This window comes from Flintibacter muris, from assembly GCF_943192995.1.
Taxonomy (GTDB): Bacteria; Bacillota; Clostridia; order Oscillospirales; family Oscillospiraceae; genus Lawsonibacter; species Lawsonibacter muris.
In genome coordinates this window covers 113,501-334,790 of record NZ_CALPCP010000001.1, presented here as the reverse complement: position 1 = coordinate 334,790, position 221,290 = coordinate 113,501, and the positions used below count along the sequence as shown (strand labels likewise).

The 221,290-nt window shown below is 58.2% G+C and carries 238 protein-coding genes, 1 tRNA gene and 7 pseudogenes (2 of these 246 cut by a window edge); 109 read left to right on the top strand and 137 right to left on the bottom strand.

Annotated features, from left to right (window positions below):
* Positions 1-320, bottom strand: partial view of a hypothetical protein gene (locus NFS22_RS01810; protein WP_251316065.1) — the 5' portion only. 307 nt of this gene lie to the left of the window's left edge; 320 of the gene's 627 nt are visible here — the first part of the coding sequence; it begins with the start codon at positions 318-320; the stop codon falls past the left edge of the window.
* Between the two features lie 80 nt (positions 321-400).
* Positions 401-565: a hypothetical protein gene (locus NFS22_RS01805; protein ID WP_251316064.1), complete on the bottom strand. Its 165-nt coding sequence runs from the start codon at positions 563-565 to the stop codon at positions 401-403.
* Positions 566-649: 84 nt separating this feature from the next.
* Here NFS22_RS01805 and NFS22_RS01800 point away from each other — a divergent pair, with 84 nt between their 5' ends.
* Both NFS22_RS01800 and NFS22_RS01795 read left to right on the top strand, forming a co-directional pair.
* Entirely contained in the window at positions 650-2,017 is a 1,368-nt protein-coding gene (locus NFS22_RS01800; RefSeq protein WP_251316063.1) for a recombinase family protein, read from the top strand.
* A gap of 485 nt (positions 2,018-2,502) precedes the next feature.
* Positions 2,503-2,763 carry a hypothetical protein gene (locus NFS22_RS01795; protein ID WP_251316062.1) on the top strand — a complete coding sequence of 87 codons (261 nt, stop codon included), beginning with the start codon at positions 2,503-2,505 and terminating at the stop codon, positions 2,761-2,763.
* Positions 2,764-2,804: 41 nt separating this feature from the next.
* On the opposite strand, the gene NFS22_RS01790 is transcribed toward NFS22_RS01795, so the two are convergent.
* From NFS22_RS01790 to NFS22_RS01770, 5 genes are all read right to left on the bottom strand, one after another.
* Positions 2,805-3,986: a cation:proton antiporter gene (locus NFS22_RS01790; protein WP_251316061.1), complete on the bottom strand. Its 1,182-nt coding sequence runs from the start codon at positions 3,984-3,986 to the stop codon at positions 2,805-2,807.
* Positions 3,987-4,142: 156 nt separating this feature from the next.
* Positions 4,143-5,195, bottom strand: a complete 1,053-nt coding sequence (locus tag NFS22_RS01785) for a hypothetical protein (protein ID WP_251316060.1) — start codon at positions 5,193-5,195, stop codon at positions 4,143-4,145.
* Between the two features lie 8 nt (positions 5,196-5,203).
* Positions 5,204-6,670 carry an MBOAT family O-acyltransferase gene (locus tag NFS22_RS01780; protein WP_251316059.1) on the bottom strand — a complete coding sequence of 489 codons (1,467 nt, stop codon included), beginning with the start codon at positions 6,668-6,670 and terminating at the stop codon, positions 5,204-5,206.
* Between the two features lie 340 nt (positions 6,671-7,010).
* Positions 7,011-8,231 (bottom strand): LL-diaminopimelate aminotransferase, encoded by a 1,221-nt coding sequence (locus tag NFS22_RS01775; RefSeq protein WP_251316058.1) that lies wholly within the window; start codon positions 8,229-8,231, stop codon positions 7,011-7,013.
* A gap of 356 nt (positions 8,232-8,587) precedes the next feature.
* Positions 8,588-9,115 carry a QueT transporter family protein gene (locus NFS22_RS01770; protein ID WP_251316057.1) on the bottom strand — a complete coding sequence of 176 codons (528 nt, stop codon included), beginning with the start codon at positions 9,113-9,115 and terminating at the stop codon, positions 8,588-8,590.
* 376 nt (positions 9,116-9,491) lie between these two features.
* Between NFS22_RS01770 and NFS22_RS01765 the strand changes: the two genes are divergently transcribed.
* The 7 genes and pseudogenes from NFS22_RS01765 (at position 9,492) to NFS22_RS01735 (ending at position 14,480) form a co-directional block, all read left to right on the top strand.
* Positions 9,492-10,643 carry a sensor histidine kinase gene (locus NFS22_RS01765; protein WP_251316055.1) on the top strand — a complete coding sequence of 384 codons (1,152 nt, stop codon included), beginning with the start codon at positions 9,492-9,494 and terminating at the stop codon, positions 10,641-10,643.
* A gap of 39 nt (positions 10,644-10,682) precedes the next feature.
* Entirely contained in the window at positions 10,683-11,390 is a 708-nt protein-coding gene (locus tag NFS22_RS01760) for a response regulator transcription factor (RefSeq protein ID WP_251316054.1), read from the top strand.
* Between the two features lie 112 nt (positions 11,391-11,502).
* The gene (locus NFS22_RS01755; RefSeq protein WP_251316052.1) at positions 11,503-12,228 is read left to right on the top strand and encodes an NAD-dependent protein deacylase; all 726 of its coding nucleotides are present in this window, start codon (positions 11,503-11,505) and stop codon (positions 12,226-12,228) included.
* Positions 12,225-13,130: a helix-turn-helix transcriptional regulator gene (locus NFS22_RS01750; RefSeq protein WP_251316050.1), complete on the top strand. Its 906-nt coding sequence runs from the start codon at positions 12,225-12,227 to the stop codon at positions 13,128-13,130. Before NFS22_RS01755 ends, NFS22_RS01750 begins: the two co-directional genes overlap by 4 nt.
* An 81-nt stretch (positions 13,131-13,211) precedes the next feature.
* The gene (locus NFS22_RS01745) at positions 13,212-13,484 is read left to right on the top strand and encodes a zinc ribbon domain-containing protein (RefSeq protein WP_251316049.1); all 273 of its coding nucleotides are present in this window, start codon (positions 13,212-13,214) and stop codon (positions 13,482-13,484) included.
* 3 nt (positions 13,485-13,487) lie between these two features.
* Entirely contained in the window at positions 13,488-13,901 is a 414-nt protein-coding gene (locus NFS22_RS01740; protein WP_251316048.1) for a DUF3788 domain-containing protein, read from the top strand.
* A gap of 75 nt (positions 13,902-13,976) precedes the next feature.
* Positions 13,977-14,480, top strand: a pseudogene (locus tag NFS22_RS01735) (GyrI-like domain-containing protein).
* A gap of 462 nt (positions 14,481-14,942) precedes the next feature.
* Here the strand turns inward: NFS22_RS01735 and NFS22_RS01730 are convergent.
* Positions 14,943-16,460, bottom strand: coding sequence for a YifB family Mg chelatase-like AAA ATPase (locus NFS22_RS01730; protein ID WP_251316047.1), 1,518 nt, complete (start codon positions 16,458-16,460; stop codon positions 14,943-14,945).
* A 183-nt stretch (positions 16,461-16,643) separates the two neighbouring features.
* Here NFS22_RS01730 and NFS22_RS01725 point away from each other — a divergent pair, with 183 nt between their 5' ends.
* Together NFS22_RS01725 and nifJ are read left to right on the top strand one after the other, a co-directional pair.
* Entirely contained in the window at positions 16,644-17,336 is a 693-nt protein-coding gene (locus NFS22_RS01725; protein ID WP_251316046.1) for a hypothetical protein, read from the top strand.
* Positions 17,337-17,681: 345 nt separating this feature from the next.
* On the top strand, positions 17,682-21,356 hold the full coding sequence (gene nifJ, locus NFS22_RS01720) for a pyruvate:ferredoxin (flavodoxin) oxidoreductase (RefSeq protein ID WP_251316045.1): 3,675 nt from the start codon (positions 17,682-17,684) through the stop codon (positions 21,354-21,356).
* 101 nt (positions 21,357-21,457) lie between these two features.
* Here the strand turns inward: nifJ and NFS22_RS01715 are convergent, their stop codons facing one another.
* Positions 21,458-22,273, bottom strand: a complete 816-nt coding sequence (locus NFS22_RS01715; RefSeq protein ID WP_251316043.1) for a glycoside hydrolase family 18 protein — start codon at positions 22,271-22,273, stop codon at positions 21,458-21,460.
* A 236-nt stretch (positions 22,274-22,509) separates the two neighbouring features.
* On the opposite strand from NFS22_RS01715, the gene NFS22_RS01710 reads away from it, so the two are divergent.
* The 5 genes from NFS22_RS01710 (at position 22,510) to NFS22_RS01690 (ending at position 26,284) form a co-directional block, all read left to right on the top strand.
* Positions 22,510-23,016 carry a YqeG family HAD IIIA-type phosphatase gene (locus tag NFS22_RS01710; protein ID WP_251316041.1) on the top strand — a complete coding sequence of 169 codons (507 nt, stop codon included), beginning with the start codon at positions 22,510-22,512 and terminating at the stop codon, positions 23,014-23,016.
* Positions 23,013-23,867 (top strand): TIM barrel protein, encoded by an 855-nt coding sequence (locus NFS22_RS01705; RefSeq protein ID WP_251316040.1) that lies wholly within the window; start codon positions 23,013-23,015, stop codon positions 23,865-23,867. Before NFS22_RS01710 ends, NFS22_RS01705 begins: the two co-directional genes overlap by 4 nt.
* A 153-nt stretch (positions 23,868-24,020) precedes the next feature.
* A complete protein-coding gene (locus NFS22_RS01700; RefSeq protein ID WP_251316039.1) occupies positions 24,021-25,085 on the top strand; it encodes a M24 family metallopeptidase in 1,065 nt (354 codons plus the stop codon).
* A gap of 129 nt (positions 25,086-25,214) precedes the next feature.
* On the top strand, positions 25,215-25,730 hold the full coding sequence (locus NFS22_RS01695) for an SLOG family protein (RefSeq protein ID WP_251316038.1): 516 nt from the start codon (positions 25,215-25,217) through the stop codon (positions 25,728-25,730).
* Positions 25,727-26,284: an epoxyqueuosine reductase QueH gene (locus tag NFS22_RS01690; RefSeq protein ID WP_251316037.1), complete on the top strand. Its 558-nt coding sequence runs from the start codon at positions 25,727-25,729 to the stop codon at positions 26,282-26,284. The genes NFS22_RS01695 and NFS22_RS01690 overlap by 4 nt, the downstream gene beginning before the upstream one ends.
* A gap of 25 nt (positions 26,285-26,309) precedes the next feature.
* Here the strand turns inward: NFS22_RS01690 and gltS are convergent, their stop codons facing one another.
* From gltS to NFS22_RS01675, 3 genes are all read right to left on the bottom strand, one after another.
* Entirely contained in the window at positions 26,310-27,557 is a 1,248-nt protein-coding gene (gene gltS / locus NFS22_RS01685; RefSeq protein WP_251316036.1) for a sodium/glutamate symporter, read from the bottom strand.
* A gap of 171 nt (positions 27,558-27,728) precedes the next feature.
* Positions 27,729-28,565 carry a response regulator gene (locus tag NFS22_RS01680; protein WP_251316035.1) on the bottom strand — a complete coding sequence of 279 codons (837 nt, stop codon included), beginning with the start codon at positions 28,563-28,565 and terminating at the stop codon, positions 27,729-27,731.
* Positions 28,562-29,860, bottom strand: a complete 1,299-nt coding sequence (locus NFS22_RS01675; protein ID WP_251316034.1) for a sensor histidine kinase — start codon at positions 29,858-29,860, stop codon at positions 28,562-28,564. Before NFS22_RS01675 ends, NFS22_RS01680 begins: the two co-directional genes overlap by 4 nt.
* A gap of 196 nt (positions 29,861-30,056) precedes the next feature.
* Between NFS22_RS01675 and NFS22_RS01670 the strand changes: the two genes are divergently transcribed.
* Positions 30,057-30,518 carry a GNAT family N-acetyltransferase gene (locus NFS22_RS01670; RefSeq protein ID WP_251316032.1) on the top strand — a complete coding sequence of 154 codons (462 nt, stop codon included), beginning with the start codon at positions 30,057-30,059 and terminating at the stop codon, positions 30,516-30,518.
* A 38-nt stretch (positions 30,519-30,556) separates the two neighbouring features.
* Here the strand turns inward: NFS22_RS01670 and NFS22_RS01665 are convergent, their stop codons facing one another.
* The 3 genes from NFS22_RS01665 to NFS22_RS01655 all read right to left on the bottom strand — a co-directional run bounded on the left by NFS22_RS01665 (position 30,557) and on the right by NFS22_RS01655 (position 33,058).
* Positions 30,557-31,324, bottom strand: coding sequence for a hypothetical protein (locus NFS22_RS01665; protein ID WP_251316031.1), 768 nt, complete (start codon positions 31,322-31,324; stop codon positions 30,557-30,559).
* A gap of 192 nt (positions 31,325-31,516) precedes the next feature.
* The gene (locus NFS22_RS01660; protein WP_251316030.1) at positions 31,517-32,101 is read right to left on the bottom strand and encodes a hydrolase; all 585 of its coding nucleotides are present in this window, start codon (positions 32,099-32,101) and stop codon (positions 31,517-31,519) included.
* A gap of 54 nt (positions 32,102-32,155) precedes the next feature.
* Complete coding sequence (locus NFS22_RS01655; RefSeq protein WP_251316029.1) at positions 32,156-33,058, bottom strand: DMT family transporter; 903 nt, start codon at positions 33,056-33,058, stop codon at positions 32,156-32,158.
* Positions 33,059-33,322: 264 nt separating this feature from the next.
* On the opposite strand from NFS22_RS01655, the gene sfsA reads away from it, so the two are divergent.
* From sfsA to NFS22_RS01640, 3 genes are all read left to right on the top strand, one after another.
* Complete coding sequence (sfsA, locus tag NFS22_RS01650; protein ID WP_251316028.1) at positions 33,323-34,036, top strand: DNA/RNA nuclease SfsA; 714 nt, start codon at positions 33,323-33,325, stop codon at positions 34,034-34,036.
* Positions 34,037-34,168: 132 nt separating this feature from the next.
* Positions 34,169-34,513: a hypothetical protein gene (locus NFS22_RS01645; RefSeq protein WP_251316027.1), complete on the top strand. Its 345-nt coding sequence runs from the start codon at positions 34,169-34,171 to the stop codon at positions 34,511-34,513.
* A gap of 15 nt (positions 34,514-34,528) precedes the next feature.
* The gene (locus tag NFS22_RS01640; protein WP_251316026.1) at positions 34,529-35,080 is read left to right on the top strand and encodes a hypothetical protein; all 552 of its coding nucleotides are present in this window, start codon (positions 34,529-34,531) and stop codon (positions 35,078-35,080) included.
* 43 nt (positions 35,081-35,123) lie between these two features.
* Here the strand turns inward: NFS22_RS01640 and NFS22_RS01635 are convergent, their stop codons facing one another.
* The 4 genes from NFS22_RS01635 to ilvA all read right to left on the bottom strand — a co-directional run bounded on the left by NFS22_RS01635 (position 35,124) and on the right by ilvA (position 38,676).
* Positions 35,124-35,804, bottom strand: coding sequence for a leucine-rich repeat domain-containing protein (locus NFS22_RS01635; RefSeq protein WP_251316024.1), 681 nt, complete (start codon positions 35,802-35,804; stop codon positions 35,124-35,126).
* 10 nt (positions 35,805-35,814) lie between these two features.
* On the bottom strand, positions 35,815-36,417 hold the full coding sequence (gene recR, locus NFS22_RS01630) for a recombination mediator RecR (RefSeq protein WP_251316023.1): 603 nt from the start codon (positions 36,415-36,417) through the stop codon (positions 35,815-35,817).
* Positions 36,418-36,598: 181 nt separating this feature from the next.
* The gene (gene rpe, locus NFS22_RS01625) at positions 36,599-37,243 is read right to left on the bottom strand and encodes a ribulose-phosphate 3-epimerase (RefSeq protein ID WP_251316022.1); all 645 of its coding nucleotides are present in this window, start codon (positions 37,241-37,243) and stop codon (positions 36,599-36,601) included.
* A gap of 212 nt (positions 37,244-37,455) precedes the next feature.
* Positions 37,456-38,676, bottom strand: coding sequence for a threonine ammonia-lyase (ilvA, locus tag NFS22_RS01620; protein ID WP_251316020.1), 1,221 nt, complete (start codon positions 38,674-38,676; stop codon positions 37,456-37,458).
* Positions 38,677-39,286: 610 nt separating this feature from the next.
* Between ilvA and NFS22_RS01615 the strand changes: the two genes are divergently transcribed.
* Positions 39,287-41,953, top strand: coding sequence for an S-layer homology domain-containing protein (locus NFS22_RS01615; RefSeq protein ID WP_251316019.1), 2,667 nt, complete (start codon positions 39,287-39,289; stop codon positions 41,951-41,953).
* A 682-nt stretch (positions 41,954-42,635) separates the two neighbouring features.
* Here NFS22_RS01615 and NFS22_RS01605 read toward each other — a convergent pair.
* From NFS22_RS01605 to NFS22_RS01595, 3 genes are read right to left on the bottom strand one after another with little or no spacing between them, the layout of a single operon-like run.
* Positions 42,636-43,121: a GtrA family protein gene (locus tag NFS22_RS01605; RefSeq protein WP_251316017.1), complete on the bottom strand. Its 486-nt coding sequence runs from the start codon at positions 43,119-43,121 to the stop codon at positions 42,636-42,638.
* On the bottom strand, positions 43,118-44,743 hold the full coding sequence (locus tag NFS22_RS01600; RefSeq protein WP_251316016.1) for a hypothetical protein: 1,626 nt from the start codon (positions 44,741-44,743) through the stop codon (positions 43,118-43,120). The genes NFS22_RS01605 and NFS22_RS01600 overlap by 4 nt, the downstream gene beginning before the upstream one ends.
* Positions 44,743-45,450, bottom strand: coding sequence for a glycosyltransferase (locus tag NFS22_RS01595; RefSeq protein WP_251316015.1), 708 nt, complete (start codon positions 45,448-45,450; stop codon positions 44,743-44,745). Before NFS22_RS01595 ends, NFS22_RS01600 begins: the two co-directional genes overlap by 1 nt.
* A 539-nt stretch (positions 45,451-45,989) precedes the next feature.
* On the opposite strand from NFS22_RS01595, the gene NFS22_RS01590 reads away from it, so the two are divergent.
* On the top strand, positions 45,990-46,826 hold the full coding sequence (locus NFS22_RS01590; protein WP_251316014.1) for a 3-hydroxyacyl-CoA dehydrogenase NAD-binding domain-containing protein: 837 nt from the start codon (positions 45,990-45,992) through the stop codon (positions 46,824-46,826).
* Between the two features lie 156 nt (positions 46,827-46,982).
* On the opposite strand, the gene NFS22_RS01585 is transcribed toward NFS22_RS01590, so the two are convergent.
* The 7 genes from NFS22_RS01585 to NFS22_RS01555 form a co-directional block, all read right to left on the bottom strand.
* Complete coding sequence (locus tag NFS22_RS01585) at positions 46,983-49,538, bottom strand: flagellin N-terminal helical domain-containing protein (protein ID WP_251316013.1); 2,556 nt, start codon at positions 49,536-49,538, stop codon at positions 46,983-46,985.
* 78 nt (positions 49,539-49,616) lie between these two features.
* A complete protein-coding gene (locus NFS22_RS01580; RefSeq protein ID WP_251316012.1) occupies positions 49,617-51,335 on the bottom strand; it encodes a methyl-accepting chemotaxis protein in 1,719 nt (572 codons plus the stop codon).
* A 180-nt stretch (positions 51,336-51,515) separates the two neighbouring features.
* A complete protein-coding gene (locus tag NFS22_RS01575; RefSeq protein WP_251316011.1) occupies positions 51,516-52,463 on the bottom strand; it encodes a TIGR03943 family putative permease subunit in 948 nt (315 codons plus the stop codon).
* 145 nt (positions 52,464-52,608) lie between these two features.
* Complete coding sequence (locus tag NFS22_RS01570) at positions 52,609-53,730, bottom strand: CobW family GTP-binding protein (RefSeq protein ID WP_251316010.1); 1,122 nt, start codon at positions 53,728-53,730, stop codon at positions 52,609-52,611.
* A 22-nt stretch (positions 53,731-53,752) separates the two neighbouring features.
* Positions 53,753-55,609 carry a S41 family peptidase gene (locus NFS22_RS01565; RefSeq protein WP_251316009.1) on the bottom strand — a complete coding sequence of 619 codons (1,857 nt, stop codon included), beginning with the start codon at positions 55,607-55,609 and terminating at the stop codon, positions 53,753-53,755.
* A 62-nt stretch (positions 55,610-55,671) separates the two neighbouring features.
* Positions 55,672-56,964 (bottom strand): adenylosuccinate synthase, encoded by a 1,293-nt coding sequence (locus NFS22_RS01560; protein ID WP_251316008.1) that lies wholly within the window; start codon positions 56,962-56,964, stop codon positions 55,672-55,674.
* A gap of 309 nt (positions 56,965-57,273) precedes the next feature.
* Entirely contained in the window at positions 57,274-57,987 is a 714-nt protein-coding gene (locus NFS22_RS01555) for a hypothetical protein (protein WP_251316007.1), read from the bottom strand.
* 143 nt (positions 57,988-58,130) lie between these two features.
* On the opposite strand from NFS22_RS01555, the gene NFS22_RS01550 reads away from it, so the two are divergent.
* The 8 genes from NFS22_RS01550 (at position 58,131) to NFS22_RS01515 (ending at position 67,157) form a co-directional block, all read left to right on the top strand.
* Positions 58,131-58,994 carry a class I SAM-dependent methyltransferase gene (locus NFS22_RS01550; RefSeq protein ID WP_251316006.1) on the top strand — a complete coding sequence of 288 codons (864 nt, stop codon included), beginning with the start codon at positions 58,131-58,133 and terminating at the stop codon, positions 58,992-58,994.
* Positions 58,995-59,204: 210 nt separating this feature from the next.
* Positions 59,205-60,047: an energy-coupling factor transporter ATPase gene (locus tag NFS22_RS01545; protein ID WP_251316005.1), complete on the top strand. Its 843-nt coding sequence runs from the start codon at positions 59,205-59,207 to the stop codon at positions 60,045-60,047.
* Positions 60,048-60,092: 45 nt separating this feature from the next.
* Positions 60,093-60,956: an energy-coupling factor transporter ATPase gene (locus NFS22_RS01540; RefSeq protein WP_251316004.1), complete on the top strand. Its 864-nt coding sequence runs from the start codon at positions 60,093-60,095 to the stop codon at positions 60,954-60,956.
* Complete coding sequence (locus tag NFS22_RS01535) at positions 60,957-61,766, top strand: energy-coupling factor transporter transmembrane component T family protein (protein WP_251316003.1); 810 nt, start codon at positions 60,957-60,959, stop codon at positions 61,764-61,766. It begins immediately after the preceding gene.
* A gap of 145 nt (positions 61,767-61,911) precedes the next feature.
* On the top strand, positions 61,912-62,664 hold the full coding sequence (gene truA / locus NFS22_RS01530; RefSeq protein WP_251316002.1) for a tRNA pseudouridine(38-40) synthase TruA: 753 nt from the start codon (positions 61,912-61,914) through the stop codon (positions 62,662-62,664).
* 6 nt (positions 62,665-62,670) lie between these two features.
* The gene (locus tag NFS22_RS01525; RefSeq protein WP_251316001.1) at positions 62,671-63,852 is read left to right on the top strand and encodes a DUF5711 family protein; all 1,182 of its coding nucleotides are present in this window, start codon (positions 62,671-62,673) and stop codon (positions 63,850-63,852) included.
* 203 nt (positions 63,853-64,055) lie between these two features.
* Entirely contained in the window at positions 64,056-64,748 is a 693-nt protein-coding gene (locus NFS22_RS01520; RefSeq protein ID WP_251316000.1) for a CvpA family protein, read from the top strand.
* A gap of 96 nt (positions 64,749-64,844) precedes the next feature.
* Positions 64,845-67,157, top strand: coding sequence for an ATP-dependent Clp protease ATP-binding subunit (locus NFS22_RS01515; protein ID WP_251315999.1), 2,313 nt, complete (start codon positions 64,845-64,847; stop codon positions 67,155-67,157).
* A 102-nt stretch (positions 67,158-67,259) separates the two neighbouring features.
* On the opposite strand, the gene NFS22_RS01510 is transcribed toward NFS22_RS01515, so the two are convergent.
* From NFS22_RS01510 to NFS22_RS01455, 12 genes are all read right to left on the bottom strand, one after another.
* Positions 67,260-67,433, bottom strand: coding sequence for a DUF4250 domain-containing protein (locus NFS22_RS01510; protein ID WP_251315998.1), 174 nt, complete (start codon positions 67,431-67,433; stop codon positions 67,260-67,262).
* A 15-nt stretch (positions 67,434-67,448) separates the two neighbouring features.
* Positions 67,449-67,970 carry a CbrC family protein gene (locus NFS22_RS01505; protein ID WP_251315997.1) on the bottom strand — a complete coding sequence of 174 codons (522 nt, stop codon included), beginning with the start codon at positions 67,968-67,970 and terminating at the stop codon, positions 67,449-67,451.
* Between the two features lie 12 nt (positions 67,971-67,982).
* Positions 67,983-68,522, bottom strand: coding sequence for a hypothetical protein (locus tag NFS22_RS01500; RefSeq protein WP_251315996.1), 540 nt, complete (start codon positions 68,520-68,522; stop codon positions 67,983-67,985).
* A gap of 3 nt (positions 68,523-68,525) precedes the next feature.
* The gene (gene alaS, locus NFS22_RS01495; protein WP_251315995.1) at positions 68,526-71,210 is read right to left on the bottom strand and encodes an alanine--tRNA ligase; all 2,685 of its coding nucleotides are present in this window, start codon (positions 71,208-71,210) and stop codon (positions 68,526-68,528) included.
* Positions 71,211-71,238: 28 nt separating this feature from the next.
* The gene (locus tag NFS22_RS01490) at positions 71,239-71,529 is read right to left on the bottom strand and encodes a hypothetical protein (RefSeq protein ID WP_251315993.1); all 291 of its coding nucleotides are present in this window, start codon (positions 71,527-71,529) and stop codon (positions 71,239-71,241) included.
* 13 nt (positions 71,530-71,542) lie between these two features.
* A complete protein-coding gene (locus NFS22_RS01485; protein WP_251315992.1) occupies positions 71,543-71,962 on the bottom strand; it encodes a DUF3887 domain-containing protein in 420 nt (139 codons plus the stop codon).
* Between the two features lie 625 nt (positions 71,963-72,587).
* Positions 72,588-73,205, bottom strand: coding sequence for a transcriptional repressor LexA (gene lexA / locus NFS22_RS01480; protein WP_251315991.1), 618 nt, complete (start codon positions 73,203-73,205; stop codon positions 72,588-72,590).
* A 147-nt stretch (positions 73,206-73,352) separates the two neighbouring features.
* On the bottom strand, positions 73,353-73,973 hold the full coding sequence (locus NFS22_RS01475) for an NUDIX hydrolase N-terminal domain-containing protein (protein ID WP_251315990.1): 621 nt from the start codon (positions 73,971-73,973) through the stop codon (positions 73,353-73,355).
* 12 nt (positions 73,974-73,985) lie between these two features.
* Positions 73,986-74,891, bottom strand: coding sequence for a DUF975 family protein (locus NFS22_RS01470; protein WP_251315989.1), 906 nt, complete (start codon positions 74,889-74,891; stop codon positions 73,986-73,988).
* A gap of 105 nt (positions 74,892-74,996) precedes the next feature.
* Entirely contained in the window at positions 74,997-76,592 is a 1,596-nt protein-coding gene (locus NFS22_RS01465) for an MBL fold metallo-hydrolase RNA specificity domain-containing protein (protein WP_251315988.1), read from the bottom strand.
* A 494-nt stretch (positions 76,593-77,086) separates the two neighbouring features.
* Positions 77,087-77,509: a GNAT family N-acetyltransferase gene (locus NFS22_RS01460; protein WP_251315987.1), complete on the bottom strand. Its 423-nt coding sequence runs from the start codon at positions 77,507-77,509 to the stop codon at positions 77,087-77,089.
* Positions 77,484-77,774: a TfoX/Sxy family protein gene (locus NFS22_RS01455; RefSeq protein WP_251315986.1), complete on the bottom strand. Its 291-nt coding sequence runs from the start codon at positions 77,772-77,774 to the stop codon at positions 77,484-77,486. Before NFS22_RS01455 ends, NFS22_RS01460 begins: the two co-directional genes overlap by 26 nt.
* Before the next feature lie 279 nt (positions 77,775-78,053).
* On the opposite strand from NFS22_RS01455, the gene NFS22_RS01450 reads away from it, so the two are divergent.
* From NFS22_RS01450 to NFS22_RS01440, 3 genes are all read left to right on the top strand, one after another.
* Positions 78,054-78,824: an alpha/beta hydrolase gene (locus NFS22_RS01450; RefSeq protein ID WP_251315985.1), complete on the top strand. Its 771-nt coding sequence runs from the start codon at positions 78,054-78,056 to the stop codon at positions 78,822-78,824.
* Between the two features lie 43 nt (positions 78,825-78,867).
* Positions 78,868-79,614 carry an esterase family protein gene (locus tag NFS22_RS01445; RefSeq protein WP_251315983.1) on the top strand — a complete coding sequence of 249 codons (747 nt, stop codon included), beginning with the start codon at positions 78,868-78,870 and terminating at the stop codon, positions 79,612-79,614.
* 163 nt (positions 79,615-79,777) lie between these two features.
* Positions 79,778-80,980 carry an ATP-grasp domain-containing protein gene (locus NFS22_RS01440; RefSeq protein ID WP_251315982.1) on the top strand — a complete coding sequence of 401 codons (1,203 nt, stop codon included), beginning with the start codon at positions 79,778-79,780 and terminating at the stop codon, positions 80,978-80,980.
* Positions 80,981-81,108: 128 nt separating this feature from the next.
* Here NFS22_RS01440 and NFS22_RS01435 read toward each other — a convergent pair whose 3' ends face one another.
* Positions 81,109-82,239: a tyrosine-type recombinase/integrase gene (locus NFS22_RS01435; RefSeq protein WP_251315981.1), complete on the bottom strand. Its 1,131-nt coding sequence runs from the start codon at positions 82,237-82,239 to the stop codon at positions 81,109-81,111.
* Between the two features lie 443 nt (positions 82,240-82,682).
* Here NFS22_RS01435 and NFS22_RS01430 point away from each other — a divergent pair, with 443 nt between their 5' ends.
* From NFS22_RS01430 to NFS22_RS23985, 4 genes are all read left to right on the top strand, one after another.
* Positions 82,683-84,263, top strand: a complete 1,581-nt coding sequence (locus NFS22_RS01430) for an NAD(P)/FAD-dependent oxidoreductase (RefSeq protein ID WP_251315980.1) — start codon at positions 82,683-82,685, stop codon at positions 84,261-84,263.
* 59 nt (positions 84,264-84,322) lie between these two features.
* Entirely contained in the window at positions 84,323-84,487 is a 165-nt protein-coding gene (locus tag NFS22_RS01425; protein WP_251315978.1) for a hypothetical protein, read from the top strand.
* 259 nt (positions 84,488-84,746) lie between these two features.
* Complete coding sequence (locus tag NFS22_RS01420) at positions 84,747-86,057, top strand: alpha-amylase family glycosyl hydrolase (RefSeq protein WP_251315977.1); 1,311 nt, start codon at positions 84,747-84,749, stop codon at positions 86,055-86,057.
* A gap of 65 nt (positions 86,058-86,122) precedes the next feature.
* Positions 86,123-86,266 (top strand): DUF4368 domain-containing protein, encoded by a 144-nt coding sequence (locus tag NFS22_RS23985; RefSeq protein ID WP_420908820.1) that lies wholly within the window; start codon positions 86,123-86,125, stop codon positions 86,264-86,266.
* Between the two features lie 171 nt (positions 86,267-86,437).
* On the opposite strand, the gene NFS22_RS01415 is transcribed toward NFS22_RS23985, so the two are convergent.
* Both NFS22_RS01415 and mltG read right to left on the bottom strand, forming a co-directional pair.
* Entirely contained in the window at positions 86,438-87,652 is a 1,215-nt protein-coding gene (locus NFS22_RS01415; protein ID WP_251315975.1) for a peptidase U32 family protein, read from the bottom strand.
* 47 nt (positions 87,653-87,699) lie between these two features.
* Positions 87,700-88,890 (bottom strand): endolytic transglycosylase MltG, encoded by a 1,191-nt coding sequence (gene mltG, locus NFS22_RS01410; protein ID WP_251315974.1) that lies wholly within the window; start codon positions 88,888-88,890, stop codon positions 87,700-87,702.
* A gap of 119 nt (positions 88,891-89,009) precedes the next feature.
* On the opposite strand from mltG, the gene NFS22_RS01405 reads away from it, so the two are divergent.
* Complete coding sequence (locus tag NFS22_RS01405) at positions 89,010-89,183, top strand: hypothetical protein (RefSeq protein ID WP_251315973.1); 174 nt, start codon at positions 89,010-89,012, stop codon at positions 89,181-89,183.
* Between the two features lie 56 nt (positions 89,184-89,239).
* Here the strand turns inward: NFS22_RS01405 and NFS22_RS01400 are convergent, their stop codons facing one another.
* From NFS22_RS01400 to NFS22_RS01390, 3 genes are read right to left on the bottom strand one after another with little or no spacing between them, the layout of a single operon-like run.
* On the bottom strand, positions 89,240-89,815 hold the full coding sequence (locus NFS22_RS01400; RefSeq protein ID WP_251315972.1) for a 5-formyltetrahydrofolate cyclo-ligase: 576 nt from the start codon (positions 89,813-89,815) through the stop codon (positions 89,240-89,242).
* Complete coding sequence (locus NFS22_RS01395) at positions 89,799-90,338, bottom strand: DJ-1 family glyoxalase III (RefSeq protein WP_251315971.1); 540 nt, start codon at positions 90,336-90,338, stop codon at positions 89,799-89,801. Before NFS22_RS01395 ends, NFS22_RS01400 begins: the two co-directional genes overlap by 17 nt.
* A 12-nt stretch (positions 90,339-90,350) precedes the next feature.
* Positions 90,351-91,070 carry a WecB/TagA/CpsF family glycosyltransferase gene (locus NFS22_RS01390; protein WP_251315970.1) on the bottom strand — a complete coding sequence of 240 codons (720 nt, stop codon included), beginning with the start codon at positions 91,068-91,070 and terminating at the stop codon, positions 90,351-90,353.
* 262 nt (positions 91,071-91,332) lie between these two features.
* On the opposite strand from NFS22_RS01390, the gene NFS22_RS01385 reads away from it, so the two are divergent.
* The 13 genes from NFS22_RS01385 (at position 91,333) to NFS22_RS01325 (ending at position 104,823) form a co-directional block, all read left to right on the top strand.
* A complete protein-coding gene (locus NFS22_RS01385) occupies positions 91,333-91,701 on the top strand; it encodes a BlaI/MecI/CopY family transcriptional regulator (protein ID WP_277614731.1) in 369 nt (122 codons plus the stop codon).
* Positions 91,701-92,618, top strand: a complete 918-nt coding sequence (locus NFS22_RS01380) for a M56 family metallopeptidase (RefSeq protein WP_277614730.1) — start codon at positions 91,701-91,703, stop codon at positions 92,616-92,618. The genes NFS22_RS01385 and NFS22_RS01380 overlap by 1 nt, the downstream gene beginning before the upstream one ends.
* Before the next feature lie 176 nt (positions 92,619-92,794).
* Entirely contained in the window at positions 92,795-94,150 is a 1,356-nt protein-coding gene (locus NFS22_RS01375; RefSeq protein ID WP_251315969.1) for a hypothetical protein, read from the top strand.
* A gap of 163 nt (positions 94,151-94,313) precedes the next feature.
* Complete coding sequence (locus NFS22_RS01370; RefSeq protein WP_251315967.1) at positions 94,314-95,621, top strand: hypothetical protein; 1,308 nt, start codon at positions 94,314-94,316, stop codon at positions 95,619-95,621.
* 18 nt (positions 95,622-95,639) lie between these two features.
* Positions 95,640-96,725, top strand: a complete 1,086-nt coding sequence (locus NFS22_RS01365; protein ID WP_251315966.1) for a hypothetical protein — start codon at positions 95,640-95,642, stop codon at positions 96,723-96,725.
* Positions 96,726-96,743: 18 nt separating this feature from the next.
* A complete protein-coding gene (locus NFS22_RS01360; protein ID WP_251315965.1) occupies positions 96,744-98,057 on the top strand; it encodes a hypothetical protein in 1,314 nt (437 codons plus the stop codon).
* A gap of 2 nt (positions 98,058-98,059) precedes the next feature.
* On the top strand, positions 98,060-99,535 hold the full coding sequence (locus NFS22_RS01355) for a hypothetical protein (protein ID WP_251315964.1): 1,476 nt from the start codon (positions 98,060-98,062) through the stop codon (positions 99,533-99,535).
* Between the two features lie 13 nt (positions 99,536-99,548).
* On the top strand, positions 99,549-100,613 hold the full coding sequence (locus NFS22_RS01350; RefSeq protein ID WP_251315962.1) for an LCP family protein: 1,065 nt from the start codon (positions 99,549-99,551) through the stop codon (positions 100,611-100,613).
* Between the two features lie 81 nt (positions 100,614-100,694).
* Positions 100,695-101,762 (top strand): hypothetical protein, encoded by a 1,068-nt coding sequence (locus NFS22_RS01345; protein ID WP_251315961.1) that lies wholly within the window; start codon positions 100,695-100,697, stop codon positions 101,760-101,762.
* 281 nt (positions 101,763-102,043) lie between these two features.
* Positions 102,044-102,433, top strand: coding sequence for a GntR family transcriptional regulator (locus NFS22_RS01340; RefSeq protein WP_251315960.1), 390 nt, complete (start codon positions 102,044-102,046; stop codon positions 102,431-102,433).
* Complete coding sequence (locus NFS22_RS01335; protein ID WP_251315958.1) at positions 102,430-103,317, top strand: ABC transporter ATP-binding protein; 888 nt, start codon at positions 102,430-102,432, stop codon at positions 103,315-103,317. Before NFS22_RS01340 ends, NFS22_RS01335 begins: the two co-directional genes overlap by 4 nt.
* A 13-nt stretch (positions 103,318-103,330) precedes the next feature.
* Positions 103,331-104,026: a hypothetical protein gene (locus tag NFS22_RS01330; protein ID WP_251315956.1), complete on the top strand. Its 696-nt coding sequence runs from the start codon at positions 103,331-103,333 to the stop codon at positions 104,024-104,026.
* Between the two features lie 5 nt (positions 104,027-104,031).
* Positions 104,032-104,823, top strand: coding sequence for a hypothetical protein (locus tag NFS22_RS01325; RefSeq protein WP_251315955.1), 792 nt, complete (start codon positions 104,032-104,034; stop codon positions 104,821-104,823).
* A gap of 153 nt (positions 104,824-104,976) precedes the next feature.
* Here NFS22_RS01325 and NFS22_RS23980 read toward each other — a convergent pair whose 3' ends face one another.
* Complete coding sequence (locus NFS22_RS23980; RefSeq protein WP_420908819.1) at positions 104,977-105,072, bottom strand: hypothetical protein; 96 nt, start codon at positions 105,070-105,072, stop codon at positions 104,977-104,979.
* Between the two features lie 16 nt (positions 105,073-105,088).
* Entirely contained in the window at positions 105,089-106,759 is a 1,671-nt protein-coding gene (locus NFS22_RS01320; RefSeq protein WP_251315954.1) for a nucleoside kinase, read from the bottom strand.
* 303 nt (positions 106,760-107,062) lie between these two features.
* On the opposite strand from NFS22_RS01320, the gene NFS22_RS01315 reads away from it, so the two are divergent.
* Positions 107,063-108,205 carry a 1-deoxy-D-xylulose-5-phosphate reductoisomerase gene (locus tag NFS22_RS01315; protein ID WP_251315953.1) on the top strand — a complete coding sequence of 381 codons (1,143 nt, stop codon included), beginning with the start codon at positions 107,063-107,065 and terminating at the stop codon, positions 108,203-108,205.
* A 137-nt stretch (positions 108,206-108,342) separates the two neighbouring features.
* Here the strand turns inward: NFS22_RS01315 and NFS22_RS01310 are convergent, their stop codons facing one another.
* Complete coding sequence (locus NFS22_RS01310; protein ID WP_251315952.1) at positions 108,343-109,149, bottom strand: N-acetylmuramoyl-L-alanine amidase; 807 nt, start codon at positions 109,147-109,149, stop codon at positions 108,343-108,345.
* A 307-nt stretch (positions 109,150-109,456) separates the two neighbouring features.
* Between NFS22_RS01310 and NFS22_RS01305 the strand changes: the two genes are divergently transcribed.
* The 7 genes and pseudogenes from NFS22_RS01305 to NFS22_RS01275 form a co-directional block, all read left to right on the top strand.
* Positions 109,457-109,897, top strand: coding sequence for a hypothetical protein (locus NFS22_RS01305; protein ID WP_251315950.1), 441 nt, complete (start codon positions 109,457-109,459; stop codon positions 109,895-109,897).
* A 148-nt stretch (positions 109,898-110,045) separates the two neighbouring features.
* A complete protein-coding gene (locus NFS22_RS01300) occupies positions 110,046-111,047 on the top strand; it encodes an ABC transporter permease (RefSeq protein WP_251315948.1) in 1,002 nt (333 codons plus the stop codon).
* Entirely contained in the window at positions 111,044-112,021 is a 978-nt protein-coding gene (locus tag NFS22_RS01295) for an iron chelate uptake ABC transporter family permease subunit (RefSeq protein WP_251315946.1), read from the top strand. The genes NFS22_RS01300 and NFS22_RS01295 overlap by 4 nt, the downstream gene beginning before the upstream one ends.
* A 3-nt stretch (positions 112,022-112,024) precedes the next feature.
* The gene (locus tag NFS22_RS01290) at positions 112,025-112,777 is read left to right on the top strand and encodes an iron ABC transporter ATP-binding protein (RefSeq protein ID WP_251315945.1); all 753 of its coding nucleotides are present in this window, start codon (positions 112,025-112,027) and stop codon (positions 112,775-112,777) included.
* 261 nt (positions 112,778-113,038) lie between these two features.
* Complete coding sequence (locus NFS22_RS01285) at positions 113,039-113,968, top strand: siderophore ABC transporter substrate-binding protein (RefSeq protein ID WP_420908818.1); 930 nt, start codon at positions 113,039-113,041, stop codon at positions 113,966-113,968.
* Positions 113,969-114,303: 335 nt separating this feature from the next.
* Positions 114,304-114,798, top strand: coding sequence for a hypothetical protein (locus NFS22_RS01280; protein ID WP_251315943.1), 495 nt, complete (start codon positions 114,304-114,306; stop codon positions 114,796-114,798).
* A gap of 155 nt (positions 114,799-114,953) precedes the next feature.
* Positions 114,954-115,271, top strand: a pseudogene (locus NFS22_RS01275) (C40 family peptidase); the annotation flags it as partial.
* Between the two features lie 105 nt (positions 115,272-115,376).
* Here the strand turns inward: NFS22_RS01275 and NFS22_RS01270 are convergent.
* Positions 115,377-115,453, bottom strand: a tRNA-Arg gene (locus tag NFS22_RS01270).
* A gap of 344 nt (positions 115,454-115,797) precedes the next feature.
* Here NFS22_RS01270 and NFS22_RS01265 point away from each other — a divergent pair.
* The 3 genes from NFS22_RS01265 to NFS22_RS01255 all read left to right on the top strand — a co-directional run bounded on the left by NFS22_RS01265 (position 115,798) and on the right by NFS22_RS01255 (position 117,650).
* A complete protein-coding gene (locus tag NFS22_RS01265; protein ID WP_251315942.1) occupies positions 115,798-116,265 on the top strand; it encodes a LytTR family DNA-binding domain-containing protein in 468 nt (155 codons plus the stop codon).
* On the top strand, positions 116,252-117,007 hold the full coding sequence (locus NFS22_RS01260) for a DUF3021 domain-containing protein (RefSeq protein ID WP_251315941.1): 756 nt from the start codon (positions 116,252-116,254) through the stop codon (positions 117,005-117,007). Before NFS22_RS01265 ends, NFS22_RS01260 begins: the two co-directional genes overlap by 14 nt.
* Positions 117,008-117,167: 160 nt before the next feature.
* Entirely contained in the window at positions 117,168-117,650 is a 483-nt protein-coding gene (locus NFS22_RS01255; RefSeq protein ID WP_251315940.1) for a hypothetical protein, read from the top strand.
* Positions 117,651-117,799: 149 nt separating this feature from the next.
* Here NFS22_RS01255 and NFS22_RS01250 read toward each other — a convergent pair whose 3' ends face one another.
* From NFS22_RS01250 to NFS22_RS01235, 4 genes are all read right to left on the bottom strand, one after another.
* Positions 117,800-119,866 (bottom strand): ABC transporter ATP-binding protein, encoded by a 2,067-nt coding sequence (locus NFS22_RS01250; protein WP_251315939.1) that lies wholly within the window; start codon positions 119,864-119,866, stop codon positions 117,800-117,802.
* Positions 119,866-121,599, bottom strand: a complete 1,734-nt coding sequence (locus tag NFS22_RS01245; protein ID WP_251315938.1) for an ABC transporter ATP-binding protein — start codon at positions 121,597-121,599, stop codon at positions 119,866-119,868. The genes NFS22_RS01250 and NFS22_RS01245 overlap by 1 nt, the downstream gene beginning before the upstream one ends.
* 7 nt (positions 121,600-121,606) lie before the next feature.
* Entirely contained in the window at positions 121,607-122,068 is a 462-nt protein-coding gene (locus NFS22_RS01240; protein WP_251315937.1) for a MarR family winged helix-turn-helix transcriptional regulator, read from the bottom strand.
* A 160-nt stretch (positions 122,069-122,228) separates the two neighbouring features.
* Entirely contained in the window at positions 122,229-122,744 is a 516-nt protein-coding gene (locus NFS22_RS01235; RefSeq protein WP_251315936.1) for a hypothetical protein, read from the bottom strand.
* Positions 122,745-123,383: 639 nt separating this feature from the next.
* Between NFS22_RS01235 and NFS22_RS01230 the strand changes: the two genes are divergently transcribed.
* From NFS22_RS01230 to NFS22_RS01195, 8 genes and pseudogenes are all read left to right on the top strand, one after another.
* The gene (locus tag NFS22_RS01230) at positions 123,384-123,842 is read left to right on the top strand and encodes a translation initiation factor 2 (RefSeq protein WP_251315935.1); all 459 of its coding nucleotides are present in this window, start codon (positions 123,384-123,386) and stop codon (positions 123,840-123,842) included.
* A gap of 157 nt (positions 123,843-123,999) precedes the next feature.
* Positions 124,000-124,566, top strand: coding sequence for a DUF3991 domain-containing protein (locus NFS22_RS01225; protein WP_251315934.1), 567 nt, complete (start codon positions 124,000-124,002; stop codon positions 124,564-124,566).
* Entirely contained in the window at positions 124,544-124,993 is a 450-nt protein-coding gene (locus tag NFS22_RS01220; protein ID WP_251315933.1) for a hypothetical protein, read from the top strand. Before NFS22_RS01225 ends, NFS22_RS01220 begins: the two co-directional genes overlap by 23 nt.
* 2 nt (positions 124,994-124,995) lie before the next feature.
* A complete protein-coding gene (locus tag NFS22_RS01215) occupies positions 124,996-125,748 on the top strand; it encodes a phosphoadenosine phosphosulfate reductase (RefSeq protein WP_251315932.1) in 753 nt (250 codons plus the stop codon).
* A 7-nt stretch (positions 125,749-125,755) separates the two neighbouring features.
* On the top strand, positions 125,756-126,145 hold the full coding sequence (locus tag NFS22_RS01210; RefSeq protein ID WP_251315931.1) for an SLOG family protein: 390 nt from the start codon (positions 125,756-125,758) through the stop codon (positions 126,143-126,145).
* 400 nt (positions 126,146-126,545) lie between these two features.
* A complete protein-coding gene (locus NFS22_RS01205; protein ID WP_251315930.1) occupies positions 126,546-126,914 on the top strand; it encodes a hypothetical protein in 369 nt (122 codons plus the stop codon).
* 308 nt (positions 126,915-127,222) lie between these two features.
* Complete coding sequence (locus tag NFS22_RS01200; protein WP_251315929.1) at positions 127,223-127,894, top strand: response regulator transcription factor; 672 nt, start codon at positions 127,223-127,225, stop codon at positions 127,892-127,894.
* A 156-nt stretch (positions 127,895-128,050) separates the two neighbouring features.
* Positions 128,051-128,863, top strand: a pseudogene (locus NFS22_RS01195) (relaxase/mobilization nuclease domain-containing protein); the annotation flags it as partial.
* Between the two features lie 191 nt (positions 128,864-129,054).
* Here the strand turns inward: NFS22_RS01195 and NFS22_RS01190 are convergent.
* Positions 129,055-129,420: a helix-turn-helix domain-containing protein gene (locus NFS22_RS01190; protein WP_120475860.1), complete on the bottom strand. Its 366-nt coding sequence runs from the start codon at positions 129,418-129,420 to the stop codon at positions 129,055-129,057.
* 147 nt (positions 129,421-129,567) lie between these two features.
* Between NFS22_RS01190 and NFS22_RS01185 the strand changes: the two genes are divergently transcribed.
* The 8 genes and pseudogenes from NFS22_RS01185 to NFS22_RS01150 form a co-directional block, all read left to right on the top strand.
* A complete protein-coding gene (locus tag NFS22_RS01185) occupies positions 129,568-130,317 on the top strand; it encodes a DUF2087 domain-containing protein (RefSeq protein WP_160209846.1) in 750 nt (249 codons plus the stop codon).
* Positions 130,318-130,329: 12 nt separating this feature from the next.
* Positions 130,330-130,770: a VOC family protein gene (locus NFS22_RS01180; protein ID WP_120475858.1), complete on the top strand. Its 441-nt coding sequence runs from the start codon at positions 130,330-130,332 to the stop codon at positions 130,768-130,770.
* A complete protein-coding gene (locus tag NFS22_RS01175; RefSeq protein WP_120475857.1) occupies positions 130,770-130,958 on the top strand; it encodes a cysteine-rich KTR domain-containing protein in 189 nt (62 codons plus the stop codon). Before NFS22_RS01180 ends, NFS22_RS01175 begins: the two co-directional genes overlap by 1 nt.
* A 511-nt stretch (positions 130,959-131,469) precedes the next feature.
* A complete protein-coding gene (locus NFS22_RS01170) occupies positions 131,470-131,880 on the top strand; it encodes a sigma-70 family RNA polymerase sigma factor (RefSeq protein ID WP_160305914.1) in 411 nt (136 codons plus the stop codon).
* Between the two features lie 347 nt (positions 131,881-132,227).
* A complete protein-coding gene (locus tag NFS22_RS01165) occupies positions 132,228-132,431 on the top strand; it encodes a hypothetical protein (RefSeq protein WP_251315928.1) in 204 nt (67 codons plus the stop codon).
* Between the two features lie 124 nt (positions 132,432-132,555).
* The gene (locus NFS22_RS01160; protein ID WP_251315927.1) at positions 132,556-132,822 is read left to right on the top strand and encodes a DUF6870 family protein; all 267 of its coding nucleotides are present in this window, start codon (positions 132,556-132,558) and stop codon (positions 132,820-132,822) included.
* A gap of 117 nt (positions 132,823-132,939) precedes the next feature.
* Positions 132,940-134,625 (top strand): recombinase family protein, encoded by a 1,686-nt coding sequence (locus tag NFS22_RS01155; protein ID WP_251315926.1) that lies wholly within the window; start codon positions 132,940-132,942, stop codon positions 134,623-134,625.
* Between the two features lie 52 nt (positions 134,626-134,677).
* A pseudogene (locus NFS22_RS01150) lies at positions 134,678-134,974 on the top strand (heavy metal translocating P-type ATPase); the annotation flags it as partial.
* Positions 134,975-135,058: 84 nt separating this feature from the next.
* Here the strand turns inward: NFS22_RS01150 and NFS22_RS01145 are convergent.
* On the bottom strand, positions 135,059-135,250 hold the full coding sequence (locus NFS22_RS01145; protein ID WP_338147922.1) for a helix-turn-helix domain-containing protein: 192 nt from the start codon (positions 135,248-135,250) through the stop codon (positions 135,059-135,061).
* Positions 135,251-135,370: 120 nt separating this feature from the next.
* Here NFS22_RS01145 and NFS22_RS23975 point away from each other — a divergent pair.
* The 7 genes and pseudogenes from NFS22_RS23975 to NFS22_RS01115 form a co-directional block, all read left to right on the top strand.
* Positions 135,371-135,488 (top strand): annotated as a pseudogene (locus tag NFS22_RS23975) (FeoA domain-containing protein); the annotation flags it as partial.
* 1 nt (position 135,489) lies between these two features.
* Complete coding sequence (locus tag NFS22_RS23970) at positions 135,490-135,777, top strand: FeoB small GTPase domain-containing protein (RefSeq protein WP_420908817.1); 288 nt, start codon at positions 135,490-135,492, stop codon at positions 135,775-135,777.
* Positions 135,778-135,817: 40 nt separating this feature from the next.
* On the top strand, positions 135,818-136,846 hold the full coding sequence (locus NFS22_RS01135) for a helix-turn-helix domain-containing protein (protein WP_251315925.1): 1,029 nt from the start codon (positions 135,818-135,820) through the stop codon (positions 136,844-136,846).
* Positions 136,847-136,969: 123 nt separating this feature from the next.
* On the top strand, positions 136,970-137,230 hold the full coding sequence (locus NFS22_RS01130) for a hypothetical protein (protein WP_251315924.1): 261 nt from the start codon (positions 136,970-136,972) through the stop codon (positions 137,228-137,230).
* Entirely contained in the window at positions 137,227-139,002 is a 1,776-nt protein-coding gene (locus NFS22_RS01125) for an ABC transporter ATP-binding protein (RefSeq protein ID WP_251315923.1), read from the top strand. The genes NFS22_RS01130 and NFS22_RS01125 overlap by 4 nt, the downstream gene beginning before the upstream one ends.
* Positions 138,999-140,729, top strand: coding sequence for an ABC transporter ATP-binding protein (locus NFS22_RS01120; RefSeq protein WP_251315922.1), 1,731 nt, complete (start codon positions 138,999-139,001; stop codon positions 140,727-140,729). Before NFS22_RS01125 ends, NFS22_RS01120 begins: the two co-directional genes overlap by 4 nt.
* Before the next feature lie 106 nt (positions 140,730-140,835).
* A complete protein-coding gene (locus tag NFS22_RS01115) occupies positions 140,836-141,186 on the top strand; it encodes a DUF4368 domain-containing protein (RefSeq protein ID WP_251315921.1) in 351 nt (116 codons plus the stop codon).
* Positions 141,187-141,245: 59 nt separating this feature from the next.
* Here NFS22_RS01115 and NFS22_RS01110 read toward each other — a convergent pair whose 3' ends face one another.
* The gene (locus NFS22_RS01110) at positions 141,246-141,866 is read right to left on the bottom strand and encodes a TetR/AcrR family transcriptional regulator (RefSeq protein WP_251315920.1); all 621 of its coding nucleotides are present in this window, start codon (positions 141,864-141,866) and stop codon (positions 141,246-141,248) included.
* Between the two features lie 215 nt (positions 141,867-142,081).
* Here NFS22_RS01110 and NFS22_RS01105 point away from each other — a divergent pair, with 215 nt between their 5' ends.
* From NFS22_RS01105 to NFS22_RS01085, 5 genes and pseudogenes are all read left to right on the top strand, one after another.
* A complete protein-coding gene (locus NFS22_RS01105) occupies positions 142,082-143,869 on the top strand; it encodes an ABC transporter ATP-binding protein (protein ID WP_251315919.1) in 1,788 nt (595 codons plus the stop codon).
* Positions 143,863-145,608 carry an ABC transporter ATP-binding protein gene (locus NFS22_RS01100; protein ID WP_251315918.1) on the top strand — a complete coding sequence of 582 codons (1,746 nt, stop codon included), beginning with the start codon at positions 143,863-143,865 and terminating at the stop codon, positions 145,606-145,608. Before NFS22_RS01105 ends, NFS22_RS01100 begins: the two co-directional genes overlap by 7 nt.
* Positions 145,609-145,747: 139 nt before the next feature.
* A pseudogene (locus NFS22_RS01095) lies at positions 145,748-145,969 on the top strand (transposase); the annotation flags it as partial.
* A 682-nt stretch (positions 145,970-146,651) separates the two neighbouring features.
* A complete protein-coding gene (locus tag NFS22_RS01090) occupies positions 146,652-147,236 on the top strand; it encodes a response regulator transcription factor (RefSeq protein WP_251315917.1) in 585 nt (194 codons plus the stop codon).
* A 16-nt stretch (positions 147,237-147,252) separates the two neighbouring features.
* Entirely contained in the window at positions 147,253-148,140 is an 888-nt protein-coding gene (locus tag NFS22_RS01085; RefSeq protein WP_338147921.1) for a metallophosphoesterase, read from the top strand.
* A 217-nt stretch (positions 148,141-148,357) separates the two neighbouring features.
* Here the strand turns inward: NFS22_RS01085 and NFS22_RS01080 are convergent, their stop codons facing one another.
* The 3 genes from NFS22_RS01080 to NFS22_RS01070 form a co-directional block, all read right to left on the bottom strand.
* Positions 148,358-149,773, bottom strand: a complete 1,416-nt coding sequence (locus NFS22_RS01080) for a relaxase/mobilization nuclease domain-containing protein (RefSeq protein ID WP_251315916.1) — start codon at positions 149,771-149,773, stop codon at positions 148,358-148,360.
* A 61-nt stretch (positions 149,774-149,834) separates the two neighbouring features.
* Positions 149,835-150,140, bottom strand: a complete 306-nt coding sequence (locus NFS22_RS01075; RefSeq protein ID WP_160267480.1) for a hypothetical protein — start codon at positions 150,138-150,140, stop codon at positions 149,835-149,837.
* Between the two features lie 77 nt (positions 150,141-150,217).
* Complete coding sequence (locus NFS22_RS01070; protein ID WP_251315915.1) at positions 150,218-150,652, bottom strand: hypothetical protein; 435 nt, start codon at positions 150,650-150,652, stop codon at positions 150,218-150,220.
* A 116-nt stretch (positions 150,653-150,768) separates the two neighbouring features.
* On the opposite strand from NFS22_RS01070, the gene NFS22_RS01065 reads away from it, so the two are divergent.
* Positions 150,769-151,074 carry a helix-turn-helix domain-containing protein gene (locus NFS22_RS01065; protein WP_016320850.1) on the top strand — a complete coding sequence of 102 codons (306 nt, stop codon included), beginning with the start codon at positions 150,769-150,771 and terminating at the stop codon, positions 151,072-151,074.
* A 43-nt stretch (positions 151,075-151,117) separates the two neighbouring features.
* Here the strand turns inward: NFS22_RS01065 and NFS22_RS01060 are convergent, their stop codons facing one another.
* Genes NFS22_RS01060 through NFS22_RS01050 form a run of 3 tightly spaced genes read right to left on the bottom strand, consistent with a single transcriptional unit; the run spans position 151,118 to position 154,872 of the window.
* Positions 151,118-151,456 (bottom strand): plasmid mobilization protein, encoded by a 339-nt coding sequence (locus NFS22_RS01060; RefSeq protein WP_251315914.1) that lies wholly within the window; start codon positions 151,454-151,456, stop codon positions 151,118-151,120.
* Between the two features lie 2 nt (positions 151,457-151,458).
* On the bottom strand, positions 151,459-152,673 hold the full coding sequence (locus NFS22_RS01055) for a DUF3849 domain-containing protein (RefSeq protein ID WP_251315913.1): 1,215 nt from the start codon (positions 152,671-152,673) through the stop codon (positions 151,459-151,461).
* Positions 152,674-152,733: 60 nt separating this feature from the next.
* On the bottom strand, positions 152,734-154,872 hold the full coding sequence (locus NFS22_RS01050) for a helicase-related protein (protein WP_338147920.1): 2,139 nt from the start codon (positions 154,870-154,872) through the stop codon (positions 152,734-152,736).
* Positions 154,873-155,614: 742 nt separating this feature from the next.
* Here NFS22_RS01050 and NFS22_RS01045 point away from each other — a divergent pair.
* The 3 genes from NFS22_RS01045 (at position 155,615) to NFS22_RS01035 (ending at position 158,215) form a co-directional block, all read left to right on the top strand.
* The gene (locus NFS22_RS01045) at positions 155,615-156,034 is read left to right on the top strand and encodes a hypothetical protein (RefSeq protein ID WP_251315912.1); all 420 of its coding nucleotides are present in this window, start codon (positions 155,615-155,617) and stop codon (positions 156,032-156,034) included.
* Between the two features lie 237 nt (positions 156,035-156,271).
* Positions 156,272-156,433 (top strand): hypothetical protein, encoded by a 162-nt coding sequence (locus NFS22_RS01040; protein ID WP_251315911.1) that lies wholly within the window; start codon positions 156,272-156,274, stop codon positions 156,431-156,433.
* Between the two features lie 111 nt (positions 156,434-156,544).
* On the top strand, positions 156,545-158,215 hold the full coding sequence (locus NFS22_RS01035; protein ID WP_251315910.1) for a recombinase family protein: 1,671 nt from the start codon (positions 156,545-156,547) through the stop codon (positions 158,213-158,215).
* A 151-nt stretch (positions 158,216-158,366) separates the two neighbouring features.
* On the opposite strand, the gene NFS22_RS01030 is transcribed toward NFS22_RS01035, so the two are convergent.
* The 6 genes from NFS22_RS01030 to NFS22_RS01005 form a co-directional block, all read right to left on the bottom strand.
* The gene (locus NFS22_RS01030; RefSeq protein WP_251315909.1) at positions 158,367-159,356 is read right to left on the bottom strand and encodes an NAD(P)-dependent oxidoreductase; all 990 of its coding nucleotides are present in this window, start codon (positions 159,354-159,356) and stop codon (positions 158,367-158,369) included.
* Positions 159,353-160,294, bottom strand: a complete 942-nt coding sequence (gene prmA, locus NFS22_RS01025) for a 50S ribosomal protein L11 methyltransferase (RefSeq protein ID WP_251315908.1) — start codon at positions 160,292-160,294, stop codon at positions 159,353-159,355. The genes NFS22_RS01030 and prmA overlap by 4 nt, the downstream gene beginning before the upstream one ends.
* 15 nt (positions 160,295-160,309) lie before the next feature.
* A complete protein-coding gene (locus tag NFS22_RS01020; RefSeq protein ID WP_251315907.1) occupies positions 160,310-160,831 on the bottom strand; it encodes a hypothetical protein in 522 nt (173 codons plus the stop codon).
* Between the two features lie 4 nt (positions 160,832-160,835).
* Positions 160,836-161,708 carry a DegV family protein gene (locus tag NFS22_RS01015; RefSeq protein WP_251315906.1) on the bottom strand — a complete coding sequence of 291 codons (873 nt, stop codon included), beginning with the start codon at positions 161,706-161,708 and terminating at the stop codon, positions 160,836-160,838.
* Positions 161,709-161,721: 13 nt separating this feature from the next.
* Positions 161,722-162,246 (bottom strand): DUF1836 domain-containing protein, encoded by a 525-nt coding sequence (locus NFS22_RS01010; RefSeq protein ID WP_251315905.1) that lies wholly within the window; start codon positions 162,244-162,246, stop codon positions 161,722-161,724.
* A gap of 76 nt (positions 162,247-162,322) precedes the next feature.
* Positions 162,323-163,258 (bottom strand): putative ABC transporter permease, encoded by a 936-nt coding sequence (locus tag NFS22_RS01005; RefSeq protein ID WP_251315904.1) that lies wholly within the window; start codon positions 163,256-163,258, stop codon positions 162,323-162,325.
* Between the two features lie 81 nt (positions 163,259-163,339).
* On the opposite strand from NFS22_RS01005, the gene NFS22_RS01000 reads away from it, so the two are divergent.
* Together NFS22_RS01000 and NFS22_RS00995 are read left to right on the top strand one after the other, a co-directional pair.
* The gene (locus tag NFS22_RS01000) at positions 163,340-163,543 is read left to right on the top strand and encodes a hypothetical protein (RefSeq protein ID WP_251315903.1); all 204 of its coding nucleotides are present in this window, start codon (positions 163,340-163,342) and stop codon (positions 163,541-163,543) included.
* Positions 163,533-164,864, top strand: a complete 1,332-nt coding sequence (locus NFS22_RS00995; protein WP_251315902.1) for a CCA tRNA nucleotidyltransferase — start codon at positions 163,533-163,535, stop codon at positions 164,862-164,864. Before NFS22_RS01000 ends, NFS22_RS00995 begins: the two co-directional genes overlap by 11 nt.
* Before the next feature lie 227 nt (positions 164,865-165,091).
* Here NFS22_RS00995 and NFS22_RS00990 read toward each other — a convergent pair whose 3' ends face one another.
* Both NFS22_RS00990 and NFS22_RS00985 read right to left on the bottom strand, forming a co-directional pair.
* Positions 165,092-166,171, bottom strand: a complete 1,080-nt coding sequence (locus NFS22_RS00990) for a ComEC/Rec2 family competence protein (protein WP_251315901.1) — start codon at positions 166,169-166,171, stop codon at positions 165,092-165,094.
* 3 nt (positions 166,172-166,174) lie between these two features.
* Complete coding sequence (locus NFS22_RS00985; protein ID WP_251315900.1) at positions 166,175-166,939, bottom strand: tRNA lysidine(34) synthetase; 765 nt, start codon at positions 166,937-166,939, stop codon at positions 166,175-166,177.
* A gap of 306 nt (positions 166,940-167,245) precedes the next feature.
* Here NFS22_RS00985 and rplM point away from each other — a divergent pair, with 306 nt between their 5' ends.
* Both rplM and rpsI read left to right on the top strand, forming a co-directional pair.
* Positions 167,246-167,677: a 50S ribosomal protein L13 gene (gene rplM, locus NFS22_RS00980; RefSeq protein ID WP_251315899.1), complete on the top strand. Its 432-nt coding sequence runs from the start codon at positions 167,246-167,248 to the stop codon at positions 167,675-167,677.
* Positions 167,678-167,691: 14 nt separating this feature from the next.
* Positions 167,692-168,096: a 30S ribosomal protein S9 gene (gene rpsI, locus NFS22_RS00975; protein WP_251315898.1), complete on the top strand. Its 405-nt coding sequence runs from the start codon at positions 167,692-167,694 to the stop codon at positions 168,094-168,096.
* A 396-nt stretch (positions 168,097-168,492) separates the two neighbouring features.
* Here rpsI and NFS22_RS00970 read toward each other — a convergent pair whose 3' ends face one another.
* Positions 168,493-168,702: a winged helix-turn-helix transcriptional regulator gene (locus NFS22_RS00970; protein ID WP_251315897.1), complete on the bottom strand. Its 210-nt coding sequence runs from the start codon at positions 168,700-168,702 to the stop codon at positions 168,493-168,495.
* Between the two features lie 170 nt (positions 168,703-168,872).
* Between NFS22_RS00970 and NFS22_RS23655 the strand changes: the two genes are divergently transcribed.
* The 5 genes from NFS22_RS23655 (at position 168,873) to NFS22_RS00950 (ending at position 170,005) form a co-directional block, all read left to right on the top strand.
* A complete protein-coding gene (locus NFS22_RS23655; protein ID WP_277614729.1) occupies positions 168,873-169,007 on the top strand; it encodes a hypothetical protein in 135 nt (44 codons plus the stop codon).
* Positions 169,008-169,129: 122 nt separating this feature from the next.
* Complete coding sequence (locus NFS22_RS00965) at positions 169,130-169,267, top strand: hypothetical protein (RefSeq protein ID WP_251315896.1); 138 nt, start codon at positions 169,130-169,132, stop codon at positions 169,265-169,267.
* Between the two features lie 46 nt (positions 169,268-169,313).
* Entirely contained in the window at positions 169,314-169,583 is a 270-nt protein-coding gene (locus NFS22_RS00960; RefSeq protein WP_251315895.1) for a hypothetical protein, read from the top strand.
* Positions 169,580-169,819 carry a hypothetical protein gene (locus tag NFS22_RS00955; protein ID WP_251315894.1) on the top strand — a complete coding sequence of 80 codons (240 nt, stop codon included), beginning with the start codon at positions 169,580-169,582 and terminating at the stop codon, positions 169,817-169,819. Before NFS22_RS00960 ends, NFS22_RS00955 begins: the two co-directional genes overlap by 4 nt.
* A gap of 12 nt (positions 169,820-169,831) precedes the next feature.
* Positions 169,832-170,005: a hypothetical protein gene (locus NFS22_RS00950; protein WP_251315893.1), complete on the top strand. Its 174-nt coding sequence runs from the start codon at positions 169,832-169,834 to the stop codon at positions 170,003-170,005.
* Positions 170,006-170,293: 288 nt separating this feature from the next.
* Here NFS22_RS00950 and NFS22_RS00945 read toward each other — a convergent pair whose 3' ends face one another.
* Positions 170,294-170,473 carry a hypothetical protein gene (locus NFS22_RS00945; protein ID WP_251315892.1) on the bottom strand — a complete coding sequence of 60 codons (180 nt, stop codon included), beginning with the start codon at positions 170,471-170,473 and terminating at the stop codon, positions 170,294-170,296.
* A gap of 219 nt (positions 170,474-170,692) precedes the next feature.
* Here NFS22_RS00945 and NFS22_RS00940 point away from each other — a divergent pair, with 219 nt between their 5' ends.
* Both NFS22_RS00940 and NFS22_RS00935 read left to right on the top strand, forming a co-directional pair.
* Positions 170,693-171,154, top strand: coding sequence for a DUF7698 family protein (locus NFS22_RS00940; protein ID WP_251315891.1), 462 nt, complete (start codon positions 170,693-170,695; stop codon positions 171,152-171,154).
* A gap of 68 nt (positions 171,155-171,222) precedes the next feature.
* Positions 171,223-171,594 carry a hypothetical protein gene (locus tag NFS22_RS00935; protein WP_251315890.1) on the top strand — a complete coding sequence of 124 codons (372 nt, stop codon included), beginning with the start codon at positions 171,223-171,225 and terminating at the stop codon, positions 171,592-171,594.
* A 144-nt stretch (positions 171,595-171,738) separates the two neighbouring features.
* Here NFS22_RS00935 and NFS22_RS00930 read toward each other — a convergent pair whose 3' ends face one another.
* The 59 genes and pseudogenes from NFS22_RS00930 to NFS22_RS00640 all read right to left on the bottom strand — a co-directional run bounded on the left by NFS22_RS00930 (position 171,739) and on the right by NFS22_RS00640 (position 216,806).
* Positions 171,739-172,332: a hypothetical protein gene (locus tag NFS22_RS00930; protein WP_251315889.1), complete on the bottom strand. Its 594-nt coding sequence runs from the start codon at positions 172,330-172,332 to the stop codon at positions 171,739-171,741.
* Positions 172,333-172,352: 20 nt separating this feature from the next.
* On the bottom strand, positions 172,353-174,041 hold the full coding sequence (locus NFS22_RS00925) for a C39 family peptidase (protein ID WP_251315888.1): 1,689 nt from the start codon (positions 174,039-174,041) through the stop codon (positions 172,353-172,355).
* 14 nt (positions 174,042-174,055) lie between these two features.
* Positions 174,056-174,334, bottom strand: a complete 279-nt coding sequence (locus NFS22_RS00920; protein ID WP_251315887.1) for a hypothetical protein — start codon at positions 174,332-174,334, stop codon at positions 174,056-174,058.
* A 15-nt stretch (positions 174,335-174,349) separates the two neighbouring features.
* Positions 174,350-174,682: a serine/threonine protein kinase gene (locus NFS22_RS00915; protein ID WP_251315886.1), complete on the bottom strand. Its 333-nt coding sequence runs from the start codon at positions 174,680-174,682 to the stop codon at positions 174,350-174,352.
* Between the two features lie 64 nt (positions 174,683-174,746).
* A complete protein-coding gene (locus NFS22_RS00910; protein WP_251315885.1) occupies positions 174,747-175,190 on the bottom strand; it encodes an isoaspartyl peptidase in 444 nt (147 codons plus the stop codon).
* Positions 175,191-175,193: 3 nt separating this feature from the next.
* Complete coding sequence (locus NFS22_RS00905; protein ID WP_251315884.1) at positions 175,194-175,358, bottom strand: hypothetical protein; 165 nt, start codon at positions 175,356-175,358, stop codon at positions 175,194-175,196.
* A 17-nt stretch (positions 175,359-175,375) separates the two neighbouring features.
* Positions 175,376-175,711 carry a hypothetical protein gene (locus tag NFS22_RS00900; protein ID WP_251315883.1) on the bottom strand — a complete coding sequence of 112 codons (336 nt, stop codon included), beginning with the start codon at positions 175,709-175,711 and terminating at the stop codon, positions 175,376-175,378.
* Positions 175,666-176,844 carry a reverse transcriptase domain-containing protein gene (locus NFS22_RS00895; RefSeq protein ID WP_251315882.1) on the bottom strand — a complete coding sequence of 393 codons (1,179 nt, stop codon included), beginning with the start codon at positions 176,842-176,844 and terminating at the stop codon, positions 175,666-175,668. The genes NFS22_RS00900 and NFS22_RS00895 overlap by 46 nt, the downstream gene beginning before the upstream one ends.
* 458 nt (positions 176,845-177,302) lie before the next feature.
* Positions 177,303-177,767, bottom strand: a complete 465-nt coding sequence (locus NFS22_RS00890) for a hypothetical protein (RefSeq protein WP_251315881.1) — start codon at positions 177,765-177,767, stop codon at positions 177,303-177,305.
* A 195-nt stretch (positions 177,768-177,962) separates the two neighbouring features.
* Positions 177,963-180,734: a DUF6273 domain-containing protein gene (locus NFS22_RS00885; RefSeq protein ID WP_251315880.1), complete on the bottom strand. Its 2,772-nt coding sequence runs from the start codon at positions 180,732-180,734 to the stop codon at positions 177,963-177,965.
* A complete protein-coding gene (locus NFS22_RS00880) occupies positions 180,718-181,770 on the bottom strand; it encodes a phage tail protein I (protein ID WP_251315879.1) in 1,053 nt (350 codons plus the stop codon). The genes NFS22_RS00885 and NFS22_RS00880 overlap by 17 nt, the downstream gene beginning before the upstream one ends.
* Positions 181,763-182,899 (bottom strand): baseplate J/gp47 family protein, encoded by a 1,137-nt coding sequence (locus tag NFS22_RS00875; protein ID WP_251315878.1) that lies wholly within the window; start codon positions 182,897-182,899, stop codon positions 181,763-181,765. Before NFS22_RS00875 ends, NFS22_RS00880 begins: the two co-directional genes overlap by 8 nt.
* Complete coding sequence (locus NFS22_RS00870; protein ID WP_251315877.1) at positions 182,892-183,212, bottom strand: GPW/gp25 family protein; 321 nt, start codon at positions 183,210-183,212, stop codon at positions 182,892-182,894. Before NFS22_RS00870 ends, NFS22_RS00875 begins: the two co-directional genes overlap by 8 nt.
* A 2-nt stretch (positions 183,213-183,214) precedes the next feature.
* A complete protein-coding gene (locus NFS22_RS00865; protein ID WP_251315876.1) occupies positions 183,215-183,613 on the bottom strand; it encodes a phage tail protein in 399 nt (132 codons plus the stop codon).
* A gap of 13 nt (positions 183,614-183,626) precedes the next feature.
* Positions 183,627-183,992, bottom strand: a complete 366-nt coding sequence (locus tag NFS22_RS00860; RefSeq protein WP_251315875.1) for a hypothetical protein — start codon at positions 183,990-183,992, stop codon at positions 183,627-183,629.
* The gene (locus NFS22_RS00855) at positions 183,992-185,053 is read right to left on the bottom strand and encodes a phage late control D family protein (protein WP_251315874.1); all 1,062 of its coding nucleotides are present in this window, start codon (positions 185,051-185,053) and stop codon (positions 183,992-183,994) included. The genes NFS22_RS00860 and NFS22_RS00855 overlap by 1 nt, the downstream gene beginning before the upstream one ends.
* Positions 185,046-185,261, bottom strand: a complete 216-nt coding sequence (locus tag NFS22_RS00850; RefSeq protein ID WP_251315873.1) for a tail protein X — start codon at positions 185,259-185,261, stop codon at positions 185,046-185,048. Before NFS22_RS00850 ends, NFS22_RS00855 begins: the two co-directional genes overlap by 8 nt.
* Positions 185,261-188,731: a phage tail tape measure protein gene (locus NFS22_RS00845; protein WP_251315872.1), complete on the bottom strand. Its 3,471-nt coding sequence runs from the start codon at positions 188,729-188,731 to the stop codon at positions 185,261-185,263. The genes NFS22_RS00850 and NFS22_RS00845 overlap by 1 nt, the downstream gene beginning before the upstream one ends.
* Positions 188,732-188,890: 159 nt before the next feature.
* Positions 188,891-189,295: a hypothetical protein gene (locus tag NFS22_RS00840; protein WP_251315871.1), complete on the bottom strand. Its 405-nt coding sequence runs from the start codon at positions 189,293-189,295 to the stop codon at positions 188,891-188,893.
* A gap of 65 nt (positions 189,296-189,360) precedes the next feature.
* On the bottom strand, positions 189,361-189,882 hold the full coding sequence (locus NFS22_RS00835) for a phage major tail tube protein (protein ID WP_251315870.1): 522 nt from the start codon (positions 189,880-189,882) through the stop codon (positions 189,361-189,363).
* A gap of 84 nt (positions 189,883-189,966) precedes the next feature.
* Complete coding sequence (locus NFS22_RS00830) at positions 189,967-191,421, bottom strand: phage tail sheath family protein (protein ID WP_251315869.1); 1,455 nt, start codon at positions 191,419-191,421, stop codon at positions 189,967-189,969.
* A 12-nt stretch (positions 191,422-191,433) separates the two neighbouring features.
* Positions 191,434-191,736 carry a hypothetical protein gene (locus tag NFS22_RS00825; protein WP_251315868.1) on the bottom strand — a complete coding sequence of 101 codons (303 nt, stop codon included), beginning with the start codon at positions 191,734-191,736 and terminating at the stop codon, positions 191,434-191,436.
* On the bottom strand, positions 191,666-192,244 hold the full coding sequence (locus NFS22_RS00820) for a hypothetical protein (protein WP_251315867.1): 579 nt from the start codon (positions 192,242-192,244) through the stop codon (positions 191,666-191,668). Before NFS22_RS00820 ends, NFS22_RS00825 begins: the two co-directional genes overlap by 71 nt.
* A 4-nt stretch (positions 192,245-192,248) precedes the next feature.
* Complete coding sequence (locus NFS22_RS00815) at positions 192,249-192,983, bottom strand: phage tail protein (protein ID WP_251315866.1); 735 nt, start codon at positions 192,981-192,983, stop codon at positions 192,249-192,251.
* Positions 192,980-193,345: a hypothetical protein gene (locus NFS22_RS00810; protein ID WP_251315865.1), complete on the bottom strand. Its 366-nt coding sequence runs from the start codon at positions 193,343-193,345 to the stop codon at positions 192,980-192,982. The genes NFS22_RS00815 and NFS22_RS00810 overlap by 4 nt, the downstream gene beginning before the upstream one ends.
* Entirely contained in the window at positions 193,342-193,818 is a 477-nt protein-coding gene (locus tag NFS22_RS00805; protein ID WP_251315864.1) for a hypothetical protein, read from the bottom strand. Before NFS22_RS00805 ends, NFS22_RS00810 begins: the two co-directional genes overlap by 4 nt.
* A gap of 1 nt (position 193,819) precedes the next feature.
* Positions 193,820-194,890 carry a major capsid protein gene (locus NFS22_RS00800; RefSeq protein WP_251315863.1) on the bottom strand — a complete coding sequence of 357 codons (1,071 nt, stop codon included), beginning with the start codon at positions 194,888-194,890 and terminating at the stop codon, positions 193,820-193,822.
* A gap of 18 nt (positions 194,891-194,908) precedes the next feature.
* Entirely contained in the window at positions 194,909-195,286 is a 378-nt protein-coding gene (locus tag NFS22_RS00795) for a head decoration protein (RefSeq protein WP_251315862.1), read from the bottom strand.
* Positions 195,287-195,289: 3 nt separating this feature from the next.
* Entirely contained in the window at positions 195,290-196,603 is a 1,314-nt protein-coding gene (locus NFS22_RS00790; RefSeq protein ID WP_251315861.1) for a head maturation protease, ClpP-related, read from the bottom strand.
* Positions 196,600-198,222 (bottom strand): phage portal protein, encoded by a 1,623-nt coding sequence (locus NFS22_RS00785; protein WP_251315860.1) that lies wholly within the window; start codon positions 198,220-198,222, stop codon positions 196,600-196,602. Before NFS22_RS00785 ends, NFS22_RS00790 begins: the two co-directional genes overlap by 4 nt.
* 60 nt (positions 198,223-198,282) lie before the next feature.
* Complete coding sequence (locus NFS22_RS00780; protein WP_251315859.1) at positions 198,283-198,783, bottom strand: AP2 domain-containing protein; 501 nt, start codon at positions 198,781-198,783, stop codon at positions 198,283-198,285.
* The gene (locus tag NFS22_RS00775) at positions 198,767-198,994 is read right to left on the bottom strand and encodes a hypothetical protein (protein WP_251315858.1); all 228 of its coding nucleotides are present in this window, start codon (positions 198,992-198,994) and stop codon (positions 198,767-198,769) included. Before NFS22_RS00775 ends, NFS22_RS00780 begins: the two co-directional genes overlap by 17 nt.
* A 27-nt stretch (positions 198,995-199,021) precedes the next feature.
* Complete coding sequence (locus NFS22_RS00770; RefSeq protein ID WP_251315857.1) at positions 199,022-199,234, bottom strand: helix-turn-helix domain-containing protein; 213 nt, start codon at positions 199,232-199,234, stop codon at positions 199,022-199,024.
* Between the two features lie 352 nt (positions 199,235-199,586).
* The gene (locus NFS22_RS00765; RefSeq protein WP_251315856.1) at positions 199,587-199,847 is read right to left on the bottom strand and encodes a hypothetical protein; all 261 of its coding nucleotides are present in this window, start codon (positions 199,845-199,847) and stop codon (positions 199,587-199,589) included.
* A 74-nt stretch (positions 199,848-199,921) separates the two neighbouring features.
* Positions 199,922-200,425 (bottom strand): hypothetical protein, encoded by a 504-nt coding sequence (locus NFS22_RS00760; protein WP_251315855.1) that lies wholly within the window; start codon positions 200,423-200,425, stop codon positions 199,922-199,924.
* Positions 200,426-200,445: 20 nt separating this feature from the next.
* Positions 200,446-200,835 (bottom strand): hypothetical protein, encoded by a 390-nt coding sequence (locus tag NFS22_RS00755; protein WP_251315854.1) that lies wholly within the window; start codon positions 200,833-200,835, stop codon positions 200,446-200,448.
* A gap of 363 nt (positions 200,836-201,198) precedes the next feature.
* Positions 201,199-203,151, bottom strand: a complete 1,953-nt coding sequence (locus tag NFS22_RS00750) for a phage terminase large subunit family protein (protein ID WP_251315853.1) — start codon at positions 203,149-203,151, stop codon at positions 201,199-201,201.
* 30 nt (positions 203,152-203,181) lie between these two features.
* Positions 203,182-203,778, bottom strand: a complete 597-nt coding sequence (locus NFS22_RS00745) for a protoporphyrinogen oxidase (protein ID WP_251315852.1) — start codon at positions 203,776-203,778, stop codon at positions 203,182-203,184.
* A gap of 194 nt (positions 203,779-203,972) precedes the next feature.
* Positions 203,973-204,167: a hypothetical protein gene (locus NFS22_RS00740; protein ID WP_251315851.1), complete on the bottom strand. Its 195-nt coding sequence runs from the start codon at positions 204,165-204,167 to the stop codon at positions 203,973-203,975.
* A complete protein-coding gene (locus tag NFS22_RS00735; RefSeq protein WP_251315850.1) occupies positions 204,149-204,631 on the bottom strand; it encodes a gamma-glutamylcyclotransferase family protein in 483 nt (160 codons plus the stop codon). Before NFS22_RS00735 ends, NFS22_RS00740 begins: the two co-directional genes overlap by 19 nt.
* A 91-nt stretch (positions 204,632-204,722) precedes the next feature.
* Positions 204,723-205,049 (bottom strand): annotated as a pseudogene (locus NFS22_RS00730) (amidoligase family protein); the annotation flags it as partial.
* 36 nt (positions 205,050-205,085) lie between these two features.
* Complete coding sequence (locus tag NFS22_RS00725; protein WP_251315849.1) at positions 205,086-205,391, bottom strand: PDDEXK family nuclease; 306 nt, start codon at positions 205,389-205,391, stop codon at positions 205,086-205,088.
* Positions 205,388-205,543, bottom strand: a complete 156-nt coding sequence (locus tag NFS22_RS00720; RefSeq protein ID WP_251315848.1) for a hypothetical protein — start codon at positions 205,541-205,543, stop codon at positions 205,388-205,390. The genes NFS22_RS00725 and NFS22_RS00720 overlap by 4 nt, the downstream gene beginning before the upstream one ends.
* Complete coding sequence (locus tag NFS22_RS00715) at positions 205,530-205,850, bottom strand: nucleoside triphosphate pyrophosphohydrolase family protein (RefSeq protein WP_251315847.1); 321 nt, start codon at positions 205,848-205,850, stop codon at positions 205,530-205,532. The genes NFS22_RS00720 and NFS22_RS00715 overlap by 14 nt, the downstream gene beginning before the upstream one ends.
* A 3-nt stretch (positions 205,851-205,853) precedes the next feature.
* Positions 205,854-206,600 (bottom strand): hydrolase, encoded by a 747-nt coding sequence (locus NFS22_RS00710; protein WP_251315846.1) that lies wholly within the window; start codon positions 206,598-206,600, stop codon positions 205,854-205,856.
* Positions 206,597-206,896, bottom strand: a complete 300-nt coding sequence (locus NFS22_RS00705) for a hypothetical protein (RefSeq protein ID WP_251315845.1) — start codon at positions 206,894-206,896, stop codon at positions 206,597-206,599. The genes NFS22_RS00710 and NFS22_RS00705 overlap by 4 nt, the downstream gene beginning before the upstream one ends.
* Positions 206,874-207,230, bottom strand: a complete 357-nt coding sequence (locus NFS22_RS00700; RefSeq protein ID WP_251315844.1) for a hypothetical protein — start codon at positions 207,228-207,230, stop codon at positions 206,874-206,876. Before NFS22_RS00700 ends, NFS22_RS00705 begins: the two co-directional genes overlap by 23 nt.
* 12 nt (positions 207,231-207,242) lie before the next feature.
* Entirely contained in the window at positions 207,243-207,797 is a 555-nt protein-coding gene (locus tag NFS22_RS00695; protein ID WP_251315843.1) for a hypothetical protein, read from the bottom strand.
* Complete coding sequence (locus tag NFS22_RS00690) at positions 207,794-208,348, bottom strand: hypothetical protein (protein WP_251315842.1); 555 nt, start codon at positions 208,346-208,348, stop codon at positions 207,794-207,796. The genes NFS22_RS00695 and NFS22_RS00690 overlap by 4 nt, the downstream gene beginning before the upstream one ends.
* A gap of 424 nt (positions 208,349-208,772) precedes the next feature.
* On the bottom strand, positions 208,773-210,698 hold the full coding sequence (locus NFS22_RS00685; RefSeq protein WP_251315841.1) for a DUF927 domain-containing protein: 1,926 nt from the start codon (positions 210,696-210,698) through the stop codon (positions 208,773-208,775).
* Between the two features lie 94 nt (positions 210,699-210,792).
* Positions 210,793-212,055, bottom strand: coding sequence for a DUF3102 domain-containing protein (locus NFS22_RS00680; protein ID WP_251315840.1), 1,263 nt, complete (start codon positions 212,053-212,055; stop codon positions 210,793-210,795).
* Entirely contained in the window at positions 212,052-213,806 is a 1,755-nt protein-coding gene (locus tag NFS22_RS00675) for a PcfJ domain-containing protein (protein WP_251315839.1), read from the bottom strand. Before NFS22_RS00675 ends, NFS22_RS00680 begins: the two co-directional genes overlap by 4 nt.
* 13 nt (positions 213,807-213,819) lie before the next feature.
* Positions 213,820-214,200, bottom strand: coding sequence for a hypothetical protein (locus NFS22_RS00670; RefSeq protein WP_251315838.1), 381 nt, complete (start codon positions 214,198-214,200; stop codon positions 213,820-213,822).
* 133 nt (positions 214,201-214,333) lie between these two features.
* Positions 214,334-215,098, bottom strand: coding sequence for an NUMOD4 domain-containing protein (locus tag NFS22_RS00665; protein ID WP_251315837.1), 765 nt, complete (start codon positions 215,096-215,098; stop codon positions 214,334-214,336).
* Positions 215,099-215,104: 6 nt separating this feature from the next.
* On the bottom strand, positions 215,105-215,443 hold the full coding sequence (locus NFS22_RS00660) for a hypothetical protein (protein ID WP_251315836.1): 339 nt from the start codon (positions 215,441-215,443) through the stop codon (positions 215,105-215,107).
* Complete coding sequence (locus NFS22_RS00655; RefSeq protein ID WP_478292992.1) at positions 215,436-215,804, bottom strand: hypothetical protein; 369 nt, start codon at positions 215,802-215,804, stop codon at positions 215,436-215,438. Before NFS22_RS00655 ends, NFS22_RS00660 begins: the two co-directional genes overlap by 8 nt.
* A complete protein-coding gene (locus tag NFS22_RS00650) occupies positions 215,801-216,340 on the bottom strand; it encodes an AP2 domain-containing protein (protein WP_251315835.1) in 540 nt (179 codons plus the stop codon). Before NFS22_RS00650 ends, NFS22_RS00655 begins: the two co-directional genes overlap by 4 nt.
* Positions 216,333-216,569 carry a hypothetical protein gene (locus NFS22_RS00645; RefSeq protein WP_251315834.1) on the bottom strand — a complete coding sequence of 79 codons (237 nt, stop codon included), beginning with the start codon at positions 216,567-216,569 and terminating at the stop codon, positions 216,333-216,335. Before NFS22_RS00645 ends, NFS22_RS00650 begins: the two co-directional genes overlap by 8 nt.
* 21 nt (positions 216,570-216,590) lie before the next feature.
* Positions 216,591-216,806, bottom strand: a complete 216-nt coding sequence (locus NFS22_RS00640; protein ID WP_251315833.1) for a helix-turn-helix domain-containing protein — start codon at positions 216,804-216,806, stop codon at positions 216,591-216,593.
* Positions 216,807-217,004: 198 nt separating this feature from the next.
* Between NFS22_RS00640 and NFS22_RS00635 the strand changes: the two genes are divergently transcribed.
* A complete protein-coding gene (locus tag NFS22_RS00635) occupies positions 217,005-217,253 on the top strand; it encodes a hypothetical protein (RefSeq protein ID WP_251315832.1) in 249 nt (82 codons plus the stop codon).
* Here NFS22_RS00635 and NFS22_RS00630 read toward each other — a convergent pair.
* Complete coding sequence (locus NFS22_RS00630) at positions 217,228-217,428, bottom strand: hypothetical protein (protein WP_251315831.1); 201 nt, start codon at positions 217,426-217,428, stop codon at positions 217,228-217,230. The genes NFS22_RS00635 and NFS22_RS00630 overlap by 26 nt on opposite strands.
* 148 nt (positions 217,429-217,576) lie before the next feature.
* Positions 217,577-217,795, bottom strand: a complete 219-nt coding sequence (locus tag NFS22_RS00625) for a helix-turn-helix domain-containing protein (RefSeq protein ID WP_251315830.1) — start codon at positions 217,793-217,795, stop codon at positions 217,577-217,579.
* 107 nt (positions 217,796-217,902) lie between these two features.
* Here NFS22_RS00625 and NFS22_RS00620 point away from each other — a divergent pair, with 107 nt between their 5' ends.
* A complete protein-coding gene (locus NFS22_RS00620) occupies positions 217,903-218,334 on the top strand; it encodes a helix-turn-helix domain-containing protein (protein WP_251315829.1) in 432 nt (143 codons plus the stop codon).
* On the top strand, positions 218,321-218,674 hold the full coding sequence (locus NFS22_RS00615) for a hypothetical protein (protein ID WP_251315828.1): 354 nt from the start codon (positions 218,321-218,323) through the stop codon (positions 218,672-218,674). The genes NFS22_RS00620 and NFS22_RS00615 overlap by 14 nt, the downstream gene beginning before the upstream one ends.
* 14 nt (positions 218,675-218,688) lie before the next feature.
* On the opposite strand, the gene NFS22_RS00610 is transcribed toward NFS22_RS00615, so the two are convergent.
* Entirely contained in the window at positions 218,689-218,832 is a 144-nt protein-coding gene (locus tag NFS22_RS00610) for a hypothetical protein (protein ID WP_251315827.1), read from the bottom strand.
* A 161-nt stretch (positions 218,833-218,993) separates the two neighbouring features.
* Here NFS22_RS00610 and NFS22_RS00605 point away from each other — a divergent pair, with 161 nt between their 5' ends.
* A complete protein-coding gene (locus tag NFS22_RS00605) occupies positions 218,994-220,190 on the top strand; it encodes a tyrosine-type recombinase/integrase (RefSeq protein WP_251315826.1) in 1,197 nt (398 codons plus the stop codon).
* A 268-nt stretch (positions 220,191-220,458) separates the two neighbouring features.
* Here the strand turns inward: NFS22_RS00605 and NFS22_RS00600 are convergent, their stop codons facing one another.
* Positions 220,459-221,290, bottom strand: partial view of a recombinase family protein gene (locus NFS22_RS00600; protein WP_251315825.1) — the 3' portion only. It continues 800 nt past the right edge of the window; only the last 832 of its 1,632 coding nucleotides appear in the window; its start codon lies beyond the right edge, outside the window — the gene reads right to left on this strand; the stop codon is at positions 220,459-220,461.

Genomic DNA, 221,290 nt, shown 5'->3' with positions numbered 1-221,290 from the left:
GTGTCCGCTCCCTCCCAAACGGGCCCCAGGTCCACCCAGAGAGTGGGCAGAACCTCCGTTCCGCCCCGGGTGCCCCGCACACCGGCCAGCAGGCGGCGGCCGGGAACCTCCAGCACCTCCCAGGGAATGGTCGTCTCCCCTCCTCCGTCCAACAGGACGGACCGGCTCTCCCCACCCCCATGGAACACTGCGGTACGGCTCAGACCGTCCCAATCCTCCGAAAACTCAAACCGCACCGGATATACATCCACCGAGCCGCTGGTTACTGTCTCCCGCTGCCGGACAGTCAGCTGGTTTTTGTCCGCATAGAGTATAAACATACTAAAAACCTCCTTTCCTGGTACTACAAATACCGGGAAAGGAGGTTTTGTTGCACTCCCGCGTACAACTTGCGGCCCGATTACATTTGCTCTGTTTCCTCTCCGGTCCTGGCTTTGGGCCGCGGGGTACACACCAGCTTCACTCCATACTGTTCCTCCAGCACCCAGGCCAGCGTATCGCAATACAGCCTAATATCCAGCCCGTTCTCACAGCCGTCCTCCATCCCGACCGCCTCCTTCGCCACAGCCTATGGCCGCCTCCCGCCTTTTATGCTTAGGGATAAACCTCTCCCCGTGCCGCATAGCCTGAGGTATAAGGAGGGATCGCCATGTCTCAGACAAAGGATGCCCGGCCCCGCCGGGCGGCGCTCTACATCCGGGTCTCCACCGAGGAGCAGGCCAAAAAGGGCTACTCCCTCCCCGCCCAGCGAGAGGACCTGGAGGAATTTGCCAAAAAAAACGGCTACACTGTGGCCGGCTGCTACATTGACGAGGGCAAGAGCGCCCGAAAAAAGTACGCCAACCGGAAGGAATTCATGCGCATGCTGGAGGACGTGAAAGCGGGCAGGATTGACGTAATCTTGTTCATCAAGCTGGACCGGTGGTTCCGCAGTGTGGCTGATTACTACAAGATCCAGGAAATTCTGGACGCCCACAACGTGGCCTGGAAGACCACCCAGGAGCACTATGACACCGAGACTACCAACGGCCGGCTGTACATCAACATCCGCCTGTCCGTGGCCCAGGACGAGAGCGACCGGGACAGCGACCGCATCAAATTCGTCTTTGACAGCAAGGTGGCTCGGGGCGAGGTCATCACCGGCTCCCTCCCCCTGGGTCTGACCATCCGAAACAAGCACGTCGTCCCCGACCCGGAGACGGCTGACATCGCCCAGGCCCTCTTTCATCACTACCGCACCCACGGCTCCGCCGGCGCCGCCGCCCGCCACATTCAGGATACCTACGGGCTGTTCCTCCAGGACCACACCGTCCGCCGCATGCTGCGCAATCCGCTGTATAAGGGGGCCTATCGGGATAATCCCAGCTACTGCCAGCCCCTCATCCCTCCCCAGGAGTTCGACGCCATCCAGAAGCAGCTGGAGTCCCGCTCCATCCGCCGCAGCCCCGTGGGGCGGGTCTACCTGTTCTCCGGACTGGTGAGGTGCGCCTGCTGCGGGCGCAGGATGTCCGGGTCCTACAGCGCATCAGGCGGGCGAGAATACTATCTGTACCGCTGCCGCAACGCCTGCGTCCAGCACAGCTGCCCCCACCGGCGGCAAATGAGCGAAAGCAGGCTGGAGCAGTGGCTTCTCCTCCAGCTTGCCAAAGAGCTGGACCGGTGGGAGCTGTTCTGGAGCGTTGAGCCTGTCCAGCCCCGGCGGTCCGGGCCCGGTCAGGGGACCATCCGCCGCCGGCTGGAGCGCCTCAAGGACCTGTATGTCAATGAACTCATCACCCTGGAGCAGTACCGGCAGGACTATTCCAAATATTCCCTTCAGCTCCAGCAGGCCGGCGGAGCCGCCTCCCCTCCTCCCGTCCCCCAGCTTCCGGAAGAGCTTCTGTCAGGCGGCTTTGGTCCAATTTACGCCGCCTTGGACCGGGCGCGCCGCCGGGACTTCTGGTACGGTATCATTCGGGAGATTCGTCTGGATGGGGACAACCTGCCCCGTGTTATTTTTCGGAATCAGCCGTACTAACCCAAGGCCGCCTGTGGGACCTTCAGGACCGGGGTAACCCTGGGGACCAGTGGGACCGGTGGGGCCGGTTCCGGGACAGGGCGGGAAGGGGCTGGGTCCAGGACCCGGACAGGGAGGTACAGGGGGCAGCGTAGGCGTAGAGCAGCCGGTGTTGCAGCCGGTGTTGCAGCCGCAGCCAGTGTTGCAGCCGGTGTTACAGCCGCAGCCGGTGTTGCAGCCGGTGTTGCAGCCGCAGCCGGTGCTGCACCCGGTGTTGCAGCCGCAGCCGGTGCTGCACCCGGTCAGCCGGGCCACAACGCCGTTCTGACTGCTCTGCTCCCAGTCAGAAGCATAGTATCGATTCATAACGCACTCCTTCAATTCAAAGTAGTGGATGTGGCGGTGCCACATACCATACTATGTCGGCGGCCCTGATCGGTGCGGGGCGCTTTACAATTCCCCGTTCATCTGGCATAATAGAGAAAAAACAAGGAGGCGCGTCATCTTTGAATCACATTGAGATTCCCACCCTCCTCTTTTGGGAGAACGGCAACAGCTGGTATGGCAGTCTGGGCAATACCCGGTTTTTTATCAAACCGGAGACCCCCGAGGGAGCAGCGGAAAAGCAGCTCACCGTCCAGCTCTGGCGGGGCCCCCTGGCCATGGACCTGAGTGAGATTTCCGCCACGGCCGCCTTTCCGGTCACCGAGGAGGGTCTGGCCCAGACCGCCGCCTGGCTGGAGGCGCGGGCGGCGGAAATAAACTGAAAACCTCCCATCCGCCAATCGCGGATGGGAGGTTTCAATCGTCAAGCCAGTTCCGGGCCTTTGGAAATGGCCATTTTCAGCAGCACCGGCGTCAGCAATGCCGAGCAGATGACCGCCAGGACAATGGCGGGCAAAATAGACGGGTCGATCATTCCAGCGCTGATGCCCCGCTGGGCCACCATCAGGGCCACCTCGCTGCGGGCCACCATGCCGATGCCCACCACCAGGGACTGATGTTGGCTCAGCCTGCAGGCCAGGCCGCCCAGGCCGCAGCCCACCACCTTGGACAGCACCGCGGCCAGCACCAGCAGCAGCGCGAAGACCAGGATACTGGAGTTCATGTCCCGCAGGTTGGTCTTCATACCCACGCTGGCAAAAAACACCGGGGTAAACACCATATAAGAGGTAACGGTAAACTTTTTGGCCACAAATTTCCGGGCCTTGGTCACGTTACACAGGATCAGTCCGGCAAAATAGGCCCCTGTGATATCGGCCACGCCAAACCACTCCTCGGCACAGTAGGCCATCAGCAGGCAGAAGGCCAAAGCCCATACCGCCACCCGGCGGCTGTGCCAGTGGTCCTCTGCAATGTAGCTGAACACCCGGCGTACCACCAGACCCACCACCAGCACAAAGGCAAAGAACAGCACAATGTGGACCAGCACCTGCACCGGGTCGGAGTCCCCGGAGCTGAAGGCGCTGAGGACAGACAGCACCACAATGCCGATAATATCGTCAATCAGAGCGGCGCTGAGCAGGGTGGTTCCCGTTCTGGTTTTCAGCTTGCCCATCTCGTTCAGGGTCTCCACCGTAATGGATACGGAGGTAGCGGAAAACACCGAGCCCATAAAGGCGGATTTCAGCAGATTATAGGCGGTAGGCTCTCCGCCGCAGAAGAAAAAGAAGTACAGCCCGCCGCACAGCAGCAAAGGGACAAACACGCCCAATACCGCAATGACGCTGGCCTGAACCCCGGTCTCTTTCAGCTCCTTCATATCGGTGTCGATACCGGCGGTAAACATGAGCATGATTACGCCGATTTCCGCCGCCTTCACCAGAAAGTCGGTGCTCTCCAGCACGCCAAAGCCGCTGGGGCCCATGATAATGCCCGCCAGCAGCGCCCCCACCACCTGGGGCAGGTGGACCCGCTCGGTAAGGATGCCAAACACCTTGGTAGACAGCAGAATAATTGCCAACAGCAGCAGATAAGTATAAGATTCCATATTTCTTCCCTCCAGAACAACCGCCCGAGTCTCTTCGGGCGTCCCTGTATTATACGCACCGGGATTTGGGAAGTCAATGGTCAAAACAGCGGGAAACCCCTCGGGCTTCCCGCTGTTTTTGGAGGGATTGTAGGGGCGCGTATTTTGTGCCCGCCTCTATGCGGCCCCGTTCAGCGCCTCCAGCGCCGCCTGATAGCGCTCCAGATCCGCCGTCCACACCGGGTCGCCGGAGTCGGTCTTCAGGCCGGGCCGGGCCGCCGACAGCTCATCCGCAAAATACCGGCTGAACCGGGTCGCCCCCAGAGCGTCCAGATGGTGGGCGTCGTAGAACATGTCCTCAGTCAGGCCGATTGCGTAGTAGTCCTCATTAAAGTCATGGAAGGGCACGCCGTTCTGGGCGGCAATGGCTCTCACGGTGTTGAGGAGGGGCTTCTCCTCCAGTTCCAGGTTGGAGGGGCTTTTTACAATCCAAAGCTCAATTCCTTCCGCCCGGCACAGCTTGATAATCTCCTCCAGCCAGTGCTGATTTTTTTCCAGCAGAGGGGCGGTCTCCTCAATGCCCTCAATGGCGGGCCGGGGCTGGGAGGCCCCCTGAGGCTCCAGCATAACAAAGCCCTTGTAGGGGTCCCGGGCCTGGGAGCGGCGGAAGGTGAAGTCCGTCCGGCTCAGCTCGTCCCAGCGGCTGTGGTACATCATAAAGTTGAACAGCGTCCCAAAGCGGTTCTCCCAGTCAGGGGCGGACTGCATGGCCAGCTCCACCTTGTTCCAGGACAGGGGCAGCTCATCCATATAGGAGTAGGTCACCCCGATGTCCTTGCCCTTGTTGCCCTCGATATAGTACTCCTGATCCCCGAAGGCCATGCGGCACTCCAGCACAATGAGGGATGGGGACTGCTGTTTCAGCGCCTCCTTAATGTAGGTATAGGTGGCCCACAGGGGCTGCTGCTGGGTGGCGAAAACGTAACTCTTAACCCCCGTCTCCTCCCAGATCACCAGGGGACTGAAGGCGGCGTAGGCGTGGCTGGGACCGAAGAACATCACCTCAAACTGGTCAGGCTCCTCGTTGTAAAAGCCCCCCACCTTGTTGGTCATGTCCCAGGCCCCGGACAGGGATTTGCGGGCCATCACCTTTTGGACGGGGTACAAAATCAGCCCCAGCAGCACCAGAAAGGCCAGAGTTTTATAGAAAAATTTCAGTTTATCCTTCATGGCTCACCTCAGAACTGGAAATAGGCAAAGGCCCTTACATCGTAGCCCGGGCCGTAGACGCCGAAGATCAGCACAATCATCACCAGCCCCAGGTAGCACCCCCACCGGACGGCCAGCGGCCAGCGGGACACCATGGCAATGGCGTCTGTCTTCTCGTCGGCCAAATCAAAGAGGAACAGCAGCCCCAGCGCCCCCGCCAGAAAGGCCGCATGGCGCATCCCCAGATTCATGGCCTCCAGGCCCGTCAGATTTGCCAGAAGGGCCTTGCAGTACAGCGCCGGATCACCGATCCCCCACAGCGCGTGCCGGACCACATAGAGGGCGTCCCCAATATTGGTCGCCCGGAAGAAGATCAGGGAGAAGCAGGACAGGGCAAAGGTGGTCAAAACAGCCAGCAGATGGAGGGGCGGGGACTTGGGCGGCTCTTTGGACCGGTGAAAGGCCCGTTCCAGGTTGAGATACACCGCCTGAAGCAGCCCCCAGATCACAAAGGACCACTCCGCCCCGTGCCACAGTCCGCTGAGGAAGAAGGTGATCGTGGTAAACAGGTACTGCTTCGCCCTTCCCTTTCGGCTGCCCCCCAGAGGGATGTAGACATATTCGGTGAACCACTGGCTCAGGGAGATATGATTGCGCTGCCAGTAGTTGCTGATAGAGTGGGAGAAGAAATAGGGGGACTTGAAGTTGACCATCAGGTCAATGCCCATCATTTTGGCACAGCCCCGGGCGATGTCGGAGTAGCCGCCAAAGTCGCAGTAGATCTGGAAGGCGAAGGCGCAGGTGGCAATCACCAGCGTCCCGCCCTGATACTGCTCCAGATTCTGATACACCGGGTCCACAATGAGCACAGCCAGCTGGTCGGCCACCACCATCTTCTTGAAAAAGCCCCAGGCCATCAGCTTGGCCCCCCAGGTGACGTTTTTGTAGGAGAATTTATGCTCCTGCTTCAGCTGGGGCAGCAGGTTGGAGGCCTTCTCGATAGGGCCTGCCACCAGCTGAGGGAAGAAGGAGACAAACAGAGCGAAGGTGACAAAGTCCCGCTCCGGCTTCAGCTTGCCCTTGTAGATATCCAGGGTGTAGCTCAGGGTCTGGAAGGTGTAGAAGGAGATGCCCACCGGCAAAATGATGTTCAGCGCCGGGGCGGAGAAGGGTATCGACACCGCCCGGCATAGAGCGGTGAGGCTCTCTCCAAAAAAGTTCAGATACTTGAAGAAGAACAGCAGCCCCAAATTCATAGTCAGACTGACCGCCAGCAGCCATTTTTTCCACCTGGGCCAACGCACCATTCCCAAACCGCAGCAGTAGTCCACCAGGGTGGAAAACAAAATCAGCACAATAAATTCCGGCTTCCAGCACATGTAGAAGTAGTAGCTGGCAATCAGCAGCATGTACTTCCGGAACCGGAAGGGCAGAGCATAATACAAAATAAAGACGCAGGGAAAGAAAATCAGAAAGGTCAGGGAGTTAAACAGCATAGGCGCCTCCGCAGATTGGAATATGTTATGGACAAGTATATCACAAGAAACACACAAAAAAAAGCCCCCACTTTGTCTCTTGACAATTCACCACTTTGTCTCTTGACAATTCATGGGAAGCGGATATAATAATATAAAGTTGATTACTTGGAAGTAACCGCCGGCTGTGGGAGCAGGGACGGTTACTTCTTTTTATCCTGGAGAAACAAGCCGCAAATGCCAATGATAACAAGGCACAGCTGCAAAACCTCAGATGTACTCACTGGGCAGCCCCCCTTCCTTGCAGCTCAGAAGGCAGAAGCGCAAAAAGAGGGCCGCCTTTTCAGGCGGTCTCTTACCGTTAGCGGAACATGTTCCTTACCCGCTCCACAGCGGTCCTAGTAGCCTCCGCCTCGCCAAAGGCGGTAAGGCGGATGTAGCCCTCTCCGCTGGGGCCAAAGCCGGCGCCGGGGGTGGTAGCCACGTTGGCCTGGGCCAGTACCTGGTCGAAAAAGTCCCAGGAGCCCACACCGTCTGGCGTTTTCAGCCAGATATAGGGGGCGTCCACTCCGCCGAAGCAGGTCAGACCGGCGGCAGTCAGCCCCTCCCGGATTACCCGGGCGTTCTCACGGTAGTAGTCAATATTGGCCAGGATCTGCTTCTGGCCCTCCTCGGTGTAGATGGCGGCGGCACCCCGCTGCACAACATAGGGCACTCCGTTAAACTTGGTGGTCTGGCGCCGGTTCCACAGGGTGTTCAGCTTGACGCCGCCCCGCTCCAGCTCCATGGGTACCACGGTATAGGCGCAGCGGTTGCCGGTGAAGCCGGCGGTCTTGGAGAAGGAACGAAATTCAATAGCGCAAGTGCGGGCCCCCTCCACCTCAAAAATAGTGTGGGGTACGTTGTCGCTGGTGATAAAGCACTCGTAGGCGGAGTCATACAGAATAATAGAGCCGTGGGCGTTGGCGTAATCCACCCAAACCGTCAGCTGATCCTTGGTCATCACCGCGCCGGTGGGGTTGTTGGGGGAGCAGATATAGATGATATCCGGGATCTCCTTGGGCGGCTCAGGAGAAAAGCCGTTGGACTCCACACAGGGCATGTAAATCAGGCGGTTCCACTTGCCCAACTCCTCCTGATACTCCCCGGCCCGGCCGGCCATGGCGTTGGTGTCCACATAGACGGGGTACACCGGGTCGCACACCGCCACCACGTTGTCCACGCCAAAAATATCGCCGATGTTGCCGCAGTCGCTCTTGGCGCCATCGGAGACAAAAATTTCCCCTGCCAACACATCTACGCCTCTGCGCTTGTAGTCACTGCGCGCAATGGCCTCCCGCAGGAACTCATAGCCCTGCTCCGGGCCGTAGCCATGGAAGCCCTCGGCGGTGCCCTGCTCCTCCACAGCGGCGTGCATAGCCTTGATGACCTCCGGCACCAGGGGCCGGGTTACATCGCCGATGGACAGCTTGATGATTTTGGCCTCAGGATGGCCGGCGGTATAGGCGTTAATGCGCCGGTTGACCTCAGAGAACAGGTAGCTTCCAGGCAGTTTTAGAAAGTTTTCATTGATTTTTACCATAAAGGACCACTCCTTGGGGATAATTTAAAAAGAAAGACACACCGCAAGGCGTGTCTTCCCTTTCTGGGAGGCAAAAAAGATACACCACCGCAACCATTGTCCAGCAGCGGTTTCTTACTTTTTTAGCACTCTTTTTCAGAAAGCGGACACGCTTTGCTTCTTATTCGGATTATAACATGAAAGCGATTCACTGTAAAGAAAATTTTAAATCAGGAAAGGCTTTCTAAAAACAGAAAGATGGTCCCAGAAATTAACTTCCTGTCAATTCCTGGGACCATTTCTCCCTTACTCGGCTGTCTTGGCAGTAATTGAGAAGAAAACTTTCTAGTTCTTTCCTTTGGGCAGTCTTATTCGTTTCAGGGCTGGGCCAGGTCCGGTTTTCGGACAAAGGGCCGCAGAACAGGCACCTTGGGCAGAGCGGTCAGCAGCAGAGTGCCAAGTACATAACAGGCGACTGCTTCGCCCACCATAAAGGTAACTGCATTGAATCCGCAGGCCGCCCAAAAGGCGGAATTGATCGCTCCGACTTCCGCCCAGGCCCACATGGGGGGAAGGATCACAGCGTTGACGAGAATCGGGGGCAGCGCCGCCAGATACCAGCGGGGCATTTTCATGGTGAGCCATGCGGCAATGGCGGTGGCCAGGGTGCCAAATACCACATCAAAGGGGCCGTAGAGGGAGAGCAGATTGGTGAGGAAACAGCCCACAACCAGTCCCGGCGCGGCGGCTGGGAACACAACTGGCAGAACGGTGAGGGCCTCGGCAAAGCGGCACTGGATGGGGCCATAGGCCAGACCAAAAATGTTGGCGAAGTACCCCATCACCGTGTACAGCGCCGCCACCATGGCGGCCAGGGCAATGTCTCGGACAGTAAATTTGCGCATAAAAAAACCTCCATTTTTTGTTTAGAGAACGGCGGGGTGTCCGCCGAACGAACACCGGATTAAAAGATTTTCCGGTGCTTGGACGAGATGGCAAAAACTCGTCAAGAGGCATTGTAGCATAAAGGGAGAAGTTTGTAAACCCCCATTCCGCTCGTCACACAGAAATCAATGTTCAGAAAATCCAGCTGTGGCTGTAGGGCGGGACGACTCGGCCCGCCTCCGGCTGGCAGCTGTTGCCAACGGCGCGTCGGGGTCGTCCCGCCCTGCAGCGCCAAAATTGATTTCCGTGCGCTCTTTACCTTTTGGGGGATTTTTGCTATAATTCTATCAAAGGTCCCCGCCCAAGGGGCCTGGAATTCGGGAGGGAGGAAGGGCCATGCTCCAGCGATTGAAAGACCTGTACCACTGGCTGGACGTACAGGCCCACCGCATCCCCGCCGTCCCCCGGAACCTGGGGGTTACGGTGCTGTTTCTGTGTGCCGCCTACTGGATCAGCAGCGTCCTCATCACCCACACCGGCGGGGAAAACAACTCCGCCCTGGTGTTTGTGCTGGCGGTGGTGCTCATCTCCCTGCTCACCTCCGGATATTTCTACGGCATTGCCGCCTCTATCATTGGGGCGTTCAGCATCAATGTGTACTTTATGGAGCCCTACGCCGTCTTTTCCCTCAGCCGCACAGGCTATCCGGTGGCTATGCTGTCCATGATTGCCATCTCCTGCGTGGTGTGCGCTCTCACCGCCCGGGTCAAGAAGCAGGCCACCGAGGCCGTCCGCCGGGAGAAAAAGACAAAGCTTCTCTATGCACAGAACGAGAAGCTCAACGCGGAAAAAAACGCGATCCAGCTCCAGTCTGACCGGGTCTCCATCCGGGAGAACATCCTCCGGGCGGTGTCCCACGACCTGCGCACCCCCCTGACCTCCATCTCCGGGGCGGCTTCGGTACTGCTGTCCAGCCCGGAAATTTCAGAAAAAAATCTGGCCATGCTGTCCGACATCAAGCAGGACGCCGACGGGCTGATTGTCATGGTGGAAAACCTGTTGTCTGTCACCCGGGTTCAGGACGGCACCATACCTTTGAAAAAGCGGGAGGAGATGCTGGAGGAGGTGGCGGGAGACGCCCTGCTCACCACCCGGCGGCGCTTTCCCAGCTACCACATTGAGCTGGACCTGTCGGAGGACATCCTCTACCTGCCCATGGACCCGCTGCTGGTCAAGCAGGTGATTGTCAACCTTTTGGAAAACGCCATCCGCCACTCCGGAGACACCGAGCACATTGTCCTGCGCCTCTACCGGCAGGACGACTGGGCCATGGTGGAGGTTCGGGATCAGGGCCGGGGGTTGTCCCCGGAGGTCCGCCAGGCCGTCAAGGCCGGCCAGCCCATGCCCCTGTCCGGTGACGCCACCCGGGGGATGGGTATAGGCCTGTCCGTCTGCCAGAGCATCGTCAAGGCCCACGGCGGCTTCTTCACCGCCGAAAACCATCCGTCCGGCGGAGCGGTGTTCCGCTTCGGCCTGCCCACCTCCTAGGGGCAAATATGTCCGCCCCCGCACAGAAAGAGAGGAAACATGAGCGAAAGACAGACCATCCTGATTATTGAGGACGAGCGGGCCATCAGCAACTTCATCAGCCGGGCCCTGAACGCCAACGAATACCGCACCATCCCCGCCTACACTGGAAAGGAGGGGCTGTCCCTGTTCTTTTCCCATGGCCCCGACCTGGTGCTGCTGGACCTGGGACTGCCCGATATGGACGGGCTGGAGATTCTGGCCCAGCTCCGGGGACTGCCCCGCGAGGTACCGGTGATTATCATCTCCGCCCGGGACCGGGAGTCGGAGAAGGTCCGGGCCCTGGACATGGGGGCGGACGACTACGTGGTAAAGCCCTTCGGTGTGTCGGAGCTGCTGGCCCGCATCCGCTCCGCCCTGCGCCGGGCCGACCGGCTGAAGCTGAGCCAGGGCATCCAGCGCAGCGTCTACCAGATCAAGGACCTTACCATCGACCTGGCCAGGCATCAGGTGCTGCTGGGGGAAAATGAGATCCACTTTACCCAGAATGAGTTCAAGATTATTGAGCTGCTGGCCATCCACGCAGGCAAGGTGCTTACCTACGACTTTATTCTGGAGCATATCTGGGGCCCCTACGGGGGCAGCGGGAGCAACCAGATCCTGCGGGTCAACATGGCAAACATCCGCCGCAAGCTGAAGGAAAACCCCTCCGATCCCAAATACATCCACACCGAACTGGGCATCGGCTACCGCATGCTGGACGACTGACTTTCAAAAAACGATCTGATAAAAGAAGCGTAGGAAACAAAAAATTTACGGTTTTATTTTCTGTAAAGGACAAGAAAGGCTGACGATTTTTACTTTTAAAGGAGGGTCTTCCATGGATGAAAAGGTCAAAACCCTACAGCAGTGGATCGACGAAAGCCGCGCCATTGTCTTTTTTGGCGGGGCGGGAGTATCTACTGAGAGCGGCATCCCGGATTTCCGCAGTGTAGACGGACTGTACAATCAAAAATACGCCTGGTCCCCGGAGGAGATTTTGAGCCGTACCTTCTTCGACGCCAAGCCGGAGGAGTTTTACCGTTTTTACCGGGACAAGATGCTCTGCCTAGACGCCCAGCCCAACGCCGCCCACAAAAAGCTGGCTGAGCTGGAGGCGGCCGGCAGGCTGAGGAGCGTGGTCACCCAGAACATCGACGGCCTGCACCAGAAAGCGGGGTCCCGGCGGGTGTGGGAGCTCCACGGCTCAGTCCACCGCAACTACTGCATGCGCTGCCATAAGCCTTACGCCGTTGAGGATATCAAGGCGGGGCAGGGGGTGCCCAAATGCGTCTGCGGCGGGACGGTCAAGCCCGACGTAGTGCTCTACGAGGAGGGACTGGACAGCGCCACCATTGAAGGGGCGGTGTCTGACCTGCAATCGGCGGACCTGCTTATCATTGGCGGGACTTCCCTGGCGGTCTACCCCGCCGCCGGGCTCATCAACTACTACCGGGGCAGCCGTCTGGTGCTCATCAACAAGAGCTCCACCCCCTGCGACAGCCGGGCCAGCCTGGCCATTAACCTGCCCATCGGCCAGGTGCTGGAACAGATTGAGCTCCGATGAAGAACGGACGTCTCTTTGAAATCCTTTACCTTTTAATAGAAAAGCGCTCCCTCACCGCCGGAGAACTGGCCCGGAGACTGGAGGTGTCGGAGCGCACCATTTACCGGGACATTGACGCTCTGTCCGCCGCCGGCATTCCGGTGTTCGCCCAGAAGGGCCAGGGGGGCGGAATCTGCCTGATGGACCAGTTTGTGCTGGATAAGGCGCTGCTGTCCCAGGAGCAGCAGAAGGAAATTCTGTTTGCCCTCCAGGCTATACTGGCTACTGGCGGGATGCGGGAGCGGGAGACGCTGTCCCGTGTGTCCGCCCTGTTCCGCCAGAAGGGGGACGGCTGGCTGGAGGTGGACTTCACCGACTGGGGCAGCGGTGCTGTGGAGCGGGAGAACTTTTCCCGGGTGAAGGAGGCCATTTTGGAGTGTCGGCCTCTTTCCTTCACCTACTACAACTCCGCCGGGGAGGAGAACCGCCGGACTGTGGAGCCCGCCCGGCTGGTGTTCAAGTCGGGATGCTGGTATCTGTCCGCCTTTTGCAGGCAAAAGCAGGATTGGCGCATTTTCCGCCTGGTGCGGATGGAAAAGCTGGCCCTGGAGGAGGGAGCCTGTCCGCCCCGGCAGCCTCCCCAGCAGCTGGAAGCCCCTATGCCGGAGGAATACCGGGGGGTGGATCTGCGGCTGCGCTTTGCCCCCTCCGCCGCCTGGCGTGTGCGGGACTACTTTCACCCCAAGGAGATTGCCGCCCAGCCAGACGGACATCTGCTGGTAAGCTGTACCTTCCCTGAGGATCAGTGGCTGCTGTCCTTTCTGCTGTCCTTTGGCAGTCAGCTGGAGGTGCTTTCACCGGACTGCTGGCGGGACATTTTGCGGGAGGAGCTGAAAAAATCCTTGGAAGTTTATGAAACCTGACAGACCCTGTCAGGTTTCAGGGCGTATCCTTATGTCAGAGACGGAGGCACAGACCCCGTCCAATATAAGGAGGTTTTTCCAATGGAAGAAAGAAAATTTTGTCAGTGCTGCGGCATGCCCCTGGATAAGCCCGAGGACAAAGGCACCGAGACCAGCGGCGCCCTCAGCGGCGACTACTGCCATTACTGCTACCAAAACGGGGCCTTTACCGCCCCCGACGCAACTATGGACGATATCATCGCCTTCAACCTGAAGTTCAACGAGGAGAACGGCCACCCCTTCGGCCCCCGGGAGGAGGCCGAGAAGATGATGAAAAGCTGGTTCCCCACCCTGAAACGGTGGAGAAAGGAGTGAGCTATGCTTGATACAACCCCCAGCGAAGAAGTGATGACAGCTCTGGTTGGGAAATCGCTGTATGATGTATGGAGTAAGCTGTGCGCGTTGATTGATGAAAAATATGACATGGACCGGCTGTGGAATCAAGGCGGCAAAGCATGGAAATACGAATATAAATACCGCCGGGGCGGAAAAACGCTGTGTGCGTTATACGCAAGAGAAAACTGTGTAGGCTTTATGGTGATCCTGGGGAAGGAAGAACGGCTGAAGTTTGAAGCAGAGAAAGGAAATTACTCCAAAGAAGTTCAGGAAGCATATGACGAAACGCAGACTTACCATGACGGAAAATGGATGATGTTTACACCGGCGGATACTTCTTTGTTTGATGATTTCATGAAGCTGCTGAGAATCAAAAGAAGGCCGAACAGAAAGTAACGCTGCTGCCGGATAATGCAACTGGGAGATGTAAATATGGCTTTTGACTTTAAGAAAGAGTATTAAGAGTTTTATATGCCAAAGAATAAACCAGAGATTGTAAATGTTCCGAAGGCGAATTATATCGCTGTAAAGGGCAAAGGTGATCCTAACGAAGCAGGCGGAGCATATCAGCAGGCAATCAGCGTTCTATATGCCATAGCATACACCTTAAAAATGAGTTATAAGACAGATCATAAAATCGAGGGTTTCTTTGAGTATGTTGTACCGCCTCTTGCCGGATTTTGTTAGCCATGCAGATTTTAAGTGGGCGGTAGAAACTGCAAGAAAAAGCTGGATTGTTCATCGGCGGAGTTGATAACTATCCATGAGGGTCTATGCATTCAAATCATACACATAGGTCCGTTTGATAATGAACCTGCGACAGTCGCTTTGATGAACGCCTATTTGGAACAGAACGGATATGTAAATGACTTCAGCAAAAACAGGCTGCATCACGAAATTTACATGTCCGATGCAAGAAAAATTCCACCTGAGAAATGGAAAACGGTTATCAGACATCCAATTAAAAGAGTATGATAAATTTACCTTTTTATTGGGTAGTTACCCGTGAACTTGACAAACGGCACGCTTGACGATACAACAAACGCAGAAGGGCGCTGTGACTGACGGTCAGCCCAAGTCAATTAGCTAACAACATGTTAGCCGCTCGGGTAGGGACCGGGCGGCTAACACGCATTTATGGAAAACAGGGACATGAGGATTGCCGTACCTGCCAGAAAACAGCTTGCTTCGAATCTCCGTTCCTTCCACATCTGCACCACCTCCCTCGTCGTCGCAAAGTCCGCTTCCGTCGGAACACCCTCACGGGTATTCCTCCTTTCGCTTCCTTGCTCCGCCTCTCCAAAACGCAGCCGCTTCGCTGGGCTGCGTCTTGGGAACGGGGTGCAAACGGTGGGCCAACCGCCTCAAGGTTGTCTGTGCTATATCATACCTTCCTCGCATTATGTATGGATATTGTAGCACAATTTCGATACGCTATCAACGCCGCAGATATTCCGGCGGCCTGTATTGAAGGGCCTCGGCCAGGTGGGCGGGGGTGATATCCTCGCCGCCGTCCAGGTCGGCAATGGTGCGTGCCACCCGAAGGATACGGTCATAGCTGCGGGCGGTGAGGCCCATGCGGTCGAAGGCCCCCTTCATCAGCCGCTGGCAGCCCTCGTCCAGGGCGCAGAAGCGGTCCAGGCTCTCCCGGGTGAGCTGGGCGTTGCTGGGCACGCCAGTGTCCTTTTGCCTCCTGGTCTGAAGAGCACGGGCCCCGTCCACCCGCTCCTTCACTTGAGCGGAGGTCTCCGCCCGCTCCCGCTGGGCCAGCTCATCAAACTCCAGGGGGGACACCTCTACAAACAGGTCCAGCCGGTCCAGCAGAGGGCCGGACAGCCGGGACAGGTATTTTTTCACCTCAGCCTGGGAGCAGCGGCACCGGCCGGATGGGTGGCCGTACCAGCCGCACCGGCAGGGGTTCATGGCGCACACCAGCATGAACCGGGCGGGGTAGGTGACGGTGCCCGCCGCCCGGGAGATCTGCACCTGTCCGTCCTCCAGGGGCTGGCGCAGGACCTCCAGCACCTCCTTGGGAAACTCAGGCAGCTCGTCCAGAAAGAGCACCCCGTTGTGGGCCAGGGAAATTTCTCCGGGCCGGGGGTTGGAGCCGCCGCCGGACATGCCGGTGGCGGACACGGTGTGGTGGGGAGAGCGGAAGGGCCGCAGGGTAATCAGAGGCTGTCTGGCGCTGGTCTGGCCCATAATGGAGTGGATTTCGGTACACTCCAGGGCTTCCTGTCTGGTCATGTCGGGCAGAATGCCGGGCAGACGGCGGGCCAGCATAGACTTGCCCGTCCCCGGCGGGCCGGACATGAGGATGCTGTGTCCCCCGGCGGCGGCAATCTCCAGTGCCCGCTTCACCTGCTCCTGGCCCTTCACCTCGGCCAGATCGGGACAGCGGAAGGCGGCGGGACTGGGTATCCAGGGCGGGGCAGGGGCGATAGGTTCCTCGCCCATCAGGTGGCGCTCCAGCTGCTCCACGTCCCGGACGGGGTAGACAACCGGTCCCTCAGCCAGGGTGGCCTCGGCGGCGTTTTCCTCCGGGACATACAAAGCTTCAATGCCCTCCCGCTTGGCGGCCAAGGCCATGGACAGCATGCCCGCGCAGGGCCGCAGCTGGCCGGACAGGGACAGCTCTCCGATAAAGGCGCAGTTCTCCTTAGGCAGCCGCAGCTGCTTGCCGGCGGCCAGAATGCCCACCAGCATAGGCAGGTCATACAGCGTGCCTATCTTCTTCAAATGGGCCGGGGCCAGGTTGACGGTGATACGGCTGACGGGAAAGGTGAACCCGCAGTTCTTGATGGCGGAGCGCACCCGTTCCCGGGCCTCATTGACGGCGGCGTCCGGCAGGCCCACCACGGTAAAGGCGGGCAGGCCGCTGGACAGGTCGCACTCAGCGGTTACCAGATAGCCGGTGACTCCGTGAAGCCCCAGGGATTGGATGGATTGTACCATGTTCCCACCTCCTGGTAAGTGAATTTTGTTCAAAACTATTGTAACGGTTTTTGGTGAAAAATGCAACAGAAGGCGAGAGATTAAGATTTCATAAATTTCTATTTTGCTGGTTGATTTTCCTGATTTGCCCTCGTATAATAAACCTTACGGCCAAGTGCCGAATGTTGAAAAGGAGTGACATTAATGAAACTAACCCGTAGAATTCCCGCGCTGCTGCTGGCGATGGTCATGCTGTTCTCTTTGACTCTCACCAGTTGCGGAAAGAAAGAGGAGCCTATTGCCGGCGATCAGGTCGCCGAGGCCCTGTTTAACATGATCCTGAAGGACGACGCGTCCAAGGCTGTAGAGCTGTTCGGCTACGCCAGCGAGGCGGAGGCCCGCTCCGACTGGGGCCTGGAGGAAGGCGGCCTTTACGCTGAGCTGGCGGAGGAACTGGCCTCCCAGTTCTCCGGCCAGGGTATGACCGTTACCACCGAAGAGATGCAGGCCTTTGTGGACGCTTTTGTGTCCATGTTCAGCGGCGTGGAGCTCACCGCCAAGGTGAAGGAGTCTGACGAGAAGGCCGCCACCGCCGTGGTCACCTGCACTGTGAACACCTTTGACCCCGAGGCGCTGACCCAGGCTATGACCGAGGCCATGAACAATCTGGACCCCTCCATCCTGGAGAGCGGCGACATGGAGGCCGCCTTCGGCGCGATTCTCAGCGCTATGGCCGACGTAATCGCCGACATCAAGCCCACCGACAAGACCGCTGACTTTGATGTGGACTTTGAGCTGGTCGATATGGACGTCAACGGCACGGCCAAGAAGGTTTGGGTGCCCAAGGATGCCAACAAGTTTGGCGAGCTGATTTCCACCACCGCCATGGGCGGCTGATCGCAGCCATAACCCTTTACTTAAACGCTGCCCCGCCGGGCTGAACGGCGGGGCGGCTTTTTTGCTTTTTTCATGAAAAATCTCGCTTTACCACTCTAAATTTTGAAGGGAAAAATTCATAAGAAAAGTTTACAAAGTCTTGGAAAAGTGTTACACTATATCTGTATGGAGTCCCAAGCCGCGCCCGGTCTGCCAGGGGCGGCGCGGGTCTGTCCGGATATAACCATTTGATTATGAAAAACATAACTGTTTTCATCATTGGTTCTATGGGGACAGGCTTGTAAAATAGAGCAGAGAAACACCTTTTACCACCTTGCAAAATTAGGAAGAAAGTAGGGAACCTCTATGGCAAGAAAATTCAAAACCATGGACGGCAATAACGCCGCTGCGTATGTCAGCTACGCCTTTACCGAGGTAGCCGGCATTTACCCCATTACGCCGTCCAGCCCCATGGCGGACTACGTGGACCAGTGGGCCGCCCAGGGTCAGAAGAACATCTTTGGCAATACCGTAAAGGTCATTGAGATGCAGTCTGAGGCCGGCGCCGCCGGTACCGTCCACGGCTCTCTCAACGCGGGCGCTCTGACCACCACCTATACCGCCTCTCAGGGCCTGCTGCTGATGATCCCCAACATGTATAAGATCGCCGGTGAGCTGCTGCCCGGCGTGTTCCACGTGTCCGCCCGTACCGTGGCCGCCCAGTCGCTGAACATCTTCGGCGACCACTCCGACGTGATGGCCTGCCGCCAGACCGGCTTTGCCATGCTGGCTGAGGGCAACGTGCAGGAGGTTATGGACCTGGCCCCCGTGGCCCATCTGGCCGCCATCAAGGGCCGGGTTCCCTTCATCAACTTCTTCGACGGCTTCCGCACCTCCCACGAGATCCAGAAGGTTGCCATTTGGGACTACAAGGACCTGGCCGAGATGGTGGACATGGACGCCGTAGCCGACTTCCGGGCCCGGGCTCTGAACCCTGAGCACCCCACCATGCGCGGCTCCCACGAGAACGGCGATATCTTCTTCCAGCACCGCGAGGCCAGCAACAAGTATTACGACGCCCTGCCCGAGATCGTCGAGGAGTATATGGGCAAGATCAACGCCAAGCTGGGCACCGACTATCAGCTGTTCAACTACTACGGCGCCCCCGACGCTGACCGCGTCATCATCTGCATGGGCTCCTTCTGCGACGTGGCTGAGGAAGTAATCGACTATATGAACGCCCACGGCGAGAAGGTGGGCATGGTCAAGGTCCGCCTGTACCGCCCCTTCCGGGCCGACAAGCTGATTGCTGCCATCCCCGCCACCTGCAAGAAGATTGCCGTGCTGGACCGCACCAAGGAGCCCGGCTCCCTGGGTGAGCCCCTGTATCAGGACGTAATCACCGCTCTGGCTGAGAACGGCATTTGCGACAAGACCGTTATCGCCGGCCGCTACGGCCTGGGCTCCAAGGACACCCCGCCCCGCTCCGTGTTTGCCGTATACGAGGAGCTGGCCAAGGCCGAGCCCAAGAAGAAGTTCACCATCGGTATCGTGGACGACGTCACCGGTCTCTCCCTGGAGGAGAAGAAGGCCCCCAACACCGCCGCTGAGGGGACCATTGAGGTCAAGTTCTGGGGTCTGGGCGGCGACGGCACCGTGGGCGCCAACAAGAATTCCATCAAGATTATCGGCGACCACACCGACAAGTATGTGCAGGCCTACTTCCAGTACGACTCCAAGAAGACCGGCGGCGTAACCGTCAGCCATCTGCGCTTTGGCGACCAGCCCATCCGCGCCCCCTACTATATCAATAAGGCCGACTTTGTGGCCTGCCACGTGCCCGCCTATATTGTCAAGGGCTTCCCCATGGTCCGGGACGTGAAGCCCGGCGGCACCTTCCTGATTAACTGCCAGTGGACTGCTGAGGAGCTGGATAAGCACATGCCCGCCGTGGCCAAGCGGTATATCGCTGAGAACGACATCCAGGTCTACCTGATTAACGCGATTGATCTGGCCCAGGAGATCGGCATGGGCAAGCGCACCAACACCATTCTCCAGTCCGCCTTCTTCAAGCTGGCCAAGGTGATGCCCGAGGCCGAGGCCATCCAGTATATGAAGGACGCCGCCACCCACTCCTACCTGAAGAAGGGCCAGGACATTGTGGATATGAACCACAAGGCTATCGACGCCGGCGCCACCGCCTTCAAGAAGTTTGAGGTTCCCGCCTCCTGGAAGGACGCGCAGGATAAGCCTGTGGAGAGCAAGCACACCGGTCCCGCCAAGCTGGTGGACCTGGTGAGCAACGTGCTGGACCCCGTGGACCGCATGGACGGCGACTCCCTGCCCGTCTCCGCCTTCTCCCCCTACGCCGACGGCACCTTTGAGCTGGGCGCCGCCGCCTACGAGAAGCGCGGCGTGGCCGTGGCCGTGCCCGCCTGGGACTCCTCCAAGTGTATCCAGTGTAACCAGTGCTCCTATGTCTGCCCCCACGCCACCATCCGTCCCTTCGCCCTCACCGAGGAGGAGGCCAAGAACGCCCCCGAGGCCGCCAAGATTGTGGACGTCAAGGCCGGCAAGGGCAAGGGCCAGTACAAGTTTACCATTGCCGTCAGCCCCCTGGACTGCATGGGCTGCTCCGTGTGCGTGAAGACCTGCCCGGTGGACGCTCTGGCCATGGTGCCCCAGGAGCAGGAAGCCGCCCAGCAGGACGTGTTCAACTATATGGTGGCCAACGTCTCCGTCAAGGAGGAGATGGCCGACCTGTCCGTCAAGGGCTCCCAGTTCAAGAAGCCCCTGCTGGAGTTCTCCGGCTCCTGTGCCGGCTGCGCCGAGACTGCCTATGCCCGTCTGATTACCCAGCTCTTCGGCGACCGGATGTATATCTCCAACGCCACCGGCTGTTCCTCCATCTGGGGCGGCCCCGCCGCTACCTCTCCCTACGCCACCACTCCCGAGGGTAAGGGTCCCGCCTGGGCCAACTCCCTGTTTGAGGACAACGCCGAGCATGGTCTGGGCATGTACCTGGGCCAGAAGGCCGTCCGTGCCCGCCTGGCTGAGAAGACCAAGGCCCTGATTGAGGTGCCTCACGCCTATCAGCCCCTGAAGGACGCCGCCCAGAAGTGGCTGGACACCATGGAGGACGGCAAGGCCAACCAGGAGGCCACCAAGGAGTATATCAAGCTGCTGGAAGAGAGCATCATGCCTGTAGACGCCTGCATTGCCTTTATCTCCAGCCCCGAGGCCGACAAGGTCTTCGGCGACAAGAAGGACGCCATGCTGGCCCACGCCCAGGAGCTGAAGGCCTCCGGCGCCAAGTTCTGCGACTGCGACGCCTGCAAGCTGGTGGCTGACATCCTGGCCGAGAAGGACTACCTGGCCAAGAAGTCCGTGTGGATCTTCGGCGGCGACGGCTGGGCCTACGACATCGGCTACGGCGGTGTGGACCACGTCCTGGCCTCCGGCGAGGATGTGAACATCTTTGTCTTCGACACCGAGGTCTACTCCAACACCGGCGGACAGGCCTCCAAGTCCTCCAATATCGGCCAGGTGGCCCAGTTTGCTGCCGCCGGTAAGGTGATGCCCAAGAAGTCCCTCACCGAGATCGCCATGACCTATGGCTACGTCTATGTGGCTCAGATCTCCATGGGCGCCAACCCCAACCAGACCCTGAAGGCTATCGCTGAGGCCGAGGCCTATCACGGCCCCTCCCTGATCGTTGCCTACTCTCCCTGCGAGATGCACTCCATCAAGGGCGGCATGGCCAACTGCCAGGTTGAGATGAAGAAGGCCGTGGAGTGCGGCTACTGGAACCTGTTCCGGTTCAACCCCGACCTGAAGAAGGAGGGCAAGAACCCCTTCACCCTGGACAGCAAGGTTCCCGCCGGCGGCTACCAGGAGTTCCTCATGAACGAGGCCCGCTACTCCGCCCTGACCCGGTCCTTCCCCGACCGCGCCAAGGAGCTGTTCGCCCTCAATGAGGAGACCGCCAAGAAGCGTTACGACAAGCTGACCCGTCTGGAGAAGATGTTTGGCGAGGAGTAATTCTTCCAATGATTAACCACCGCTGCTTTTCAGCAGCGGTGGCCATAAAAGGATTTGAATGATCAAAAAGCGGTGCAGTCTCTCGACTGCGCCGCTTTTTTCTATGACCTGTTGACGTTGCTGCGGACCTGTCTTTGTTCCGGTTTTTTGGGGATGCCCAGCTGGGCGGCGCAGGAGGCCACCTCGGCCCAGGGAGCCAGGAAGGTGTGTATGCCCAGCTTGCGTCCCACCTCCACCTTGCGCCGCAGGGTGTCGCCGTCGTCAAAGAGGACAAAGTGGGCTCCGTTCTCCCGGCTCATGTAGGTAAAATACCGGGCGCACAGGTCTGAGGAGAAGAAGATGGAGGGGGACAGCCGGGCCTTTAAGTTTTCCAGCTCCTGCTGGGTGAGGGGCTGTCCGCTGCCGGTGGGGGAGGGGAGAAAAAAGTCCTCCGACGACTTCTCCAGGGCCAGCACCACCCGGCTCTCCCCAAACCGCTCCAGCGCCTCCTCCAGCCGCCGCTGGAGGGAGCCCCCGGACAGAGCGGAGGGGATCATCACCCGGGCATGGGGGGCGTGGCGGCCATAGCGCTCGGTGACATACAGGGTCCAGCCCCGGCGGGCAAACTGCTCATCCAAATGGCCGGCAATCTGCTCCAGGGGGGGCAGACGGTTTTCAAAGTCCAGGATGGCCCCGGAGAAGCCCCGGGCCTGGCACTCCCGCAAAACCTCCTGGCACAGCGGACCGGTGGGACCCAGGCCGTCGAAGTCCCGGTCATCCACCACCATCAGCCCCCCTCTGGGCGCGGTGTTGTCCGCCCGGAACAGGTGGGGGCCCGGCCCCAGGCGGTAGGCCAGGTGGGCGGGAAGGGTCTGCCAGCCCCGGAGGGCGGGCAGCTGCCGGGGCGGAATTGTGATAATAAAGGTGTCCTGTGGCATAGGAATCCCCCTTGTCCGAAGTTTCTTCCTGTGATATACTATGCTGTACAGTTTATGAAACCGGATCAGGGAATAGAACAGCGGAAAAGCCTCCCTTTGCAAAGGGAGGTGGCATTTGCCAGGCAAATGACGGAGGGTTTTCCCAATCGAAACGCATCTGTTTTTCATGGAAAACCCCCACCCGCTTCGCGGGAGCCCCCTTTGCGAAGGGGGCCTTTTGGGAAAGGAGAACGCCCATGCCCTTATCACCCATACCCCGGGGGGTCTACCCCTCGGTGACTCACATCTCCCCCAGGGCGCTGGCGGAAAAGGGGATCAAGCTGGTGCTGGCTGACCTGGACAACACGCTGGTCCCCTACAAAGTGACCCGGCCTCCGGCGGAGGTGGCGGCCTGGAAGGAGGAGCTGGAGGCCAACAACATTGCGCTGTTTCTCCTCTCCAACAGCCGCAAGCCCGGCCGGGCCCGGGAATTTGCCCGGCAGCTTGGCATCCCCTATCAGGGGCACTCGGGCAAGCCCAAAAGGGCGGGCTACCTCCAGGCCATGGAGCGGATGGGGGCAAAGCCCCGGGAAACCGTTATGGTGGGGGACCAGATTTTTACCGACACCCTGGGGGCCAACAACGCCGGGGTCACCCCCCTGCTGGTGGAGCCCATCCGTCTGGCGGGCAATCCGGGGCGGTACATCCGCTACGCGGTGGAGACCCCCTTCCGCCTGCTGGGGAAAAGGAGGCCCTTTGTATGAGCGCGATATTCGGCCCGGCGGGCAACTGCGACAGCTTTTCCAAAGTCCACAAATCCTCCCTGGCCGCCCCCGGGTGGATTGCCGGCTTCGGCCTGGACTGCTACGAGTACCAGTGCGGCAAGGGGGTCCACGTGGGGGAGGATACCGCCCGAAAGGTGGGCGAAAACGCCCGGGCGGCTGGCATTTCTCTGTCCCTCCACGCCCCCTACTTCATCAATCTGGCCAATCCGGACCCGGATTCCCTGAAAAAGACCATTGGCTACATCACCGCCGGCTGTCAGGTGGCCCGGTGGATGGGAGCGGGACGGGTCATCATCCACTCCGGGGCGCTGATGAAGCGCAGCCGGCGGGAGGCGCTGGACATTGCGAAAAAGTCCCTGGCGGAGGTGATCTCCGCCTGTGACGGACAGGGGTATGGTCAGATCACCCTCTGTCCCGAGACCATGGGCAAGATCAACCAGCTGGGCGACCTGGACGAGGTGCTGGAGCTGTGTACTCTGGACGGGCGGCTGGTCCCCTGTATCGACTTCGGCCACCTGTACGCCCGCTCTCTGGGGGCGGACGACGGCCAGGAGGCCTTCTGCCGCATGCTGGACCGGGTGGAGGAGGTGCTGGGGCAAGAGCGGGCCTCCGCCTTCCACAGCCACTTCTCCCACATTGAGTTTACCCCCAAGGGCGGGGAGAAGTGCCACCGCACCTTCGACGACGACGGCGGCTACGGCCCGGACTGGGCTCCCCTGGCCGCCGAAATCGCCCGCCGGGGGTGGTCGCCCACCTTCATCTGCGAGTCCGCCGGCACCCAGGCGGAGGACGCGCTGACCATGAAACGGATATATGAGAACTGCCTGTAGGGCGCGACGACCCCGGCGCGCCGCCTGCAAAACCCGCCAACCTGCGGCGGGCCGAGTCGTCCCGCCCTACAGGATGTTCTGAACATTGATTTCCGTGGGACGGGCCAAAGGCCACCCCTGTACAATCACAATGACCGGGAGGAGTCAATCACTATGAACCACATTGAAAAAATTTCCGCCCAGCTGCCGGAGTACGGCCTGGACGCCATGCTCATCACCAGCGAGTCCGGGGAGCGCTACGCCCTGGGCTTTCACGGGGAGGGCCTGCTGCTGGTCACCCGGAGCGGGGCCCAATACTCCACCGACGGCCGCTACATTGAGGCCGCCCGGGAGCAGATACAGGGGGCGGAAATTGTCCTCACCACCCCGGAGAAGGGGCATATGGCCTTTGCCAAGGAGTATATTGAGGGGGAAAAGCTCCACAATATCGGCTTTGAAAGCGGCGCCATGACGGTGGACAGCCACCGGAAGTACACCCAGGAGCTGCCCGGCATCCTCACCCCGGCCCAGAAGCTGCTGGACGGCCTGCGGGCCGCCAAGGACGAGGGGGAGCTGGCCCTGATGCGCCGGGCCCAGGAGATCACCGACGAGGCATTCCGGGCCATCCTCAACTTCATCCGCCCCGGCATGACGGAGCGGGAGATCGCCGCCCGGCTGGTGTATGAGCTGCTCAGCCGGGGTGGGGACAAGGTGTCATTCGACCCCATTGTGGCGGCGGGGGCCAACGGCTCCCGGCCCCACGCCGTTCCCGGCGACCAGGTGGTGGACATGGGCATGTTCATCACCATGGACTTTGGCTGCAAGGTGGAGGGCTACTGCTCTGACATGACCCGCACTGTGGCCCTGGGCCACCCCACCGCGGAGATGGAGGAGGTGTACGCCGCCGTCCTGGCCGCCCAGAAGGCGGGCATCAACGCCGCCCGGGCGGGGGTCACCGGCCGGGAGATTGACGCCGCCGCCCGCCGGGTCCTCCAGGAGGCGGGCTATGGGGACTACTTTTCCCACAGCTTTGGCCACTCCCTGGGGGTGGACATCCACGAGTCCCCCAACGCCAGCTCCAAGGAGACCCGGCCTATGCCCGTGGGGGCGGTGATCTCCGCCGAGCCGGGGGTCTATATCCCCGGGCGCCTTGGGGTGCGGATCGAGGATGTGCTCATTCTCAAGGAGGGCGGCTGTGAGGACATCACCCGGTCGCCCAAGGATTTGATTGTGCTGTAACACACAGGCCCTCTTCGCAAAGGGGGCTCCGCCCGGAGGGCGGTGGGGGGGTAAACCCTCTGTCACCGCCTTCGGCGGTGCGCCTCCCTTCGCAAAGGGAGGCAGTCAGCAACGAGGAGGGCCGATTATATGGACCGCGACAAAACCTGCTGCTTCACCGGGCACCGGCCCGACAAGCTGCCCTGGGGGGAGGACGAGTCCGACCCCCGGTGCGGCCGGATCAAGGGGAGCATTGCCCGGGCCCTGGAGGACGCCTACACGGCGGGCTGCCGCCGCTTTATCAGCGGGATGGCGCGGGGCGGAGACCTGTACTTTGCCGAGGCGGTGCTGGAGCTGCGGAAGCGGCACAGGGACGTAGAGCTGGAGTGCGCCCGCCCCTGCCAGACCCAGGCGGACAGCTGGCCTGAGCCGGAACGGCGGCGGTATCAGGCCATTTTGGACCAGTGCAACTTTGAAACGCTGGTCCAGCACAGCTATGACCGCTTTTGCATGATGCGGCGGAACCAGTACATGGTGGACCGCTCCCGCCGCCTCATTGCCGTGTACAACGGCGTGCCCAAGGGAGGCACCTATCAGACCCTGCTCTACGCCATGAGAAAGGGGCTGTCCACCCACATTCTGGACCTGGAGGACTTTTGCCAATGAATACCCTGATGCACATCTGCTGCGCCCCCTGCGCCAACCGGCCTGTCGCACAGCTGCGGGAGGAGGGGCTGTCCGTCACCGGCTTCTGGTTCAACCCCAACATCCACCCCTACACCGAGTATCAGGCCCGGAAACGCACCTTGGAGGAGTACTCCAAGGAGATCAGCATGAAGCTGGTCATTGGCGGCACCTACGACCTGCGGCCCTTTATCACCGCCGTGGCCGGGGATATCGACGGCCGGTGCGCCTACTGCTACCGGGTCCGGATGGAGGAGACCGCCAGATACGCCGCCGAAAACGGGTTTGACAGCTTTACCACCTCCCTGCTCATCTCCCCCTACCAGAACCATGAGGCCATTGCCGCCTCCGCCCGGGCGGCGGGGGAGCAATACGGCGTGGACTTTCTCTATCGTGACTTCCGTCCCCTGTTTCAGGAGGGCCAGCAGTTTGCCCGGGAGCACGGCTTCTATATGCAAAAATACTGCGGCTGTATTTTCAGCGAGGAGGACCGCTACATGGCGGCCAAGCGGAAAAAGAAGTCCCGCCCCCAGTGAGAGGCGGGACTTTTTATGTATTTGCTTACCCGAAGATGGCGGGCAGAATGCTGAGGAAGCCGGCGATAATGATGCCGTTGAAGAAGTCAATAAACAGGGAGCCCACCAGCGGCACGATAAAGTAGGCCTGGGGTGCAGGGCCGTGCTGCTTGGTGATGGCCTGCATGTTGGCCATGGCGTTGGGGGTGGCGCCCATGCCGAAGCCGCAGAACGCGGAGGTCATAACGGCGGCCTCGTAATCCCGGCCCATGATGTTGAACACCAGGAAGCGGGCGATAAAGAACATCAGCACAACCTGGGCGACCAGCATGACAATCATAGGACCGGCCAGATCGGCCAGCTCCCACAGGCGCAGGGACATCAAAGCGATAGCCAGAAAGATGGACAGGGACACATTGCCCCACAGGTCCAGGGCCTTGGCGGGCAGGATGATGTGCTTTACATCACAGAAGTTGCGGATGATGGCGGCAATGACCATGGCGCCGATATAGGTGGGGAAGATGAAGTTGATGGTGAAATTGCCAATCTGAACGTGGAGCCTGTTGAACGCGGCGGTGAGCAGGGTGCCCAGGCCGGAGGCCACGATCAGCAGGATGGCCGCGTTGGTAAAGGCGTCCTGGTCCACCCGCTCGGCCTTTTCCTGGTCGGCGGTGGACTCGTCTGCCATTTCCATGATCTCCTCTGTGCTCTCGGTGGAGTGGAGGTTATGCGCCTTGATGATGCTCCGGGCGGTGGGGCCGCCCATCAGGGAGCCGGCCACCAGGCCGAAGGTGGCGGCGGCGACAGCCAGCACGTTGGCGCCAACCAGGCCGTACTCCGTCTCAAGCGTGGGGCCGTAAGAGCCGGCGGTGCCGTGTCCGCCCACCATGGGGATGGAGCCGGTACACAGGCCCATGCGGGCGTCCCAGCCAAAGACCACGGCCAGACCGCTGCCCAGCAGGTTTTGGAGAACTACCATGGCGATAGCGATAATCAGGAAGGTAAACACCTTTTTTCCGCCCTTTTTCAGCAGGCGGAAGCAGGCGGTATAACCCACGCTGGTGAAGAACAGGGTCATAAAGAAGGTCTGTACGTTGCTGTCAAAGGTGAGCTTCAGCACACCGGCCATATACAGCAGCAGATGGACAATGGCGAAAATCAGTCCGCCCACCACAGGGGCTGGGATACAGCAGCGTCTTAAAAAGTCGATACGGTTGGTGAGAAACCGGCCCAGGACGAACAGCATCATGGCAATGCCCGCAGTCTGGAACATGTTCAGGGTATACTCGATCATAGGTACTCTCCTTCTTTCTCCTGGTTTGTTAGGGGCTTGCCCCTATTTCCAGGGAAATTTTATGACCCAACCGTCAAAAAGTTTCAAATTCTAACGAACTGCAGAAAAATTCTACTAAAATGACAAAGAGATTTATGAGAAGTTGTATGTATTGTACAAAGATAGTCTCTGTCAATCCTCCTCTACCAGGATGATGAGACCGTCTAAAAACTTTTTCAGATTGGCCTTGCCCCGGGGGCCCTTGCCCTGCAAAAAGGCCATCTCCGCCCTGACCTCGTGGAAGGGGAACAGGCGGGTGGCGTAGCGGAGGAAAAATTCGTTGTTGTAGTCCTCCAGGCCCAGGCTGGCAATGTGGCTCAGCCCCCGCTCCACCGCCCGGCGGATGCGCTGTTCTGTAGACTTGGGCGGGCCGGGGAGCCGGGCGCACAGAGCGGACACCCCCACCTGGGATACGCTGTCCCCCTCCTCCAGCAGGAGCATACACAGATCAATGATATCGTTGGAGCCCTTTTCCCCCGCCATGCCCAGCTGGCTGAGGATGTGGGTCAGCTTTCTGCGCCGGCGCTGGCCCAGGTCTGGCTGAGGGGCCGGGGCCTCCCGGCCGGCAAAGACGCTCTGGATGGTTTTGAGGGCCCGCTCATTGTCAATTTGGTTTTTCATATTGGTGATGACCTGGCGCACCTCAATGAGATTGATGGGCTTTTGGATGAAAAATTCCACCCCAGCGGTGTAGGCCTTGGCCACCATCTCCTTGGAGGATACCTGGGAGATCATGATGAATTTGGCGCCGCACCCCCGCTCCTTCAGTTCCCGGACCACTTGGATACCGTCCTTGCCGGGCATGAGCAGGTCGATCAGCACCAGGTCGGGGTCCAGCTCCAGAACCCGGTTCAGATCGGGCGGGCCGTCCCCGCTGTCCCCGCAGACGGTGCCCAGCCCGCTGCGCTCCACTATGTCCTCCAAAACTCCGATGACAGAGATGTCGTCCTCAATAATAAAGATTTTCATGGGTAATCCCCTCCTGTGACTGCGTTTAAGGGCAAATCCACATGGAATGTGGTCCCCTGGCCCGGCTCGGACTCCACCCGTAGGCGGCCCCCCAGCTCTTCCACAATATACTGCACGGCGGGCAGGCCCACACCCCGGTTGATATTCCCGGTGGCCTGGTTAAATTTGGTGGAGTAGCCCACCTGAAACAGCATTTTTTTCACCCGCGGCGGGATGCCGGGGCCGTTGTCCGACACGGTGAGGAGAAAACGCTCCCCCTCCGCCGTGATGTCCAGCCGGACAGTCCCCTGGCCCCTGTCCGACTGGATAGCCTCCACCGCGTTGGTCACCAGGTTTTTCAGGATGGACAGCACCCGGTAGTGTTCCGCCACGGGGAGGCTTTGGTCGCAGTGGCACTCCAGGCGGATATCCTTCTGGCGGTCCCCTAAAAGCTGCCGGTTGGACACCTCCAGGATATACAGCAGGTCGGACAGGGTCATGGCCTGGTGGTCATAGGCCTGGGCCACGTCCTCCTCCAGCCCCCGGATGATGCGCAGGTTGTCCTTCTTCACCTCGTGGACGTCCCGGGCAATGGACAGGGCCAGGGCGGTGAGCTCCCCGGAAGAGGGCTGTCCCTCCAGCCGCTCGTAGAGCTGGTAGGCCTTGGACATGACGCCCTCAATATCCTCGGCGTCCTTTTTTAAAAAGTACAGCTCTGTTTTCAGGTTGGCGGTCATAAGAAAGAGGCGGCGGTAGCGCTGCTCATGCTCTGAGCGCAGAAGCAGCTGGCGGTAGCCCTGTCCCGCCCAGAGGAGGGCGCAGGCGGTGAGCCCCCGGACCAGGGCCAGCCCGGCCAGCGGAAGAACGGCGGGGAGGCTGGTCAGGCGGCTGGACAGCCACAGGTTGAGCAGATTGGAGACAAAGTCGCACAGGCATAGGGTGACCCCCAGCCCCAGGGGAGGGGCGGAGCGCCGGTCACGGAGCAGCAGGCACAAAAGGGCGTCGTAGCACAGATAGAACACCCCGCCGGGGTACTCGATCAGCAGGGCGTGGGACAGGGCCATCCCGCCCAGCAGGTCAAAGGCCACCCGGATAAACAGCACGCACAGTCCGGTAATCAGTCCGGTATCCGGTCCGCGGCGGTCTTCCATAAGGGTGATGAGCAAAACGGGGTAGAGAATGGCGGCGGCAGATACCCGAAAGCCCTCCGCCCACAGGGACAGGTAAATCTGACTGGTGAGCGCCACCACCACGCCGGTGAGCAGCTGGCGCTGTCGGACCGTCAGCCGCAGGTCGTGGTACTTGGCCGGTTCCATGGGTATGCCTCCTCCATATGCTTTGGTGATTTCTATCATAAAGTATCCGCCGCAATTTTGCAAGCACAGGTTGCTTTCATGCAGGGAAATCAATTATGGCGATTGGGAAAATCAATTATGGCGATTGGGAAAACCTTCTTGTTTTCTACAGGCGCCTGTGGTATGATACCATATCAAAATAATAGGAGTTGGCAGGATGGAGTACAAGAAGGCCACCCCAGCGGATACGCAGCAAATTGCCGCACTGGTGCAGGAGACGATTGGGGCAATTTACCCCAGGTATTATCCCCAGGAGGTAGTGGAGTTTTTTCAGCAGCTTCACTGTGAGGAGAATATTGCCGGCGATATCGAAGCCGGAACGGTTGGCGCGCTCTGGAAGGATGGCGCTATCGTGGGGACAGGCTGTTATCAGGGGAACCATATTGCAAGGGTATACGTCAAACCGGACTGCCAGGGTCGGGGCCTTGGAAGCTGCATCATGCAGTGCCTGGAGGACCAGATCGGGCGGTTGCATAAGACGGCCTGCCTGGACGCATCTCTGCCCGCCTGTCAGATATATGAAAAGCGGGGATATCGGACGGTGTGCCACAAGCAGTGGAATGTGGCGCATGGCGCTGTGCTGGTGTACGAGGTAATGGAAAAGAACCTGCGTCCATAAAAAAGCGCGCCCTGTCAAGGGCGCGCTGTGTATTTCGGTCAGGCCTGGGTGTCAAAGCGGTGCAGCGGCAGCGACTTAATAGTTTGACCGATCCGGTCCAGCATCTCCTGGGTGATGAGCTGGTCAAGGCGCTCATTTCGGTAATCCACCGCTCCTGCGGGGCGCTCTTGACTGGGGAATATGGACACTGACTTGTAAACAGTTGTCTCAGACAGGGAGAGCTCCGTTTGCCCGTCGCTGTGCTGGGCGGTGGCGAGGACGGAGTGATACCCACTGATGTAAAAAGTGGGGGAGGGTCCGAACTGGGCCAGGGACCAGGTTCCGTCCTCGTTTTGGTGGGAGGGGATGTACCACTCGGAGAGTCCTCCCATCTTCTGAGTGAACCCGCTCTCGTACAGGACGGAGGCCTTCCAGCTGCTGTTATCCCAGCTCTGAGCAAATTGCGTGGTAGTGCTGGCAAAGGCGGAGCCGCCGGAGGTAAATGCCCCAATGCCGGTGGAGGAGGTCCGGACAGTGGTCTCATGGACCAGGTCAAAATATTCCGATTGACAGTCCACTGTAAAGTGGGTTACATTGACATTGGCTGACAGGGGTTCCGTAGTGACATTTTTGGTGGCGGAAACGCTGCCATAGCCCAGGATACCGGCATTGCGCAGACGCTCCGCCTGCTCCGCTGTGGGCGGCTGGGACAGATCGATGACATCAGTTTTGGGCGTTGGCTGGTCCGCTTTCACAGCAGCAGTCCGTCCCGCAGAGGCAGGCTTGGCAGGAGAGACAGACAGGGGACGGATTGAAATATCAAACATTGAAAGGCCCTCCAATCAAAACATTCTGTATTATATATCGGAGGTTAATACAAAAATATAATAGAAATGTCCAAATAATAACAAGTTTAAAATGCTATGCCAGACATTCAGAGGCGGCAAATCTGATGATTGCGATAGAAACCGCATTTTGCGTTCGGGAGAGGAGTGTCCCCGACTGGACGGTCTTGATGTTTATTCCTCGTTCTCTAAGAAGTAGGACGCCTCCATATCCGCTGTAGCCAGCGCGAAGGCCAGGGGGTACATCCGCAGGGCCTGGCCCACGGTGCGGTTGTCCTCCGGGCCGGAGAAGCCCATGTGCCAGCGGATGGCCATGGCCTCCTCACGGGTCAGGCGGATAAAGCCGTTGGTGATGTACACGCTCTTCTCCCCGTGGCCGTAGGGCAGGGGGTCGTCAAAGGTGAAGGAGGGCACCTTGCTCCACTGGCCGGTGGCGTCGTCCTTCACGTTGCGGAAGCTCTTTTTGTAGCAGCCGATTTTGCAAAAGTCGTGGCACAAGGCCACAATGGCGATGGACTCATCACTGTAGTCCAGGCCGTACAGCTCCTGCACCCGCTCCCGCTGAAGATAGTCCACCAGACAGTGATACACGTTCAGGCTGTGCTCACACAGCCCGCCCTCATAGGCCCCGTGGTACCGGGCGGAGGCGGGGGCGGTGAAGAAGTCGCTCTTGTGTTCCAGGTAGTCCAGCAACTTGTCGGCTCCCTCACGGGTGATGTTGGCTTTGAAAATCTCAATAAATTCCTCTTTGCAGGACATAGATGTTCTCCCTTCTGTCAGCTTGGTTTCCAGTTCATTGTATCACACAGACGGTCAAATTTCCAGAGACGGTTTTGAGGGCTGAGTCCGCTTTGACGGCACGTTGAGCAGCAGCACTGCCCCTAAAATGGCGGCCATGCCCAGCAGCTTGTATGGAGTGACCTCCTCACGAAAGAGCAGGATTCCCAGGGCTGCGGCCACAAAGGGCTCCAAGGTGGCCAGAATGGCGGCTTTGCCCGGCTCAGCGTCCCGCAGTCCGGCGGTGTACAGGTGGTAGGGCAGGGCGCAGCACAGCAGCCCCACCCCCAGCGCCCCTGCCCAGGCCCGCCAGTCTCCCAGGGCGGCCAGGTTGTTCTGTATTCCGGACAGAGGCAGAGAGAACAGGGCGCAAAACAAAATGGTGTAGAAGGTAACGGTGGAGGGGGCGTATTTTTTCAGCACGAACTTTCCAAAGATGGAGTACAAGGCGTAACCGAACCCGGAGCCCAGTCCGAAGAGGATGGTTTTAGCGGAGATGGGCGTCTGTCCCAGGGGAAACAGTCCGGTGACCAGCACACAGCCTGAGAAGGTCACTATAAGGGCGATCAGCTTGACAGGGGTGACCGCCTCCCGAAAGAAGAGGGCGGACATGAGGGTGACAAACACCGGGGAGGTATACAGCAGCACCGCCGCCACCGACATGGAGCTGAGGGTGATGGCGTTGAAGTAGCACCAGTTGAAGAAGAGCAGGGAGCATACCCCGGTGCCCAGGAACCAGCCGCAGTCCTTTGGATCAACGCGCAGGGCCTCCCGGTTGGAGAAAAACAGAAAGAGCCCATAAAAAACGGCCCCCACCAGGGAGCGCATTGCCACCCCCTGCATAGAGGTGAGCCCGGCGGCGGTGAGCAACTTCAAAAACAGACCGATACACCCCCACAGCCCGGCGGCGGCGATAATGTTCAAATAAGCTTTGTTCATAGAGCTTGCCTCGCTTTCTGGAATGGTATATGATTATAGCAAGCTTCAAAATTGCTGACACCAGCTCTGTAGGGGCGGCCTGTGGCCGCCCGCAAAATCAAATGGATCTAACTGTGACGGGCGGGCTGCCAAAGGGCGCCTCTACAAGTGGCAGTAATTCTGACGATTGCTGTAGGATAGGCAGGGGTAAAGCACCTGCCCTTGCCTTTTTCTAGAGGGGACACCGTTCATAATATCATACAGAAAAGACGAGGAAAAGACAAGATGGAATACGGAAAAATTTTGCCAGGTGTGTTTCAAGCCCGGCCCAACCGGTTTATCGCCCATGTGGAGGTGGAGGGCCGTGTGGAGGTTTGCCATGTGAAGAACACCGGCAGGTGCCGGGAGCTGCTTCTGCCCGGGGTACGGGTCTGGCTGGAGGAGAGCGCCAACCTTGCCAGAAAGACGAAATACGATCTGATCGCGGTGGAGAAGGAGCGGCCCAGCGGCCCGCTGCTGATCAACATGGACTCCCAGGCTCCAAACCGGGTATTTGGAGAATGGGCGGCAGCGGGGGGACTGGGCTTCATCCCCACCCTGCTGCGCCCGGAGACGGCATACGGAACTTCCCGGTTTGATTATTACTGGGAGTTGTTGGAAGACAAGGGGACCCGCCGGGGATTCTGGGAGGTAAAGGGGGTCACTCTGGAGGAAGATGGAACGGCCCGCTTTCCGGACGCCCCCACCCTTCGGGGGGTCAAGCACCTGGAGGAGCTGGTGCTGGCCCATGAGGCGGGCTATGAGGCCGGGGTGTGCTTTATCGTCCAGATGGCCGGGATGGACCACGTGGAGCCCAACGACGCCACCCACCCGGAATTCGGAGAAACCCTCCGCCGGGCCGCCCGGGCCGGGGTGGAGGTGCTGGCCCTGGAGTGCGGGGTGGAACCGGGACGGCTGACTATAAAAAAGCAGCTTCCCGTCCGATTGGGCAAGGGGTAAAGTTTTCCCCCTTTCGGGCCGATATTTTAGCTGTAGCACTGCAGCAAGCTTTAGAATTGCTGACACCAAAGCTGTAGGGGCGGAGGTCGGCAATGTTGAATCCTGACAGAAACAGCGGAAGGGGGCTTCCATATGGAAACACATGACTCAATCGGGAGAGAGGCTGAATCTCCCATGGCCGATCAGTCCGGCTCCGCCGGAGGCGGAAGGCGGATCTCCATCGACCGGTTTGAAATGAACCGCCACTGGGAGGAGCGGACCGAGGAGGAGAAGGTAGAGGCGGCGGCGGCCCTGTATGAAAAGGCCGCCAGGCAGTGGATGCAGCCAGAGCAGCCGGAGCAGGAAGAAGAAATTGACAGCGAGGAGCTGGAGGCCATGTCCCAACAGCTTAAGCTCCAGCAGAAGTGCCAGGATATCGCCGCGCTGATGATGGCGGTCAGGCTGGAGAGCGATTTTGACGAAGATAAGACAAAATAAAAGGAGGTACGGAGGATGGAGATACGGCGCGTATTGCAGGGAGAGAATATAGATTTTTCCTCCTCGCGCCCCACTCAAAAGGCGGAGCGTAAGACGGCGGGCACAGTCCGGCCCTCCGCCGACCGGCTGGAGCTGTCCCGCCAGTGGGTGGAGCAGATGCAGCAGCAGAACACTCAGATTATGTCCCTCCTGTCCCAGCCCGCCGGGGAGCAGAATGGTGAGGACGAAGGCGGTCTGCTGGGCTATATGGAGACCGAGGAGGAAAAGCTGGAGGGGCTGTCCGAGGCGCTGGATATCCAGATGAAGTGCCTGAAAATTGCAATGAACATGATGAAGGGCAAAAAAGTCCCGCCCGAGGATGAGCGGTATTTGATGGAGCACGACCCAAACGGCTACAAAGTGGCCATTGCCATGAAAGCTTTGGTCAAGGAGGACAAGAAGGAGTGTGAAAGCGTCCTGGACGACGAGGACAAGGACGGCGGCAAGACGGAGGAATCCTCTGACAGCGCAGAGCCCGCCTCCAGCGGCGAGACCGCTTCCTCCAGTGGAGACAGCGGCGTGGAATAAAAAACACAGGAGCGGCGGGACCGGATGGTCCGCCGCTCCTTTTTCAGTTGCTCCAGATACACAGCTTTTCCAGGCCGATCAATTTGTCCAGCCCCTCCAGGTCATTGAGGAACAGTTCGCCCAGTTTCAGAACCCGAAGCTGGGGCAGGGACTCCAGAAATTTGAGGCTGTGAATTTCCCTCTCGCAGCTCATCAGGCGGAGCACCTCCAGATTGGGCAGCAGGGCAAAGTCCTCCGGCGCGAGCATTCCGTAGTCGCAGGTGACCTCGTCCTTCTCCAGGCCGTCAAAATCGGAAGACTTGGCGTAGCAGCGTGTGACGCTTTTGTCAAATTTCTCCATAACCTTGCGGTTCGCGTAATAGCCGGCGGGAGTGAGGCTGTATTCAAAACGAGGAAGCTCCTCTCTCAGCCGCAACGTATATATGGAACAGCCAGCCTCCAGAGATTCACGGCGTAACTCCACAATGTCCTGGGCGGTGCGGTACTTTCCGGTATTTTCAATGCAGGCGCAGTACCATTCGTCGCCGGCGTCCGGAAAGGCGCAGGTCTGGAACAGCTCAGGGGGCAGAATCTTGGCAAAGCCCAGCTCATAGCTGTGGGTGGTGGCGACAAAGAGATATTTGATTTCCCCCACGTCCTCATCAGTAATGGCCCGGGTCTCAATGCCCAGATAATTCCGGACGCACCGCTCAAACCACTTGGACCGAAAGTTCAGTTCACACATAAAAATCCTCTTAAATTTCCCGCCGTCCCTCCAGGGCGCGGACCAGGGTGGCGTCGTCGGCGTACTCCAGGTGACTGCCTACGGGGATGCCGTAGGCCAGGCGGGTGACCTTCACCTGAAAGGGTTTCAGCAGCCGGGACAGGTACATGGCGGTGGCCTCCCCCTCGGTATCCGGGTTGGTGGCCATGATGACCTCCTCAATGCCGCCCGCCGCCACCCGCTCCACCAGGGAGCGGATGTACAGATCGTCCGGCCCCACGTGGTTCATGGGGGACAGCACCCCGTGGAGCACATGATACAGCCCGTTATACTCCCGGCTGCGCTCCATGGCGATTACGTCCTTGGGGTCGGCCACCACGCAGACGGTGGCCGTGTCCCGCTTGGCGCTGGCGCAGATGGCGCAGGGGCCGTCCCCCTCTGTCAGGTTCTGGCAGACGGGACAGCAGTGTATGTGGGCCTTGGCGTCGGTGATGGCCTGGGCAAAGGCGTCGGCCTCCTCCTGGGGGAGAGACAGCACATGGAAGGCCAGCCGCTGGGCGGATTTGATGCCCACACCCGGCAGCTTGGCGAAGTGTTCCACTAAATTTTCCAGTGCGGGGGGAAAGTACTGCATGGAAAGGACCTCCGGGAATAGATGTAAAGGCAGGCATAACCTGCCCAAAGGCCTCCCTTCGCAAAGGGAGGTGGCATTTGCAAAGCAAATGACGGAGGGTTTTCTCCTATCGAAACGCAGCTGTCTCTACAGGAGGCCCCCCGCCCGGCTTCGCCGGGAGCCCCCTTTGAGAAGGAGGCCTTTACCCTCTCAGCGCCGCAATGGCGGCGGGAATATCGTCCGCTCCGTAGACGGCGGAGCCGGCCACCAGCACGTTGGCCCCGGCCTCCACCACCAGGGGGGCGGTTTTGGGGGAGATGCCCCCATCCACCTCCAGCTCGCAGGCGGGGTTGTACTTGTCAATGATGGCCCGGACCTGGCGGATGGTGTCCAGCTGGCTTTCCATAAAGGCCTGGCCGCCAAAGCCGGGTTCCACCGTCATCACCAGCACCATGTCCAGCCCCTCAATATAGGGCAGGATAGCCTCCGCCTTGGTGATGGGCCGCAGGGCCGCCGCCTTTTTTACGCCGTTGGCCTCCATAGTGTGGAGCGCCTCCAGAATACGGGTGGGGTGGTCGGCCTCCAGGTGGACGGACAGCATATCAGCTCCCGCCCGGGCGAAGGCCTCCACATAGCGCGCCGGCTTGTCCACCATCAAGTGGACGTCCAGAAACATGCCGGTACATCTCCGGATGGACTTGAGCACCGGCACGCCAAGGGTGATATTGGGGACAAAAGCGCCGTCCATCACGTCCACATGGAGGCAGTCGGCGGAGGACACCTTTTGGATATCCCGCTCCAGGTTGGCAAAGTCGGCGGACAGGATGGATGGGGCAATTTTAATCATAACAAGTTCTCCTTTTTGTGGACAGGCGCTGGGGACAGGCCCGGCGCATAGGATATTGCAGCGGAGAGGAGGCCCCGGGCGTGGGGAGAGGCTGCTCCGGGCCGCGCCCACGGCCCAAACCCGTCCTCGACCGCCCGGCCGGCCCGCCGCTTTCAGATAGCCGTCCGTCGGGAGTCCGCAGCGGACTGCCCGGCGGGCGGCACAGGGCAAGGTCAGTTGTAAAAATCCGCGGTGTCCGTCTCCACCGCCTGGAAGCCCTCGGCCCGGAGGGCAGTGAGAATCTGCTCCTTGTGGTCATGGCCGAAGGCCTCCAGGGTGACCCGCAGCTCCACGCCGGACTGGCGGTTGATATTGACAAACTGGTTGTGCTCCAGCTTGATGACATTGCCGTTGTTGGCGGCCAGGATCTGGGCCACGGCCAGCAGGGAGCCAGGCCGGTCGGGGAGCTGAACGGCAAAGGTGAAGATGCGCCCCCGGCTGATTAGGCCATGCTGGACCAGGGAGGACATGGTAATCACGTCCATATTGCCCCCGGACAGGACGCAGACCACGTTTTTGCCCTCATAGCCCAGGTGGCGCAGGGCGGCCACAGGGAGCAGGCCGGAGTTCTCCACCACCATCTTGTGCCGCTCCATAAGGTCCAAAAAGGCCTCCACCAGCTCGCCGTCGTCAATGGTGATAATCCGGTCCACATTCTTTTGTACATAGGGGAAGACCAGCTCACCGGGGGTCTTTACCGCCACGCCGTCGGCAATGGTGGTGGCGGCGGGGATGGTGACCACGCGGCCGGCCTCCAGGCTGGCTTTCATAGAGGCCGCCCCGGTGGGTTCCACGCCGATAACCTCCACATTGGGGTTGAGCAGCTTGGCCAGGGTAGACACCCCCGCTGCCAGCCCGCCGCCGCCGATGGGGACCAGGATCACGTCCACATCAGGCAGGTCCTGGAAAATTTCGTAGGCGATAGTGCCCTGGCCTGTGGCCAGGGTCAGGTCGTTAAAGGGGTGTACATAGGTCAGTCCCTCGTTCTGGGCCAGCTCAGCGGCCAGCTCGGCGGCGTCGTCAAAGACCTCGCCGTGGAGAACCACCTTGGCCCCGTAGTCCTTGGTGTTGTTCACCTTTACCAGAGGGGTGGTGGTGGGCATGACAATGGTGGCCTGAACTCCGGCGGCCTGGGCGGCGTAGGCCACCCCCTGGGCGTGGTTGCCGGCGGAGGCGGTCACCAGTCCCCGGTCCTTCTCCTCCTGGGAGAGGGTGCTGATCTTGTAGTAGGCCCCCCGGAGCTTGTAGGCCCCGGTGGCCTGCATGTTCTCCGGCTTTAAGTAGACCGAATTTCCAAAGTTTTTGGACAGATAAGGGGAGTGGATCAAAGGCGTGGGCCGCAAAACGCCCTGCAAAACACTGCGGGCCGCCTTGAAGGATTCCAGAGTGAGCATAAGTTGATGTCTCCTTTATGTAAAAAATCAAGATATTCCTTATCATACTGAAATATGAGGGAGAAGTCAATGCAAAATGGGACAAGTTTTCCGTCGGCAGGCGTTAATATTAGGTTACACAAGGTCAAGCGACCGAGTGTAACCTAATTTTTTATACATACGACCGCCAAAATGTGCGAGGAGGGCATGAAAATGACAGTTACAAGTATTCGGGACGCCTGGGCAGAGGTGCAAAAGATTTTCCCCACCCGTTATGAGCATGACGCCAGCCGCAACGAACGGGCGGGGAAATCAGGTGCATGGTGCTGACCGCCGAAAACAACGCCAGGGTGGCTATGAGCTGCAATCGCAATCATCAGAATTGCTGCCATTTGTAGGGGCGGCCTTTGGCCGCCCGTCACAGGCAGAGCCGGTGTCAGCAATTTTGAAGTTTGCTGTAGACCACCCTGATGCGGCCCAGTTTCTTGGTGTCATACAGCGTGGGTCTTCATCTCCGCCGGCTATGGTGCGTTTTATCTCTTTTGGATAAAATTGCAATTTTAAAAGGGGTGTGTTATAATGATATTCGACAAAATTCGGGCCGGGCGTCCCATAAAAAGGAGAGAGTTGTATGAAAAAACACTTGTTGGCGGCGATTTTGGCGCTATGCGTGGGGTTGACAGTCCTGCCTGTACAGGCCTTGGCGGAAGATGGGGATACCTCCTTTTCCCTGCCTGAGGTGACAGAACTGACAGTCACCTATCAAGCGAAAGGGACAGAGCAAACGGTGTCCCTTCTCCAAAGCCAACCGCAGATTGCGCTGACGCCGGACAGCAGACCCGTTTTTACAGTGAGTTTCGATTCCTCTCAACGGCTGGGGCAGGTTTTCATCACCAGCACCAGGGAAGGGGAGGTGAAATATCTGGAGGCCCTCCCCGCCGGCGTGAATACCTATGTGACCAGCGGCTGTTTTGACAGGGAGGACACCGCATATCTGCCCGGCACCATTGGCGTTATGTACACCAAAAAAGTTATCGATATAACACGGAATCCTGTAATAGCCCCCGATATTGACATGTCCGCCATCAAAAGCGAGTTGGAGGAGCAGGGGATATGGATGGAGGGAGACATTACAACAGAGGAGGACGGAACCATTGTTGGGCAGATTATATTTGGAGCCAGCCTTGGAGTACTGGACGAGACGCCTGTAAACGCGTCGATCAGCAAATTATATGTTACAGACGAGCCGGACGAATATGATATGCGTGAGTGGTTTGGTCAGTACTATGACTGTATTTTTAACTATATGGGGGACTGTTCCACCTATCAGCTGACCGGGGCGGACGGCAGGGGCTATGTGCTCTATTGGACCGAAGGGGAGTGGGAGGGTATACCGGGCGCTATGATACTCCTCTATGATCTGGAGGAAAACAGCTATACAAGGCTGATTTTAACCAATGAAATGGCCTCTATCGGGGGGATTGGAGAGGTACTGACGCTGGTAGATTTTTCCGGTACTGCTCTGCTTGAATACAGCGGTATTTTTTCAGAGGTGGATCAGCTGCTGCAGCAGGTGCGCACCAGCGATGAGCTGGATGCGGAGCAGAAAACAGAAGCCATGGCCAAAATCAGTCTGCTGGGCTATGATAAGAAAATGTTTGTACTTGCCGCCTCGTGTCTGCCCCTGTTCACCGGCTGGGAGGGGCCGGAGGAGGACCCGGCGCTTCTGTTTTCAGCGGTTTTAAATGGCTTTACGTCTGTGTCGGACTATGTGTGGGAGCACCGCCTCAGCATGGTCCAGGGCTGCTCTCCCATTGAAGGGGCGTTTGTGGCGGACGACTCCTCCAACGAGGAGCCCGAAATATGTGAACATACTTACAGGTCCTCAGTGACCGCCCCCACCTGTACAGAGCAGGGCTACACCACCTATACCTGCATCCGGTGCGGCGAGACCTATATCGCAGGCTATACCGGCGCGCTGGACCACAGCTGGGATGAGTGGGTCACCACAAAATACCCGTCGGCGGCTGAAAACGGTCAGCAGGAACGGACCTGTTCCGCGTGCGGGCTTACACAGACCAGCGCAATACCCGCAACCGGCCCTGACATCCCCTCCAGCGGGAGCGGGAGCGGCGGTCACTCCAATTCCTCCGGCAGCTCAGCTCCCTCTGAGACCGTGACTACCACAAAGGACAGCGGAGGCACATCCGCCGTGACAACCTTAACGCCGTCCGCCGTCATATCCGGAAATACCGCGGCGGTGACAGTGTCATTTGCCGGCGCCGGCAAGGCACTGAACCAGGTCCAGTCCGGCAAAAGCGGCCAGGTGGTCATTGCCCCGGAGGTCCCGGATTGGGTGCACAGGGTGAAGGTGTCTATCCCGGGCTCCTTCCTGTCGCAAATAGGCAGCTTGACTCAGGCGGACTTGGTTGTCCGCACACCGGCGGCTCAGGTTACCGTCCCAAATGCCGGCCTGATGGGTTTAAGCGGCGGTACGGTTACCCTCACAACAGACCTGGATCAAGATAGGGTGGAATGTTCCATCTCCACAGGGACCCAGGTTGTGGACCGCATTCCCGGCGGAATCACTCTGGTTGTGCCAATGGACAACCCCGCTCCCGGCGCCGCGGCCGTGCTGCTCCGCAGCGACGGCACACGGCAGGTCATTCGTAAATCTGTGGTCCACAGCGGAAATATGACCATCCCGCTGAGTGGCTCCGCCACGCTGGAGATAGTGGACAACACAAAGCGCTTCTTCGATGTGCCTGGAGACAACTGGGCCTTTAATGCGGTGGCCTATGCCAGCAGTCACGAGCTGTTCAACGGCACCGGGGACGGCACCTTTGCACCGGATGCCTCCATGACTCGAGGGATGCTGGCTGTGGTGCTGCACAACCTGGAAAACACCCCGCCTGCCTCCTATGGCAATATCTTTTTGGATGTCAGCGCCTCCGGCTGGAATGACCAGGCTATCGCCTGGGCCTTTTCGGAGGGGATTGTATCCGGTTATGGAGACGGCCTGTTTGGACCTGACGACAACATTACCCGTGAACAGCTGGCGGTTATGCTGTGGCGGTATGCCGGCAGTCCCATGCCCGTTGAAAAAGAAATGCTGTTTTCAGATATCGACAAGGCTGGCAACTACTCCTTGGACGCACTGCGGTGGGCCGTGGAAAATGGAATCATCAGCGGCTATACAGATAACAGACTGGGCCCCAACGAATTGGCCACCAGAGCCCAAACCGCTCAAATGCTGAAAAATTTTGCCGAGAGCTGGGCCCTGCGTGTTAGCGAATAGGCTATGGCGCACTATGGCAAGCTTCAAAATTGCTGACGCTGGAGCTGAACGGGCGGCCTGTGGCCGTCCGCAGAATCAAATCCGTTGTGCTTTTAACGGTTTTTGTAAGCGGGCGTTGAAGAATGAAGCTATGAACGCCCACAGGGACACAAAGCAGCGGCGGTAAGGAAATTACCGCGAAGCTGCTTGCCGAAGCCCTGCACAGTCTGTCGGACGAAAAACGGGAAACGGTACTGCTGTGTTTTTTTGATATGAGCGAAGGGGAAATTGCGACATACTGCAACATTCCAGGACAACAGTACAAACCCACCCGACAAGCTCTATAAAGCTGTTAAAACGCTATTTGAAGGAACGCGCCTATGATTACAAAAGTTAGCAGCAATGAAAACGCTGGAAGCAGCTTACGGGCAACGACAGCGCAGAATATATAATGATACTCCCTTACCGCCATAGTCCGAGCGTTCAAAGCGTCGCAGGCAATGGGCAGGGCTGCACGAGAACCATCAGGGGTGAAACTCCCGTGAGGTTATGCTGCCGGCCATCCGATTACAGCCCCTTTTCACTATTAACCTTTTACCCATTTTGAAAGGGGGATTTATAGAAATGAAAAATTGATTGACATTCAAAAGGGAGGCTTTTTCAACAATCTACGGCCCGGAGGAACACCCTCCAGGCCGTCTTTTCAGGCTTTGAATACCCAAAACTTATTCATCAGGTAGTTGTAAAAGATGGTAACGCAGGCGGTGGGCAGCTTGGCCAGCAGGTTGGTCCAGCCCTTGGGCACCAAGGGGGCCGCAAAGGGCAGGGACAGGATACGGATGCACACTGCCAGACTCACCGTGGAGATCAGCACATACCCCGCGCTGGTGGCCAGGTAGCGTGCCGCCTCCCTTCTGGTGACCCGCTCCCGCCGCTGAAAGGTCCACAGCTTGTTCCACATAAAGGAGTGGATGTTGGCCACCACATAGGCAATAGCGTTGGAGAGATAGGGCCCTGTCACCACGGCGGTCCCCAGCAGCACCAGGACAGGCCCCTCCCGGATGACCCAGCGGTCCATCACATAGAACACACAGAAGTCCACCACTGTGTTGAGCACCCCAACCAGACCGAACTTGACAAACTTTTTCAGGTCAAACAGTTCCACCAGACGAAGGATTTTTTCTTTCATTTCCCGCTCCTGACAAGTCCCTCCCCTGTCACCCGGCCCGCCAAAGAGCCATTCTCAGTAAGAAGGTCATAGTTTCCGTCCCCATCCAGCCGGGGGGTCACGGCCCGGACGGTGTTCCCCTCCCGGTCGTAAAGCCAGAGGGAGGTCAAATCCATCCCACCCAGGGTCTGGGCGTCCACAGCGGCGGGCAGGGGGGTCACATAGGGGAAATCCCCCCGTCCGCTGATGCACTGCAAGCCCCCGGTGAGAGCCCACCGGCTTTCGGTAACGCCGTGGATATGTTCATGGAAGTAAAAATTCTGCTCTTCCAGATAACAGGGCTCAACCCCCAAAATCAACGCCTCCCCCTTTTGGGGCAGGGCGGCGCCGTTGTCAGTCCCTGCCAGAATCGCGGCCATCACCGCCTGGTCGGCCTCGCAGACCGCCTTATAGTCGTGGAGCTCGCTCACCGCCGCCACACAAAACGCCAGCGCCAGCACAGCGCACAGGGCGGCAGTCACCTCACCTCGTTTTTTCAGCCGCCCCAGCAGCCATCTCACCAGAGCGTCCCCCATCAGAGCCAGTCCGCAGAAGGAGGCCACTGTCCCCCGCAGGGAGAACCAGGGGTTGGCCAAAACGAAGAAGATGGTTGCCGGAGCCAGGGCCATCAGCAGACCCGCTGTCAGGGCCAGGAGGACCTCCCGGCCCCGGGAGCGGTCAGACCGCTCCCCCCGCACCAGCAGAAACAGCCCCCCGCACAGCGCCAGCACCAGAGCCAGCCACAGCCACCGGCCATCAGCCCAAATCAGCCGGGCTCCCCGAAGAAAGCCCTTGACGGCGGTGTAGACGCCCCCTTTTAAAAAGGCGTCCCTCATCTGTCTCAAAACCGGGAGAAACACCCAGTCCCGCCAGCCCTCCTGCCAGGGGAGCACCACCTCCGCCCGCCCGGCATACAGGGCGCTGTTGGCAAAGGCGGAGGTAAAGGCGAGGTAGAGCCCTGCGTTCACAAAGGTGAGCGCGGCCCAAAGGGCGCGGCCCCGGTTATTCCACAGCTCCAGCAGGGCCACCAGAATCACCCCGGCAGCAGACAGCACCAACCCCTGCTCGTAAAAGGACATAGAGGCCAGCTGAACAAGGAAATAGGCAATTAAAAACCCTTTTTGGCCGCCCTCGCACCACTGTTGGAACAGCCTCATAGCCAGCGCCGCAAAAAACACACCGGGCACCACCCGGTTGGCGGCGGACAGCCAGTAGGTCCCCTCCAGCCCCAAAGGCACCAGGGCGTACAGCACCAGAAAGAGCCAGCCCACAGGGAAATATCTGCCCCACACCTGTCGAAAGAGGACCGCCGACCCGGCGTACAGCCCGGCAATCAGGGCACAGCCCGCAATCAGCACCGGCCACAGGCGGCTCCAGAAGAAAATATCCAGCAGTCCGGCGGCGGGCCGGGCGGCCAGCAGCCCCAGATTCTGTATAAACGCCCAGATGTCCGGATGGTAGGCCGCATAGTTGTGCAGCTGGATATAGTCGTCCAGCTGAGGGTAGTATTCCAGACCATAGCAGCAAAAGCGGATAAAAATCAGCCCAAAGAGGAGGAGAAAACCGGCCCAGGCCCTCCCCGCCTGGCTGTGCGGGCGGCGCATTATGCCCCCTCCCGGCGGACAGTCCGGCGAATGCGGAACACATCCCGGAACATCCGGAGGCTGTCTTTGATGACATTCACCTTAGAGGCCCGGAAATTGATGATGGAAACCGGGATCTGCTCCACCCGCAGCCCCAGCTTGTCCGCCCGCATGAGTACCTCAAAGTCGAAGGAAAAGCCGTCGGTGCCGCACGCCGCAAAAATGGTCCGGGCCACCTCCCGCCGGTAGCCTTTAATACCGCACTGGGTGTCGTAGGGCAGGCCGGACACCCCGCGGGCCAGCAGGCCAAAGCACCTGGAGGCCAAAACCCGCACAGGCGGGTAGTTTTTATAACCCTCACCGCCGATACGCCGGGAGCCGATGACCAAATCGGCCTTGCCGGCCTGAAAGCGCCCCAGAATCAGGTCAAAGACATCCACACCGTAGGCCAGGTCCGCATCGGTACACAGAATAATGTCCCCTTTGGCGGCCATCACGCCTGTCCGGACAGCCCGCCCCTTTCCCCGGTTGGGCGTGTAACCCTCCAGCCGGACGTGGGAATCACCGCACTCTCGCACCAGCCGGGCCGTACTGTCGGTACTGCCGTCGTCTACGATCAGCACCTCATACTCCTGTGCCAGCTCCGCCAGCTTTGTGGACACAGCCCGGATGGTTTCCAGCATGATCTCACTTTCGTTATAGGCGGGAATCACCAGCGAAACATTCATTTGTACAGCCCCTCCCGCTCCTGCTTGCATTTTCCCTTTATCATATACTCGCAGGGAAAAAAAGTCAAGATGCTCTCCAACGCGAGCAGGAAAATCAATTTTCAGAAAATCCTGCCGTATTTGTAAGGCGGGACGGCCCAGGTCCGTCGCTGGTTGGCAGCTTTTGTTAACGGCGCGCCGAGGTCGTCGCGCCCTACAGCACCAAAATTGATTTCGTGCAGCGCAAGCAGTACCCCACTGCTCATTTTTGCAGGGGCGGCCTATAGCTGCCCGCAGAACAAATGGGCCTGTTTTAATAGCCGGGCGGCCAAAGGGCCCCTACATGAAAGCTGCTATTGGGAAACGCCCCATAGTACAGACCAGACACCGGGATGATTTTTCTCTTGCCTTTCCGGAAAAAAACAGTTATACTGGTAAACAAGAGAGCGGGGCCGGATTTCCGGCCATCCCCGCCGGAGCGTCCGGCAAAAATCCCTCTTTTGCGCTCCCGCCCTTTGGGGCAGGAAGGGAAAGAAAATTTTTATAGGAGGAACACAAGTATGAAAGTAGCAATTTTCGGCGCCGGCACCATGGGCAGCGGCATTGCCCAGGTCTTCGCGGCCAAGGGCCACACCGCCCTGATGTACGCCAGCAGCGTGGCTTCTGCCCAGCGGCACAAGGACAATCTGGACAAATCCCTCCAAAAGCGGGTGGACAAGGGCAAGATGGACCAGGCCGCCAAGGACGCCCTGATGGCCAATGTGCTGGTGGAAGAGAAGTCCGCCGCTGCCGACGCCGACCTGATTATCGAGTGCGTTAAGGAAGACATGGCCACCAAGAAGGAACTGCTCAACGAACTGGACGCCATGTGCAAGGAGGGCACCATCTTCGCTTCCAACACCTCCTCCCTGTCCATCACTGAGATGGCCCTGGGCCTGAAGCACCCCGTTATCGGCATGCACTTTTTCAACCCCGTGCCCAACATGAAGCTGGTTGAGATCATTCGGGGCGCCAACACCGATCAGGAGACCTTTGACTTTGTGTGGAACCTGTCCAAGGAGATCGGCAAGGAGCCTGTGGAGGTAGCCGAGGCCCCCGGCTTTGTGGTCAACAAGATTCTGATCCCCATGATTAACGAGGCCGCCGACCTGCTGTATACCGGCGTGGCCTCCGCCGAGGGCATTGACACCGCTATGAAGCTGGGCGCCAACCACCCCATGGGCCCCCTGGCTCTGGGCGATCTGGTGGGTCTGGATGTCTGTCTGGCCATTATGGATACCCTGTACAACGAGACCGGTGACTCCAAGTACCGTGCCTCTCTGCTGCTGCGGAAGATGGTCCGGGGCGGCCTGCTGGGCCGCAAGAGCGGCAAGGGCTTCTACGACTACAGCAAGTAAACAGACTTTTAAAATTCCCGCCCCGAATGGGGCGGGAATTTTAACGGAAATCTTGAGATTGTCAAAAAAGTCTCCCTCATTGAGGGAGGCTTTTTCTACAGTCTGAGACGGTCTTCGGTCGCCCTGGCGATTAGTCAACCGTTTGAAATCCCGCTTTTACCGCAGCAGCTGGCCGATATCCTCCGTCCCCCGCCGGTTGTGGGTGCGCATGGCCTGGACGGGCTGATCCAGCAGAGAGCGCCGCATGTCCTCCAGAAGGGTGCTGGCTGAGTCGGTATCCCGCAGCAGCCGCTTTTTTTCGTCCAGATACCGGCACACGTTTGGCAGCGCGCCATAGCTCTGTTCCAGCTGGCCATACAGTGCGCCGTAAGCCTCCTGAACCCGGGATACCCAGCGCCGGTCGGCCTCCACGGCGGCCTGAGCGGCCTGGGCGTATTGCCGGGTGAGCACACTCAGCCGGTCCAGCCGCAGGGTCCGGGCGGACAGGCGGAACTGAGGCAGGGTCATGGAGTCCTCCCCCACCTGGAGGGAGATGCCCATATTTTCGCCGCCGCCCTTGCCGCCGGTGGAGGCCACCATACCGCCGATAATGGTGACTGAGCCCATAAAGCCCCGGGCTCCTCCGCCCACGCCGGCGCCGCCCCGGATGAGGATGTGGCCGGTTTGGCCCCCCTTTCCCGCGTTGTCCCAGCCGATTCCGGCGCTGCCAGCTCCGCCGGTGGCGGTGAGGATGCCATCGGCTTCCCCGCCGTCCTGGGGCCTCACGCAGTCGATACACAGGGTAGTGCCGTCCCCAAGGGAGATGCCGGCGCACCCCGTTCCGCTTTCAAACAAGTTGCTGGTGCCGCTCTGGAGGAGGAGAATCACGTCGTTCCCCCGGCCCAGGTCAAAGGCCCGGCCCTCCTCCACCCGGCACACCACCCCCTCCAGGGCCAGCTCCATGGTGCCAATCCCGTCGGACAGAGCGATTCTTCCGCTGAACGGCTCCTGATTGATATCCGTCCCAGCCCCGCCAGAGACGGCGGTGACCTGATTGGACAGGATGCGCAGGGTGTGGGACTCCTCCTCATACACCCAGTCCTGCCCTGGCTGACCGCCGGTAATTTCAAAGGGATTGGGGTACATGGAGACCTCCTGGAAGGAGCGCGACTGCTGGTTCCAGCGCAGGTAGGCGTACCGGGTCTGGGGACGTCCGGAGGCGTCCTTCCCCTGGATAATCAGGCCGTGAACCGGATATCCGTGCTCCCCCTTTGACAGCCAAAGCCGGACAGGGTCGCCGTTCATCAGGGCTGTTTTCGTCTGGCGGCCGTCCACCTCCATTGAGGCAATGGAGCTCCAGCCGGGGAGGAGCGCCTTCCAGATCAGGTCAAAGGGCTCTAAGGTACGGCCGCTGGCGTCGCTCACGCTGGCCGCCTGTACCGCCAGAGAGGCGGCCCCCTCCAGTACAATCGGGACGGTCAGGGGCTGGGAGGTATCGTCTTTTTCCTGGGCCACCGTCACCGCGCCGCCGGTAAGGCGCAGGGTGTTGGTGCTGCCACCCCGGAGGGCTCCGATAGTCAGAGGGGCGCTTCCATCCACTGTAAGGGAGGCCCCCTCCCGCAGCTCCACCTGCCCCAGGGTGTTGTGGTCCCCTGCGCTGACCAGCCGGGCTGCGTCGGTATCAACGGTGAGGGAAGGGGCGTTTACATGCTGCAGCGTCACCTTTCCGGAGCCGGTAATCAGGATAGATTGCTCCTCCTGCCCCATCCCCTGGATGGTCACATCCGCCGTTCCGCTCACCGTCAGTTGGCCGGTGGAGGGGTTGAAGCTCACCCCGCTCAGGTCCTGACCGGTCACCTGGGTCTGGCCGAATTGCAGGGTGGCGCCGGGCTGGGCGGCGGTCTCCTGGACCGAGCCCTCCGTACCTGCTGCTCCCGACTCTGGCGCCAGCTCCAGAGCAAGGGCCTCCTGCTCCCCCTGAGAGACGGTGAGCAGTCCCATCAGCAGCTCCAGGTTTATCCCCTCCAGCCCCGCCAGGAGGGACATCAGAGGGGAGCCGGCCAGAGCCGTAAAGTCGCCGCCGGTGAGCAGCAGTTCAGTCAGAAACTGTTTCAGCTCCGGGGAGATGTTATCCACAGAATTGAGATAGTCCTCCAGACTGGTAAACTCGCCGTTGGTCATCTCCTTGATGGCCTGGTCGGGGGTAAGTCCCCCTTCCACCTTCTCCAGCAGCTGTTTTACCCAGTCCGGGACGTCCTGGATTTCTTCCGGCAGGGGAGACAGCTCCCCCATCACGGTGTACAGCAGCGCCTTGGCCCCGTCCTCCAGGTCCAGGTCCTCGTCCAGGAACAGGGGCACGCCGTTGACGGCGGTGCCGGTGAGCATGCGCTCGATGTCCTCCCGCAGCTGTTCCAGCTCCGCCTGGAGGGCGGCGCGGTCGGGGGGATCGCCCTCCGCCGACTCCCGGACCAGCTGGGCGATACGTCCCAGGCGTTCTTGTACCTCATCCAGCACGGCCTCCCCTTTTTGGAGGATACCCCGGCTCTCCCGGGTGCGGTTCTCCGCCTGGCTGACTCTGCTCATCAGTTCACGCAGGGTCTCGGAGACAGACAGGCCCGTCCCTCCGGAGGTCTTTGTGCTCCCGGTGCTGGCAGCCGCCTTCTCCCCCTTACCCACGCTTTGATACTGGGGGACGGTAAAGCCCCGGTTTCTGCGGATCATCAGCTCACCCATTCCCGCCGCCTCCTTTCTGTTCCTCAGAGAACAAATTCCGAATCTTCCGCGCCGTCCCGCCAGGGACGGCGCAATGGGTTATTTGGACGCAAATCCTGTGAAGGAGCCGCCCTTGAGCTTAAAGCGGGACACAAGGCTCCTCATCAGCTGTGACTGGCTGGACAGCTCTTCACTGGCCGCCGCGCTCTCCTCAGCGGTAGCGGAGTTTGTCTGGACAACGCTGGAAATCTGGTCGATTCCCGTTCTGATCTGGGAGATGGCGCTGGCCTGATTGCTGCTGGCCTCTGAGATCTGGTTGATAATACCCGTCATTTCATTTACGTCGTTGACGGCCTGTATCAAAGACTGGGCGGTGCTGTCGGCAATCTGGGTTCCGTTTTCAATGGCTTTCAGGGAATTTTCAATGAGAGCGGAGATATTTTCAGAGGCTTCGGTGCTCTTGTTGGCCAAGTTGCGGACCTCGTCGGCCACCACGGCAAAGCCCTTGCCTGCCGCACCCGCCCGGGCGGCCTCCACGGCGGCATTGAGGGCGAGAATGTTGGTCTGGAAGGCGATATCCTCAATGATCTTCATAATCTTGCCGATCTCGCTGGAGCAGCTGCTGATATCGCCCATAGCCTGGATCATATGCTCCATTTTTTCCTTGCTCACGTGCATCTGTTCGCTGACGCTGCCTGCGGAGGAGCTGGCCTGGCGGGCACTGTCCGCGTTTTGATTCACCTGTCTGGAAATTTCGTCAATGGTGGCGGCAAGCTCCTCTACAGAGCTAGCCTGCTGGGTTGCGCCCTGGGCCAGGGCCTGGGCGCCGTTGGACACCTGATCCGCGCCGCTGGCCACCTGGGCAGAGCTCTGGTTGATCTGCTCCATGGTGTCGTTCAGTCTTTCCGCAATGCCCCGGAAGGAGACCAGCAGAGGATAGAAGCCCCCTGTGTACTCCCCGGCGCAGGTGGAATCCACCGTAAAGTCTCCCTCGGCCATTCTGGCCAGGAATTTATTCTCGTCGTCAATAATCACCTGAAGCTTGCGGATCAGCCGGCCCACCTGGACGGCGAGTACGCCCAGCTCATCTTTGGAGGTGTAGGAGATCTCAACGTCCAGATCACCCTCCGCCATTCTGATGGCGGCCTGCTCCATTTCGGAGATGGGAGTTTTGATCAGGCGTATAATGACAAAGGAGAAAAAGACGCCCACAAGGATAATGGCAATAACAATGGCCGCCATCAGGATGACGGCAGTTTGGTAGAGAGAGGCGCTCTCCTCTGCCGCGCTGTCGCTGCCCTGGGTGTTGTAGGTAATGATATCATTGAAGGCGCCGCTTAAGGAGTTGTAGAGATCGACGCATTCGCCCTCCAGAATGGCGCGGGCCTCATTCACGCGGCCCTGCCGGGCCAGCGACATTATCTCCTCGTCCGCCTGGCTGTACTGCGTCCAAAAATTCATGGCGGTGAGATAGAAATTGCTCTCCTCTTCATCAATCATCGCCCCATACGCAGCCAAAAGGCTGTCCATCTCGGCCTTCTCACTCTGGAGGTAGCCCAGGCTGGACTCCTCCACCTCGTCAGAGATGGCGGTGAGATAGCCCAGTTCGTTCAGGCGGATATTGGACAGGGTGGTGCTCAGGTCCCGGGCCACGTCAACGCTGGGCAGCCAGCTTGACGCAATGTCGTTGGTCATGTCGTTCAGCCGTCCCATCAGCAGGAATGACATACCGCTGATAATCAGCATTCCAAGCAGGGCCACGCCAATGAGGATGTAAAGTTTGAGTCTGATTTTCAAGTTGCGTATACAGTGAATCATGATTTCAATCTCCTTCTGTATTTCGCTGTCAGAAGCTGCCGGCTGCGAACACGGAACTGACAGCAGTTCAAAAAAGATATCGGCAGATTTTTTCCATTTGATAAGAGAAAAGCGGAGCGTTCTGCCTGAACGCTCCGCCGGAAATTTTCTGGGCGAAGAAGCTGGCAGCGCAGTCCGCGTTCAGCGGAAGTAGACCAGCGGGTCCTGGGGGGCGGGGGCCTTTTCCACGCTCCGGGCGTAGAGCACCACGCCCTCGTCCTCGTAGACGTCGGCGTGCTCCCACCTGATTTCGGCGGTGACGGTGATCCACTCCCCCTTGCGCAGGGAACGGGCCCTGTCGTATTTGCACAAAAAGCCGAAAAAGCGGATGTCCTCCACGCAGCAGGTCATGGCGTTGCGGCCGGGGACGAAGGAGCCGCGGGGCAGCTTCATACCCGTCATGGCCTGGGCCTTGTAGGTGATGGTCTTGCCCACATAGCGCTCCGGGTGCTCCTGAATGTCCAGATACCAGATGCCGTAGTCGGCGTCCTCCAGAACCAGGTGCTGGTCCTCCAGGGAGTAGGGGAGGATGTCCTCCACCTCAATCTCCTCCCCCCTGCTGTCCTCAAAGACAATCTCGCACATCCGGTTTACCGCCCGGACCGACCGCTTCCACCCCGCCAGGGGCATGTCAGGGGTGCAGCGGTTGAACAGCACCATGTCCGCCTCACTTACCATGTCGATAAACATAGACTGCATGTTGTTCAGATACATCTCAAAGGTGGAGCCGTCCACCACATGGATGGCCTGGTACAGTCCCCAGGTTTTGGGCAGCCGGCATTTGCGCAGTACGTCCACCGGCCACATGCCGTTGAACTCCAACAGCACCCGCTCAGGCTGGTAGCGGCGGTCCACCTCCTGGAGAAACTCGGTGTTCAGCCCCTCCTGCTCCTCAATGGGGACCAGGCGGCAGTTGCGCTGAGACAGAAACTGCTGGTCATACTCCTCTTCACCGTCCTCGCACAGCAGCAGCACGGTGCGCTGGCCGTCGTTGAAGTAGTCCATGTTCAGCGTGTCGCTGAGCAAAGTGGTTTTGCCGGCATCCAGAAAGCCGGTGATTAAATATAAGGGTATCCGTGAATCGGGCATATTGTGTCACCTCATCAGGGTTGTTGATTCATAAACAGCCTCCCCCTTGTGGCGGAGGGGGAACTGCGGAGAAGAAAAAGCAGAGCAAGCTTTGAACTACTCAGTCAGCCTTCGGCTGACAGCTCCCCCACAAGTGGGAGCTGTTTTATGCCAGCAAAAACAGCTTTTCCAGCGCCTCCTCCTTCAGTTCAGAGCCGATCACGCACAGCCGGCCGGTGTAGTCGGCGGAGCCTTCGCGAATCTCGAACTCCTCGGGGGTGAGGTCGAAGTGGAGCCAGGTCTGGCCGTCCTCGCAGGGGACCATCCCTTTAGCCCGGAGGACATAGCCGTAGTCCTCGGTCATGGCCAGGGCGGACAGAGCCTCCTGAAGCTCCTCACGGCTGTATTTCCGGGGCGTCTCCCGGCCCCAGGAAGTGAAGACCTCGTCGGCGTCGTGATCGTGGTGGTGGTCGTGGCCGCAGCAGGCGTCACAGCGGCAGTCCTCGCCGTGGTCGTGGTGATGCTCGTGGTCATGCTCATGATGGTACTCGTGGTCGTGATGGTGCTCATGAGTGTGGTCATGGTCATGGTGGTGGTGTTCGTGGTCGTGATGATGTTCATGAGCGTGGTCGTGGTTATGATGATGGTGCTCATGCTCAATTTCCTCCATCAGCTCGTGGGCCAGATCGTGGCCCCCCTCCATGGCGGCCAGAATCTGAGCGCCGGTGAGCTGATCCCAGGGGGTGGTGAGAATGGCGGCCTTGGGGTTCTTCTCCCGCAGCAGGGCCACGGCGGCATCCAGCTTCTGCTGGTCGATCTTCTGGGTGCGGGACAGCAGGATGGCGCAGGCGTGCTCCACCTGGTCGTTGAAGAACTCCCCGAAATTTTTCATATACACCTTGGCCTTGCCCGCGTCCACCACGGTGACAAAGCTGTTCAGATGCAGGTCGGGGCTGTCCGCCTGAACCCGCTCCACAGCGGCCACCACGTCAGACAGCTTGCCCACCCCGGAGGGCTCAATGACAATGCGGGCGGGGGAGTAGTCGGCCAGCACCTGTTTGAGGGCCGCGCCGAAGTCTCCCACCAGAGAGCAGCAGATGCAGCCGGAGTTCATCTCAGTGATCTCCACCCCGGCGTCCTTCAAAAAGCCGCCGTCAATGCCAATTTCGCCGAACTCGTTCTCAATGAGGACAATCTTTTCACCCTTGAAGCACTCGTCCAGCAGCTTCTTGATGAGGGTGGTTTTGCCCGCCCCCAAAAATCCGGAAATAATGTCAATTTTGGTCAATTTTGTTAGGTCCTTTCCTCAATTAATTCCAAATCAGATGCAGGTTTTCCATCAGCCGGCAGAGCATGGCCGCCCCCTGTTCCCGGGTGAGGTTGGCGGAGGGAGTGAGGCCATCGGGAAGGGCCCCCAGAACATCCAGATTGCGGGCGGGAACACGGGCCCAGTCGGCGTAGGGCCAGAATTGGGGCAGCTCCTCAAGGAGGAGGGGTTCACGGTCCAGGTCCCAGCCGTCCATGCTGGTCCATGCGGCCACCTTGGACAGCACCGTCACCCCCTCCTGAACGGTAATGGTGTCGTCAGGGGCAAAGGTGCCGTCCCCCCGGCCGGACAGGAAGCCCAGGCCTGTCATAGCGGTGATGCCGGCGGCGTAGGGGTGGCCGGCGGAGACGTCGGAGAAAGGCGGGGCCTTGTCGGGCAGGGGCAGGTCCAGGGCGTTGGACACCATAGCGGCAAACTGGCCCCGGGTGATGTCGGTGCCGGGCTGGAAGGAGCCGGTCTCGTAGTTCAGGATCAGGTAGGCGCACAGAGTGTCGATTTCCCGGGCGTAGGGGCTGTCCGCCGTGTCGGAGAAGGCCCGGGGGGTGAAGGACAGCCCCTTCTTCTGCGCCAGATCGGCGGGGGTGATCCGGGTCCAGGTCTGGGTCATGCTGCCCTCGTACAGGGCGGCGGAGGGGGGCAGGGCCTCCAGCAGCTCAGTAAAGGGGGCGCGGTTGTCCTGCTCCACCGCCTCCCCGGCGTCGATATAAAAGGTCTGGTCCGCAATCTCCAGCTTCAGCCAGCCGCTGGCCCGGTTGGGCTGAGGGCTGGTGAGGAGCATGGCGGCGGCGGCAGTGTTGTCCGGGGAGATCATCAGGGTGGGCAGTACCCCCAGAATGTGGTTGGTGGCCCCGTCAGGGGAGAAAAAACGGTAGGCGGTGATCTTCATGGCCTCGCCCGGCTCCATCACGGAGCTGTTGGTCTCGTCAATGACGATCTGGGCGGTGCCCTTGCCCAGAGTACGCTGGCCCAGGGCGATACCGCAGCGGTAGGTACGGATGTCCCCGGCAAAGAGCTCGGAGCCGCTGGCGGAGTGCTCACTGGTGAGCACAATCACCGGCTTTTGGGTGACGCCGGGGATGCCGGGGCGGTAGTAATACTGCCCGGAGCCGTCCCGGAAGTAGAGCATAATCCGCCCACTGGTGAACAGGCTGGCGGCCAGTGCGGTGGCGCCGCTGTCGCCGCCTGGGTTGGACCGCAGGTCCACCACCCACACAGAGATATCCTCCTCCATGTCCCGGATGGCGTCCAGAAAGGACTGGGGCGTGGTGGACCCAAAGCTGGTGCAGTCGATCACCCCGGCGGAGCCCACCTGGTCATAGGTGACGATAGGGATGGACACCGCCCGGCGGACCAGGGAAAATTCCAGAATCTGGCCGTTCCGGCTGAGGGTGAGGGTGAGAGGGGTGCCCTCCTCACCCACAATGGGCACCCGGGGGTCCACCTCGGGGGACATGGGTACGCCGTCGGCGGCGGTGAGGATATCGCCGGGCTGAATGCCCGCCTCCAGGGCGGGGGAGTCGGGCAGGACAGACATGATCCGGTAGCCGCCGTTGTCATAGGCGGTCTCCACCGTGGCTCCAATGCCCACCACCGTCCGTCCATTCACCGACTGGTTGAAGGCCTGGTACTGTTCCGGAGTCATATAAAAGGTATAGGGGTCTCCCAAAGCCTCCAGGATGGCATCCAGGGAGTCCAGCTCCAGCACCTCCGGGGGGACGCCGTCTACATAGTGGACGGCCAGCAACTGCTTGGCGTCCTCCAGCGTCAGCGCTGAGGCGGGAGCCACCGTCAGGGACAGGGCCATACACAGGGCAAGGATCGAGGATATCAGCTTTTTCATGGTGTTCTCCTTTGGTTCAAACAAGTGGTAGTGGAAAGCATCCCTCGCAAGGGGGGGCTTTTTTACAGCTTGGGGGTGCGGTAGGTGATGTCCTCCCGCTTGGGGCCGGTGGACACCATGGTGATAGGGGTGTTGATGCGCTGCTCCAGAAAGTCCACATAGGCGCGGGCGTTTTCAGGGAGGGCGCTGTAGTCAGTGCAGCCCCGGATGTCGCATTTCCAGCCAGGGAGGGTCTCAAAGACGGGCTTTGCCTGGAGCAGGCCGGGGGTGGTGGGGAAGGAGCCGGTAACTGCGCCGTCAATCAGGTAGCCGGTGCAGACGGGAATCTCATCCAGATAGCCCAGTACATCCAGACAGGTGAGGACCGCCTGAGTGGCCCCCTGGACCATACAGCCGTATTTGGTGGCCACCGCGTCGAACCAGCCTACCCGGCGTGGACGGCCTGTTGTGGCGCCGAACTCCCCGTGGTCCCCTCCCCGGCGGCGCAGCTCGTCTCCCTGGTCTCCGGTGACCTCACTGACAAAGGGCTCGGTGCTGGAGCCCACGCAGGAGGAGTAGGCTTTTGTGACGCAGATCACATCCTCAATGGAGGTGGGGGGCACCGAGGCCCCCACGCAGCCGTAGCCGGCCAGGGTGTGGGAGGAGGTAGTCATAGGGAAAATCCCCAGGTCGGGGTCCTTCATAGAGCCCAGCTGGCCCTCCAGCAGGATGGTTTTGCCCTGGGCCAGTGCACTGTGGATAAAAGACACCGTGTCCCCCACCCAGGGGCGGATACGCTCCCGCAGGGTGAGCAGCTGGTCCATCAGTTCCTCAACATCCACGCCGGGCCGGTGGTACAGGTGCTCGAAAAGCACGTTTTTCAGCTCCACCGCCGCTGTCAGCCGCTCCCGCAGCCGCCCCTCGTGGAACAGGTCGCACACCTGGATACCTGTTTTGGCGTACTTGTCGGAGTAGAAGGGGGCGATTCCGCTTTTGGTGGAGCCAAAGGCCCTGCCGCCCAGCCGCTCCTCCTCATAGGTGTCCTGGAGGATGTGGTAGGGCATAAGCAGCTGGGCCCGGTCTGAGACAATGAGCCGGGGCCGGGGCACCCCCTGGGCCTCCAGAGCCTCCAGCTCACCGGCCAGCTTGCCTATGTCCAGAGCCACACCGTTGCCGATAACGTTGGTCACATGGGGGTAAAACACTCCCGATGGCAGGGTGTGCAGGGCGAACCGGCCATAGCCGTTGATAATGGTGTGCCCCGCGTTGGCCCCGCCCTGAAAACGGATGACCACCTCCGACTTTTCAGCCAGCAGGTCTGTGACCTTGCCTTTGCCCTCGTCGCCCCAGTTGGCGCCTACAATCGCTTTTACCATAGTTGTGCCTCCGGGGACCGGGATTCGCGGCCAGAACAGGGTCCGCCTTTTCCGGCCCCCCGCAATGGGGGTATTATACCCCTTTTTTTCAAGGGTTGCAAGGGGGAAGGGAGAAAGTTCCAGGGCAACAGAATTTTAGAAGCTGTACATTGCACTGGCAAATGGTGCAGTATAGGCCGCCTGTCACAGGCCCATTTGTTTCTGCGGGCGGCCAAAGGCCGCCCCTACAGATTTGATGTGAATAATTTTGAAGCTTACTATAAATTTTGTTTACACAGAACAGCCCGCCGTCTGGCGGGCTGTTGGTTGTTATTCCTCGTCGATGGGCATGGGGGCCTCGGGGCGGCCCAGTTCGGTGGCGTCGTAAGCCCGGCGCACCCCGTCCAGGGCGTCGCCCTGGCTTCCCATCAGCTTATTGAGCTGGTCCAAGCTGGCCCCTGCCTTCTCCAGCTCGCTGGCGGCGTGGGATACAGTGGCCTCTACCCGGCTGCACAGAGCGTCATACTCCCGTGACACCCGCTGGAGCCACTGCTCTACCTGGCGGCGGGTCTTCTGGGCGTCCCGCTCCGCCTTCTCCTGGATGGTCTGAGCCCGGCGGTGGGCCTCCAGCTCCACCCCGGCGGTGCGCTCTTTCAGCTCAATGTAGGCCTGGGCGTCAGGGCGGACCGCCTCCATCTCCTGGCGCAGCCCGTCCCGGTCCCGGCGCAGGCGCTCCACCTCCCGGGTCAGCTGTTCGGCCTGCTTGCGGCTGGCGGACAGCTCGCCGTCAGTCTGCTCCAGCTGGGCGGACAGGCTGTCCCGGCTCTGGCGGGCGGTCTCCAGCTCCCGGCGGACCTCCTCCAGCTGGGCAGACAGATCATCCCGCTCCCGGCGCAAGCTCTCCCCCTGGCGCTCAGCCTCCTCCAGGCGGCTTTGCAACTCCTGCTGGGCCTGGGCTGTCTGCTTGGCCTGGTTCTCCAGAAAGGACAGCACGTCCTGCTTGTTAAAGCCGCCCACAGCGGCGGAGCGGAAGGGATGGTCCATAGTCGCGCACCTCTCTCTATACATATCTGTGCTATTTTAGCACAGCTTTCCCCAAATTACAATCACTATTTCATTGACGGAACACCTTGTTCAATGGTATACTGGTCCCAATTTTGGAACCGTACAATAAGGAGGGTACAGCTATGTGGCTGTCCGACAAGTGGAGCGACTACGAACTCATCGACTGCGGCCGGGGGGAGAAGCTGGAGCGCTGGGGTGACCAGCTGCTGGTCCGGCCCGACCCCCAGGCCATCTGGAACACCCCCCGGTCCCACCCCGGCTGGAAGAAAAACGCCGGGCGGTACGCCCGCTCCTCTACCGGAGGCGGCCAGTGGCAGAACCGGTCCATGCCTCAGCGGTGGACGGTGGGCTACGGCCCCCTTACCTTTAATGTAAAGCCCATGAACTTTAAGCACACCGGCCTCTTCCCCGAGCAGGCCGCCAACTGGGACTTTGCCATGGAACAGATTCAAAAGGCAGGCCACCCGGTGAGTGTGCTCAACCTCTTCGCCTACACCGGCGGGGCCACTGTGGCCTGCGCCGCCGCCGGGGCCTGCGTCTGCCACGTGGACGCCGCCAAGGGGATGGTCCAGTGGGCCAGGGAGAACGCCAAAAGCTCCGGGCTGGAGCAGGCCCCCATCCGCTGGATTGTGGACGACTGCGCCAAATTCGTGGAGCGGGAGATCAGGCGCGGAAGAAAGTACGACGCCATCATCATGGACCCCCCCTCTTACGGCCGGGGTCCCACCGGTGAGGTGTGGAAGCTGGAGGAGAACCTCTACCCCTTTGTGGAGCTGGTCAGCGGTGTGCTGTCCGACAACCCCCTGTTTGTGATCTTGAATTCCTACACCACCGGCCTGGCCCCCAGTGTGGTCACCTACATCCTGGAGACGCTGGTGTCCAAAAAATTCGGCGGGCACACCGTCTCTGACGAGCTGGGCCTGCCTGTCACCCAAACTGGCCTGGCCCTCCCCTGCGGAGCCACAGGGCGGTGGACCATAAAATAAGGCTCCCTCCCTGAGGGAGCTGTCGAGCAAAGCGAGACTGAGGGAGTCTTTTCGAACAACGCAACACTTAAAAACTCCCTCCGTCACCACCTTTGGTGGTGCCACCTCCCTCTTAGAGGGAGGCTTTCTTTTCGTCTCTTTACACATTGACGGAACTGCCCATGAAATGGTATAATACGGCGTTACTTTAGAAGTATCGGAGGGACCGCCATGTCCGCCATCATCCAAACCCGCAACCTGCGCTTCTCCTACCCCGCCGCCGAGGGTGTCACCCCGGTGGTGCTGGATGGAGTCAGCCTGGACATTGAGGAGGGCTCCTTTGTGGCCGTGCTGGGTCACAACGGCTGCGGCAAGTCCACCCTGGCCAAGCACATGAACGCTATCCTTCTCCCCTCCGGCGGGACAATCTATGTGGACGGCATTGACACCAGCGACGAGAACCGGCTGCTGGACATCCGCCGCACGGTGGGCATGGTGTTCCAGAACCCGGACAACCAGATCGTGGCCAACGTGGTGGAGGAGGACGTAGCCTTTGCCCCGGAAAATCTGGGGGTTCCCCCTGACGAGATACGCCAGCGGGTGGACGACGCGCTGAAAGCCGTGAATATGTACCACTACCGTGAGCACGCTCCCCACCTTCTGTCCGGCGGACAGAAGCAGCGGGTGGCCATTGCGGGGGTCATTGCCATGCGGCCCCGGTGTATCGTCCTGGATGAGCCTACCGCCATGCTGGACCCCATTGGCAGGAAAGATGTGCTGAACACCATCAAAGCACTGAACCGGGAGCGGGGGGTCACCGTGGTCCTCATCACCCACCACATGGACGAGGCCGCCCAGGCCGGCCGGCTGGTTGTGATGGCAAAGGGCAGGGTCGTGGCCGACGGGCCGCCGAAAGCGGTTTTTTCCCAGGTGGAGGAGCTGCGGAAGGTGGGGCTCACCGTCCCCCAGACCACCGCTCTGCTGTGGGAGTTGCGCCAGGAGGGCTGCGACGTCCCCCTGGACGCCCTCAGCGACGAGGAGTGCGCCCAGGCGCTGTATCAGCTTCTGCAATAGGACGCGACCCTTTGGGCGTGTACCACTACAATAAGGATGATCTTTATGCAGCCCATCATTGAAACCAAGCAGCTTACCCACATCTATTCCGCCGGAACGCCCTTTGAGCACACGGCCTTGGACAGCGTGGACTTCTGCGCCTATTCTGGGGAGTATCTGGGCGTCATTGGCCACACCGGGTCGGGCAAGTCCACTCTGATCCAGCATCTCAACGCCCTGCTCAAGCCTACCTCGGGGGCGGTGCTCTTTCAGAACACGGACATCTGGTCCGACCCTAAAGTCACCAAAAGGACCCGATTCCAGGTGGGGCTGGTGTTCCAGTATCCGGAGTACCAGCTCTTTGAGGAGACGGTTTATAAGGACATCTCCTTCGGCCCCAAAAATATGGGGCTGGACGAGAAGGAGATTGACCGCCGGGTGCGCTCCGCCGCCTACTTTGTGGGCCTGCGGGACGACCAGTTGGAACAGTCCCCCTTTGAGCTGTCCGGCGGCCAGAAGCGCCGGGTGGCCATTGCCGGCGTGATCGCCATGGAGCCCAAGGTGCTCATCCTGGACGAGCCCACCGCCGGGCTGGACCCGGAGGGGGTGGAGTCCATTTTGGGCAACATCCGGGAGTACCACCAGGCCCACAACGCCACCATCATTCTGGTGTCCCACTCCATGGAGGAGGTGGCCCGTTCAGTGGACCGGCTGGTGGCCGTCAACGATGGAAAAATTCCCTTTCAGGGCACCCCCCGGGAGGTCTTCCGGCACGGGGAGGAGCTGGAGAGCATGGGTCTGGGCGTACCTCAGCTGACCCGGGTATTTCACCGGCTGCGGGCCTTGGGCGTTGATATCGACCCGTCGGTCTATACCCTGGACCAGGCCAAGGCGGCCATCCTGGCCAAGCTGAAAAAGGGGGTGGGCTGAATGGCGCTGAAGGACATTACCCTGGGACAATTTTTCCCCGGCAATTCCCCGGTCCACCGCCTGGACCCCCGGACCAAGCTGATCGCCGTGGTGCTCTATATTGTGGCCCTGTTCCTGGCCAGCTGGTTTATCACCTACGCTATTATGTTTGTGGTGCTGGCCGGCTCCATTGCCGTGTCCAGGGTGCCGCCCAAGTCCATCCTGCGGGGGCTCAAGCCGGTCTTGTTCATTGTGGTGTTTACCGCCATACTCAACCTGTTTTATACCCCGGGTGACACCGTATTGGCCCATTTTTGGATTTTTACCATTACCCTGGAGGGGGTATACCAGGCCTTTTTCATGGTCATCCGGATTATGATGCTTATCTCCGGAACCTTTCTGCTCACTTACACCACCTCCCCCATCCTGCTCACCGACGGGCTGGAGTCGCTGCTCAACCCGCTCAAGAAAATCCGGGTGCCCGTCCACGAGCTGGCCATGATGATGTCCATTGCCCTGCGGTTTATTCCCACCCTGATTGAGGAGACGGACAAAATCATGTCCGCCCAGCGGGCCCGGGGGGCCGACTTTGAAAACGGAAACCTGATCCAGCGGGCCCGCGCCCTGCTGCCCCTGCTGGTGCCCCTGTTTATCTCCGCCTTCCGCCGGGCCGACGAGTTGGCCACAGCCATGGAATGCCGCTGCTACCACGGCGGCGAGGGGAGAACCCGCCTGCGCCAGCTGAAATACCGGGGGGGCGACTATTTTACGCTGTTCCTCTTCCTGGCCATCACCGTGGGCGTTGGGGTGCTGGGACACTTTGGGCTGTAAGGCATACAAATTACCTCCTGGGCCTGACCGACAAACGGGAAGTGAACAGATAAGCGCCCAAAAGGCCCCTTTGGAAAGGGGCTCCGCCTGGAGGCTTTGACGCCCGCGGGCGGGACGGGGGATTTTCTGAACGGAAGGTTTTACGATGGAACGCAATGTTGCTTTAAAGCTGATGTACAACGGCTCGGCCTACCACGGGTGGCAGGTGCAGAAGAACGCCGTCTCGGTGGCGGAGACGCTGGAGAAGGCGCTGGCGGCCACTGTGGGCCATCCGGTCAAGTGTACCGGGGCGGGCCGTACCGACGCGGGGGTTCACGCCGAGACCTACGTGGCCAATTTTCGTACTGCCTCCCGCATCCCTCTGGACAAGCTCCCTCTGGCGGTGAACACCCGTCTGCCTGACGATATCGTGGTGGTGAAGGCCACCCAGGTGCCCGACTCCTTCAACGCCATCGGCTCCTGCCAGAAGAAGGAATATACCTACCGCATTTACAACTCCCGGCTGGGCAATCCTTTTTATGTCAACCGCGCCTGGTTCTACCCAAAGCATCTGGATGAGGAGATCATGTCCAGGGCGGCCGCCCAGTTTGTGGGTACCCACGACTTTCGGGCGGTGCGCTCGGTGGGGACGGAAACCAAAACCACCGTCCGCACGGTATACTGGTTTGAGGTGGCGCGCCAGGGCGAGCTGATTGAGTGCCGGGTGTGCGCCAACGGGTTTTTGTACAACATGGTCCGGGCCATGGTGGGCACCATTGTCTACGCCGCCGAGGGCAAGCTGGCCCCGGAGGATATCCCCGCCATTCTGGAGTCGGGCAACCGGACGCTGGCCGGTCCCACCGTCCCTCCCGGCGGGCTTTACATGACAAGATTGTGGTATGAAGAGGACATTTTATAAGTAAGTATGGACGAGAAGAAAAACACGCCCGCGCCCAAGCGGCTGCAAAAACCGAATCGCTTTTTTCGGCTGCTGGCCATGCTGGCAACAGCGGCACTGGTTTTGCTGTCCATGACGCTGGTGGTCTACCGGGACAGCATCAACATCAATACGGTCAAGCGCTGGCTGACCTACCGGAACATGGACACCAGCATCACCGGCGAGGCCGCTCCCTTCTCCCACGCCGGGGGCGACAAGCTGTCCATTGCCTATCTGGACAGCGGCGTGGTCACCGCCTCCGCCGCCGGGGCCCACTACTACGGCCTGGACGGCCAGCAGCTGGCCGAGGAGGTGCGGTCCATGGAGAACCCGGTGCTGTGCGCCTCCCACACCACAGCGGTGGCGTATGACGCGGGAAACCAGTCCCTGTTCGCCTTCCGCGGCGGGGAGGAGTACTTCTCCCTGTCCCTCAGCGGCGGCGCCGACCTGCTGTCCGCCCGGCCCAACGAGGGGGGCTGGCTGGCCGTCACCGCCCAGCAGAGCGGCTACAAGGGGGCGGTCACTGTCTACGACCGCAGGGGGGAGCCGGTCATCCAGATTAGCCTGTCCTCCACCTTCGCCGTGGACGCCGCCGTCTCCCCCGACGGGCAGACCGTGGCTGTGGTCACTATCGGACAGCAGAACGGCTCCTTTTTCAGCCGCCTGCTCCTTTACAGAGTAAATCACGAGGAGCCCTTCGCCCAGATCGATCTGGGCAGCTTTACCGTGCTGGATATGGACTTTGACGAGGGCGTGGTCTGGCTGGTGGGGGAGGACCGGCTGCTCACCGTTACCCTCGGCATTGAGGGGGAGACGGTTCAAACCTACTACATCAGCCCCAACTATCTAAAGGGCTGTTCCCTGGGCGGCAACGGCTTTGCCCTGCTGCTGGTGGGACAGTACCGCTCCGGGGGAGCCACCCAGGCTTTGCGTATCGACAGCTCCGCTCAGGTGACCCAGTCCCTCCCCCTCACCGGCCAGGTGCTGGACTACTCCGCCGCCGGCGACTCCTTCGCCCTGCTCACCGGCAGCCAGCTGTCCGTCTACAACAGCAGCTTTGAGCTGTACGCCGGCCTGGAAAATACCCGCGCTGCCCGAAAGGTGGCCCTGGCTGCCAACGGTTCCGCTGTGCTGGCCAGCGACCAGCAGGCCTGGCTGTATATCCCCTAGCTTTCGCTTCAAAATTGCTGACATGGGAGCTGTAGGGGCGGCCTTTGGCTGCCCGCAGAACCAAATAGCTCTGTCTGCAACAGGCGGGCGGCCAAAGACCGCCCCTACATACGCCAGCAAAGCTGATGATTGTGATAAATTCATTATTTACGGAGCAAAACATAGGAAGCAAACAGGGCTTGCAAGCCATTTGGAGGAATTTTATGAATTTTTTGTTCTACGACCTGGCAATTCTGGCCATCCTGATTTTCTTCGTCTGGTTGGGCTATAAGAAGGGGCTTGTGCTTACCCTGTGCTCCTTGCTGGCCGTCTTTGTGGCGTTGATCGGGGCCTCTTTTCTCTCCGACGCCCTGGCTGAGCCGGTGGCCAAAGCCATTGAGCCTGCGGTAACCAGCCACATACACGATATGGTAACCAGCTATTACCAGCGTTCCCCGGCGGAAACCGGCTCCGCGGAGGAAAACGACTGGCTGGCCCAGCTCCCCCTGGATGAGCTGCTGGAGCCCCTGAGGGAATCCCGCTTTCAGGGCTATGCGGAGGCTTTCCGGAACGCGGTAGATGACAAAGCCGCCGGGATTGTCACCCACGCCGCCCAGGCCCTGGCCCATTTTGTGGCGGTGCAGATTGCCCGGATTGTCATTTTTGCGGTTGCCTTCTTTGTTATTTTAATCGCCTGGTTCTTTATCAGCCATGCCCTGGACCTGGTGGCCCATCTGCCCGTCCTCAGCACCGTAAACCGCTGGGGCGGGGCCGCCGCCGGCCTTGTAAAGGGGGTGCTGGTGCTGTTTATCGCCGCCTGGCTGCTTAAAGACAGCTTCATCCCCCAAGAGGCAGTTGCCCACACATTTTTGCTGAAATTCTTCTGTACAACCAGTCTTTTGTCTTTTTTCCTCTAAAGTCTATATTTCTCAGGGGAAAATTCATACCCAGTTCATAATTAGGGGGTATCATCTCCCCAAACGTGGACTTTTCCTGAAAGGAGCGTATTCACTATGCAGCCTACCATGTGCAGCCGCTGCGGCAAAAATGTGGCGGTGATCTTTATTACAAAATTAGAGGGCGGCGCCTCAAAAAACGAGGGTCTGTGTCTCAAGTGCGCCCGGGAAATGGGGATCAAACCCATTGACGACATGATGAAAAAGATGGGCATCAGCGATGAGGACCTGGACAACCTCACCACTGAAATGATGTCCGCCTTCGGCGGCGCCGAGGGGATGGAGAGCATGCTGTCCCCCGCCAAGGACGAGGACAGCGAGGAGGATGACGGCCGCACCGCTACCTTCCCCTTCCTCAACCAGCTCTTTGGCGGCTCCTCCTCCCCCGCCCCCTCCTCCGGCGAGGGCTCCTCCCCCCCGTCCTCCCGGGGTGAGAAGGGCCAGGCCAAGCCCACCAAGCGGAAGTTTTTAGACAGCTACTGCATCTCCCTTACCAAGCGGGCCCAGGAGGGCAAGCTGGATAAGCTGATCGGCCGGGAGCGGGAGCTGGAGCGGGTGGTGCAGATTCTGAACCGCCGGCAGAAGAACAACCCATGCCTCATTGGTGAGCCTGGCGTGGGCAAAACCGCCATTGCTGAGGGACTGGCCCAGCGGATTGCCAACAAGGATGTGCCCTACAAGCTGATTGACAAGGAGGTCTATCTGCTGGACCTCACCGCCCTGGTGGCGGGCACCCAGTTCCGGGGCCAGTTTGAAAGCCGCATGAAGGGCCTCATTGAGGAGATCAAAAAGCTGGGCAATATCATTCTGGTGATCGACGAGGTCCACACCATTGTGGGCGCCGGAGACGCCGAGGGGTCTATGAACGCCGCCAACATCCTCAAGCCCGCCCTCAGCCGGGGAGAGCTCCAGGTTATTGGGGCCACCACCCTCAACGAGTACCGCAAGCATATTGAGAAGGACACCGCCCTGGAGCGCCGCTTCCAGCCCGTTATTGTGGAGGAGCCCTCCATTGAGGACAGCGTGAAGGTTATTGAGGGCATTGTCCCCTACTATGAGTCCTTCCATCAGGTGACTGTCTCCCCCGCCATGTGCCGTCTGGCCGTCACCATGAGCGAGCGGTATATCACCGACCGCTATCTCCCTGACAAGGCCATTGACCTGATTGATGAGGCCTGCTCCAACGTAAATCTCCACAACAAGGCCCTGGCCCGCCTCAACGAGGTGGACAAAGAGCTGGCCGACCTGGCCAAGGAAAAGGAGGTCATGATGGCCGCCGGCACCGACGATGCCTACAAGCGGCTGGCCGACATCAAGAGCCTGGAGCTGCGCCTGGGGGAGGAGAAAAAGAGTCTGGAGGAGGAGGCCCACCCCGCCCTGAACGAGGAACACCTGGCCAACGTCATCGAGCTCTGGACCAACATCCCGGCCAGCCGCATTCAGGAGCAGGAGTTCCAGCGGCTGGCTAAGCTGGAGGAACGGCTGGAGGGACACGTGATCGGTCAGGACGAGGCGGTGAAGGCCGTCTCCGCCGCCATCCGCCGGGGCCGGGTGGGCATCTCCCCCAAGCGCAAGCCGGTTTCCTTCATCTTTGTGGGCTCCACCGGCGTGGGCAAGACCGAGCTGGTCAAACAGCTGGCCGCCGACCTGTTCGACACCCCCGAGTCCCTCATTCGCTTGGACATGTCCGAATTTATGGAGAAACACGCCGTCTCCCGGATTATCGGCTCTCCTCCGGGCTATGTAGGCTATGACGAGGCCGGCCAGCTGACGGAAAAAATCCGCCGCAAGCCCTACTCGGTGGTCCTCTTTGACGAGATCGAGAAGGCCCACCCAGACGTACTGAACATCCTCCTCCAGGTACTGGACGACGGCCGCATTACCGATGCCCACGGACGAACTGTCAACTTTGAGAACACGGTGATTGTGATGACCACCAACGCCGGGAGCAGCACCAAGGGAGGCGGCTCGGTGGGCTTTGGCCGCACCGCCAATGAGCAGGGCAAGGACCGGGCTATGAAGGCGCTGAACGACTTCCTCCGCCCCGAGTTCATCAACCGGGTGGACGAAATCGTCTACTTCAACCAGCTGTCTGAGGATAACTTTAAGAGTATCGCCGTCCTTATGCTCAAGGAGCTGGTGGAGACTCTGAAGGAAAAGGACATCCACTTTACTTGGGATGAAACTTTGCTGGATTACCTGGTAAAGAAATCTTATTCCGCCACCTACGGCGCCCGAAACCTGCGCCGACTGATCCAGAAAGAGCTGGAAGACGCCATTGCTGTCCGCCTGATTGAGGGCTGGCAGAGCCCTGTGTCTCAGTTCAAGGCCGTCTCTGACGGGGAAAAGCTGGAGCTGCTGGCGATGTAAAATCAAAGGACCGCACAAGTACGGTCCACAGAATAAACCGCACCCCATTTGTTAGACAGGTATGGCATACTATCTAACAAGTGGGGTGCGGTTTATTGATTGTTATACGAATTGATTCCGCTCCGGATGATAGGTATAGTTTACACCCTTCAGTGTTTGGACCAGCGCTTCTTTGTCCGCGTCCAGAGCGGCGCACAGCTCATCCAGGCTGGAGTACTCATCCCGCAGCTTAGTGTTCACATAGCTGAGCAGGATGATAGGGTCCTGGGGAAGCATGGAGCATTCTCCTCTCTAATCGTAGTCGGTTTGGAGCAGGTGCTTTCCGCAGTGGAGGCACCGGAAGAGATACCCGTAGGGGTTGCACCCCAGGGACTGGGGGTTGTCACGGAGCCAGCCGTCCAGCTCCGGATCCTCCAAAACCTCCTCCAGGATGCCCCGGTCCACCAGCCCCTGGTAGTCCACATCCCCCAGGTAGGCGCAGAAGTCGCCGCAGTGGGCCCGCCAGTACTCCTGCTGCCAGCCGCAGTAGCCGGGGGTGCGGCTGACCAGCTCGTCCACCTTGTCGGGATCGTCCACCTCGTCGGTGGATTCGCTGTCCTGGAACGCCCCGTCGTACTTCTCCGCCGCCGCCCCGCTGGCGATGCAGCCGGGGCACAGGTTTTCCACCTCCTCCACACAGTAGAAGGGGCCTGTATAGACCACAGAGGTCTTCTCCCCGCAGCAGGGACAGGTAACCGGCTGCTCCCGTTCCTCAAACACGCCGGTGGCGAAGGGGTCCGGGTGGTATTTAAATACAGGCAGGTTGTTTTTCATGAAAAAGACTCCTTATTCCGGCCGCTCCAGGCCCAGTACGTCGTAGTACTCGTCGGAGAAATTCAGCACTGACGGATCAAACTCGGCCTGGAGGGTCTTTACTTTTTCAAAGGGGTCGGCGGGGGTCAGATCAAACTCCTGGGCGACAACGTCCAGAATTGCATCCAGCCTGGCCCAGAACTCCGGATCTTCCCCGCTGCGCCGGCCATCGGAAATTTCCTTCAAGCTATGGCGGAATTGGTCCTCGGTCATGTGGTAGAACAAGGAAAGCGAACTGGCCCCTTGGCAGTAGAGGACAAAGGAGAGAAACTCCCGGAAATCCTGCCCTACGGGGAGTACATATTCGCCCTCCCTTCCCCAGGGGTCCACACAGAACACCCGCTCGTCTCCGGGCAGGATGACAAAGTGGATGCCGTCCCAGCCCAGGCAGCCTACGCATTCCGCCCCCACGGGGGTACAGAAGTACTCAAAGTCCGGTCCGCCGTCCGAAAGATCAAGGGCACAAAAATCGATGTCCAGCGCCCGGAAGCGCTTTAAATCATCTCGGGTCATGGCTCACATCCCCAGCTTCATAGATACCACGTTGTCCACCATAGCCAGGGCGTTGTCCACCATCAGGGGGTCCTTGCCGCCGCCCATGGCGGAGTCGGGCTTGCCGCCGCCGGAGCCGCCGGCGATAGCGGACACCTGTTTGATGATGTCCCCGGCCTTGATGCCCTTTTTCACGGCCTCCTTGCCGCAGACGCACAGGAAGGTGATTTTCTCCCCGCTGACCGCAGCCAGCACGGCCACCACGTTGGGCTCCCGGTCCTTGAGGATATCGCCCATCTGGCGCAGGCGCTGGGCGTCGGCCTCGGGGATCACGGAGGTGAGGACCTTCAATCCGCCCACCTCGTGGGCGCCGAAGAGGATACGGTCGGTCTCACCGGCGGCCTCCTTGGCCAGCAGCTTTTCAATGCGCTGGCGCAGGGCCTTCATTTCGGCCATAGCGGCCTCCGCCTTCTCCCGCAGCTCGCCGGGCTTGGCCTTCAGGGCCGCCGCCGTCTGGAAGATCATCTCCTGATTGCGGTTCATGGTCTCCAGCGACACCCGGCCGGTGGTGGCCTCAATGCGGCGCACACCGGCGGCCACAGAGAACTCGCTGGTGATGTGGAACACGCCCACCTTGGCGGTGTTGTCCAGATGGGTGCCGCCGCAGAACTCCACGGAGTAGCCGCTGCCCATGTCCACTACCCGAACCATATCGCCGTACTTCTCGCCGAACAGGGCGATGGCGCCCTTTTTCTTGGCCTCCTCAATGGGCAGCTCCTCGGTGACGATGTCATACCCGTCCAGCACCGCCTCATTGACCATGGCGCTGACCTGGGCCAGTTCCTCTGGAGTCATGGCGTTAAAGTGGGTAAAGTCGAAGCGCAGGCGGTCGGGCTCCACCAGGGAGCCGGCCTGGTGGACGTGGTCCCCCAGCACCTCACGCAGAGCCTTGTCCAGCAGGTGGGTGGCGGAGTGGGCCCGCATGACAGCCCGGCGGCGGCTGTTGTCAATGGAGGCGTACACGGTGCCTCCCACTTTGATGGAGCCCTCCATCAGCTTGCCGTAGTGCATATACTTGCCGCCCTTATTTTTCTGCACGTCGGTAACCTCAAACAGCATCCCGCGTCCGCTGTCATGGGTAATTGTGCCGTGGTCGGCCACCTGGCCGCCCATCTCGGCGTAGAAGGGAGTCTTGTCCAGCACCACAATGGCCTCTCCGCCGCCCATGATCTCGTCCACCAGCTCACCTTCTACGACAATGGCCACCACCCTGGCATCCCTGATCGTGCTCTTATCGTAGCCCACAAACTCGGTGGCGGGCACCTCCTTGCCGAACTCCACCCCGGCCCAGCCCAGGTCGCCCAGGGCCTCCCGGGCCTTCCGGGCCCGCTGGCGCTGCTCCTCCATCAGCTGGCGGAACTCCTCCTCATTGAGCTTCATCCCCTGCTCCTCCACCATCTCCAAGGTCAGGTCCACGGGGAAGCCGTAGGTGTCGTAGAGCTTAAAGGCGTCCGCCCCGGAGAAGGTTTTTTCCTGCTTCTCCTGGTGGCCCTTGAGCATGTCGTTGAAGATTTTCAGGCCGCCGTCGATGGTCTTGGAAAAGTTCTCCTCCTCCACCCGGATAACCTTGGTGATATAGTCCTGCCGCTCCCGCAGCTCGGGGTAGTGGCCCTCGTTCTCGTGGATGACGGTGTCGCACACGGTGTACAGGAAGGGCTCGTTTACCCCCAGCAGCTTGCCATGGCGGGCGGCCCGGCGGAGCAGGCGGCGCAGGACGTAGCCCCGGCCCTCGTTGGAGGGGAGCACACCGTCGCAGATCATGAAGGTGGCGGAGCGGATGTGGTCGGTAATCACCCGGAGGGAGACATCCTTCTCATGGCTCTCGCCGTAGTGGGCGCGGGTGATCTCGCTGACCTTGTTGGTGATATTCATCACCGTGTCCACGTCGAACAGGGAGGCCACCCCCTGGCAGACGCAGGCCAGCCGCTCCAGGCCCATGCCGGTGTCGATATTTTTCTGCTTCAGCTCCTCGTAATGGCCCTCGCCGTCGTTGTTAAACTGGGAGAAGACCACGTTCCACACCTCGATATACCGGTCGCAGTCGCAGCCCACGGTGCAGCCCGGCTTGCCGCAGCCCCACTGCTCGCCCCGGTCGTAGTAGATCTCAGAGCAGGGGCCGCAGGGGCCGGAGCCGTGCTCCCAGAAGTTGTCCTCCTTGCCGAACTTGAAGATACGCTCCTTGGGGATGCCGATGACCTCGTTCCAGATACGGAAGGCCTCGTCGTCGGCAGGGGTGGTCTCATTGCCGGCGAAGACGGAGGGGTACAGCCGCTCAGGGTCCAGCCCCACCCACTCCGGGCTGGTCAGAAACTCCCAGGCGTAGGGGATGGCCTCTTTTTTGAAGTAGTCGCCGAAGGAGAAGTTGCCCAGCATCTCAAAGTAGGTGCCGTGGCGGGCGGTCTTGCCGATATTCTCAATGTCGCCGGTACGGATGCACTTCTGGCAGGTGCATACCCGGTGGCGGGGGGGCTCCTCCTCCCCGGTGAACCAGGGCTTCATGGGGGCCATGCCGCTGTTGATGAGCAGCAAAGAGGCGTCGTTCTGGGGGATCAGGGAGAAACTGGGCAGACGGAGATGGCCCTTGCTCTCAAAGAATTTCAAAAACATCTCCCGCAGCTCGTTCAGGCCGTAGGGTTTGGGTTCTTTCATGTTGATTACCTCCAAGATATAACAAATTTTACAGATTTTTCTGGCAGATTTTCGCAATCTTATCCAAATAGTTCCACCAGGGATCCCCCGTGCCTTCTCCTATGAAATCAGGCACATAGAGATCGCCCAGCCAGCGGATGTGAAACATCCCCTCCCGGGAGAGCAGAAGTTTCAGCTTCTTGCGCTCCGCCTCGCTCAACGAGGGCCAGCGCTCCAGCTGCTCTACTGCCGCGTCAAGTCTCTGCCGGTTCCCCTCAGAAAAGGACACCCAGCCGGACAACTCCCTGAGCGCGGCAATTACAAGGCCAATATCCTTCACCGTTCCACCTCTCTTACCGCACTGTAACCTCAATGCCCATCAGTTCCATATCTGTGCTGTAGGCAATCCGGTACATGAGGCTCTTCTTCTCGTGCTTGCAGTAGAACACCGCCGTGCCATATTCCTCGCCGGTATCCTTAATCTTCTGCCCGGTGGCCATAGCCTCGGTCTCCAACTTGTAGGCCCCGGCCTTGTCCAGCCGCTCCTCCATATAGCTTTGGATGGCTTCCGGGCTGGAGGTCTCCTGGGCGTCCGCCCGGAGGAGGCTGTATACCTCCTGCCACTCCCCTCCGTTCAGCATTGCGACAATCTCCCGGCCCTGCTCCAGGACGGTATCCTCCTCCATCCCCTGGGGCAGGGGGTTGCCAGAGACCTTACACCCGGACAGCAGGAGCACAGCTGCTGCCGCTAACAGGATCAAGCATTTTTTCATTGTTCCCTCCTTTCCACAAAAAACCGCCCCTGACCATATGTCAGGGGCGGAAGCTTCCACGGTACCACCCTGATTATCCCCGCAAACGGGGCGTCTCTTTTGTCCGTAACGGGGACAGCCGTCCCGGTCGTCCCGGGCCGCTCAGGAGCGGCGCGCGCGCCTGTGAACCGGCCAAGGGCTTTCACTATCCCCTCTCGCTTTGGGCCGCTGTTTGACGCGCTTAACTCCTTCAACGCATTTTGCGGGATTTATTCTATCATATTTTCTCCGTTTGTCAACCGTTTTCTTCTGCCCCCAAGGACTTTACAGCGGCTGTTGATTTACTAATTGAAGTGCGAAAGGTCGAAAGACCTCGATGCGCTTCTATTTTTTATGCTTTGAGGGAAAGGAGGCCGAAAACTCTGCTATCTCGGGCCGAGTACCCCATCTATCGGGCGAAGTAGCGCTATTATAGCCGCATTTGTGACCTTGGGTGCTGCCTGAAAGTCGTGAAAGCGGACTGGGCCTCGATCAATGTCTCCGAGGAGAAGGAGCCCCCGCACTACGGCAACACACTAGTGATGTCTCTTTCTTATCCCCAATCTGCCGCTAACCTTTTCGCGCCCCCTTGCAAAGAGAGGCTTTTTTAATACCGCCTTACCACGGCCACCACTTTGCCAAGAATCTCAGCGTAGGTGCCGTCGATAGGGTCGTACTCGGGGTTTTCCGGGAGGAGCCAGACCTGGCCATCCCGGCGCTGATAGGTTTTTACAGTGGCCTCATCCTCAAAGAGAGCCACCACGATCTCGCCGTTGCGGACCATCTGCTGACGGTGGACCACCACCAGGTCATCAGGGAGGATGCCGGCGCCCAGCATGGACTCACCCCTCACTTTCAGGGCAAAGTGTTCTCCGGACAGACCCTGGGTATCGAAGGTGAGGTAATCCTCAATGCACTCCTGAGCCAGAATGGGGGAGCCGGCGGCCACGTTACCCACAACAGGCACCTGGTTGGCGCGGGGATCAACCTCCTCAGCCACCGGATTTATAGAGACTCCCGGCAGGGAGATGGCCCGGGTTTTGCCCTCCGCCTTGACAATGACGCCGGCCTTTTCCAGGCCCTTCATGTGGAAGTGGACGGTGGAGGGGGATTTCAGCCCCACCGCCTCGCCGATTTCCCGCACGGAGGGGGGGTAGCCGTGTTCATTGGTGAAGGAGAGGATGAAGTTATAAATTTCCTGTTGTTTTCGGGTCAGCTCAGCCATAGTGACGGCTCCTTTCAGCGGGGGGGGACGCCCCAGTACCAGACCATTTGAATAATAGTAAGATTATAACATAAAATCTCACCATTGTCAAACGAATGTTCCATCATTTTTTGGAAAATCGGGGCGTTGAGAGAACGCCCCGGTTTGTCAGTCTATCAATGTAGTCCAGTGGCTGGCGTGGCAGGCCTCAAAGCACAGCTTGATCTGCTCTGCGGTGGTCTTCCCGGTAGACAGCGGGGGCAGTTCCTCCAGGGCAAAGTACCGGCTGTCCACCGTTTCCAGGTTGGGCTGGAAGGAGCCGCCCAGCAGATCGCACAGCACCAGCACCTTGCAGACACTGTAGGCGTTCATGGGCCGGTTGCGCTTGTGCTGGTCCTGGAGGGCAATGACCAGGCGGACGGATACGTCCAGCCCCGCCTCCTCCTTGACCTCCTTGACGGCATTTTCTCCCACCGTGATATTGACATCGGCCCAGCCGCCGGGCAGGGCCCAGCGGCCGTCACTCTCCTGGATCAGAAGGATTTTTTCGTCCTGAAAGATGGCGGCCCGGGTGTCCAGCTTGGGGGTCTGGTAGCCGGACTCGCAGCAGAACAGATCTGTCACCTTTTCCAGGGGGAGGCCGGTATGCTGAGCCATAATCTGGGCGGAAATTTCCCGGATGCGCTGGTAGCGCTCAAGGTCGAATTTGTCATGGCCGTATTCCAGCCCGGTCTGGGCCAGGGCCTGGAGCTCTGTGGCCCACTCCAGCCATTTGGGTTTTTGTTCCATAGTGAGTCCTCCTTACAGCGGGGGCATTTGGGGCATGTTGGTCCCGGTGGGGACGGCCAGCATCCGGGCATCGTAAAAGCCGGCCCGGGCTGTGGAACGGTAGGGCAGCAGCCACAGCGATATGGGTACGGTGACCAGCGTGCTTAAAATGACCACCGGCGCGGAATAAATCACGTTCATGGCCTGGACAAACAGTGCCTCATCGAGAAAGATGTCTGGAGTGAGCAGCCCGGCCCGGTGGAGGAAAAAGGCGGTTACCCCGCTGGACAGGGCCAGGTTAATCAGGTCCCAGCCGATAAAGGAGAATTCCAGCTTGAACAAGTCCCACTTCCAGCCCCGCATCAGGGCGGCACTGCGGCGGATGGGGAGGGTAGGGCCGTCGTCAGGGCGGTCGGCCAGCAGGTAGGGGGCCAGAGCAAAGCGGAGCCGGAGGATGATGATGGTGGCGAGCAGGCCGGCGAAAAAGATCAAAAGGCTGAACAGGCCCAGTCCGGCTCCGCTGTCGGTGAGGAGCAGGATCATAACCGGCATGGACAGGAACATGGACACCAGAAAATACCACCCCAAGACCCGCAGGTAGATGCCCAGCTCCATGATAATCACCCGCCCGGCCACCGAGAAGCCCTGGGTCAGGGCGTTGACGTCCGGGTCCAGCTGCCGGTAGGTCCACAGGGCCCAGAGGCACAGGCCAAACCGAACCACAGTGGTGTACAGCATCAGCAGCAGCTGGAAGAACAGGTTCAGGTCAAAGACAGGAATGGGCCCGGGGCCCGCGCTGGGAAGGGGGATCAGGCTGACCAGCCAGGACACCCCGGTGGTCATAGCCAGAAAGGCCAAAGCCACCACCCAAAACCTGGGTTGGGTAAGGTCCATGCGCTCTTTGGCCTGGCGTTTGAGTTCTATACGGTCGATTTCCATAACAGTCTCCGTTCTTGGTGATGTGCGGGCACGTCCCGCCGTCTGCCAGTATTATATGCCAAAAGCCCGGCGGGGGCAAGCCCCCGCCGGGTGGAATTTGTAAACTTATTCCCATTTCTCCATAATCTGCTTGATCTGGTCGGCCAGCTTGGCCAAGTCCTTGTTGGGACGGCCCCGGCTGCGGCCGATAAGGTCGGCCAGGTCGTGGGACACGTTTTGCAGGCGCAGATAGGCGGAGGAGGGGGTTGCCGCAGAGCCCACCGTCTTCTTGACCTCCAGCACCACGCCCTTGGCCAGCATGCAGTTGGTGGAAAGATCGTAGACCTCCTCATAGAGGGGGGCGTGGGCAGGGATGCCCCGCTGGTTCAGGTCATTGGCGAACAGCTCTGTAACCTCGTGGTCCCCGTGGACCACAAAGACCTGCTGAGGCCGGGGAGAAAAATGCTCAATCCATTGCAGCAGATGGTCCCGGTCAGCATGGGAGCTGAGTCCCTTGAAGTTGACAATCTTGGCCCGGACAGAGATGTCCTCGCCGAAGAGCTTGACGGAGCGGGCGCCTTCCAGCAGATAACGGCCCAGGGTGCCCTCCCCCTGGTAGCCCACAAAGACCACAGCGCATTCAGGACGCCACAGGTTATGCTTCAGGTGGTGACGGATGCGGCCGGCATCACACATACCGGAGGCGGAGATGATGATTTTTGGGGTTCTATCCTCGTTCAGGGCCCGGGACTCCTCGGTGGACTGGGTAAGGGTGAGGCCGGGGAAGGTGAAGAGGTTTTCACCTCCCTGGATGACGGAGATAGCCTCCTCATCCAGATAGCCGTGGAGGTTGCCCGAATAGATCTTGGTGGCCTCAGAGGCCAGAGGGGAGTCTACATAGACCTTGAAGGAGGGCAGCGATTTGACCAGGCCGTCCCGTTTGATCTCCCGCAGGTAGTACAGCAGTTCCTGGGTGCGGCCTACGGCAAAGGAGGGAATGACTATGTTGCCCCCCCTGGAAAAGACCTCGTCAATCAGGTTGGCCAGGGCTCCGGTATAGCTCTTGGGGGGCTCGTGGTTCCGGTCGCCGTAGGTGGACTCCATCACCACGTAATCGGCGCTGTCGATCAAGGATGGGTCCCGGATGATGGGTTGATCCTGGTTGCCCAGGTCGCCGGAAAAAACAATCTTCCTGGTAACGCCGTCCTCCGTGGCCCAAACTTCCAAAATGGAGGAGCCCAGCAGATGGCCCGCGTCGCTGAAACGGACCTTCACCCCGTCGCACAAGTCAAAGAGCCAGCCGTACTCCACTGTCTCCAGCATATGAACAGCCTCCTCGGCATCCACCAGGGTGTACAGCGGCTCCACCGGGGGCAGGCCGGCCCGCTTGCCCTTCTGGTTGTGCCATTGGGCGTCCCCCTCCTGGATGTGGGCGGAGTCCCGCAGCATCACGGACAGCAGCTGGGCTGTCAGACTGGTGGTGAGGATGCGGCCGTTGAAGCCCTCCTTTACCAGCAGCGGGATACGTCCCGAGTGGTCAATGTGGGCATGGGTGACCAGAACATAGTCGATATAATTGGGGGCAAAGTCCAGCGCGTTTGCGTCATGCTCATCCTTGCCCTGCTCCAGGCCGCAGTCAATAAGTATCTTCTTGCCGTTGACCTCCAGACAGTGGCAGCTGCCGGTAACCGCATGGGCAGCACCGAAAAATGTCAGTTTCATGGAACAGCCTCCTTTTTATGTGAGTTGCTTGTCTCTATTGTACACGATGCTCCGGAAAAAAGCCAGAACAAATTATGAATTTTATCCAAAAATTTTTATTTTGCAATCAAAATTCAATCAGGAGCTTTTGCGTTCCAGGGGGGAATATCGCGGCAAAATCCACTGACTTTGCAGGTAATCATTTCCCATTCAAGTCAAATATCTGTCCCCGCTCCAGCAGGATCATCGAGGGGCGGATGGGTCGCCCCGCTACTCCTTCAGCGGGTATTTTCGTAAGGCATCGCAGTTTTCATGATTACCCGTTACGAAGGCCGTAGTGAAAGAGCGGGCCTCCAGCCAGCCCAGACCTTCGTCATCTCGTTCATCGCCATGCTGCACACAGCCGAAGTCTCCAGCCACCAGATCGATGTCCTCTTTTGTGAGCGATTCCTGTTCATAGAAAATCCCCGGCCGGAAGCGGCGGAGATCCCACTCCGAATATGGCTGGAGACACTTTATATTTCCCATCCCATCAAATATTCCGTCTCGCCAGTGTTTTCGTCTACGGACTCGCTCCGGAGGGAAAAGCCTTCTCGCAGGTAGAAGCTTACCGCCCGGCTGTTTCTCTGGTACACGTTCAGGGTCAGGCTGCTTCGCAGGCCCTTTGCAAGGTCCAGCAGCGTTTTGCCGATCCCCCGGGACCGGGCTCCATCCCGGACAAAGATACCGGCGATATAGTCCCCGTCCAGGCCCACAAAGCCCTGCACTCCGCCTTCGTCCTCCCAGACGTACAGCTCTGCCTCTCGAAGCATCCCCTTTACCGCCTCAAAATGACTTCTCCAGTACTGGGCCGGGATAAAATTATGGGCTTTCAGATTGGTGTCCAGCCAAATATCCGCAACGGCATCCAGGTCAGCCCTCTTCATGTTCCGTACCATGCTGTGTCCTCCCTCTTAAAACGTCACTGAACTGTTTCAGGTCTTTTTTCCGTTCCTCCGGAAGGCGGTTGTAGTCCCGGTCTGTGACGGCCCCCTCCAGAGCGTACAGGTGTACCAGACAGACATTGGGAAATACCTCTTTTATCCGGAAATAGGCCTGCTTGGAACCCACCTGCCTCAGCTTGCCCGGGGAGTCGATCCCCACGGCGGTGAGTTTCCGGGCCATCTCCCTGCCAATATTTCGCATTGCGGTTAATTCTGACATATGGTTCTCCCCCAGGATTACAGGTAAAAAGCACTGACACCAGCTCTGTACGGACGGCCTTTGGCCGCCCGCAAAAAGACACAGCTCCCCGCTGCGGGGGCCGGACTCTGGCGATTGCTGCCGTGCAGCCCCATTCTAGCATATCCACTTGTGAAATTCAACAAATACCTATTCTCTTTTGAGGCCCAAACCAAAAATACGGCAAAAACGGCCGGGATGAATTGCAATCCGGACTTCACTGTGATAAACTATCAAAGAAGAAACTGGGAGGGAACTATCATGATTCAGAAATGGAACGTGACCATCCCCGAGCTGACTGGAGAGGAAACCCGGGGAGTCTATCTCTATCTGCCCCGCTCCTACGACTGGGAGCCGGAACGGCACTATCCGGTGCTGTACATGTTCGACGGCCACAACGTCTTTTTCGACTCTGACGCCACCTACGGCAAAAGCTGGGGGCTGGGGGAGTACCTGGATGCCTTTGAGGTCCCTCTGATTGTGGCGGCGGTGGAGTGCAACCACCACCCGGACAACGGGCGACTGTCGGAGTACTCGCCCTACACCTTTTACGAGCCCGACTTTGGCCATGTGACGGGCCGGGGCAAGATTACCATGGACTGGTTTGTCAAAACCTTCAAGCCCGCTGTGGATAAAAAGTACCTCACGCTGCCCGACCGCCAGCACACCTTTATCGCGGGCAGCTCCATGGGCGGACTGATGAGCCTGTACGCCCTGCTGGAGTACAACCATGTGTTCTCCCGGGCGGCGGCCCTGTCCCCCTCGCTGTGGGTGGCGCCCGACCGGCTGGCCCGGCTGGTGCGGGGGGCGGCTGTGCGCTCTGACACCGTGCTGTACATGGACTACGGCTCCCGGGAGCTGGGCAACCACGAGCTGATGCAGGGGCAGTTCGCCCGGGTGGTGAGCCAGCTGCTCACCCGGGGAGTAAAGCTCACCTGCCGCATTGTCCCCGGGGGGGATCACTGCGAGGCCAGCTGGGAAAAACAGAACCCCTTCTTTATCAATACGCTGATGTATGAACTGGATATGTAGGAGCGGGCTTTGCCCGCCCCGCAAAATACGGGAGGCTTTTTAAATGGACACGCAATATCTTGTTGACTACAGCCCTGCGCTGGGGCGGGACATGGAGTGTATGGTCTACGGCCGGGCCGGCCGGCCGGTGCTGTACATCCCCTGTCAGGACGGCCGGTTTTACGACTTTGGCGACTTCCACATGGCCGAGACCCTCGCCCCCTGGATCGAATCCGGGCAGATCATTGTCTTCTCTGTGGACACCATTGACAAGGAGACCTGGTCCGACAAGGCCGGCGACCCCGGCTGGCGGGCCCGCCGCCATGAGCAGTGGATGGATTACCTCACCAAGGAGATGGCTCCCTATATCCTGAACCGGACCAAGCAGCCGGGCATTATCTCCTTTGGGTGCAGTCTGGGGGCCACCCACGCCGCCAACCTCTACCTGCGGCGGCCCGACCTGTTTAACGGCATGCTGGCCCTCAGCGGCATCTATACTGCGGACTATGGCTTCGACGGCTACATGGACAGCGTGGTCTATCAAAACTCCCCCGTCCACTACATGGCCAACCTGCCCCAGGACCACCCCTATATTGAGCTCTTCAACAGCCAGCGGGCCGCCATCTGCGTGGGCCTGGGCCCTTGGGAGCTCCCTGACAGCACCCGTCAGCTGGCAGATATCTTCTACCGGAAGAGAATCCACACCTGGGTGGACTTCTGGGGACACGACTGCGCCCACGACTGGCCCTGGTGGTACAAGCAGGCCGCCTATTTCTTCCCCTGGCTGCTGGGCGGCGAACCGGGACAGTAACCAGCCCCGCCCCCCTTTGCGGGAGCCGTCAGCCGCAGGCTGACTGAGGGAGTCCATCCTTGCGATATCTTCCTCTGGACGAACTCCTTCCGACACGGCTTCGCCGTGCCGCCTCCCTCAGAGAGGGAGGCTTTCAGATTAAAAGAGAGAGTGTGAGAGAACCATGAAAAATGTCGTTTTCATTTCCCCGAACTTCCCCACCAACTACTGGCAGTTCTGCCGGGAGCTGAAAAACAACGGGATGAATGTGCTGGGCATTGGTGACCAGCCCTATGATGAGCTGTCCGGCGAGCTGAAGGGCAGCCTGAACGAGTACTACAAGGTGGGGTCGCTGGAGGACTACGAGGCGGTATACCGGGCGGTGGCCTTTTTTATCCACAAATATGGCCGGATCGACTGGCTGGAAAGCAACAACGAGTACTGGCTGGAGCGGGACGCCGCCCTGCGCACCGACTTCCATATCACCAGCGGCTTTCAGACAGCTGACATCTCCCGGATCAAATTCAAGTCTAAAATGAAGGAATACTACCAGGCTGTGGGCATCCCCACCGCCCGGTACCACATGGTGGACGACCTGAAAGGGTGTAAAGCCTTTATCAAGGAGGTGGACTACCCCGTGGTGGTCAAGCCCGACAACGGGGTAGGGGCCTGCGACACCCATAAGCTGGAAAATCTACAGCAGCTGAAGGACTTTTTAGAGTCCAAAAACCCGGACGTCACCTACATCATGGAAGAGTTCATCTACGCCGAGGTCAACTCCTACGACGCCATCATCAACTCCAAGGGCGAGCCCATCTTTGAAACGGGCAACATCACCCCCATGTCTATTATGGACATTGTCAACCAGGAGGATAACTCCATCTATTATATCGTCAAAAATCTGCCCGCCGACACCCGAAAGGCGGGAAGAGCCACAGTGAAAAGCTTTGGCGTGAAGAGCCGTTTTGTCCACTTTGAGTTCTTCCGCCTGACCCGGGACCAGGAGGGCATGGGCAAACAGGGGGACATAGTGGCCCTGGAGGTCAACATGCGCCCCTGCGGCGGGTTCAGCCCGGATATGATGAACTTTGCCAACTCCACCAATGTGTACAAAATCTGGGCTGACATGATCGCCTTTGACCACTCCACCCTGGAGGACGGCCCCCACTCCTTCTGCGCCTTCGCCGGCCGGCGGGACGGCAAGCCATTTGTCTATGACCACGAGGCCATTATGAAGAAGTATGGCCAGCAGATGAAAATGGTGGAGCGTATCCCCGACGTGCTGTCCGACGCCATGGGCAACCAGATGTATATGGCCACCTTCTCCACCCAGAAGCAGCTGGACAAGTTCTATCATGATGTTTTGCTGTGCAAGGAGGAAAAATAATACAGCAAGGGGCGGTCCGGAAGGACCGCCCCTTGCAACTTTGAAAATGCTGTCAGCCGCAGGCTGACTGAGGGGGCCGCTTTTGCAGACGGGCAGTTACAGGCCGCCTCTGCAAAAAAGGTGAAGAATTATTTCAGCGCATCAGACACCTTCATCAGGGTTTCCTCATGGGTGTGGTCCACCAGGTGGGTGTAGATTTTGCCGGTGGTGGCGGGGGTGGCGTGGCCGAGGGCCTTGCCGATATCGAACAGAGGCACCCCCTGGAAGGAGGCCACGGTGGCGAAGGAGTGGCGCAGGCCGTGGAGGGTGACCCGGGGCAGGTCATTCTTCTTGACAAACCTGGTAAAGGCCAGAGACAGCGCATTAGGGGAGTAGGGCAGGCCCTTGTGGTCCAGCACCACAAACTGGCTGGGCTCCCGCAGCCGTCCGGAGCGGTATAGCTCCTTCTGCCGCTCCTGCTCAGTCTGGAGCAGCTGAGCCATGTCGGCGGACAGGAACAGGGTGCGCACGGAGGAGCGGGTTTTGGTCTCCTTCTGGACAATGGTAGCCCCAAAGGCGGTGCGGGCCTCCCGGATGAAGAGCAGCTGCCGCTGGTAGTCGATACACTCCCATTTCAGGCCGCAGATTTCCTCCCGCCGGAGCCCCAGGCTGCCTGCCAGCTTGGCGCACAGCTCCAGAGGGTGGCCCTCCAGCAGGGCGTACAGCCGCTTGAGCTCCTCAGGGCGGTAGTAGGAGGCCTCTTTCTGCTTGGCTCTGGGGGGCTCCACCTTGTCCATGGGGGAGACAAGAAGCTTATCCTGCCGCACAGCCGAACGCAGGGCGGAGGACAGCAGGTCGTGGTGCCGCCGCATAGTGTTGCCCGACAGGTTGGCGCTTTGCTGGACCTGGATGTAATACTGCTGAATATCCATGGGGGTGAGCTTGAGCAGAGGGGTATCTCCCAGGGCGGGAACAATGTGGTTGTCAATGATCTTTTGGTAGCCGTACACGGTGGTCTCCGCCCGGGTGGGGCGGACGATATTTTCCATCCAGCTCTCCAGCCAGTCGCCCAGAGTCATGTCGTGCTTGGGGGTGCGCAGTTCCTCCTCTCTGTGCATGAGAAACTGCCTCAGCCCCATCCGGGCGGCGTACAGCGTGCGGTAGGTCTGATACCGCTTCATCCGTTTGCCGTTGGCGTCCTTGCCCAGGTCCATGCTTACGTAGTAGATCTTCCGCTGGTCGTCGTAGGAAATGTTGCGCTCCACAGTCTTTCTTGCCATAGTGATATACCTCCATATCTTTATCTTTGGGTATTTTTTCCCCGAAATTGGTGGAAAATTCTCCCTGATAAAAAATATGGACTATCCTTTCTCCGGACACAAGATAAAAATGTCAAAAACCGTCGAAAATCGTCGATTTTGCCGGGCAAGACACAGATGTATCCCCCGTAAATCGAAATAAGCCTCCCTCCTTGAGGGAGGTGGCACGGCGAAGCCGTGACGGAGGGAGTTCGTTCAAAGGAGACCTATCACAAGGACGCCCCCTCAGTCAGCCTGCGGCTGACAGCTCCCCCACGAGGGGGGAGCCCGATTGGAACCGCTGTGTAGGGGTAGGTCTGGCAATGGCGGTAAATAAGAGGCAGGACAGGCCCGGAACATATTTTAGGCTTTCCGATTTCCGGTTTCTATGGTAAGATATTGGAAAAACAGCGGGAGGAATGGCTATGCTGCGGATTGGGAATCTGTCCCTGCCCATTGGGGGCGGCGAGGAGCAGCTGCGCGGACGGGCGGCCAAGGCTTTGGGGGTGCGTCCCGGGGCGCTGGGGGAGCTGGAAATTGTACGCCAGTCTATCGACGCCCGGAAGAAGGACGATGTTCACTACGTGTACACCGTGGAGGTGAGCCTGCCCAACGAGGCGGCGGTGCTGCGGTCGGCCCCGGGGCGGGGTGTCACCCTGGTGGATCGGGTCCCCTACGCCTTTCCGGCGGCGGTCCGGAAGCTGGGGAGGCCTCCGGTGGTGGTGGGGATGGGCCCGGCGGGGCTGTTTGCCGCTCTGTTCCTGGCCCGGAACGGCATCCCAACCGTAATTCTGGAGCGGGGGCAGGACGTGGACCGGCGGACCCGGGACGTGGAGGCCTTTTGGGCCTCTGGGGTGCTGGATGAGGAGTCCAACGTCCAATTTGGGGAGGGGGGCGCGGGCACCTTCTCCGACGGTAAGCTGACCACCGGCACTCATGACCGGCGGATTTCCGCCGTGCTGGACGTCCTGGTGGAGGCGGGAGCCCCTGCCGACGTGAAATACTCCCACAAGCCCCATATTGGCACCGACGTGCTCCGGGAGGTGGTGAAGACCATCCGCAAGGAGCTGATTGCCCTGGGCTGTGATGTGCGCTTTGGCCACAGGCTGGCCGGGCTGACCCTGTCCGCCGGGGCTCTGGCGGGGGTGGAGGTGGACTCCCCTCAGGGCCGCTATCTGCTGGGGACGGACGCCCTGATCCTGGCCCCCGGTCACTCCGCCCGTGACACCTTCGCCATGCTCCAAAGGGCAGGGGTGCCTATAGAGAAGAAAAAGTTCGCTGTGGGCGTGCGCATTGAGCACAGACAGCGGGACATCAGCCTCCGGCAGTACGGCCCCGCCTGGGAGCGGCTCCCCCCCTCCGACTACAAGCTGGCCTGCCACCTGCCCAACGGCCGGTCGGCCTTTACCTTCTGTGTCTGCCCTGGGGGACAGGTGGTGGCCGCCGCCTCCCGGCAGGGGGGCGTGGTCACCAACGGCATGAGCCTTCGGGCCCGGGATGGGGAGATCATCAACGGCGGCCTGCTGGTGGGGGTGGGGCCGGAGGACTTCCCCGGAGAGGATGTGCTGGCCGGGGCCCGGTTCCAGGAGCGGTGGGAGCGGGCAGCCTATGACCTGGGCGGGGGCGGCTTTCGGGCCCCCGCTCAGCGGGTGGAGGACTTCCTCTGCCAGCGCCCCTCCCAGGGGCCCGGCTCCATCCTGCCCACCTACCGCCCGGGGGTGGCCTGGACTGATCTTTCCCCCTGCCTGCCCGGCTATGTGACTGACACCCTGCGCCAGGCCCTGCCCCTGCTGGACAGCAAGCTCCGGGGCTTTGCCGCCCCGGACACCCTTCTTACCGGGGTGGAGACCCGGTCCTCCTCCCCGGTGCGTATCCTCCGGGGGGAGGACTGCCAGTCTGCCCTTCGGGGCCTCTACCCCTGCGGCGAGGGGGCGGGCTACGCCGGGGGAATCGTCTCCGCCGCCGTGGACGGCATCCGGGTGGCGGAGGCGGTGGCCTCAAAATAAGGAATTTTTTCCGCCGGATGGGAGATACTAAGGCCATCCAATATAAGGAGGTCTTTCCCATGAGCAAGAAAAACAGGCAAAACACACAGCCCCACCCCGGCCGGAACCTGCAAGGCTCCGCCCCTATCGCTGGCCAGAACCGCACCGATACCGCCACCAACGCCCAGGACCCCCTGGCCGACCCCCTGGAGATGCGAATGAAGCGGGAAGGCCACGATATGTAACAGCTCTGTAGGGCCGCCCTCCCGGCGGCCCGCTCTTTTTCGTAGGGGCGGCCTGTGGGCGGCTACCTGCAAAAATGCCCTCCTCAGTCAGCCCGCAGTTGCTTTCGTTGGGAAACCCCCACCGCCTGACCGGCGGAGCCCCCTTTGTTAAGGGGGCCACCCTGCGGGAGGACGGGAGAGCTTCCCTTGACGAACAGTTCCAATGGTAGTATGATGGTAACGTCAACAAACGCCCGTTTGGGCGAAAGGAGATTTTACTATGTGGTTTGACCAAGCAGTGATCTATCAAATCTACCCTCTGGGCCTGTGCGGTGCGCCGGCGGAAAATGACGGGGTAGTGACTCCACGTGTCCTGCGCCTGCTGGACTGGGTGGAGCATATCAAAAAGACCGGAGCGGACACCGTCCTGCTCAACCCGGTGTTCAACAGCGACCGCCACGGCTACGACACCCGGGACTACTTCCACAGCGACCCCCGTCTGGGTACCGACGAGGACCTGGCCGCCGTCTGCAAGGCCTTTCACGACGCCGGGCTGCGGGTGATGCTGGACGGGGTGTTCAACCACGTGGGCCGGGGCTTCTGGGCCTTTAAGGACGTACAGGAGAAGAAGTGGGACAGCCCCTACAAGGACTGGTTCCACATCAGCTTCGACGGCAATACCAACTACAACGACGGCTTCTGGTACGAGGGCTGGGAGGGCCACAACGAGCTGGTCAAGCTGAACCTGTTCAACCCTGCGGTGGTGGAGCACCAGTTTGACGCCATCCGTTCCTGGGTGGACCGCTTCGGCGTCGACGGCCTGCGCCTGGACGTGGCCTACTGCCTGCCCCCGGAGTACTTAAAGCAGCTGCGATCCTTCGCCAACAGCCTGAAGCCTGACTTTGTTCTCATGGGTGAGACCCTCCACGGGGACTACAACCGCTGGATGGGGGACGAGCTGTGCCACTCGGTGACCAACTATGAGTGCTACAAGGGGCTGTGGTCCGCCTTCAACTCTATGAACATGTTCGAGATCGGACACTCCCTGGCCCGGCAGTTCGGCACGGAGCAGTGGACCCTGTACAAGGGCCGCCACCTGCTGTCCTTCCTGGACAACCACGACGTGGACCGGATCGCTTCCAAGCTTACCAACCCCGACCACCTGCGCCCCGCCTGGGCCATGACCTTCGGCATGCCCGGTGTGCCCGCTGTCTACTACGGCAGTGAGTGGGGGATGCAGGGCAGCAAGGGCCGCGGCAGCGACGCCGAGCTTCGCCCCGCCCTGGAAAAGCCGGAGTGTAACGACCTGACCACCTGGATTTCCCAGCTGGCCCAGGCCAAGAAGGGGAGTAAGGCCCTGTGCTATGGGGCCTACCGAAACGTGGTGCTCACCAACAAGCAGATCATCTTTGAGCGCGCCTGCGAGGGCGAGCGGGTGCTGGTGGCCATCAACGCCGACTCCGCCCCCTACACCGCCCACTTCGACGCCGGCTGCGGCCGTGCCACCGACTTGATCACCGGCACCTCCCACGACTTCGGCGGCGGCAGCGAACTGCCCCCCTACAGCGCCTTCTTCTGGAGGTGTGAATAACCCACCTGCCGCCCCCTTTATAGAGGAGTCGGCCCCGCAGGGCCGGAGGTGCCTGCCGGGGGGGGATGCGCAGGAAGTTCATTTCCATACTGAAGAAATACACAGAAATGATTCAACTTGATGCCGCTATCCTGTATGGATTTGTGGAGCAGATTAGGGTATTTGATACCCATACGACCAACAAACAGCAGCAACGGGTGAAATCCTAAAATTGAGATCGTCTATAACTTCATTGTGCGTTTGATTTTGAGGAAACACAGGAGCAATCCCAAACTGCCCAAGACAATAACAATGCGAGGGTCGGTACAGCTTAACGCTGCGCCAGCCCTCGCTTAAAATATTTTTTTACCTCATCCCCCCTTAGGAGCCGCTCCTTGCGTTCAGGGGGACAGATCTGCCTTTCTTCTCAGCAGAGACAGAGGCGGGACCGGCCGGGGCAGCTTCATGCGGAACACCATCTGAGGGTGGCGGACCTCCTCCAGGGGGAGGCCGTCCCCGTCCCACAGGGCGTCTACAGTGAGGGCCTGGGGCCGGACATCCGGTCCCACCAGCTCCAGGGCGTCACCCACAGCAAACTTGTTGTTCAGGGTCAAAACAGCGTTTCCCTCCCCATCGCAGGACGTCACCTTGGCCACGATCTGCCAGTCCCGGACGTACCGGGCGTTTTCAGTAAACTGCCCCGGCTGGCCGTAAAAGAAGCCGGTGGAGTAGTGCCGGTGGCTGATATGCTCCACCTCGTCCCGCCACACCGGGTCCAGGGGAAGTCCCGCCGCCGCAGCGTCAATGGCGTGGCGGTAGGCCCCGGTGACAATGGCGGCGTAGTAGGCCGACTTGGCCCGACCCTCCAGCTTGATGGAGTCCACCCCGGCGTTCATCAGATCGGCCACATGGTCGATCATACACATATCCCGGGAGTTCATGATGTAGGTCTCCCCATTCTCCTCGTAGACGGGAAAATACTCCCCGGGCCGTTTCTCCTCCATCAGGGCGTACTGGTAGCGGCAGGGCTGGGCGCAGGCGCCCCGGTTGGAGTCCCGGCCCGTCATGTAGTTGGACAGCAGGCACCGCCCGGAGTAGCTGACGCACATGGCCCCGTGGGCAAAGGTCTCGATCTCCAGCTCTTTGGGCGTCTTGGCCCGAATCTCCCTGATCTCCTCCAGAGACAGCTCCCGGGCCAGAATCACCCGGCTGGCCCCCAGGTCGTGCCAGGCCCGGGCGGACTGGTAATTGACAATGCTGGCCTGGGTGGAGATGTGACACTGGACGTGGGGCGCGTACCGTTTGGTCAGGGCCAGCACCCCCACGTCCGCCAGAATGACGGCGTCCACCCTCAGCTCCTCCAGGTACTCCAGCCACTCGGGCAGCCGGGCTGCCTCCTCATTCCGGGGCATAGTGTTGCAGGTGACATGGACCCGTATCCCGTGGGCCCGGCACAGCTCCAGGGCAGCTTTCAGCTCTTCAGGGGAAAAATTGCCGGCAAAGGAGCGCATTCCAAAGGTATTTCCCGCCAGATAGACGGCGTCCGCCCCGTATGCCACCGCCATTTGCAGCCGCTCCATATCCCCCGCCGGGGCAAGCAGTTCAAGGCTCTTCATAAAAATCTCTCCTTAAAAAAGCCCCCTTTTTCAAGGGGGCTTTCAGATTAGCTCTGATACCGGTCCTGGCTGGCAGTGAATTTTTGCAGCTGGTCGTAGGTCCGGAAGAAGTGGTGGGTATTGTCGTCGCCCAGGGCGTAGTAGAAGTCCTTGCTGTCCGATGGGTTCATAGCGGCCACAATAGACTCCATACCGGGGTTGGCAATGGGGGTGGGAGGCAGGCCCTTGTACAAGTAGGTGTTGTAGGGGGAGTCGATAGATTTGTCCTCCTCGGCGGGCTCCTTGCCGCCGTTGATATAGAACAAGGTGGCGTCAATTTGCAGATAGCCCTGGGTCCCTGCATCGGGATTCTCCAGGCGGTTGTGGATGACGGCGGAGATGTCGGTGCGGTCCTCGCCGGTGGTCTCCCGCTCGATCAGGGAGGCAATGGTGAGAATTTCCCGCAGGGTGTAGTCGCTCTCCTCCACCTGCGCCCGGAAATCGTCCCGCACCTGACTGTCGAAGTGGACCAGCAGCTTGTTGATGGCAAAGATGGGGTCGTGGTTGGTGTAGAACTCATAGGTGGCGGGCATGAGATAGCCCTCCAGCCGCTTGTAGTCCCCCAGGGGAATCTCCTGGAGGAAGGAGAAGGCGTAGTTGTGGTTGGCGGCGGCGTCCCGCAGCTTGGCCACGGTGGACACTCCCTTCTCCTCCAGCAGGGCAAAGATCTGGTCGATATTGTAGCCCTCCGGAATGGTCACCTTCACCTCCGACCGGTTGGCCGAGTTGGACCCCATACCGGCCAGCAGGGCCCGGTAGTCCATGTCGGTGTTCAGGGTGTAGCTTCCGGCGATAATATCGTCCTTCTTGTGGGTGATGGTAGCGAAGAGCTTGAAGAGGAACTTATACTCAATCATCCCCTCCTCCTGCAGCCGGTCCACCACGTCGTCAAAGCTGTCGTCTGTTGTAATGGTAAAGGTGATGGACTTCTCCGGCTTGTTCAGGGCCAGCACGTCACCGGCGGCGGTCCAGCCGATACAGGCCAGAAAGATAGACACACCGATAACCGCCACCACATACAGCAGCACCAAAGCTGCGGTACGGCCGGCGGAGCGGCGCTTTTTCTTTGGCGCCCGGCGGGGCGGTGCGTCGTAATCCCGGTCGCGGCTGCGGGACGTCCCGGTGTACTCCCGCTGGGGCTGGGCGTAGGGGTCCCGCTCAACACGCCGGTCTCTGGGGTCGTAATAATCCTGAGGCATAGGGTCAGCTCCTAACAAATTTTTCCCGCTCCCCTGTCACCAGGGACAAGAGGGGGCCATAGAATGGTACAGAACGCGGGGACAGCGTCCCGGCGCGATTTTAAGAGAGGTGACTTAACATGTGTGGTAACAACGGTTGGGGCGGAAACAGCGCGCTGTGGATCATCATTCTGATCATCATCCTGTTCGGCTGGGGCGGCAATGGCAGCGGCTGCAACAACAACTGTGGCTGTAACAACTGCGGCTGCAACAACGGCTGCGGCTGTGACAACGACTGCGACTGCTGCGGCTGAGCGCGCCTACACACCGAAAGAGGCGGGGGAGCATTCTCCCGCTTTTTTCCCGTCCTCTAAAAGGACAGGCTCTCCCTTTCGGTTATCAAAACGTCCACCCGGGCATCGTGGGCCTCGGTGGGGACGCTGTCCTGGAGGACCGCCGCCCTGCACAGACCCGCCTTAAAACCGGAAAAATTCTCCAGCCAGCGGTCGTAGTAGCCGCCGCCGAAGCCCAGGCGGAAGCCCCGCCTGTCGTAGCACACCGCAGGCACCAGAACCAGATCAACGGCCTGTCGGTCTAAAAGCGGGCAGTCCTCCCCCGGCTCAGAGATGCCAAAGGACACCGTTACCAGGGGCCTGTCCGGGCAGAAGCGGCGCACCTCCATCCGGTGACCGGGGAGCATCCGGGGCAGGCCCACCGTCTTGCCCCGGCGGACCAGCTCCCCAATCAGGCGGGAGGTATCCGGCTCCTTTCCGGGGATGCCCCAGAAGGCGAAGATGGTGTCCGCCTCCTCCACCTGGGGCAGGGCCAAAAAGCGGGCAAACAGGGCGCTGTCACTTTGGACAAGCTCCTCCGGGGGCAGGGCGGACAGCCGCTTTCGCACCTGGCGGCGCAGCAGCTTCTTTTCCTGGTCAATAATAGATGGCATCCCGCACCTTGCCGGCCTCGTCCGGCCCCTTCAGGGCCTCAGCCAGAGCCAGCCCGAAATCAATGGCGGAGCCGGCGGCACGGCCGGTGATGATTCTGCCGTCCACCACCACGCCCTGGTCCATCCGGGCCTGAGCACCGGTGAGACCGCTCTCCATGCCGGGGTAACAGACAGCCTGTTTTCCCTCCAGCAGGCCCCACTTTCCCAGCAGGGTGGGGGCGGCGCAGATGGCGGCCACCCAAATATCCCGCTGGACGGCCTCTCGGACCAGCTGCTCTACCCGGAGATCGGCCCCCAGGTTCTTGTACCCCGGACCGCCGCCGGGCAGGACAACCATATCCGCCCGGTCCAGGTCCACCTGGTCCATGGCAAGGTCGGCCGTTACGGTGATCCCATGGCTGCCGGGGACAGGCTCGCCGGTGAGCGACACTGTGGCTGTCTCCACCCCGGCCCGCCGCAGCAGGTCCACAGGCACCAGTGCCTCAGCTTCTTCAAAACCGGGGGCTAACAAAATGTATACCATAATCCATTCCTCCTATTTTTTCAGCCGCCGTCCAGCGGCCTTCACCAGCACCAGGGGCAGCTTGGCCATGCGGCCCGCCCGCTGGGGCTCCTTTTTCAGGCGGTAGGCCCACTCCAGGCCCAGCCTCTGCCAGGACTCCGGAGCCCGCTCCACCTTGCCAGCGAAGACGTCCAGGGCTCCGCCCAGGCCGATAGCCAGCCGGGCGCCGGTGTGCCTGCCCCACCGGGCCATCCACTTCTCCTGCTTTGGGGCGCCCAGGCAGACAAACAGCAAGTCGGGCCGGGCGGCGGCCACCTTGAGGAGGGCCGCCTCCTCGTCCTTAAAGTAGCCGTCCTGAGTGCCGCACAGGGTGATATTTGGGTACTGCTCCACAATGCGCCTGCCGGCCTCCTCGGCCACGCCGGGCTTGGCCCCCAGCAGATAGAGCCGTCCGCCCCGCTCATTGAGGCAGGCGAGCATATCCGCGGCAAACTCAATGCCGGGAACCCGGCCCTTCAGGGGTGTGCCCTGAATTTTGGCGGAATAAACCACCCCAATACCGTCAGCCAGCACCAGATCCGCACCGTTGAGCACCTGGAGAAACTCACGGTCCTTCTCCGCCGCCAGGATAAACTCCGGATTTGGGGTAACCACATAGTGAAATTTGTCCTCCTCCAGCAGCGCAGCCCCCGCCTGGGCGGCCTCCTGCCGGGTGAGGTCGTCAAAACTGACGCCTAAAACCTCTTTTTTCAAACGTACCTCCATGCGCCATACCGCGCGTCCCGCTCCCGTTTTGTCCTCAGGGTGATGATTCCCCGCAGGACAGTCGCTCAAACAGGGGCGGATACACTTTTCCTTATACTCCCTGATATTCTACCATGGTCTGGAGAAAAAGTCTATGAAATTTCCGTGAAGGTTTTTTTAAGTGCCGCTTTTGTAACCACACTGTAACTTGACCGCAATCTACTTCAAGTGTAGTATAATATCCAACTACATTTGAAGTGGATGTGATTCTATGAAACGACTGCCCGATACCGAGCTGGAAGTATTAAAAGCCCTGTGGGCCACCGGTCCCGACACCCCCCGCTCCCTTCTGGAGGACAGGCTCTCCCCCTTCGGCTGGGCCGCCAACACCATCAACACCTACCTCTCCCGCCTGGCAGACAAGGGCTTTGTGGCCGTCCGCCGGGAGGGCAAGAGCAACCTGTACACCCCTCTGGTAAACCGTGAGGAGTATCAGGCCTTTGACAGCCGGGCGGTGCTGGACAGGCTGTACGGCTCCCCCCGGAACTTTGTGGCCGCCCTGGCCCGGGAGGGGATACGCCGGGATGAGCTGGAGGAGCTCCAGGCCCTGCTGGACCAGCTGAACGGAGGGCGGAAGTGATGGAGGAGATACTGCTTACCTTGGGGGCGCTCACCCTGGGCGGCTCCGCCGCTGTGCTGCTGCTGGCCTGGGCGGGCCGGTCCACCCGGGCCCGGTACGGCGCCAAATGGCGGTGCTGGGGCTGGCTGCTGCTCTGCCTGCGGCTGGCTGTCCCCCTGCCCTTCGTGTTTCGGGGGGAGACCCGGGCCCCTATTCAAGTGGACGTCCCCAATCCCCCCGCTGTGGTCCAGCCCGCCGACCCCAATCCCCCCGGCAATACCAGCACCCCCGCCCTTCCCAACATCCCCCAGGGGGGACAAACACAGCCCGCCCCCTCCGGGGGAAGCTCCGCCGTAACATCCCCGACAGCCCCCGACCCTGCCCCTCCGGAAGAGGACCGGGAGTTTGACCTCTCCTTCGTTCTGCTTGCGGTCTGGCTGGCGGGCGCGGCGGTGATGCTGGTCCGGAACGGGGCCGCTCATCTGCGGTTTCTCCGCTGGCTGGGCCGCTGGGCCTCCCCAGTGGAGGACTGGGACGCGGTGGAGGCCTTCAACCACCTGGGGGACCAGCTCCACCTTCACCGGCGGCCCAGACTGCTGGTGTGCCAGGGGCTTAAAGTGCCCATGCTGGCGGGCGCCTTCCGTCCCGCCATCCTCCTGCCCCAGGGAAAAATTACCGGGGAGGAACTGGGCTTCTCCCTGCTTCACGAGCTCACCCACTACCGGCGGGGGGACATCTGGCTCAAAACCCTGGCCATGTGGGTCAACGCCCTGTACTGGTTCAACCCACTGATGTGGCTTATGATTTATCTGGTAGAGCGGGACACCGAGCTGGCCTGCGATGAGGACGCCCTGCGCCGCCTCTCCCCGGAGGACTACCGGGCCTACGGCCAGACCATCTTGGCCGCCGTGGCCAGATTGCAGCGCAGGACTGATTAAAGTGTATCAAGGGCTCTCGAAAAAGGCCCCCTTCGCAAAGGGGGCTCCCGGCAAAGCCGGGCGGGGGTTTTCCCCAACAACAGCTGCGATTCGATTGGAGAAAACCCTCTGTCACCGCCTTCGGCGGCGCTACCTCCCTTTGCGAAGGGAGGCTTTAGACGAAAGGAGCGAAACCGATGAACAGCAACATGCCCCGCACGCCCTTCTCCACCCAACTGTCCGGGTCGGCCAGGGAGGCAGAGATCCGCATCCGCAATATCTTTTCCGGACCCAAGAAGCGGCCCCCCGTTCCCTTTTTGATTTTAATGTTTTCCCTGTGCCTCTTCTGCGGCAATATTGTGTCCTGTCAGATGAAGGAGGCTGAGGTTCCGGACTCCGGAAGCAGCAGCTCTCAGGCGGACGGCTCCGCCCCCGCCGGACCGGCCCAGGCTGTAAAATCGGGACTGGACCGCACTCCCGACCTGAACCGCAACGGCATCCCCGAGAAGCTGAGGCTGGTGGAGGAGGAGGACGGCGACCTGATGTTGGAGGTCTGGGAAAACGGCGAAGTTTTGTTCCGGGAGCCCGGAGAATTTGCCTACCCGGAGGCGGAATTTCTCTGCACTTTGGACGGGAAGGACTACCTTCTGCGCTATAAGAACTGGGACCTTGGAGGCCAGGGCAGCTACCTCTACTCCTACGACCTGGCCGATTTCGGCGGCGAATTTGAGGAGACAAAGCGGTCTGGCCAAGTGGACTTCGACCTCAACTTCGGTTCCCCCTATCACAAGGACTTCGACCCGGAGGCCATCGCCGCCCTGGTGGACCAGGTCAACCAGCTGCTGCCCCACTGCCAGCTGCTGTTCTGCACCAGCCCCGACCTGCTGGCCACCTTTGAGCAGGCGGGCAGACTGGAGGACGACCTGAGCTGGCTGGACGATTTTCCCAACGTCTTCACCCGGGACCCGGACAAGTCCCTGCTGGAAAACCTGCAAGACTTCAAGGCGGCCATGCCCCAGGACTGGACGCCGCCCGCCCCGGAGAATGACCCGGAGCTGCTGTTCGACCAGCCAATAGAAATGACCTTCTCCAGCGGCGCGGGAGCCTGGCAGACTGTTATCACCCTCCACGGTGACGGCTCCTTCCAGGGCGAGTACGAGGACGCCGATCTGGATACCCATTACGTCTGTCAGTTCCACGGCCGGTTCGGGGATATGGCCCCCATCAGTGACAATTCCTGGTATCTGGTCCTGAAGGAGCTGGTACTGGACACCAAATACCCCGTGGGCCAGGAATGGGACGAGAGTGGCATCCACTACATCTCCAGCAACCCTTACGGCTTTGACAGCCCGAAGGGCGGGGCCTTGGAGCCCGGCGCGGAGTTTATCTTCTACTACCCGGGCGCCACCGGCCACGAGCCCGGGACGGAGCTGTACGGCGCTTACGAGTTCTGGACCTGGTGGCCTAACCGCCATATCTTCCACAGCTCCTCAGACACCCTGGGTGTCTACGGACTGCATAGCTTAGAAACCGGATACGGATTCTTCTCTTGAGTGCGGCTAAAGGCCCCCTTCGCAAAGGGGGCTCCCGGCAAAGCCGGGCGGGGGTTTTCCCCAACAACAGCTGCGATTCGATTGGAGAAAACCCTCCGTCACCGCCTTCGGCGGCGCTACCTCCCTTTGCGAAGGGGGGCTTTAGACGAAAGGAGCGAAACCAATGAACAACAACATGCCCCGCACACCCTTCTCCACCCAACTGTCCGGGTCGGCCAGGGAGGCGGAAATCCGCATCCGCAATATCTTTTCCGGACCCAAGAAGCGGCCCCCCATTGCGCTGATTGTGCTCACCGTATTGCTGATTTTACTGTGCGGCAATCTGGTGGCCTTTCGTCCCCTGCCTGCCCAGCCTGTCATTGTGATGGAGACCCAGTACTATGACAGTTATGGCAACTACATTGAGATTCCCGTCCTGGCCCTCCCCGCCGGGGAGGAGAACCAGGCGGTGGAGGCTATCAACGCCGCCCTCGGCAACCTGCGGGAGGAATACGCCCAGCTTACCTCCCGGACAGGGGGAGAGGCCCGGGAAAATCAATGTCTGTTCTACCCCTCCACCACCGGCCGGTACTTAAATCTGCTTTTCTTTGAGGATTACTTTAAAACCGACCTGAACACCGGCCATGTTCTCTCCCTGGTCTACGATCTGAAAAAGGGGACGCAGGTGTCCCCGGCGGACGCCCTGGCCCTGGCCGGACTGAACGAAAAGGGTCTTCTGGATCAGGTCACCCAACAGATACAGAACCAGCTGGAGCGGGACTACCAGGAGTATGGCTTTGAGCTGGCACTTCACAATTTGACGCTGGAGGGCTTCCGCATCAAGGCGGACGGTCAGCCTGTGTTCTACCTCACCGGCCGGGTGGATGATGTGGACGACACAGTTTTAGATGCCATCAGCGGTGCGGACCACCTGTACATCTGGGAGGACCGGACGGTCACCGCCTACAACCAGTACGGCCCGGAGCCCGTCCCCCTGGTCCCGGCGGAGGAGACTGACCAGCTGGACCCGCCCTTGTGGAACCAGTGGTACTTCGCCGGGGAGGAGCCGTTGGGCGGCTTTGTCAGCCGCTACGTCCCTGGCACAGACCCCCATGGCAATAATTTCTTTGAGGTCCTGCTTAACTGCTACGCCGGTTACCGGGACCAGTGGAACATCTTCTACGCTGACTACCAGACGGACACTGAACAGGACGGCGACCTGCGGCTGGGCCCGGCTGTCTGCCTGGGAGAAGTCCCCTGGGACGCGGATACCTTCGCCGTTGTCTATGATGTGTACTACACCTTCTATCACAATACTCTATACGCCGATTCGGTGTGGGGCTTTGACTGGGATGTAAACCGTGAGATCCTGATTCTGTCCCGCAGCGCCCAAAACGGCGAATTTACCGGCCTGCTGGGCCGGGCCGATTACAACTACCGAATGTATGATATGACCGTTGAGGAACTCATCCAACAGATTATAGATGACTGAACAGCCAGGAGGTCTACTATGAATCACAACATGCCCCGCACCCCCTTCTCCACACCTCTGTCCGGGTCGGCCAGGGAGGCGGAGATCCGCATTCGCAATATCATGTCCGGACCCAAGAAGCGGCCGCCCCTGCCCTTTTTGATTTTGATGTTTTCCCTGTGCATCTTCTGCGGCAATATCGTCTCCTGCCAGGTGGCGGAGACGGACACACCCGCCGCCCAGGATTCCTCCGCGTCGGTCTCCGCGCCCCCGGACACCTCCGAGGAACAGCCGTGGGTCCCGGTGGAGCTAAAAACCGGGATGCTCCAATATATCGGGCAGACCAGTGACTGGTTCTATGAGAATTACAGCCCTTCTGAGAAGGAGATGGCGGTTTTGGACAACCTCCCCGGGGCGGAGCTGCCCTGGGAGGCGGTAGAGGTATATTACGCCATGCGGCGGGACTACTGGCGGGACACTCTCCTGCCGGTGGCCTACGACGAGGGGGAGGATGTCACCGTCTACTTTGTAGTGAACCCGGACAGTATGCCCAACGTGGAGCCCCTGGTCAGTCCTATATTGTGGGGAGGAGACCTGGAACAGCAGCGGGGCATCGTCCTGCGTCACGGGGAGCGGACGGCCTATTTCCACCTCTACTGGGGCGGCAATGGGCACTTTGCCAGCAATCCCACGCTGCTGGCGGACGACCTGGACGGCGATGGCCAGCCCGAAGCGGCCCTGGTCCTGACTGACGGCTGGGGCACCGGGGTCCACACGGAAAGCCTGTACATCTTCGACCTGGATACCATGACCTACACCGTCCCGGACTTCTCCGACATCCCCCTGGAGATCACCGCCAGCCCCGGCGAGACCACTGCCCGTATGTCCAGCGGGGAGCGGGAGTGGGAGGTGGACCTGGGTAAACTGTATGAGCCTTTCAAGGGGGTTGCGCAGGTGGGCGATCAGGTGCGCTTTAAACAGGAAGACGACCGGCTTGTCTGCGACCTGACCCTGGACTTATCCTGCATGAGCCTGGAATGTCTGGCCAGTGTCCATTTTCCCGTGGTCTATGAGGGCGGCGGGTATAAATTGGGCCCGGCCACGTGGATGGGCAACATCCTCTGACGATGAAAGGAGCACCCCATGAACAACAAAATGCCCCGCACGCCCTTTTCCCTGCCCTTGTCCGGGTCGGCCAGGGAGGCGGAGATCCGCATTCGCAATATCATGTCCGGACCCAAGAAGCGGCCGCCCCTGCCCTTTTTGATTTTGATGTTTTCCCTGTGCATCTTCTGCGGCAACATCGTCTCCTGCCAGATGGCGGAGCCTGACGCACCCGCGCTCCCCGACATCTCTGCCAGCCTCCCTGAGATACCGGACATCTCCCTCCCCGACCCGCCGGAGCAGAAGCCGGAGATTCAAGAGCACCAGGTGGTGCTGCAAGATGAAGATGCCGACCTGGACGGGGACGGCCTGGCGGACACCGTCACGGCCACCACCCGGTTTGACCCACAGGATGAGAGCTGCAGCACGATCATCACCCTCACCGCCGCCCTGGGCCGGGGCGAAACGGTGGAGCGCCAATGGACGGAGGAGGGCTGGCTGGGTATCGGGGACTTGATGGCCGGATACCTCACCAGCCCGGACCGGGACGCTCTGGTCCTGGAGCTGTATTTCCCCACCAGCAACTACGGCGCCGCCGAGACGCACATTCTGGAGCTCATCGACGGCGAACTGACCGAGCGTTACCGTACCGAGAATGCATCCACCATATCCGGCGCTTACCTCACAGGCCGGGAGGATTCCCCCCTCTGCGACGTCCGCATTCCCCTCCTGGTGGACAAGTGGCACGACCCGGAGTATTACACCCTGAGCTGGAACGGAACCGGCTGGGACTTTGTGGGGGACGGCTACTTTACCGACGCCGAGACGGTCACTGTCACCGGCGGGCGGGTGCTGACCCTGGCGCTGCGGGGGCGTGTCACCGGCGAGCAGTTCAGCCCCCACCTGATCTACGACCAGATTCAGGTGTTCGACGGGGATATGATGTTCAACCCGAATAAGCTGCTCCAGACCATCCTTCCGGAGGACATCCCGGGGGACGACCGCTTCCCAGATCAGATTTTCGTGGCCGACAACCCCTCCCACGTCTGGATTCAGGATATCAACTTCGACGGCGCGGAGGACTTTGCCGTCCTCTGCGACAGCACCAGAAATCAGGGCTGCCGCTGGTTCCGCTGGAATGAGGGGCAGGGACGGTTTGAATATGCCTTCTCCCTGGCCGGGGAGGTGGAGGTTGTCCCCCAGGGTCAGCACCTGATCGAGGCGTGCTGGACCGAGGACTGGGAGAACAAGCTCTATAACATCTACAGCTTCAATAACCGGGGCTGGCTCATTTTGGAGAGCACCTGGGACACTATGGTTGAAGCGCAGAACGCATGTCAGGAGGATTTTTAGCAATGTTTGAAGAAATGCCCCGCACCCCTTTCTCCACCCACCTGTCCGGGTCGGCCAGGGAGGCGGAAATCCGACTGCGCAACATCTTCTCCGGACCCAAGAAGCGGCCGCCCATTCCCTTTTTGATTCTGATATTCTTCATCTGCCTTTTCTGCGGCAATCTGGTATCCTGCCATGTGCGGCCTGCCCAGCCCACTGTTGTAATGGAAACCCAATACTACGACCGTTACGCCAACTATGTGGAGATCCCCGCCCTGGCCCTTCCCGCCGGGGAGGAAAACCAGGCGGTGGAGGCTATCAACGCCGCCCTCAACGGCCTGCGGGAGGAATACGCCTTTGCCCAGGACAGCGTCCGGGGCGGGAATATGTGCCTGTTTTATCCCTCCACCACCGACCGCTATCTCAACCTGGTCTTTTTTCTGAACGAAAACTCCTACGGCCACGACGGCTGGGTCCGCTCCTGGGTCTACGACAAGGAGGAGGGGGGCCAGGTGACGGCGGAAGACGCCCTGTCCCTGGCCGGCACCACCAGAGAAGCCCTGTGCGGCGGGCTGGAGGAGCTCATCGCCAATGACCCGGAGTACCCCCGGGGTATGTATGAGCCCGCAGACATCGTCGGATTCCGCATCAAGGCGGACGGCCAGCCGGTGTTTTATCTGTCTGCCTTTGTGGACTATGTGGAGCTGGAATCCGGCGGGGCCCTTGACGAGTGGTACCGCCTTTACGTCTGGGAGGGCGGGGAGTACATCCGCTACGACTGCATGGTTTTTGGGGACAGCAGTCAGTACCCCCTGGTCCCGGCGGAGGAGACCGACAAGCTGGACCCGCCGCTGTGGAACCAGTGGTACTTCGCCGGGGAGGAGCCGTCGGGCGGCTTCTCTCCCGCGCCGGTCAGTTCCCGGAGCGCCGCTGATCTGCGCTCTGTCCTGCTGGGCAGCATGATGTTTACCGACGCAGAGGAGGGCCTGGTGCTGGACATCAGCCGGGTCACTGAGGCGGTCACCTCCAGCCCGGACTTCACCGCCTACCCCGCCCGCTTCGCCTACATGGACATGGACGGGGACGGGATCAATGAGGCCGTCCTCTGGCTGGAGACAGAGGATGGGGACCCGGTACTGGCCTTTATCGTCCTCCGATGGCAGGGGGATGGCCGGGTGTTCGGCTATACCCGCTTCCCCCGCTCCTTCCAGGGGCTGAAGCAGGATGGCACGTTCTCCTTCTCCTCCAGCGCCGCTGACTATGGCGTGGGCAAACTCATATTCACCGCCGCCGGGGAGGGTGCTCCGGACGAATGCACCACCTGGGACCTGGCTCTCCAGGAGCGGATTGACAGCGACTGGGACAATCTGGCCTGGTATGTGGACGGCGGCCCAGCCGCTCAGGGGGAGTTTGACGATGCCTGGGAGGAGTATTTCGCCAAACAAGACGCCGTCTGGCACGACTTTACCTTGGACACCATTGAACGCATTGTTTTCTGAAAGGAGTATCAGTATGAACAACAACATGCCCCGCACCCCCTTTTCCACCGCCCTGTCCCGCTCCGCCCGGGAGACTGAGCTGCGCATCAAAAACATTATGTCCGGGCCCAAGAAGCGGCCTCCGCTGCCCTTTTTGGTTTTGATATTTTCCATCTGCATTTTCTGCGGCGATTTGGTATCCTGCCAGACGGCAAGGCCGGAGGAGGCGCAGCCGTCCGCCTCCCAGGCAGTGGATACTGTCCCCGCCATGAAAAACAGCGCCGTCCCCCGCATGGAGCGGCGGGACGGGGTGTACACCTTCCTCCTTACCGCCGGTACCGGCGGCGGTGCTCCCTCCGACGCCTTTATGGTGCTGTGCTACGACACCCAAGGCCAGGCTGCCGGTCTGGTCTCCATCCCCCGGGACACGCTGGTCGATCTGGACGGCCAAGCCGTCCGCCTGAGCGGTGTGGAATACGGTCTGGAGCAGTGTCTCTCCCACACCCTGGGCATCCCCATTGATTACTACATTGACATAGAGCTTGACGGCTTCGCCGCCCTGGTGGACGAGCTGGGCGGAATTGACTTCTACATTCCCTGCGACATGGATTATGATGACCCGGCCCAGAACCTGTCCATCCACTTTAACGAGGGCCCGGCCCACCTGAACGGCTGGCAGGCCGTGGAGGCGGCCCGTTTCCGCAAGAACAACAGCGGCACCTCCTACAGCGACCTGGGCAGGGTCCAGACCCAGCAGCAGCTGATGGAGGCGCTGGCTCAAAAGCTGCTGTCCTGGAACAGCCTCACCAAAATCAACTCCTTTGTGGACATCTTCAGCCAGAATGTGGACACCGACCTGTCTATGGCCGACATGCTCTACTTCGCCAGCCGGGCCGTGGGGCTGGACCCCTCCGCCGGCCTGGAGACAGCCACCCTGCCCCTTCAGGACCCCGTCACAGCCGGGTACTACATCCTGGGCGAGGAAGTGGACCCGGAGCCGGCCCTGGAGCTGGTCAACCGGCTGCTCAATCCCTATACCCAGAGCCTGACTTTGGAAGACATGAACCTGCCCGAAATCGACGAGAGCGAAGACAGCTGATTGGTACAGGAGTATTTACATAAGTCAGGACTTGTGATAGAGTGAAGATATAACATGACTGCAAGAATTCAGGAGGCTATTATGAAACAAAATATGCCCTACACTCCCTTCTCCACCCATCTGTCCAGGTCAGCCAGAGAGATGGAGATCCGCCTGCGCAATATTATGTCCGGCCCTAAAAAGCGGCCCCCGCTGCCCTTCCTCATCCTGATATTCTCCGTGTGCATCTTCTGCGGCAATATCGTCTCCTGCCAGTTCAGGGATGAAACGCCCCCGGATACCTCTGAACCAGCCAGCTCCCAGCAGGAGGGACCGGGCTTTGACGCCCAGCTTAACGAGATGGTTCTGGACTACTTCCAGTCGGAGTACAACACCACTGCATACCTTGCAGAGAATACCCCGGAAACGCCTCAGGAGGGGGACACCCGCCTGGATTCCGCCGTTCTGCTTGGAACGGACACTTTGGATGAAAAGCTTTTCGGGCTCTATCAGATCGGCAGAAGCCAATATTCTCAGCGCATGGGCCAGCTGGAATGGCAGCAATATTCCCCAACTTACCTCGTCTTCCCTATGGATACGGCTGAGGTCCCTATTGCGCCGCCGATCTGTTTTAATTACTACCAGGAGGGGATGGCTCCAGGGGACGCTATCCGTCAGGCGGTGTGGGGACTGAAGGACCTGGAGGTCTGCCTCTTCCGGGACGGCTTCTCCACTCCCAACGGCCCGGGCAACTGGGTGGATTCCATGTTCCAGGACTTTGAGCCGGAGATTATCGTTCATGAGGACTGGGACCCCATTTACTGGCCTGGGGATTATTGGGAAGAGTGGTCTGTAGACAACGGCGGTGACACAGGAGAAGTTTCCGCGATCAGATACTATAACGCCGCAGAGAATTCCCGGTACCTTCAGCGCCTGGAGACAAGCCGCACTGACATGTACACCCCCAGAGGCATCCGGGTGGGATCCACCCGGGAGGAGGTGTTGGCCGCCTATCCCGGTATGCTCTTCGACGAGAAAAACTGGCAGTGGGCTTACCCGGACGACTATCTCTGGTACTGTGCCAACGAGGACGGCTTGGGCCCATGCCTGTACTTCTTCTTTGCGGACGACGTTGTTTACATGATTCAGATGGTTGATATGTTTAACTGACAAAAAACGGCCCGGAGGAACACCCTCCGGGCCGTTAGTGTGTCAAGAAATTCTTGGCTGCGCAGGGAGACTATCAACTTAAAGCGTGAGGTTGACACAGATTGAAGCGGATTGATAGCCGGCTTTTCTGGACTGATCTATAAAGCAAAGGTCTAGTGGGTTCTCACAAAATATTTGATATAAATTTCATTTTACTCTTGACACAACGGCGGGTTAGTGGTATGGTTAATTACGCAAGTAATGAACCGGCAAACATACAGAAAATCCACGGAGGTGATGGAATGCGCGGGACCTTGAACGACCAGTCCCTGATCTATTTGCAGATTGCCCGCATGCTGGAGGACGACATCCTGCGGGGGGTCTACCATGAGGAGGAGCAGGTGCCCTCCACCAACGAGCTGGCCCGGGGGTACAACATCAACCCGGCCACGGCGGCCAAGGGCATCAATCTGCTGGTAGCGGACGGAATACTGTACAAACGCCGGGGTATCGGCATGTTCGTTTCGAAAGGAGCGGGAGAGACCGTGAAGCAAAAAAGAAAAGCCGCCTTTTACGACGGCTTTGTAAAGCCCCTGGTAAAGGAGGGGGCCTCCCTGGCCCTCACCGGGGAAGATTTAACGGCCATGATTTTACAGGCTGTTGAGGATATGAGAAAGGAGAGCAAGCAATGAGCGCTGGAATTTTAAAGGCCCAGGGCCTGTGCAAGTCTTACAAGGACAAGGAGGTCCTCCACAATCTGGACCTGACCATTGAGCCTGGCAAAATCTACGGCCTGATTGGCCGCAACGGGGCAGGCAAGACCACCCTTCTGGGCATTCTCACCGCCCAGAATACCAAAAACAGCGGCGACGTCACCTACAACGGCCAGCCGGTTTGGGAGAACCAGAGGGCCCTTGACGACATCTGCTTCTCCCGGGAACTCCAGCCCACCCTGTTTTCCGGCCCCAACAACCTGAAGGTGAAGCACTATCTGAAATCCGCCGCCATCTACTATCCCAACTGGGATCAGGCCTACGCCGACCGGCTGATAGAGGAGTTTAAGCTGGAGAAGAAAAAGAAAATCTCCCAGCTGTCCAAGGGCCAGATGTCTATGGTGACCATTTTGATCGCACTGGCCAGCCGGGCCCCCATCACCATTCTGGATGAGCCCGCCGCCGGGCTGGATGTGGTTATGCGGGAGCGCTTTTACCAGCTGCTGCTGGAGGATTTTGCAGCGACAAACCGCACCTTTATTGTGTCCACCCACATCATTGAGGAGGCGGCGTCCGTATTTGAGCGGGTCATCATTCTGGACGAGGGCCGCATTATCGAGAACACAGACACCGAGGAGCTGGTGAACCAGTTCCGCTATGTCTCGGGCCGGGACGACGTGGTGGACCAGGTGTGCAACGGCCTGCAAGTGCTGTCCACCCACCAGATGGGCCGGCATAAGACGGTGGCCGTCCGGGGGGACACGGTCAAGCTGGAGGGCGCCCGGGAGGCGGACGTGGATATCTCCCCCATGAATCTGCAAAACGTTTTTGTGTCCCTGTGCGGCCACGGGGACGCCCAGTAAGGGGGCGGGTAAGATGGTAAGATCCTTTCGTTTTCTGCTCCAGTTCACCTGGATCAATCTGGGCGCCATTTTCGGTTTTGCCGCCGTTATCATTGCGGGCTGCTACGTCACCGGCGTGCCGGACAACCTCAGAGTGGGCAATCTGTTTGAGACCTACTATGCCATGTTTCCCACTATGATCCTGCTGTGCATGTTCCTGTACTCCTTCTCCCTGTGTACCAACACGCTGAACCTGGGCCTGTCCATGGGGGGCCGGCGGCGGGATTTCTTCTGGGCCGTCCAGAGCGATATGGTGGTTTACACGGCGATCTGCTGGGGACTGCAAATGTTCATGTCCGCCTTTCCCGCCCTGGCCAACTGGGAGTTCCGGGAGCGGTGGGAGCTGCTGAACCTGTTTGGCGGCCGTGTCTGGGCCTTCCCGCTGGCGTGTATCGTGCTGATGATCCTGGGGTGCCTGAGCGGAATGATTATGGTGAAAAATAAAGTCCTGGGCACCATTGTGCTCACCCTGTCCATCATTGTCATGCTAGGAGTTACCGTGTTTATGATTCTCTCCACAGAGACGGAAATTATGGTTTATCTGCTGGACTCGAAGTGGAGCTGGATGTGGAGCACTCTGCCCAAGGTGATGGCCGCTGTTCTGGCCGCCGGCGCGGTGGGGGGAGAAGCACTGATCTGGTGGGTAATCCAGCGCTATGTTGTGAGGTGAGCGAGATGTGGAAGACGTTTCAAAAATTAGTGAAATTAAATCTGGATGACCTGTTCCTCTACCTGGGGGTGGAGGGCGGACTGTTCCTTGTGGTTCAAGTTATTATCGGGTGCGTGATGTACTTTGGCAGGCCGGATACCAGCATTACCGTATCCTGCGCTATTTTCCCTATTGTGGGCGGCCTTACCGCCCTTGTGGCCGGGATTGCCCATGTGGGAGTCAGCTTTGACCAGGCCCTCCGTTTCGGCCAGACCCGGAAGCGGGCGCTGGGGCTGACCCTGGGATTGACAGCCTTCCAGTCCGCCTTTGCCCTGGTGCTGGCCGCCCTGTTGGCCGCCGTGGAACGCCTTTTCTGCCCGTCCTTGTGGGTCAAACTTGCGGGGATGAGCGTCTGGGTCCAGGCCAGATCAGGGGTTATGCAAGCGGCCCCGGCTCCGGACACTGGCAAGATTATTTCAGGCCGTTTCTTTGAGAACATGGCCGGAGAACTGGTCCCGCTTCCGGAAAAAACGCTGCTGATTGTGGGGGATTTCACCCTGGACTGGTACTGGTGGCTGCTCATCTTCGCTGTGTCCATTGCGGGCGGAATAATTGTGGGAGCGCTGATTCAGCGCTTTGGCGCAAAGGGCGGCTGGATTATCTGGGGAATCTGCATGGGCTCCATGTTTTTGGGGCAGATTCTCCCCTGGCGGACCCAGGAGATTACCAACTGGCTCTTCCCCATGCTGGCTGTTATGTGCGTTGCCGGGTTCCTCTGGTCCATTTGGTCCCTGCTCCACGCTGTGGTGCGGTCATAGGGGGGGAGAAGGTGTGAAGCTGCAAATTCTGGTAATCCTCCTGGCCCTGGCAGTAGGGGCCGTTAACTCCAGAAAATACCGCAAGTAAACATGCGGGCGGCTGGCCGCTCATTAAATTGCAGAAGGGAGAGAGCCTAACGGCGCTCTCCCTTCTTATGGAATCGTGGATAGCATTACCTTGCCATCCTGCAGGGCAAGGGTAAACTTTTGCTGGTTCATAGCCGTGGGAGCCAGAAGGGCTGTCTTCACGCCGGTTCGGAATCACTTATACGTGGTAAATTCCGCCGCCGATGAACTCCCGCATGAGGGAGGTCTTGGGAATATCGTCTGCGGGGATGGGCAGGAAGTAGTTTAAAAATTTCAACAGCCGCTTGGCCTCAATATACTCCTCGCTGTCTCTGGGGACGCCGAAGAGCAGGGGCTGCACGTAGGGTTTCAGCAAAGCGGTCTCATAGATCAGGGCTGAGTTGAAAATCACATCCGCGCTGTCCTGGAAGGGGAAGATATTCTGCTCCTCGCCCCGCCGGACGGAGGGCCACATCCGGATAGTGGCCTGGGCGCTGTAGCCTCTGGTCCTAGCATCCCGCTCGATGCGCCGCAGAAGGCGGGCGTCGGTGGTGGGAATGCGGTTGTGGTCATCGATATTCAGCGTGGTGAGACAGCTGATGTAGATCCGGTATTTGCTCTCTTTGGGCAGGGAGTAGGTAAACTGTTCGTTGAGGCAGTGGATGCCCTCAATAACCAGCACATCCCCCTCTCCTAAGGTGAGGAAGTTGCCGTTGTACTCCCGTGCGCCCTTCTTAAAGTTGAAGGAGGGGATTTCCACCGTCTCGCCCTTCAGCAGCCCCATCATGTCCAGGTTGAACTGCTCCACATCCATGGCCCCCAGGCCCTCAAAGTCGTAGTTGCCGTTTTCGTCACGGGGGGTATCCTCCCGATTTTTAAAGTAGTTGTCCGTGGCGATGGCGTGGGGCCGCAGGCCGCAGGCCCGCAGCTGGGTGGACAGCCTGTGGGAGAAGGTGGTCTTGCCTGAGGAGGAGGGTCCCGCGATCATGACAAAGCGGACCTCTTTTTGGGCGGCAATTTCGGCGGCAATGTCGCCAATCTTCTTTTCCATCATGGCCTCGTGGGCCAGAATCAGGGGCGTGGCGCCGCCCTGGGAGATGGTTGTGTTCAGCTCTGCCACATTGGAGGCGTTCAGCGCCTGGGAGCGGAGCGTGGACTGGTAGAGCTCCTGGAACACCTTTTTGGAGGGCCGGAAGTCCCCCAGCTGACCAGGGTTTTTCTGGGTGGGCAGGCGGAGCACAAATCCGTTTTCAAACAGCTCCAGACCAAAACACTTGATATAGCTGGTGTCCGGGACCATATAACCGTAAAAATAGTCCACAAAGCCATCCAGGGAGTAGACGTTGACCCGGGAGTTGATGCGGAAGGCGAACAGCTGGGCCTTGTGGACCAGCTGAGCCTGACGGAACAGGTCGATGGCGTCGTCAGTGCTGATGGATTGCTTTTCTATAGGCAGCGCCTGGGCGGACAGCTCCCGCATCCGCTTCTCCACCCGCTCCAGCAGGGCTTGATCCAGGGTGAAATTGCCTCGGGCCAGAATGAAGAGGGCACTGCTGAGGGAATATTCCACAGAAACACGCTCCACATTCTCCCGGCCCACCACATCGTAAAAAGCCTTCAGCATCAGGAAAACCGCGCTGCGCTCATAGGTCTGGATACCGGGCTTGTCCTGGGCGGTGACCATCTTCAGCGAACAGTCCCGGTCCAGAACCTTGTGGAGTTCACAGAGCTTTCCGTCCCGGTTGACCAGCAGGATGTCCCAGGGGAACCGGTCCTGAACGTCCGCCGCAACAGTGCAGTAGGGCGTTCCATAGGGGTAGGTGCGTTCCTCACCGGCCACGGTGACCTTGATTGTTCTTTTCTCTTCCATGGGATGGCCTCCTTTATGTCATTGTTCCGCCGGGCTTTCCCCGGGGACGCCTTTGCAGGCGGCGTATGCGTTGACTATATCATACGATATTTTACAAAAAAATACAAGCTCTTTTGGGATAAGTAAACAGCGAAGAGTTGATTCCATTGGCCCTGTGTGATATACTTTATAATCAAAGTACTTCAAAAGAATCAGCAGGATTATTTTGAAGCCTGGGGCGATTCTCGCCGCAGAAGGCCCTTCCCGCCCGGCGGGAGGTTCTGTTTTAAAAGATTCATCATTTTGTGAGGAGCAAAAACCATCATGTCGGAACGAAACATTTCAATTTTAGGCTCTACCGGTTCTATTGGACGGCAATCGCTGGAAGTCATATCCGCCTGCAGCATGGGAGTGGCGGCACTGACGGCGGATACCAATGTAAAGCTGATGGAGCGCCAGGCGCGGCAGTTTTTGCCTCAGCTGGCAGTGATGATGGACGAGAGGGCGGCGGCAGACCTGCGTGTGCGTCTGGCCGACACTCCGGTGCGGGTGGGGCAGGGGATGGAGGGCCTGATTGAGGCGGCCTCCCTGAAGCAGGCGGATACCGTTATCACCGCAGTGGTGGGTATCGTGGGCCTGAGACCCACCCTGGCGGCCATCCATGGAGGAAAGCGGATCGCCCTGGCCAACAAGGAGACGCTGGTGTGCGCAGGAGAGCTGGTGATGGCGGAGGCGGAGCGCCACAAGGTGCAGGTGCTCCCTGTGGACTCTGAGCATTCCGCCCTGTTCCAAAGCTTACAGGGGTGCCGGGATCGGAAAGAGGTCAAACGGCTGATCCTCACCGCCTCCGGCGGGCCGTTCTACGGCTGGCAGGCTGAACAACTGGAGCAGGTGACGGTAGAACAGGCCCTGAAGCACCCCAACTGGTCCATGGGGGCCAAAATCACCATCGACTCAGCCACCCTGATGAACAAGGGTATGGAGCTGATCGAGGCCATGCATCTGTACCGTATACCTCCGGAAAAGATTTCCATAGTGGTGCATCGGGAGAGTATCATCCACTCCCTGGTGGAGTACTGCGACAACGCGGTTATCGCCCAGCTGGGGGCGCCGGACATGCGCCTGCCCATCCAATACGCCCTGACCTGGCCGGTGCGGTCAGAGGGACCGGCCAAACCGCTGGACCTGCTGTCCTGCGGCCCGCTTACCTTTGGCCGGCCCGACCTGGAGACCTTCCCCTGTCTGGCCCTGGCGCTGGAAGCGGCCCGGAACGACGGCGCTGCCGGAGCGGTGCTCAATGGGGCCAATGAGGCGGCGGTGAGCCTGTTTTTAGAGCGGAAAATCGGATTTACGGATATCCCCCGCCGGGTGGCCCAGGCATTGGAGCGGGTCAAAGCGCCGGATGTACATAGTTTGGATGATATCCTTCGGGCCGACCGGCAGGCCAGAGAAGAGGTGCTGGGCTGACTGCCCTGCCCTCAAAAAGCATTCGGCTGTCTGTTACAGGCGGGCGGCCGCAGGCCGCCCCTGCATATGGGCCGATTCTTATAACTGCAAAACTGAGGCTTGCCGCCCACTGTCTGCGGGCGGAAAGCCTTTGCCGTTTATTCCTTAGACTGGCTGAGCTGGTAAAGCATCTGCGCCGTCTCCTCCCTGGTGGTGAAGGAGCGGTAACGGAAGCTTCCGTCCCCATCTCCGGAGATGATGCCCTGTTCCTCCGCCCACTTCCGGGCGGGAGCGGACCAGTCCCCGGGCTGGAGACCGGCCCGCTGGGCCAGATAGCCGTCCATCAACTGATTAAAGCGTTCCTGAGTCATGTCGTCCTCCTCATCCTTGCCTGTCTCATCCATTGCACTGGACACATCCTGGCGGAATTGGTCCATGGTCACGCCATGCTTGGGCCACCACTGGAGCACGTCGCCATGGTTGCTGGCCACGCCCATACTGTAGCCCTCGGCGTGGCAAATGACCACTCCGGGCTCCAGAGGGTCCAGCCCGAACTCCTGGCACAGCATGGCGGTAAGCTGAACAGCGTTTTGGTAGAGGTCGTCAAAATAGGGCTGGTTGGCCTCCACGTCGTAGCCCACCATCTCACCGCCCTGGTAGGTGTGGCCCGCAGGCTCACAGCACTCGAAAGAGATGTGGGTGTTGTTGGCGCTGCGGCTGGAGGTCCCTGTTCCGGCGTGCCAGCCCCGCATGGTCCAGGGCAGAGTCTGGACAATCTGCTCCCGGCCGACAAAAGCGTGGACACATTTTGCTACATCCGGCATGTTCCAGCGGTGGACAAACACCATTGGGTCGGGCTGAGCCACTCCGGTGGAGTGGACCATCACTCCCTGGGGCTTGATGGTCCGACCGGCCTGATAGCAGTCATTTTCGGTGAGGAATTGCTGAGTCAAATCAAGTTCCATGACAGCCTCCTTTGCCAGGGGCCCGCAGAGGCCCCACCATCCTATGCCTGGAAGAAGAAAAATGACCGCCTCCGACTTTGACAAGGCTGCGATTGGAAAGCGACTCCGCATGGTTTACCCGGAGATCGGGGAAACCGTGGACACGTTTATTACAGAGATTAAGGGGACTATGAGGACGTGGAGCGGTCCTCCCTGGTAGTGGCGAACAAAGAGGCCTCGATCGCCTCCTCCCTGGCTGATATGGCGGACCGCCAACGGATCGAGCAAACCTATTCCCGGGGAGCCACGCAAATTTACAGCCAAGCATTTGCTTATTGATATTCAAGCTAAGATGCAGCAGGCCAACTCTCCAGGGTTTGAGCGGTGGGCGAAGATTTTCAATCTCAAGCAGATGGCAAAGACGGTCATGTACTTGCAGGAAAATGGTCTGACCGACCTCGGAGAATTGGAAAGAACTTGTGACGCAGCAGTTCAGAAATTCAATCGTATATCTGCCCAGACAAAAACAGCCAATGCAAGGATGAAGGACATTTCTGAGCTGCAACGGCAAATTGGCGCATACAGCAAAACCCGTGAAATTTATGCTCAGTATAAACAACTGCCATCTAAATCCCCATGCTATAACTGGCGCCACAATTGGAAAACAGAAAAACCGGTTTTGCTGATTTTGACCGGAGAAACAGGCGGCAGCGGCTCAAAATATAGGAAATTTGCACCTTGCGCGGCGAGTGTAGTTATGATAGACTAACTCCTGTAACGCGCAGTGCGGTGAGCACGTAAGACCAGTTCTCATCGGGGCGCGTCTTTTTAAGTTTTTTAGTTAGTCTAGACTAACTTCAGGAGGGGGAATCATCATTAAAAAACACCGTTCAACCATCCTTCTTGCCGGTTTGCTGGTGATTTTGTCTGTATGGTCGCTGTTTATTGGGGTTTTGGACATCACACCGTTGGCCCTGCTGGGCGGGGACTTGGAAACGCTGGAACTCTTCCTCATCTCCCGTCTGCCCCGGTTGCTGGCGATTCTGTGTACTGGCGTGGGCATGAGTGTGGCCGGCCTGATTATGCAGCAGCTGTGCATGAACAAATTCGTCTCGCCCACCACGGGCGCGACCATTTCCTCGGCCCAGTTCGGCATTCTGCTGGCGCTGCTGTTCTGGCCTGGTTCCACCCTGTGGGGGCGGGCGCTGTTCGCCTTTGTGTTTGCCATTGCCGGAACCTGGATTTTTGTGTGGTTTATTCAGCGCATCCAGTTTAAGGATGCGGTGATGGTCCCCCTGGTGGGCATCATGTTCGGCAACGTCATCACCGGCATCACCAACTACTTCGCCTACAAGTACGAGATGAGCCAGACCCTGTCCACCTGGCTGGTGGGACACTTCTCCATGGTGCTCCGGGGCCGGTACGAGCTGGTCTATCTGGTGGTGCCCCTGGTCATTCTGGCCTTTGTGTTTGCGAATTACTTCAATATCGTGGGCATGGGCAAGGACTTTTCCAAAAATTTGGGTGTACATTACAACTTTGTGCTGTTTATGGGCCTGTCCATCGCGGCCATGATTACCGCCTCGGTGGTTGTGGTGGTGGGATCGATCTCCTACATTGGCCTGATTGTCCCCAATTTGGTGGCCATGTTCAAGGGGGACAAGATCCGGGGCACGCTGGTGGATACCGCCCTGTTCGGCTCCATTTTTGTTTTGGGCTGCGATATGATTGCCCGGGTGGTCATTGCCCCCTATGAACTTCCCATCGAGCTTATTATCGGCATTGTAGGCAGCATTGTGTTCATCGCCATGCTGCTCTACCGGCTGAACCATGGCCGGAAAGCGGTCCGCCTGGGCCTTTCCGGGCGCGGCGGCTGCACGGACGCGGCGTCCGCCGCCCTGAAAGGAGAGGACACATGAATCGTACAGCGGTCCGCGCCAATCAGCGCAAGCTGGTCATTTTGGCAGTCCTTGTGCTGCTGTGCGCTCTGGGGTACATGTTTTACGCGGTCAGGTTTGACAACGCCAGGCTGTTTCAGTATTCCATGAAGCTGCGCTCTCCCAAGCTGCTGGTCATGCTCATCACCGCCTTTGCCATCGCGGGAGCCTCCCTGGTGTTCCAGACCATCATCAACAATATCATTGTCACCCCCTGTCTGCTGGGCATGAACGCCCTGTACTCCCTCATCCACACGGCGGTGGTATTTGTGGCCGGTTCCACCAGTCTGCTTGCCACCAACAGCAATTTGGCCTTTCTGGTGGACCTGGTGCTGATGGCGATTGTGGCAACCGTGGTTTACGGCTACCTGTTTGAAAAGACCCGGCACAATGTACTGTACATTCTGCTGATTGGCACCGTGCTGACCTCGCTGTTTTCCAGCATTCAGACCACCATGACCCGCATCATGGACCCCAACGAGTACGACAGCCTGCTGGAGACTCTGGTTGCCAGCTTCGAGAACGTCAACTCCCAAGTTATTGCGGCCTCTCTGGTGATTCTGGCGGCGGTGATTTTCGTCCTGCGCAAGGAGCTGGCCATGCTAGACGTCATTGCCCTGGGCAAAGACCAGGCCATCAACCTGGGCGTGGACTACGACCAGTGCATCCGCAAGCTGCTGCTGGGCGTAACGCTGTGCATTGCCGTAGCCACCGCCATGGTCGGCCCCATCTCCTTCATCGGCCTCATCATGGCAAACCTGTCCCGGCAGCTGCTGAAAACCTTCCGCCACTCCCAGCTCATTTTGGGCTCCACGCTGTTCGGCATGGCAATCCTCGTCGGCGGTGAGCTGATTGTGGAGCGGGTCTATCACTACGCCGTTCCTATCAGCGTCTTTATCGGCGTGTTCGGCGGGCTTTATTTCCTGTATCTGCTTCTGAGCAACAAGAGGGTGTGAACCATGAAAGTCAAGGATTTAATCAAAAAATACGACGGCAAAACCGTGGTGGATTCCATCAGCTTTGAGATTCCCAAGGGCAAAGTGACCTCCCTCATCGGTCCCAACGGCGCGGGCAAATCCACCGTGATGGGCATCATTTCCCGGCTCATCGCCCGGGACCGGGGCGACGTGGCCTTTGAAGGGAAGGACATCTCCGCCTGGAAGAGCAAGGAGCTGGCCAAGCGGCTGGCCATCCTGACCCAGACCAACAACATCCAGATGAAGCTGACCGTCCGGGAGCTGGTGACGTTTGGCCGGTTCCCCTACTCGGCGGGACGCAACACGGCGGAGGACGAGAAGCTGATTGACCAGGCCCTGGCCTACATGGAGCTGGACGGCATTCAGGAGCAGTTCATCGACGAGCTGTCCGGCGGCCAGCGCCAGCGGGCTTACATCGCTATGGTCATCGCCCAGGACACGGAGTACGTCCTGCTGGATGAGCCGACCAACAATCTGGACATCTATCATGCCAGCAACATGATGAAAATCGTCCGCCGCCTGTGCGACGAGCTGGGCAAAACGGTGATTCTGGTGCTGCATGAGATCAACTACGCCGCCTTTTACTCCGACTACATCTGTGCCTTCAAGGACGGGAAAATCTTCAAATTCGGTCCCGTAGAGGAGGTCATGACCAAGGAAAACCTGGCCGACATTTACAACGTAGACTTCGAGATCATGGAGATAGAGGGCAGGCCCCTGTCCATCTACTACTGATCTCTGAGCCAAATATTTTCAGTACTTTTATAAAAAGGAGAATTGATTGTCATGAAAAAACTGTTTTCTCTGCTCCTGGCGTCCGCCATGGTCCTGAGCCTGGCCGCCTGTTCCGCCTCCGGCACCAAGGCCGGTCCCGGCTCCAGCTCCGGCTCCGGCTCCAACACCGGCGCCAATTCCAGCTCCGCTTCCGGCAGCACTGACGCCGGCACGGTCACCGTCACCGGGCGGGACGCGGCGGGAGAGAATATCGCGGTCGAGGTGCCCTATAAGCCCCAGCGGGTCGTGGTGCTGGACCTGGCCAACCTGGATATTCTGGACAACCTAGGCCTGGGCGGCTGTGTTGTGGGCGCTCCCTCCATCACCCTGCCCTACCTCCAGTCCTACAATGACGCTGTCCCCATTGTAGGCACCGTCAAAACCCCCGACCTGGAGGCCATCATGGCCTGTGACCCAGACCTGATTCTGATGGGCGGCCGCATGGCGGAGTACATAGACTCCCTGGGTGAGATTGCCCCCGTGCTGCGCCTGACCACCGTTTCCGACGACGGCCTGGTGGAGGCCATCCGGGCCAACGCCAAGACCATCGGCGAGATCTTCGGCGAGGGAGAGCAGGTGGATGCCCTCCTGGCCCAGTACGACACCCGCATTGAGGCGCTGTCCGCCTTTGCCAGCGGCAAAACCTGCGTCCTGGGCATGAGCACCAGCGGCAGCTTCAACCTGCTGGGCAACGATGGCCGCTGTTCCCTGATTGTCAACGAGATTGGCTTTGATAATATCGGCGCGGACGCCGCGACAACCGGCAGCAGAAGCGGACGCAGCGGCGGTCACGGCAGCGGCGACAGCTCCAACGGGGACAGCAGCAGTGAGCGCAGCGGCGGCCACGGCAGCAGCAGCGCGGACAGCTCCAGCTCTGGCAGCACCCCCACCCACGGCAACGAGGTTTCGTTTGAAGCGATTGTCGCGCTGAATCCCGACTACATCTTTGTCATGGACCGGGACTCCGCCATTGGCACCAACGGCGCTCAGATGGCGCAGGAGATCATGGAGAACGAGCTGATTATGAAGACCGACGCTTACAAGAACGGCAATATGGTTATTTTAGAAAACCCGGGCATCTGGTATCTGGCTGAGGGCGGTATCACCTCTCTGGGCATCATGCTGGAGGATTTGGAGAGCGCACTGAGCTGAAACGTACTGCCAATCGGATAAAATCGAAAAAAGGGATCAGCGTATAATTTGCGCTGATCCCTCTTTTGTTTTGGGCTTCCACAGCGACTATGTTCTGCCCTGGCGCTATGGCAGCCTGCTTCGCGGTGCTGGTCGTTGCCGCTACGGTGTTCTATACGCGCAGCCCCGTTGGGCCCACGCCGCCCGGACCAGTTGTTGAGCCCCCTGACATCAGCCAGCCGCCTGAGTTCGTCCCGGAGGAAGTGACTGTAGATATAGGGTAGGTCTACTTCAACGATGCAATAGGCCCGCAGGAGGATATATGGTATGACCCGGATGTTTACACCATTACCCCGTTGAACAGGCAGGCGTATGCAGACTATTACCAGCGGGGGCTTACACCGCCCTGGCTCCCGGATGGGCTGTCTCCAGCAAAATGGAACGATACCGCAGAGCAGATAACAGCGGCAGATGGCACGGTGGTCAGCGATATTGCCAACCTTGGTTTCTATTCTGGCTACTATGAGGACGGCACACTGGAACTGTATGAGAATACCAACGCCGTCAAAGGCCTGTGTCTGTCGGCCTCCCGGATCGGAGCACTCCCTCAATGGGACTACGTTCTTCCTGAGCAGGAGCGCCAGGCCACGGATATTGACGGCATAGCGGTCACTTTGGGCGTGAGTATCTGTCCATGCGAGCCGGTTGGAACGGTGGAAGTGATCAATGCTGAGTGGGAGTCGGGTGGGCTGCACTTCCAGCTGACAGCCCAGCAGATCGAGCGGGCGGACGTGGTCAAGACCATCGCATCTATCATCGCCGGTACAGCGGACATTACGATCATCAACTGAATAACTGACACAGGAGGTAATCTATCATAAAAAAAATCTTTGCTTTTTGTCTTGCGGCTTTGATGCTGCTTTACCATAGCAGCCATGACCTATATGGCTCAACTTTCTAATATTGATAAGCCAGAGGAGCGGTGCTGAATGAAAGCAAAAAACTTACCTATGTGTGGGGAGGCTCCAGCCCGGCCACTTCCTTTGACTGCTCCGGCTTTGTGTCCTGGGTCATCAACCACTCGGGCTGGAATGTGGGCCGTCTGGGGGCACAGGGGCTTTACAACATCTGTACCCCGGTGGGCTCCCCCAGGCCCGGCGACCTTGTGTTTTTCAAAGGCACCTATAACACGCCGGGCGTGAGCCACTGTGGGATTTATGTAGGGGACGGGCGGATGCTCCACTGTGGAGATCCCATTGGCTACGCAAATTTGAATACAAGCTACTGGCAGTCTCATTTCTACGCCTACGGGCGTTTACCATAAAGCGCCCACCTTTTAGGTAAGAGATATAGCGTTTTCCTTCACTTTCCAAAAGGTTATAGAAAAAGCACAAAATCTTCGGGTTTTCCGAAGATTTTGTGCTACTAATGGCACCCGCGGGAGGATTCGAACCTCTGGCCTACCGCTTAGGAGGCGGTCGCTCTATCCATCTGAGCTACGCGGGCCTATGAAATTGCCGGACTGAAATCGAACTCGGAACGGTACGCCTGTGTCCCCGGAGTGGGGCGCTCTGTTCCCTACTTAGGAGGCGGACACTCTATCCTGCTGAGCTACGGACGCATATGGAATTTTTGGTGCCACTGGCGGACGAACTGCGCACACTTTAGGCGGCGGACGCTCTATCCAAGTGAGCTATCAGGGCGAATACTTCTGTTATTTTAGCCCAAATACTTTCGTCTGTCAACGGTAAAACGACCGGCTATCCTGAAAAAATAACCGACTGTCTCAAATCGATAGACAGGAGAGAGAAAAACAGCTATACTGTGACTTCAGAGAGGAGGGAGAAGCCATGGAGGTAGAGATCAGGATTGAGCCAGGGCGAAGGGAGCCCAAGGCAGTCATCCTGACCGGGGAGGAGAACGAGGAGCTTCGCCGGCTGGCGGAAAGCCTGTCCCGGCTGGCTCTGGGGCCCATCCCGGTGATTCGGGGAGAGGAAAAGCTGCTTCTGCCCCAAGGGGATTTCCTCCGATTCTATACCGACGGCAAAGGGGTGTCCGCCCAAACGGCGAAGGAGTCATACTCTGTCCGTCTGCGGCTTTACGAGCTGGAGGAACAGCTGGACGCCACCCGGTTTGTCCGCATCTCCAACGGGGAAATCATCAACCTGAATCGGGTCACTGCGGTGGACCTGTCGCTGGCGGGCACCATCTGTATGACCCTGGATGGGACGGTGAAGGCCTATGTGTCCCGGCGATATGTGAAGAAGATCAAGGAAACGCTGAATTTGGGGAGGAGGAACCGCCATGAAAAAGGATGAGCGAGCTCTGCTGGTCCGGATTTTGATTGGGGGGGCGGCTGGCCTGCTGGCTGCGCTGATTTTGTACCCCTATTTGATGAATACCCGGCTGGTGACTCCAGTGGTGTGCCTGCTGTGCGCAGGCCTGGGGGCGTCCGCAGGGGTGGCCACCCTGCCTTTTGCCGACGACAGCAGGTCTCTGCTGCTGCGCTCCGGAGCCCACTTTCTCGTCACCTCTGTGCTGTTTCTGCTGCTGGTGGCCCAGTACTGCGGCTGGTGGTGGCAGGATCTGCTGCTGTGGGAGGGGATTCTGGCCCTGCTGTATGCTCTGATCTGGCTGGGGCGGTGGATCGGCTGGTATATGGAGGTGGTACAGCTGCGGACTCTGCTGGGGCTGGAGCCTGGACCGTCACCGCTAAAGTGGCGGGAGACGCTGCCCTATCTGCCCTTTGTCCTGCTGCTGTGCGACGGCCTGCCCCTGGTTCTGCGCTGGCTGGACGCGCCGGATGTGCCCGTTTTGTCTGGGCTGATTCTGCCCTATCTGCTGCTGCCCGTGGCGGGGTTTTCCTCCGGACTGTCCCTGGGCAAGCGGCAGGGAGTGTGCCCGCTGTACCCGGTGGCCTGCTTTGTGTGCTATCTGCCCATGGTCTATCTGCTGTTCAACTACACTGCCCTGTTTCACTGTTTCATGGTGGCCGTCCCCGCCCTGGCCGGCAACGTGCTGGGCTGGATGTACCGCCGGGCGGTGCCGAAGGCACAATAAAATCAAAAGGCCCCCGCCGTCGGGACGGCTCCCGTAAAGAAGCCAACACCCTCTGGAAAGAAGTTGCTTTTCAGAGGGTGTTGCTTTATAATGAACGCATCGGCAAATCGGGGCTTGTTTACAATACAGGTCATGTTGTTGCAGAAGGGATATGAATAAGATGTCTAAATACAGCTTAAACATAGCAGTTAAATACGGGGAAACTTTAAGAGAATTTAGTAATAAATCTGAAGCCGAAAATTATTTTATTTCATATAAAGACAATTTGCTAAACAGATTAAAAGCGATCAGTATCCAAACATCTGCGTTTTTTCTTGACTATACGATTGAAAGCCTAAAAAATTTAGAAAAATGGTATTTTGATTTATATGAAAAGCAATCGTTTGGTCAGGTGGGATTGACACAAGAAGAATTTGAAAGCATGATGTCTGTTTATTGGGGCGAAGTCGTTATTAAAAATAATGAGGACGCTAAATGGGTGGTTATGGAATATCCTTTTTCGCAAAAAAAGTATGAATTCTTAGTGAACAAAGGACTTTGCAGCGTGTCGGTAGTTAATAAATTTCATGACTTGTATAACAGGCAGAGTAACAAACGAAGAACTCTGTTATTTAGAGAATATAATCGGTATTTCGCAAAGTAATTCCCAGTTTATTGCTCTCCCCCACAGGCACTTTCCCCGAAAGTGTCATAGTGGGTTATACAGTATAAAAGGGCAAGGCAGGCCGCTGTGGTCTGTCTTGCCCTCAACTTCTTTATAAAGCCTTACCCTCAGGCGGGGGGCCTATGTGTTTAAGACAGCTGGAACTGTCCAGTATAGAGCCGGTAGTACCGGCCTTTTTCCTCCAAAAGCTCCTTGTGGCTGCCCTTTTCCTCGATTTCGCCATGCTCAATGACCACAATGCAGTTTGAATTGCGCACGGTGGACAGGCGGTGGGCGATGACAAACACTGTCCGGCCCTCCATAAGGGCGTCCATGCCCTGCTGGATCAGAGCTTCGGTCCGGGTATCAATGGAGGAGGTGGCCTCGTCCAGAATCATCACCGGCGGGTCGGCCACGGCGGCACGGGCTATGGCCAGCAGCTGCCTTTGGCCCTGGGACAGATTGGCCCCGTCGCCGGTTACCATAGTCTGGTAGCCGTCAGGGAGGCGGCGGATAAAGGAGTGGGCGTTGGCGCTCTGGGCGGCGGCGATGCACTCCTCATCGGTGGCGTCCAGCCGGCCGTAGCGGATGTTGTCCATGATGGTGCCGGTGAACAGGTGGGTGTCCTGGAGGACTGCCCCTAAAGACCGGCGCAGGTCGTCCTTGCGGATGGCGGTAACATTGATGCCGTCGTAGGTAATCATGCCGCCTTCAATCTCGTAGAACCGGTTAATCAGGTTGGTGATGGTGGTCTTGCCCGCGCCGGTGGAGCCCACAAAGGCGATCTTCTGGCCCGGGTCGGCATAGACCGACACATCCTTCAAAATCCGTTTTCCCGGGACATAGGAGAAGTCCACATGGCTGAACCTCACCGCGCCCCTCAGCTCAGTGAGGTAAAAGTCCTCCCCGGGGACGCTGCGGACGGTGCCCCGAATGAGGTGCAGGCCCACCGCTCCGTCGAGACCCGGGTACTTCCAGGCCCAGCCGTGGTCGGCCAGCATGGCCGGGTCGGGGACAGACTCAGGGTCAGTGATCTCGGTAAGGGTTTCGTCCTCGCCCACAAAGACGGGGACCAGCTCCATACCGTTGCCACGGGGGGTCTTCCAGGCCCAGGTGCGGGGCCGGCCGGTGCCGGTGAAGGGGGACAGGGTGCCGTTGGCGTCCTTCTCCACGGCTACCAGGGTGACAGAACCCTGGTTGACCTCGGCGGCGGTGTCCATCACCTCAAAGATGCGCTCCGCTCCCGCCATGGCGGACAGAAGGGTGGTCATCTGCTGAGAGATCTGGTTCAGCGGCTGGCCCACCTGTTTGGAGTAGTTGAGGTAGATGGCCAGTCCTCCCAGGTCGAAGCCCTGGAGGACGGACAGCAATCCGCCAAAGGCGGCGGTGAGGGCGTAGCTGATATTCATCAGATTGCCCGCCATAGGCATAATCATGGTGGAATAGAAGTTGGCCTTCTGGGCGGCGTCCCGGTAGGTGTTGTTCAGGTTCCGGAACTTCTCCCTGGCCTCCTCTTCATGGGTGAAGGCTTTGACCACCTTCAAGCCCTCAATCACCTCCTGGATTTCACCGTTGACGGCGCCCAGGGCCTTCTGCTGTTTCTGGTAGAACCGGCGGCTGCGGCCGCCCAGTTTTTTAAACAGCGTCATGGTAAGGGCCAGCACCACAGCGGTGACCAGAAACAGCTTCCAGTTGATAAACAGCATCAGAGCCACCAGCCCAACAAACATCAGACAGCTGGACAGCAGGGAGACCACACTCTGCTGGAGGGCCAGCTGAACGTTATCGGCGTCGTTGGTAAAGCGGCTCATCAGCTCGCCGTGGGGGTGCTGGTCAAAGTAGGAGAGGGGCAGCTTTTGCATCTGATCGAACAGGTCCTTGCGCAGGCGGTTGACCCCTTTCTCCGCCAGGCGGACCATAGCGGCGGACTGGCCATAGGTGGCAAAGCAGCCCAGCACGTAGACCCCTGCCAGCTTGAGAATGGACAGGGCCAGCCCGGCGAAGTCGGTGCAGCCCGACCAGATAAAGTTGTTGATGATGGGCCGCATCATGTACGACCCGCCCAGGTTGGTGGCGACAGATACCATCAGGCAGAGCAGCACAAACAATAGCGGCAGTTTGCTCCGGGTGAGGTAGCCTATCAGACGGACAATGGTTTTTTTCATGTTTTTGGGCTTGACTGGCCCGGCCTTGAAGGCCTGATTAGGTCCTGGCATTATCCGCCCACCCCCTCTTGCTGAGATTGATAAATTTCCTGATAAATTCTGTTGCCGGCCAGCAGCTGGTCATGGGTGCCCCGTCCGGCGATATGGTCGTCATCCAGAATGAGGATCTCGTCGGCATACTGCACCGAGGAGATGCGCTGGGCGATGATGATTACGGTGGTGTCCTTCAAATTTTTGTGGAAGGACTCCCGAATGGCCGCCTCGGTGGCCGAGTCCACGGCTGAGGTGGAGTCGTCCAGAATGAGGATGGCCGGCTTGCGCAGCATGGCCCGGGCAATGCACAGCCGCTGCTTCTGCCCACCGGAGACGTTGGTGCCTCCCTGGGTCAGCTGGGTGTCAAAGCCCTCAGGCAGGCCCATGATGAAGTCGTAGGCCTGGGCGTCCTTGGCGGCCTGGATGATCTCCTCCTCGGTGGCGTCGGGGCGGCCCCACAGCAGATTCTCCCGAATGGTGCCGGTGAACAGCACGTTGGTCTGGAGCACCATGCCAATCCTCCCCCGCAGCTCCTCCAGTGGGTAGTCCCGCACGTCCACCCCGTCCACCAAGACGGAGCCGCCAGTGACATCGTAAAACCGGGGGATCAGGTTGACCAGGGAGGACTTGCCGGTGCCGGTGCCCCCCACAATAGCTACAAACTGCCCCGGCTCCACCGAGAAGCTGATGTGGGACAGCACGTCGTCTCCGGAGCCGCTGGCGGCGTATTTAAAGGAGACGTCCCGGAACTCCACCCGGCCCTTGGGGGCTGGGAGGGAGGCTGTCTCTGGCTTATCCTGGACCGATGGGACCGCGTCCAGCACCTCATTGATGCGCCGGGCGCAGGCCTGAGCCCGGGACAGCTGGAGCAGAGACATGGCCACCATCATCACGCTCATCAATACCTGCATGATGTAGGAGAGGAAGGCGTTTAAATCGCCCAAGTCGAAAGTGGCCCCCATGACCATTCGCCCGCCGAAGTAGAGCACAGCCAGGGTGGCTCCATTCATACACAGCATCATCAGGGGCATCATAGCAATTACCCGCATACCCACCTTGAGGCCGGCCATCATCAGCTCGTCGCTGGAGCGGTTAAATTTCTTCCGCTCATGGTCCTCCCGGACAAAGGCTTTTACTGCCCGGATAGCCACCAGATTTTCCTGGAGCACATTGTTCAGCCCGTCAATTTTCCTCTGCATCAGCTCAAAGAGCCTGGTGCATATTTTCATCAGAAGGGCGATAGCCAGCACCATTACAGGGATGATGACCAGCAGCACCACAGCCAGCCGGGCGTTGAGGTAGAGACTGACACCCAAAGCGGCAATGAGCATCACCGGAGCCCGGACCAGCATCCGCAGGCCCATGGCCAGCATCATGGTCATGGCGTTGACGTCGTTGGTCATGCGGGTAATGAGGGAGGCGGAGGAGAAACGGTCGATATCGGCAAAGGAAAATTCCTGCACCTTGTCAAACAGGCACTGGCGCAGGTTGCCGCCAAAGCCCTGGCTGGCGTAGGCGGCGTATTTGGCGGCCAGCACGCCGCAGGTCATGGAGATGGCGGCCAGCACCAGCATCGTCGCGCCCAAAGCGAAGATATAGCCCGTGTCCCCGGAGGGGATGGCCACGTCTACAATCTCCGCCATGACCAGGGGGAGGAGCAGTTCACAGATAACCTCCAGGATGATGAGGATGGGGGATTTGACCGCATCCTTTTTATAACCCTCCAAGTGGGTCAGGAACAGGGAAAGCAAGGTAAAATCACTCCTTTGGTTGGAAATGGAGGAGATTGTTCAGCATCCGCCGCTGGAATTGGGCCAGCTGCTGATATTCCTCCTCAGAAAAATCGGACAGCATTCGGACAGCCACCCGCTGGAATGCCTCCCGGCAGCCGGATACCGCCTGAGCTCCCTTTTCGGTGAGGCTGACCCGGTTGCGGCGGGCATCCCGCTGGCCCGGTTCCCGGCGGATGTAGCCGCTTTTCTCCAGTGATTTGAGAGAATTGGCAACCGCGGCAGGGGAGATGTGAAGCAGATCGGCCAGCTCCCGCTGGGCATGGCACGGCTGGTCCCCATCCTCACGTCCGCTCTCCAGAATGGTGAGCAGCATGGGGTGATTGACTTCACTGAGACCGGCGGCGTTCAGCTCCCACTGGACCGCCGCGCGGTGGGCGTGGTTCAACCGGCGGGACAGCAGTTCCATCTCGTGAAATGTATCTTCCACGAGGAAAACCTCCTTTCAAGAAAATAGTTAACCTGTTAACGATTAACGTGTTGACTATTTTAGCAGACCGAAAGTAAATGTCAAGGGCTTTTTGGAAGGTTCAAAAATTGTTTACAGAAAGCAAGCAGCCGCCTGGCCAGGCAGCTGCTTGAAGCTATTGCTATTGTTCGGGGGTGTCCGTTACATCAGACTGATCCGCCAGTACATAGTTGATCTCTGGTACGTACAACTGTGAAAGCCGTTTTTCTCCCGCCGTCCCCTGGGCCGAACCGGTCCCGCCGGTGCCAAAGGCGGGAATCTCATCCTCCCACCGCCAGGTTACAGTTCCGTTTTCCACCTTAAAGGCGGGGCCGTAGGCACTGGCTCCGGTGATGCCCTGCGCCTTCCGCTCCGCCTCAGCCTCGGCCAGCCGCTGCTCATATTGCTGCTGGGCCAGGCTGGTCCGGTAGGAGTTGATCCCCATTAAAGCCCAAAAAGCCGCTTCGCTAATGCCGGTGGCCACCAGAAGGATGGTCAGAACAGGAAGGAGCAACCGTCCCTTTTCTTTGGGGGGCTTTTCAGGTTCAGCCGGTTTTTCCTCTGGTACCTGCTCCGGCGTTTGTTCCGGCGCCTGCTCCGGTTCAGCGGACGCCTCCTGTGTCTGCCCGGCCAGGACCTCTTCCTGTAATTCTGCCATTTTGCTCACCAGCTTTCTTTATCTGCTCCTGCTGTACACAGCGGAAACCATCTTTGTAAACAGTATACTCCTTTTTAGAAAATTTGCAACCTGGAATACTCCACAAAAACGTTTTTCCTGGTAAAAGGAAAACCCTGGAACCTCTGTGGTCCCAGGGCTTTGATGAAAAATCAGCGCTTGGAGAACTGGGGCGCGCGGCGGGCCGCTTTGAGGCCGTATTTTTTGCGCCTTTGGCCCCTCAATCCCTTGATATGACTGCGTTTCCGGCATTGGCTGTTCAAGTTAGCCCATCATTTAACTCAACGGATGGAAGCCAATATGCTGCCGATAACGTTAGTCATGCGGGCCTTTGCCCAAACGCTTCGTTGATTACCGGAGATAATTCGCTGGGTCTATTATACTTTTGATAAGCATTAGGTTCGTTCATGTTCTCACCTCCTTTCGCAGCCGCGAAAGCGGGTGATTTTTTCTGATGTCCCCTTTCGTAAACCCTCAAACCATAAAAATTAAAATTGGACGTTGGTTTCGGGAAATTTCTCAAAAAAACTTTTGAGAAAATACAAAATGCGCCCGTCTGTAAAATGCAGACGAGCGCAAAGGAATACTTGCGTTGCAATCAGTGGAAAGGAGAACAGCAGTATGGAGCAAAAAAAGAACCTCTGCGCCCAGATCAGCTTAGAATTGCATCAAAAAATCTCGGAGGCCAGAGAGGAATCTGGCCTGACCACCGCGCAGTACATCACCAACCTGCTCATCGAATACTACGAAATGAAGGAAAACGGAGGTAAAACGACTATGGCTAACAACACCCGAACGATGGCATTCCAGATCCCGGAAACCCTTTTCCAGCGGATCAAGGCGCACCTGGAGCGCGAGACCCGGCGCACAGGCCGGAAGCTGACCCAGCGGGAGTTCGTGCTGGGGCTGGTGGAGGCGGCGCTGGACGAGGCAGAGCGGCAGGCCGCAGAGGACAGCCCTGCGCCTGAGATGGAGGAACAGCCCAGCGAGGACGCCGGTGCCGGCCCCTGTGAGGCCCACCCAGAGGGCAGCGGCACCCAGCCCCAGGAGGAGGACGACCCCGCCGCGTTGAGCGCGTAGTGGGCCGTGTGAGGCCGTGACAACCAAACAGCAGATGAGAAGCCCCCAGAGCATCCTGAATCGGGATGCTCTGGGGGCTTCTTTTCGTTTCGCCAGAAGGAGGTGAACCACCACGAGACAAAGCGCAACCCCAGCCTTCCGCTTCACGGACGAGGAAATGGAGACCGCCAAGGGGACAGACCTGCCGGACCTGCTGGAACACCTGGGCTACACCGTCCGCCGCCTGGGCAGTCGCTACCACACCACCAGGGAGATGGACAGCCTCCGCATCAAGGACCGCCGCACCTGGAAGCGTTACTCCAACGGCACGGGCGGGGACGCCATCACGTTCCTGCAGGAGTTCTGCGGCAAGGACTTCCGGGAGGCGGTGAACTACCTGCTGGAGTTCAACGGCAAGCGTTCCAGGGACTCCCCCGCCCCGCGCCCCAAGCCTGCGCAGCAGGAGGAAAAGCCCGTTTTCGCCCTGCCCATCGCCAACGGGGACCAGCGGCGGGTGTTCGCCTATCTTCAAAAGAGAGGCATCGCCGCCCAGGTCATCCGTGGCTTTATCGACTCCGGCCTGCTGTATGAGGACAGCCTGCATCACAACTGCGTCTTCGTGGGCCGGGACAGCGGCGGCAAGCCGGTGTTCGCCAGCAAGCGCGGCACCTACGACCTGAACGGCCCCGGCTTCAAGGGGGACGCGGTGGGCAGCGACAAAAGTGAGTTTCCGTCTCGACTTTGACGGTTCTGGCGAATTCAATATGCTGCTGCTCCCGGATGTGCAGAAGCAGTTTGTGCAGCACGTTAAGGAAGTCTATGAGAAGGACAATACCTTGGGCAGCGGCTATGTCTCCAGCGATCTCAATTTCCGCTTTAATGGCCGTATGGTGCATCTGGAATATACCTTTCACTGCCATGACGAAAACGAGGCTGAAGCGGAGAGCTTCTCCACCTACAGTGTACAGTGTGTTCAGGAGGCGCTGGAGGAGTTTGGCTGCAAGATCAGGAAAATCGAATGTAAGGCTGAGGAAGCGGACATGACGTGGCTGGATCGTCTGGAGGATGCGATCTTCGGTCCAAAGGACAAGGCACAGAAGCAGCCTCCGGCAAAGGATAAGTCTGGCCAAAAGACCGCTTCCAAGAAGAAAGCGCCCAGACAGGAGCGGTGACAGTGGAGCGGCCCAAGTTTATCGCCTCATGCTCATTCGGGAAAGATTCGCTGGCTACCATTTTGTTAGTGAAAGAGCATGGTGAACCTTTGGATGAGGCGGTCTACTGCGAAGTGATGTTCGACAAGGACATTTCCGGCGAGGTGCCGGAGCATCGGGACTTCATCTACAACACCGCTATTCCTGCATTGGAGCGGATGGGGGTAAAAATAATCGTTCTCCGCTCGGAAAAGACCTATGTGGAGCTGTTCACCGGGCGGGTGACCCGCGGCCCGAAAAAGGGCATGGTACGCTCCTTCCCTCTGTGTGGGAAGTGCGCCGTCCAGCGGGACTGCAAGGTCCGGCCCATCCAGCGGTATCAGAAAACCCTGCCGCCTGGGACGGTCCAGTATATCGGCATCGCCAAAGATGAGCATGAACGGCTGCTCCGTCTGGAGGGCGGCAGGCAGGTATCCCTGCTGGCAAAATATAATTTCAGGGAACAGGACGCATGGCAGCTCTGCGAGGACGCGGGGCTGCTTTCTCCTGTCTACGAATTCACCGACCGGGGCGGGTGCTGGTTCTGCCCCAACGCAAAGCTGCCGGAGCTGCGCCACCTCTACGACTACCACCCGGACCTGTGGGCCAGGATGCTGGCGCTCCAGGCTATCCCCAATAAAGCAACAGAGAAATTCAACCGCACCCAGAAGTTCTCCGACATTGACTCCATGTTCCGGCAGGAGGACGGCATAGCGGCTCTCAGGCAGGCGGCATAGCCGGGGATTGTTGGTATTGCTGGGGATTGACAGCGGATTTTTGTTGGGTATCGTGAATGGCTTTCTCTCTCTGGTTTGGGTATCGTTGTGGCTGTGCCAACAGCGCGAAAGGAGATGGTCAGCTTCATCGCAGGACCTCTATCATTCTATCCTGGGCCGGGCAGATTCTATTGTCTACGTCAGCAGGGCTTACCACAGAAATTGTATGCTGGAGCGTAACCGCTTTCTGGTAGACCACGCCGCCGCTCTGCTGGCCGTCTACAACGGAGAACGGCGCGGCGGAACGGCAGCAACCATGCGATACGCGCGGAAGATGGGCCGGGAGATCATCGTGATCGATCCTATTACCCGGCTGATCTCCCACGGTGATATTGTGCCGGGACCGGCACACTCCTGACGGGGGCGCAGTTGCGCCCCGTTCTTCCTGCGCGGATGTGCGGGAACGAGCGACCGAAGGAAGTGGAAAGCCGCACCGTCAGGAGTGTTCGACTGACCGCTTTGCGGTCGGTCCGGGGCTTGGGGGCGCAGGTCGCCAGTGGCGACCTCTGAGGGCCGCAGGCGCTCAGAAGTGCCGACCAAGCCGACAGGCGAGACCCCCAACAAGCTGCATTGGAATATCGTTTTCGATATTCCGATGCCCTGCTGGCCTACGTTATCGGAAATCTCCTACTTCAAAGGCGGAACAATTTTAATATTTCTCAAACAATTTTCAAACTTTACAAAAACAATCAGATTGTACAATATAGTCAACAAGTGAAATACCACTTGAAATCAGACATTTTGGAGGATTCTTAACTATGAATAAAAAAGACTTTGTAACCCTGATTATGAGCGTGGTCGGCGGTATCCTGTTTGCCCTGGGGATGTGCATGGTCCTCCTGCCGGAGTGGAACGCCATGACCCAGGGGGTTGTGACGGGGGCCATTGGGCTGGTGGTACTGCTGGCTATGCTGCTCGTCCGCCGCAAAATGGACGGCAAGCCCGCTATCGTATTCAGTGGCAAAACCATCGCAGCTACGCTGTTCGGCGTTTTTTCCACAATCGTGTTCGGCGTTGGAATGTGCATGACTATGGTCTGGAACATCATGATCCCTGGCATTGCCGTGGGTATCGTTGGCATCGTTCTGCTGTTGTGTCTCATTCCTGTCTGCAAAGGTCTGAAATAACGAAGGAGGGGTTTCCATGAAAAAAGCATTTATTGCCGCCGTAGCTACCAGTGCTGTTCTTGCTGCCACTGCCGCCATCATTACAGCGGTTACCCATTTTCGGGGAAATGATTAAGCATACCTATGGAGGCGGCCAAGGTGAAGCTGTCAAAACGATAGAAAAGTCCTGATGAGCAGTTGGTCTGACCTGCGCCATTCCCCTTGGCGCAGGTCAGATTTTTGATAAATTTTTATAAATGAGTAAAACGCAAACAAAACTTTAACATTTCTGTGCTATAATAGGCAAAACAGCTTGTGGAGGAACGCTTATGTTCAAAATATTGGTGGTTGAGGACGACAAGGAGCTTAACCGGTCGGTCTGCACGTTCCTGAATCAGAGCGGCTATGAGGCGGCCGGCTGCCTGAACGCCACCGATGCCTATGACGCCATGTATGCCGCGGCCTTTGACTTGATTATTTCCGATATCATGATGCCCGGCGTTGACGGCTTTGAATTTGCCCAGACCGTGCGGGAGCTGGAAGCCAATGTCCCCATCCTGTTCATGACGGCGCGGGACGATTTCGCCTCCAAGCAGCGAGGCTACCGAGCGGGCATTGACGATTATATGGTGAAACCCATCCACTTGGATGAATTGTTTCTCCGGATCGGGGCGCTGCTGCGGCGGGCCAGGATCGCCAGCAGCCACAGGCTGGAGGCAGGCGGTCTGGTATTGGATGCGGATGAGCGCACAGCTTATCTGGATGGTACAGAGGTTCCTCTGACCCACCGGGAGTTCAACATCCTTTATAAGCTACTTTCCTATCCGAAAAAGGCTTTCACCCGCACGCAGCTTATGGACGAATTCTGGGATGTAGAGACATCCACCGCACCCAGGGCTGTGGATGTGTATATGGCCAAGCTGCGGGACAAATTTTCAGACTGTGACGCCTTTGAGATCGTCACCGTGCGGGGACTGGGCTATAAGGCGGTGTTGAAATGAGGAAAGGCCGAATTCTTCTCCTGCTCCGTCCGGTCTGGAACTGCATCCCATTTTTTCTGCTGATCTCCTTTGTGGCTACCTGCTGTCTGGAGCTGTTCCTAATTGAGATGCAGCGGAGCATGGGAATTGTGTTCTACAAGGAAAATATTGAGAGCGCAGCAAAAGCCCGCCGACTTTGCGGAGTTCCTGCGGCTGATGGAGGAGTCTGGATTTACGGTAAAGCATGGCCGGGGCGGTGTGATTTCGTTCCTTGCCCCCGGGCAGGATAAGCCCACCCGCCTGCGGGCATCCACCCTTGGGGACGGCTTTGATCCCGAGGACATCCGGGCGGTGATTGCCGGGGAGCGGCCCATCCCGGAACTTGCGGACGAGGCCCCGGCTCCTGTCCGGCGGGTTAATCTCATTATTGATATTCAACAGCGCATGGCCGAGGGCAAGGGCCCGGCTTATGAACGGTGGGCCAAGGTTTACAATCTAAAACAGATGGCCGCCGCCCTCCAGTATCTGCGGGAGCATGGCCTTACAGACTATGAGTCTATGGCGGCCAGCACCGAGGCGGCGGTGGAGCACTTTCACGCTCTGGCCGGGAAACTGCAGGAAATGGAGGCGGCCCTCGAAAAGACATCCGGGCTTATGGCGGCCACGGTAGACTATGCCAAGACCCGGCCTGTATTTGATGGCTATAAGGCGGCCCGGTACAGTAAAAAATATCTTGCGGAGCACGAGGCGGAGCTTGCCAGCTACCGGGCGGCGAAAGCGGCATTGAACAAACTCTTAAACGGGGAGAAACTTCCCAAAATAGCGGATATGAAAAAGACCCGCCAGGAGTTGGCGGAAAAGAAAAAGGCCTTTTATGCAAAGTACCGCAAGGCCCAGGCGGATATGCGGCAGGCCGTGGCGGTCAAGGCGAACATTGACCATCTGCTCGGCCACACGGACGGGCGGGAAAATAAGGCCCCGGAGCGGTAGCCCGGGCCGCAGACAATAAGCGTAAGCGCCGGGACTTTGGGACACTTTGTCCCGAAGTCCTGCGGGTTTGGGGAGCTCCCCAACAAGCATTTTCGCAGGGCCAGCGGCACAAGAAAATAGCAGGTGTGGGCACACCTGCCCTGCTTGCCGTTTTGTGCGATTCCTCTACATGGCGCAAAAAACGGAGGTTCTTACTCTTGAACCTCCGTTTCTCTGGCTTTTTTCAATCCTTCTGCTGTGGCTTTCATAACAACGAGTTCTTTCTCGTCCATTGAGTTCAGCATGACATCAATAGATTTACGGCAACTGTTCTCGCCCCGGTGTCCTTCCGTATAGAAAAATTGGTCTACGGAAATATCAAACATAGTGACTAGCTGGAAGAATAAGTTAAAACTGGGGTGCTGTCCTTTGTTTTCAATGCTCATAATTGTGCGATCAGTCTTTCCAACTAACTCCGCAAGATAAGCCTGTGTCCAACCCCGTTCTTCTCTGGCCTGCTTAATAGCCAAACCCAAACCATGAAAGTCAAATCGTCTTTCATCTTGGTTCATTTTCATATCACCCTATATCATTCTACATTTCGGGTTAAATTATGTGAATGAAACATAATTTCAGTTTTAGTAGTATTTAATTTCGTCATTTTTTCATTGTTGACAATTATAATAAACAAAAGTATAATATGTTTATAAGAAAGGAGAAGAAATATGGACTACGGAAAAATGACACTTGATGAAATCAAAAAAGGGTATAAGTATGACAAGGAGCAAGATGCTTTTGTCTGCAATCATTGTGGGCAGGTATTTAATATTGGCCAGGTGTTTCAAATTGAGGGAAACTTTTTTATGGCTGAACCTGCGGTAATGAAACACATTAGTCAGTCCCACGATAGCAATTTGACACAGTTGCTTTGCTCGGAGTCAAAGTATAATACTCTAACCCAAAACCAGAGAGATTTACTTGCTATGTTCTATTCAAAAATGTCTGATAAGGATATGGCAAAAAAATTAAATGTAACAGAGGCTACAATTCGTAGACAACGCTTTACATTTAGGGAAAAGGCAAAACAGGCTAAATTCTATTTAGCCATGTATGAATTAGTGTTTGAGGATGAACCAACAACCACTGAACAGATCATTCCCATTCATAATAATGCAATTTATGTGGATGATCGCTATCTTATCACAGAGGATGAAAAGCAACACATTGTTGAGACTTTTTTTTCCAGTATTCAACCTCTTGTACTAAAATCTTTTTCGCCCAAAGAAAAGAAAAAGGTTGTTATCCTTGGAAAAATAGCTGAACAATTTGAATATGGAAAAAAATACAGTGAGCAAGAAGTTAATGAAATTCTCAAGCCTATTTATGCTGATTATATGACTATTCGACGATACCTTATTATGTACGGATTTATGGAGCGTACCAGAGATGGCCGACAATATTGGCTCACAAATTAGAAGGAGGAAAGGATGAAACCGATTATTGACCATATTCAAATTACGGTTAAAAATATGAAGATCGCAGAGCCGTTTTATGACAAACTTATGCCCATTTTGGGATATAGTCTGACGGACAAAATAAGCGCCGTTATTGAAGAACACGATTTATATGTGGTTGAATATTTGAACGAAAGTTTTGATTTTGCTATATGTTCACCCCGTACAACTTTCAAAAGTGATACTATACACCGAAGAAAACCAGGAGCATTTCACCATATGGCATTTAGAGCTAATTCAAGAAAAGAAGTGGATGAGCTCTATTTGCGTATCAAAGAAATAGGGGCAAATATAATTTATACTCCACGAATTTTTGAAGAACACGGTCCCTATTATTATGCGATGTTTTTCAAAGATTTAGAGGGGATCAAATATGAAATTGTGTTTAACAAACCGGAAAGTGAGGTGGTTTAATGTCTGGACGGGTATGGTTGTATTGTCCAGTGTGTAACAGCAAAACCCGCATACAACTTAGAGCAGATACTATCCTTGAAAACTTTCCCTTATTCTGCCCAAAGTGTAAGCATGAAACTGTAATAAGTGTAAAATACCAAAAAATCTTAACACTAAAAGAGCCAGACGCATTGACGCAGAGCCGATAAATCGTGAACCTTAGCTTTGTCACGATTATCGGCTCATTTTTTATTATCTTATATTTGTTTTATCTGCCCAGCGGCAGAAAAGAAAAAAACCGCTGATAGGCAGACGATTTCATATGTCCATTTAAGAGCAAAAACAGCGGTTTGAGAAAATCAAAGCCGCTGTTTTTTGATAGGATGAGGCATCCCCTCTACCATGCTATTACAACGGCTTGTGTGGGAGGAAGTCGCTGTAATGCAATATATCTATTCAAATAATTTAGTGGTTTTGCCGTTGTCAAAAAAAGTCCGTTCCCTCCACCGGAGCAATTTGACATTCTACATGAAATAATTTTTCGTTTATCATACAACTATATTTCATGCGCTTGTATAGCTTTGTGCTGTGCAGGCGTTTTTTGTTATCCGCACTTCGAGACAAAGTGTCCCAAGGTTCGGGGCGGCTCCCCGGGATGCCGCTCCCCACCAGCCCCGTTTCGGTCACTCGTTCACCCAAACACCGAAACGGAGGTTTATTATGACTACAATCAATCTGAAAGATTTTTATTATTGGCACACACAGGATCAGTTTATCGAGGTTTCCGACGAGGTGGCGGCTGTCTTTCTGGCCGATGCCCGGTATGAGATGGCCTACCAGCGGCGGCTCTCCCGGCACAAGGCGCAGTATTCTCTGGACTGCGATGACGGGATCGAATATTCCGCCTGCCTGCATGAGCCCACCCCGCAGGAACTGCTGGAGCGTATGGAAGTGTTCTGCCGTCTGTGGAACGCCCTTAACTCCCTGCCCGAAGTCCAGGGCCGGAGGATCGATGCCCACATCATTCTTGGAAAAAGCATCAAGGAAATTGCCGAGGCTGAGGGCGTACATGAGGAGTCTGTCCGCCAGTCCATCAAACGGGGGCTTGAGCGCATGAAAAAAACTTTTTAATTTTTTTCATTTTACCCACTTGGAAATGATGAAAAAATGTCTCGGTTTATGAGAGGAGGTTTTCTTCTCAGCACAGATGAACAGGAGCGGCCCCGGGCATAGTGCGGGGAGCCAGGCGGCGGGTGCGCTGTGACTTTCTCCATTGGGAAACGAGCGAACAACACCAACGCCGCAAATGGGCCGAGCCAGCCCAGGGCCACGATCCGCCGCAGGACAGGCTGGCCGCCTGTCCCTCCGGGCCGCCCTCTCATCCGTGTGGGATCGCCGTCCCGAGTATCATTGTCTTTGGACAGGTCAAGAAAATGTGGGCGGCGATCCCGTAATTTTAGGAAAGTGAGGTACAGTCTATGAACTATGATCCAGCAGAATTGGCGGCCCTGTTATCCCAGCCGTGGAGTAACGGTTCCTGCCGGGGCTATATGATTATGGCGATGGAAAACTGCGGCTTTGCCGGTGATGACATCCGCCGTATCATGGCCGAGCTCCATGAGCTGTTTGACTTCGTTTCTCTGGAGGAGGCCGAGGCCCACTACCAAAAAAGCCCCTACTGACTTCGAGACATTGTGTCCCGATGTGGAGCAAGACAAGAGGGCGGCACTGTTCCGGTGCCGTCCTCTTGCGTTTCCCCACAGGACAGACGGGAGGCGGTTTATTGATTTGAGAGGAGGTTTTACCGTGAGATTAAATGCACAGGTATTGGAACAAATGAAAAGCGTTGATATTGGCGCAGTGGCTCCCGAGTCCCTGCCTGATGTGAGCGGTATGACCTTTAACAACGCTCTCCCCAAAGAGGAGCGCATCGCCTGTTTCCTGCAGGCTGTTAAAAATCCATACTGCTTTTGCATCGGCGGTGTCGGTGTAAAAATTGAATTTGCGGAAAGCGGGCCGTCCTTGCAGGACACGCTGACAGACTTTCTGCTCCGGCAAAAAAGCGGGCTGTAACTTTGGTTATGGCCTGTTTGCTACTTCGAGACAAAGTGTCCCGATGCAAAGGCATCCTTGTTGTCCTGCCCGGGCAGAGTTATAATATAGATGTAATGTGATAGGGAAGGAGGAACAATGGCACGAACAAAAAACAGAGGATTTCAGCAGAGTTTCTCTCCCTCTTATGCTGTCCGCCGCTGGCGGCTGGGCGCATACATCCGGCTCTCCAAAGAAGATTTGAAAAAAGCCCGGGAGGGTAAAGACGACAGCAACAGCGTAAAAAATCAGCGTGACCTGCTGGGAGACTTTTACTTCAAGCACCAGGACGAATTTGAAAGCATTACCGAGTATGTGGATGACGGACACACGGGAACAGACGCCAACCGGGAGGATTTCCAACGGCTCCTTGCTGATGTTATGAGCGGCAAAATAAACTGTGTGATCGTCAAAGACCTTTCCCGTTTCGCAAGAAATTACAGTGATGCTGGCAGTTTGATTGACAACCTGTTTGTACAGATGGGTGTCCGCTTTATCAGCCTTGCCGAAAATGTGGACAGCTACCGTGACCCGGACAGCGTTTCCAGTATCATCGTCCCGATTACGAATGTAATGAACGATCAATACTGTTATCAGACCTCAAAGAAAATCCGGCAGGTATTCGATTACAAGCGGCGCAACGGCCAGTACATCGGCTCCTTTGCTCCCTATGGTTATCTGAAAGACCCGAAAGACAAGCACCAGTTAATCGTCGATCCCGATGCGGCTGAAATTGTAAAGCTCATTTATGATTTATGCCTGCAGGGTATGGCGAGGCGGGCTATGGTTTATTATCTGAACGATCACGGCATCCCAAGCCCCACAACATACCGCAGGGAAAAGGGCCTGCCTGCCAGTTCAACATCGGACAATCCCCTGTGGGGCGATAAAATTGTGACCCTCATTCTTACCAATCCGATTTATACCGGGGATTTGGTACAGGGCCGCCGCCGGGTGAAAAGCTACAAAGTACACCGGATTGAGCAAGTGCCGGAGGAAGAATGGGTGCGGGTGTCCGATACCCACGAGGCTATCATAGACCGGGAAACATTTGAAAAGGTGCAGGCTCTCTTAAAGCGTGATACCCGGACAACTCCCCGGAAAAAGGAGCTCCACCTGTTCAGCGGTTTCCTCCGCTGTGCGGATTGTGGAAAATCCGTTACCCGGAGCCAGAGCGGGCAAAGCTACCGTTATCTTTGCTCTACCTACAAAAACCGCTCCCGGACTGCCTGCACCATGCATGCGATCAAACATGAACGGCTGGAGGCCGCTGTCCTGTTCGCTGTGCGGCAACAGGTACATCTGGCGGTTTCCTACTCCGAGATTATTTCCCGTATCAATTCGGCCCCTGTCAAAAAAAGCCAGTCTTTCCGGCTGGATGATCTGATAGCCGCCAAGGAGCGGGAACTGGCAAAAGTTACCCGGTATAAGCAGTCTCTTTATCAAGACTGGAAAGACGGGGAAATTACCCAGCAGGACTACCGGGATATGAAAGCCGATTATGAGCGGCAGGCCGCATCCCTTTCGGATATTCTGGCCCGGCTGACCGCTGAAAGGTCGGAACTGGCAAACGGTGTTGACAACGAGCATCCCGCTCTTATAGCCTTTATGAAATACCAGAACATTGAAACACTTAACCGGGAAATTCTGATTGAACTTGTAGACCATATCAAGGTTTATGAAAACGGCAATATCAGCGTGAAATTTAAGTTTTCTGATGAGCTCCGCCGGATTGCCGAGTACATTGAAATTAACACCACTCAAAACCCCGCTGTGGCGGGCTGATTCCCGCCACAAACCTTTCTGACAGTGAGTATTCTTAAAAAGAAACATTCATATGATTAGGAAGGGCATCAACGATTCCCCGGCGCTGTCCGAGGCCAATGTGGGCATTGCCATCAATGACAGCGCAGCTAGTGCCAGAGGGATCGTGGACATCACTATTGCGGCGGACGATCTCCATGAATTGGTCAGCCTGCGGCGAATTGCCGGTAATCTGACCAGGCGCATCCGCTCCAATTACCGCGTTGTCATGGGATTCAATGGCTCTCTGATTGCCCTTGGAGCCTTGGGCATTCTGCCTCCAGCCACCTCCGCCATGCTGCATAACCTCTCCACAGCCTGCGGAGCATGATGAATCTGCTGGAACCAAGCTGAAACGGTATAAGAAAACCGGCCCCATAGGGCAAGTCGTGGGGCACCGGTTTTCCCTATGCGGTCAGATCGGTTTCAGAGGACAATTCCCGCCAGCGGTATGTGCTTTGATTTTTTCAAAGGGTTCTTCGCTCAGATTGTGCTCCACCTTGCAGGCGTCCGCCGCTGTCTCCGGGGAGATGCCCAACTGAACCAAAACCTGTGTCAGCAGTAAAAATTCCTCCTTCCACGAAAGTCTCCGCACATGGGTTAGCATATTCTAATCACAAATGCGAGCTTTTTTGAAAAGGGTCTTGACATTGGCAGTTAGCGTCACTAAACTAAGACTGATTTTAAGGTTAGAGTACACTAACTGCATCCCGGAGAAGGTGAGAAAATGATGCCGCTGACAATAGCAAAGGCCAGGGGAGGCTGTCATGGTCCGCAAAATCTCCGGCAAGGACGAGGTGCGCCAGTATCTGGCGGTACTGGGGCTTGTGGTAGCCAGTGAGATTGATGGACATCAAGATTACCTTGTCGGGCAACCCTAACTGCAGCAAGACTACGTTACTCAATACTCTCACCGGCTCCAGCCAGTGCGTGGGCAACTGGTCCGGCGTGACCGTGGAGAAGTTGGAGCGGCCCAAGGAGGAATTGGAGAGCTGGTCGCCCAGAATCGTCAATGTGATTGAGAAAGACTATGCTGCCGGTTATCTCCGCAAAACGCCTATCACCCGCCTATTCAACTGGACCATGCGGACATTTCACATGGGCTTTATGCTTCATATTGAGTTTAGGGAATAACAGCAAATCACAGTTTGGTTAGAATGGAGATGACAGTTTTATGCCAACACAGAGCATTTTATCAGAAGTGTTTTATAAGAGCTATGGGCCAGAAACACGAACCTTGGCCCAAGAAGATGACTGTTCCATTTATAAGGTAGATAATGAAACCGGGGAAGGTGTTATGACCCGGTATCCTGTCCTGCCAGGGATGGAACTTCTTTACAACGACATTCATATGACTATCGTTCATGCAGACCAAAACAAACCGCCGTATGAAGATGTCATGGAGATCAATCACTGCCGGGAAGGGCGTTTCGAGTGTGAATTTTCCGATGGCGGCGCAGTTTACTTGGGTGTTGGGGATTTAGCGGTCAATATGCTGACCCATACAACCCGCGATTCCTGGTTTCCGCTGTCCCATTACCATGGAATTTCTGTGGTGATTGACTTGCGTGCCGCCCAAGATACTCTGCGCCAAATCAGCCAGGTTTTTGCCTGCAAAGAAATCAATCTTTACCAACTTCGGGACCGCTTATGTGGAGGAAACACTTGCTTTATTATACGGGCCACAGACGCGATACAGCATATCTTTTCTGAACTTTACGCTGCTCCATCTACCATTCGTAGTGAATACTGCAAGCTCAAAGTGCTGGAGCTGCTGCTGTTCTTAAATTCCGCTGATCTGCCAGCCCGCCGGGAAAAACGCACCTATGTTACCCGTACACAGGCAGATACCATTCGACAAATCCGGGCTTATCTGGTGGAACACTTGGATCGCCGCATCACCCTACCAGAATTGTCTGAGCGATTCAACATCCCCCTTACAGCGATGAAACAGAATTTCAAAACGGTTTATGGCGATACTATTGGTGCATACATACAATCCTACCGGATGCAAAAAGCCATGTGGCTTCTCCTGGAAACAGACCAGAGCATCGTCGAAATAGCGGGACAGGTAGGCTACCAGAATGCCAGCAAGTTTTCTGAAGTATTCCGGCAATTTGCCGGTGCCACTCCTACGGAGTACCGAAAAATTCCTCGTCCGATTGGAGCAGAATCCGTCCGGTTGGAGTGGAAAAAGGATTGATAATCCGCTATGATACACCGTGGAGCTTCCATTATGCAAATATGCGAAAGGATGCACCGTTTATGCGGTGCATTATTTCTTGGCCAAGAGTTAGATAATACTAACTAAAAAGGAGAACGAATCATGCCAAGGCAAACAGCACGGTATTTAGGGCGAAAACTTGCCGTGGTACTGCTGACATTATTTCTTGTTACATTATTGTCATTTCTTCTAATGCGACTATCGCCAGTCGATCCAGCAACAGCCTATGTCAAACGCCACTCCGCTATTGCTACGGAGGAACAGATTGAGGCCGCATGGATAGAACTGGGACTGGATAAACCACTACCAAGACGGGTGGCTGGCAAGAATTTTATATTCTCACGATTGGAGGGATATTTTTGAAGAAGCAATCCAACATGTCCCAGCTCATGGGCTACGCCGGAGGGCACAGGTATTTGACCTACCTGTCCCTGCTGCTGTCCGCCGTCAGCGCGGTACTGGCCCTGTTTCCCTTTGTGTTCCTGTTCCGAATCATCCGGGAGGTCATTGCGGTGGCCCCAAACTACGCCCAGGCTGCCCACATTGTCTGCAACGGTTGGATGGCGGTGGGCTTCGCTGTCCTGTCTATCCTGGTCTATGTCTGCGCCCTGATGTGCTCCCATCTGTCGGCATTCCGAATTGCCGGAAATATCCGCAAGGCGCTGATGGCCCACATTGCAGAGCTTCCGCTGGGTTTCATTGGAGAGATGGGCAGCGGGAAAATCCGCCGCATCGTCAATGACAGCAGCGCGGCCACGGAAACCTATCTGGCGCACCAGCTCCCGGATATGTCGGCGGCAATTACCACGCCGGTCTGCATGATCGTCATGCTGTTCCTGTTTGACTGGCGGTTTGGCCTGGCCAGCCTCCTGCCCATTGTCTTGGGCTTCGCCGCCATGTTCAAAATGGTGGGGCCGCAGATGGCAAAGGACATCAAGGAGTACCAGAACGCCCTGGCGGACATGAACAACGAAGCTGTGGAATATGTGCGGGGCGTTCCCGTAGTCAAAACCTTTGGGCAGACCGTCCACTCCTTCGCGCGGTTCAAAACCACCATCGACAACTATTACAAATTTGCCGTTGGCTACTGCAAGAAGTGCCGCGCGCCTATGCTGATGTATACGGTGTTCATCAACAGCGCCTTTGCGTTTCTTATTGTGCTGGCGCTGATCCTTGCGGGCGGCGGGCCGGTGACACAACCTATCCTGCTGAACTTTGTTTTCTATGTGATTTTCACGCCCATCATTGCCACGGCCATGTCCAAGGTCATGTATATGAGCGAAAACGGCATGATCGTTGCCGATGCGCTGTCCCGTATCCACTCCATTCTGGACGCGGAGCCTCTGCCTGAACCCCGCAGCGGCATGATCCCAACAGACAACGACATCACTCTCGAAAACGTGACCTTCCGCTACACGGGCGGGACAACAGATGCGCTCCATGACATGACCATCCGGGCGGGCGCTGGGGAAACTGTGGCCCTGGTGGGTCCTTCCGGCGGCGGCAAGACCACCGTGGCGGGGTTGATCTCCCGATTTTGGGATGTGGCTGGCGGTTCCATTCAGATCGGCGGCATCAATGTGAAGGACATCCCCAAGGAGACGCTGATGGACACCGTGGCCTATGTGTTCCAGGACAGCCGTCTGCTGAAAGCCTCCATTCTGGAAAATGTACGGCTTGCCAGGCCCAACGCATCCCGGCAGGAGGTGGAGCGGGTGCTCCATGACGCCCAATGCGATGACATCATCGCCAAGCTGCCCCAGGGCATCGACACGGTGATCGGCACCAAGGGCGTGTATCTCTCCGGCGGCGAACAGCAGCGCATTGCCATTGCCCGTGTCATGCTGAAGAACGCGCCCATCCTCATTTTGGACGAGGCCACCGCCTTTGCTGACCCGGAGAACGAGGCGCTGGTGCAGCGGGCCTTTGAGCGGCTCTCCAAGGGCAAGACCGTCATTATGATTGCCCACCGGCTGACCACCATCAAGAACGCTGACCACATCTTCGTGCTGCGGGAGGGTCAGGTGGAAGAAAGCGGGACCCACAATGCCCTTGTGGCTCGGGGCGGCCTCTATGCAAGGATGTGGCAGGATTATCAAACCTCTGTGAGCTGGAAGGTAGGTGCCGCGAAATGATCGATAAGCTGATGAAACGCTTTGCCCTCTCCCGTGAGGGGGCAAAGGGGCTGGTGCAGGCCACCGCTGCCTGCACCGTGGCCGACTTGGTGCTGATGTTCCCCGTAGGGCTTCTCTATATGCTGACCGGCGATTTCCTGGGTAGAGGCCAGCCCTCCGGCGAGTACGGGCTTTACGGCCTCGGTATTGCTGCGGCACTTGTATTGATCTGGCTCTCCGAGTTCTGGAAGTACAATGCCACCTACTTCTCCACTTACCGGGAATCCGGGGCCTGCCGTATCCGGTTGGCGGAGAAACTGCGGCAGCTTCCCCTCTCCTTCTTCGGCAAGAAGGACTTGGCCGACCTGACCAACACCATCATGGGAGATGTGCAGGTCACAGAGCAGATGTTCTCCCACTACGTCCCGCAGTTTTACGGCTCCATCCTCTCCACCTGCCTGGTAGCCGCCAGCCTGCTGTTCTACGACTGGCAGATGGCACTCGCCGCTCTGTGGGTGCTGCCGTTGGCGCTGGTGATTGTGGGATTTTCCAAGAAAGCGCAGAACTATTTTACCCGCAGGCAGACAGCCGCCAACTTGGCTGTGGCGGATGGTGTGCAGGAGTGCCTGGAGACCATCCGGGACCTGAAAAGCTGCAAGGCGGAGCGGGAGTACCTCGACGGCCTGAATCGAAAAATCGAGGCATTGGAGGTGCGGCACATCAAGAGTGAGCTGGGCGCGGCTATGTTTGTGGTTCCGGCACAAATGATCCTCAAGCTGGGCATCGCCTCAGTTGCGTTGGTTGGGAGTATGCGCCTGATAAGTGGGGAACTGTCCCTTGTGACCTTCTTCCTGTTCCTGCTGGTGGTTTCCCGTATTTATGAACCGATGAACTTCTCCCTGCAAAACCTGGCGGCGATGAACTCCCTGCAAATCAACATCGACCGTATGAACGAGATCAACGAAAGCCCGTCCCAGGGCGGCGAGGCGGACTTCTCCCCCAAGGGCTACGATATCACCTTTGACCATGTAGCCTTTGCCTATAACAGCGGTGAGACGGTGCTGAAGGATGTCTCCTTTACCGCCAAGCAGGGCGAGGTCACGGCTTTGATTGGTCCCTCTGGTGGCGGCAAGTCCACCGCTGCAAAGCTGGCAGCGCGGTTTTGGGATATAGACCAGGGCCGGATCACAGTCGGCGGCGTGGATGTGAGCAAGGTTGACCCGGAAAAGCTCCTGACCGCTTACTCCATCGTGTTCCAGGATGTGACGCTGTTCAACAACACCGTTATGGAAAACATCCGCATTGGCCGGAAGGATGCCACGGACGCGGAGGTCATGCAGGCGGCGAAGGAGGCCATGTGCGATGAGTTTATCGCCAAGCTACCCCAAGGCTATCAGACCATGATCGGGGAGAATGGCTCCACCCTCTCCGGTGGCGAACGGCAGCGCATCTCCATCGCCCGTGCGCTTTTGAAGGACGCTCCCATTATTCTGCTGGACGAGGCCACCGCCTCCCTGGACGCGGAGAACGAGACGGAGATTCAACAGGCTATCTCCCGGTTGGTGGAACGAAAGACGGTGTTAATCATCGCTCACCGCATGAGGACGGTTGAGAACGCCAACAAGATCGTGGTGCTGTCCGGGGGCACGGTGGCCGAGACGGGAACCCCAGATGAGCTGATGAAGAAGAACGGGGCGTTTGCCCGGATGGTCAAACTGCAAACTGAGAGTCAGAATTGGGTATTGTAATATAATGTAGCTGGATATAAAAAGCTGGGAGATAAATCAACTGCTTTCATCTCCCAGCTTTTCGTTTTGCTAAATTTACCCTTGACAAAAGCTCTCTGAAGATTCCGTGCTTGGGAAATTAAGCGACCTTCGTTTTCAAAAGCTCTTGGCGCAGTATGAAACAGAGCAGGCGGAGATTCAGCGGCTTGCGATTTCGCTGGAAAGGGAAATTGAAAATGAAGCGGGACAGATTGCCGATGTAGGGCGTTTCCTCCAGCTTGCCGACAGGTATTCCGACTTGCAGGAGCTTGACGCCGCCACGGTAAATGAACTGCTTGAAAAGATTGTAATCTACAGTCCGGAGAAGATCGGCGTGACGAAGCATGTCACGATTGAAGTCTACTTTACCTATGTGGGTAAAATCCGGATTCCACTTGCCAAACCGGAATTACTGACAGATACGGAAAAACCGGCGTGACCTCCGCATGGAACTTCGCCTAATATTGCGGGCCACTTCTTTTGTATATTGCTGGGGAATCATTGTACCAAGTTCAAGCCTTGTATGCCGCAAACAAAGAAATTGCACAGCTTTATGACATAAAAGCGGGCGTCCTCCCGGCTCATATCATGCCGGATCGGTTCAAATAGGGCCGTATAAAAGGAGTGCGTCAGCATATGCAAGACTTTCAGCATAACATCAAAATTGCCGATGTTCTCTTTCCGCATCTCTGCAAATTGCTCCAAAAATCCGCTGTTGATGCTTGTCACTTTCTCAATCATTGCAACATATCGAGAACCCTCCAAACACCCCATAGCAAGTTTGAACGTATCAGCATGGTCATAGATATAATCCATCATTTCGATGTAGACCGCATTGGGGTCTGCTGAAAAGTGAGGGACGCTCATGGCACCTTTATGTTCAGACCAGAATGTATCTCCAAATTTTTGATATAAGTCGATAAATCCGTCAACAACAGGCTCGACAATTGCGTCGAACAATCCCTCCTTATTCGGGAATCTGGTATAGACCGCTCTTGGACTGGTATCTGCTTTTTTAGCGATCTCCCGTATAGATGCGTTTTGAAATCCCTTTTCTAAAAATTCCTCTTTCGCACAATCCAGTAATCGTGCGGATACGCCTATAATCCGCTTTGGCACAGTGAACGAACCTCCCATACATCCATTGAAACAGTGTTGTGACTTTTCCCATTGTAGCCGATAAACTTCTATTGTGTCAAGAAAAAATAGGGCTTGACAGAGTTGGAGATAGAGCGTACAATACGCATTGAAACGACGTTTCAATATAGGCGTCGTTTTATTTCAACACGATGGTTAGATTTTGCTAACCGCAAAGCAGACGGGAGGTATTGACGTTGAAAAAACAAAATGTGCTGGGACGATTATTCGGCTACATGGGTAAATTCAAAATCACAATGGCACTCTCTATGATTATGGCGGCGTTCTCTGCCGTGGTCAATTTAAGTGCGTTTGTGTGTGTTTACCATGTCGCAAAGGAGATTGTCCAATCGTGGGGAGACTTTTCCGCTCTGAATCAAGCCTATTTAACCGAATTGGGCTGGCAGGCGGTCTTTCGGATTTCTATGGCCTTTGGGACTTATGGTATGGCATTGCTGTTTTCTCATATCACAGCCTTTAACACCGTAGCGAGGATAAGAATTAGCCTGATTGAACACATCGGCCAGCTCCCGTTAGGCTATCATTCTATCAATCCCAGTGGCAAACTGAGGAAGATCATCGAAAAGAACACGGACAATCTGGAGACCTTGATTTCCCACCACATACCGGATTTTGTCCAATCCGCGGTACTGCCCATCGCTTTTCTGGCGTTCATGTTCCTATACGATTGGCGGCTGTCCGTGGTGTGCCTGATACCGATTCTGATTGGCTTTATTCTTCTTGCCTCCATGCTGAAGGGGGAGAGCGAGGGCTTTGTCCAGCAGGTGCAGACTGCCGGAGAGGACATAGGCAACGCGGCCACAGAGTATGTGCGCGGGATTTCTGTTGTCAAAACCTTCGGGCAGACGGCAAGCTCTTTCCAACGCTACAAAGCGGCGGTGAAAGAATACGCAGACTTTATGACAAAATATTCTTTCTCTATGGAAAATGCGTTCAGCGCCTACAACACGATCATCAATGGAATCTTTTTCTTCCTGATACCGGGCGGGATTATTCTGTTCAACCTTGGCAAAGACCTTGAGCGTACCATCCTGACCTTTATCTTTTTTGCTGTGCTGATTCCTCTTGTGGTTACGATACTGACAAAAATCATGCACAGCTCGTCAAACCTGATGATTGCAGAAGCCTCACTCGTGGCGATTGACAAGATTCTCAGTGAAAAGCCGCTGCCAACGGCGGTGCGGCCAGGAACACCCAATGGGTACAGCATCGTCTTGGATCATGTTTCCTTTGCGTATGAGGCGGGCGCAGACAAAGCCCTTGATGATGTTTCCCTTGAAATTAAACCGGGAACGATCACCGCTCTGGTTGGCGAATCCGGCGGCGGAAAAAGTACGATTGCCAATCTGATCGCCCGTTTTTGGGACACCCAGGCTGGCACAGTCAGAATTGGCAATGTCGATGTGAGGGATATGGACTATGAAGAATGGATGAAACAGGTCAGCATCGTATTTCAAGATACCAACCTGTTCAAAATGTCCATCCTGGATAATGTCGCGTTCTATAAGCCAGGAGCCACACGGGAAGAAGTGCTGCGGGCCTTGCATCTGGCACAGTGCGATGACATTCTGGAGAAGCTACCGAATGGCGCAGACACCGTGATCGGGACAAAGGGCGTGTATCTTTCTGGCGGCGAAATGCAGAGGATTACGCTGGCCCGCGCCATTTTGAAAGACGCTCCTGTGGTGCTGCTGGACGAGGCCACGGCCTTCGCGGATGCAGAGAATGAGCATCTGATTCAAAAGGCATTGGACGAATTGCTTCGGGGGAAAACGGTGCTGATGATTGCGCATCGCCTGTCCACGGTCATCCATGCCAATCAGATTTGCGTACTGGAGCATGGCAAAATTGTGGAGCGCGGAACGCATCAGGAGCTTTTGAAGGCCAGCGGCATCTATGCCCATATGTTTGAGGAATACCAGAACAGCATTTCATGGAAGATCGGAGGGGCTGCGGTATGCTGAAAAAGATACTTCATTTAAGCGATCAAGGCGCTCGGACAATCAAAGAAGCCAGTCTGTGGCTCACGTTGTTTAACCTTGCCACGCTTTTGCCTGTGATTCTGCTGGCCCTGATTGCGGATGAAATGATAACGAACTATTTTGACGGAGGCCGGAGCAGCATTTCCCTTTGGGGGTATTGGGGAATCGCGCTTGTGATTCTGGCAGTCATGTTCCACACCTATAAAGTCGCGTACCACAAGGAATATCTGACTTCCGGGGAGGAAGATATGCGGCTCAGAATGGTTTTGGCTGACAAGATACGGAAACTGCCCCTGTCCTATCTTGGAAAGCGGAATCTAAGCGATTTAACCTCCATCATCATGGATGATGTCACCACGCTTGCACACATCCTGTCCCAAACGGCAACGGAGTTAATCAGCGGGTTTCTCACAGGCATTGCTGCCGTGGTTATCCTGGCCTTTTACGATTGGCGGCTGGATATCAGTCTGGCCGCGTGCCTCCCTATCGTTGCTGGCGTCATGGCATTGAGCAAGCTGATTTCAGAGCGGACAAACAAAAAGAACAAGCAGAGAAAGCTGGAGGTCAGCGACAGCTTGCAGGAATACCTGGAAAATATCAAAGTCCTGCGCACAGCGGAGAAAATGAGAGACTATCAAAGGCAGGTGGCCAGGAAAATCAAGCGGGTCATTCCTGGACTGATTCTCTATGAACTGCTGGCGGGCCTCACTATTGCAATTTCCTACAACATCATGCGGATTGGGCTGGGTTTTGTCATCATTGTCGGCTCCACAATGCTGATTGCGGGAAAAATCAGCTTGGTTAAATTCCTGTTGTTCCTCTTTGTGGCGGTCAGGGTCTATGAGCCGCTGACAAGCGCGTGTGAAAATTTGGGAGAGCTTATATCCGCTCTTGTCAGCACAGGCAGGATTCATGATCTGTTGGCCTATCCAGAGCAGACCGGGCAGGAGGGTGTTGCGCCGCAGGAATTTGATATTTCCTTTGACCATGTGAGCTTTGGCTACAACGATGAAGATGTGTTGCACGATGTTTCTTTTACGGCGAAGCAGGGAGAGATCACGGCGCTTGTCGGGCCGTCCGGGTGCGGAAAAAGTACGCTTTGCAAATTGGCCGCTCGTTTTTGGGATGTGCAGCGGGGTACAGTTTCCATTGGAGGCATGGACATAAATGGAATTGCTCCGGAAACTTTGCTGAAGAACTATTCCATTGTATTTCAAGATGTCGTTTTGTTCAACGATACCATTTATAACAACATCAAGATTGGCAAAGAGGACGCGACACGAGAGGAAATCATTGCGGCGGCAAAGCTGGCGAGGTGCGATGAATTTATTCAGCGTCTGCCCCAGGGATATGACACGGTGATTGGGGAGAACGGCAAAACATTGTCCGGCGGTGAACGCCAGCGGTTGTCTATCGCCCGTGCCTTTCTGAAAGACGCTCCTATTATCCTGCTGGATGAAAGCACGGCATCCATCGACCCGGAGAATGAAACGAAAATCCAAGAGGCCATCGGCAAACTGATTCAGAACAAGACCGTCCTGATTATCGCCCACAAGCTGCGGTCAATCGTAGAGTGCGACAAAATCGTTGTCCTGCAAGAAGGGCGTTTGGTGGAAACGGGTACGCATGATAAGCTGATGGAGCAGCCGGGATTATACCATAAGCTCTACTCCCTGCAAAATGAAAGTTTGGAATGGACTGTTACAACACAGTCAGAATAATCACGCATAAAGAAAGGATTTACAAAAATGGCAAAGCAGAATAACTCAACTCATTTGAACGGCAAAGAGGATGTTTCCCGCGAACTGGGGCTTGGCGTTGACATTTCAGCGCGCATCAAGCCCGAGTGGGAAGTCTTGCCAAAACTGGACTCGTATCCGCACCAACAATGTCATGGAACGGCTCAACCGGGAGATCCGCCGCCGTACCAGAGTAGTGGGCTGCTTCCCGGATGGCAATTCTGCTTTGATGCTGGTCTGTGCCAGGCTCCGCCATGTAGCTGGCACCCAGTGGGGCAACAAGAAGTACATGAATATGAAGCACTTAGAGGCCTCTCTGGGGGATGCCTCTATTGCTGGCTGATTTTATTCGCCAGAGCCTGCAAACTATTTTGCGCATACCCGCTTCTTTTCATAAAAAGTACTTCTCTTGTTTTTATACTAAATTCATGATATAATATAAAAGCCACTTTTCTATTGTTGCATTTTGATTAAATGGCGAACGCGGTGTAATGTATTAATGAGTATTATTTTTTCAGATATAACTATTGAGACATTTGTAAAGTTACTTAAAGAAAGTAATAATCCAAGCCTAATATGTGGTAATGGGTTAAGCATAAACTTTGAACCCAGTCTTTCTTTAAAGCGATTGGGTGAAACCATGCATTCAACGCATACATATATAATGACTTTTGCTTTTCTGGTTATAAGCCAAAGTGCAGCAATCAAAGTCGATTGCTGCACTTTAGTCATGTTCCGAACGGTCATTTGGTTGTTGTCCTTGTGCGGGGTGGGCCTTGCGGCTCCGGGGTTTTGCAGGAATATTAACGCTTGGAGAACTGGGGGGCGCGGCGGGCGGCCTTCAGGCCGTACTGCTATCGTTTTAGCGCCGTTTTTCCTTGATTTTACGGGCTTTTTTGAGGTAGCGGGCCTCGGTTGTCCTACCCCTTAACCCAATCAATCACAAACGTTCTCCGCAAGGTCAGATGGGCGAAGTGCCTGGTTCACCACATCGAAAAGTTCTTCGGGCTTATTATACTTGACCTTTGCATACGCTTTTTTCAAAAAGTCTGGCGATTGTATTATCTGATTTCCCTGATATTGAGGAGTTCTCCAGCACAAATGATGTGGAGCATATCGCTGAAATTGTAGAGAAAAGCCAGCCGGATATTTTGCTGGTAGATATTAACCTGGGACATTCAGTGCAAGAAGATGGATTATTTCTTACGAAGCAGCTATTAGGGCGATTTCCGGAGCAAAAGATAGTCATTCTTTCTGGGTATGATCTGCCGGCTTATCGCAGGGAAGCCCAAAAAATTGGAGCCAAAGGCTTTGTTAATAAAGAAGTGGAACCAGAGGAACTCTTTCAAATTCTTTGCAGCATTCAATCTGGAATGACACATTTCCTATCTGAAAATGTGATGCTTGAGGATCTAACGGTCAGCGAGAAACAAGTGCTGCGGATGATTGCAGGCGGCCACAGAAGAAAAGAGATTGCTATGCAGCTTCATCTAAGTGAGAGAACGGTTTCAAATCATCTGCAACATATTTTTGAAAAACTGCAAGTTGCTTCTTCGGTAGAGGCTGTGACAAAAGCGATACAGTTGGGGTATCTCTCTCCGATCAGTTAAAGCAAGGAAATGATACATGGAGGATAATGAAGTCATGAAAAAAATCCGTTTCAATCGGCGCTTGCTTTTCTATATCCTGATTGCGGTGCTGTTTGTTTTGACCACATGGACAATATGGGGCAATACAGCATTGATGGTGAGCACCACTACAATTTCCAGCAGTCGAATCCCGGCTTCATTTTCTGGATTTCGGATTGCTCAGGTGTCCGATCTTCATAATGCTGAATTTGAAGAAAATAATGAACGGCTGTTGGAATTGCTGTCCAAAACTGAGCCGGACATCATTGTGATAACCGGCGATTTGGTGGATGCGCAGCATACCAATATTATCACCGCCCTTGACTTTGCCAAAGAAGTGGTTCGGATTGCTCCGGCCTACTATGTCACAGGCAATCACGAAGCCAGCCTATCCCAATATTCTACTCTCAAAGCTGGCCTTGAAGCGGGGGGAGTAGTCGTACTCGAAGATGAAGCGATACAGTTAGAGCGTAAAAGTGAAGCCATTACATTGATCGGACTTTCTGATCCAAACTTCACAATCAGAGGGGATATGTTTGGAGAAGTCCCTGCTATGGTCAGCACAAAATTAAACAGCCTGACGGGTGATGAAAACGGTTATACAATTTTGCTTTCGCACAGGCCGGAATTGTTCGATGCCTATGTAAGCTGTGGTGTCGATTTAGTTTTAAGTGGTCATGCACACGGCGGACAGTTTCGTTTGCCGCTGATTGGTGGGCTGGTTGCTCCCAATCAGGGACTTTTCCCAAAGTACGATGCTGGCCTGTATACAGACGGCGGCACAAACATGGTTGTCAGCCGTGGCCTTGGAAACAGCATTATACCGATCCGTTTCAATAATCGGCCAGAGATCGTTTTGGTGGAGCTTAGTAACCGGAACAGTTGAGGGATAATAGATAGCGAAGGCCGGAGAAACGGGCAAGCAGGGCATGATGGTCCCATCATGCGAAAAATGAACGCCCCGCCTCCCGGCGAGACGTTCATTTTGCTTGTTGGTGGCAGCGCCCCCAAGCCCCCTTGAACATCCCCGTGCCGGGGCTGGCTGCGCGTTCCTGCGGAACGCTTTTTGTCGGGCCTGCGGCCCTCCGGGATGATGGAAACGGTCAGCGTTCTTCCTGGCGATCCACTTCCATATCCGTTTCCGATTTGTCATAGCCCATCAAGCGGTCCACGTTGGCCTTGACCGTCAGCAGCTCCTTCATCTCGTCCCTTGCCCTGCGGTAATCAGCATAGGCGGATTTTTTCTCGGCCAGAAGCGCGGCATACTCCGCTTGCAGTCTCTTGACCGTGGGGAGTTTTTTCAGCCCCAGCCCGTCAAACGCTTTCTTTGCCGCCTGATGCAGCAGTATCTCGCTCTCATGCTCGGCCTTGAATTTTTTCGAGTACCCGGCCTTGCGGTAGGCCACATACACATCGCGGGTCTTGGAGTAGTTGATGATGTGCGTTTTCAACACGGCGATCTCGGCCATGCGCCGCTCCGCCGCCTTGATTTTTTCGGACAGGCCGTTGTAACGCTCGGTGGCCGCAGCCGCTTTTGCCGCGAGGTCGGCGTAGTCCAACAGTCCATGCTCCGTCAGATAATTCATGGTTTGCGCCATCTGCTTTAAGTTGAACACGCTGGCCCACCGCGCATATCCAGCACCCTTCCCGGCCTGGAGCTTCGCTTGAATATCCACCAGCAGATTGACCTTCGGCGGATCTGCGCGGTGGACCTTTTTTGTGCTGGGCGTGTGCGTCCGTTCCCCGGAGAGGACGGCCAGCAACGCAGAAATATCGTACTCCGCACCCAAGCTGGCCCCATCAAGCCGGACGAAATTTTTCTGTCCCGGCGCTCTTAGCCGGATAAATTTTCCCCGTGGCGATACCTCAATGCCTGCCTCTCCCAGCAGCTTCAGCAGCTCGTCCAGGTCAGCGGGCTTTTTTGCGAGGGCATCATCTATCGCCATGCGAAGCCGGTCCCGGTGGCAGGGCGGCTTACTGCCCAGCCACTTGTTGTAGCTCTTGCCCCGGCGCTTGGGATTGGCCACAATAGAGTATCCGTTTTCGATACAAATGGTATCGTTCAGCCGCCGTACCGCCCTCCCGGAACCGAGAAAGTCCCGGAATTTTCGGGTACAGTCCAAGGTTGTGGAGTTCCAAATGATGTGGTTATGGATATGTGCTTTGTCAATGTGGGTGCAGACAATAAAAGCGTGGTTGCCTTTGGTGAAGCGCCGCGCCAGCTCACAGCCCAGGCGGTTGGCCTCCTCTGGGGTGATCTCGCCAGGAACAAAGGACTGCCGGATGGTATAGGCAATCACATCATCGGCCCCGCGCCGCCTGCCGGTCTTGGCGAGGTACTGCCGCTTGGAGAACAGAAACTCCGCATCCGCGATCCGGCTGTCGCATTGGTAGCTGGAGATCAGCCTGCCGCCGTCCGTTTTTTCTGGATTCTCCACATAGTCGATGATGTCTTGAATGGCCTTGCCCACAGTCCGGCCCTTGCCTATGTGCAGAGGCATAATGCGGGTGGTTGCCATTGGCGGTCCCTCCCTTCAAAAGAAACGGCCCGCGATTGGCGGACCGTTTTAGACTGTATATTCAGTTTTCACCGCACCGTTCGGCCATCGCCTCGCCCATGCGCCGAATATCCACATCCTCAGAGGGCAGAAGCTCCCGCTTGTAGCCTCCGGTGAGCTTGTACCCCTGGTATTCCTCGTACCGGGAGCGCAGCACATCCCGCAGATGCTCCGGGGTTTGGCACAGCCGGGAAGTCACCCACTCGCTGTCCTTTTTCCTGCTGTCCCAATCCACCACCAGATAGCCTTGGCTGGAAGTCAGCACCTCACAGGCTTTGTCCTCGGCCAGATAGTCCTGGAATACAGCTAACACTTTTTCATAGGTCATAATGAACACCTCTTAAATTTGATTTGATACCAGCATAGCGGCATGGACGATTTTTTGCAAGGATGCGGCCCTGCCGTTTATTCCCGATGTATCGGAAATTGAAAAATGATTTTCTGCTTGCGCTTCGCAAAGTCCAGTGTTTTCGCCGCCCCACCCCACCCATGCGTGACGCCGGAGATCACCACATCGCTTTCCTGGACCATCCACTCGTTTCTCCTGACAATGGCGTAACGGGGCGGCACATTCTCCAACGGCGGGTAGGTGGTGCTGTCATAGCGGGAAAGGTCAGCGTCCCGGTTGAGGTAGGCCAGCACCAGGACCGCTTCAATGCTGGGATAGGTGGCCTTTTGCCGTCTCACCGCCGCCGCTGCCAGACTGTCAAAGTCTCCGTAGCCGCCGAGATAAAATGTAGCCGCGCCGCCCTCAATCAGCGATGGGAGTATTATATCCAACCATTTGGAGATTTCGCAAGCCTGATATATTTTGCTGTGTCCGCAAAAGGTTACGATCATCCGCATCGCCCCCAATACTTTTGTATTTCGCTTTTATTATACGAGAAAAATTATTAAAATGCAACGATTTGTAAAAGTATAATTAGCGAAGAATACAAGCACAGGGGGCGAATGTGTTGAAAGATATTCTTACCGTCATTACAGCGAACAGGGAGGCACGAGGATGGACAGAATATCAGCTTGCCGAGCGTTCCGGCCTGCCGCAGTCTACAATTTCCTCCTGGTATCGAAAGAACATGATCCCCACAGTTCCCTCACTGGAAAAGATATGTCATGCGTTTGGTATCACCTTATCCCAACTCTTTGCAGAAGGTGAATCGCCGGTATCGCTGACCGAATCGCAGGCGGAGCTGCTGGACCGCTGGGCAAGGCTGGATGAAAAACAGCAGGCTGTGATTTTCCAGCTTCTCGACATTATGTGATAATAATTTGAGAGGGTGGTCCATAGGGCTGTCCTTTCATTGTTTATTGGAGTTTTGCCAACGAGGTTAAAATTTTCTGCGCCGCATCCCACAGGCTGTCATAGCTTTGCCGCAGTTCGTCCAGATCAGCGTCATAGAACCGGCCCGTCTCATGTACCCGGCGCGTAAGCTGATTGAGGTTATTGCTGGACCGCCGCAGCAGTGAGACCATCTCCCGCAGCTCCGGCAGTTCCAGATTTATCACAAAACCGTCAATCGCCATTTTTCGGAGGTATGCCGCCATGTTGCTGGTGCCGAGCTGGGCCATCTTCTGCTCAATCAACGCCCGTTCCTCCGGCGTGACGCGGAATTTTAGCTGTACCTCCCGCTCTAAATTCGCCATGCCTACCGCTCCTGGTCCTTGGCCTTACTCTTGGCGGGCGGCTTGGGCGTATCGGCGGCGGGCTGCTCCTGCAACTTCTTCCGCACCGAGGGTCTGCGCAGGATCAACTTTTGAAAGCGGTCCTCATCCTTGGAGATCAGCGCAAACGTCCCTTTGCGGCCCTCCAGCCCGGAGAGAGAAAGGGTCTGGAAGGGCAGCATCGCCATAAGGCGGTCCGTGTCCTTAGTTCCAGCCCTTGCCAGGAAGTCGGGGGAGACCTGGACCATGTAATGGGTCCCATTGGGACTGTTCGGCTCCTGGGCGGCTTGGAATCGTTCCAGGATATAAGTAGCCTCCGCCTTGATGTCAGCCGCTTTGAGGGGCTGTCTCAGCAGATGCTCATGCCGCGCTTTGCTGACGAACATATCCAGGAGGCCGGGGTGACTGCGCGTAATCAGAAAAGACATATCCCGTCTCCCGTTTTCAAATGCAACGGGGATTGTCTGCGCCCAATCCTTATTAGAGCGGGAAACGCGCCCATCCCCGCCCTGGGTCTGCACAGTGTTCGCCAGCACATAGAACATCCTCTCAAAGCCAAACTGCTTCACCACATCCCGCACCGCCGCCTCCGCATTAAAGCGGTTGTCATAGTAGTGGCTGGTGATAGCCTGCTCAATCGCCTCTTTGCAGGCGATATTGGCGCGGTTGGACGCAAGGTGCTGTTTTTGTTCGCCGTGCTGGTATGCGTACTGAAAAGATTCCTTGTAAACCGGGGTCTTATCCATTTTAACCGTCTCCTTTTTAGGTTTTACAGAAGATTTCTGGCGCGAAGCAGACTTTTGCTGTGCCAGCTCCTGAAGGTCCTTCCGCACCAGATCAATGAACAGGTCCACCTTGGCAGGGTGACTTTCCAGGGTGCAGCTCTCCCGGCCGCTGGCGATTCCATACAGCGGCACGGTGTTGGCCCAGCTTGCGTTGTGGCCGGAGAATCGGTTATCAATATTCCTTTCACGGACCGTATAAGCCAGAATGAACGCTACCCTCTCCAGCCCAAACTGTTTCAGAACGCCCTTGGCAGAATCGTTGTCAAAATTCATCCCATCCCAATTATCAAAGATGGCATCATCAATGGCACACTTGCACTCAGCCAGAGTTTTAAGCGACGCCCGGTACTGCTCCAATTCGCCGTGTTCCCGTGCGTAAGTGATGGGGTATGGGTAGATCGGTGTTTGATTCATTTTAATTCCTCCATTCCATAAGCAAAGTCAGGCGGAGCTGCCCCCGCCTGACTTTCCACGTCACCGCTCTTGGCGGTGGTCTTTCGGTTTGTCTGTTTTCTGTTTGGGCGGGACAGGCCGCTTCAATCCCTCCAGCACTGAGGGGCGGGCGTCCTTGGCCAGACGCTGCTCACCAGCCTGGGCAGGCCCATCCTCTATCCCCAACTGCGCGTTCAGTTCTGCCAGCCGTGCGCTTTTCTGCTGAAGCTCCGCCTCCTGGGGGAAGGGCTTGCCGATCTCGCCTTGAATCTCTTTCATCTGCTGGTGCAGATTGTCAAGCTGGGAGTGCAGCACCGTCACCCGCTCCGGCATTTTATTCAAGGTGTGGTCGATGCGGAGAAGATTACCTAAAACATCCTCTCCCAATTCGGCGCGGTGGGTCATCTGGCCTTTGAGTGTCAGAACGAAAGTGCGCCCGAAGTCCTCCACGGACAGGGCCATAGAGAAGCCGCGATAATTCCCAATCTCGACCGGCTCCCCCGGCTTGATGCCCTTGCGGATTTCCGCAATCAGGGCCTTGCCCGCCTCCACCTTGTCCGTGTAGGTCTGGTCCCCGATCTCCATACCGGCAAACCCCTGCTTGACCTCCACAGCGGCGGTCTCCGCAGCGGGCGCGGCAGGGGCGTCCGGCTGTTCCCCGTCAGGCTGGGGCGGCGCGGCAGTTTTCACAGGCACCATCGGATGGGGATGCTCCGCCAGCGTTTTCATGTCGGCCTCCAGCCCCGCGATAAAGCCCTCGTTTTCCTTGATTTTCTCAGGGAACCGTTTCAGAAGATCGTCCTCCATGCGGTACTGATGGCTCTGGTGGTCCGCTTTGAGCAGCCGCAGGCGGGCCACGTCAATGTCCAGGTCCATCTTCTCCTTTATCAGCGGATTTCCGGCGCACAGGGCCTTGATCTCCGCATAGGAGAGGGCGGTCTCGTCCACGTCCTCGCAGGAGCGCACCGGGGATTTTGAGGTCATAATCTGCGAAATGAATTTCTGCTTGTTCTCCACCGTCTGCCAGAGGTAGGAATCAAACGTCCCCTCCGTGACATAGCGGTAAATGTGTACCGTAGGATTCTTATTGCCCTGGCGGACAATCCGCCCCTTGCGCTGCTCCAAATCTCCCGGTCTCCAGGGACAGTCCAGGTCGTGCAGGGCGATCAGCCGGTCCTGGACGTTCATTCCCGCGCCCATTTTGAAGGTGCTGCCCATGAGGACCCGAACGCGCCCGGAGCGGACCTTTGCAAACAACTCCTTCTTCTTGGCATCGGTATTGGCATCGTGGATGAAAGCAATCTCCCGCTCCGGGATGCCCATAGCAACGAGTTTACTACGGATGTCCTCATAGACGGAAAAGGGCGCGTCCGGCTTGATGTCCTCCAGCAGATTGCCCAGGGCGTGCAGCTCCGTCCCTCCCGCTACCTTGTTTCCCGCCGCCATAGCGGTTCTGTCCCGTGTAGCGGCGGCAGCGGCCTTTGGGGTAGACAGGTCGCAGAAAATGAGCTGGGTCAGCTTGTCCGCCTGCCCGTCCTCCCAAATGCGGAATACGTTTTCCACACACATATTGACCTTACTGGCCGGATTGTCGGGAAAAAGCGGGTTAATCAGCCGCTGGTCAAGACCCAGCTTGCGCCCATCGCTGGTAATCTTCAGCATATTGTCGATTTTGGGGTTTACCTGTCCCGTATGGACGGCGGCGGCGCGGTCAGATAATTCCCGGACCAACTGCTTCTGTTCCTCTGAGGGCAGGGCCTTTTCTGTATGATATTCCACCTCCGGCACGGGGAGATGGAGCTGATCGGCGGTCTTGATGTCGGCGGTCTCGCGGAACATAGCCATCAGCTCCGGCAGATTGTAGAATCTGGCAAAGCGCGTCCGGGGGCGGTATTTCCCCTCCGGGGCCAGTTCTACCTTTGTCACTGTTTCACCAAAAATGGAGGCCCAGCTATCAAAGTGGGTCAGACTGTAATGCTTTCCCCGGCTGTCGGTGAATCCCTTTTCCAAAAGGTCCTGCTGTAAATACCGCTGCATGGTAAATAACTCGGTCATGGAGTTGCTGACCGGGGTTCCAGTGGCGAACACCACGCCGCGCCCGCCGGTGATCTCGTCCATGTAGCGGCATTTCAGCAGCATATCGCTGGACTTCTGCGCATCGGTGGTGGAAAGCCCCGCCACGTTCCGCATTTTCGTGTAGAGGAACAATGGTGATAGGTAACACTTTGAAGTAATCTCCGCGGTTTCCCCCACCTCACGCCGGGCGTGCAGCTTTCACCGCACCCGGCCTACCATCAAGTTGACTTACTTTCTACTGATTTCAATACTGCCGTACCCTCGCGGAATACAGCGCACTTACAAATTTCACATTTTTAATTTCTTGCGGTAATTCTCGATTTTGCGTACCGTCTTGGCGTTCATGCCAGACGGAATGGGACTGTTGTGTACCATGCGGTGGCACGATTCACATAGCCATGCCAAATTAGGAACTTTGTTGATTCGTTCGATGGGAAGTTTATTGTTTACGTGATGACAACGCTTAGGAACATCTTCCGAAAAAGTCCTGCCGCAACACTTGCATTTGCCCTTATCCCGACTGTAGGCGTACTCACGGTTCATAAAATACTCAAAATTGTACTTCCCTTTTGCATACACAGACAGTGCAATATCTTCCGGGGTATTGATGGATGGGCGGTCACACGGTAAAGGCTTGTGCTTGGAACGATAGTTTACATACCGTTTCCGCCCGTCTGCTGTGTAAGGGGTCATTTTCTGGTCAAGTGGCCGGCTTTCGTAATTGCTGTGTGTTATGACGTCCGCTGGACGGACAGCCGAAAGAATATCACCTACACTACCCCCGGCGGTATGAAATGCCGGGACGACCGGCTCCACGACGAAAAATATTTGAAGGAGAGGATGGAGTTTGAGTTCAGAATCCGACAGGCAGTTATCCATGGAGGAACTGCGCCGGCGGAATACGCAGAGGCCTGCCACGGAGACACAGCATCCCACGGCGGAGGAGTGGTTAGAGCTGACCGCCGCACTGACAACGCTGGGAGAACTTTTGGCGGAGCAGATGCTTCTGCTGGAACAAATTGCCGCACAGCCCAAGTCCTGGGAGACCCAGGAGCAGACGGCGGAGCTGATCCGGGAGGCAAAGGTGATCCGCAGTCTGCTGGAACAGGCTGGGAGAAAGAGAGAGCAGCGCTTTTCTCTGCCAACGATTCGGTTACCCCGACTCTCGGTGGAATGGCTGCTGCTCCCGACGGTGCTGGTAGGATTGCTGGCACTGTGGTACGGCTGGGCCGCACTTTGGAACGGTCTGACAACCCTGTTCCCATAAGCGACGCCACAACTGCACACAAGCACGCCGACAGCAAGACGCTTTGCAGAGAACGGGAAAAGAAAATCGCCCTCGGTCACAAAGAGGACGACCACGAAGATACGCAAACCTGGCAGCAGACCATGTAACGGTCTGCTTTTTGTTATCCCGCTGGTGCGGGAAGAAAGGAGCGACCTATTGTCAAAGGTATAAATCAGGTAAAATACGGAAATTATTTCAGGGAAGGGAGGGACGGTCATGTCGGAGCAAAAGTCCAATGAACAGCGCAGAAAAGAGACAGCGGCAAAGGTGTGGCTGTCCTACTACAACCGGGTGCTGTATGAGAAGGGCATCATCACGGAGCGGGAGCGCAACAGGATGGTGCTGAAAATTGACAGCTGGAAGATAACCATGACCTGATCGAGACAGCGGGGGACTGCGATTTATCGCAGTCCCCCCTTGCCTTGTTTCATGCTATGTGATATACTGCAAAATAGAAGATGATTAAACGAAATAAAAAGGAGACGAGCTATGGATATACACAGCATTCGGCAAGCCCTGCGCACCAAATCAATTTACGATATCCCTTTACGGGTGACTTTCTACGCCCGGGTGTCCTCTGAGAGTGACGAGCAGCTCAACTCCCTGGGCAACCAGGTGAGCTACTACGAGGAGTTCATCCGCAAAAATTCCGCCTGGGAGTATGTGCCAGGCTATGTAGACGAGGGCTTGTCCGCTGCCACCACGAAAAAGCGGGAGGATTTCCACCGCATGGTGGAGGACGGCAAGGCGGGATTGTTTGACCTGATTATCACCAAGGAGATCACCCGCTTTGCCCGAAACACCCTGGACTCCATCCTCTACACCCGGGAGCTGCTCAGCGCCGGGGTGGGGGTGTTCTTCCAGAACGACAACATCAACACTTTCGACGAGGACAGTGAGCTGCGGCTCACCATCATGTCCGGCATCGCCCAGGATGAGCTGCGCAAGCTGTCTGGACGAGTGAAGTTTGGACATGCCCAGGCGATCAAAAAAAATGTGGTGCTGGGCAACAGCCGCATTTTCGGCTATGTCAAGGACGGCGGACGGCTGGTCATCGACGAGGAGGAGGCCCCCATGGTGCGGGAGTTGTTCGAGCTGTACGCCACCGGCGAATACTCCATGAAGCAGATCGAAACCCTGTTTTGGGAAAAGGGCTACCGTAACCACAACGGCAAGAAGATTGCCCACACCACCATGTCGGGGATGATCTCCAACCCCAAGTACAAGGGCTACTATGTGGGCAACAAGGTCAAAGTGATTGATCTATTCACCAAGAAGCAGAAATTCCTCCCGCCGGAGGAGTGGGTAATGTTCAAGGATGAGAGCGGCGAGATCGTCCCGGCTATCGTCCCAGAGGAGCTTTGGGACAGGGCCAACGCCGTCCTGAAAAAGCGCAGCGAGGACGTGAAGGGCCGCCAGGGCATCTGCAACCACGCCAACCTCCTCACAGGCAAGCTCTACTGTACCCACTGCGGCGCGGCCTACTACCGGCGGGAGTCGGTGGACCGGCAGGGAAACAAAAACAGCAAGTGGGTCTGTTCCGGCAAGATCAAGAATGGGGCGGACGCCTGCCCCTCCTTCGCCGTCTATGAGGAGGAGCTGAAGCCCCTGCTCTTTGAGGTGCTCCGGGAGACCGAGGCAGACGCCCAGGCCTTGGTGGAGGAGTACATCGAGATGTACAAGGCACTGGGGGATGGGGAGGACACCGCCAAGCAGATCGCCGCACTACGTCAGCAGATCGAGCTGGCCCAGAAGAAGAAAAGCAAGCTCCTGGGCTACAATGCCACAGGGCAACTCTCTGACCGGGAGTTTCTCACCATGAACAAGGAGTGCGAAAAGGAGATTGCCACAGCCGAGCGGCAGATTTACGACCTGGAACAGCAGCAGTTGTCCAAGGAGGACTTCCGTAAGCAGATCGACACCATCCGCCGGGTGCTCCGGGAGGCGGAGCGGGATGCCGCTCAGGGACTCATTAGCAAGGAGTTTGTGGACAGGTATATCGACAAAATCTTTGCCACCCCGGAGGAAGATGGCTCCCTGCGCCTGCAAATCAAGGTCTTCACCGGCGAGACCACCGACAAATACCTCACAAATCTCAGAAGTCGTACGGGTCACACGTTCAAGAAGATGATCGAGTCCTACGAGAACGGCCTGAAGTAATCTGTCCTTTCCGGATTGATGACTCCGCCTGACGCAGCAGGCATATAGAGGGCCGGACGTGCCATCCAGCGGGGAGCGCTGTCAGAGGGGACCGGGGATTCCGGTTCCTGGGACAGTTTTCCTCGGGGGCGCGTCCGGCCCTTATTTTCGTTTACAGTCTGTTGACGATAAAGTTGGGCCGCTGACCACCCAAAACCAGCTTGGCGGAGTGCCACATATTCCGATGGGCCCGGCGGAAGACGCCTCCGGTGATGCCTCCCAGGTGGGGGGAGTACACCGCCCGGTTTGCGATTTCCGGGGGCAGGTCCACCAGAGGGTGGCTGGCGGGGGTGGGTTCGGGGTCGAAGGTGTCGATAGCGATTCCGCCCAGCCGGCCCTCTATCAGGGCCTGACGGACAGCCAGATTGTCCACCAGCTGGCCCCGGGCGGTGTTCACCAGAATGGCTCCGGGCTTGATATGGGATAAAAATTCCGCATCCACCATATGGGTGGTCTGCTCATTGACGGCGCAGTGGAGAGAGAGAATATCACACCGGTCGGCCAGCTCCTCCAGGGGCAGGTAGGTGACGCCCAGATCCTCCTCCACCCCGGCGGGGCGGCGGTGAGCGGTGTAGTAGTACAGTTGACAGCCAAAGGGGCGCAGCAGGCGGGCGGTGGCGGTGCCGATATCCCCCAGACCGATAAGCCCCACAGCCTGTTCCCCCAGTTCAGGGGAGGAGGACACCATGAACCGCTCCTTAAAGCCGATCTGCTCCCCCGCCTTCACGGCGGCGTGACCGGTGACGCCGCAGCGCAGGGCCATGAGCATCAGCATCACAGCGTGCTCCGCCACACTTCCGGCGTTGCACCCCTTGTTGTTGCACACGAAAATGCCCCGTTCCCGGGCGGCGGCAATGTCAATGGCGTTGAATGCCACCCCCTCGGAGTGGATCATTTTCAGCCGGGGCAGCAGGTCCATCATGTCCCGGCCCACAGGGGTGATGGCGTCGGCGAAGATTACCTCCGCGTCCGGGTTATCCGCCGCCGCCTGGAGAGAGGGGGCGGGGGCACCGGCAAAGACCGGCTCCACAGGCATGTCCTTGACAAATTCCGGGAGGTACAGATCGTAGCGGGCCTTGGGCCCGAAGATCAGAATTTTCATAATACCGCCTCCAGCGCCGCCCAGCCGTTTTTCTCCCGCTTTTTGATAAGGGTGAGCCCCGCCTGTTTCAGGGCCGCCTCTACCTCGTGGGCGCGGGTGTCGATAATGCCGGAGCAGAGGAACACGCCGTCCTTCTCCAGCAGATTGGGCACCTGGGGGGCCAGGGGGATAATCACATCGGCCACAATGTTGGCCAGCACCAGGTGATATCTTTTCCGGGCCAGCTCAGCGGCCAGGGACGGGTCAGACAGTACATTGCCCGCCCGGACGGTGTACCGGTCTTTGCCGATACCGTTGAGGGCGGCGTTTTCATAGGCCACGTCTACCGCCTTGGGGTCGATATCCACGGCGACGGCGGATCTGGCCCCCAGGCACAGCGCAGCAATGGACAAGATCCCGCTGCCGCAGCCCAGGTCCAGCACATCACGGCCTGGAAGGGTGTGCTCCTCCACCCCCTCCAGGCACAGCTGGGTGGAGGCGTGGGAGCCGGTGCCGAAGGTGAGGCCGGGGTTGAGGTAGAAGGGCACCCGCCCCGCCGGGACGGGCTTCTCCCGCAGCCACTGGGGCACTACATAGAGCCGCGCCCCGATTTCCAGCGGCTTATAATACTTCTGCCAGCTGTAGGCCCAGTCGTTGTCGGTGAGGGGGGTGGCGGTGTACTCCGCATCCAGCCCCCGGGTGTACTGCTCCAGCTGTGCTTTGCCGTCTGTGTCGTCGGTGACGTAGAACTTGACCCGGGTGACCCCCTTCATCCGGTCCAGCAGGTCCTGTTCCACGTAGTCCCAGTACTGCCGGTTCTGCTCCAAAAAGGTGAGAAACTCCTGCTCGTCTTCAATGACCACGCTGTCCATTCCGGCGGCGGCCAGCCGGGCGCACACCTGGTCCAGCTTGTCAGGGGTGGTGTTGACGGCCACCTCCAGCCATTTAATTTCATCCATGGTTACACATCCAATCTATTTTCTCGGCCGTTCCTGAAACCAGGCGTCCTGGGGCAGGCCGTTCCAGCAGAACAGCAGCCGGTCACAGCGGAGTTTGATATCTGCAAAGCCATCCTCTGAGCCTGGCGGGGGTGGACTCATATAGCCGTTTCCATCCAGAGTCAGCAGTCCTTTATCTGGTTCCCAGATGAAATCCAGTACCTCCAAGGTCAGATCATGCAGGAACTGCGTTCTGGTGATGGGAACAATAGGGAGCGGGATGTGCTTTTCCTGTCCATTGCCCAAGCGAATGATCCTGAAACAATATGAACCAAACGCACCGTCTTCCCAGCACCAATTTTTCAGAATAGCTGCCGCCGGGCCGGTGTTCCGGTGGCGGCCGGTGGGGTTGAGAGAGTTGTCACAGGTGACATCAAAGCCGTCCTCGTCAAACCGAAGGATCAGGTCCGGCCCGGATTCCTCCACACAAGTGATTCGGTGGTCGTGGAGGGAGATGGTCTTCCACTCCTCCGAAACAAATGTCCAGTTCTCAGCCATGGGTTTACCGCTCCGTCCCCATATAGAACAGGGCCACGGTGCCCGGCCCGGAGTGGGCGCCGATCACAGGGCCCACGTAATTGATAGACACATCCTGCACGCCGAAGCGCTTTTTTACCATGCCGGCCACAGTCTGGGCGTCCTCCAGGCAGTCGCCGTGGCTGATGAATACGGTCAGACTGCCTGAGTCAATGGCGGTGTGCTCCATCCGGTCCACCAGGGCCTTGAGGGAGGCCTGACGGCCCCGGGCCTTGCCAATGCTGACCAGGTGGCCCTCATTGTCCACATGGAGAACGGGCTTGATGTGGAGCATGGAGCCCACCATGGCGGTGGTGGCGGAGATGCGGCCTCCCCGCTTGAGGAAGTGGAGGTCGTCTACGGTAAACTGGTGGCACAGGTTCAGCTTGTGGTCCTCCACCCAGTCCCGAACCTCCTCAATGGAGTGGCCCCGGTCCCGCTCCCGGGCGGCGTACCACACCAGCAGGCCCTGGCCCAGGGAGGCGCACAGGGTGTCCACAGTGTACAGCTTTCGTTCAGGATACTTGGCGCTCAGCTCCTCCACTGCCAGGCGGGAGGAATTATAGGTGTTGGACAGGCCGGAGGAGAAGGCCAGAATCAGCACGTCCTTCCCCGCCTGGAGCAGGGGCTCCAGGGCTTCGGTGTACTGGAACACGTTGACGGCATTGGTGGTGGCCACCTCCCCCTTGCGCAGGCGCTCATAGAAGAGGTGGGGGTCCATGTCCCGGTTGTCGGGGTGGTTATAGTAGGTGTGTCCTTCCAAAGTAAAGCACAGGGGAAGGACCTGAACATCCAGCTGCTGGGCCATACCGGCGGACAGATCAGCGGAAGAATCGGTGAGGATGACAAAATTGGACACAAGCGGCACTCCTTTACTCTTTTTTACGTTTGCCCTCCTGGGGCTGGATGATGTTGAGAATACGCTGGCAGGCCAGCTGGTTGACATAGCTGCGCACAGCAAAGTCCAGGGCCATCCGGGCCAGATCGGACCGGTCGGCCTCCGGATCAATGGCCTGGGCCGTATCGGTAAGGGCCTGGTCCAGGGCGTTGCAGAAGTAGGCGTACTGTTCCGGAGGGGTCTTCTCCAGTGCCCGTCCGGCCCCCATCAGCGCGCCGATATCCCGGACGGTGAGCACCTGTTTCAGCGCTACCACCGCGGTGAGGTAGCCCAGGTGGGTGGGGCCATACCGCTTGCCGTCCGCCCGGGGAACCAGGCCGTCCTTGATGTAATTGTTTACCATGGCGGAGGTGAGGGTGGGGCCGTCCTCAAAGCGGATGAGTTGCCGGGGCATATAGGAAATCAGCTGATCCATATACAATGCTATGTCTGGCAGATCCTCCCACGGGGCGGGCCGCTCCTGTTCCATGCGGTTTTTTAAATTTTGCAGTTCGTCCATTGGTGGGCTCCTCTTCTTAAAAAATGTAATGTCAGTAATTATATCATGGAGTATCTGGTATTGTAAAGGGGGAGGTTTAATGTTTTCTAAAATTTCCCATCCGGCGGTGCAGCCGCTCCAGGGCGTGGCTATGGTCAATGGACCGCAGGCGGGGGAAGGCCTTCAGCAGGCGGCGGTGGCCAAAGGATTTTTGATCCAGCAGTTCCTGCATGGACGCCCGCCACTCCTCCAGCTGGCGCCTGGCCTGGGCCCGGCGTTCCTCCTGCTCATCCGCCCGCTCCGCCCGGCGCATGGACAGGGTGAAGGACAGCTCCTCCATGTCCTTCTTCCAGTCGGCGCTGCGCTCCACGGCGTCCAGCACCTTGTCGGCCAGATTCTCGCCAAACTCGTTGGAGGCCTCCTTGATCCTGGCGGCCAGCTCGTCGATTTGAGCCAGGCGGCGGTTCAGCTTGATGATGGTGGCCACAGTGGCGGCCAGGTCCACGGCCATCACCGCCCCCAGCAGTATCAAAAGCACAAGGCCCGCAATGCGGGGAATGAGATGGATCAAAATCAGCACCGTGGGGTGCAGCAGCTTAACCACAAACATGCACGCAAAGCCCCATGCAATGGAAAAGCGCAGACAGATGTAGCCGCTGAGATTGAAGGGTTCGTCAGAGTAGTCCCACCAGCGCTGGTGGAACAGCTTTTCCAGCACAAAGCCGGTGAGCCACTCCAGCACGGAGGTGAGCAGTACCGAACCTATGAACAGAATGGGCAGATTGTCCGACAGAGGGGTGAGGCAGCCCAGCACAATGACAACGCCAAAGCCGTAGACCGGGCAGACAGGCCCGTTGAGAAAGCCCCGGTTGACAAATTTTCCCGTGACCAGGGCGGCGTAGCTCACCTCAGTACACCAGCCCAGAAAGGCATAGATGAAGAAAATCCAGAGAAAACGGTACAGCATGGACATACTCCCTTCGCAGAATATCTTCCACATTATATCTGTTTTCAGCATAATTGTCCAGTCCAACCCCTCCTGTGCTCTTGACAGAGATGGGAAAGACCATGTATGCTTGTACCAAGCAAAAAATGACCGGAGGACGGACACCGGATGAAGAAGCTGGTTTTAGACATATTGAACGAACTCAACCGCATGGGGTGCCAGCTTAATCTTATGTATTCCTCCCCTATGGAGACAGCTATACTTATGGCATCAATATGGAAGGCTGGGATATTGATATCTGATTTCACGCCTGTCCTGAATAGAGTGTTTCAGATGGAGGTCAACGAGAGGGTGGTGCAGAATGAAATTTGACATTCCCCCTGGAGCAAGACATATCCTCCAGACGCTTACTGATACAGGCTATGAGGCCTATCTGGTAGGCGGCTGTGTGCGGGATCTGCTCCGGGAAGTGGAACCTCACGACTGGGATATCTGCACTTCTGCCCGTCCCGAGGAGACGGAGGCCTGTTTTGCTGGACACCGGATCATTGAAACCGGACTGAAGCACGGCACTGTCACCGTGCTGGAGGAAGGCGAACCCTACGAGATCACCACCTACCGCACCGAGGGTCCCTACTCTGACAGCCGCAGGCCGGACTATGTGGAATTTATTTCCAGCCTGGAGGCCGACCTTTCTCGACGGGATTTTACCGTAAACGCCATTGCCATCGGGCTGGATGACAGTCTGAAAGACCCCTTCGGCGGTGCGGACGATATCAAAGCCGGGGTAATCCGCTGTGTGGGAGAACCTGCCCAGCGGTTTCAGGAGGACGGCCTGCGAGTGATGCGGGCGCTGCGGTTCGGAGCGGTGTTCGGCTATGAGATTGAGGAAAAGACCGCCCAGGCCATCCACGAAAACCGCCGCATGCTGGAGCATGTGGCGGCGGAGCGGATTAACGTGGAACTGTGTAAGCTGCTGGTGGGCGGCAAAGCGGGGGACATTTTGCGTCAATACCCCGATGTGCTGTGTGAGTTTTGGCAGCCGCTGGAGCCGCTGGTTACACTGGAGCAAAATAACCCCTGGCACTGCTGGGGCGGCTGGGAGCACACTATCCATGCGGTAGAGGCCGCTCCCGCTGACCTGATGCTGCGGCTGACCATGCTCCTCCACGATATCGGCAAGCCCAGCTGCAAATCCACCGATGAAAACGGAATCGACCATTTCTATGGCCACCCAGCAGTCAGCGCCAAGCTGGCCGGCCAGATGCTTCAGACACTGAAATTCGACAACAAAACCCGGGAACGGGTGGTCACCCTGGTGGAGTATCACGACATACAAATTCCGTGCCGGGACCGCTCGATCCGTAAATGGCTAAGCCGACTGGGGCCCGAAACCTTTTTCCAGCTCCTTGAGGTCAAGCGGGCGGATGGAATGGGTCAGTCCTATGAACTAGTGAAGGATCGTCTTGCCGAGTTAGAGAAGATGAAATCAAAAGCAAAGGAGATCATCGCCCAGGGCCAGTGCTTCTGCCTAAAGGATTTGTCCGTAAATGGCCAGGATGTGATTGCGGCTGGAATTGCTCCAGGACCGGAGGTGGGGCAGGTGTTGAACGGACTGCTGGAACGGGTCCTGAATGGTGAGATCCCAAATGAGCGGGATGCGTTGCTGACACTGATTGATAGAACAACTTGAATTGGAACAAAGGCAACGAATACACTTCACCACCTCTGCCTCCTCTGGTGCAATCTCCGACTGGCCGTCAGACCCCCGCCGGCAGCTTAGCAGTTTCTGGTACTGGAAGAGGATGTTTCCCGCCCCTTACCCGTTGGAAGCAAATCTGATGATTGCTATAGATGATGTAGCAAGTTTGGATTGTGACAAAAAGGCTTTGAACGCATAAACCGGGGGATTTGCTGTGTCTACGGCTTGCACCGCCCGCAGGGCTCATAACCCTGGAGGGTGGCTTGGAGCCGGGTCAGGAATACCACCCGCTTGTCCTCTTGGATGTTCTTTGCGGAGGCACAGTCGGGCAAATGGAACTTTTTGCTGGACGAATTTCCAATGTATGTCTGCAAAGGGGCGCCGCTGGTGGGATTTGTGGCGGTGTCCGCCTCCTTCTCGGTGCGGAAGGTAACCGTTTTGCCGTCACTCATGGCGATAACATGGCCCTGCATGTCAGTGCGGTAGACCTCTGTCCCCGCGTCCCGGAAGCGGCTGAGCACTTCCTCAGAGGGGTGCCCGTAGCTGTTGCCCTCCCCCACCGAGATGACGGTGTATTGAGGCATCACCTCCCGGATGAACTGGTAGCTGCTGGAGGTGTCGCTCCCATGGTGGCCCGCTTTCAGGACAGTGGCCCGCAAGTTGGCCCCGGACTCAATCAGATCCGCCTCCGCCCCCTTCTCCATGTCGCCGGTAAAGAGGAAGGAGGTCTCACCGTAGTCAATGCGCAGGACAATGGAGGTGTCATTGGTGTCGTCATACTCTTTTACCGGGCCCAGAATCTCCACCTGGGCGGAACCCAGGCTGAATTTCTCCCCCGGCGTGGGAATGGTCAGCGACTTCCCCTGTTCCCCCAGATAGTATACCATATTCTGAAAAACCTTGGTGTTGTACTCCTCCACCGGGCAGTACGCCACGTCCACTGTGGCGTAGTTCAGTGCGCCGGACAGGCCGCCGATGTGATCCTCGTGGGCGTGGCTGGCCACCATACAGTCCAAATGCTGCGCCCCATGCTGTTCCAGGTAGGCGTACACCAGGTCGGAATCCTCGGCGTTGCCGCCGTCGATAAGCATATAGTGGTTGTCACAGATCACCAGCGCGGAATCCGCCTGGCCCACATCGATAAAGTGGACCTCAAAGCTGCCCCCCTGTGTGCTCGGGGGTAAAGGAGCGGGCTCCTGCTGGTTTAACAGGACCAAAACAACAGCCAGCACCAAGGCTGCTGCAATCAGGGCTGGCAGGACCCGGTTGGGTCTTTGACTTCGTCTTGAACGGCGCATAGCTCACTCCTCCACTTCTTCCGGAAGGGGCCGGCGGCGGTGTTCCACAGGGCCCCATTCGGGCAGGGGCAGCCGCTGCATGGCTCCAAAGGCCCGGGCTTTCAGGCCTGGGTACCGGCCCTGGAGCTCATAGATCAGCTCCTTGATCTCCTGGCGCTTGGTGCTGCCGTCAACGGGACAGGTGCTGTGGACCACAGGCAGCTCCAGCCGCCGGGCGGTGTTACGGATCAGGCTCTCCCCGCAGTAGAGCAGGGGGCGGATCTGGGTGATGCCCGTCCGGTCCAGGTAGGTCACCGGCTGAAAGCAGGACAGCCGCCCCTCAAAGATCAGGGACATAAAGAAGGTTTCCACAGCGTCGTCGTAGTGGTGGCCCAAGGCAATCTTGGTGATTCCCTGCTCCTGCAGGGCGGCGTGGAGGGCCCCCCGGCGCATCTTGGAGCACAGGGAACAGGGATTTTTTTCCTCTCGGCTGTTAAAAATGACCCAGCGTATCTGGGTGGGGATTATGGTGTAGGGGATGTCCAGCTGCTGGCACAGCTGAGCCACTGGACGGAAATCGTTCCCCTGGGCGAAGTTGGACGTGCCGAGGTCTACAGTCATGGCCTCTACGGTAAAGGGAACCGGGTAAAACTCCCGCAGCTTGGCCAGGGCCATCAGCAGTATCAGGGAATCCTTTCCTCCGGATACTCCCACCGCAATTCGGTCGCCGGGCTGGATCATATTGTAATCCTCCACACACCGGCGGGTGAGGGAGAGGATTTTATTCATGCTACATCCTCCTTTGTAATGGCTCCCTCAAAGAGGAGGGCGTTTATGTCTCGCATTTTACCATAAAAGGCCTGTTTTCGGCAAGCGAAAAACAAAAATTAAATAAGAGATATCAAGAGCATCATTAAGAAAATGAGAGATTTCATGAGATATCCTGGTTTTTTTAAAAATTTTTTAAAAAATCCGTTGACACCCGAAGATCCCCGTACTATAATACAAAACGCTCCATTTGTACACTCTTAGGGGCAAAATGCTTTGAAAGAAGCATTTTTCACATAAATGTAAAGGAAATTGGAGGTTTCACCTATGTCCACGTTCATGGCTAAAATGGGCAGCACCCAGCGGAAGTGGTACGTTATCGACGCCGCCGGCAAGCCCATGGGCAAAACCGCTGTTATCGCCGCCGACCTGCTGCGGGGCAAGCGCAAGCCCGAGTTCACTCCCAACGCCGACTGCGGCGACTGCGTCATCATCATCAACGCCGAGAAGGCGGTGCTCACCGGCAAGAAGCTGGACCAGAAGTACTACCGCACCCACTCCGGCTGGGTGGGCGGCCTGAAGGAGACCAAGTACCGCACCCTGATGCAGACCAAGCCTGAGCTGGCTATGAAGCTGGCCGTGAAGGGCATGATGCCCAAGAACAGCCTGTCCCGCGACGCCCTGACCCGCCTGCACATCTACCGCGCCGGCGAGCACAACCACGCCGCCCAGAAGCCTGAGCTCTGGGACGCCGAGTAAGGAGGATTTAGAATATGTATAAGAGCAAGAAGCCTTATTTCTATGGTACTGGCCGCCGGAAGTCCTCCGTGGCCCGCGTCCATCTGTTTGAGAACGGCACCGGCGCCATCACCATTAACGGCCGCGACATTGATGATTATTTCGGCCTGGAGACCCTGAAGCTGATCGTCCGTCAGCCCCTGGTCACCACCGAGCAGGTGGGCAAGGTGGATATTGTGGCCACTGTCACCGGCGGCGGCGTCACCGGCCAGGCTGGCGCTATCCGTCACGGCATTGCCCGCGCCCTGCTGCTGGTCAATGAGGAATACCGCCCCGCCCTCAAGGCCGCTGGCTTCCTTACCCGCGACCCTCGCATGAAGGAGCGCAAGAAGTACGGCCTCAAGGCGGCCCGCCGCGCGCCTCAGTTCTCCAAGCGCTGAGTTTCCTGCAAAACCCCGGAGCCACAACGGTTCCGGGGTTTTTCCATGTAGCAAAGTCTAACAAAACGGAGCCAAGAAAAACAAGAATAATTGGGGTGCATCCGGGGTGCATTGGCCTTAAAACCGTGTTTTGGGGTGCATAGGTGGGTGCATCCAATCTCCTAATTTTTAACAAAATCAGCAGGCCACCCGTGCTATACTCCGGCCATAAGGAGAGCGGCTTGATTAGGATTTCACTGTCCATCGGGCTTGGCGGGCCTGGATGGGCGCGGGGGCTGTACATGGACAGAGAAAAGCAGAGAGGCCCGGCACGGTCTCCCTGCTTAAAATGGAATATGCCCCTGCTCTCCCCTCCCGGATGCTCATCTGGCGTCCGGGTCTTTCTTTTTGCAGGGATCAAATTTCTGTGCCATCCGGAAACTTGAACCTGACCCTCGCCGTTGCTCCGAGGGCCTCCCCGATCTTTTCCCATTCCTCCACCGTAAACTTCCCCGTGTTCAGCCGTTTGTTCAACAGCTGCGGAGACCAGCCAAGGCGTCGGGCAAGCTCGGAGTTCGACACCCCACAGTACCCCGTGGCCATCTCGACAATCTGGCGTGCTGTCATAGCCTCACCTCCATGTGACAAAGTATAAACTAAACCTTTTCAAAAGTCAAATAAAATTTTTCAAATTTCCCCAAAAAAGTTAAAATAAAGGGTTGACATTTTCAACCGTTTAGTTTATAATAATACTCGTAAGGCAGGGGCGGCCCGCCCCTTACGAAAGGAGGGAGGACATGGACGAGATGACGAGCGCGGAGCTCAATCAGTACCTGGAGAACATCGCAAAGCTGATTGAGGCGAACGTCAAGGATGCCAAGGCCGCTGAGGAGGCCGCGAAGATCGTGCGGGACAGCAAGGTCAAGGCATAAAAAGGGCGGCGGCCCCGACCAAGGAACACCGCCACCCAACCCCAGAGGGGCGACCGGGAGCCTTACCCCGGCCGCCTCCATGATAACAAAGTAAGGCAGAAAAATCAAGGAGGCAATCAATTATGAGTGACTGGTTCTGCACTGTATTCCCCAACGATCCCAGCGAAATGCCGCAGGACTTCCCCAGCTATGAGGCAGCAAAGGAGTACGGAAATGAAATGTTCGGTGATGGCAACTACACCATCGAAAGCCCCTGCTGATTGATACGCCCGCCCAAGAGGTTACGAGGGCAAAGGAGGCATTGACATGAAACTTCTGAAAAAGCAAGGCTACACCGGGACGGTTCGCAAGATCGTCACCGACGACAAGACCGAGGTGCTGGGCATCGTCGGAACCTTCAAAGACCTGATGGAGATTGGCGTTGTGGAGAGCGTCACGGATATCTCCCTGGACACCTGGCTCTGCATCCCCCATCCTGATCGGTGTTTTGACGGGCAGAACGGCATGGGCGCAACTCGCGAGGAGGCCATTCAGAACACCCTTTTTGTGAAAAAATCGTGGGAGGGAAAGCTGTGAACCGCTACTTTTACACCTTCGGCTCCGACCCAAGCTTTCCCTATCAGAACGGCTGGGTGGAGGTCAGGGCTACCTCCAGGGAGGAGGCCAACCGCAAGTTCCGCACCCGGTTCCCGGATCGGCCTGGGCATGAGGGCATCATGAATTATGCCTTCTGCTACAACGAGGAGCGGTGGGCCAAGATGGACCCGGAGCACACCTGGCACGGGTGGAAACTCCACGAGATCATTGAGTGAAAGGAGAGCGTCATGTTTGTACTCAGATTTTCTAAGCGGAGCCGCTATGCCAGGGCGCTACGCCACTTGTGGGATTGCCCGGATCGCTACCAGGTCATCTCCTATGGCCGGGACTACAGCGCAGACAACAAAGACCGCGCCGCTGGTTGTGGATGGTACATCCATTATCTGAAGAACCCCGCCTGATGATGGCCCGATGGGTACGGGCCGAAACACCCATACCTGCATAAGTCCGAAGAAGATGCAGGTATGGAGTGTCGTGGGAACCCACCGGCACCGGGGGAGTCAATCGCCGCCCCGTTAATATAAGCACCTTGAAAACGGAACATGGAACGGCCACACTGCCCCCCGTCGCTGGGCACAGTGGGCCGCTGCAACGGCGGAGGGGTAAACATCCACCCACCCGGAGGACGCGCCACACGGGGCTGCAAACGGCAAACAGGGCCTTGCGGCCCTGCCCCCGGTCTCGCTGGCTCATTCAAAGGAGATGGTCAGCATCCCGTTCCCGATGAAGAAGTCGTTCTGGGTCAGGGGGTCCTCCAGGAAGGTAGCCTTGGCCTCCTTCAGCATCCGGGCCAGCCGCTCCTCCCCCAGCTGCTCCTTAATCGCCTTGCGGGTGGTCTTCTTGCCGTTGAGGTAGAATTTTGTCTTCATGGTGTAGCCCTCCGTTTTGTTCGTTTTCCCTTTCGGTACACACATATTCGCTCTAAATAGAGGAAATAGCAAGTGTATTCTGGGGCGTAATCCACACAAACATGGCCAGCAGAAATTGTGTAGTTTATTCTCAGAAAATGCTTGCTATTATCTCGGTTCAGAGTGATTAATACACTACCGAAAGGGAAAACCACACTTCAGAAAACGGAGGAAATCACCATGAAAAACAACACCTACTTCCAGACCATGAACCAGACCAGCGCCGAATACGAAAAAGCACGGGCGCAGCGTGAGGCCGAGAAGGATGCCATTCTGAAGGCCGAGGATTGGGCCGCGCTGGAGTCTTGGCACGAGCGCGAGAAGGGAATTAAGTACCCCTTCACCAACGGGCAGGACAAAGCCTTCTGCGCCTGGTTCAACAGCGTCCGGGACGAGAGCAGCACCTTCGAGGTGCGCGACCTCCCCTGGGATAAGGACACCCACGACTTCGTGGAGGCCCTCCGGGCCGCCGGGATTACCGAGTTCGCAGTCACCGATCAGAGCACCGCGCTGATGAGACTCCTCCATCTGCTGACCGCCGAGGGCTGCACCATGCAGGGGCTTTGCAAGGTGACCAGGAGCGAGACCCGCTGGGGCGGCGAGGGCACCAAGGAATACCCCGGCATCCTTTTCCGCACCTGACCAAACCGGCGACCAGAAGGGCCACGGCTCTTCTGGTCGCCTATACACAAAAAATGGAGGTTTTGACAATGACAAGATTTCAACGGGAACTGCGCGGCGACCTGGGGGCCTTTTGGCAGCAGCACGCCCAAGGCGAACTGGCAAAGGTCAAGGCCGACCTGGGCAGTGGAGCCATTACCATTGACGAGGCCGGGGTTGCCCGGAACTGCATCGGGCGGGCCTTGATGGATGATCTGCTGGAGATGCTGGTGCTGGTCACCGACAAGGCCGACAGCGCCGCGACACAGGCCGCACGTGAGGCCGAGGTAAAAGCCGACCTGGAATCCTACCGGGCGGCGGGAAGGGCCCCCAGCGCCACGGAAATGGCCGAGATGCGGGCTGCTTTCGGCAAGGGCGCCACGGTGGTGGATGTCCTTACTGGCGAGAAGATTTTCCTCTGACCGCCTACCAAAATCCCAAACGTCTGGGAATTTGCCACAAACAAAAAAGCCCCCTCGCAGGCCGAAACCTGCAAGGGGGCGTTACTGCGGTCACGTTCGCCGCTCTCTGGCCCACAGGCGAGGGAAAGTGGCGAGGACGTGAATTTATACCACCGGAGCTGCCCCGCCCTCCTGGGGGCTGTCAAGGGCGCTGACAGGGGGCGTCTGAGTGATGGTGTTCTGGACAACGGCGGTTGCCGCAGAAGTAGCGGCAGCGGTAGCCGCTGCGGTGGCCGTGGCGATGGCTGCGGTGTCGGGGACCTCCCGGACGCTCTCAATAGCCTCCAAGGGGACACCAAGGGTAGCGGGGGCATCCTGTTTCTGCACCCGGACCTGCGCCTCGATCATGGTTTCCAGGTAATCGTCCAGACTGCCGTAGATCTGCGCCAGCACATCCTTTGCGGATTCCGAGAGGAGGGCCAGGGTCTTATCTTTGGCTTTCTGCAAAGCCTCCATCTGGGCTTCTTTATTGAAGATGCCGTCCTTCTTCAGCGTGTCCACATAGGTCTGGCTGGTGTAGGTGACGGCGGTGGTCACGGCCTCGGTCACTTCGGCCAGCAGCTCCTTGGTGATCAGGCTGTCGGTCCGCGCTGCGGCCTCCGCCGACTTCCGGCGCAGAAACTGCACGAGGAAAGCCGCGCAGACAGGGACGGCGGCGGTGGCCACCGCCTGGAGCAGTTCAAACAGAAATTCTTTCATGATGTGTTCCTCCTCAAAATTTATTTCACAGCCCCGCCCAGAGCGCACAGCAGCGCCCCCAGGCTGGGGAATGTGCCATAGTTGGACAGCCAATAGTCCGGGGTGTCGATCACGCCGGCGGACACCAAGGCGGCCACGGCAGCCTCCGGGGTACTGGAGCGGGTGCCGGCCTTGCTGATCTTCGCCGCCGCCTTGGTGAGCAGAACATCGAGGTATTTCACCTTGCCGCCGGTCACGGCCTGTTTCCAGTAATCCGGGGAGTTGATAACCCCCAGCTTGGCCAGCTTATCGACTGCGGCCAGGGCCGGGGGCTGGATATTCTTTTCATCCACCCACCCATAGACGGTGGAGCCGCCGCCCTTGACGTGGATCAGCTGATACGGGTGCTTCCCGTTGTAAATCTGCGTTACCTTTGCCTGACCAGGCTTACAGGTGGCGGGCTTCGAGGCGTTGGCGCTGTAATAGTGCTCGGTGCCGGTGAAGTCCACGATGTCACCGACCTTCAGACCGAGAGACGGGGCGGAGCCGGTGGCGGGAGTACCGCTGGAGGCGACCGGGGGCTTCACAGCCGCACCGTACCCGTTGAACTTCCGAGCATCGACCCACCAGTAGTAGGCACACTGGCTACGGAATGTGCGGATGTCACCGTTCAGGCGGGCTTCCTTTGTGCTGGCCGGATCAAGGATGCGCATTTTGTCATCCTGCCACCACAGAACAACGAAATGGCCGCCAGAAGTCCAGAGTCCCTCCAGCATCAGGGCGATAAAATAGTAGCCCTGCTTCAGCATCTCCTCAACCTTCTTATGGTTGGCGTGGTCGGGCTTGCCGTAGGTCTTGGTCCAGTTCAGCATATCGCAGTCGATGCCGAACTCGGCGAACTGCGGTTTGAAGTAGCCGTAGTAGGTACCATTGCCCAGGGCCTTGTAGCCGTGAGCCATAGACCAGTTGCAGGCGTCTTCCGGGGTGAACTTTTTCCCGGTCATGGTCTCGACAATCATGGCCGCAGCAGTAGGGCCACAGCCAGAGCCGCCGATGGTGGCATTCTCGCCCTTGACCCGGTAGGGCTTGTTCTTCCACCGGGAATCGGTTTGCAAATAAGAAACAGGCTTTTTGTTCATCTTGGTTCCTCCTATTGCCGATGCCTTTGCCGCATTGTACACGTTTTTCCTCCTGGTTGCGTACTTACCCATAACGCGGTCAGCAAGAGCAGCGGCGTGTATCGTATCCAGTGTTACAGGTTTCTTTGAGGCGGAGGCCACTCTTGCGGACGCACCACCGCCGCCCTGGTTTTCCAGATCGGCAAAGTACACAAGGGCCGCCGGGTCTTCTACGCCTACTTTCAAGCCGTGATCCACGTATGCGCCCACGTCTGCTTCCGCCTGGGCGTCCTGCACACGTTTCCCGGCATCAGTAGAAAGTAGCTTGCTGATTGCTGCCTTTTCCGCCGCATTCACCGTCCGGGTGTTCCAGGCACCAGCTGCCGCTGTCGTGATTTCTTGATACAAGGCGGCCCCCAGGATGGAAGCCGCTCCGTTTTCCGCTGAGCAAATCTTTTTCAGAAGGGCAAGCGCCCGCCCGGCGTGCCATTGCACCTTGCCCACGCTTATAGCTCCGTTGTCGTTCGCATTGACAGAACCGTAATTCCCTTCTTGCCCGAAAATGATTTTTTGCGCGGTCACCACAATTTCTGTTTTGGTTTTTGTGTCCATGTCCCGATCACCTCTCAGTCCTTCAGCACAATTTCAGCAGCCCGGAGGGCCACGTCTGCCCCGTATTGGCTGGCAAACTGCTTTAGAAAACGCTGTGCGTACTTGGCCCGGTTTTCATTTTTGGACTTCCACAGGTAGAAACCGCCCCAGGTGCCGTCTGTCACCAAAGAAGTGCCCGCCAGGACGGCCACGGCGCTGACATCCCACCCCAGGATGGTTCCGGCCACAGTGATACCGCACAAGATCACGGAGATGAAGATGTGCAGCACCAGCATTTTCTTGGAAAATTCCATCCTGTGCCGCCCTCCTCAATAGAGCGCCTGGACGCTCTGCTCTGTCATAAATTCCTTGTGCTCGTGCTTGACCTTCCTGGCGTACTCCAGGGCGGCGTGCATATCGCCGTTGCAGTGGGCGTCCGGGATGCGCTGGACGGCCTGTGCCGTAGCCTCCCCCAGAGCGATGGCGGCCCCCATGCCCTTGATGATAAGCACCTCGTTCTGCTCACGGGCCTGCTCTCGCTCCTCCTGGGCTTTCTCCCTCTTGGTGATGCGCCGCTGGAGCATCCAGGAGCAGAACGCTGTGATGGCGGTGGGGATGCCCAGCAGCGTGATCAGCCCACCGACAGAAAGTTCAATGACCATGTCTTTACATCTCCTTCAAAAACGATGGAGCGCACCACCGAAGTGATGCGCTCCTGCTCTTGTTTTAGCCCTTGACTTTCGCCCCCACCAGGGCGGCGATGTGCCGGAGATCTACTACCGGCGCATCATAGAAGTCATGACTCCAAATCCAGAAGTCCTCATGTTCCGGCCGCTTGTACTTCTGGCTCAGAGGATCGGCCCACACCTTATCCCACCGGGCCTGCAGCTCCGTCCGGCACTTCTCCCCAGCATTGGGCGGGGTCTCCAGCCGGGCGAGGATGGCGGCCACCAACTGGCCGCGCTCCTGGCCCTGGCCGTCATCGTCCTGGCTGAAGAACTCGTGAGCGTTCTGGCTGGTGTCCACACACAGGGGCTGACCCTTCCACAACAAAAAACCATCCTGGGCCTCCAGGATGGAACCGTATGGAATATTGACCTGCTGGCCATTGCAGCCCTTGAACCGCGCCCGCCTCCGGGCGATGTACCGCTTGTGATAGCTCTGCTCCATGGCTTACTCCTCCGTGGGGTTGTCGGCGGCTTTGTTGGGCAGCAGGCCCATCAGCTCGGTGTACTCCTCCGCCGTGATCTTGCTGGAGGCCAGGAAGATGTCCAGCTTCTCCTCCATGCCATCGATCTGGCCGCGCTCGATCATGCGCTTAAGTGTCCGATACAGCATTTTTTGCACCTCCCCTCTCAAACGGTCTCACTGTCTGCCGCAAGGCCAAGCTCCAGCAAGGTAATGCGGTATTCGTGGTCTACGGTCAGGCCGTCAATGTCCGCCGAAAGGTCGTGGGCCGCAGCGACCATCGGGCCAGCGTCCGTCTCCTCCAGCATGACGGCATCCAGTTCCTCCATACCCTCCGGGGCCTCCCGGCCCAGCAGACGGTAAGGAACCCCGGAAATAGCAATGCCCGAAGCCTCCGGCTCCGGGCACAGGATGTAGCAGCCGTTCTCGGCCTGCTTGATGTAGGTGGGGGCCTCGGTCATGCCGAGGCTTTTCCCGTCTCTGGTGTTGGTGATCCTGAACATTTTGCACCTCCAAAAAAGATAGCGTGGCAGAGCCGCCGTAGGCGGAGTTCCCGCCCATGGTCATCAAAATTTTTGTAGTATGCGCCCTGGCACACCATGTACTGCTCAACGTCTTTGAACTCGCGCTGACCAGCCTTAACCTCTCGATGGAATAGTTTCAACTTGCGCCGCGCTCGCTTTACTCCGTCCCGGCTGCCATTGATTTTGACTTTTCCGGTTTCGGTCAAGGTAAAACGGGCCTTGCAGAACCTGAAAGGCTTTGTAAGCGGGGTGACGCTGCACTTGCGGCGGTTTACCCGGATGCCCTTTGCCTCAAACCGGCGCACGATCTCATGGCCCATCCGCTTGGCCTCCTCAATCGTAGGGAAGAACAGTATGTTGTCATCCATAAAATGGCCATCATACTCAACCCGCGCCTGACACTTGACCCAGTTGTCGATCTGGCTGGGGAGGGCGACCATTTCCTGTTGGCTCGGCTCCACGCCCAGCGGCATCCCCCGCCCCGGCGTGGGACAGGGGGAGAACCGTATGATCTTGTCCGCCAACTCCCGGAGGGCGGGGTCGGTGATCAGCTGCTGGTGCCGCTGGTAGATCAGGGCGTGGGGCGCATTGGGGAAGTACCCCTTCAGGTCAATCTGAAGGACAGCTCCCTCCCGGCCATAGCGCCGGAAATGCCAATGCAAATGCTCCTCGATTCGCCGATAATGCCAATGCAGGCCCTTACCCCTCTGACTGGCCCCGTTGTCATAAATCATGCTGGGCGTGTACAGGGGGATAAGGACTTCATTACAGAGGGTCTTGTGGATCTGCCGGTCAGTGATGTGGGGCGCGTCAATGGGTCGCACCTTACCCCGCTCATACAGGGTAAAGTGAACGCATTTTTTGGGCTTCCATGTTCCGTTCAGCACCTGCCGGCGACGCTTTGCAGTGCCGGAAAACAGGTGCAGCTCGAAGTTCTGGGCGCTTCGCTTCCAACGGACACCGTTGCAGCACTTTCGCCCGTAGAAGAACATCTTGCGGTAGCTGAATACCTGGTCGATGGAGCCGAGAGCGGCACACCGCTCCTCCCTCCGTTTTTGCCGCTTGGCTTTGCGGCGCTGGTACCGGGCCTCTCTGCGTTCCTGACTGTTCATAATAAAAGTATTCGCCTTTCGTACAGATAAGTTGTAGGGTGTCCTCTAATCTGCTTTGCCCGTACACATGAAATGGGGGTAGACACATAGCCCCACCATGCAAGAAGCGTACGTGTAAAGGCATCAAAAGAAAGGGTATCGGCTATTCATCATAGGTTATACCCTTTTCTGCTCTCCCGAGCAGAGCAGTTTTAGGGATTGGCTACCCAGGGAAGTACTTCTCCTTTTACGTCGGTCGTCTTTCACCTGGGCCGTAGCCCTGCTACTCCATTTGACCGCGTATTTACGTAAAATCCGGCCAGCAGCCCCCCGCAGTTGTTTGCATTGTAGTTGTTGACGGAGCCGCCGGAGCCGACTGCGCTGAAGTTATTGTTGTTGTTGTAATTAGGAGAGCGCAGCGGCCCCCACACTGCCGCGGGGCAAATTATCAGAAGTACACCCAATGCCCAATCAGGATTTTAGCTTTTTGCCCATACTTTCGATTTGGCCCTTGAGAAGATCATTTCCTGGTCTATTTTTTCCCCCAGGCTCTGGGCCATCGCGTCCAGCTTTTCTACCGCCTCCTTCGGCCCGACCGTTTTCCCCTTGGAGGTGGTAAAACACCCCTCCGGGTTCTGCATCATGACCAGGTAGCAGTCCGTCAGTCTGGAATCCAGTGCCATCAGCGAGGCGCGGGCCTCCAAAAGATGCTCCGTTCTGAGTTTCACCCGCAATTCCAGCTGAGCGCCGGCAGGAAAGATGCTGTTTGCCTTTTCAGCGTGGTCTTTGACTTCCCCCGCCAGTTGTGCCGTGGGTTCTGCCACCAGCCGGGAGTATCGTGCCGACAGCCGCGTAAGGAAGGCCAGCGTTTCCACGTAGATCTGATTTGCTACATTTACGAAATCTGCCCCGCTCACCGTGCGCTTGCTGAGAAGTACCGACATTTTCCTGCCTCCTTCGACACTGGATAAGGGCCAGTATAACACAAAAACCTCCAGAGGCAAAGGGGGCAAAAATAAAAAATCGCGTCGGGCGCTTACGCGCCCTCCATGTTCCGGCCCTGCCGGGCCGGTTTTTGTTGGCCCCGGTGGGCCGCCCCCTTGCGGGGGCGGGATTAGGGCGGGATACCCTGCGGGGGATTAGGTAGAAAAGCCGGCCAGCAGCCCCCCGCAGTGGTTAGCATTGCAAGCGCTGACGGAGCCGCCGGAGCCGACTGCGCTGAAGGGATTGTAGCTGCCGTAATAAGGAGAGCGCAGCGGCCCCCACACTGCCGTTGTACGAGCGTCGTGCTTATACATGGTCTTGCTGTTGCCCGCCTTGAAATAATCGTACTGCGCCTGGTAGTTCTTCTCGTAGTCGTTGGCGTAGGTCTTAGCGGCAAACACCTCAAACTCCGAAAGGAGGAAGATGTAATCCACCGAGGTTGTCACGGCAGAGGCGGTGTTCTGATTGGCATTGCCTTTGTTATCCGTGTACTTGGTGACGGTCTTCATCACCTTACGCAGCGCCTGGGGCAGTGCGGCCATCAGCGTGTTTGCCACGGGGCTGTTCACAATGTCATAGCCAGAGGGATCATTCCCGGTTCGGCTCGTCTGCGGGGAACTACCATAACCGCTGGGGGCCTTGTTGGTGCTGCCCAAGATATCGTAGCGGAGGTCACAGCCCTTCCAGCCGCCGTAGTTGTAATTCCCCCAGTGGTTCATATTGAACCCCTTCCTGCCGTCCGTGTAGCCGCTGTTGTAGTTGCTGTCACACAGGGCAATAAGGGTGCCGCCGATCTTCCCGATGGCCCAATGGATGCGGTTGCTGCCCTCCCTGGATGCGTTGTGGTTGATGCCCAGGATGAACACATCCACCGCCAGATTGTTCAGCGCCAGTGTCCCCACGGTGCCGTTGAGGGTGATGCTCTTGGTGTCGCCGGGGGCGAAGTAGCTGGCCGCCGTCCCCGCATCAGAAATGGCCTTGATATCGTCCCAAGTGGAATTGGCAACCGAGGGCTTGACCACGCTGACATTCACCGTGGCGCTGGCCGCGTTATACTTTGTGGTCTGCGGCACGGAGATCGTGATCACCGCATTGCCGGCGGACGCGCCGGAGATGGTCACGTTCTTCCCGCTGGCCGCTGCCGTGGCCACGCCAGGGGCGCTGGAGCTGGCAGACACGGCCCCGTCACTGTCGGTGGTGACGGCGATCTGCTTGCTGCCGCCGATGTTCAGAGACTGATTGCCCGAAGGACTGAGGGAGAAGGTGGGCGTCTTCCGGCTCACAGCCACGTTGAGGGTGGCGCTGGCGTCGGCATAGTTGGCGCTGCCCTTGCTGTGGATGCTGACGGTGGCCGCGCCCTCGCCAGTACCACGGATGGTCACGGTCTTTTCATCCGCATCTACCGACACCGAGGCATAGCCCGTATTGCTGGACTCCGCCGTGATGACAGCATCGCTGTTGGACGTCACCTGGATCACCACCGTGTCGCCCACGTCCAGCTCCTGGGCCGTGCTGGGGGCGATGCTGAAGGTGTTTGCAGCCTTGGCGATAGACCAGGGGATCACCCTGGCCGAGGTGTCACCGCCGGGCCACTGATAGTTCTTGGTGGGCGCAAAGGAAGAGGAGTAGTCCCCGGCGTCCGTCTGGGCCGTCTCCACCTTGGTCAGCTGCTCCGGGTTGTGGTTCAGCCAGGTGGGAACCTGGGGCTCCCCGGTGTAGCTCAGAGAGCCGCTCACGCTGGGGGCGGTGGTGATGGTGGCCCGCTGGATCGTCCAGGGGATCTCCTTCTCCTCGGCAGACTTGTCGCCCCACGTGTAGCCCTCCTTGGGCGTGACATAGGCTTTGTAGGTTCCCGCATCCGTTTCTCCCTGGAAGTCAGCCGCCGACACCCTGTCCTCCCCGTAGGTGATGGTCATCATCTCCAGGGCCAGGTTGTTCCAGCTGGGGAGCTGGGCGCCCCCGTTGTAGGTCAGGCTGCCGGACTGGGAGGGGATCACAGAGATGGTATTCTGAACGGCGGCAATGGCCGCGGCTGCACCGTCGGCCACTTCCTTGGCCTGGGCTGCGGTGGTGGCTGCCTCGCTCAGAATATCCCGCATGGACTTGTAGTTTTCGCTGTCGTAGTCCACCAGCCCCCAGATGTACTCGCCATCCTTCACGCCGGCGCATTCCCACTCTGTGCCGGTGTCCATATTGATGTAGTGCTGGCCCTTCTTGCCAACCGTCTCAGTGGTGGGGTCGCCCTCCGGGGCAAGGATCGTCTCGCTCCCGTTCAGAGCCAGCTCCGTGGCCCGCATCCGAGCGGTCAGGCTGGGGTGGGCCTCCGGGTCTTCGTTGTGGTCTCCCACAGACTTGCCCGCCAGATTGGGGTGGGCGTTGGGGTCTTCCTCATGCGCCTTCATGGCGTCCTCGATGGCCCCCAGCGTAGCGATCCCGGCGGCGGACACGCTGATCTCCAGCCGCTCCTTGTTGGTAACGGTCAGCACAGCATACAGCTTGAACGTATAGAGCTGGTCGGTCTCCGCCGGCACAGTTACACCCTTGCCGCCGCGCTCATCCTCCGTGTCCTCGATGACCATCAGCAGCTTTTCGCCGGCCACGATACTTCCCGGCCCATCGGCGCCGCCGGCCGCGGCGAAGATACCGATCTGCTCCAGCTTGTACGGCTCCGGGTTTCCGATGCTGGTCACCTGGATACACACCGTCACGCTGTCATCATTTCGGGTGACACTCTCGATGGTCAGCGGGTGCTCCCGGCCATCGGGCAGCTCCGTCAGCTCCACCAGGTTCTCCCCAGGGTCGCTGACGGAACCGAATGCGCTGGTGATGGTCAGGAGCCGCCCCGCCGCAAACTCGGTCAGCAGGCTGGTACCGGCATCCGTCACCGCCGTTTTAGACCAGCGTGTGGTTTTACTCTGTTCCGCCATAGTCTACCTCCTGTAAATTGATATGGGTCTTTGCTGTTTCTTGCGTTGACGCCACCACGCCTTTCGCATGGGCCTGCGCGGCGGCAGTTAACACCTTATCCATGAGGGGGACGGCCTGGGTCACATAGCACTCCTGCCATGTGCTGGCCACGACTGCCCGGAGCCTTGTCCCGCTCCTCGCCGGCGCTCCGTCCGGCAGCACGAGCCGGGACTCGAACTCCTCCAGCAGGCTCACTGCAGCCCCCAGCCGTGCGCTGGCCGTCCTCCGAATAGCAGGCGTGGGCAAATCCACCCCTGCCGTGAACGCCTCGTAGAGCGCCGCTGTGGCCCCTGTGCGGGCCGTGGCCGTGGGCCTGATGATGGGGGTGGGTAATTCCACCCTGGCCGCCACACTCTCCCACAGGCCCGTTGTGGCGCCAACACGGACGCTTGCCGTGGGCTGGATCAGCGGCACCGGCAGCACCAGGGGAACATGGAGGGTCTCGGTCAGGCCGGGGGCGCTGGCCACCGCTTTTACAACAGCGGGCTCCGCCTCCACGAAGTAGGTCACACCGTCATTGTGGGAGCGGAGGCTTTTATAAAAGTTCAGCCGCTCCAATACCCGGCGCTGCTTGTCCGAGTCGATGTGGTCGTTGGTGATGTTGATGTCCAGCCGGAAGTGGTACGGCTCCCCGCCGTACTCGAACCACTCCAGCACCTGTGTGTGTGGGTAAATGGCGGAGATGGCCATTTCCACGGCAGCCCTGGTGCCCAGGAGCCTGTGGACGCGCCAGCTGTCCTTCAGCGTCCGGCGCTTTTCCTCCAAAGAGTAGTCAGCATCCCACCAGTCCACTTTGAAGTCATAGGCGAGTATGTCCAGCAGCCGCTCGTCCAGTTGGTCAATAGCCGGGTAGATCCGCAGCAGGTCGATTTCCGCCGGGCGGGCGGCCAGCACTTCTCCGAGGGCCTCGGCCAGTGCCACCACGGACGGGTCAGTCCGCAGGGCCGGGGGCAGGGTGGCCACCAGGTTTTCTTTTGTAAGGCCGTGCTTATTCATCCTCATAGCCCCCGTTCACAATGGCGGCGGTGCCGAAGGACGCAACCTGCGGCACGGTCTTGTTGCCGCCATCTCGGAGGACGGTGAAGGCCGGGGCTCTCAGTTCCACCCGCTTGATCCCAGTCTGCATCAGCATATTGATCAGGCGCGAGGGATTGATGTCCCGGCCCAGCCTGGCGCACTGCCAGGCGTTGAATTCATCCACCGCCATCTGAACCGCTGCGGCGATGTCCGCCGCGCTGGCCGCGCTCCCGGTCTGGATGTAATAGGTGAAGTCAATGTCGTAGTCAACGACATCTGCGTCCTCCACGAATACCTGGTCAGTCAGGGGGCGCACCTCATCGGCGTTGCAGGCGGCCAGCACCTTACCCTTGACCTCCTCGTTGGCCAGCTCCCCGCCGTTCATCAGGACATACAATTTGACCACACCGGGGGTCGGGGAGTTGGCAATCACGTCCGCAATTTCCGTGCTGACCTGTTTCGCCCAAAAGATGTACCCGCCCCGGGCTCCGGCACAGCTGAAGGAGTCCATGCTGGCCCGCATCAGCTCGTAGTATTCATTATCATCCGGCACATCGGAGCCGCTGCCGGATTCCGTAGTGCTGACACACTCCGAGTAGTAGTCATAGACGTCCACCAGCGTGTTGATCTGGCCGACGGCATAGCCGTTGCCGATTGTTCCGGCAGTCTGGCAGCGCACAGGAAGCTCCACGGAAGTCTCCCCGATGGGGACGTAGGCATCGGCCTCCGTCTCCCAAATCAGGGTATTAGCGGGGTCTGTCACCCTCGTGCCGGCGCGGATCAGGATAGCCGTATCCTGGGCCTCCGAGATGGAGAACCGTACCTTGCACACGGCGGGCTTTGCCTCCGGCCTGCCATTGATGTGGGTCAACTCCGCCAGGGCGTCCAGGTTCTCCCCTTCGGCGCGGCTGGGGACATTCTGATTTGCCGCATAGTTGGACAGCACCCTCTCCTGGATGATGATGTTGGCCATGTACTGGATGAACAGCCTTTCCGGGCTGGCGGGGTGAACGGTGGTCTTGGTGATCTTCTCGTAAAGTGCCGTGAGGAGGGCCACCACCTCCCCAGTGTCTGTGGGGATAAATTGATGCTCCGTATTTCTACTCAAGGTTGATGTCCACCTCCACTGTTGGGATCAATACACCCGGCTGGGCCGGGTCCTCCGAAAACGAGACGTCCAGCACCTCGGCCCGCGGCTCCCACCGCTGGATGGCCTCCTTCACCGGGGCGACCATCAGCACCTTCGCCACGGGGGTGGGCTTATCCAGGAAAGACCAGTCAAGCCCGAAGTCCCGGTAAAGGGGCACGGTGCCCATGGGCGTGGAGAGGATCACCGCGATGTTCTGGAGGACTGCGTTTAACTCGTTCTTCTCGTTGAACTGGATGGATTTCAAGTCAGTCGCGGAAACGATGTAGCTCATACCTATCCCCCCAGATATTCCTGCAGGCTTACCGAAACGGTGGCCGTGTGGATGTCGCCGTTTATAAAGTGGGCCGTTGCCTTCATCTCGTGCTTGGTAATGTTCCAGCGGTACTTGCCGTAGCCCTTGGTTCCGATGGTCAGCGGTACCGCTTTCCCGCTGCGCTCGATATTCCAGATTTTCACCACCTCCGTGATGGGGTCCACCCCCAGGTCAGTACACAGGGTGATGTCGAAGGTGATCTTGTCCGGATCAAGTCCGACGAACTCCGTGAGGGCGTGTGTCAGGTGACGCTCGTGGACGGCGTACCGGGCGGAGCCGGACCATGTCATATTGTCCAGGGTACGCACCGTGGCCTCCGACACCTGAAAAACGATGTCGCCCAAACAGCCGATAACCATGCCGCGCCACCTCCTATTCCATCTGCTTGAGCTCGCCCAGCGCCCCGATCTCCCCCAGGATGTAGCCGTCTGTGTTGAAGCCGGGGAGGTATATGCACAGCACCACAGCGTTGACCTTGGGCATCCACGGCTTGATCAGCAGGTCATGCTTGTGGCTCTCATAGGCCGCATCGCCGCTGCCGCCGGCCTCGAACTCCGTCCGCTGGGGCTTGGTATCGTAGTCTGGGATATAGGGCCGGTTGGCCAGGACGTGCAGGGGGGCGGACGGGAGATCCATGTCCTGGAACTTCACGCGGGCCACCCTCTTGACCGGGTCAGCCCAGGTGACAGTACCAACGCGCACCAGGTTCTCCAGCGAGGTCTCCATTTCCCGATCCATCAATACCCCTCCAATACTCTCCGAAGTCTGACCTGCACCGTGTACCCGGAGCCGCCCACGGTATGCTTTGCCTGAGTGACAATGTACTTTCCGTCCCAGCCGCCCCACTTCTCCAGCATCACCGTCACCCCGGCCACCAGGTCGGGATTGCCGGGGAGTGTGAACGAGGCGGTCTTGGCGTAGCGGTTGTGCTTGCGTAGGAGCTTTTCCGCCAGGGCCTTGGCCTCGTCCTTGTCTGCGACCTTGGCGGTGATCTCCAGCTGCTGGTTATTCTTGGCGTCCGCATTGTAGTCCTCGATTTTCGCCGTGGCCGAGATGCACTTTCCTTTTGGGTCGACATAGCTCACCCGGCAGGAGGAATACTGCGTGTCCGCCGTGCCCACGTTCAGTTTGTACTTGGTGTAGACACCGCTCCCCCGCTTGATAGTGAACACCGCCGCCTTGGACTCATAGGCGGCCTGGTCGAACAGAACCAGGATGCGGTTGGTGGCCTTCAGCGAGATCCCCGCGTTATGGCACAGCGTTTCCAGGAACTGAATATCGCTGGTCTTGATCTGCTCTACACGGGAGTAAAAGGGGTCTGCCGCCGATTCGTACATACAGACCATGCCGTTGGCCCCGGCGATCTCATTGGCAATACCGGAGAGGGTATAGTTTTCCCACGCCTTGGACTTCTTGGTCTGGCGCACCTGGGCGCTGAAGGGCAGCGACGTACCCTTGATGTTGATGACGGCGGGCGGCCCGGAGGCCGCCACGCTGTCCAGCTCAAATTCCCCGCAGGGCAGCACCGCGTCACTGCCGCCGCCCGTCCAGTTCTCCCGAACGATTACAGCGTCCATCTTCAGTTTCGCGGCAGAGGCCGCCTCGATGGCGTCGGTGAGCCACTTCTCCAGCCAAATGGAATCCCGGTCATGTACCTGGATCTGAAGCTCGTCAGTCTCGTCCTCCTCGTTGTCCACATAAGTCATGGACTTGAGATAGGGCCGGATGGACTTCGTGATGTCGGCACCGTCAAAGGCCACCTCCACGGCGGTGCGGCGGGCGTTGTTCTTGTTACTCATAGCCCACCTTCTTCCAGGGCGGCAGCGAACTGCTGACGCTCTCCTTGACCTCCGGGATGGTCAGAACGATCCCCGCCGGGAAAATGTATATCTCCCGGTACCGAAGGTTGGCGTTCATTAGCTTGTCAGTGTGATCAACGCTCCCCATCTGGGCGAAGGCGATGCTGTCCCACATATCCCCCTGGACGGTGGTATAGATCTTTGCCATCAGTAGGCCCTCCTCTGTGCGTCTACGCCGGCATCCTCCAAGACCTCCAGCACGCGGGCGGCGAACTCATCCCCGTACTCCTGCAGGGCCTGGACTGTCTCAGGCGTGGCGTTTCCGCTGATCTGGAACACCACCTGCACCGAGGGGGAGGAACCGCCTGTTGCCGAGAGCATGGCAGACACAGCCGGGGCAGCGTTGGACTGGAAGGCGGCGGTCTTCGCCGCGTCCATGACCTTTTCCCCACCGTTGAAGTAGACCAGCTCCGGCCCATCCTCGCCCACCAGGGCAAGGCCGGGGGCCGCGTTGTCGGTGCCGCTGGCGTACATGGGGACGCTGCTGTTTGCGGCATAGGCGCTATTGCTGTAGGACGGGGTGCCCAGGGCATTGGATGCCGCTTTCGCCAAATTCTCATAGGCGCTTTTCACCTGGGGGAGCATATCGTTTGCCGCATCAACGTACCCCTGGATGGTGGCCCGGCCCGCCGCTGCCGCCTCGTCCCCCAGATCCATGGCCTCGATGTCGGCGGCCAGTTCGGTCTGGAGTTCGTCCATGGTGGAGGTGAAGTCGGTCTTCAGCTCGGCCACGCTCCCGGCGGCGGCCTCCTGCTCCTGCTGGAGGGTCTGCCAGTTGGCGACCATGGTGGTCAGTTCCTCATCCGTGGCGTTGGCCATGCCAGCGACTGCGTTCACGCTGTCCTGGCTCCCGTCGGCAAAGCTGGCGATCACCGCGCTCAGGCCCTCAATATCGGCGCTGCGCTCCGTCAGAGATTGCAAATTGGTGTTGTAGTCCTGCCAATAGGTGATCTGACTCTCCAGGGCACTGTTGATGCTCCCGGCGCTGGTTTCCACCACAGCCGCCGCCTCGTCCCAAAGGGCATACTGCCCGGAAATGGAATCCAGCGCGGCCGTGTACGCTTCGTTGTAAGCCTCCGCCAGTGCCATGACCTGCTCGGCGGTATCTCCGATGACGGCCTGCAGCTCCTGGGTCTGCGCTGCGGCCTCGGCCTCCGCCGCCGCCTGCTCCTCGGTGGCGCCGGTGAGCTGTTCCACCGCCTCCTGGGCGCTCTCGATCTCCGCCTCGGCGGCGGCAACCGCCTCCGCATCCGCGTCGATGGCCTTGTTGAGGTTCTCGATGGTGCGCTCCGCCTCATACATCTCGTCCCGGTACCCGAAGATGGCGTTCTCCAGTTCGTAATACTCGCCAGTGAGGGCGGTGCCGTTTTCACAAGCCTCCTCGGAAAGCTCATTCATCCGAACCAGGGCGGCATCCCAATTCTTCTCAGCGGTCTGCAACTTGATTTGGGCTTGGGTCAGTTTGATGCTGTTCTCGGCGGACTCCGCCATGACCTCCCCGTATTGGTCATACAGGGAATTGATGTACTCCTGGTACGCCTGGGCCTCCGCGTTCTTCTTCCAGGCTTCGGTGTGCTGGCGCAGGGCCTCAGTGCCACCCTCGATGGCATTGCTCTCCAGGTCGATGTAATCGGCCAGCTCTGGCACTGTACGAGTGAGCAGAGCCAGAATGTTGTGGTATTCCTGGTTCTCCGCGACATTGCCGCTGGTGGCGGCCTCGATCTCCTCCAGCTTGTCAATGTAGATGCTGGCTACTTCCGCCGTAGCCATGGTCTGGGTGGCCGTCTCCTGATAGGAGACACTTGCCTCGTCCATGGCCTCCTGCATATCCCGTGCGGCCTCGGTCAGCTCCTTCACCGAGGGAACACCGGCATCGGCGGCGGTGGCCAGCGCAGTCACTACACCCACAACGCCAGCGATGGCGGCGGTCACACCCACGATGATGTTGACGCCGGTCGTGGCCGCTGTGAGGGCGCCCATCAGAGGGATCAACACCTTGGTGACGGTGGCCACCCCAGTGAGGGCGATAACTCCGGCACCCACGGCGCCGGCTGCGGCCATAAGGCCCTTCACCAGTGCGGGGTGATCCTGTATAAATTCATTGACGCCGCCGAGTATGTCGGTGGCAATTTCGGCCAGGCCCCGCAGTTCCGGGTTGAACTGCTCCCCGATGGTGACCTTTAGGGCCTCCCACGCACTGTCCATCAGGGTCAGCTGGCCGTTGAGGTTGTCCAGCTTGACATTCGCCATGCGCTGGGCTGCCCCCGTGCAGTTGTTGATGCTGTTGGTCAGGGAGGCGTAGTCTGCGTCGGTGGCGTTCAGGATGGCCAACAGGCCGTTGTAACCACGCTGGCCAGCGATGGCCTGGGCATTGGCCACCCGCTCGGCCTCGGTCATCTGCTCGAAGTAGCCGCGCAGCTCATCAATGGTGGCGCCGAAGTCCTTCATGGTGCCGTCTGCCTTGACAGCGCAGTATTCATACTCTCCGAAGGCCGCGCCGGTGAGGGTGACGCCCTCCAGGAGCCCATTGAAGGTATTCCGCAGAGCGGTGCCGGCGATGGAGCCCTTCACGCCGCTGTTGGCCATGAGGCCCATGGCCACGGCCACGTCCTCAATGCTGTACCCCAGGGCCCCGGCCACCGAGGCGGACATCTTGAAGGTCTCGCCCATGGTGGCCACGTTGGTGTTGGAGTTGGTGGCTGCCGCTGCCAGGACGTCAGAGAAGTGCGCCGTGTCCTTTGCCGTCAGGCCGAAGGCGCTGAGGCTGTCGGTGACGATGTCCGACACCATAGCCAGGTCTTCCCCGGAGGCCGCCGCCAGCTGAAGAACGCCATCCATGCCCTGGAGCATATCGCTTGCGTCCCAGCCTGCCATGGCCATGTAGCCCATGGCGTCTCCGGCCTCCTGGGCGGTGAACTTCGTGGTGGCGCCCAGCTCCTTAGCCTGTGCGGACAGTGCGGCCATCTCCTGGGTGTTGGCCTGCGAGAGGGCCTCCACATTGGACATGGACTCTTGGAAGTCCCCGGCCGCTCCCACACACTCCAGATAGGCATCCGCGATCTCCTTCAGCGCCGTGGCTATACCTGCGGCGGCAATGGCGTTCTGGATCGTCCCAAACGCCTGGGCGGACTTCTCGCCGAAGCTGGCCGCGCCTTCGGCGGCATTGTCCTGGGCGGTTTCAAGCTCCTTGATCTTGGCGGTCAGTTCGGCATCCTTCTGAGCAAGGATGCCTGTGTCCACCCCGGCATCCTTCAGCCGTGCGCCCGTAGTCTCCAGCTTTTGGTTCTGCCGCTCCAGGGCCGCCTCGGTATTTTTGATGCGTTCCTCCAGCTTGACCTTTTCCCGCTCTAGGCCAGCGGTGGAGCCCTCAGTCTCCTTGATCTCCTTCTGGAGGAGGTCGTGCTGTTTCTGCAGGCTCTCCAGCTTGGAGCGAGTATTTTCGATGGCGCTCTGCTGTTTCTGATAGGACGCAATGTCGCCCTGCACCCGGTGGAGGCCCTGGATCTCCTTCCCCAGCCGAGTAAATTCCGCCTGAGCCTTAGAGAAGGTACTGCTGAACCCGCCGTTCATCCGGGCGTTCAGAGCGAAAAGCATCTCAAATTCCTTTTTACTGGCCATTGGATGCCTCCTTCTTCTCCTCGGCTACAATGACATTGTTGGTCTTGATCCATTGGCCCAGCCTCCACAGTGGAAGGGAAAGCCAGTACGGAACGGGGGTATTGTTATTCCGGGCCAGGATCATACACTGCTTTTGGAGCCATAACCCGCCGTCGCCAGTTACGACCCCGAGCGCAGTAAAAAACGCCGGGCACTGAAATAGATCTTGTGGTAGTCCCGCAGGGGGAGCGCCTTCAGGAAGTCAGCGTCCACGATGCGGATGCCGTTGTCATCCCGGTCGGTGCAGGCCCGGACAGCCATGCCAGCCAAATAGGGGCCGGTAAAGGCCGGGATCGTCAGCGTCTGGCCGTGACGGAGCATATCGCCTTCGATAGCCTCGTGATCCTCACCCGTCAGCGCCCCCCAGTTGAAGGTCAGCTTCGTGACGGTGCGGCCCCGAAACTCAAAGGGTTTCTCGAATGTGTGCGTGTAAGCCGTGACATCCGGCCCGGTCTGCGCCTCAGCCTCCAGCTGAACGGCGGCCTCCGCGTCAGCGGAGAAATCAGTTTTCTTCTCGGTGCTCATGGTGGATGCTCCTTTCCGAAATAGACAGGCCCCGGACAGCTATGCCGCCCGGAGCCTGTTCGTTGTTACTTGCCCAGCGCCTTGCGCACCTCGGCCATGTAGTCCACACCGAGGATGACGCAGCGCATATTGCGCTTGTCGACCTCCCACAGCTGCTCACCGTTCTTGTAGGCGGCGAAGTAGTACACCACGTACTCGCCGGAGGTGTCGGCAGACGCCATGGGCGCCACGGTGCCGGGGGTGGTGGTCTTGGGCCGCACGATCATCACATACTTGTCCGCCCAGAGGCCCACATCGGCCTGCTCGACGTCCCAGAACTCCTCCGCCACCCGCATATCCAGCTGGTGCTTCTTGGGGGACATCAGCTTGACTGCGTCCCCATGGGGCGTGAGCCAGTTGATTGTGGTGGTCATGTTGCTGACCATGCCGTACAGCGGAACCTCCATCTCGCCCATCATCCCGGCACCGGAGATGTTGACGCAGGGGAAAGCGATGGCCGGGAGCTGCACCTTGGCCACGCCCAGCAGGTTGATGCTGTCCTCGTAGATCTCCAGGTTGATGTAGGCCGCAGGCTGTTTGTTGCTCATAGTTTACCTCCTTCAGATTGGCCTCCCCCTCCCCGGCAAAATCCCAAACGTCTGGGAATTTGCCGGGTGGGGCGGGCCGAATTTTTACGCGGCCAGGTTGAGCGCGCTGGTCAGGTAGTCCACATCGAACTCCAGCGTGAAGTGGATCTCCTGCGCCGGAACAGGCGGGGTCAGGTAGATGTGGAAGCTGATGATACCGGCCAGCAAGCTGGTCACCGGGTTCTCCGAAGCCTTCAGCTCCACCCTGGCCCCCAGCAGATACTCCTGGCTCACCAGGCCGTTGAGCCAGATGTTGCAGGTGTCCTGGATATTGTCCAGGAGCCGCAGGTTCATGGGCTTGTCCAGCTTGCTCCAGAACGTGCGGATCAGGGTGTTGGCCACGAAGTCGAACATCCGGGAGACGGGAATGAACTGATCCTTCACATCGGTGTTGCCGGGATAGCAGGCGGTGTAGTTGTTCCGCGCCGTCCAGCCCATGGACATGAAGTTCAGAGCCGTCACGATGCCGTAGCCGGCGATGATGTTGGTCTGCTCGAAGGTCAGGCTGATCTCCGTACCGTCCTCCAGGCAGCACCCGTCCATCTTGAAGTTCTTGTTGGACGGGGACTCGTAGGGTACGCCGCCGTTGGCGGTGTCCACCTGGGCCATAAGGCCCGCCAGCTGGGTGGAGGTGTGGAACTTGTAATCCCCCAGCTTGACCATGGGCCAGCAGAGGATCTGGTTCTCGTCCACCACATTGTTCTTGTTCTTCCAGGGCAGAAGCTCGGAATACTTACGGACGCCGTTTTCGCCGGTATCCACATCGACCAGGGCCTTCGCCCGGAACAGGCCGTTGATGCCCTCCGACTTGGTGGCCATGACGGCGGCCACCACGCTGTCGTGGGACCAGCTGGGGGCGCAAATCAGGTCGGGGATCAGGCCCACCGTGTTCATGCAGTCATCAATGACGCTCAGACCCTCCACAATGTCGGTCTTCGCCACCGCTTCGGGCTTGACGATCCCGAACTTGATGTACAGCTCGGCAGCATCGTAGCTTTCGCCGCCGTCCAGCAGTTCCACCAGGCAGGTGTCCGTGTCCTCGTCATAGAGGACGCTGTAGTCGGTGTCCAGCTCCAGCGTGGTTCCGAAGGTGGCATCCGTGCTGACCTGGATGGTGGAGGCGATGGCGTCAAAGGGGATCGACGCCTGGTGCTCCACCACGGGAACAGCCGTCTGGCCGTCGCCGGCCGTGCTATCCTTCATGCTGGCCCGGTTGGAGTCCAGCACGTTGCAGAACACCACCGGCTGGCAGCCGTACAGCTGGAAGTGGGAGTACATGAACTCGCACAGGGGGTACTTCTTCCAGTCGTAGGAAAAGCCCAGCTGGGCCACCGCCTCGTCCCAGCTGGTGGCCAGCACAGGCACATTGGCTTTCGCCGGGTCGCTGGCGGAGTGGGCAGGCGCCGCACCCACCACGAAGGGGATGCTCACGTCAGCCAGCACAGGGGTGCTGACCGCCGTGGCCTTCTCGTATACATGAACGCCAAGGTTCAAAGCCATGATGTCTCCTCCTTACGCTTTCCCCAGAATGCGCTGGTAGTTCTTATACAGCGCATTGCCGGGTTTCTTCACCTTCAGCCGGGCCTCCGGGAGCTTGTCCCCGGAGACGATGAGGGTCTTGATCAGGGGGTACTTCTCGATGGCCGCAGCGGCGGCAGCCATGGCCTTCTTCCGCGTCCCCCGGTAGATGGCGCCATGCTGGATCAGGCCCGTGATGCTGGGGCCGATGTAGCAGTAAAAGCTGTCAGCGGTGGATCTCTCCACCTTGGGCTCCGGGGTATCCGCCGCCCCGGAAGTCGGGTTGATTTTTTCCATGGGGTACCTTCCTTTCGATGATGGGGAGCTGCCATGTGGTGATCATCTCCCCAAGATAAAATGGTGAAACTGCGGTCTGGTTCGGGTTGCCGGGGTACACCAACGTTTCCACGCCGGCATCCAGGTCCAGCTTGAACTGCCCCCCGATGACCACTTCCTCCAAAAGGGCGATGCGCGTCCGCTCCATCAGGGTCAGCAGCGCCAGCTTGCCCTCCTGCTCATTTTTGTGGTACACGCAGAAGCAGGTGCGCGCCACGGCGGTGGACTGCATGAACTTCCCGCCGCCGGGACGCTGGACCGCCGCATCCTTGCCGGTGACGATCTCATGGGTAATGAAGGGAGCCTTCCGTTCGTAGGAACGCAGTTCCGGCAGGCAGGGAGTGTATACCGTGGCCGCACGGTCGGGCGGGTTCTCGTCCTCCTCCTGGGGCTGAACCGGGAGCAGCAGATCCCCGGTGTGTATCTCGCTGAACTCCTTCAGCCGCTCCAGCAGCGTGATCTTTGTCATAGCGTCACCTCATGTAGCCGCTCAGAATGGCGAGGACATCGTGGTCAAGGTCTTTCTCGAAGGACTTCATGGCATCCTCCGCCAGCGCCTTTTCCACGTCCTCGCTGCCCAGCATCTGGGGGACGGACGGCCCGAACAGCTCCTCGATCTCGTCCTTGCCCCTGGAGGTCATGCCGCCCGTCCGCTCGAAAATGCCGGTATGCCCGGTACCCATCCGGGCCACGAATGCCCGCTCAAAGCTGTATGGTGAGGTGCTTTTGAGGACGTGCCCGGAGGCGGCCACGCTGGGGTACATCAGCCGCCAGTGCTCCTCCCCGGACATGACGGGCATCCGCCCGCTGGTGTCCCTGGTGGGCTGGTGGGGAGAGGCCCCGTCAAAACGGAACAGCGGAATGCGAGCCCCGCTGAAACGGACAAAGGCTTGCACTCCGCTGTCGTATGAATAGGTCACCTGGACGTTCTCGTTCTCCCGGATGTTGGCGGCGGAAATGGCGTACCGCTCCCGGACGGCGCTCACATTGGAGCGCCGCAGGCGGGCCACGGCCTTGCTTATGGCGCTGCGTACCGCCTTCTCCACACCGCCCTCCACGCCGGCCAGCAGTCTGGCGGTGCGATCCACCGCCTCCTGATCGGCCACGGACAGCTGTATGCCGGCGAATCCGCCGCTGTCAGTGGGGCCGAGGTATTCGCCTCCGCCAACGTGTACGCGGGCCTCCCGGCTGACGCCGTTCTCGCTCACTGCGCCATCGCCTCCAGTTCAACGTGCAGCATCCCCATGTGGCTGGTGGACGCCACCACGTAGTATTTCTGAAAGAACCTCCCGCCCTCGCGGGTGGCGATCTCCAGGCTGGCCCCCTGTTTTGGGACCTTGCCGCCCATGTCCTCCTGGGCGCAGTAGAGGACGGCGGTCATCATGTGGAGCCCCCGGACATGGTCATCGGTCAGGCGGTCACGCTTTTCCCGCACAGGGCCCTCCAGCACCACGGGGATGTCCGGGTACTCCTCCCCGTCATAGCGGACGGTGCGTTTCTCGGCAAACTCGCTGGTGTTCAGAAAGACCTTGTGGATGTCCCGCTTGACCATGTCCTTGAACTTGCTCATTGCACGATGTCCCCGGCCCCCAGGTCAGGAGGGGTCTCTCCGTCCTCCGGCTCGCCCGCGGCCACGATCAGAACGGCCAGGTCATGCTTGTTTTTCGCACCGAAGATAGCCGCAGAATCCACGCCCAGGTCTGTGGCCATCTGCTCCAGATCGGGCCGCTGCATACGCTCCAGCCGCGCCACCTCCGCCGCGGCAGGATCGCCCTCCCCGCCGCTTACGGGCGGCTCTGCGGGCGGCTCCTCGCCGGGGGCATCCTGGGGCGGGGCAGGCGGCTCCTCGCCGCCAGGGGGCGGCGCAGGGGGCGTGTCGGGGGCCCTCGCGGGGGTGTCCGCATAGACGGCGACATCCAGGGCCACCAGCCGGGCGGCCTCCTCATCCGAGAGGGTCACCCGCTCCCCCTTGGCAACGGGCAGCACCCGGCCCTTTTCGTCCCTGCGGCCATAGACACCGGTCTTGATCACAACGTTACGCATCTCAGCCCACCGCTTTCTTAGCCCGGATGAAGGGGCAGTAGTTCTTGGGGGCGGACAGAGGCCGGGAGGCCAGACGCAGCTTGCGCATATCCTTGTCCTGGTCCAGGGTGAACTTGGGTACCCGGATGCCGGGGTGAGAGGTGTAGTCGGTGCTGCCGAAGTCAATCTGGGTGATCTGGCCGTACATGAAGTGCCCGCAGTTGGGGGCGGTGACCATGGCCTCGTCCACCGGGAAATAGGACTTGTTCTTGCCGTCCTTATCCTCGTAGCTCTCATCCACGGAGATCAGGTTCAGCCGGAACCCGCCGAAGTTGATGGTGCCCAGGAACACCACGCCGGTGTAGGCGGAGAGCTGCTCGTTGATGGCGCCGATGGCGATGCCGCTGTTCTTGTCCAACAGCCTCTGAAGGTCATCGAACTGCAGGATGGCGTCCGCCGTCTGGGTGCCCAGCAGCAGGTCAGCCGCAGGCAGGCCCCGGTAGGACAGCATCCGGCACATGGCGATGATGTCCGCCCGCATCTCCATGAAGGTGGTCCAGGGCTTGGCCACGGTGTAGAGGTGGTCGCTGGTGCCCTCGTAGAACTTCACGCTGAGGGCCTTGCCCTTGGTCTGGTCGTCCACATACTCCTGGATGAAGCAGGCGTTCTCCAGCATGGTGTTGACGGCCATCCACTCCTCCCGGCGGCGGATGCGCAGATCCATGTCGCGCATATCGTCCCGCTGGAGCCGGGCGGCCCGCTGGGCGGGGGTGGAGTTGGCATAGAGCGCCTCGCCGAAGCCGCGCTTTTTCAGCTCGTCCGTGGTCAGCAGACGGGACACGCCGACAAAAGCGGGCTGGAGCTCGTGGATCTCATAGCCGATGCGGTCCATGGGGATGTCCCCGATGCGCTCGGAGACGAAGGCCGCCATCTTCCGGTCGCCCCGGCGGTACTCGGTCAGAACCTTGTCGGCGGCGAACACATCCCCCTCCCCGGTGGGGAAGTAGCGGTCGCGGAAGAAGAACGTGTTGGGCACGACCTCCTCCATGATCGCCATGAGGATGTAGGTGTCAAAAAAGTTCAAAACAGCCATAGTGTGATTCCTCCTCCTTTAAGGGGCCGGCGTTGCGGCCTTGAAGACGATGCTGTAGGTGCGGAGCTTGTCCTTGTCGGCCTGGGTGATGGTGTAGCCATCGCCCACCGTGACCTTCTCCGGGTCAAAGCAGCCGGCAACATAGACATCCACGGGGACGTCCTCGGCGGTACCCACCTCGGTGTCATCACACAGGATGCAGTCCGGGGTGCCGGTACCGTCATAGATGGACAGAAGGCCGCTGTCGGCCTTCCCCAGCAGGGTGCCGCGCTTGAGCACGGTGGCGGCCTCCAGCTTGGCGATGGTGCCGCCGTCCACGCGGACGGGCGGGTTGAGGCCGGTGATCAGGCCGTCATACTCCATGCTGCCGAGTTTCTGACGCAGTTCCTTAGCCATGGATCACTTCTCCTCCTTTCCGAAAAGGGCCTTGACCTCCGCGCGGGCGCTGGCCATGCGCTGGTCGGGCGTCTGAGCCTCCGCAGGGGGCGGGGTGCCGGGGTCGCCCGCCGCCGGGACACCCTGAGCGCCGGACGCCTGGGTGTCGTCCTCCAAGTCGTCCAGGAACTTCTTACCCTGCTGGGCGGCCTTCTGGGCGGCGCGGTAGGTCATCTCCTGGGCGGTGCAGGCGTTCTCGCCGTACTTCGCCGCCTTGACCGTCTCTGCGTCATACAGACTGGCCACCGCGTCGATCTCCTGGATGCGCTTCTGCTCCGCCTGCACGGCGGCACTGACGGCATCCGGGCCGGGCTGGGGTGCGGGGGTCCCGCCGCCCGCAGACGCAGACACGGCGGCCTTGGCCTCGGACATCAGCGCCTCGGCCAGCTCCGGGTTCTCCGCCCGGAGTTCTTCAAGATTCTTTGCCATGGTTTTTCCTCCTTCGCTGCCGGTCTGCGCCGGCGGGTTTGTATTTGTCTTGGCCGGAGCCGGAGCCCCGGTTTTGACCGTTGGGATGGTATCCGGGGCGAACATCCCCGGAGCAAGGTGGAATTGCCGGCCGCGCACGAACAGGCTGCGCTTATCGGCGCTGGCGGAGATGTCCAGCGGTTCGGCATCCTCCAGGAGCTTGTTGGCAAAGCCCTTCTCCACCGCCTCGGCTCCTGTCATGTAGGTGGTCTTGGCCATCATGTTGGAAATCACCTGGTCGGACAAGCTGCACTTTCGCTTGTAGATGGACACCTGGGCCTTGTCCCAGGCGTCATACTCAGAGGCCAGCGCCCGCAGTTCGTCAGCGTTGTACCCGCCCCAGAGGGAGCCCCAGCACTTGTGGATCATGACCAGGCTGGAGGGGTTCACCTCCACCTCGTCACAGGCGCACATGATGAGGGAGCCGCCGGACATGGCCACACCGTCCACGATGCACTTCAGCTTGGTTCCCTTCGCCGCCAGTTCCCGCAGGCGGTTGTGGATCAGAATGGACACGCCGGCGTTCCCGCCGATGCTGTCCATGCGGATGGTCAGGGTCTTGGCCCCGGCCACCTCCTCCAGATCCTTCAGGAACTCGGTCTGAACGATGAACGCCCCTTCGATGCGCTCGCCGGTCCACCAGTCCACGGGCTGGGCCTCCACGATCTCCCCGTACATGGTGATCTCCGCATTCTCGCCATCCACCATTGCCATGGTGTAGGGCTTGCCCTGCGGCGCCGCCATCTGATGGGGCGGAGCGGGGGCACCCCGGAAGGGCCCTTTGCTGAAAAACTCGCTCCAAAAACTCACTTCGAATCTCCTCCTTCGTCATCGTCATCTTTGTTGGGGTCAACGGTCAGCTGGATCGGGCCACCGCCCCCGGCGGCAGTGAGCTTTTCATTCTCGGCCTTCAGCTGCTCCACGTTGGCGTTCCAGTCTCCGCCGGAGTCCTCCATGGTGGCTTGCTCGTGTGTCTTCAGACCGTGCTGGATCTTTAGCACAGCGGCATTGGCCTCCTTCAGCGGGTCGAGGGAGCCTTGCACCGGGCCGATCCACTGAGCCGAACACCAAGCCGCGCGGATGAGCGGGTCATCAAAAAAGCCCGGAGCAATGATTCGCCCACGGGCCACAGCCTCGGAAAGCCATATTTCATAGACCGGCTGACAGAAATCGTCCACAAACCACGTTCGCCGCATCCGAAATTCCTCCCAGGCGTCCAGAAGGGCAGCACGGGCGGCGGAGTAGCTGGAGTTGTACTCCTTCACCAGGACATCATAGGGGATGCCCAGGCCGGCGCCCACCAGCTTGCAGAAGGTTTTCACGAACGTGTCGAAGCTGGCCACCGGCATGGTGGGGTTGCCGAACTTGACATCCTCCCCCTCCGGCACCACGTTGATGGTACCGGCCCCCATGCCGTACTCGTTCTCTCCCCGCGGGGCCTCCGAGGGGTTGGAGCCGGGAACGCCCACCACCCCGTCGCCGGTCTCGTTGAAGGGGATACCGTCCGGGTTGGACTTTGTGATGATCCAGGCCGTGAAGAAAGACTGCACCAGGGCCATCATCAGCGCGGAGTCGGTGTACCGGCGCAGCTGGAGCAGGGGTTCCATCACCTGGGCCAAATAGGTCACGCCCCGGTATTGGTCAGGCCGCTCACTGCCCATGATGTGGAGGATGTTTGGAAGGCCGGTCTTCTTGCCGTAAGCCTCCACCCGCACCCACTCGTTCTCGGCCATAGTCGCTTCCCAGGGGTAGGTGCTGTGAACGAAATACGCCACCACCATGCCGCTGGCGTCCACCTCCACACCGTCAAAGATGCGGTTCTCTGTGTTGGGGTTCTTCCCGTTGGTGATGCTGGGGAAGGTCGTACCTCCGTATTCCATGGGCGTCCGCACCCTGTCCGCCTCCACCAAGTGTATCCGAAGGGAATAGGGCCGGATGCGGTCAGGCGGCCTACGCTTGATAACCGCAAACACGTCACCCGACATCAGCCAGGAGACAAGGGCCAGTTGCTGGAGCGCATAAAAGCCATTTACTCCTATGGCGTCGCAGGCGTCTTTTCGTTTGGCCCAAAGGCTGAACTCCGCCTTCGTATGCCGCTGCCACTCCTCCGCCGCCTCCGGGGAGAGCCCCAGCGTTTCCCGGTCGATGGCCGGTTTCAGCGCCAAACCAATGCCCACCACCTTAGTGCGGTTGGTGTTGATGGCCGAGGTTGCCAGCGGGGAACTCATGTAGAGCATCCGGCCGCGCTGGCGCAGGGTATAATTATTCCAATTTATATCTTCATTTGGCGAACCGCTGTGAGCATTGAACCCCTTAAACGCTCTCCGGGTGCGGCTTGCTCCAGTCTCCGAGTACCCGGACGCTTGGGGGCGAATACCATCGGGGAGATACAGTCCTGTCCGCTTATCCTGGTTGTAAATTGTTCTCACCACCTAAATTTTGCATAAGAAAACCGCCCCCACTGTTTTTGTGGGGACGGTTTCGTTGTATCAGCTTTTCTTCTTACGGGGCCTACGGTTATTGTTCTGCTCTTTCATCGTGACCCATCGACAATTTTCCGGGCTATAGTCTTTGTCGTTGTCGATACGGTCAATAGTCAGATCATCTCGATACCCATTGGATAGTGCCCACTTTTGGAATGCCGCAAAATCATGGAGCCATTCAGAACACACAGCAATACCGCGTCCACCATAATCAGCGTACTTTTTATGGCCTTGATAGTAGCACCGCTGCTTCATTCCATGCCAAACGTTATACAGACGTGTTCCATATCCACCGTGAACGGTATTTCTCACTTGGATCTGATCGTGGTCATAGCAACCACAACTTTTGGTATGCCCATTTCGGAGTTCTGTCCCGATTGCAGTTACACTTTTCCCGCAGTCACAGCAACAACGCCATATAGCCTTTCGATGCTTGTTTAGCCCGAGGTATTCTTGCACCACCAGCCTTCCGAACCGCTGGCCCGTTAGGTCAATCAGCTTGCCCATTTGGGTTCCCTACTTTGACAGGCTGAAAAGCAATGTGGAGTTCGTAGACGTGCGCGTCAAGCCCTGTCCTGATTTCGCCAACAACATAATCGCCGTATGCATCCATCATTAAAGGTTCGTTCTCATCGAATGGGTACGAACTTCTGCACCAACAGAGTTTGATTTCGCTTGCATCTGTCAGCAGCTTGACTGCCTCCCTTACCGTTACCATAAGAATCCTCCATTCGTATCACGATACTTAGGCCCACCGCCGCCGGTAAGTTCTGATTTCCGGTCTGGCCTGATGGGTAGCCCGTGCCAAATATTCGGCAATGGCTTCTTCAGTAATCCAAACTTTGCTGCCAGGTTTCCGCTGAATGTAGGCCAACCGACCAGTGGAGCGTTCAATGTCCAACGTGGGCAATGACATCCCCAGCCGGGCTGCGGCCTCTTTGCGCGTCAGCAGGGTCATTTGAATTTCCTCCTTGAAATCCGAAGGAAGGTCTGATAGAATGGATTTATCAAACCTCCTTGGTTTGGTGAAATAGGGTGTTGGTGTGACTTTGGAAGGGTCGCCAACACTCTATTTTTTTATGTCGTCCTCCAGCTTCTCAATCCCACGCCTTATGGCCTCGGCTCTGCTAACCTGTTCCTGTTCAGTATATTGCTCCAATATTTTTTCGCTTTTGGAGTCCAAACGGATGTGGATAGATTGGCCTTTTGGATTGTCTGTTGGGCGACCAGTTCTTGGGGACATCTTATCACCTCACTTTTGTGGCCCATAATTATGATAGACTAATGTGCCACAAAAGTCAAGAGTTTTTTTACCAATCCATAGGCGTCACCGCGAAGGCCCGCCGGGCGTGGCCACCCGCCAGCAGCGCCTCCAGTTCGTCCACCTTTTTCTCGGCCTCGTCAATGCGTTTCTGGAGGGAGACCAGGTCAAGCCGGGTCAGTTCTTCATTCCCGATTTTGTACGATTTTACGCCGCCGTCCAAGAGCGCGAGGTAAGCCTCCCGCAGTTTTTCCAGGGCGCTGCGCCAGAAGGCCAGCCGCGCCTTCAGTTCAGTTGTGTTTGCCGCCATATACTCACCACCTAAATTTTTGCATGACAAAGCCGCCCTCGTACTACGCAAGGACGGCTTGTCGTTGGTTGAGTTTAATTGTCTCGCCGGTTGTGCCGCTGTTCCTTCGCTGTGGCCCAGCGGCAATTTGAAGGTTCATAATTGCCATCAACATCAATACGGTCAATGCTGAGAGCATCAGTGTACCCATGGGATAAAGCCCAATCTCGGAAGGCTGGAAAATCATTTTTCCATTCTGCGCAGATGGTAATACCTCGACCACCGTAGTCTTTGTATTTCGCAGCATTCGGATTATAGCAACGATTTTTCATCCCTATCCAAATCCGATACAGCCTTGTCCCACGCCCTCCATGAACGGTTGATTGCTCTTTTTTCTTGTTGCGAAAAGTTTCGTCATGTTTGGAACATCCACAACTGCTGGTCTTACCACTTCGCAATAGATACCCAAACACTGCGGTCTCATTCCCACAATCACATTGACAAAGCCATTTCGCCTCTCCATGTTTTTCGCATTCGACCCGCCTTATCACCAGTAGCCTTCCGAACCGCTGGCCGGTTAGGTCAATCAGTTTTCTCATTCCGTGTTGCCCCCACTCTATCAAACCGTTCTGCTGTAGCCAACCCCCACGCCTCGCTCCGTGTCATGCTCCAGAAAATACCGGGACATTTCCAGCGGTTTGCCGAATGCGTAGAACAGCTTGACCGCCATGCGCAGGCCGTACAGAATTGCCGCATCGTTGAGCGTGCCATTATAAACGCTGATGGCATCCTCCAGGCTCCCAAAGAAATCCTCATCGGTAGCCTTAACCCGTCCAAGTTGCTGGTACAGCACGTCCTCTGCTTTCAGGATAAGTGCATCGTGCCGTTGGATATACGCCCATTCCTCCGACTGGCTCAGACAGCCCATGAGCGCATCCAAAGCGTCAAAGCCATCTTCCAACTTCATCGTTTCGGTTTCACCGGGAAGATTTTTCTTGCCCTCCACCATATAAATTCCTCCTTGAAAATCCAAGGAAGGTCTGATAGAATGGATTTATCAAACCTCCTTGGTTTGGCATAAGGGTTTCGGTTGCGTCTTGTCGAGGGAGCACCGAAACTCTTATTATTTTTTGGTCAGCTTATTGTGGAGGTCATCAACCATTTCTTCAAAGAGTTCAACCTTGGTCTTTCCTGATATCCGTTTGCACTCCTCAAACTTTTCTACGGTTTGCTGTGCTACTCGAAAACCAATTTGAGAACTCTTTGGGCTTTCCCCTACAATTGGCCGCCCAGTTCTGGGAGACATTTCATCACCTCACTTTTGCCTAAGCAAAATTATAATATATGCTTATGCAAAAGTCAAGATAATTCTTCACCACTCATCAAGGGAATTTTCGTTGTTCTTCGGCTGGATGGTTCTGGGGCGGTGTGCAGGCTTTGGGGCGGGTGCTGTGCCGTTTACCGCTTTCCCCCGCGCCATCTTGATTTTTCGGTCTATCGTGTCCAAATCGACAGGGAGCGCACGGAACGCCGCAAGAGCGTACACCCGGCAGTCCAAGGGCTCGTTGCGCTCATGGCCCTGTATCTTCGTCCACACCCACCGCTGGCGGGTCTTGCCCTCCGGCACCAGGTGCTCCGACAGCAGGCCGTTGAAGTACATTGCGCCGTAATCGTCCCGTAGGGGGAAGTGGTTGTACTTTGGCCCTGGCGCTTGGACTTTGAGGTCATCCATCACCGTCTGCTTGATGGAGTCCACGCCAAGCTGATATTGCCATACTACGCCCAAATAGCGGTTATTGATGATGATTTTCATCTTTTTTGGGGGACTGAGCGTGGGCCTGTCCGGGCCGTAAAATCCCTTGATGCAGAACACCTTTTTCCCGATGCGGTCACGACAGAACTGCCGCACCTGTCCGGTGAAGTGTCCGCCCTCGTCTACAAAGGACATACTGACCTTTAACCCAAGACCGTCCTTGAATTTCAGTACCCGGTCAAAAATCATCATATCCATGCTGGCCCAAGTAGCGGGATCATCCGGGCGGCCCATGATAACGCCCTTTTCAATCCCCCACCGCTCATTAAAGTGGCCGTGGCCCACAATCTCGTACTCCATGCGGTCGTCCTGGGTATCCACGCCGGCGGTGAGCACCAGCACACCCTCCGGGAGCTCGGCCTCGTAGACCTCCCGCCGTCCCAAAAGTGTGTCCGGGTCCTGGGTGTCGCCCCGGTCTTCCCAGAGCTGCCCAAAGCAGGTGTTGTAGACCACCTGCATCTTCCCAGTGTCCCCCAGGGCGTTCTGGTACTTCAGACAGATGCTCTCCCAGCTGGCCCACGGGCTGACAAAGGCGTTCAGCCAGAAGGAACGGACGCCGTTGGCATAGGCCGCCGGGTTTTCGGCCACCCACTTGGCAGGCTGTTTCTTCATGGTGGCCTCCTCGGACACGCAGCCGCAGCCGGGGCAGATCCAAAACACATCATGCACCGTATAGGTGCGTTCGTGATTGACCACCGTCTCCTCCGCCTTGTAGCGGATGTCCTTCCACTGGATCTCGTGGAACTCGCCGCAGTGGGGACATTGGGATTTCCACCGCTCCATGGTGCCCTTGGCGAAGCTCTTGGCGATGTTGCTGCTCCCCCGGATGGTGGGGGTGCTGACCTCCACCGCCTTGGCGTTGTAAAACGTGGTCTGCCGCGCCATGGCCAGCTCCCAGGGGTCGCCCTCGGTGCCGGCGGACTGCGCCCAGCGGTCTCTCTCATCCCCGAACACATAGCGGATGGGCTTGGAGGCCAGGGCATGGGCCTCGTTGGAGCCGCACAGCGTCAGGATGCCGCCGGGATAGGTCTTCTGGAGCAAGGTGTTCCCGCTGTCCCGGCTCTTGGGGGCGGAAATCCTCCGGCGCACGGCGGGGCTGTCCCGGATCATGGGCGCGATGCGCAGCTTGGAGAACTCCCTGGCGTCGATGGTGGTCGGATGGACAAAGAGGATACTGCCGGGGTTCTGGTCGATGATGTACCCGATGATGTTGTTGATGACCTCCGTCTTACCCACCTGGGACGCGGCCACAAAAACGATGTGGCGAATCTTCGGGTCGGTGAAGGCATCCATGATGGCCCGGAGGTAGGGCGTCCGACTGGTGCGCCAGAGGCCCGGCTCGGCACTGGCTTCGGTGGAAAGGTACCGCTTGCACTCCGCCCACTCGGTGACGGTCAGGTTCTCCGGGGGCTGCATCCCGGCCAGCCCCCTGGAGATGGCCTTCATCAGCCGGCGGGCCGCCCGGTTGGCGGTTGCCTCGGCCTGCCGCCGCTCCGCTCTGTTATTCGTCATCGTCCACACCCTCGTGCTCCGCCTGCTCTGTTATTCGTCATCGTCCACACCCTCGTGCTCCGCCTGCCAGTCCATCCGCTCCCGAACGCGCTCGGCATATTTCTCCGGGTCATAGGTGTAGGAGGACAAGTCCTTCATCACCAGGTAGACCTCCCGCTTGATGACCTCGGCGGCCTCGGCCGCGGTGGTAGTCCCGGCTACGTCTACGGCCAGACGGCCAGGCAGGGCCATGAGGGAATCCCGAATGGTGTATAACAAATCTTCCGTCAGGGCGGCCACGTCCTCGCTGCGGTGCATGATGCCCTGGAGCTCCTGGGCCTCCAGTTCGGCAATCTGGGCCTTGGCCTTCTTGATGCGCACCTCGGCCTCGAACTTCTCCAGCTCCTTGGGCTCCGGGATGCCCTTCTCCCCGCGGCCTGCCGCCTTGTCCCGAAGGTACTGCACATAGGCCCTGGTGGACTCCACCACGTTGTACCGTTTCCCGGCGGGGGTGTCCCTTTTCTTCAGCACACCGTCCCTGGTGAGCTGGTTGATCCACTGGCCCGTCAGGGCGAACAGATTCGCCAGGTCTTCGGCCTTGCAGTAGCCGGGGGTCTCCTCGATTTTTCCTTTTCTGGCGGTTGCCAACCTGATCACCTCTCTGAAAAATGGCATAAAAATAGCGCCCCAGAAACGAAAGTCCCCCAAAAAAATTTTTTGGTGACTACACGCGTTTCGGGCGTTTTCGCCCCCGCTCCCCTGGGGGAGGGGCTCACAGTACCTTTTCATCCAACGAGCGAACGGGCGGCCCCTCCGAGCCGTCCGCTGCCGTGCTGTTGCGCTTACACTTGGTGCCGATGGATGGTGTCGAGGATGCGCTCCTGCTCATCCTTGCCCACGCCGATGCTCTCCAGCGCCTCCCGCGTTCCGCAGTCTGGGCAGATAGGGCCGCTGCCATCCCTTGCCGTAGCAGGGCGCTCGGTGTACGTCCGCCCACATCTGGGGCAGACGCGCTCGCTCACTGTTTTGCTGTGCATAGAATCCCCTCCCCTTTACTGTCTGTGTATGCATCCAGCAGGATGCGCGGGTCAAAGCCGAAGCTCCGATACCCTTGGGTGCAGGTGATGAAGTAGGAATTGCTGGGTGTTCCGAGGGGCCTGTCTGCGTACATGACGTAGGCAAAGCCCTCCAGGGTGCGCACCTCGCCGGAGCCGGCCAGCGTCACCTCCAGTTCCATCCCCACCTTGTGGTAGAACACGGGGTAACCCTCATAGCGGTCGAGGCTGCGCTCATCTGCCGCTGTGACCTCCCACACAGCCACCGGCACCCGGCCCCCCTCCCACGGTTCGATGGTGAGGTATGAGCCGGTCTTGCTGCCCTTGAACAGCAGGCGGTAGTCCTCAATAACTGCGGTGCCAACAACGGTCGCCCCAGGGCAGCGCCCCCGCATCTGCGGGAGGTTAAGGTTGCTGCCGTAGGCAATGTAAAACCTTTTCGCCATTTCCGATCCGTCCTTTCCGAAGGGCGTTCCCTTCTACTGCCTAAAGCCCGCTTGTGGCGGGTTAGGCGGGGCGGTGCGGAGCCGGGGCCGGTCAGGCGGCCCTTCCGTTGCGGAAGGCCGCGTCCCCGGAGAGGCGGCGGGTCAGGAGGTCACGGGCTGTGGCGAATTCCTCTCCGATGAACCCCAGCCGGAGAAGCCAAGTCCTCATGGCGTACTTGGGGTTGTCGGTCTGCTGGGGCTTGGGGCTGGCGTTCTTGAGGCTCTTGGCCATCTGGCTCAGCGCGAGGCAAAGCTGGATGTAGCTCTTCAACTGGCCGGCGTGGAGGCCGTTTTTCTTGCCGTCCGCAGGGGCGTCGAATTGGAAAAGGCGGAACTCAATCGTGCCCTTGGTGAAGGTGGCGTGGAGGTTGAGCATATGTATTCCTTCAAAATCCCAGACGTTTGGGATTTTGGCTCAGTTGATCCCCGCCGCCAAGATGATCTTCTCGACCTGCTCCGGGTAGGACACAACGGCGGCGGTTCCCCCGGCGGCATTGATTTCCTTGATGGTCTGCTCCTGGATTTTGGAGAGCCGCCCAACCTCCGGGCGCTTGACCTCAAATCCGAAGAAGTGACCGTTGACGATGGCGCAAATGTCCGGGATACCTTGGCGGCAGTAGGGTCCGGCCTGGGCTTTCCAGACGAATGCGCCGGGGTATTGCTCCTTCAACCAGCGGATGATTTTGGCCTGATACCAGCTTTCTTTGTGGGGGGCGCTCATTTCCGACTCTCCCATTCCTCGCAGCCATCCTCATAATCTGTATAGTCGGTCCAATACTCACTTCCCGAGTTGGCGCAGACAAGGTCATCGCCGCTGTCATCGTACTGGTGCCATTTGCAGGTGCCGCAGCACCGTTCCCTATTCTCCTCCATTCTGGCAATCCCCCTTCCAGCCTGCAATAATCAGGCGTTGCCGGAGTCGCTCAATTTTTGCGTCCCGATACACCTCAACAGAGGTGTCGATACCGAAAATCATCTTGATTTGTGCAAGCATAATCTCCACATCCGCTACTTCCTCTGCAATTTCAACCTCGTTGTCTTTTCCTCTCCACGCTTTGCAGATTTCTTTTTGAAGCTCGGCCATTTCCTCCAGGAGCATTTTCGCCTGGGCATCCTTGCCCCAGGTGGCCACAGCTGCCGCAAGAATCTCCCATTCTTTTTTTGACGCTTTGATTTCCACAGCTCAGGCCCCCTCACTCAACGGCGGTGCCTCCTCAAAGGCCGGCCCCCCGGTGGCCGGGTTGTCCGCCCACTCGCCGGCGGAGGCCGGGGCGGGGGCGTCGGCGAACAGCTCCAGGTTTTCCTTCTCGCCCTCCATGAACCGGCTGGCCATCATGTCCGCCGTCTGAAGGGCGAGGACTGCGGGCCACATTTCAATGCTCTTGCCCACGGCATTGTCGTTCTCGTAGTTCCCGTTCATCCCCATGTGGTGCCAGATAGCGTACATCTCCTGGCTGGTGAGGGTGGTGTACTGCTTGATGATCATGGCGCTCTTGGGGCCGTGGCCCAGGGGCATCATGTCGTTCACAGTGTAAAAGGGAACCTTCTCCCACTTGCCGGTGGCGTCGTTCTTCACGTTCCGGGTGCTGGTGCCGTAGAAGTGGGTCTTGCAGATGTCGTGGAGCAGCGCCATCATGATCACGCTGTCATCCGAGATGGTGTCCACCACTTTGCCAGCGGCCATGTACTCCCAATACCCAGTGCCCTCCTCGGCGTCCTCACTCTGCCAAGTGAGCAGCCCCCGCAGCGCATCCAGGACGTTGAGGCTGTGCTGGAGGAGACCGCCGGGAGCGGCCAGGTGGTACTTGGTGCTGGCCGGAGCCCTGTAGAAGTCGCTTTTCTGGATGTACTCCAGCAGCTTGTCCATGCCGGGGCGCTGAACCTTGGCCAGCTCCGCCTCAAAGCGGGCGATGTTGTTCTCGATATTCATTTCGTGTCCTCCTTCAAAAATTTCTGCCCGCAGAAGACGCACCGTTCCGTGCTGTACGGCATCTCACCGCAGGCCGGGCATTTCGGTTCACCGTCCGGGATGAATGCATCGCCGGCCGCATTGAGCGTGGGTACCCACAGGAGTTTGACCGGCGGCATCTTTCCGTTCGGCTTATCATCGTCTTCCGGCTGGTGCTCACAGCCGCGGCACATCCTGCCCACACCACACCGAAAGTTCTTGTCCCAATGGCATCTGATGACGCCGATACCATACTCATTCACTTGGCTCACCTTCACGCAGGAGTTTCTCCCCCTGGGCCTTAAGCTCCGGGAAAATCTTCTCCTGCTCCTTCTTGATCTGCTCGTACTCCTGGAGGTACTTTTTGAAGGTGCTTTCCTTGAACCTCTTGGCGTGGGCTGCCTTGATTTTCAGCTGCACAGCCTTCCGCCGCTCGATCAGACTCCGCATCGTGCTGTTGGTGGTGAGGATGTGGTACTTGGCGCCGCAGGCCGGGCAGGAAAAATACTGCACCTCCAAGTCACCGTCCCGGAGCGATCCCATGCGGGAGTCATCCACGGTGAACTGCTGGCCGCACTTATTGCAGTCGATGGGCTTGTCAAACAAAATCATGCTGTGTCCTCCTCAGTTTTGGTACTCTCTCGATTTGGGTACCCAGCGCAGATTGACATCCCCGCCGCACTTGCACCGAACCGTGATGTCCGGGTCTTCCAGGTTGGTCTGCCCCCACCTGGTCTGTTCGCAATAGGGGCAGGTGTATGCAAACTTGGCGAGCGGGGCAGTGAGGTCGATCTGGTGGCCGCACTTACAGTCCACCTCCGTCTGATACTCCCGCAGAAAAGTCGTGAAAGCGCGCCCACACTCCTTGCAGTGGAGGTGGAGCAGCCCCCTGGCGCCATCCGGCTTTTTCTCCGGAGGAGGATCGGTCTCTCCTTCCTGCTCCGGCGAGCTGGTGGGAGCCTGGCCCTCCATCTCCGGCTCCACCGGGTCATCCGCGGGGACCGGAGCCTTGGCGACCGGGGCGTACTCGTTCATCAGGCGCTGGATGGTCTTCTTGGCTTTGGCGATTTCCTCAGCGGTGGCCTTCACCTCGACCGTGGTGTCAACCAGGACGCGGTCGCTCCGTTCGATGCAGAGGGAAAAGGTATACGTCGGTGTAAATCCATCGTAGTAACTCATGGTGTGTCCTCCTTCAGCTGTGGCGGGTACCGATAATCGCGGCCGGTGTAGTCGCTGTTGATCCAGCACCCGCTCCCTGGGTAGCCCTCCGTCTTGGGCCACCAAAACTTTTTAAGAATCCGATTGTAAATCCACCCGCTGTCCAGCCGCTTGCAATGCCGCGCCCAGTAGCGGTTGAAAACCTGGAGGCGGGGCTCGTAGGTTCTGTTGATGAGGTCATGGTACTCATCCATGTCCAGCCGGTCGATCAGGGCGGCCCGGAACTGGTCAACCAGGCCGCCGGGTTTCTTTTCGCCCTCCCCGATGATGGCGAGGCACTTGGCCAGCCACTCATTCCCGGCTGTGTCCTCCGGGTAGGTGGGAAAGTCCTCCTCAAGCTCGACACACTTTCGGTAGAACCAGACTGCCCCGTCCATGACCTCCGCCACCAGGGTGTTGTAGGATCTGGCGTACCGGGTCGTGAGCTGCTGGAGCGGAACCTTCTCCCGGTTGTTCTTGAGCTTTTGGAAGTCGGCATGGAACCGTGTCAACCGCTGGGTATCAGTCTCCATTTTGGCGCCTCCTCTCGGTTGTCCCCTGTGCGGCCACAGGGGCGCGTTGTGGGCCTCGTTCGCCGGGGTGGTAGGTTTACCCTTCTCTCCCCGTTGTCGCCCCGCCGTGCGGCGGGAAACGGCCCCCTTACGCCTACTTTCAAAATTAGGTGTAAGGCCGGGATGCTTTGCGGTTACGGGCGTTCCTGGAATTCCTTACGCCTTACGCCTAATTTTCAGAATATCCCTTGTTTTCTTTCAGCTATGTCTCTAAGTCAAAAAATCGAGACTTGCAATCGTTTTGCAACAATACCGTGTAATTGGTGAATTTAGGTGTAATAGGTGTTAGGAAAGCCCTGTACCCTTTGCGCCGTGCGGGTTTTCAGCCTTACGCCTAACCTTACGCCTAACCTTACGCCTAATTTTAGGCGTAAGGGATTACCCATCAAAAAGGCAGTTCCTCATCTTCGCCGTCAATGGGGGTAAAATGCTGTTGTTCCCACTCTGGCTGAGCGGCAATGGATCTGGCCTCGGCAAGTTCCTCCGCATCATCCACGGGGTCTCCTGCCTTGGATAATTTCCCAATGTAAAACTCCACAAAGCGGCTACTTCGGTTTACAAACCATTTCAATACAGAGTAGTCTTTTTTTCGGTTTCCTTTGTTCATAGAAAACCCGATTAGCCCTTGGTCTGCCATGTACTTCATGGTTTTTCGATATGAGTACCCAGCTTTCGTCAGCGCCTGGTTCAGCATGGAGGGGAAAATGTAAGCGGTGTTCCCGGTCTCGCTGGTGAAGCCCAGGCAGGTGCCAACGGTGTTTGGGCCGAAGTATGCCTTGTTCGACAGCACCCAGTCCACAATGAACTGCACAGCGTTCTCGTTGACGTCGGTAGCGTTGCTCTCCACCTGGTTGACCAGGATGTCCACCGCCATCTGCTTTGCGGAGGCCCAGGATACCTCCCACTCCCCACCGAAGAACCAGGTGTCGATGAGAGCGTCCGCCAGGGCGACGGCCGCGATGCCGGCGATGTGGGAGCCGTTCTTGCCCTCGCTGACGGTGCGGACATAGTTCTGCATCTCCTCGTACAGCTCCACAATCCGGCGCTCATCCATCTGGAGGATTTTCTCAATAAAGGCCGGGCCTGCCCAGCCGCAGTCCGTGGCCGACTGCTGGTGCATGAGGGCCGCATCCGCCTCGTTGTCGAATGGGCCGCCGTAGATTTCCAACACACGGGTGCTGACGCCGGTCTGGGTGGTTTCCGTGCTGAGCGGTTCCTCGCCGGTGGCCAAGGCCACGGTGCGCCATTGGTGGATGGTCTGGAGGCCCCCGCCCTTGCTGCCACGGATCTTCCCGGTGCCGCTGGCGATCATGTACACGATCTTCTCCAAGGCCCCCTGGTTGTTCCCGGCCAGCTGGCGCTCATCGATGCCAAGAGGCAGGTCGCAGTAGAAGGCCGCCGTCCGCTCCAGGCCGACCTGGGTAGCGTTGAAGCTGACCATGAGCCGCTCCGGGTCCCCCCAGGCGGAGAGGGCAGCCTTGAGGGCGGCGGTCTTTCCGCCTTTGGAGCCGCCCCAGTTGTATACGAAGAATATCCGCTGTTTCACGATCCGCAGCAGGGGCGCGGCGAACCCGGCCGCCAAGATAAAGCGGAACTTCATCCTGCCGCGGTGTGGGGCCATGTGCTCCACCCACCGCTCCATGGTGCCGTTTTTACAGTAGGCCGCCGCCATGCCACGCTGGGAGGGGTCTATGTCCAGGGTCAGGCCATCGTCGTGGCCAGGCAGGAACCGCTTTCCCGGTTGCCAGCCGAATGTTGATGTGGCGTCGTTCTTGGGGATCAGGTCGATGTTCTCGGCCTCCAGCGCCCCCAGGAAACTGACCACCCGCTTGGCGTTCTCGCTTGTGACGGTACAGCCCAGGTCGGCCAGTGTGGTAATGGATCGGCTGGAGAAGATGGTGGAGCGGGGGTAGATGGCGGTCTGCCACTGGCCGTCCCGTTTGAAGGCTACTTCGATTTTCTCATCGCCGGTCTCCAGGCTCTTGAGGCGTTGGGGGTGCATAGCCTTGCTCTGGGCGGCATCGTGTGTCTTGATGCGCTGGCTCTCATCGGCGATGATCAGGTCGGCATCGTAGGCCAGGAGCCGGTCGAAGATGTCCTCCCGCCAGGTGGACTCGTAGTTGATGACGGCCACCTTCAGCGCCTCGAAGGGGAACTTGTCCAGGTCATCCAGCGCCTTGATGCGGGATTTCTTGTCACCGAGCAGCACCTTGACGGTGTACTTGAAATCGGCGTAGTCGTTAAACTCCTTCGGCCAGACGGCGCAGACGCTGGTGGGCGCCACGATCAGCACCTTCTTGACCTTGCCCATCTGATACCCGGCCCCGACTGTGGCGATGGCTGTCAGGGTCTTGCCTAACCACAGCCCATCTCAAAAAGGAATCCGAATCCCTTACCCTGGGCTGTCATGCGGCACCACCCCCCATCTGCTCCAGCGCGGTCTCCAGAGCTTTTCGGATGCCGCCCCGCAGTTTTTGGGCCTTATCACTGTCTGCGGCCTCAATCCGGTTCAGAGTTTCCCACATCTTCGTATAGGTCTCCTGCCAGCTCTTGAACAGCACCATGAGGGTGGTCGTATCGGGGTCAGCCTTGGACAGTTGCTTTTCAAGGGCCTGCATTCGCTCTGCGCTTTCGGCCTTGATGCGCTCCACCGCCTCGGCGGTCAGAGCGTCCTTTTCCTCCTGAGTGAGCTCCCGTACCTCTGGCCCCTTGGCCTTCAGATCGGCCAGTTCCTTCTGGGCAGCTTCCAGAGATTCCTCTGCGGCCTTGCGCTTTTCCTCGGCCTTTTTCTTGGCATCCTTGGCCTTGTCCACCTTCTCGGTCATCTCGGCGATGGCGGCCTGTCGAGCGGCCTCCACCGCCGCCGTGTCCGTCTCGGCGGGCCGGCTGCGGAGCTCCTCCAGCTCCCGCGCCAAGCGGGTGTGCTCCTCCTCGGCGGCCTGGGCGGAGGTGTTGGCCTCGCTCAAGGCATCCTGGAGCCGCTGGGCCTTCTCCCTCTGCTTTTCCAGGGCCTCCTTCGCCGCCTGCTCGGCGGCCTTGGCCTGGTCAGCCTCCACCCCGGCGCTGGTCAGCTTGGCCTCATAGACCTTGGCTTGGTCGGTGAGCTCCTCCCGGAGCCGCTCCGCCTCCTGCCGGAGCCCACGGGCCTCATCCTCGGCGGCGGCGGCCTTTTCCTCGGCCTCGTTCCTGGCCTTGAGGGCCTCGTTCAGTTCGCGGGTGGTCATGTGCTCCACATCGTTCTCCACCGCGAACCGCTCCCGCTCTTCCTCATCCGGGATGGCCAGGAGGCGCAGCGCCTTGGAGTAGGTCAAATTCCCAAACGTCTGGGATTTCGGGGCTCCGCCGAACAAGCTCTGCTGGCTGTCCCCGTACTCGCGGAAAACCCGCATGAAGTTCTGTGCGGTGGATTGGGAGTAGTCCAGCTCCCTTTTCAGCCAAGCCCCCCACTCGCCATGGGGGAGCATGGCCTTGGCCTCCTCCAGCCGTCGGCCGATCTCGATGGCGTAGTTGAGGATGATGCCGTTGGCCTGGTGCTGAAGGGTGCGGATCTCCAGCGTCACCGTTTCCACGGTGCGAGGCGGGGGCGGAACCTCCACGGCTGTGGGCGGGCCACCAACCCCAAAGTCCTGACTGAGAAGCTGGCCCTCAGTTACTTCCATTTCGCTCATGCTGCTGCTCCTTTCTTCTTGGGCAATTTGGGATTGCCCTTTTTATCGCGTCTGCTGCCCTTTTCCATCCAGTCCAACCAAGTGTCCAGAAACTCCCGGTAGACCTCTCTCGGATCAGGGGCAAAGCGGCCTTTGGTCGTATGCAAACCCTCGTTTTTGAATCCGTGGATCTGCACCAGCTTGTTCCCGTTCATTTCAATGGTCAGCCACGGCTCGTCCGGTTTTTTGACCTTCCGCATGAAAAGGATAGTTGTCTGTCCCAGGATGTGCCGGTCAGCGTGGCCGCCCACGCAGTGCTGGAGCTTGCGGGCCTCGGCCAGAATTTCATCCTTACCGAGGGGTGCCCGGATTACATAGCCATCCATGGCAAAGCCGTACTTCTTCTCCAGCTTCTTGCGGCGCTCCTCGTACTTCTCCTCCGCCAGACGGGCCTGACGCTCACGCTCGGCCCGTTCTGCCTGCTGTTGACGCTCCCATTCCCGCCGCTGGGCCGCCCGCTCCCGCTCCAGCTTCGCCTGGTGCTTTTTCGTGGCCTCGTCGTGGGCCGCCCCCAGGTTGCGGGGGAGCAGGACGTTCTCCCGGTGGAGGAGATAGCCCATGGCCTCGGCGGCGGTGAGGTAGTCCTCCCAAAACCGCAGGGCCGAGCTAAGGCTACTCATACCGCCATACTGGGCGCATCCCACATAGCCGTCCAGGTATCGGATCAGCTTTTCCAGAGGGATATTCCACTTCTTTGCCGCTCGGACAGTTCTCTGAATATCAATGCCCCTGGATATCCACTCTGCGCACTGCGTCAGCGGAATGCGACTCTTCAGCCGCTTATGCAGTTCCAAAATCCGAATATCGCGGTTCGTGCCGAGGAAGGTCTTCATGTCCTGCCGATTCAGCTTGAATGCCTTCTTGGGGTCGTCCCAATCGATGACCGTAGCGTGTTTCACGCCCCGGTCCACCAAATCCGTGACAACATCCTTCATTCCGGCTTTCATCAACATCTCGATCTGCCGGGGGTAGAAACAGCAGGCGGTCAGGAACTCCAGGAGTCGGCTGCCACTCAGTTTGAAATCTGCCGCACAGCAATAGCGGAAAGGGCTCTCTTGTATCTCATCCAGCCCAATCACATCGTAGCCGATGCCGTAATCCGCATTTGCGGAGAATGGGGCGTGTATGTTCCAGCGCCCCTTGGTGAGCGGCCCGTCCTGCTTTTCGATGTGTCCGAAAGGGCTGTTCCCGTACCAGCTGCGAGTGGTCGCCTCAGCCAGTCCTGGCCGGAAACGATACACTCCCACCAGCTTATATGTAGGGTCTCCTGCCAAGTCATAGCCTGCCGTATAGTGCTTACCGCAGTCATAGGCCCTGGCCCACAACGCTCCCCGGTACCATCGCAGGACTACCGCCCGCCGATAGCTGGAAAGGTTTTCCCGCTTGCCGGTGTATCGCAGTTCCTTCACAATGGCCGGCTTTCCGCAGAAGGGGCACTCCACATGGGGCTTTGCGGGTTCGCACCACCGATTCCTCGGTTCCCGCTGGTGGGGCTCCCACATGACCGCCAGGAAGTTTCGCTCCGGCGTGGTCACCCTCATGTCCTCGATTCCCACCGTCGTGTGCTCATGGCAGCAGGTCGTCCAAATCTCCTCGGTGCAGGAACGGCGAAAAATGTAGGTGGGGAACAGGGCGTTGATGGCCTCCAGCTCTCCATCACGCAGGGGCGGTGCTGACTTTGCAAACCGCTCGGCTTTCTCCTGCTCTGTCACTTCTCACGCCCCCTTACAGGAAGTCCTCAAGGTCGAGGATCTTCGGGCCGGGGCTGGCCACCGGCGCCGTGGCCGCAGCCTCGGCCTCCACATCGGCGCAGAGGTTGACCGTCATATGGAACTTCACATCGGCGCCGGGGAAGTAGAACCTCACCGCCCGGCGGAACGCCTCCAGGTCGGAGATCGCGCTCCCGCAGCTCTTGGCCACCGCTTTCATGCAGTCGGAGAAGGTGCCGCCCTGGACCACCGCCTGGGCAAACTCCGCATCCTGGCGGCAGAACCCGTCCAGGGCCTCGCACACGGCGCCCTTCATGGCGCTGGCGTACCTGTCGTAACTGCCGGAGTTCCGCTCGGCCTCCAGCTTGCGCTTAGCCTGCTCGTACCACTCGTTCATAAAAAACCACCTTTCTATTGCGTCCCGCCGTGAAAGGTGTTATAATCCTCTCAGGCAAGGACATTTTTCCTGATGTTTCCCGGCCTCTCGGCCTCTCCGTGTTGCCGCATGGAGAGGCTTTTTCATGCGCTTTTCATAGCATCACCCCACATTCTTTCTGAAGACGCTCCATCAGAGCCGGAGCGATGCCCCACAATAGGGTACCGATGTCGATGTCCAGAGGCTCATCCGGGGGAAGGTCAAAGTACCGACCTGTGTAAGGGTTGTTGTAGCGGAGACCCAGCTCATCGAGCTCCTTCATTGCCCTCCGCAGGGTGGCCCAAATGCTCCGGCTATCGTCCCAGCAGTAGATGTGACCGTCCGGGGCAAAGACCGTGCGCTTAACCTTTCGGTTGCAGTAGTCCCGGAGCGTTACCGGGCTGATCCCGGAGGCCAGAGCTGCTTGCCTTGCGCTGGGATAGGCGTCCACCACCTCCAGCGACTTGTCGATCTTTATTACCGGCAGCTTGCGCCGGATCGTCTTGGGGCCCGTGGTCTTCAGCCTGGTGATTTCGCTCCGCTTCATGATACAGAGGTTTGAAAGGCGAACATCTGCTGGGTTGTTGTTCTTGATGCATACGTTGCAGCCTGGGGGCCTCGGCCCCATCCAAGTGTCCGCCATCAGCGTGGTCATGTACCTGAAAACACGCTCTCCGTCAGGAGCCACCAGCCGGATTCGCAGACACGTGGAACTTGATTTGATGTTCCTTACCAGCCTTGGTGTAAGCAATTTCGGTATTTCCGATCTGGTGTCCTTCTCGCCATGCCCCTTTCGGAAAGTGCGAATTCTGCCTTCAGTGCTGATTTGATACCAGCCATCGAAACCGGGGATGTCACGCCATTCTTCTCTGACCGGCATTCTGGATCACCTCCAGCCCAACTTCTTCCCGCAGCGATGGCAAAAGGAATTGTTGGGCCTGCACCGCCCATTGCAGTCCGGGCAGTGCCACACGCCGTCCTTCAGGAAGGGCTTGCCGGCGGTCAGGTGCTTTTTCTGGAGGGCTGCGTACTGCTTGGCCTGGAGCCGGTAGTCGTGGATGATGTCCAGGGCATCTTCCGCAGTCTTGGCTCCTTCCTCCGAAATGGCGAAAAGGATGTTGACTGCCGCCTTGGTAAGCTCCGCCGCCTCCGGCGGGGTGGATGCCCCTGTCTGCCCCAGGAAGGTGATGATGGCATCCATCGTGACATTGCTATTGCTATCCATGTGCTACACCTCCCTTCGGTACCATCCATCCGAAGGTCAGCATGGCCATGTTCGCCCCGCGGACCTGGTGGGCGTAGAGCGGCATCTTCACGGGGTACTTGTAGAAGGGGGCCGGCTCCGGGTTCACCCGCTCCCGATCCACCGCATCCTGCAGGGCGTGGAGCTCCCGCCACCGCTGCTCCACCGTGGGGGGGAGGCGGACGATGCTGGTCAGCTTGTCCAGCAGCTCGATGTCGGCGGTTCCATAGAGGGACTGGCTTTTCTTGTCCCAGCGCAGTTTGTTCCAGCTTTTTATGATGGTAAACTGAACATTGTCCACCTCAACCAAGATCAGGGTGTTGCCCTTCAGTGCCATCTTCACGATGCGTCCTCCTTTCGTACATTGCGGCGGTTTTTGTTTTGTGCTGCCCGCGTGACCCATCGGCAGTTCTCCGCGCAGTACATTCCATTGACATCAATTCGGTCAATGGTCATTTCGCCACTTTCGGCCTCCGGGTCATAGCCAGTAGAAATTGCCCAGTCTTTGAAGTTCTGGTAATCGTCCCACTCCGGGCACACCCTGATGCCGCGACCGCCGTAGTCCTTGTAAGCGTGGTCTTGGGGGTTATTGCAACGCTGCCGCATACTTATCCACACATGATAGAGTCGTTGCCATTTCCCATGTTTTGCATCACCGTGAGTGGTTTTGGCGGCACGAATTTTTGCCCCAGCGTCCTTTTTCATACACCCACAGCTCTGGGTAAAACCGCCATTGAGGGCAGATGATGTTACAATTTTCTCTTTGCCGCATTCGCAAAGGCACCGCCACAGGTAGGCACCGTTTGGCGATATGCCCGCACGTTCAATAACCTTAAGGCGACCAAAGGTCAGGCCGATTAAGTCTTTTGCCTTACCCATTGCCGCCCGACCTCCACAGCTCGCGGATCTCGGTAATCCAATCCAGGATTGTCCGCTTGCCGGGGTAGTACATGAAGGGGAAGAGCAGGAACAGGTACTCGCCGCCGATGGCCGTGTAGCCCCGCTCGGCTTGGGCCGTCTGCTTGCCCCACGCAAAGGCGAGGGCCGTCACCAGGAGCACGGCGGCCAGCTCAAGTGCCACCGATGCGAGGCTCCTTTTCGGTTTCATATGTAAAACTCCTTTCTTCGGTCAGGCCCACCGCCGCCGCTTGATGGTCTTCATCTCCGGCCGGGCCTGATGGGTGGCCCGAGCCAGGTACTCGGCGATGGCCTCCTCGGTGATCCACACCTTGCTGCCGGGTTTCCGTTGTATGTAGGCCAGCCGGCCGGTGCTGCGCTCCTGATCCAGCGTGGGCAACGACATCCCCAGCCGGGCCGCAGCCTCTTTTCGGGTCATAAGTGTCATTTGCGTCACTCCTTGTCGATTGCGTACTTGTCAGCCACCAGGAGGATGTGATATAATCCAATTGTGGCCTTTTTGTCGGTTGCAATGGGTCGCTTGCCCTGTCAGGTGTTCGCTTCACCCGGCAGGGCGCTTTTGTTTTTGCGTTGCCTCACCCTTCAGCTTGTGGTAGAATTTTGCCGGGGAAAGGGGGTGATTCAAGTGGCAAGAGTATATCGTGTGGATGTTTCTCACCTGACCGCAGAACAAAAGCGCGAGGTAGACACTAAACTGCGAACCGTATCTTTCATGGTTCTCAATCGCATGAACAAAAATGGTCTGTTGATTGCGTTCGATGCAATTGAGGAAAAACAGGGCGATTTTACATCGCTGGATGATTTCAAGTCCGCACTTAGTCTTCCAGAACAGTGTGTACTTACTGACGTCACTGGCTGGGATCTGAGGCCGTAGCTTGTAAGAGCATCTTGGGGTAGGCTGGGTCATAGTCGAAGATGATCCGGTACCTTCTGTCAACCCCCAGCATCTTGATGAACTCCGGCAGTCCAGAAAGTCGCTCGAGCTGTCCTGGCTTGTTCAGCCAAGTGCTGCTCCACTCGCCTATCGTTTCATGGCCGAAGTGTGCCATTACCTCCTGGAGGGTGGGGCCTTGAGCCACCTCCGCGATTTCTTCAGCAGTCAGTCGGGTGCCATCCGGCTGGCTGCTTTGTCTTAGAAGGCTGCTTTGGTTCGGTTCCAGAATCTTTGTTCACCTCCTCACCGCCAGAGGCGGTTTTTCATGCGCTGGACTGGTCAACGTCCCGCGCCGATGGGTCGGTCAGCATCTCGTCCACCGTTACGCCAAAAAAGTCCGCCACCAGCTTGGCCGCGTTCACGCTGGGAGATGACTTACCCCATTTGTAGATGCTCCCGGTTCCGATGCCGACCGCCTTCTCTACCTCGGTGATGTTGGTTCCGTGTTCGCGGCACAAACGCTTGACGTTGTCTAAAATCAAAATCTCACCTCCTACACCTTGACACAAATCGGAAAATTTGCTAATATACTTTTGCTGAAGCTATAGAAATTTTCCGAAAGGCCCGCTTTTTGAGGGGGCTTGGTTTTTTGTTCCCTCAAGGCTCCTTTAGCTTATCAGCATATTTGCTAAATGTCAAGAGGTTTTCAGCAAATTTACTCAATTTTATTTTTGAGGTGTCCATCATGGTCGATAAAATACGTCGTCTCTGCCAAGCTCAAGGCAAGAGCTTGTTTTCTCTGGAAAAAGAGTGCGGACTTGGCAATGGCACAATCAATAAATGGGACAGAAATTCCCCCTCTGTGGCAAAGGTGGCTGCTGTAGCAGATGCCCTCGGCGTGTCTGTGTCATACCTAATCGGAGAGCAAGAAAAAAAGCCCGCCCCCACGGATGGGGACGGGCCTACTTTGGATGCATCTCTGATTGAACGCCTTATTCAATTGACACCAGAAGAGCGAGAAAAAGTCGAGGTGTTTGTGCAGGGCATGATTGCGGGGAGGGACGCACATGGATCTCGATGAGCTGAACGAACTCGCAAAGCTACAGGCTGAAGCAGATGAGGAGCTACGCCTACTTCAAAAGGCCCAGGCAGAATACCAGCCTGTAGAGCCTTTGGAGGCCGAGCTTGCCCCAAGCCATGTTGTGGGCGAGTTAAAAGACATTGCCCAGAATATGGCCGAGTACCATGCCGAGTATAACGAGAACCGCCGTGCCGATGAAATCAAGGCGGGAAAGGATAAGAAACACAGCTTCCGCCATGATTTTTTTGTAGCGGCGTTCACCGTCACTCTGACCCTCTTTTTTGAGCACCTCCATAACATCATTGAGCTCGTTCTGGAGTTTTTCCGCTCGTTGCCTTAAAGGACTTTTCATGTTCATGACCTCGATTCGGATTTCTCCACGGTCGTGGAGGGCTGGGGTTGACGGGCCTGCATAAGGGAGGACAGCAGTTCATCCAGACGCAACTTCTCATCCGGCGTGAGAGACTGGACCAGCTGCTCCGCTTCGGTCTTTGTCATCGTTCGATCCTTTCCACCCCGGCGTCAAGGTATGTATTTGCGCATAATGCAGTATACCACAAAAAGCTGTCCATTTCTGCCACATAATGGCGGCTGACTGCAATTTTTTTAGAAAATCCCGGTTTTTTCTGTTTTTAGCACAAATGAAGGAAGGTGTCCCCATGGCTCGACCCAAAAAGCCCACCTATGAATTCATAGCCAGTCGGGGCGAGTACAGAAAACGGCTCAAAGGGCCCAGCGGGAATCGTATCTCCGTCTATGCCAAGACCCCGGAGGAGCTGACAGCGAAAATTGCCGCCGTCCAACGGGAGATCGAAGAGGAGGTCTACCACCGGGAGAACCCCACTGTGAAGGAGTACGCTGAGAAGTGGCTCGCCATGCACGGCTCCCACATCCGCACGACCACCCTGGTGGACTACACCTCCAAGGTCAAGATCTATGTCATCGAGCCGCTGGGGGACAAGTACATGGCCGAGGTCACCCCGGACGATGTGAAGATGGCCATCAACAAGGCCGCCCAGCAGTCTGCCTCCATTTACCGCAGCGTCCAGATGCTCTACAAGATGATCTTCGGCTCGGCCCTGGAGAGCCGTATCATTGATGAATCGCCGTGCAAGAACCTGAACCCCAGGGGCGGCAAAACCCCGAAGGAGAAGACGGCTCTCACCGAGGCCCAGGTCACCACCCTTCTGGATGCGGTCCGCGGCCTACCCCCATACCCCTTCATCATGCTCTGCCTTTACTCCGGCCTGCGCCGGGAGGAGGCCCTGGCCCTCCAGTGGGACAGTGTCTTCCTTGAGGGGGACGCCCCGCACATCGTTGTCTGCCGAGCCTGGCATGTGGAGCACAATCGGCCGGTGATCCTGACCGACCTTAAGACGAAGGCCGCCAAGCGGACGATCCCCATCCCGCCCCAGCTGGTGGAGTGCTTGAAAGCCGTCAAGGAAAAGTCCACCTCGGACTTCGTGATTGCCAACCGGGACGGCGGGGCACTGTCGGAAACCCAGTGGCGCCGGGTGTGGGGATATGTGCGAACCCGCACCGTCAGGGAGCGAACATACTATCGCTATGTCAACGGCCAGAAGATTCCACATACCGTGACCCCGGTGCTGGGGGAGCGGGCCGCCCACAACAGCGATGTGGTATATAGCATTGACTTCGAGGTGACGCCCCATCAGCTCCGGCACACCTATATCACAAATCTGCTTTTGGCCGGCGTTGACGTCAAGACGGTGCAGGTGCTGGCTGGCCATGAGCACGCTAAGATCACGCTGGACATCTACGCACACCTGACCTACAACCAGCCGAAGGATCTGATTTCGAAGGTCAACCAGGCATTTGCGAACAATCCAAAATAGTGGTTTTTGGGGTGCATACCGGGGTGCATTTTCAAAGATAACCCGTAAAGCACTTGAAAATATGCGGTTTTTCTGGATAGAGCGCAAGAAGTACGGCCTCAAAGCGGCTCGTCGCGCTCCGCAGTTCAGCAAGCGATAATCGGCTGTTCAAACCGTATCAAAATTGCTCAAAAACCCCGGAAAATCAAATGTTTACGGTTAGAGGGAAGTAATTTCAGATTAGGCGGTATAGCCCCGATTACAAGGGCTATACCGTCTTTTTGAGTTCCTATGCGCCTTGCCGTTTCGGTTGCGTGGCAGAAAGGAAATTGATTTCTCCAACAAAGTTGAAAATAATATCCACTTTCTGTACCCGTTTCCCGTCCACCTTTTCCGGCGCATGGACTATGATTTTCTTGATAAATTCATTGACGATTGCGGGGGTGAGCTCCTTTATCCCCACATATTTGCGGATAATCGCGGCGAAGCTGTCAAAATCGCTTTTGTTCTGTTCGTAGGTATCGACTTCCTGCTGGTCTGCCTTGACCTTTTCTTCCAGTTCCCGCTGTTCCGCTTCATATTCTGCGGACAGCTTCAAAAACCTGTCATGACTGATTGTTCCGCTTATGTCGTCCTCATAAATCCGCTTGAAGATACGGTCAAGTTCCGCTATCCGCTTCCTCGCCTGTCCGACCTCACGTTTCCTGCGCTTCATTTCCTTTTCTGTTTCAGCGGAGCGTTGCTGATACATCATTTCATGGAAAGCCATGATGTCATCAAAGAAAAGGGCAGTCACGTCAAATATCCTGCTCCATACGATTTGCTTCAACACTTCCTCGCGGATAAAGTGAGCCGTACAGCTTCCCGTATTGCTCTTGTACTTTGCACAGCGGTAATGGTCTTGTGAACCGTTAAAACTTTTACAAGTAGCGAAATGTAGCTTACTCCCACAGTCCGCACAATATACCAAGCCGGAAAACAATCCCTGTCGCTCTGCTTTTGTGGGGCGGCGTTTGTTTGTCCGAAGTTCCTGTACCCGTTCAAATACGGCATCCTCTACAATCGCTTCATGGGTATTGTAGAAAATCGCCTGCTGTTCCTTTGTGGTAGGAATCCGCTTT

What these genes read in the sequence shown, in the direction of transcription:
- NFS22_RS01000 (WP_251315903.1), top strand. Translation starts at nt 163,340, where the DNA reads ATGAAGAAGCTGGTTTTAGACATATTGAACGAACTCAACCGCATGGGG.
- NFS22_RS00610 (WP_251315827.1), bottom strand. Translation starts at nt 218,832, where the DNA reads ATGACAAAGACCGAAGCGGAGCAGCTGGTCCAGTCTCTCACGCCGGAT.
- NFS22_RS01505 (WP_251315997.1), bottom strand. Translation starts at nt 67,970, where the DNA reads ATGAAAAACAACCTGCCTGTATTTAAATACCACCCGGACCCCTTCGCC.
- NFS22_RS00615 (WP_251315828.1), top strand. Translation starts at nt 218,321, where the DNA reads ATGGATCTCGATGAGCTGAACGAACTCGCAAAGCTACAGGCTGAAGCA.
- NFS22_RS01200 (WP_251315929.1), top strand. Translation starts at nt 127,223, where the DNA reads ATGTTCAAAATATTGGTGGTTGAGGACGACAAGGAGCTTAACCGGTCG.
- NFS22_RS01030 (WP_251315909.1), bottom strand. Translation starts at nt 159,356, where the DNA reads ATGAAAATTCTGATCTTCGGGCCCAAGGCCCGCTACGATCTGTACCTC.
- NFS22_RS01335 (WP_251315958.1), top strand. Translation starts at nt 102,430, where the DNA reads ATGAGCGCTGGAATTTTAAAGGCCCAGGGCCTGTGCAAGTCTTACAAG.
- NFS22_RS01400 (WP_251315972.1), bottom strand. Translation starts at nt 89,815, where the DNA reads ATGCCATCTATTATTGACCAGGAAAAGAAGCTGCTGCGCCGCCAGGTG.
- NFS22_RS01320 (WP_251315954.1), bottom strand. Translation starts at nt 106,759, where the DNA reads ATGGAAGAGAAAAGAACAATCAAGGTCACCGTGGCCGGTGAGGAACGC.
- NFS22_RS00930 (WP_251315889.1), bottom strand. Translation starts at nt 172,332, where the DNA reads ATGAAAGAATTTCTGTTTGAACTGCTCCAGGCGGTGGCCACCGCCGCC.
- NFS22_RS00905 (WP_251315884.1), bottom strand. Translation starts at nt 175,358, where the DNA reads ATGCTGTATCGGACACTTAAGCGCATGATCGAGCGCGGCCAGATCGAT.
- NFS22_RS01800 (WP_251316063.1), top strand. Translation starts at nt 650, where the DNA reads ATGTCTCAGACAAAGGATGCCCGGCCCCGCCGGGCGGCGCTCTACATC.
- NFS22_RS01190 (WP_120475860.1), bottom strand. Translation starts at nt 129,420, where the DNA reads ATGAAAATGAACCAAGATGAAAGACGATTTGACTTTCATGGTTTGGGT.
- NFS22_RS01055 (WP_251315913.1), bottom strand. Translation starts at nt 152,673, where the DNA reads ATGAATCAAACACCGATCTACCCATACCCCATCACTTACGCACGGGAA.
- NFS22_RS00935 (WP_251315890.1), top strand. Translation starts at nt 171,223, where the DNA reads ATGACAAGATTTCAACGGGAACTGCGCGGCGACCTGGGGGCCTTTTGG.
- NFS22_RS00680 (WP_251315840.1), bottom strand. Translation starts at nt 212,055, where the DNA reads ATGAGCGAAATGGAAGTAACTGAGGGCCAGCTTCTCAGTCAGGACTTT.
- NFS22_RS01475 (WP_251315990.1), bottom strand. Translation starts at nt 73,973, where the DNA reads ATGGAACAAAAACCCAAATGGCTGGAGTGGGCCACAGAGCTCCAGGCC.
- NFS22_RS01790 (WP_251316061.1), bottom strand. Translation starts at nt 3,986, where the DNA reads ATGGAATCTTATACTTATCTGCTGCTGTTGGCAATTATTCTGCTGTCT.
- NFS22_RS00940 (WP_251315891.1), top strand. Translation starts at nt 170,693, where the DNA reads ATGAAAAACAACACCTACTTCCAGACCATGAACCAGACCAGCGCCGAA.
- NFS22_RS00855 (WP_251315874.1), bottom strand. Translation starts at nt 185,053, where the DNA reads ATGAGTAACAAGAACAACGCCCGCCGCACCGCCGTGGAGGTGGCCTTT.
- NFS22_RS00710 (WP_251315846.1), bottom strand. Translation starts at nt 206,600, where the DNA reads ATGAATATCGAGAACAACATCGCCCGCTTTGAGGCGGAGCTGGCCAAG.
- NFS22_RS01330 (WP_251315956.1), top strand. Translation starts at nt 103,331, where the DNA reads ATGGTAAGATCCTTTCGTTTTCTGCTCCAGTTCACCTGGATCAATCTG.
- NFS22_RS01510 (WP_251315998.1), bottom strand. Translation starts at nt 67,433, where the DNA reads ATGCTTCCCCAGGACCCTATCATCCTGCTCAGCTATGTGAACACTAAG.
- NFS22_RS01770 (WP_251316057.1), bottom strand. Translation starts at nt 9,115, where the DNA reads ATGCGCAAATTTACTGTCCGAGACATTGCCCTGGCCGCCATGGTGGCG.
- NFS22_RS01525 (WP_251316001.1), top strand. Translation starts at nt 62,671, where the DNA reads ATGGACGAGAAGAAAAACACGCCCGCGCCCAAGCGGCTGCAAAAACCG.
- NFS22_RS01365 (WP_251315966.1), top strand. Translation starts at nt 95,640, where the DNA reads ATGAATCACAACATGCCCCGCACCCCCTTCTCCACACCTCTGTCCGGG.
- NFS22_RS01340 (WP_251315960.1), top strand. Translation starts at nt 102,044, where the DNA reads ATGCGCGGGACCTTGAACGACCAGTCCCTGATCTATTTGCAGATTGCC.
- NFS22_RS01325 (WP_251315955.1), top strand. Translation starts at nt 104,032, where the DNA reads ATGTGGAAGACGTTTCAAAAATTAGTGAAATTAAATCTGGATGACCTG.
- NFS22_RS01020 (WP_251315907.1), bottom strand. Translation starts at nt 160,831, where the DNA reads ATGGCTGAGAACTGGACATTTGTTTCGGAGGAGTGGAAGACCATCTCC.
- NFS22_RS01165 (WP_251315928.1), top strand. Translation starts at nt 132,228, where the DNA reads ATGAACTATGATCCAGCAGAATTGGCGGCCCTGTTATCCCAGCCGTGG.
- NFS22_RS00870 (WP_251315877.1), bottom strand. Translation starts at nt 183,212, where the DNA reads ATGAGCTACATCGTTTCCGCGACTGACTTGAAATCCATCCAGTTCAAC.
- NFS22_RS00665 (WP_251315837.1), bottom strand. Translation starts at nt 215,098, where the DNA reads ATGCCGGTCAGAGAAGAATGGCGTGACATCCCCGGTTTCGATGGCTGG.
- NFS22_RS00670 (WP_251315838.1), bottom strand. Translation starts at nt 214,200, where the DNA reads ATGAACGAGTGGTACGAGCAGGCTAAGCGCAAGCTGGAGGCCGAGCGG.
- NFS22_RS01470 (WP_251315989.1), bottom strand. Translation starts at nt 74,891, where the DNA reads ATGGAAATCGACCGTATAGAACTCAAACGCCAGGCCAAAGAGCGCATG.
- NFS22_RS00860 (WP_251315875.1), bottom strand. Translation starts at nt 183,992, where the DNA reads ATGGATCGGGAAATGGAGACCTCGCTGGAGAACCTGGTGCGCGTTGGT.
- NFS22_RS01615 (WP_251316019.1), top strand. Translation starts at nt 39,287, where the DNA reads ATGAAAAAACACTTGTTGGCGGCGATTTTGGCGCTATGCGTGGGGTTG.
- NFS22_RS01730 (WP_251316047.1), bottom strand. Translation starts at nt 16,460, where the DNA reads ATGGTACAATCCATCCAATCCCTGGGGCTTCACGGAGTCACCGGCTAT.
- NFS22_RS00885 (WP_251315880.1), bottom strand. Translation starts at nt 180,734, where the DNA reads ATGGCGGAACAGAGTAAAACCACACGCTGGTCTAAAACGGCGGTGACG.
- NFS22_RS00945 (WP_251315892.1), bottom strand. Translation starts at nt 170,473, where the DNA reads ATGAAGACAAAATTCTACCTCAACGGCAAGAAGACCACCCGCAAGGCG.
- NFS22_RS00755 (WP_251315854.1), bottom strand. Translation starts at nt 200,835, where the DNA reads ATGGTGGAGGGCAAGAAAAATCTTCCCGGTGAAACCGAAACGATGAAG.
- NFS22_RS01670 (WP_251316032.1), top strand. Translation starts at nt 30,057, where the DNA reads ATGGAGTACAAGAAGGCCACCCCAGCGGATACGCAGCAAATTGCCGCA.
- NFS22_RS01180 (WP_120475858.1), top strand. Translation starts at nt 130,330, where the DNA reads ATGAAACCGATTATTGACCATATTCAAATTACGGTTAAAAATATGAAG.
- NFS22_RS01645 (WP_251316027.1), top strand. Translation starts at nt 34,169, where the DNA reads ATGGAAACACATGACTCAATCGGGAGAGAGGCTGAATCTCCCATGGCC.
- NFS22_RS00995 (WP_251315902.1), top strand. Translation starts at nt 163,533, where the DNA reads ATGAAATTTGACATTCCCCCTGGAGCAAGACATATCCTCCAGACGCTT.
- NFS22_RS00645 (WP_251315834.1), bottom strand. Translation starts at nt 216,569, where the DNA reads ATGAAACCGAAAAGGAGCCTCGCATCGGTGGCACTTGAGCTGGCCGCC.
- NFS22_RS01515 (WP_251315999.1), top strand. Translation starts at nt 64,845, where the DNA reads ATGCAGCCTACCATGTGCAGCCGCTGCGGCAAAAATGTGGCGGTGATC.
- NFS22_RS01575 (WP_251316011.1), bottom strand. Translation starts at nt 52,463, where the DNA reads ATGCCCGATTCACGGATACCCTTATATTTAATCACCGGCTTTCTGGAT.
- NFS22_RS00925 (WP_251315888.1), bottom strand. Translation starts at nt 174,041, where the DNA reads ATGGACACAAAAACCAAAACAGAAATTGTGGTGACCGCGCAAAAAATC.
- NFS22_RS01415 (WP_251315975.1), bottom strand. Translation starts at nt 87,652, where the DNA reads ATGAAGAGCCTTGAACTGCTTGCCCCGGCGGGGGATATGGAGCGGCTG.
- NFS22_RS01595 (WP_251316015.1), bottom strand. Translation starts at nt 45,450, where the DNA reads ATGAATGTTTCGCTGGTGATTCCCGCCTATAACGAAAGTGAGATCATG.
- NFS22_RS01100 (WP_251315918.1), top strand. Translation starts at nt 143,863, where the DNA reads ATGCTGAAAAAGATACTTCATTTAAGCGATCAAGGCGCTCGGACAATC.
- NFS22_RS01555 (WP_251316007.1), bottom strand. Translation starts at nt 57,987, where the DNA reads ATGGACCATCCCTTCCGCTCCGCCGCTGTGGGCGGCTTTAACAAGCAG.
- NFS22_RS01230 (WP_251315935.1), top strand. Translation starts at nt 123,384, where the DNA reads ATGGAGCAAAAAAAGAACCTCTGCGCCCAGATCAGCTTAGAATTGCAT.
- NFS22_RS01740 (WP_251316048.1), top strand. Translation starts at nt 13,488, where the DNA reads ATGCTTGATACAACCCCCAGCGAAGAAGTGATGACAGCTCTGGTTGGG.
- NFS22_RS01350 (WP_251315962.1), top strand. Translation starts at nt 99,549, where the DNA reads ATGAACAACAACATGCCCCGCACCCCCTTTTCCACCGCCCTGTCCCGC.
- NFS22_RS01060 (WP_251315914.1), bottom strand. Translation starts at nt 151,456, where the DNA reads ATGGCGAATTTAGAGCGGGAGGTACAGCTAAAATTCCGCGTCACGCCG.
- NFS22_RS01255 (WP_251315940.1), top strand. Translation starts at nt 117,168, where the DNA reads ATGTCTAAATACAGCTTAAACATAGCAGTTAAATACGGGGAAACTTTA.
- rpe (WP_251316022.1), bottom strand. Translation starts at nt 37,243, where the DNA reads ATGATTAAAATTGCCCCATCCATCCTGTCCGCCGACTTTGCCAACCTG.
- NFS22_RS00900 (WP_251315883.1), bottom strand. Translation starts at nt 175,711, where the DNA reads ATGTTCAGGATCACCAACACCAGAGACGGGAAAAGCCTCGGCATGACC.
- NFS22_RS00920 (WP_251315887.1), bottom strand. Translation starts at nt 174,334, where the DNA reads ATGGAATTTTCCAAGAAAATGCTGGTGCTGCACATCTTCATCTCCGTG.
- NFS22_RS01425 (WP_251315978.1), top strand. Translation starts at nt 84,323, where the DNA reads ATGAGCAAGAAAAACAGGCAAAACACACAGCCCCACCCCGGCCGGAAC.
- NFS22_RS01250 (WP_251315939.1), bottom strand. Translation starts at nt 119,866, where the DNA reads ATGCCAGGACCTAATCAGGCCTTCAAGGCCGGGCCAGTCAAGCCCAAA.
- NFS22_RS01635 (WP_251316024.1), bottom strand. Translation starts at nt 35,804, where the DNA reads ATGTGTGAACTGAACTTTCGGTCCAAGTGGTTTGAGCGGTGCGTCCGG.
- NFS22_RS01440 (WP_251315982.1), top strand. Translation starts at nt 79,778, where the DNA reads ATGAAAAATGTCGTTTTCATTTCCCCGAACTTCCCCACCAACTACTGG.
- NFS22_RS00770 (WP_251315857.1), bottom strand. Translation starts at nt 199,234, where the DNA reads ATGACCCTGCTGACGCGCAAAGAGGCCGCAGCCCGGCTGGGGATGTCA.
- NFS22_RS00840 (WP_251315871.1), bottom strand. Translation starts at nt 189,295, where the DNA reads ATGAGCACCGAGAAGAAAACTGATTTCTCCGCTGACGCGGAGGCCGCC.
- NFS22_RS01385 (WP_277614731.1), top strand. Translation starts at nt 91,333, where the DNA reads ATGAAACGACTGCCCGATACCGAGCTGGAAGTATTAAAAGCCCTGTGG.
- NFS22_RS01590 (WP_251316014.1), top strand. Translation starts at nt 45,990, where the DNA reads ATGAAAGTAGCAATTTTCGGCGCCGGCACCATGGGCAGCGGCATTGCC.
- gltS (WP_251316036.1), bottom strand. Translation starts at nt 27,557, where the DNA reads ATGATCGAGTATACCCTGAACATGTTCCAGACTGCGGGCATTGCCATG.
- NFS22_RS00850 (WP_251315873.1), bottom strand. Translation starts at nt 185,261, where the DNA reads ATGGCAAAGATCTATACCACCGTCCAGGGGGATATGTGGGACAGCATC.
- NFS22_RS01785 (WP_251316060.1), bottom strand. Translation starts at nt 5,195, where the DNA reads ATGAAGGATAAACTGAAATTTTTCTATAAAACTCTGGCCTTTCTGGTG.
- rpsI (WP_251315898.1), top strand. Translation starts at nt 167,692, where the DNA reads ATGTATAAGAGCAAGAAGCCTTATTTCTATGGTACTGGCCGCCGGAAG.
- NFS22_RS00990 (WP_251315901.1), bottom strand. Translation starts at nt 166,171, where the DNA reads ATGCGCCGTTCAAGACGAAGTCAAAGACCCAACCGGGTCCTGCCAGCC.
- NFS22_RS01345 (WP_251315961.1), top strand. Translation starts at nt 100,695, where the DNA reads ATGAAACAAAATATGCCCTACACTCCCTTCTCCACCCATCTGTCCAGG.
- NFS22_RS01455 (WP_251315986.1), bottom strand. Translation starts at nt 77,774, where the DNA reads ATGTCAGAATTAACCGCAATGCGAAATATTGGCAGGGAGATGGCCCGG.
- NFS22_RS00915 (WP_251315886.1), bottom strand. Translation starts at nt 174,682, where the DNA reads ATGGTCATTGAACTTTCTGTCGGTGGGCTGATCACGCTGCTGGGCATC.
- NFS22_RS01520 (WP_251316000.1), top strand. Translation starts at nt 64,056, where the DNA reads ATGAATTTTTTGTTCTACGACCTGGCAATTCTGGCCATCCTGATTTTC.
- NFS22_RS01010 (WP_251315905.1), bottom strand. Translation starts at nt 162,246, where the DNA reads ATGGACGAACTGCAAAATTTAAAAAACCGCATGGAACAGGAGCGGCCC.
- NFS22_RS00985 (WP_251315900.1), bottom strand. Translation starts at nt 166,939, where the DNA reads ATGAATAAAATCCTCTCCCTCACCCGCCGGTGTGTGGAGGATTACAAT.
- NFS22_RS00795 (WP_251315862.1), bottom strand. Translation starts at nt 195,286, where the DNA reads ATGGCTAAGGAACTGCGTCAGAAACTCGGCAGCATGGAGTATGACGGC.
- NFS22_RS00750 (WP_251315853.1), bottom strand. Translation starts at nt 203,151, where the DNA reads ATGACGAATAACAGAGCGGAGCGGCGGCAGGCCGAGGCAACCGCCAAC.
- NFS22_RS00740 (WP_251315851.1), bottom strand. Translation starts at nt 204,167, where the DNA reads ATGCACAGCAAAACAGTGAGCGAGCGCGTCTGCCCCAGATGTGGGCGG.
- NFS22_RS01695 (WP_251316038.1), top strand. Translation starts at nt 25,215, where the DNA reads ATGGACCGCGACAAAACCTGCTGCTTCACCGGGCACCGGCCCGACAAG.
- prmA (WP_251315908.1), bottom strand. Translation starts at nt 160,294, where the DNA reads ATGGATGAAATTAAATGGCTGGAGGTGGCCGTCAACACCACCCCTGAC.
- NFS22_RS01780 (WP_251316059.1), bottom strand. Translation starts at nt 6,670, where the DNA reads ATGCTGTTTAACTCCCTGACCTTTCTGATTTTCTTTCCCTGCGTCTTT.
- NFS22_RS00960 (WP_251315895.1), top strand. Translation starts at nt 169,314, where the DNA reads ATGAAACTTCTGAAAAAGCAAGGCTACACCGGGACGGTTCGCAAGATC.
- NFS22_RS00720 (WP_251315848.1), bottom strand. Translation starts at nt 205,543, where the DNA reads ATGGAGGAGAATAGGGAACGGTGCTGCGGCACCTGCAAATGGCACCAG.
- NFS22_RS00845 (WP_251315872.1), bottom strand. Translation starts at nt 188,731, where the DNA reads ATGGCCAGTAAAAAGGAATTTGAGATGCTTTTCGCTCTGAACGCCCGG.
- NFS22_RS01420 (WP_251315977.1), top strand. Translation starts at nt 84,747, where the DNA reads ATGTGGTTTGACCAAGCAGTGATCTATCAAATCTACCCTCTGGGCCTG.
- NFS22_RS00895 (WP_251315882.1), bottom strand. Translation starts at nt 176,844, where the DNA reads ATGAACAGTCAGGAACGCAGAGAGGCCCGGTACCAGCGCCGCAAAGCC.
- NFS22_RS01585 (WP_251316013.1), bottom strand. Translation starts at nt 49,538, where the DNA reads ATGGGTGAGCTGATGATCCGCAGAAACCGGGGCTTTACCGTCCCCCAG.
- NFS22_RS00690 (WP_251315842.1), bottom strand. Translation starts at nt 208,348, where the DNA reads ATGGAGACTGATACCCAGCGGTTGACACGGTTCCATGCCGACTTCCAA.
- mltG (WP_251315974.1), bottom strand. Translation starts at nt 88,890, where the DNA reads ATGCCTCAGGATTATTACGACCCCAGAGACCGGCGTGTTGAGCGGGAC.
- NFS22_RS01690 (WP_251316037.1), top strand. Translation starts at nt 25,727, where the DNA reads ATGAATACCCTGATGCACATCTGCTGCGCCCCCTGCGCCAACCGGCCT.
- NFS22_RS00775 (WP_251315858.1), bottom strand. Translation starts at nt 198,994, where the DNA reads ATGGTAACGGTAAGGGAGGCAGTCAAGCTGCTGACAGATGCAAGCGAA.
- NFS22_RS01545 (WP_251316005.1), top strand. Translation starts at nt 59,205, where the DNA reads ATGTCCGCCATCATCCAAACCCGCAACCTGCGCTTCTCCTACCCCGCC.
- NFS22_RS00760 (WP_251315855.1), bottom strand. Translation starts at nt 200,425, where the DNA reads ATGAGAAAACTGATTGACCTAACCGGCCAGCGGTTCGGAAGGCTACTG.
- NFS22_RS01170 (WP_160305914.1), top strand. Translation starts at nt 131,470, where the DNA reads ATGACTACAATCAATCTGAAAGATTTTTATTATTGGCACACACAGGAT.
- NFS22_RS01775 (WP_251316058.1), bottom strand. Translation starts at nt 8,231, where the DNA reads ATGGTAAAAATCAATGAAAACTTTCTAAAACTGCCTGGAAGCTACCTG.
- NFS22_RS01315 (WP_251315953.1), top strand. Translation starts at nt 107,063, where the DNA reads ATGTCGGAACGAAACATTTCAATTTTAGGCTCTACCGGTTCTATTGGA.
- NFS22_RS01260 (WP_251315941.1), top strand. Translation starts at nt 116,252, where the DNA reads ATGAAAAAGGATGAGCGAGCTCTGCTGGTCCGGATTTTGATTGGGGGG.
- NFS22_RS01380 (WP_277614730.1), top strand. Translation starts at nt 91,701, where the DNA reads ATGGAGGAGATACTGCTTACCTTGGGGGCGCTCACCCTGGGCGGCTCC.
- NFS22_RS01500 (WP_251315996.1), bottom strand. Translation starts at nt 68,522, where the DNA reads ATGACCCGAGATGATTTAAAGCGCTTCCGGGCGCTGGACATCGATTTT.
- NFS22_RS01395 (WP_251315971.1), bottom strand. Translation starts at nt 90,338, where the DNA reads ATGGTATACATTTTGTTAGCCCCCGGTTTTGAAGAAGCTGAGGCACTG.
- NFS22_RS01725 (WP_251316046.1), top strand. Translation starts at nt 16,644, where the DNA reads ATGAAACTAACCCGTAGAATTCCCGCGCTGCTGCTGGCGATGGTCATG.
- NFS22_RS01075 (WP_160267480.1), bottom strand. Translation starts at nt 150,140, where the DNA reads ATGACCTATGAAAAAGTGTTAGCTGTATTCCAGGACTATCTGGCCGAG.
- NFS22_RS01485 (WP_251315992.1), bottom strand. Translation starts at nt 71,962, where the DNA reads ATGAAAAAATGCTTGATCCTGTTAGCGGCAGCAGCTGTGCTCCTGCTG.
- NFS22_RS01760 (WP_251316054.1), top strand. Translation starts at nt 10,683, where the DNA reads ATGAGCGAAAGACAGACCATCCTGATTATTGAGGACGAGCGGGCCATC.
- alaS (WP_251315995.1), bottom strand. Translation starts at nt 71,210, where the DNA reads ATGAAAGAACCCAAACCCTACGGCCTGAACGAGCTGCGGGAGATGTTT.
- NFS22_RS00825 (WP_251315868.1), bottom strand. Translation starts at nt 191,736, where the DNA reads ATGGAAAAAATCAACCCGACTTCCGGGGCGGCGGATACCCCGGAGCCC.
- NFS22_RS01655 (WP_251316029.1), bottom strand. Translation starts at nt 33,058, where the DNA reads ATGAACAAAGCTTATTTGAACATTATCGCCGCCGCCGGGCTGTGGGGG.
- NFS22_RS00890 (WP_251315881.1), bottom strand. Translation starts at nt 177,767, where the DNA reads ATGTCGGTACTTCTCAGCAAGCGCACGGTGAGCGGGGCAGATTTCGTA.
- NFS22_RS00725 (WP_251315849.1), bottom strand. Translation starts at nt 205,391, where the DNA reads ATGAGCGCCCCCCACAAAGAAAGCTGGTATCAGGCCAAAATCATCCGC.
- rplM (WP_251315899.1), top strand. Translation starts at nt 167,246, where the DNA reads ATGTCCACGTTCATGGCTAAAATGGGCAGCACCCAGCGGAAGTGGTAC.
- NFS22_RS00780 (WP_251315859.1), bottom strand. Translation starts at nt 198,783, where the DNA reads ATGGGCAAGCTGATTGACCTAACGGGCCAGCGGTTCGGAAGGCTGGTG.
- NFS22_RS01135 (WP_251315925.1), top strand. Translation starts at nt 135,818, where the DNA reads ATGCCAACACAGAGCATTTTATCAGAAGTGTTTTATAAGAGCTATGGG.
- NFS22_RS01430 (WP_251315980.1), top strand. Translation starts at nt 82,683, where the DNA reads ATGCTGCGGATTGGGAATCTGTCCCTGCCCATTGGGGGCGGCGAGGAG.
- NFS22_RS00865 (WP_251315876.1), bottom strand. Translation starts at nt 183,613, where the DNA reads ATGGTTATCGGCTGTTTGGGCGACATCGTTTTTCAGGTGTCGGAGGCC.
- NFS22_RS01710 (WP_251316041.1), top strand. Translation starts at nt 22,510, where the DNA reads ATGCCCTTATCACCCATACCCCGGGGGGTCTACCCCTCGGTGACTCAC.
- NFS22_RS00650 (WP_251315835.1), bottom strand. Translation starts at nt 216,340, where the DNA reads ATGGGTAAGGCAAAAGACTTAATCGGCCTGACCTTTGGTCGCCTTAAG.
- NFS22_RS01205 (WP_251315930.1), top strand. Translation starts at nt 126,546, where the DNA reads ATGAATAAAAAAGACTTTGTAACCCTGATTATGAGCGTGGTCGGCGGT.
- NFS22_RS01085 (WP_338147921.1), top strand. Translation starts at nt 147,253, where the DNA reads ATGGAGGATAATGAAGTCATGAAAAAAATCCGTTTCAATCGGCGCTTG.
- NFS22_RS01745 (WP_251316049.1), top strand. Translation starts at nt 13,212, where the DNA reads ATGGAAGAAAGAAAATTTTGTCAGTGCTGCGGCATGCCCCTGGATAAG.
- NFS22_RS00660 (WP_251315836.1), bottom strand. Translation starts at nt 215,443, where the DNA reads ATGGATAGCAATAGCAATGTCACGATGGATGCCATCATCACCTTCCTG.
- NFS22_RS01290 (WP_251315945.1), top strand. Translation starts at nt 112,025, where the DNA reads ATGAAAGTCAAGGATTTAATCAAAAAATACGACGGCAAAACCGTGGTG.
- NFS22_RS01295 (WP_251315946.1), top strand. Translation starts at nt 111,044, where the DNA reads ATGAATCGTACAGCGGTCCGCGCCAATCAGCGCAAGCTGGTCATTTTG.
- NFS22_RS00605 (WP_251315826.1), top strand. Translation starts at nt 218,994, where the DNA reads ATGGCTCGACCCAAAAAGCCCACCTATGAATTCATAGCCAGTCGGGGC.
- NFS22_RS00810 (WP_251315865.1), bottom strand. Translation starts at nt 193,345, where the DNA reads ATGAGCAAGTTCAAGGACATGGTCAAGCGGGACATCCACAAGGTCTTT.
- NFS22_RS01360 (WP_251315965.1), top strand. Translation starts at nt 96,744, where the DNA reads ATGAACAACAAAATGCCCCGCACGCCCTTTTCCCTGCCCTTGTCCGGG.
- NFS22_RS01550 (WP_251316006.1), top strand. Translation starts at nt 58,131, where the DNA reads ATGTGGCTGTCCGACAAGTGGAGCGACTACGAACTCATCGACTGCGGC.
- NFS22_RS00950 (WP_251315893.1), top strand. Translation starts at nt 169,832, where the DNA reads ATGTTTGTACTCAGATTTTCTAAGCGGAGCCGCTATGCCAGGGCGCTA.
- NFS22_RS01680 (WP_251316035.1), bottom strand. Translation starts at nt 28,565, where the DNA reads ATGAAAATCTTTATTATTGAGGACGACATCTCTGTCATCGGAGTTTTG.
- NFS22_RS01080 (WP_251315916.1), bottom strand. Translation starts at nt 149,773, where the DNA reads ATGGCAACCACCCGCATTATGCCTCTGCACATAGGCAAGGGCCGGACT.
- NFS22_RS01435 (WP_251315981.1), bottom strand. Translation starts at nt 82,239, where the DNA reads ATGGCAAGAAAGACTGTGGAGCGCAACATTTCCTACGACGACCAGCGG.
- NFS22_RS01310 (WP_251315952.1), bottom strand. Translation starts at nt 109,149, where the DNA reads ATGGAACTTGATTTGACTCAGCAATTCCTCACCGAAAATGACTGCTAT.
- NFS22_RS23985 (WP_420908820.1), top strand. Translation starts at nt 86,123, where the DNA reads ATGCGCAGGAAGTTCATTTCCATACTGAAGAAATACACAGAAATGATT.
- NFS22_RS01560 (WP_251316008.1), bottom strand. Translation starts at nt 56,964, where the DNA reads ATGGTAAAAGCGATTGTAGGCGCCAACTGGGGCGACGAGGGCAAAGGC.
- NFS22_RS01540 (WP_251316004.1), top strand. Translation starts at nt 60,093, where the DNA reads ATGCAGCCCATCATTGAAACCAAGCAGCTTACCCACATCTATTCCGCC.
- NFS22_RS01040 (WP_251315911.1), top strand. Translation starts at nt 156,272, where the DNA reads ATGTCGGAGCAAAAGTCCAATGAACAGCGCAGAAAAGAGACAGCGGCA.
- NFS22_RS01565 (WP_251316009.1), bottom strand. Translation starts at nt 55,609, where the DNA reads ATGAAAAAGCTGATATCCTCGATCCTTGCCCTGTGTATGGCCCTGTCC.
- NFS22_RS01370 (WP_251315967.1), top strand. Translation starts at nt 94,314, where the DNA reads ATGAACAACAACATGCCCCGCACACCCTTCTCCACCCAACTGTCCGGG.
- NFS22_RS01120 (WP_251315922.1), top strand. Translation starts at nt 138,999, where the DNA reads ATGATCGATAAGCTGATGAAACGCTTTGCCCTCTCCCGTGAGGGGGCA.
- NFS22_RS00685 (WP_251315841.1), bottom strand. Translation starts at nt 210,698, where the DNA reads ATGGGCAAGGTCAAGAAGGTGCTGATCGTGGCGCCCACCAGCGTCTGC.
- NFS22_RS01130 (WP_251315924.1), top strand. Translation starts at nt 136,970, where the DNA reads ATGCCAAGGCAAACAGCACGGTATTTAGGGCGAAAACTTGCCGTGGTA.
- NFS22_RS01465 (WP_251315988.1), bottom strand. Translation starts at nt 76,592, where the DNA reads ATGAAACTGACATTTTTCGGTGCTGCCCATGCGGTTACCGGCAGCTGC.
- NFS22_RS00965 (WP_251315896.1), top strand. Translation starts at nt 169,130, where the DNA reads ATGAGTGACTGGTTCTGCACTGTATTCCCCAACGATCCCAGCGAAATG.
- recR (WP_251316023.1), bottom strand. Translation starts at nt 36,417, where the DNA reads ATGCAGTACTTTCCCCCCGCACTGGAAAATTTAGTGGAACACTTCGCC.
- NFS22_RS01035 (WP_251315910.1), top strand. Translation starts at nt 156,545, where the DNA reads ATGGATATACACAGCATTCGGCAAGCCCTGCGCACCAAATCAATTTAC.
- NFS22_RS01660 (WP_251316030.1), bottom strand. Translation starts at nt 32,101, where the DNA reads ATGTCCTGCAAAGAGGAATTTATTGAGATTTTCAAAGCCAACATCACC.
- NFS22_RS00640 (WP_251315833.1), bottom strand. Translation starts at nt 216,806, where the DNA reads ATGACACTTATGACCCGAAAAGAGGCTGCGGCCCGGCTGGGGATGTCG.
- NFS22_RS01460 (WP_251315987.1), bottom strand. Translation starts at nt 77,509, where the DNA reads ATGGTACGGAACATGAAGAGGGCTGACCTGGATGCCGTTGCGGATATT.
- NFS22_RS00910 (WP_251315885.1), bottom strand. Translation starts at nt 175,190, where the DNA reads ATGGAGCAGAGCTATCACAAGCGGTACATCGCCCGGAGGCGGGCGCGG.
- NFS22_RS01700 (WP_251316039.1), top strand. Translation starts at nt 24,021, where the DNA reads ATGAACCACATTGAAAAAATTTCCGCCCAGCTGCCGGAGTACGGCCTG.
- NFS22_RS01675 (WP_251316034.1), bottom strand. Translation starts at nt 29,860, where the DNA reads ATGGAACCGGCCAAGTACCACGACCTGCGGCTGACGGTCCGACAGCGC.
- nifJ (WP_251316045.1), top strand. Translation starts at nt 17,682, where the DNA reads ATGGCAAGAAAATTCAAAACCATGGACGGCAATAACGCCGCTGCGTAT.
- NFS22_RS01535 (WP_251316003.1), top strand. Translation starts at nt 60,957, where the DNA reads ATGGCGCTGAAGGACATTACCCTGGGACAATTTTTCCCCGGCAATTCC.
- NFS22_RS00970 (WP_251315897.1), bottom strand. Translation starts at nt 168,702, where the DNA reads ATGACAGCACGCCAGATTGTCGAGATGGCCACGGGGTACTGTGGGGTG.
- sfsA (WP_251316028.1), top strand. Translation starts at nt 33,323, where the DNA reads ATGGAATACGGAAAAATTTTGCCAGGTGTGTTTCAAGCCCGGCCCAAC.
- NFS22_RS01765 (WP_251316055.1), top strand. Translation starts at nt 9,492, where the DNA reads ATGCTCCAGCGATTGAAAGACCTGTACCACTGGCTGGACGTACAGGCC.
- NFS22_RS00765 (WP_251315856.1), bottom strand. Translation starts at nt 199,847, where the DNA reads ATGGCGGCAAACACAACTGAACTGAAGGCGCGGCTGGCCTTCTGGCGC.
- NFS22_RS00630 (WP_251315831.1), bottom strand. Translation starts at nt 217,428, where the DNA reads ATGGCACACTTCGGCCATGAAACGATAGGCGAGTGGAGCAGCACTTGG.
- NFS22_RS01640 (WP_251316026.1), top strand. Translation starts at nt 34,529, where the DNA reads ATGGAGATACGGCGCGTATTGCAGGGAGAGAATATAGATTTTTCCTCC.
- NFS22_RS01750 (WP_251316050.1), top strand. Translation starts at nt 12,225, where the DNA reads ATGAAGAACGGACGTCTCTTTGAAATCCTTTACCTTTTAATAGAAAAG.
- NFS22_RS01605 (WP_251316017.1), bottom strand. Translation starts at nt 43,121, where the DNA reads ATGAAAGAAAAAATCCTTCGTCTGGTGGAACTGTTTGACCTGAAAAAG.
- NFS22_RS00880 (WP_251315879.1), bottom strand. Translation starts at nt 181,770, where the DNA reads ATGAATAAGCACGGCCTTACAAAAGAAAACCTGGTGGCCACCCTGCCC.
- NFS22_RS01445 (WP_251315983.1), top strand. Translation starts at nt 78,868, where the DNA reads ATGGACACGCAATATCTTGTTGACTACAGCCCTGCGCTGGGGCGGGAC.
- NFS22_RS01355 (WP_251315964.1), top strand. Translation starts at nt 98,060, where the DNA reads ATGTTTGAAGAAATGCCCCGCACCCCTTTCTCCACCCACCTGTCCGGG.
- NFS22_RS01225 (WP_251315934.1), top strand. Translation starts at nt 124,000, where the DNA reads ATGGAGACCGCCAAGGGGACAGACCTGCCGGACCTGCTGGAACACCTG.
- NFS22_RS01070 (WP_251315915.1), bottom strand. Translation starts at nt 150,652, where the DNA reads ATGATCGTAACCTTTTGCGGACACAGCAAAATATATCAGGCTTGCGAA.
- NFS22_RS01155 (WP_251315926.1), top strand. Translation starts at nt 132,940, where the DNA reads ATGGCACGAACAAAAAACAGAGGATTTCAGCAGAGTTTCTCTCCCTCT.
- lexA (WP_251315991.1), bottom strand. Translation starts at nt 73,205, where the DNA reads ATGGCTGAGCTGACCCGAAAACAACAGGAAATTTATAACTTCATCCTC.
- NFS22_RS23970 (WP_420908817.1), top strand. Translation starts at nt 135,490, where the DNA reads ATGGACATCAAGATTACCTTGTCGGGCAACCCTAACTGCAGCAAGACT.
- NFS22_RS01600 (WP_251316016.1), bottom strand. Translation starts at nt 44,743, where the DNA reads ATGCGCCGCCCGCACAGCCAGGCGGGGAGGGCCTGGGCCGGTTTTCTC.
- NFS22_RS00735 (WP_251315850.1), bottom strand. Translation starts at nt 204,631, where the DNA reads ATGGCGAAAAGGTTTTACATTGCCTACGGCAGCAACCTTAACCTCCCG.
- NFS22_RS00695 (WP_251315843.1), bottom strand. Translation starts at nt 207,797, where the DNA reads ATGAGTTACTACGATGGATTTACACCGACGTATACCTTTTCCCTCTGC.
- NFS22_RS00805 (WP_251315864.1), bottom strand. Translation starts at nt 193,818, where the DNA reads ATGCGTAACGTTGTGATCAAGACCGGTGTCTATGGCCGCAGGGACGAA.
- NFS22_RS01450 (WP_251315985.1), top strand. Translation starts at nt 78,054, where the DNA reads ATGATTCAGAAATGGAACGTGACCATCCCCGAGCTGACTGGAGAGGAA.
- NFS22_RS00800 (WP_251315863.1), bottom strand. Translation starts at nt 194,890, where the DNA reads ATGGCTGTTTTGAACTTTTTTGACACCTACATCCTCATGGCGATCATG.
- NFS22_RS00820 (WP_251315867.1), bottom strand. Translation starts at nt 192,244, where the DNA reads ATGACAAAGATCACGCTGCTGGAGCGGCTGAAGGAGTTCAGCGAGATA.
- NFS22_RS00830 (WP_251315869.1), bottom strand. Translation starts at nt 191,421, where the DNA reads ATGGCTTTGAACCTTGGCGTTCATGTATACGAGAAGGCCACGGCGGTC.
- NFS22_RS01235 (WP_251315936.1), bottom strand. Translation starts at nt 122,744, where the DNA reads ATGGCAGAATTACAGGAAGAGGTCCTGGCCGGGCAGACACAGGAGGCG.
- NFS22_RS01185 (WP_160209846.1), top strand. Translation starts at nt 129,568, where the DNA reads ATGGACTACGGAAAAATGACACTTGATGAAATCAAAAAAGGGTATAAG.
- truA (WP_251316002.1), top strand. Translation starts at nt 61,912, where the DNA reads ATGGAACGCAATGTTGCTTTAAAGCTGATGTACAACGGCTCGGCCTAC.
- NFS22_RS01375 (WP_251315969.1), top strand. Translation starts at nt 92,795, where the DNA reads ATGAACAGCAACATGCCCCGCACGCCCTTCTCCACCCAACTGTCCGGG.
- NFS22_RS01175 (WP_120475857.1), top strand. Translation starts at nt 130,770, where the DNA reads ATGTCTGGACGGGTATGGTTGTATTGTCCAGTGTGTAACAGCAAAACC.
- NFS22_RS01405 (WP_251315973.1), top strand. Translation starts at nt 89,010, where the DNA reads ATGTGTGGTAACAACGGTTGGGGCGGAAACAGCGCGCTGTGGATCATC.
- ilvA (WP_251316020.1), bottom strand. Translation starts at nt 38,676, where the DNA reads ATGCTCACTCTGGAATCCTTCAAGGCGGCCCGCAGTGTTTTGCAGGGC.
- NFS22_RS00700 (WP_251315844.1), bottom strand. Translation starts at nt 207,230, where the DNA reads ATGATTTTGTTTGACAAGCCCATCGACTGCAATAAGTGCGGCCAGCAG.
- NFS22_RS01755 (WP_251316052.1), top strand. Translation starts at nt 11,503, where the DNA reads ATGGATGAAAAGGTCAAAACCCTACAGCAGTGGATCGACGAAAGCCGC.
- NFS22_RS01145 (WP_338147922.1), bottom strand. Translation starts at nt 135,250, where the DNA reads ATGCTAACCCATGTGCGGAGACTTTCGTGGAAGGAGGAATTTTTACTG.
- NFS22_RS00835 (WP_251315870.1), bottom strand. Translation starts at nt 189,882, where the DNA reads ATGAGCAACAAACAGCCTGCGGCCTACATCAACCTGGAGATCTACGAG.
- NFS22_RS01580 (WP_251316012.1), bottom strand. Translation starts at nt 51,335, where the DNA reads ATGATTCACTGTATACGCAACTTGAAAATCAGACTCAAACTTTACATC.
- NFS22_RS01705 (WP_251316040.1), top strand. Translation starts at nt 23,013, where the DNA reads ATGAGCGCGATATTCGGCCCGGCGGGCAACTGCGACAGCTTTTCCAAA.
- NFS22_RS23655 (WP_277614729.1), top strand. Translation starts at nt 168,873, where the DNA reads ATGGACGAGATGACGAGCGCGGAGCTCAATCAGTACCTGGAGAACATC.
- NFS22_RS01265 (WP_251315942.1), top strand. Translation starts at nt 115,798, where the DNA reads ATGGAGGTAGAGATCAGGATTGAGCCAGGGCGAAGGGAGCCCAAGGCA.
- NFS22_RS01665 (WP_251316031.1), bottom strand. Translation starts at nt 31,324, where the DNA reads ATGTTTGATATTTCAATCCGTCCCCTGTCTGTCTCTCCTGCCAAGCCT.
- NFS22_RS01715 (WP_251316043.1), bottom strand. Translation starts at nt 22,273, where the DNA reads ATGCCACAGGACACCTTTATTATCACAATTCCGCCCCGGCAGCTGCCC.